The 227222-nt window shown below is 62.3% G+C and carries 219 protein-coding genes, 2 tRNA genes, 3 pseudogenes and 1 riboswitch (2 of these 225 cut by a window edge); of the genes and pseudogenes, 103 read left to right on the plus strand and 121 right to left on the minus strand.

Annotated elements, in window-relative coordinates; all coding sequences use genetic code 11:
* A protein-coding gene (locus tag AC6JBC_RS09565; protein ID WP_498023971.1) for an alginate export family protein crosses the window boundary here: on the plus strand, positions 1-383 show its final stretch. It extends 991 nt beyond the left edge of the window; the window shows 383 of its 1374 coding nt (coding positions 992-1374); its start codon lies beyond the left edge, outside the window; the stop codon is at positions 381-383.
* Positions 384-695: 312 nt separating this feature from the next.
* Positions 696-893: a KTSC domain-containing protein gene (locus AC6JBC_RS09570; RefSeq protein ID WP_498023972.1), complete on the plus strand. Its 198-nt coding sequence runs from the start codon at positions 696-698 to the stop codon at positions 891-893.
* A gap of 20 nt (positions 894-913) precedes the next feature.
* On the opposite strand, the gene glmS is transcribed toward AC6JBC_RS09570, so the two are convergent.
* The 3 genes from glmS to glmU form a co-directional block, all read right to left on the minus strand.
* Positions 914-2737: a glutamine--fructose-6-phosphate transaminase (isomerizing) gene (glmS, locus tag AC6JBC_RS09575; protein WP_498023973.1), complete on the minus strand. Its 1824-nt coding sequence runs from the start codon at positions 2735-2737 to the stop codon at positions 914-916.
* A 92-nt stretch (positions 2738-2829) separates the two neighbouring features.
* Positions 2830-3642: a metallophosphoesterase gene (locus tag AC6JBC_RS09580; RefSeq protein WP_498026043.1), complete on the minus strand. Its 813-nt coding sequence runs from the start codon at positions 3640-3642 to the stop codon at positions 2830-2832.
* A 41-nt stretch (positions 3643-3683) separates the two neighbouring features.
* Complete coding sequence (glmU, locus tag AC6JBC_RS09585; protein ID WP_498026044.1) at positions 3684-4976, minus strand: bifunctional UDP-N-acetylglucosamine diphosphorylase/glucosamine-1-phosphate N-acetyltransferase GlmU; 1293 nt, start codon at positions 4974-4976, stop codon at positions 3684-3686.
* A 157-nt stretch (positions 4977-5133) separates the two neighbouring features.
* Between glmU and AC6JBC_RS09590 the strand changes: the two genes are divergently transcribed.
* A complete protein-coding gene (locus AC6JBC_RS09590) occupies positions 5134-5802 on the plus strand; it encodes an HAD family hydrolase (RefSeq protein WP_498023974.1) in 669 nt (222 codons plus the stop codon).
* Positions 5803-5941: 139 nt separating this feature from the next.
* Positions 5942-7114, plus strand: a complete 1173-nt coding sequence (locus AC6JBC_RS09595) for a GGDEF domain-containing protein (protein ID WP_498023975.1) — start codon at positions 5942-5944, stop codon at positions 7112-7114.
* A gap of 54 nt (positions 7115-7168) precedes the next feature.
* Here AC6JBC_RS09595 and lpdA read toward each other — a convergent pair whose 3' ends face one another.
* The 10 genes from lpdA to AC6JBC_RS09645 form a co-directional block, all read right to left on the minus strand.
* On the minus strand, positions 7169-8569 hold the full coding sequence (gene lpdA / locus AC6JBC_RS09600) for a dihydrolipoyl dehydrogenase (protein ID WP_498023976.1): 1401 nt from the start codon (positions 8567-8569) through the stop codon (positions 7169-7171).
* 134 nt (positions 8570-8703) lie between these two features.
* Entirely contained in the window at positions 8704-9942 is a 1239-nt protein-coding gene (gene odhB / locus AC6JBC_RS09605; protein WP_498023977.1) for a 2-oxoglutarate dehydrogenase complex dihydrolipoyllysine-residue succinyltransferase, read from the minus strand.
* 8 nt (positions 9943-9950) lie between these two features.
* Positions 9951-12746, minus strand: coding sequence for a 2-oxoglutarate dehydrogenase E1 component (locus AC6JBC_RS09610; RefSeq protein ID WP_498023979.1), 2796 nt, complete (start codon positions 12744-12746; stop codon positions 9951-9953).
* An 89-nt stretch (positions 12747-12835) separates the two neighbouring features.
* A complete protein-coding gene (gene sucD, locus AC6JBC_RS09615; RefSeq protein ID WP_464772547.1) occupies positions 12836-13720 on the minus strand; it encodes a succinate--CoA ligase subunit alpha in 885 nt (294 codons plus the stop codon).
* Positions 13721-13818: 98 nt separating this feature from the next.
* Positions 13819-14781: a malate dehydrogenase gene (gene mdh, locus AC6JBC_RS09620; protein ID WP_449473341.1), complete on the minus strand. Its 963-nt coding sequence runs from the start codon at positions 14779-14781 to the stop codon at positions 13819-13821.
* Between the two features lie 272 nt (positions 14782-15053).
* Positions 15054-16166 carry a cell division protein ZapE gene (gene zapE / locus AC6JBC_RS09625; RefSeq protein WP_498023980.1) on the minus strand — a complete coding sequence of 371 codons (1113 nt, stop codon included), beginning with the start codon at positions 16164-16166 and terminating at the stop codon, positions 15054-15056.
* Entirely contained in the window at positions 16163-16624 is a 462-nt protein-coding gene (locus AC6JBC_RS09630) for a PaaI family thioesterase (RefSeq protein ID WP_498023981.1), read from the minus strand. The genes zapE and AC6JBC_RS09630 overlap by 4 nt, the downstream gene beginning before the upstream one ends.
* A 4-nt stretch (positions 16625-16628) precedes the next feature.
* Complete coding sequence (locus AC6JBC_RS09635; RefSeq protein WP_498023982.1) at positions 16629-17417, minus strand: succinate dehydrogenase iron-sulfur subunit; 789 nt, start codon at positions 17415-17417, stop codon at positions 16629-16631.
* 122 nt (positions 17418-17539) lie between these two features.
* On the minus strand, positions 17540-18322 hold the full coding sequence (locus tag AC6JBC_RS09640) for a nucleotidyltransferase family protein (protein WP_498023983.1): 783 nt from the start codon (positions 18320-18322) through the stop codon (positions 17540-17542).
* 48 nt (positions 18323-18370) lie between these two features.
* Positions 18371-19957: a peptidoglycan DD-metalloendopeptidase family protein gene (locus AC6JBC_RS09645; protein ID WP_498023984.1), complete on the minus strand. Its 1587-nt coding sequence runs from the start codon at positions 19955-19957 to the stop codon at positions 18371-18373.
* A 174-nt stretch (positions 19958-20131) separates the two neighbouring features.
* Here AC6JBC_RS09645 and AC6JBC_RS09650 point away from each other — a divergent pair, with 174 nt between their 5' ends.
* From AC6JBC_RS09650 to AC6JBC_RS09665, 4 genes are all read left to right on the plus strand, one after another.
* On the plus strand, positions 20132-22771 hold the full coding sequence (locus AC6JBC_RS09650) for a helicase-related protein (protein WP_498023986.1): 2640 nt from the start codon (positions 20132-20134) through the stop codon (positions 22769-22771).
* On the plus strand, positions 22764-23060 hold the full coding sequence (locus AC6JBC_RS09655) for an RNA-binding S4 domain-containing protein (RefSeq protein ID WP_498023987.1): 297 nt from the start codon (positions 22764-22766) through the stop codon (positions 23058-23060). The genes AC6JBC_RS09650 and AC6JBC_RS09655 overlap by 8 nt, the downstream gene beginning before the upstream one ends.
* Positions 23061-23144: 84 nt before the next feature.
* Positions 23145-23483, plus strand: coding sequence for a ferredoxin FdxA (gene fdxA / locus AC6JBC_RS09660; RefSeq protein ID WP_498023988.1), 339 nt, complete (start codon positions 23145-23147; stop codon positions 23481-23483).
* A 322-nt stretch (positions 23484-23805) separates the two neighbouring features.
* Positions 23806-24333 carry a CarD family transcriptional regulator gene (locus tag AC6JBC_RS09665; RefSeq protein WP_097091261.1) on the plus strand — a complete coding sequence of 176 codons (528 nt, stop codon included), beginning with the start codon at positions 23806-23808 and terminating at the stop codon, positions 24331-24333.
* A gap of 246 nt (positions 24334-24579) precedes the next feature.
* Here AC6JBC_RS09665 and AC6JBC_RS09670 read toward each other — a convergent pair whose 3' ends face one another.
* The 8 genes from AC6JBC_RS09670 to AC6JBC_RS09705 form a co-directional block, all read right to left on the minus strand.
* A complete protein-coding gene (locus AC6JBC_RS09670) occupies positions 24580-24822 on the minus strand; it encodes a hypothetical protein (protein WP_196224095.1) in 243 nt (80 codons plus the stop codon).
* A 360-nt stretch (positions 24823-25182) separates the two neighbouring features.
* Positions 25183-25680: an asparaginase domain-containing protein gene (locus tag AC6JBC_RS09675; protein WP_498023989.1), complete on the minus strand. Its 498-nt coding sequence runs from the start codon at positions 25678-25680 to the stop codon at positions 25183-25185.
* Between the two features lie 66 nt (positions 25681-25746).
* Positions 25747-26559, minus strand: coding sequence for a pyrroline-5-carboxylate reductase (proC, locus tag AC6JBC_RS09680; protein ID WP_498023990.1), 813 nt, complete (start codon positions 26557-26559; stop codon positions 25747-25749).
* Between the two features lie 9 nt (positions 26560-26568).
* A complete protein-coding gene (locus tag AC6JBC_RS09685; protein ID WP_196224098.1) occupies positions 26569-27075 on the minus strand; it encodes a type III secretion system chaperone family protein in 507 nt (168 codons plus the stop codon).
* 108 nt (positions 27076-27183) lie between these two features.
* Positions 27184-27483 (minus strand): accessory factor UbiK family protein, encoded by a 300-nt coding sequence (locus tag AC6JBC_RS09690; RefSeq protein ID WP_498023992.1) that lies wholly within the window; start codon positions 27481-27483, stop codon positions 27184-27186.
* A gap of 49 nt (positions 27484-27532) precedes the next feature.
* The gene (locus tag AC6JBC_RS09695) at positions 27533-28081 is read right to left on the minus strand and encodes a TspO/MBR family protein (protein WP_498023993.1); all 549 of its coding nucleotides are present in this window, start codon (positions 28079-28081) and stop codon (positions 27533-27535) included.
* Between the two features lie 178 nt (positions 28082-28259).
* Positions 28260-28997: a TlyA family RNA methyltransferase gene (locus tag AC6JBC_RS09700; RefSeq protein ID WP_498023994.1), complete on the minus strand. Its 738-nt coding sequence runs from the start codon at positions 28995-28997 to the stop codon at positions 28260-28262.
* Entirely contained in the window at positions 28997-31018 is a 2022-nt protein-coding gene (locus tag AC6JBC_RS09705; RefSeq protein WP_498023995.1) for a protein-disulfide reductase DsbD family protein, read from the minus strand. Before AC6JBC_RS09705 ends, AC6JBC_RS09700 begins: the two co-directional genes overlap by 1 nt.
* A gap of 79 nt (positions 31019-31097) precedes the next feature.
* Here AC6JBC_RS09705 and AC6JBC_RS09710 point away from each other — a divergent pair, with 79 nt between their 5' ends.
* On the plus strand, positions 31098-32744 hold the full coding sequence (locus AC6JBC_RS09710) for an alkaline phosphatase family protein (RefSeq protein WP_498023997.1): 1647 nt from the start codon (positions 31098-31100) through the stop codon (positions 32742-32744).
* A gap of 2 nt (positions 32745-32746) precedes the next feature.
* Here the strand turns inward: AC6JBC_RS09710 and epsC are convergent, their stop codons facing one another.
* The 8 genes from epsC to AC6JBC_RS09750 all read right to left on the minus strand — a co-directional run bounded on the left by epsC (position 32747) and on the right by AC6JBC_RS09750 (position 40715).
* On the minus strand, positions 32747-33757 hold the full coding sequence (epsC, locus tag AC6JBC_RS09715) for a serine O-acetyltransferase EpsC (protein WP_498023998.1): 1011 nt from the start codon (positions 33755-33757) through the stop codon (positions 32747-32749).
* 111 nt (positions 33758-33868) lie between these two features.
* Positions 33869-35191 carry an ATP-binding protein gene (locus AC6JBC_RS09720; RefSeq protein ID WP_498023999.1) on the minus strand — a complete coding sequence of 441 codons (1323 nt, stop codon included), beginning with the start codon at positions 35189-35191 and terminating at the stop codon, positions 33869-33871.
* Positions 35192-35199: 8 nt separating this feature from the next.
* Positions 35200-35910: a response regulator gene (locus AC6JBC_RS09725; RefSeq protein ID WP_449474649.1), complete on the minus strand. Its 711-nt coding sequence runs from the start codon at positions 35908-35910 to the stop codon at positions 35200-35202.
* Positions 35911-36105: 195 nt separating this feature from the next.
* The gene (locus AC6JBC_RS09730) at positions 36106-36957 is read right to left on the minus strand and encodes a TorF family putative porin (protein WP_498024002.1); all 852 of its coding nucleotides are present in this window, start codon (positions 36955-36957) and stop codon (positions 36106-36108) included.
* A 287-nt stretch (positions 36958-37244) separates the two neighbouring features.
* A complete protein-coding gene (locus tag AC6JBC_RS09735) occupies positions 37245-38741 on the minus strand; it encodes a SulP family inorganic anion transporter (RefSeq protein WP_498024003.1) in 1497 nt (498 codons plus the stop codon).
* Positions 38742-38746: 5 nt separating this feature from the next.
* The gene (locus tag AC6JBC_RS09740) at positions 38747-39445 is read right to left on the minus strand and encodes a carbonic anhydrase (RefSeq protein ID WP_498024004.1); all 699 of its coding nucleotides are present in this window, start codon (positions 39443-39445) and stop codon (positions 38747-38749) included.
* A 125-nt stretch (positions 39446-39570) separates the two neighbouring features.
* The gene (locus tag AC6JBC_RS09745; RefSeq protein WP_498024005.1) at positions 39571-40281 is read right to left on the minus strand and encodes a response regulator transcription factor; all 711 of its coding nucleotides are present in this window, start codon (positions 40279-40281) and stop codon (positions 39571-39573) included.
* The gene (locus AC6JBC_RS09750; RefSeq protein ID WP_498024007.1) at positions 40278-40715 is read right to left on the minus strand and encodes a hypothetical protein; all 438 of its coding nucleotides are present in this window, start codon (positions 40713-40715) and stop codon (positions 40278-40280) included. The genes AC6JBC_RS09745 and AC6JBC_RS09750 overlap by 4 nt, the downstream gene beginning before the upstream one ends.
* Before the next feature lie 251 nt (positions 40716-40966).
* Between AC6JBC_RS09750 and AC6JBC_RS09755 the strand changes: the two genes are divergently transcribed.
* Both AC6JBC_RS09755 and AC6JBC_RS09760 read left to right on the plus strand, forming a co-directional pair.
* On the plus strand, positions 40967-42067 hold the full coding sequence (locus tag AC6JBC_RS09755) for a glycosyltransferase family 4 protein (protein WP_498024008.1): 1101 nt from the start codon (positions 40967-40969) through the stop codon (positions 42065-42067).
* Between the two features lie 10 nt (positions 42068-42077).
* Positions 42078-44297: an amylo-alpha-1,6-glucosidase gene (locus tag AC6JBC_RS09760; RefSeq protein ID WP_498026045.1), complete on the plus strand. Its 2220-nt coding sequence runs from the start codon at positions 42078-42080 to the stop codon at positions 44295-44297.
* Positions 44298-44518: 221 nt separating this feature from the next.
* Here AC6JBC_RS09760 and AC6JBC_RS09765 read toward each other — a convergent pair whose 3' ends face one another.
* Positions 44519-46780, minus strand: coding sequence for a glycoside hydrolase family 3 N-terminal domain-containing protein (locus AC6JBC_RS09765; protein WP_498024009.1), 2262 nt, complete (start codon positions 46778-46780; stop codon positions 44519-44521).
* Positions 46781-46948: 168 nt separating this feature from the next.
* Here AC6JBC_RS09765 and AC6JBC_RS09770 point away from each other — a divergent pair, with 168 nt between their 5' ends.
* Complete coding sequence (locus AC6JBC_RS09770; RefSeq protein ID WP_498024011.1) at positions 46949-47230, plus strand: hypothetical protein; 282 nt, start codon at positions 46949-46951, stop codon at positions 47228-47230.
* Positions 47231-47326: 96 nt separating this feature from the next.
* On the opposite strand, the gene AC6JBC_RS09775 is transcribed toward AC6JBC_RS09770, so the two are convergent.
* From AC6JBC_RS09775 to AC6JBC_RS09785, 3 genes are all read right to left on the minus strand, one after another.
* Positions 47327-48844 (minus strand): GH39 family glycosyl hydrolase, encoded by a 1518-nt coding sequence (locus AC6JBC_RS09775; RefSeq protein ID WP_498024012.1) that lies wholly within the window; start codon positions 48842-48844, stop codon positions 47327-47329.
* A gap of 24 nt (positions 48845-48868) precedes the next feature.
* On the minus strand, positions 48869-51250 hold the full coding sequence (locus AC6JBC_RS09780; protein WP_498024013.1) for a glycoside hydrolase family 3 N-terminal domain-containing protein: 2382 nt from the start codon (positions 51248-51250) through the stop codon (positions 48869-48871).
* Between the two features lie 152 nt (positions 51251-51402).
* Positions 51403-53754, minus strand: a complete 2352-nt coding sequence (locus AC6JBC_RS09785; protein WP_498024014.1) for a TonB-dependent receptor — start codon at positions 53752-53754, stop codon at positions 51403-51405.
* Positions 53755-54127: 373 nt separating this feature from the next.
* Between AC6JBC_RS09785 and AC6JBC_RS09790 the strand changes: the two genes are divergently transcribed.
* Complete coding sequence (locus AC6JBC_RS09790; RefSeq protein WP_498024016.1) at positions 54128-54739, plus strand: TetR/AcrR family transcriptional regulator; 612 nt, start codon at positions 54128-54130, stop codon at positions 54737-54739.
* A 115-nt stretch (positions 54740-54854) separates the two neighbouring features.
* Here the strand turns inward: AC6JBC_RS09790 and AC6JBC_RS09795 are convergent, their stop codons facing one another.
* Together AC6JBC_RS09795 and AC6JBC_RS09800 are read right to left on the minus strand one after the other, a co-directional pair.
* Positions 54855-55508: a TetR/AcrR family transcriptional regulator gene (locus AC6JBC_RS09795; RefSeq protein WP_498024017.1), complete on the minus strand. Its 654-nt coding sequence runs from the start codon at positions 55506-55508 to the stop codon at positions 54855-54857.
* 42 nt (positions 55509-55550) lie between these two features.
* Entirely contained in the window at positions 55551-57272 is a 1722-nt protein-coding gene (locus AC6JBC_RS09800; protein WP_498024018.1) for an FAD-binding protein, read from the minus strand.
* A 127-nt stretch (positions 57273-57399) separates the two neighbouring features.
* Between AC6JBC_RS09800 and AC6JBC_RS09805 the strand changes: the two genes are divergently transcribed.
* Both AC6JBC_RS09805 and AC6JBC_RS09810 read left to right on the plus strand, forming a co-directional pair.
* The gene (locus AC6JBC_RS09805) at positions 57400-58857 is read left to right on the plus strand and encodes an NAD-dependent epimerase/dehydratase family protein (RefSeq protein WP_498024020.1); all 1458 of its coding nucleotides are present in this window, start codon (positions 57400-57402) and stop codon (positions 58855-58857) included.
* Between the two features lie 103 nt (positions 58858-58960).
* Positions 58961-62335 (plus strand): glycosyl hydrolase, encoded by a 3375-nt coding sequence (locus AC6JBC_RS09810; protein ID WP_498024021.1) that lies wholly within the window; start codon positions 58961-58963, stop codon positions 62333-62335.
* Positions 62336-62422: 87 nt separating this feature from the next.
* Here the strand turns inward: AC6JBC_RS09810 and AC6JBC_RS09815 are convergent, their stop codons facing one another.
* The gene (locus AC6JBC_RS09815; protein WP_498024022.1) at positions 62423-64108 is read right to left on the minus strand and encodes a family 43 glycosylhydrolase; all 1686 of its coding nucleotides are present in this window, start codon (positions 64106-64108) and stop codon (positions 62423-62425) included.
* A gap of 219 nt (positions 64109-64327) precedes the next feature.
* Here AC6JBC_RS09815 and AC6JBC_RS09820 point away from each other — a divergent pair, with 219 nt between their 5' ends.
* Positions 64328-65836, plus strand: coding sequence for a GH39 family glycosyl hydrolase (locus AC6JBC_RS09820; protein ID WP_498024024.1), 1509 nt, complete (start codon positions 64328-64330; stop codon positions 65834-65836).
* A gap of 383 nt (positions 65837-66219) precedes the next feature.
* Here the strand turns inward: AC6JBC_RS09820 and AC6JBC_RS09825 are convergent, their stop codons facing one another.
* Positions 66220-68682 carry a TonB-dependent receptor gene (locus AC6JBC_RS09825; RefSeq protein WP_498024026.1) on the minus strand — a complete coding sequence of 821 codons (2463 nt, stop codon included), beginning with the start codon at positions 68680-68682 and terminating at the stop codon, positions 66220-66222.
* 561 nt (positions 68683-69243) lie between these two features.
* On the opposite strand from AC6JBC_RS09825, the gene AC6JBC_RS09830 reads away from it, so the two are divergent.
* From AC6JBC_RS09830 to AC6JBC_RS09855, 6 genes are all read left to right on the plus strand, one after another.
* A complete protein-coding gene (locus AC6JBC_RS09830) occupies positions 69244-69831 on the plus strand; it encodes a TetR/AcrR family transcriptional regulator (RefSeq protein ID WP_498024028.1) in 588 nt (195 codons plus the stop codon).
* A 346-nt stretch (positions 69832-70177) separates the two neighbouring features.
* The gene (car, locus tag AC6JBC_RS09835; RefSeq protein WP_498024029.1) at positions 70178-73729 is read left to right on the plus strand and encodes a carboxylic acid reductase; all 3552 of its coding nucleotides are present in this window, start codon (positions 70178-70180) and stop codon (positions 73727-73729) included.
* Between the two features lie 8 nt (positions 73730-73737).
* Positions 73738-74796, plus strand: a complete 1059-nt coding sequence (locus AC6JBC_RS09840) for an NAD(P)-dependent alcohol dehydrogenase (protein WP_498024030.1) — start codon at positions 73738-73740, stop codon at positions 74794-74796.
* 94 nt (positions 74797-74890) lie between these two features.
* A complete protein-coding gene (locus AC6JBC_RS09845; RefSeq protein ID WP_498024032.1) occupies positions 74891-76102 on the plus strand; it encodes an MFS transporter in 1212 nt (403 codons plus the stop codon).
* A complete protein-coding gene (locus AC6JBC_RS09850; protein ID WP_498026046.1) occupies positions 76099-77085 on the plus strand; it encodes an NAD(P)H-dependent flavin oxidoreductase in 987 nt (328 codons plus the stop codon). The genes AC6JBC_RS09845 and AC6JBC_RS09850 overlap by 4 nt, the downstream gene beginning before the upstream one ends.
* Positions 77082-77225 carry a hypothetical protein gene (locus AC6JBC_RS09855; RefSeq protein ID WP_498024033.1) on the plus strand — a complete coding sequence of 48 codons (144 nt, stop codon included), beginning with the start codon at positions 77082-77084 and terminating at the stop codon, positions 77223-77225. Before AC6JBC_RS09850 ends, AC6JBC_RS09855 begins: the two co-directional genes overlap by 4 nt.
* Positions 77226-77240: 15 nt before the next feature.
* Here AC6JBC_RS09855 and AC6JBC_RS09860 read toward each other — a convergent pair.
* The 3 genes and pseudogenes from AC6JBC_RS09860 to AC6JBC_RS09870 all read right to left on the minus strand — a co-directional run.
* A pseudogene (locus tag AC6JBC_RS09860) lies at positions 77241-77844 on the minus strand (tyrosine-type recombinase/integrase); the annotation flags it as partial.
* Between the two features lie 192 nt (positions 77845-78036).
* Positions 78037-78357, minus strand: coding sequence for a hypothetical protein (locus AC6JBC_RS09865; RefSeq protein ID WP_498024035.1), 321 nt, complete (start codon positions 78355-78357; stop codon positions 78037-78039).
* A gap of 38 nt (positions 78358-78395) precedes the next feature.
* Positions 78396-78755 carry a hypothetical protein gene (locus AC6JBC_RS09870; protein WP_498024036.1) on the minus strand — a complete coding sequence of 120 codons (360 nt, stop codon included), beginning with the start codon at positions 78753-78755 and terminating at the stop codon, positions 78396-78398.
* 111 nt (positions 78756-78866) lie between these two features.
* On the opposite strand from AC6JBC_RS09870, the gene AC6JBC_RS09875 reads away from it, so the two are divergent.
* The 3 genes and pseudogenes from AC6JBC_RS09875 to AC6JBC_RS09885 form a co-directional block, all read left to right on the plus strand.
* On the plus strand, positions 78867-79205 hold the full coding sequence (locus tag AC6JBC_RS09875; RefSeq protein WP_498024037.1) for a hypothetical protein: 339 nt from the start codon (positions 78867-78869) through the stop codon (positions 79203-79205).
* A 22-nt stretch (positions 79206-79227) separates the two neighbouring features.
* Positions 79228-80202, plus strand: coding sequence for an oxygen-dependent tRNA uridine(34) hydroxylase TrhO (trhO, locus tag AC6JBC_RS09880; RefSeq protein ID WP_498024038.1), 975 nt, complete (start codon positions 79228-79230; stop codon positions 80200-80202).
* Positions 80156-80533: pseudogene (locus AC6JBC_RS09885) on the plus strand (DDE-type integrase/transposase/recombinase); the annotation flags it as partial. The gene trhO and the pseudogene AC6JBC_RS09885, both read left to right, overlap by 47 nt.
* 233 nt (positions 80534-80766) lie before the next feature.
* On the opposite strand, the gene AC6JBC_RS09890 reads toward AC6JBC_RS09885, so the two are convergent.
* The 6 genes from AC6JBC_RS09890 to AC6JBC_RS09915 all read right to left on the minus strand — a co-directional run bounded on the left by AC6JBC_RS09890 (position 80767) and on the right by AC6JBC_RS09915 (position 83598).
* Positions 80767-80949 carry a hypothetical protein gene (locus AC6JBC_RS09890; RefSeq protein WP_498024039.1) on the minus strand — a complete coding sequence of 61 codons (183 nt, stop codon included), beginning with the start codon at positions 80947-80949 and terminating at the stop codon, positions 80767-80769.
* A 180-nt stretch (positions 80950-81129) separates the two neighbouring features.
* Positions 81130-81206 (minus strand) — tRNA-Arg (locus AC6JBC_RS09895).
* A 34-nt stretch (positions 81207-81240) separates the two neighbouring features.
* Positions 81241-81714, minus strand: a complete 474-nt coding sequence (locus AC6JBC_RS09900) for a DUF1178 family protein (protein ID WP_498024041.1) — start codon at positions 81712-81714, stop codon at positions 81241-81243.
* The gene (locus AC6JBC_RS09905; protein ID WP_498024042.1) at positions 81711-82541 is read right to left on the minus strand and encodes a carbon-nitrogen hydrolase family protein; all 831 of its coding nucleotides are present in this window, start codon (positions 82539-82541) and stop codon (positions 81711-81713) included. Before AC6JBC_RS09905 ends, AC6JBC_RS09900 begins: the two co-directional genes overlap by 4 nt.
* Before the next feature lie 5 nt (positions 82542-82546).
* Complete coding sequence (gene grxC, locus AC6JBC_RS09910; protein WP_449473447.1) at positions 82547-82804, minus strand: glutaredoxin 3; 258 nt, start codon at positions 82802-82804, stop codon at positions 82547-82549.
* A gap of 44 nt (positions 82805-82848) precedes the next feature.
* Positions 82849-83598: a double zinc ribbon domain-containing protein gene (locus AC6JBC_RS09915; RefSeq protein ID WP_498024043.1), complete on the minus strand. Its 750-nt coding sequence runs from the start codon at positions 83596-83598 to the stop codon at positions 82849-82851.
* Positions 83599-83642: 44 nt separating this feature from the next.
* Between AC6JBC_RS09915 and AC6JBC_RS09920 the strand changes: the two genes are divergently transcribed.
* Positions 83643-84491, plus strand: coding sequence for a class I SAM-dependent methyltransferase (locus AC6JBC_RS09920; RefSeq protein ID WP_498024045.1), 849 nt, complete (start codon positions 83643-83645; stop codon positions 84489-84491).
* Positions 84492-84557: 66 nt separating this feature from the next.
* On the opposite strand, the gene AC6JBC_RS09925 is transcribed toward AC6JBC_RS09920, so the two are convergent.
* Positions 84558-85526: an acylglycerol kinase family protein gene (locus tag AC6JBC_RS09925; protein WP_449473449.1), complete on the minus strand. Its 969-nt coding sequence runs from the start codon at positions 85524-85526 to the stop codon at positions 84558-84560.
* Positions 85527-85532: 6 nt separating this feature from the next.
* Complete coding sequence (locus AC6JBC_RS09930; protein WP_498024046.1) at positions 85533-86027, minus strand: DUF2141 domain-containing protein; 495 nt, start codon at positions 86025-86027, stop codon at positions 85533-85535.
* Positions 86028-86163: 136 nt separating this feature from the next.
* On the opposite strand from AC6JBC_RS09930, the gene lptF reads away from it, so the two are divergent.
* Entirely contained in the window at positions 86164-87375 is a 1212-nt protein-coding gene (lptF, locus tag AC6JBC_RS09935; protein ID WP_464786963.1) for an LPS export ABC transporter permease LptF, read from the plus strand.
* Positions 87376-87378: 3 nt separating this feature from the next.
* Positions 87379-88479: an LPS export ABC transporter permease LptG gene (lptG, locus tag AC6JBC_RS09940; RefSeq protein ID WP_464786964.1), complete on the plus strand. Its 1101-nt coding sequence runs from the start codon at positions 87379-87381 to the stop codon at positions 88477-88479.
* A gap of 82 nt (positions 88480-88561) precedes the next feature.
* Here the strand turns inward: lptG and AC6JBC_RS09945 are convergent, their stop codons facing one another.
* Complete coding sequence (locus AC6JBC_RS09945; protein ID WP_498024047.1) at positions 88562-89629, minus strand: fatty acid desaturase family protein; 1068 nt, start codon at positions 89627-89629, stop codon at positions 88562-88564.
* A gap of 142 nt (positions 89630-89771) precedes the next feature.
* On the opposite strand from AC6JBC_RS09945, the gene AC6JBC_RS09950 reads away from it, so the two are divergent.
* Positions 89772-90932, plus strand: a complete 1161-nt coding sequence (locus AC6JBC_RS09950; RefSeq protein ID WP_498024048.1) for a GNAT family N-acetyltransferase — start codon at positions 89772-89774, stop codon at positions 90930-90932.
* Between the two features lie 4 nt (positions 90933-90936).
* On the opposite strand, the gene AC6JBC_RS09955 is transcribed toward AC6JBC_RS09950, so the two are convergent.
* Positions 90937-91827 carry a diacylglycerol/lipid kinase family protein gene (locus AC6JBC_RS09955; RefSeq protein WP_498024049.1) on the minus strand — a complete coding sequence of 297 codons (891 nt, stop codon included), beginning with the start codon at positions 91825-91827 and terminating at the stop codon, positions 90937-90939.
* Between the two features lie 72 nt (positions 91828-91899).
* Between AC6JBC_RS09955 and AC6JBC_RS09960 the strand changes: the two genes are divergently transcribed.
* A complete protein-coding gene (locus AC6JBC_RS09960) occupies positions 91900-92781 on the plus strand; it encodes a metallophosphoesterase family protein (protein ID WP_498024051.1) in 882 nt (293 codons plus the stop codon).
* Between the two features lie 12 nt (positions 92782-92793).
* Here the strand turns inward: AC6JBC_RS09960 and AC6JBC_RS09965 are convergent, their stop codons facing one another.
* Positions 92794-93312, minus strand: a complete 519-nt coding sequence (locus AC6JBC_RS09965; RefSeq protein WP_498024053.1) for a DUF2239 family protein — start codon at positions 93310-93312, stop codon at positions 92794-92796.
* Positions 93313-93378: 66 nt separating this feature from the next.
* The gene (gene xth / locus AC6JBC_RS09970) at positions 93379-94152 is read right to left on the minus strand and encodes an exodeoxyribonuclease III (protein ID WP_498024054.1); all 774 of its coding nucleotides are present in this window, start codon (positions 94150-94152) and stop codon (positions 93379-93381) included.
* Between the two features lie 249 nt (positions 94153-94401).
* Here xth and AC6JBC_RS09975 point away from each other — a divergent pair.
* Positions 94402-94787: pseudogene (locus AC6JBC_RS09975) on the plus strand (IS481 family transposase); the annotation flags it as partial.
* 12 nt (positions 94788-94799) lie between these two features.
* On the opposite strand, the gene AC6JBC_RS09980 reads toward AC6JBC_RS09975, so the two are convergent.
* On the minus strand, positions 94800-95009 hold the full coding sequence (locus tag AC6JBC_RS09980) for a hypothetical protein (RefSeq protein WP_464779152.1): 210 nt from the start codon (positions 95007-95009) through the stop codon (positions 94800-94802).
* Positions 95010-95243: 234 nt separating this feature from the next.
* Between AC6JBC_RS09980 and AC6JBC_RS09985 the strand changes: the two genes are divergently transcribed.
* The gene (locus tag AC6JBC_RS09985; RefSeq protein WP_498026083.1) at positions 95244-95420 is read left to right on the plus strand and encodes a hypothetical protein; all 177 of its coding nucleotides are present in this window, start codon (positions 95244-95246) and stop codon (positions 95418-95420) included.
* 44 nt (positions 95421-95464) lie between these two features.
* Entirely contained in the window at positions 95465-96790 is a 1326-nt protein-coding gene (locus AC6JBC_RS09990; protein ID WP_498024055.1) for a PQQ-dependent sugar dehydrogenase, read from the plus strand.
* 216 nt (positions 96791-97006) lie between these two features.
* Here the strand turns inward: AC6JBC_RS09990 and AC6JBC_RS09995 are convergent, their stop codons facing one another.
* Complete coding sequence (locus tag AC6JBC_RS09995; protein ID WP_498024056.1) at positions 97007-97825, minus strand: ATP-binding protein; 819 nt, start codon at positions 97823-97825, stop codon at positions 97007-97009.
* 108 nt (positions 97826-97933) lie between these two features.
* Here AC6JBC_RS09995 and AC6JBC_RS10000 point away from each other — a divergent pair, with 108 nt between their 5' ends.
* Entirely contained in the window at positions 97934-98890 is a 957-nt protein-coding gene (locus AC6JBC_RS10000) for an L-threonylcarbamoyladenylate synthase (RefSeq protein WP_498024057.1), read from the plus strand.
* A 254-nt stretch (positions 98891-99144) separates the two neighbouring features.
* Here AC6JBC_RS10000 and AC6JBC_RS10005 read toward each other — a convergent pair whose 3' ends face one another.
* The 7 genes from AC6JBC_RS10005 to AC6JBC_RS10035 all read right to left on the minus strand — a co-directional run bounded on the left by AC6JBC_RS10005 (position 99145) and on the right by AC6JBC_RS10035 (position 105772).
* Positions 99145-99375, minus strand: coding sequence for a hypothetical protein (locus AC6JBC_RS10005; protein WP_498024058.1), 231 nt, complete (start codon positions 99373-99375; stop codon positions 99145-99147).
* Between the two features lie 256 nt (positions 99376-99631).
* Positions 99632-100165 carry a peptide-methionine (S)-S-oxide reductase MsrA gene (gene msrA / locus AC6JBC_RS10010; protein WP_498024059.1) on the minus strand — a complete coding sequence of 178 codons (534 nt, stop codon included), beginning with the start codon at positions 100163-100165 and terminating at the stop codon, positions 99632-99634.
* A gap of 43 nt (positions 100166-100208) precedes the next feature.
* The gene (locus AC6JBC_RS10015; protein ID WP_498024061.1) at positions 100209-101915 is read right to left on the minus strand and encodes a long-chain-fatty-acid--CoA ligase; all 1707 of its coding nucleotides are present in this window, start codon (positions 101913-101915) and stop codon (positions 100209-100211) included.
* 64 nt (positions 101916-101979) lie between these two features.
* The gene (locus tag AC6JBC_RS10020; protein WP_498026047.1) at positions 101980-102663 is read right to left on the minus strand and encodes a DUF1013 domain-containing protein; all 684 of its coding nucleotides are present in this window, start codon (positions 102661-102663) and stop codon (positions 101980-101982) included.
* Between the two features lie 114 nt (positions 102664-102777).
* Positions 102778-103806 carry a glycosyltransferase family 4 protein gene (locus tag AC6JBC_RS10025; protein ID WP_498024063.1) on the minus strand — a complete coding sequence of 343 codons (1029 nt, stop codon included), beginning with the start codon at positions 103804-103806 and terminating at the stop codon, positions 102778-102780.
* Entirely contained in the window at positions 103806-104666 is an 861-nt protein-coding gene (locus tag AC6JBC_RS10030; RefSeq protein ID WP_498024065.1) for a UDP-2,3-diacylglucosamine diphosphatase, read from the minus strand. Before AC6JBC_RS10030 ends, AC6JBC_RS10025 begins: the two co-directional genes overlap by 1 nt.
* A gap of 101 nt (positions 104667-104767) precedes the next feature.
* Entirely contained in the window at positions 104768-105772 is a 1005-nt protein-coding gene (locus AC6JBC_RS10035) for an NAD(P)H-quinone oxidoreductase (protein ID WP_498024066.1), read from the minus strand.
* A 101-nt stretch (positions 105773-105873) separates the two neighbouring features.
* On the opposite strand from AC6JBC_RS10035, the gene AC6JBC_RS10040 reads away from it, so the two are divergent.
* The 3 genes from AC6JBC_RS10040 to AC6JBC_RS10050 all read left to right on the plus strand — a co-directional run bounded on the left by AC6JBC_RS10040 (position 105874) and on the right by AC6JBC_RS10050 (position 109420).
* Positions 105874-106071 carry a DUF1192 domain-containing protein gene (locus AC6JBC_RS10040; protein WP_464788346.1) on the plus strand — a complete coding sequence of 66 codons (198 nt, stop codon included), beginning with the start codon at positions 105874-105876 and terminating at the stop codon, positions 106069-106071.
* A 157-nt stretch (positions 106072-106228) separates the two neighbouring features.
* Positions 106229-108547: an ATP-dependent Clp protease ATP-binding subunit ClpA gene (gene clpA / locus AC6JBC_RS10045; protein WP_498024067.1), complete on the plus strand. Its 2319-nt coding sequence runs from the start codon at positions 106229-106231 to the stop codon at positions 108545-108547.
* Between the two features lie 243 nt (positions 108548-108790).
* Positions 108791-109420 (plus strand): glutathione S-transferase family protein, encoded by a 630-nt coding sequence (locus AC6JBC_RS10050; protein ID WP_498024068.1) that lies wholly within the window; start codon positions 108791-108793, stop codon positions 109418-109420.
* Positions 109421-109497: 77 nt separating this feature from the next.
* On the opposite strand, the gene AC6JBC_RS10055 is transcribed toward AC6JBC_RS10050, so the two are convergent.
* Complete coding sequence (locus AC6JBC_RS10055; protein WP_498024069.1) at positions 109498-110232, minus strand: Bax inhibitor-1/YccA family protein; 735 nt, start codon at positions 110230-110232, stop codon at positions 109498-109500.
* Between the two features lie 193 nt (positions 110233-110425).
* Between AC6JBC_RS10055 and thpR the strand changes: the two genes are divergently transcribed.
* Positions 110426-110971 carry an RNA 2',3'-cyclic phosphodiesterase gene (gene thpR, locus AC6JBC_RS10060; protein WP_498024071.1) on the plus strand — a complete coding sequence of 182 codons (546 nt, stop codon included), beginning with the start codon at positions 110426-110428 and terminating at the stop codon, positions 110969-110971.
* A 22-nt stretch (positions 110972-110993) separates the two neighbouring features.
* On the opposite strand, the gene AC6JBC_RS10065 is transcribed toward thpR, so the two are convergent.
* The 11 genes from AC6JBC_RS10065 to AC6JBC_RS10115 all read right to left on the minus strand — a co-directional run bounded on the left by AC6JBC_RS10065 (position 110994) and on the right by AC6JBC_RS10115 (position 120934).
* Positions 110994-111542 carry a superoxide dismutase family protein gene (locus tag AC6JBC_RS10065; RefSeq protein ID WP_498024073.1) on the minus strand — a complete coding sequence of 183 codons (549 nt, stop codon included), beginning with the start codon at positions 111540-111542 and terminating at the stop codon, positions 110994-110996.
* Between the two features lie 311 nt (positions 111543-111853).
* Complete coding sequence (locus AC6JBC_RS10070; protein WP_498024074.1) at positions 111854-112942, minus strand: OmpA family protein; 1089 nt, start codon at positions 112940-112942, stop codon at positions 111854-111856.
* A 178-nt stretch (positions 112943-113120) separates the two neighbouring features.
* Positions 113121-113624 (minus strand): DUF2793 domain-containing protein, encoded by a 504-nt coding sequence (locus AC6JBC_RS10075; RefSeq protein ID WP_498024075.1) that lies wholly within the window; start codon positions 113622-113624, stop codon positions 113121-113123.
* 31 nt (positions 113625-113655) lie between these two features.
* Positions 113656-115851, minus strand: a complete 2196-nt coding sequence (locus AC6JBC_RS10080; RefSeq protein ID WP_498024076.1) for a phage tail protein — start codon at positions 115849-115851, stop codon at positions 113656-113658.
* Between the two features lie 8 nt (positions 115852-115859).
* Positions 115860-116234 (minus strand): peptidoglycan endopeptidase, encoded by a 375-nt coding sequence (locus AC6JBC_RS10085; RefSeq protein ID WP_498026048.1) that lies wholly within the window; start codon positions 116232-116234, stop codon positions 115860-115862.
* Between the two features lie 23 nt (positions 116235-116257).
* The gene (locus tag AC6JBC_RS10090; RefSeq protein ID WP_498024077.1) at positions 116258-117073 is read right to left on the minus strand and encodes a phage/gene transfer agent baseplate hub protein; all 816 of its coding nucleotides are present in this window, start codon (positions 117071-117073) and stop codon (positions 116258-116260) included.
* Positions 117070-119400, minus strand: a complete 2331-nt coding sequence (locus AC6JBC_RS10095) for a DUF2460 domain-containing protein (protein ID WP_498024078.1) — start codon at positions 119398-119400, stop codon at positions 117070-117072. The genes AC6JBC_RS10090 and AC6JBC_RS10095 overlap by 4 nt, the downstream gene beginning before the upstream one ends.
* Complete coding sequence (locus AC6JBC_RS10100; RefSeq protein ID WP_498024080.1) at positions 119397-119948, minus strand: tail tape measure protein; 552 nt, start codon at positions 119946-119948, stop codon at positions 119397-119399. The genes AC6JBC_RS10095 and AC6JBC_RS10100 overlap by 4 nt, the downstream gene beginning before the upstream one ends.
* 79 nt (positions 119949-120027) lie before the next feature.
* On the minus strand, positions 120028-120222 hold the full coding sequence (locus AC6JBC_RS10105) for a phage tail assembly chaperone (RefSeq protein WP_498024081.1): 195 nt from the start codon (positions 120220-120222) through the stop codon (positions 120028-120030).
* Positions 120219-120530, minus strand: coding sequence for a gene transfer agent family protein (locus tag AC6JBC_RS10110; protein WP_464788333.1), 312 nt, complete (start codon positions 120528-120530; stop codon positions 120219-120221). The genes AC6JBC_RS10105 and AC6JBC_RS10110 overlap by 4 nt, the downstream gene beginning before the upstream one ends.
* The gene (locus AC6JBC_RS10115) at positions 120527-120934 is read right to left on the minus strand and encodes a phage tail tube protein (RefSeq protein ID WP_196225666.1); all 408 of its coding nucleotides are present in this window, start codon (positions 120932-120934) and stop codon (positions 120527-120529) included. The genes AC6JBC_RS10110 and AC6JBC_RS10115 overlap by 4 nt, the downstream gene beginning before the upstream one ends.
* A gap of 54 nt (positions 120935-120988) precedes the next feature.
* Here AC6JBC_RS10115 and AC6JBC_RS10120 point away from each other — a divergent pair, with 54 nt between their 5' ends.
* A complete protein-coding gene (locus AC6JBC_RS10120) occupies positions 120989-121318 on the plus strand; it encodes a hypothetical protein (RefSeq protein WP_460987640.1) in 330 nt (109 codons plus the stop codon).
* A gap of 326 nt (positions 121319-121644) precedes the next feature.
* Here AC6JBC_RS10120 and AC6JBC_RS10125 read toward each other — a convergent pair whose 3' ends face one another.
* From AC6JBC_RS10125 to AC6JBC_RS10160, 8 genes are all read right to left on the minus strand, one after another.
* Entirely contained in the window at positions 121645-122046 is a 402-nt protein-coding gene (locus AC6JBC_RS10125; protein WP_498024082.1) for a DUF3168 domain-containing protein, read from the minus strand.
* Entirely contained in the window at positions 122043-122240 is a 198-nt protein-coding gene (locus tag AC6JBC_RS10130; RefSeq protein ID WP_498024084.1) for a hypothetical protein, read from the minus strand. Before AC6JBC_RS10130 ends, AC6JBC_RS10125 begins: the two co-directional genes overlap by 4 nt.
* A complete protein-coding gene (locus AC6JBC_RS10135; RefSeq protein ID WP_498026049.1) occupies positions 122237-122752 on the minus strand; it encodes a head-tail connector protein in 516 nt (171 codons plus the stop codon). The genes AC6JBC_RS10130 and AC6JBC_RS10135 overlap by 4 nt, the downstream gene beginning before the upstream one ends.
* A gap of 123 nt (positions 122753-122875) precedes the next feature.
* On the minus strand, positions 122876-123988 hold the full coding sequence (locus tag AC6JBC_RS10140; protein WP_498024085.1) for a phage major capsid protein: 1113 nt from the start codon (positions 123986-123988) through the stop codon (positions 122876-122878).
* A gap of 102 nt (positions 123989-124090) precedes the next feature.
* On the minus strand, positions 124091-124489 hold the full coding sequence (locus AC6JBC_RS10145; RefSeq protein ID WP_498024087.1) for an HK97 family phage prohead protease: 399 nt from the start codon (positions 124487-124489) through the stop codon (positions 124091-124093).
* Positions 124486-124806 carry a DUF6127 family protein gene (locus AC6JBC_RS10150; RefSeq protein ID WP_498024089.1) on the minus strand — a complete coding sequence of 107 codons (321 nt, stop codon included), beginning with the start codon at positions 124804-124806 and terminating at the stop codon, positions 124486-124488. Before AC6JBC_RS10150 ends, AC6JBC_RS10145 begins: the two co-directional genes overlap by 4 nt.
* Positions 124807-124904: 98 nt before the next feature.
* A complete protein-coding gene (locus AC6JBC_RS10155) occupies positions 124905-126032 on the minus strand; it encodes a phage portal protein (protein WP_498024091.1) in 1128 nt (375 codons plus the stop codon).
* A 149-nt stretch (positions 126033-126181) separates the two neighbouring features.
* Positions 126182-127516, minus strand: coding sequence for a DNA-packaging protein (locus AC6JBC_RS10160; protein WP_498024092.1), 1335 nt, complete (start codon positions 127514-127516; stop codon positions 126182-126184).
* A gap of 234 nt (positions 127517-127750) precedes the next feature.
* Here AC6JBC_RS10160 and AC6JBC_RS10165 point away from each other — a divergent pair, with 234 nt between their 5' ends.
* A complete protein-coding gene (locus tag AC6JBC_RS10165; protein WP_498024093.1) occupies positions 127751-128680 on the plus strand; it encodes a hypothetical protein in 930 nt (309 codons plus the stop codon).
* Positions 128681-128736: 56 nt separating this feature from the next.
* On the opposite strand, the gene AC6JBC_RS10170 is transcribed toward AC6JBC_RS10165, so the two are convergent.
* From AC6JBC_RS10170 to AC6JBC_RS10180, 3 genes are all read right to left on the minus strand, one after another.
* Positions 128737-129315, minus strand: coding sequence for a hypothetical protein (locus AC6JBC_RS10170; protein ID WP_498024095.1), 579 nt, complete (start codon positions 129313-129315; stop codon positions 128737-128739).
* A 154-nt stretch (positions 129316-129469) separates the two neighbouring features.
* A complete protein-coding gene (locus tag AC6JBC_RS10175) occupies positions 129470-130117 on the minus strand; it encodes a glutathione S-transferase family protein (protein WP_498024097.1) in 648 nt (215 codons plus the stop codon).
* A 65-nt stretch (positions 130118-130182) separates the two neighbouring features.
* The gene (locus AC6JBC_RS10180) at positions 130183-130944 is read right to left on the minus strand and encodes a hypothetical protein (RefSeq protein WP_498024098.1); all 762 of its coding nucleotides are present in this window, start codon (positions 130942-130944) and stop codon (positions 130183-130185) included.
* 148 nt (positions 130945-131092) lie between these two features.
* Here AC6JBC_RS10180 and AC6JBC_RS10185 point away from each other — a divergent pair, with 148 nt between their 5' ends.
* The 14 genes from AC6JBC_RS10185 to AC6JBC_RS10250 all read left to right on the plus strand — a co-directional run bounded on the left by AC6JBC_RS10185 (position 131093) and on the right by AC6JBC_RS10250 (position 145513).
* The gene (locus AC6JBC_RS10185; protein ID WP_464788319.1) at positions 131093-131728 is read left to right on the plus strand and encodes a YqaA family protein; all 636 of its coding nucleotides are present in this window, start codon (positions 131093-131095) and stop codon (positions 131726-131728) included.
* A gap of 10 nt (positions 131729-131738) precedes the next feature.
* Complete coding sequence (gene lnt, locus AC6JBC_RS10190; RefSeq protein ID WP_498024100.1) at positions 131739-133415, plus strand: apolipoprotein N-acyltransferase; 1677 nt, start codon at positions 131739-131741, stop codon at positions 133413-133415.
* A gap of 61 nt (positions 133416-133476) precedes the next feature.
* Entirely contained in the window at positions 133477-134682 is a 1206-nt protein-coding gene (gene metK, locus AC6JBC_RS10195) for a methionine adenosyltransferase (protein ID WP_498024102.1), read from the plus strand.
* A gap of 182 nt (positions 134683-134864) precedes the next feature.
* The gene (locus AC6JBC_RS10200; RefSeq protein WP_449471440.1) at positions 134865-135044 is read left to right on the plus strand and encodes a hypothetical protein; all 180 of its coding nucleotides are present in this window, start codon (positions 134865-134867) and stop codon (positions 135042-135044) included.
* Between the two features lie 178 nt (positions 135045-135222).
* Positions 135223-135918: a tRNA (guanine(46)-N(7))-methyltransferase TrmB gene (trmB, locus tag AC6JBC_RS10205; RefSeq protein WP_498024103.1), complete on the plus strand. Its 696-nt coding sequence runs from the start codon at positions 135223-135225 to the stop codon at positions 135916-135918.
* 115 nt (positions 135919-136033) lie between these two features.
* Entirely contained in the window at positions 136034-137287 is a 1254-nt protein-coding gene (locus tag AC6JBC_RS10210) for a tyrosine-type recombinase/integrase (protein WP_498024105.1), read from the plus strand.
* Positions 137284-138012 carry a hypothetical protein gene (locus tag AC6JBC_RS10215; RefSeq protein ID WP_498024106.1) on the plus strand — a complete coding sequence of 243 codons (729 nt, stop codon included), beginning with the start codon at positions 137284-137286 and terminating at the stop codon, positions 138010-138012. Before AC6JBC_RS10210 ends, AC6JBC_RS10215 begins: the two co-directional genes overlap by 4 nt.
* Before the next feature lie 114 nt (positions 138013-138126).
* A complete protein-coding gene (locus tag AC6JBC_RS10220; protein ID WP_498024107.1) occupies positions 138127-138339 on the plus strand; it encodes a helix-turn-helix transcriptional regulator in 213 nt (70 codons plus the stop codon).
* A 2-nt stretch (positions 138340-138341) separates the two neighbouring features.
* Positions 138342-138623, plus strand: coding sequence for a hypothetical protein (locus AC6JBC_RS10225; protein WP_498024109.1), 282 nt, complete (start codon positions 138342-138344; stop codon positions 138621-138623).
* A gap of 3 nt (positions 138624-138626) precedes the next feature.
* Complete coding sequence (locus AC6JBC_RS10230) at positions 138627-139988, plus strand: bifunctional DNA primase/polymerase (protein ID WP_498024111.1); 1362 nt, start codon at positions 138627-138629, stop codon at positions 139986-139988.
* The gene (locus tag AC6JBC_RS10235; RefSeq protein ID WP_498024112.1) at positions 139985-140962 is read left to right on the plus strand and encodes a replication initiator protein A; all 978 of its coding nucleotides are present in this window, start codon (positions 139985-139987) and stop codon (positions 140960-140962) included. The genes AC6JBC_RS10230 and AC6JBC_RS10235 overlap by 4 nt, the downstream gene beginning before the upstream one ends.
* A 91-nt stretch (positions 140963-141053) precedes the next feature.
* Complete coding sequence (locus tag AC6JBC_RS10240; protein ID WP_498024113.1) at positions 141054-141767, plus strand: hypothetical protein; 714 nt, start codon at positions 141054-141056, stop codon at positions 141765-141767.
* Positions 141768-141930: 163 nt separating this feature from the next.
* Positions 141931-143730, plus strand: coding sequence for an ATP-dependent nuclease (locus AC6JBC_RS10245; RefSeq protein WP_498024114.1), 1800 nt, complete (start codon positions 141931-141933; stop codon positions 143728-143730).
* Positions 143723-145513 (plus strand): ATP-dependent helicase, encoded by a 1791-nt coding sequence (locus AC6JBC_RS10250; RefSeq protein ID WP_498024115.1) that lies wholly within the window; start codon positions 143723-143725, stop codon positions 145511-145513. Before AC6JBC_RS10245 ends, AC6JBC_RS10250 begins: the two co-directional genes overlap by 8 nt.
* A gap of 81 nt (positions 145514-145594) precedes the next feature.
* On the opposite strand, the gene AC6JBC_RS10255 is transcribed toward AC6JBC_RS10250, so the two are convergent.
* Entirely contained in the window at positions 145595-146308 is a 714-nt protein-coding gene (locus AC6JBC_RS10255; protein ID WP_498024116.1) for a hypothetical protein, read from the minus strand.
* Between the two features lie 323 nt (positions 146309-146631).
* Between AC6JBC_RS10255 and AC6JBC_RS10260 the strand changes: the two genes are divergently transcribed.
* Complete coding sequence (locus AC6JBC_RS10260; protein WP_498024117.1) at positions 146632-147519, plus strand: endonuclease/exonuclease/phosphatase family protein; 888 nt, start codon at positions 146632-146634, stop codon at positions 147517-147519.
* Positions 147520-147676: 157 nt separating this feature from the next.
* On the opposite strand, the gene AC6JBC_RS10265 is transcribed toward AC6JBC_RS10260, so the two are convergent.
* Positions 147677-148438, minus strand: coding sequence for a hypothetical protein (locus AC6JBC_RS10265; RefSeq protein ID WP_498024118.1), 762 nt, complete (start codon positions 148436-148438; stop codon positions 147677-147679).
* A 285-nt stretch (positions 148439-148723) separates the two neighbouring features.
* On the opposite strand from AC6JBC_RS10265, the gene AC6JBC_RS10270 reads away from it, so the two are divergent.
* Entirely contained in the window at positions 148724-148981 is a 258-nt protein-coding gene (locus AC6JBC_RS10270; protein ID WP_498024119.1) for a hypothetical protein, read from the plus strand.
* A gap of 53 nt (positions 148982-149034) precedes the next feature.
* Entirely contained in the window at positions 149035-150231 is a 1197-nt protein-coding gene (nhaA, locus tag AC6JBC_RS10275; protein WP_498024120.1) for a Na+/H+ antiporter NhaA, read from the plus strand.
* Here nhaA and AC6JBC_RS10280 read toward each other — a convergent pair.
* On the minus strand, positions 150209-151519 hold the full coding sequence (locus AC6JBC_RS10280) for an SLC13 family permease (RefSeq protein ID WP_498024121.1): 1311 nt from the start codon (positions 151517-151519) through the stop codon (positions 150209-150211). The two genes, nhaA and AC6JBC_RS10280, sit on opposite strands and share 23 nt — an antisense overlap.
* Positions 151520-151622: 103 nt before the next feature.
* On the opposite strand from AC6JBC_RS10280, the gene AC6JBC_RS10285 reads away from it, so the two are divergent.
* From AC6JBC_RS10285 to AC6JBC_RS10300, 4 genes are all read left to right on the plus strand, one after another.
* On the plus strand, positions 151623-152501 hold the full coding sequence (locus tag AC6JBC_RS10285) for a hypothetical protein (RefSeq protein WP_498024122.1): 879 nt from the start codon (positions 151623-151625) through the stop codon (positions 152499-152501).
* 92 nt (positions 152502-152593) lie between these two features.
* Positions 152594-153460, plus strand: a complete 867-nt coding sequence (locus AC6JBC_RS10290) for an SDR family oxidoreductase (protein WP_498024123.1) — start codon at positions 152594-152596, stop codon at positions 153458-153460.
* A gap of 95 nt (positions 153461-153555) precedes the next feature.
* Positions 153556-153927, plus strand: coding sequence for a hypothetical protein (locus tag AC6JBC_RS10295; protein WP_498024124.1), 372 nt, complete (start codon positions 153556-153558; stop codon positions 153925-153927).
* Positions 153928-154262: 335 nt separating this feature from the next.
* On the plus strand, positions 154263-154733 hold the full coding sequence (locus tag AC6JBC_RS10300) for a hypothetical protein (RefSeq protein WP_498024125.1): 471 nt from the start codon (positions 154263-154265) through the stop codon (positions 154731-154733).
* 116 nt (positions 154734-154849) lie between these two features.
* Here AC6JBC_RS10300 and AC6JBC_RS10305 read toward each other — a convergent pair whose 3' ends face one another.
* The 6 genes from AC6JBC_RS10305 to AC6JBC_RS10330 form a co-directional block, all read right to left on the minus strand.
* Positions 154850-155398, minus strand: a complete 549-nt coding sequence (locus AC6JBC_RS10305) for a hypothetical protein (protein WP_196225515.1) — start codon at positions 155396-155398, stop codon at positions 154850-154852.
* Positions 155399-155560: 162 nt separating this feature from the next.
* The gene (locus AC6JBC_RS10310) at positions 155561-157906 is read right to left on the minus strand and encodes a TonB-dependent receptor (RefSeq protein WP_498024126.1); all 2346 of its coding nucleotides are present in this window, start codon (positions 157904-157906) and stop codon (positions 155561-155563) included.
* Positions 157907-158285: 379 nt separating this feature from the next.
* Entirely contained in the window at positions 158286-158651 is a 366-nt protein-coding gene (locus AC6JBC_RS10315) for a winged helix-turn-helix domain-containing protein (RefSeq protein WP_498024128.1), read from the minus strand.
* Between the two features lie 43 nt (positions 158652-158694).
* Positions 158695-158943, minus strand: coding sequence for a hypothetical protein (locus tag AC6JBC_RS10320; RefSeq protein WP_464788304.1), 249 nt, complete (start codon positions 158941-158943; stop codon positions 158695-158697).
* Between the two features lie 107 nt (positions 158944-159050).
* The gene (locus AC6JBC_RS10325) at positions 159051-159284 is read right to left on the minus strand and encodes a hypothetical protein (RefSeq protein WP_449471427.1); all 234 of its coding nucleotides are present in this window, start codon (positions 159282-159284) and stop codon (positions 159051-159053) included.
* A gap of 244 nt (positions 159285-159528) precedes the next feature.
* Positions 159529-159894 (minus strand): UrcA family protein, encoded by a 366-nt coding sequence (locus tag AC6JBC_RS10330; RefSeq protein ID WP_460987616.1) that lies wholly within the window; start codon positions 159892-159894, stop codon positions 159529-159531.
* 470 nt (positions 159895-160364) lie between these two features.
* On the opposite strand from AC6JBC_RS10330, the gene uvrA reads away from it, so the two are divergent.
* From uvrA to AC6JBC_RS10375, 9 genes are all read left to right on the plus strand, one after another.
* Positions 160365-163361 (plus strand): excinuclease ABC subunit UvrA, encoded by a 2997-nt coding sequence (gene uvrA / locus AC6JBC_RS10335; RefSeq protein ID WP_498024131.1) that lies wholly within the window; start codon positions 160365-160367, stop codon positions 163359-163361.
* 37 nt (positions 163362-163398) lie between these two features.
* On the plus strand, positions 163399-164850 hold the full coding sequence (locus tag AC6JBC_RS10340; protein ID WP_498024132.1) for an SEFIR domain-containing protein: 1452 nt from the start codon (positions 163399-163401) through the stop codon (positions 164848-164850).
* Positions 164851-164987: 137 nt separating this feature from the next.
* Positions 164988-165170 carry a type II toxin-antitoxin system RelB family antitoxin gene (relB, locus tag AC6JBC_RS10345; protein ID WP_498024133.1) on the plus strand — a complete coding sequence of 61 codons (183 nt, stop codon included), beginning with the start codon at positions 164988-164990 and terminating at the stop codon, positions 165168-165170.
* On the plus strand, positions 165170-165445 hold the full coding sequence (locus AC6JBC_RS10350) for a type II toxin-antitoxin system RelE/ParE family toxin (protein ID WP_498024134.1): 276 nt from the start codon (positions 165170-165172) through the stop codon (positions 165443-165445). The genes relB and AC6JBC_RS10350 overlap by 1 nt, the downstream gene beginning before the upstream one ends.
* A 90-nt stretch (positions 165446-165535) precedes the next feature.
* Positions 165536-166600: a hypothetical protein gene (locus AC6JBC_RS10355; protein WP_498024136.1), complete on the plus strand. Its 1065-nt coding sequence runs from the start codon at positions 165536-165538 to the stop codon at positions 166598-166600.
* Between the two features lie 270 nt (positions 166601-166870).
* Complete coding sequence (locus tag AC6JBC_RS10360) at positions 166871-167083, plus strand: cold-shock protein (protein WP_097092702.1); 213 nt, start codon at positions 166871-166873, stop codon at positions 167081-167083.
* 64 nt (positions 167084-167147) lie between these two features.
* On the plus strand, positions 167148-167357 hold the full coding sequence (locus tag AC6JBC_RS10365; RefSeq protein WP_498024137.1) for a hypothetical protein: 210 nt from the start codon (positions 167148-167150) through the stop codon (positions 167355-167357).
* 258 nt (positions 167358-167615) lie between these two features.
* On the plus strand, positions 167616-167837 hold the full coding sequence (locus tag AC6JBC_RS10370; protein WP_498024139.1) for a hypothetical protein: 222 nt from the start codon (positions 167616-167618) through the stop codon (positions 167835-167837).
* A 216-nt stretch (positions 167838-168053) separates the two neighbouring features.
* Positions 168054-168392, plus strand: coding sequence for a glycine zipper 2TM domain-containing protein (locus AC6JBC_RS10375; RefSeq protein WP_449471418.1), 339 nt, complete (start codon positions 168054-168056; stop codon positions 168390-168392).
* Positions 168393-168453: 61 nt separating this feature from the next.
* Here AC6JBC_RS10375 and AC6JBC_RS10380 read toward each other — a convergent pair whose 3' ends face one another.
* The 4 genes from AC6JBC_RS10380 to AC6JBC_RS10395 all read right to left on the minus strand — a co-directional run bounded on the left by AC6JBC_RS10380 (position 168454) and on the right by AC6JBC_RS10395 (position 171916).
* Positions 168454-169383 (minus strand): electron transfer flavoprotein subunit alpha/FixB family protein, encoded by a 930-nt coding sequence (locus AC6JBC_RS10380; RefSeq protein ID WP_498024141.1) that lies wholly within the window; start codon positions 169381-169383, stop codon positions 168454-168456.
* Positions 169380-170129, minus strand: a complete 750-nt coding sequence (locus AC6JBC_RS10385) for an electron transfer flavoprotein subunit beta/FixA family protein (protein WP_498024142.1) — start codon at positions 170127-170129, stop codon at positions 169380-169382. The genes AC6JBC_RS10380 and AC6JBC_RS10385 overlap by 4 nt, the downstream gene beginning before the upstream one ends.
* Before the next feature lie 112 nt (positions 170130-170241).
* Positions 170242-171441, minus strand: a complete 1200-nt coding sequence (sucC, locus tag AC6JBC_RS10390) for an ADP-forming succinate--CoA ligase subunit beta (RefSeq protein WP_498024144.1) — start codon at positions 171439-171441, stop codon at positions 170242-170244.
* A gap of 142 nt (positions 171442-171583) precedes the next feature.
* Positions 171584-171916 carry a hypothetical protein gene (locus tag AC6JBC_RS10395; RefSeq protein WP_498024146.1) on the minus strand — a complete coding sequence of 111 codons (333 nt, stop codon included), beginning with the start codon at positions 171914-171916 and terminating at the stop codon, positions 171584-171586.
* A 61-nt stretch (positions 171917-171977) separates the two neighbouring features.
* Between AC6JBC_RS10395 and AC6JBC_RS10400 the strand changes: the two genes are divergently transcribed.
* Positions 171978-172376, plus strand: a complete 399-nt coding sequence (locus tag AC6JBC_RS10400; RefSeq protein ID WP_498024148.1) for a low affinity iron permease family protein — start codon at positions 171978-171980, stop codon at positions 172374-172376.
* A 13-nt stretch (positions 172377-172389) separates the two neighbouring features.
* Here AC6JBC_RS10400 and AC6JBC_RS10405 read toward each other — a convergent pair whose 3' ends face one another.
* Positions 172390-172569, minus strand: coding sequence for a hypothetical protein (locus tag AC6JBC_RS10405; RefSeq protein ID WP_196225497.1), 180 nt, complete (start codon positions 172567-172569; stop codon positions 172390-172392).
* Between the two features lie 273 nt (positions 172570-172842).
* On the opposite strand from AC6JBC_RS10405, the gene AC6JBC_RS10410 reads away from it, so the two are divergent.
* From AC6JBC_RS10410 to AC6JBC_RS10425, 4 genes are all read left to right on the plus strand, one after another.
* Positions 172843-174228, plus strand: coding sequence for a glycosyl transferase family protein (locus tag AC6JBC_RS10410; RefSeq protein WP_498024149.1), 1386 nt, complete (start codon positions 172843-172845; stop codon positions 174226-174228).
* Positions 174229-174530: 302 nt separating this feature from the next.
* Positions 174531-175304: a hypothetical protein gene (locus tag AC6JBC_RS10415; RefSeq protein ID WP_498024151.1), complete on the plus strand. Its 774-nt coding sequence runs from the start codon at positions 174531-174533 to the stop codon at positions 175302-175304.
* 60 nt (positions 175305-175364) lie between these two features.
* On the plus strand, positions 175365-176279 hold the full coding sequence (locus tag AC6JBC_RS10420) for a sulfite exporter TauE/SafE family protein (protein WP_449471406.1): 915 nt from the start codon (positions 175365-175367) through the stop codon (positions 176277-176279).
* 2 nt (positions 176280-176281) lie between these two features.
* Positions 176282-177040 (plus strand): TIGR02186 family protein, encoded by a 759-nt coding sequence (locus tag AC6JBC_RS10425; RefSeq protein WP_464789123.1) that lies wholly within the window; start codon positions 176282-176284, stop codon positions 177038-177040.
* A gap of 4 nt (positions 177041-177044) precedes the next feature.
* On the opposite strand, the gene AC6JBC_RS10430 is transcribed toward AC6JBC_RS10425, so the two are convergent.
* A complete protein-coding gene (locus AC6JBC_RS10430; RefSeq protein WP_498024153.1) occupies positions 177045-177476 on the minus strand; it encodes a DUF488 domain-containing protein in 432 nt (143 codons plus the stop codon).
* Positions 177477-177557: 81 nt separating this feature from the next.
* Here AC6JBC_RS10430 and AC6JBC_RS10435 point away from each other — a divergent pair, with 81 nt between their 5' ends.
* The 8 genes from AC6JBC_RS10435 to AC6JBC_RS10470 all read left to right on the plus strand — a co-directional run bounded on the left by AC6JBC_RS10435 (position 177558) and on the right by AC6JBC_RS10470 (position 184312).
* Positions 177558-178553, plus strand: a complete 996-nt coding sequence (locus tag AC6JBC_RS10435) for an aspartate carbamoyltransferase catalytic subunit (RefSeq protein WP_460987602.1) — start codon at positions 177558-177560, stop codon at positions 178551-178553.
* Positions 178550-179773 carry a dihydroorotase gene (locus AC6JBC_RS10440; protein WP_498024154.1) on the plus strand — a complete coding sequence of 408 codons (1224 nt, stop codon included), beginning with the start codon at positions 178550-178552 and terminating at the stop codon, positions 179771-179773. Before AC6JBC_RS10435 ends, AC6JBC_RS10440 begins: the two co-directional genes overlap by 4 nt.
* 57 nt (positions 179774-179830) lie before the next feature.
* Positions 179831-179906, plus strand: a tRNA-Trp gene (locus AC6JBC_RS10445).
* A gap of 168 nt (positions 179907-180074) precedes the next feature.
* The gene (secE, locus tag AC6JBC_RS10450; RefSeq protein ID WP_449471402.1) at positions 180075-180281 is read left to right on the plus strand and encodes a preprotein translocase subunit SecE; all 207 of its coding nucleotides are present in this window, start codon (positions 180075-180077) and stop codon (positions 180279-180281) included.
* 58 nt (positions 180282-180339) lie between these two features.
* Entirely contained in the window at positions 180340-180876 is a 537-nt protein-coding gene (gene nusG, locus AC6JBC_RS10455; RefSeq protein WP_464779083.1) for a transcription termination/antitermination protein NusG, read from the plus strand.
* Positions 180877-181122: 246 nt separating this feature from the next.
* Positions 181123-181554 carry a 50S ribosomal protein L11 gene (gene rplK / locus AC6JBC_RS10460; protein ID WP_037464038.1) on the plus strand — a complete coding sequence of 144 codons (432 nt, stop codon included), beginning with the start codon at positions 181123-181125 and terminating at the stop codon, positions 181552-181554.
* 4 nt (positions 181555-181558) lie between these two features.
* The gene (gene rplA, locus AC6JBC_RS10465; protein ID WP_498024157.1) at positions 181559-182257 is read left to right on the plus strand and encodes a 50S ribosomal protein L1; all 699 of its coding nucleotides are present in this window, start codon (positions 181559-181561) and stop codon (positions 182255-182257) included.
* Positions 182258-182563: 306 nt separating this feature from the next.
* Complete coding sequence (locus AC6JBC_RS10470; RefSeq protein ID WP_498024158.1) at positions 182564-184312, plus strand: DEAD/DEAH box helicase; 1749 nt, start codon at positions 182564-182566, stop codon at positions 184310-184312.
* A 60-nt stretch (positions 184313-184372) separates the two neighbouring features.
* Here the strand turns inward: AC6JBC_RS10470 and ybaL are convergent, their stop codons facing one another.
* The gene (gene ybaL, locus AC6JBC_RS10475; RefSeq protein ID WP_498024159.1) at positions 184373-186013 is read right to left on the minus strand and encodes a YbaL family putative K(+) efflux transporter; all 1641 of its coding nucleotides are present in this window, start codon (positions 186011-186013) and stop codon (positions 184373-184375) included.
* Positions 186014-186236: 223 nt separating this feature from the next.
* Entirely contained in the window at positions 186237-186608 is a 372-nt protein-coding gene (locus AC6JBC_RS10480; RefSeq protein WP_498024161.1) for a hypothetical protein, read from the minus strand.
* A gap of 218 nt (positions 186609-186826) precedes the next feature.
* On the opposite strand from AC6JBC_RS10480, the gene rplU reads away from it, so the two are divergent.
* The 6 genes from rplU to AC6JBC_RS10510 all read left to right on the plus strand — a co-directional run bounded on the left by rplU (position 186827) and on the right by AC6JBC_RS10510 (position 191584).
* Complete coding sequence (gene rplU / locus AC6JBC_RS10485) at positions 186827-187123, plus strand: 50S ribosomal protein L21 (RefSeq protein ID WP_097091078.1); 297 nt, start codon at positions 186827-186829, stop codon at positions 187121-187123.
* 30 nt (positions 187124-187153) lie between these two features.
* Positions 187154-187423 carry a 50S ribosomal protein L27 gene (gene rpmA / locus AC6JBC_RS10490; RefSeq protein ID WP_007683600.1) on the plus strand — a complete coding sequence of 90 codons (270 nt, stop codon included), beginning with the start codon at positions 187154-187156 and terminating at the stop codon, positions 187421-187423.
* A 272-nt stretch (positions 187424-187695) separates the two neighbouring features.
* Positions 187696-188271 carry a GNAT family N-acetyltransferase gene (locus tag AC6JBC_RS10495; protein ID WP_498024163.1) on the plus strand — a complete coding sequence of 192 codons (576 nt, stop codon included), beginning with the start codon at positions 187696-187698 and terminating at the stop codon, positions 188269-188271.
* Between the two features lie 113 nt (positions 188272-188384).
* Entirely contained in the window at positions 188385-189479 is a 1095-nt protein-coding gene (obgE, locus tag AC6JBC_RS10500; protein ID WP_498024164.1) for a GTPase ObgE, read from the plus strand.
* 54 nt (positions 189480-189533) lie between these two features.
* A complete protein-coding gene (gene proB, locus AC6JBC_RS10505; RefSeq protein ID WP_498024165.1) occupies positions 189534-190664 on the plus strand; it encodes a glutamate 5-kinase in 1131 nt (376 codons plus the stop codon).
* Between the two features lie 5 nt (positions 190665-190669).
* Positions 190670-191584: an NAD-dependent epimerase/dehydratase family protein gene (locus AC6JBC_RS10510; protein ID WP_498024167.1), complete on the plus strand. Its 915-nt coding sequence runs from the start codon at positions 190670-190672 to the stop codon at positions 191582-191584.
* A gap of 3 nt (positions 191585-191587) precedes the next feature.
* Here AC6JBC_RS10510 and AC6JBC_RS10515 read toward each other — a convergent pair whose 3' ends face one another.
* Both AC6JBC_RS10515 and radA read right to left on the minus strand, forming a co-directional pair.
* On the minus strand, positions 191588-192106 hold the full coding sequence (locus AC6JBC_RS10515; protein ID WP_498024169.1) for a CvpA family protein: 519 nt from the start codon (positions 192104-192106) through the stop codon (positions 191588-191590).
* A 10-nt stretch (positions 192107-192116) separates the two neighbouring features.
* On the minus strand, positions 192117-193484 hold the full coding sequence (radA, locus tag AC6JBC_RS10520; RefSeq protein ID WP_196225480.1) for a DNA repair protein RadA: 1368 nt from the start codon (positions 193482-193484) through the stop codon (positions 192117-192119).
* Positions 193485-193631: 147 nt separating this feature from the next.
* Between radA and AC6JBC_RS10525 the strand changes: the two genes are divergently transcribed.
* The 3 genes from AC6JBC_RS10525 (at position 193632) to AC6JBC_RS10535 (ending at position 197314) form a co-directional block, all read left to right on the plus strand.
* A complete protein-coding gene (locus tag AC6JBC_RS10525; RefSeq protein WP_498024171.1) occupies positions 193632-194327 on the plus strand; it encodes an endonuclease/exonuclease/phosphatase family protein in 696 nt (231 codons plus the stop codon).
* A 166-nt stretch (positions 194328-194493) separates the two neighbouring features.
* Entirely contained in the window at positions 194494-196887 is a 2394-nt protein-coding gene (locus AC6JBC_RS10530) for a patatin-like protein (RefSeq protein ID WP_498024172.1), read from the plus strand.
* Positions 196856-197314 carry a hypothetical protein gene (locus AC6JBC_RS10535; RefSeq protein ID WP_498026050.1) on the plus strand — a complete coding sequence of 153 codons (459 nt, stop codon included), beginning with the start codon at positions 196856-196858 and terminating at the stop codon, positions 197312-197314. The genes AC6JBC_RS10530 and AC6JBC_RS10535 overlap by 32 nt, the downstream gene beginning before the upstream one ends.
* A gap of 13 nt (positions 197315-197327) precedes the next feature.
* Here AC6JBC_RS10535 and AC6JBC_RS10540 read toward each other — a convergent pair whose 3' ends face one another.
* Entirely contained in the window at positions 197328-197621 is a 294-nt protein-coding gene (locus AC6JBC_RS10540) for a 4a-hydroxytetrahydrobiopterin dehydratase (RefSeq protein WP_460987588.1), read from the minus strand.
* Positions 197622-197661: 40 nt separating this feature from the next.
* On the opposite strand from AC6JBC_RS10540, the gene AC6JBC_RS10545 reads away from it, so the two are divergent.
* The 4 genes from AC6JBC_RS10545 to AC6JBC_RS10560 are packed head-to-tail and all read left to right on the plus strand — an operon-like array spanning position 197662 to position 200199.
* Positions 197662-198069, plus strand: a complete 408-nt coding sequence (locus tag AC6JBC_RS10545; RefSeq protein WP_498024175.1) for a metallopeptidase family protein — start codon at positions 197662-197664, stop codon at positions 198067-198069.
* Positions 198066-198668, plus strand: a complete 603-nt coding sequence (gene ccmA, locus AC6JBC_RS10550; RefSeq protein ID WP_498024176.1) for a heme ABC exporter ATP-binding protein CcmA — start codon at positions 198066-198068, stop codon at positions 198666-198668. Before AC6JBC_RS10545 ends, ccmA begins: the two co-directional genes overlap by 4 nt.
* A 5-nt stretch (positions 198669-198673) precedes the next feature.
* Positions 198674-199312: a heme exporter protein CcmB gene (locus AC6JBC_RS10555; protein WP_498026051.1), complete on the plus strand. Its 639-nt coding sequence runs from the start codon at positions 198674-198676 to the stop codon at positions 199310-199312.
* Positions 199309-200199 carry a DMT family transporter gene (locus tag AC6JBC_RS10560; RefSeq protein ID WP_498024178.1) on the plus strand — a complete coding sequence of 297 codons (891 nt, stop codon included), beginning with the start codon at positions 199309-199311 and terminating at the stop codon, positions 200197-200199. Before AC6JBC_RS10555 ends, AC6JBC_RS10560 begins: the two co-directional genes overlap by 4 nt.
* A gap of 157 nt (positions 200200-200356) precedes the next feature.
* Here AC6JBC_RS10560 and AC6JBC_RS10565 read toward each other — a convergent pair whose 3' ends face one another.
* A complete protein-coding gene (locus tag AC6JBC_RS10565) occupies positions 200357-200635 on the minus strand; it encodes a chorismate mutase (protein ID WP_460987585.1) in 279 nt (92 codons plus the stop codon).
* Positions 200636-200737: 102 nt separating this feature from the next.
* Between AC6JBC_RS10565 and AC6JBC_RS10570 the strand changes: the two genes are divergently transcribed.
* From AC6JBC_RS10570 to AC6JBC_RS10600, 7 genes are all read left to right on the plus strand, one after another.
* On the plus strand, positions 200738-201778 hold the full coding sequence (locus AC6JBC_RS10570) for a polyprenyl synthetase family protein (RefSeq protein ID WP_449471377.1): 1041 nt from the start codon (positions 200738-200740) through the stop codon (positions 201776-201778).
* Positions 201779-201869: 91 nt separating this feature from the next.
* Positions 201870-202649: a TSUP family transporter gene (locus AC6JBC_RS10575; protein WP_498026052.1), complete on the plus strand. Its 780-nt coding sequence runs from the start codon at positions 201870-201872 to the stop codon at positions 202647-202649.
* A 78-nt stretch (positions 202650-202727) separates the two neighbouring features.
* On the plus strand, positions 202728-205175 hold the full coding sequence (gene hrpB / locus AC6JBC_RS10580; RefSeq protein WP_498024179.1) for an ATP-dependent helicase HrpB: 2448 nt from the start codon (positions 202728-202730) through the stop codon (positions 205173-205175).
* Positions 205176-205234: 59 nt separating this feature from the next.
* The gene (locus tag AC6JBC_RS10585) at positions 205235-205513 is read left to right on the plus strand and encodes an ETC complex I subunit (protein ID WP_201514928.1); all 279 of its coding nucleotides are present in this window, start codon (positions 205235-205237) and stop codon (positions 205511-205513) included.
* A gap of 122 nt (positions 205514-205635) precedes the next feature.
* Positions 205636-205878: an acyl carrier protein gene (locus tag AC6JBC_RS10590; protein WP_449471372.1), complete on the plus strand. Its 243-nt coding sequence runs from the start codon at positions 205636-205638 to the stop codon at positions 205876-205878.
* 129 nt (positions 205879-206007) lie between these two features.
* Positions 206008-207270 carry a serine palmitoyltransferase gene (gene spt, locus AC6JBC_RS10595; RefSeq protein WP_498024180.1) on the plus strand — a complete coding sequence of 421 codons (1263 nt, stop codon included), beginning with the start codon at positions 206008-206010 and terminating at the stop codon, positions 207268-207270.
* 123 nt (positions 207271-207393) lie between these two features.
* Positions 207394-209385: an ATP-binding protein gene (locus AC6JBC_RS10600; protein ID WP_498024182.1), complete on the plus strand. Its 1992-nt coding sequence runs from the start codon at positions 207394-207396 to the stop codon at positions 209383-209385.
* On the opposite strand, the gene AC6JBC_RS10605 is transcribed toward AC6JBC_RS10600, so the two are convergent.
* The 16 genes from AC6JBC_RS10605 to murG all read right to left on the minus strand — a co-directional run.
* Positions 209342-210217: a hypothetical protein gene (locus tag AC6JBC_RS10605; RefSeq protein WP_498024183.1), complete on the minus strand. Its 876-nt coding sequence runs from the start codon at positions 210215-210217 to the stop codon at positions 209342-209344. The two genes, AC6JBC_RS10600 and AC6JBC_RS10605, sit on opposite strands and share 44 nt — an antisense overlap.
* Positions 210218-210274: 57 nt before the next feature.
* Complete coding sequence (locus AC6JBC_RS10610; protein WP_498024184.1) at positions 210275-210922, minus strand: DUF938 domain-containing protein; 648 nt, start codon at positions 210920-210922, stop codon at positions 210275-210277.
* A complete protein-coding gene (gene gcvPB / locus AC6JBC_RS10615) occupies positions 210919-212490 on the minus strand; it encodes an aminomethyl-transferring glycine dehydrogenase subunit GcvPB (RefSeq protein WP_498024185.1) in 1572 nt (523 codons plus the stop codon). Before gcvPB ends, AC6JBC_RS10610 begins: the two co-directional genes overlap by 4 nt.
* Positions 212487-213845 carry an aminomethyl-transferring glycine dehydrogenase subunit GcvPA gene (gene gcvPA / locus AC6JBC_RS10620; RefSeq protein ID WP_498024186.1) on the minus strand — a complete coding sequence of 453 codons (1359 nt, stop codon included), beginning with the start codon at positions 213843-213845 and terminating at the stop codon, positions 212487-212489. The genes gcvPB and gcvPA overlap by 4 nt, the downstream gene beginning before the upstream one ends.
* 122 nt (positions 213846-213967) lie before the next feature.
* Positions 213968-214339, minus strand: a complete 372-nt coding sequence (gene gcvH / locus AC6JBC_RS10625; protein ID WP_498024187.1) for a glycine cleavage system protein GcvH — start codon at positions 214337-214339, stop codon at positions 213968-213970.
* A gap of 60 nt (positions 214340-214399) precedes the next feature.
* Positions 214400-215551: a glycine cleavage system aminomethyltransferase GcvT gene (gcvT, locus tag AC6JBC_RS10630; protein WP_498024189.1), complete on the minus strand. Its 1152-nt coding sequence runs from the start codon at positions 215549-215551 to the stop codon at positions 214400-214402.
* A gap of 175 nt (positions 215552-215726) precedes the next feature.
* Positions 215727-215826: riboswitch (glycine riboswitch) on the minus strand.
* Positions 215827-215893: 67 nt separating this feature from the next.
* Positions 215894-216187, minus strand: coding sequence for a hypothetical protein (locus tag AC6JBC_RS10635; RefSeq protein WP_498024190.1), 294 nt, complete (start codon positions 216185-216187; stop codon positions 215894-215896).
* A 46-nt stretch (positions 216188-216233) separates the two neighbouring features.
* Entirely contained in the window at positions 216234-217391 is a 1158-nt protein-coding gene (locus AC6JBC_RS10640; RefSeq protein WP_464771944.1) for a deoxyguanosinetriphosphate triphosphohydrolase, read from the minus strand.
* Between the two features lie 10 nt (positions 217392-217401).
* Positions 217402-219075, minus strand: coding sequence for a tetratricopeptide repeat protein (locus AC6JBC_RS10645; RefSeq protein ID WP_498024191.1), 1674 nt, complete (start codon positions 219073-219075; stop codon positions 217402-217404).
* A 120-nt stretch (positions 219076-219195) separates the two neighbouring features.
* Complete coding sequence (gene ftsZ, locus AC6JBC_RS10650) at positions 219196-220656, minus strand: cell division protein FtsZ (protein WP_498024192.1); 1461 nt, start codon at positions 220654-220656, stop codon at positions 219196-219198.
* Between the two features lie 110 nt (positions 220657-220766).
* Positions 220767-222053 (minus strand): cell division protein FtsA, encoded by a 1287-nt coding sequence (gene ftsA, locus AC6JBC_RS10655; RefSeq protein ID WP_498024194.1) that lies wholly within the window; start codon positions 222051-222053, stop codon positions 220767-220769.
* Between the two features lie 5 nt (positions 222054-222058).
* Positions 222059-222997, minus strand: a complete 939-nt coding sequence (locus AC6JBC_RS10660) for a cell division protein FtsQ/DivIB (protein WP_464791727.1) — start codon at positions 222995-222997, stop codon at positions 222059-222061.
* The gene (locus AC6JBC_RS10665) at positions 222990-223949 is read right to left on the minus strand and encodes a D-alanine--D-alanine ligase (RefSeq protein ID WP_498024196.1); all 960 of its coding nucleotides are present in this window, start codon (positions 223947-223949) and stop codon (positions 222990-222992) included. Before AC6JBC_RS10665 ends, AC6JBC_RS10660 begins: the two co-directional genes overlap by 8 nt.
* Before the next feature lie 115 nt (positions 223950-224064).
* A complete protein-coding gene (murB, locus tag AC6JBC_RS10670) occupies positions 224065-224955 on the minus strand; it encodes a UDP-N-acetylmuramate dehydrogenase (RefSeq protein WP_498026053.1) in 891 nt (296 codons plus the stop codon).
* A gap of 49 nt (positions 224956-225004) precedes the next feature.
* A complete protein-coding gene (gene murC / locus AC6JBC_RS10675) occupies positions 225005-226426 on the minus strand; it encodes a UDP-N-acetylmuramate--L-alanine ligase (RefSeq protein ID WP_498024198.1) in 1422 nt (473 codons plus the stop codon).
* A gap of 130 nt (positions 226427-226556) precedes the next feature.
* Positions 226557-227222, minus strand: the 3' portion of a protein-coding gene (gene murG / locus AC6JBC_RS10680) for an undecaprenyldiphospho-muramoylpentapeptide beta-N-acetylglucosaminyltransferase (protein WP_196225452.1). 501 nt of this gene lie beyond the right edge of the window; 666 of the gene's 1167 nt are visible here — the last part of the coding sequence; the start codon falls outside the window, past its right edge; it ends in the stop codon at positions 226557-226559.

Here is a 227222-nt window from a genome sequence, read left to right on the forward strand (position 1 = left end):
TGTTCGGCATGCGCAGGGCCGATCTTGCGCCGGCGGGCATCTACAATGCGATCGGCCGCGCCAACATCCGCACGCCGGGCTTGCGGGCCGAAATCGCGCCCAGCAAGAAGTTCGATGCCTTTGCTGTTTATCGAGCGATGTGGCTTGCGAACCGCACGGATGCCTTCTCTACCACAGGTGTCCGGGATGTTGCGGGCAGAAGCGGCAGCTTTGCCGGGCATCAGATCGAAGCGCGGATACGCTATTGGCTGATCCCCAAATTCCTGCGAGGTGAGGTGAACGCTCTGTGGCTGGCCAAGGGGCGCTTTCTGGAAACGGCACCCAACGCTCCCGCGACAGGCAATACGCACTATCTTGCTACGGCTCTTACGGCGACCTTCTAATCTCGATCCTCTTCGGGCTGAGCGAAGTCGAAGCCCTCACCTGAGCAACGCGGAGGATGGTTGGCACCAAGAGCTTCATGCTTTGGTTAGGCAACACCTCCTAATGCCGTTCGCCCTGAGCCTGTCGAAGGGCTTCACTTTTTTAGGAGAAGAGGGCTCTTCCACTGCCTGCCTGCAGCAGGCGCTCAGGACAGGCTTCGGCAAGCTCGGCCCGAACGGATCGAGTTAGTCAGATCAAACGTACGCCATTGCAGCAGGCCATCCTGAATCGGCCGCCGGGAAACAACGCGGCGGCCGATCATTATCCAAACCATGCCCTCCACGGTCATCCGTCACTTCGAATATGACACGGCCAAGCATCGGCTGGACGTGCAATTCGTCAGCGGCAAGCGCTATAGCTATCATGACGTGCCGGAAAAGCTCGCGCTCGGCATGCGGCAGGCCGTATCAAAGGGCAGCTTCTTCAACCGCCAGATCCGCGACCGCTATCGCTTCACGAAGCTGAACTAGCTCTCGAACGGAGCGCAGTCTCACTCCACCGTCACGGACTTGGCCAAATTCCTCGGCTGATCGACATCGGTCCCCTTCGCCACGGCGACATGATAGGCGAGTAGCTGCACCGGCACCGCATAGACCATCGGCGCGATCAGCGGGTGGACCTTGGGCATGGTGATCGTAGCGATGCAACCCTCACCCGCCGCCTTCACGCCGTCATAATCGGAAATCAGCACCACCTTGCCGCCGCGCGCCTGCACTTCCTGCATGTTGCTGACGGTCTTTTCGAACAGCGGCCCGCTCGGCGCCAGAACGATTACCGGCACCTTGTCATCGATCAGCGCGATCGGCCCATGCTTCATCTCGCCGGCTGCATAGCCTTCGGCGTGGATATAGCTGATTTCCTTGAGCTTCAGCGCCCCTTCCAGCGCCAGCGGATAGTCCGGCCCCCGGCCCAAATAGAGCACGTCCCGCGCCCCCGCGATCAGGTGCGCCATGCCCTCGATCGACTCATCATAGGCAAGCGCGCCGTTGAGCGCAGCGGGCGCTTCGGCGAGGTGGCGGACGAGCTCCTTCTCCGCCTTTTCATCAAGTCGCCCCTTGGCCCGCGCCAGATTTGCAGCAAACGCCGCCAGAACTGCCAACTGGCAGGTGAAGGCCTTAGTCGAGGCGACGCCGATTTCCGGGCCTGCATGGGTCGGCAGCAGCAGGTCGGCCTCGCGCGCCATGGTGCTGGTGGGCACGTTGACGACCGCCGCGATCTTCTGCCCTTCGCTCCGCGCATGGCGCAGCGCCGCCAGCGTATCGGCGGTCTCGCCCGACTGGCTGATGACGATCATCAGGCCGCCATCCTCCATCACCGGCGCGCGGTAGCGGAACTCGCTCGCCACATCGATGTCGACGGGGACGCGGGCGAACTGCTCCACCCAATATTTGGCGACCATCCCGGCATAATAGCTGGTTCCGCACGCAACAATGGTGACGCGGCGGATCGCGCCCAGGTCGAAATCCGGAATGGGGAGCGATACCCGGTCCTCCATCCGTTGCAGGTACGATTTCAGCGTCTGCGCGACGACCACCGGCTGCTCGTAAATCTCCTTGAGCATATAGTGGCGGTGATTGCCCTTGGAGATCAGCTCGCCGGTCACCCCTGAAATGGTGACCGGCCGCTCGACAGGATTGTTGTCCTTGTCGAAAATCTCCGCGCCCTCTGCGGTGATGACGACCCAGTCGCCCTCCTCCAGATAGGAAATGCGCTGCGTCAGCGGCGCCAGCGCCAGCGCGTCGGAGCCCAAATAAGTCTCACCCTCGCCATAGCCCACGACCAGAGGCGACCCCAGCCGCGCGCCGATCAGCATGCCGGGATGGCTGCGGAACAGGATAGCCAGCGCAAAGGCGCCATGGAGGCGCGGCAGCACCTCGCGCACTGCGTCCTTCGGCGAAGCGCCCTGCTCCACCAACTCGCTCACCAGATGCGCGACCACCTCGGTATCCGTTTCGCTATCGAAACGACGTCCACGGCTGGTCAGTTCCTCCCGCAGCGGCTTGAAATTCTCGATGATCCCATTGTGCACCAGCGCCACTTCATTGGTCGCATGCGGATGCGCGTTGCTCGTCGTCGGCGCCCCATGCGTCGCCCAGCGGGTATGGGCGATCCCGGTCGTCCCCGGCAGCGGATTACTCGCCAATTCCTTCACGAGATTGGCGAGCTTCCCCTCCGCCCGCCGCCGCTCGATCGCGCCCTCATAAACGGTCGCGACCCCCGCGCTGTCATAGCCGCGATATTCGAGGCGCCTCAGCCCATCGACCAAACGCTCCGCCACATCGTCCTTACCGATGATCCCGATGATACCGCACATGAATCCTGAGCCTCAAAGCTATGCAAACAAACGACCAACCCGTTTCGCGCCCACCTATGCCATGATCGACGAAACAGCGACAGGGTAGACAGTCATTCTGGACGAATTGTAACCAACCAGACATCTGGCGGCGAAAGCAGTCTGATCGGCAGGCCACTGGTGCCGATCCCCGCCGACACGATCATGGATTTCATACCATCGCGATAGACGCCGCAAGCATAGCGGGTGCCGAAGCGAGACGGCACATAGACAATCCCGGCAAAGGGCAGCGCCACCTGACCACAATGCGTGTGCCCCACCATCGCCAGCAACGGCCTGTCGGGCAGGGAAGGGAAAACATCTGGCCCGTGGGAAAGGACTATCTGAGCGCCGCCCATATCCTCCATCTCGTGCAACACGGCAGGGACATCCGGGCGGTCGGTGTAAATATCGCGCAACCCGCCGATCACCAGCGGCCCCCGGCGCACGGCCTGGTCGGTCAAAAGGGTGATCCCGATGCGCCGAAAGAGGGCACGCCATTGGGTGCGGCTGATCTTCGCGTAACGGCGCGCGTCGTGATTGCCGAGCACCGCCAGCACACCCATCGGCGCGCGAAGGCCTGAAAATGGAGCGATACTCGCTTGCGGATCATAAACCGCACCGCCCTTATGATCGCCGATATAGTCTCCGCCCAACAGGATGAGATCAGGCTTCAGGCCGTTCACCTGACGCACGATCCGCGCCATTCTGTCCGGACTGTTATCCGGTCCCGACAAATGAGAGTCGGTGATCAGGGCGACCGTCACTGGCCGCCGCGGCGCACTTTCCGGAAATGGTAGTACAATCTCCATCCGGCGCACTACCGGCGTGGCCCGCGCGTTAGCGATAAGCCAGATGCAAGAGCCTGCCGCGATCAGGCTCAGCATCAGCAGCGCCCAAAGGCACCCACCACGACCGGACGGGGACTTCACTTTGCCGCTTTGCGCGCCTGCATTCCAGCGCGGAACCGCGCCGCCCATCCGGGCTTACCCTCCTGCGCGGGCCGGACGAGGCAAAGAGCGTCCGCCTCCACCTCCTTAGTCACCACGCTCCCTGCGCCGACGATCGCGCCTGCCCCGATCTTGACCGGAGCGACCAGCGCACTGTTGGAGCCAATGAACGCCCCCGCGCCGATTTCCGTCTTATATTTGAAAAAGCCATCATAGTTGCAGGTGATCGTACCCGCGCCGACATTGGCGCCTGCCCCGATGGTGGCATCCCCAATATAGGACAGGTGATTGACCTTCGCGCCTTCGCCCAGTTCCGCCTTTTTGATTTCGACGAAATTGCCGACCTTAGCCTTTGCGCCAATTTGGGCTCCGGGACGCAGTCGCGCATAGGGGCCGATCTCGGCACCCTTGGAGATGGTTGCGCCCTCGATGTGTGAGAAAGCGCGGATAGTCACATCATCAGCCACCGTCACACCCGGCCCGAATACGACGTTGGGCTCAACCATGACATCGCGACCCAGTGCGGTGTCATGTGCGAAGAATACGGTTTCCGGCGCCACCAGCGTCACGCCATCACGCATCGCCTCGCTACGCCGCCGGTCCTGCCAGGCAGCCTCGATCATGGCCTGCTCCGCACGGCTGTTCACGCCAGCCACTTCCCAAGCCTCGGTTTCGATGACGGCACTTTGGGCGCCGGGCAGCATGATGATGTCGGGCAGATAATATTCGCCCGCCGCATTGTCGTTGCCGATCTTGTCGAGCAGCACGAAAAGATCCGTGGATCGCACCGCCATCAGGCCGGAGTTGCACAGCGTCACGGCTCGTTCCGCCGCGTCGGCATCCTTATATTCGACCATCTTGTCGATGATGCCCTGCCCACTGGTGATGATCCGCCCATAGGCACCCGCGTCCTCGGGTCTAAAGCCCAGCACCACGGCGCGCTGGTCGTCACCCAGGTTCAGCCGGTCCAGCATCGCCCGCATGGTTTCCGCCCGCACCAGCGGCACATCGCCATAGAGGATCAATATGTCACCCGCGAAACCGGCAAGCGCGTCATGGGCCTGAGCAACCGCGTGGCCAGTTCCCAACTGCTGCTCCTGCACGGCGATCACCGCACCTGTCCCGGCGACCGCGGCTTCCACTTGCTCGCGGCCCGCGCCGACCACGACGACCTGCCGCTCGGGCTGAAGCTCAGCGACACTGGCCAGCAGGTGCAGCAACATTGGCCGACCCGCGACCGGATGGAGCACCTTGTGCTTGGCTGACTTCATACGCGTGCCCTGCCCGGCGGCAAGGATGATGACGGCGAGTGGGCGGGTGGCGGTCACGGCGGAACGCGTCCTCTTTTAGCAGGGAAGGTTATGAATCTGATCGCTCTCTGCCACGTTTGCCTTGCCTTTGCCACCGGAGAGGCCGCATGAGCCGCGCATGACCAGCATTCCCTTCGATATAGTGGGTTTCGACCTCGACGGCACCTTGCTCGACACGAGCGGCGACCTCGCCGCGGCAGTCAATTACGCGATCGCGACGGATGGCCGCCCGCCTTTTCCCGTCGATGCCATCCGCCCGTTCGTGGGCAAGGGCGCGAAAGTCATGCTGGAACGGGCGCTAACCGCATCGGGCGGCTATGATGAGGCCCTGCTGGCTCGGATGCTGCCGACATTGCTCGATTATTATCAGCAGAATCTCGCCATCCATTCGGTCCCCTATCCCGGCCTCATGAACGCGATGGAGGCTTTGGACAAAGCGGGCGTCAAGCTTGCGATCTGTACGAACAAGGCTGAACGCTTCACTATTCCCCTGCTCCATCAGATCGGCCTTTCCGAACGTTTCGTCAGCATCATCGGCGGCGACACGCTTGGCGTAGCGAAGCCGGACCCAGCGCCGATCCACGAAATGATCGCGCGCGCTGGCGGCGGTCGGACGATATTCCTCGGCGACACGATCAACGACATCGCGGGCGCACGTAACGCGGGAGTGCCAAGCATAGCGGTCAGCTTCGGCTTCCTCGACGGCCCCGTCGAACAATTGGAAGCGGACGCGGTCATAGATCATTTCGATGAACTGATGCCGCTTCTGGAAGGTTGGCCAGGCTGATCGTCGGCCGTTTGATCCATATCGGATGAACATCTCGTCGATTTTGGAAGTATTTTTTAAACAAAGGCTTATACCGCCGCCCCAACGGCGGCTTCATGCCTGCCGATCCTCCGGGTAACATCAGGCAAAGGCAGTCAGCATGGGAGAAAATTTCGCTTTCTTCCTGCCAATCATGATGGCCAGCTTTGGCATCGCGTTCCTGATCATCTGTAGCTGGCATGTGCGGGCCGCTGCCTGGTGGAGCGCGGCCTTCTTCTGCGTCGCCGCGGGATTTGCGGCGCCCGTCGGTTTTGCCGCAATCCCGGATCCTGTCTGGAGCATTATTGCTGATCTGCTGTTCGCCACCGGGTTCCTGCTTTTCGGTCAAGCGTTGTTGCAACGCTGGCGGCCATCCTGGCTTCTGACGGCACGGCTGACGATCTGGGGCGGCTCGATCCTGCTGTGCATCCTGGCCTATGCCATGGACAATCTGCCGCTCGAGCTGGTCGCCTCGGACTTTGGCTGCTTTCTCCTGATCGGACTTCCCCTTGTCGCCGCAAAGAACCACTTGCGTACAGGGGCCGATCGGACGTTGTTCGCCGCTGCATCGCTCGTCGCATTGGATAATTTCGTTCGCGGCTCCACTGTCCCGCTCACGCTGTCGGAGAATGGCGACTTCCTCACCAGCGAATATGCCTTTCTGATGCAGGCGCTTGCCTGCATATTTGGCTTCTTTCTCGCGTTCGCCGCTCTTGCGACGCAGGTGATCGACATACTGGGTCGCTATCAGCGGGAAGCCATGGTCGATCCGTTATCCGGCCTCTTCAATCGCCGGGGATTCGATGATGCCATCAAGCGCAGGCAATCGGATGAGCTGCCCGCAGGCAGTCTCATTGTCTGTGACATCGACCATTTCAAGACCATCAACGACGAATATGGTCACGCATCCGGCGACCAGGTGATCAGGGCGCTTTCTCGTCTTCTAACCACAATGGCTCCGGATGGCGCGGTCGTGGCCCGCTTCGGTGGAGAGGAATTTGTCCTGTTCCTACCGGGGATCGATGCAGCGCATGCGGCGGAAATCGCGAACAAGCTGCGCGAAGGCTTCACCGCGACGATTGCAACACAACTACGGCTCAGCCGTCCATTGACAGCCAGCTTTGGCCTATCGACCACTCAACGCAGCGACACGTCAATCCACGACACCATCGCTCGCGCGGACGAGGCACTCTATGACGCGAAGGCGCGTGGTCGGAACCGCGTCTGCATCCGGCGCGTGCTATCCTCACCAACCATAGCGGCGCCATCCACGCCGCGCATCGCCAGCGCCTGAAAAGCAGAAGGGCCGCACAGCGGCGGCCCTTTCCAACTTCGCCAAAGGCGACGATCACATGTGGATCGGCTTGCCCATGACCGCCATTGCGGCTTCCTTGATCGCTTCGCTATGCGTCGGATGCGCGTGGCAGGTGTAGGCGATATCCTCGCTGGATGCCCCGAATTCCATCGCCTGTGCCGCTTGCGCAATCATCGTGCCAGCCACGGTCGCGATGATCCACACGCCCAGGACCCGGTCGGTTTCCGCATCGGCGATCACCTTCACAAAGCCATCAGGCTCATGATTGGTCTTCGCGCGGCTGTTCGCCATCATCGGGAACTTGCCGACCTTGACCGCACCGCGCTCCTTGGCGGCTTCCTCGGTGAGGCCGACGCCTGCAATCTCAGGCTTGGTATAGACCACCGACGGGATCACTGCGTGGTTCACGATCCCGGTCAGCCCGGCAATATTCTCCGCAACGGCGATGCCCTCGTCTTCAGCCTTATGCGCGAGCATCGGGCCGGGGATCACATCGCCGATGGCCCAAACACCGGGGACCTTGGTCGCAAAGTCATGATCGGTTTCGATCTGCCCGCGCGCGTTGAGTTCAAGGCCGATCTTGTCGAGGCTCAATCCGTCGGTATTGGGACGACGGCCGATCGACACCAGCACGACATCGGCCTCGATCGTCTCCGAAGCCCCGCCTGCGGCAGGCTCAACCGTCAGGCTGACGCCCTTCTTATGCGCCTTGGCGCCCGTGACCTTGGTGCCGAGCTTATATTCGAAGCCCTGCTTCTTGAAGATTTTGTTCGCTTCCTTGCGAACCTCGCCATCCATGCCCGGCAGGATCTGGTCGAGAAATTCGACGACCGTCACCTTCGAGCCCAGACGGCGCCAGACCGAACCCAGTTCCAGCCCGATGACGCCCCCGCCGATGACGACGAGGTGATCCGGAACCTTGTCCAGTTCCAGAGCGCCGGTTGAATCGACGATAAGGCCCTTGTCATTTTCCACTTCGACGCCAGGCAACGGCGTCACGGAGGAACCCGTCGCGATGATGATATTCTTCGCGGTCACGGCCTTGCCCGCAACATCGACCGTGTTCGCGCCAGTGAAGCTCGCACGCCCCTTCAACCAGTCGACCTTGTTCTTCTTGAACAGGAATTCGATGCCGCCCGTCAGGCCCTTCACCGCATCCTTGCGCTGGCCTTGCATGGTATCCAGATCAAGGCTCATCTTGTCGATCTTGACGCCCAGCTCTGCGAGCGCGCCACCTGCGGCCTCCTCATAAAGCTCCGACGCGTGTAGCAGGGCCTTCGACGGAATGCAGCCGACATTCAAGCAGGTGCCGCCAAGCGTCTCGCGGCTCTCGGCGCACGCAGTCTTGAGACCCAGTTGAGCCGCGCGGATGGCGGCGACATAGCCCCCCGGACCCGCGCCGATCACCAGGACGTCATAATCGAAGTCAGCCATCTCAATCTCCGTTCGCCCTTGTTCCGAGCCGCTTGTCTCGTCCCAACCTGTCAAAGGGCATTACTTTTTCTTTCGTCCCCCAGAAAGGACAGGGCTTCAACAGGCTCAGCCCGAACGGAATGAAAGGTTGATCTTTACAGGTCGATCAGCAGACGGGTCGGATCCTCGATCGCGTTCTTGACCGCGACGAGGAAGGTCACCGCTTCACGACCATCAATCAGCCGATGGTCGTAGCTGAGCGCCAGATACATCATCGGACGGATGACGATCTGCCCATCGCGGACGACCGGGCGGTCTTCGATGCGATGCAGACCCAGAACAGCCGACTGGGGCGGGTTGATGATGGGGCTCGACAGGAGCGAACCGAAGACGCCGCCATTGGAGATGGTGAAGGTGCCGCCCTTCATATCTTCCATGGTCAGCGTGCCTTCCTTGGCCTTCTTGCCAAAGCCGCCAATCGTCTTTTCGATGTCGGCGACGCTAAGGCTTTCAGCGTTGCGGATCACCGGCACGACCAGGCCGTTCGGCGCCGACACGGCCACCGAAATATCGGCGAAGTCGTTATAGACGATCTCATCGCCTTCGATCTGCGCGTTGACGCCCGGAATGTCGCGCAGCGCCATGCAGACGGCCTTGGTGAAGAAGCCCATGAAGCCCAAACGGACACCATGCTTCTTCTCGAACAGGTCCTTATATTTCGCGCGCGCTTCGATGACATTTGTCATGTCGACGTCATTATAGGTGGTCAGCAGCGCCGCGTTATTCTGCGCTTCCTTCAGGCGTTTGGCGACCGTCTGGCGCAGGCGCGTCATCTTGACGCGCTCCTGACGACGGCTTGGACCTGCGGCAGGCGCCTCGGCAGCAGGCGCGGCAGCCGGTGCCGACGCCGTCGCCTTGGCTGTGCCCGCAGCCACGGCGGCCATCACATCATCCTTGGTCAGGCGGCCGTCCTTGCCGGTGCCCTTGATCTTGCTCGGGTCGAGTCCATGCTCCAGCACCAGGCGGCGAACGGCTGGAGACAGCGTCAGGTTGCCACCCTCATCTTCATCGGCAGGCGCAGAAGTCGCAGGAGCAGGCGTCGCAGCCTCTGCCTTGGCCGCCGGAGCGGAAGCCGGGGCAGGCGCAGCGGCAGCAGCGCCTTCGCTGATCATCGCCAACAGCGCGCCGACGTTCACCGTGTCGCCTTCCTTGGCGATGATGTCGCCCAAGGTTCCCGCGACCGGTGCGGGCACGTCCACCGCCACCTTGTCGGTTTCCAGGCTGACGATCGGCTCATCGGCCTTCACCGCCTCGCCGGGCTTCTTCAGCCACTGGCCAACGGTCGCTTCGGTAACGGATTCGCCCAGCGTGGGGACTTTGACTTCAGTTGCCATGAGCTGTGTCAGCCTTTCTTCTGGCGGCGGATTTCTTCACGAACGCTGTGACCCAGCGCATCGGCGACGAGGGCGCCCTGTTCGGCGACATGGCGCTTGGCCAGGCCCGTGGCGGGCGAAGCGGCAGCCTTTCGTCCGGCATAGCGAGCGCGCATCGGCGCCTTCCCTGCCTGGGCCAGCGCTTCCTCGACATAGGGTTCAACGAAGAACCAGGCACCGTTATTGCGCGGTTCTTCCTGGCACCAGACCACCTCTTCCAGCTTCGTCATTCGCTTGATTCGCGTGGCCAATGCTTCCGTGGCGAAGGGGTAGATCTGCTCGATGCGCAGGATCTGCACGTCTTTATCACCTGCCGCGTCGCGCGCTTCCAAAAGGTCATAAAAGACCTTGCCCGAGCACAGGACCAGCCGCTTCGTGTCAGCGTCTGCCGCTGCATGGGGATCGGACAGGATGCGCTTGAAATGCGTCTCCCCCACAAAGTCTTCGGCCTTGCTCACCGCCAGCTTGTGCCGCAGCAACGACTTCGGCGCCATGATGATAAGCGGCTTGCGGAAGGAGCGCAGCATCTGACGACGCAGGACATGGAAATAATTAGCCGGCGTCGTGATGTTGGCGACCTGGATATTCCCTTCCGCACAGAGCTGAAGGAAGCGTTCCAGACGCGCCGAGCTGTGTTCAGGACCCTGCCCTTCATAGCCATGCGGCAGCAAGCAGACGAGGCCGTTCGAACGCAGCCACTTCGTCTCGGAAGAGGCGATATATTGGTCGAACACGATTTGCGCGCCGTTAGCGAAGTCGCCGAATTGCGCTTCCCACAACACCAGGCTTTTGGGGTCAGCCAGCGCAAAACCATATTCAAAGCCGAGCACGCCATATTCAGACAGCGGCGAATCCAGCACCTCGAACCGGCCATGCGGCACGGTAGAAAGCGGGATATATTTCCGCTCGCTATCCTGATCGACCCAGACCGCGTGACGCTGACTAAACGTACCCCGTCCTGAATCCTGGCCCGACAAGCGGACGCCATAGCCTTCGGATAGGAGCGATCCGAAAGCGAGCGCTTCGCCCGTAGCCCAGTCGAAATTCTGGCCCGACTTGAACATCTCGGCCTTGGCGTCGATCACGCGCTTGAGCGTCTTGTGGACATTCAAGCCTTCGGGAACGGTGCTCAGCGTCTTGCCCAGGCTGTCGAACAGCTTCTGGCTGATGGCGCTTTCGACATTCTGCCGCGACGTTTCCGCGTCGGCGGGCTTATGCAAGCCCGACCAGCGGCCGGCGAACCAGTCGGCCTTATTGGCCTTGTAGCTCTTGGCCGCCTCAAACTCTTCTTCCAGATGATTGACGAAATCGCCCGTCACCTTGTTTACGAAATCATCGTCAACCACGCCTTCCGCCTTCAGCCGCGCCGAATAGACGTCGCTGACGGGGGGATGCTGGCGAATCTTCGCGTACATCTGCGGCTGCGTAAAGCTCGGTTCGTCCCCCTCATTGTGGCCGAAGCGGCGATAGCACCACATGTCGATCACGATGTCGCGATGGAAGGTCTGGCGATATTCGATCGCCAGCTTGCATGCGAAGGTCACAGCTTCCGGATCATCGCCATTGACGTGCAGGATCGGCGCCTGAACGCCCTTGGCCACGTCGCTCGGATAGGGCGAACCACGCGAGAATTGCGGGCTCGTCGTGAAGCCGATCTGATTGTTGACGATGAAATGGATACAGCCGCCAGTATTGTAACCGGACACGCCGGAGAAGCCGAGGCATTCCCAAACGATGCCCTGACCCGCAAAGGCCGCGTCGCCGTGGATCAACACCGGCAGGACCTGCTCATGCTTTTCCAGATCATCGCGGAAGGTCTGCTGCGCGCGGACTTTACCCAAAACCACCGGGTCGACTGTTTCGAGGTGCGAAGGGTTGGGCACCAGCGACATATGCACCTTGATGCCGTCAAATTCGCGGTCGGTGGAGGTGCCGAGATGATATTTCACGTCTCCCGATCCGCCGACATCCTCGGGGTTCGCAGTGCCGCCCGAAAATTCGTGGAAGATGACGCGGAAGCCCTTGGCCATCACATTGGCGAGCACGTTCAGACGGCCGCGATGGGCCATGCCGTATACGATCTCGCGCACGCCCAGCGCGCCGCCATGTTTGATGATGGCTTCGAGCGCGGGAATCATGGACTCGCCGCCATCCAGGCCGAAACGCTTGGTGCCGACATATTTGCGGCCCAGGAACTTTTCGTACTGTTCACCCTGAATCACCTTGGACAGGATCGCCTTCTTGCCTTCGGGCGTGAAGTGAATCTCCTTGTCCTTGCCTTCCAGCCGGTCCTGAAGGAACACGCGTTCCTCGACATCGGCGATGTGCATATATTCCAGGCCGACATTGCCGCAATAATTGGCACGCAGGATCGCGACGATCTCGCCTACCGTGGCATATTGCAGGCCCAGAGTACCGCCGAGATAGATCCTTTTATCAACGTCGTTAAGGCCGTGATATTCGGGCGTCAGGTCGGCAGGCAGTTCACGTTGGACGAGGCCTAACGGATCGAGATTGGCCGCGAGATGGCCGCGCACGCGATAGGTGCGGATCAGCAACTGCGCACGGATCGCATCGTCAGCGGCGCTGACTGCGTCGGCGTCAGAGACTGACTTGCCCGCAGCCTTGGCGGCGGCTTTCACGGCCACCTGCATCTGCGTCGGATCGAGCGCACCGGTCAGATCATCAGTGTCCGCCAGAGGCCAATTGGGGCGTGTCCAGCTCGGCCCGCGTTCCGTTTCAAAGTCCTGGTTCTCGTAACCCATGCCTTAAGTCCCATGCCGACCGCGTGCAGTCGCGAAGCGGGGTATCAAAGACGGCCGGGGTGCAGCCCGGCCACCTTGTCTGCCTTTGCTTAGCCCTTCAGGACTTCGACAAGCGTCGAGCCCAGTTCGGACGGGCTGGCGGCAACCTTGATCCCGGCCGCTTCCATCGCCGCGATCTTGCTTTCCGCGTCGCCCTTGCCGCCCGACACGATCGCACCGGCATGGCCCATGCGGCGGCCCGGAGGCGCCGTACGACCAGCGATGAAACCAGCCATCGGCTTCTTGCGGCCCTTCTTGGCTTCGTCGATCAGGAACTGAGCCGCCTGTTCTTCCGCGTCGCCGCCGATTTCGCCGATCATGATGATCGATTCGGTCGCGTCATCGGCCAGGAAAAGTTCCAACACGTCGATGAAGTTCGTGCCGTTGACCGGATCGCCGCCGATGCCGACAGCCGTGGTCTGGCCCAAGCCCGCATTGGTGGTCTGGAACACGGCTTCATAGGTCAGTGTGCCGGAACGCGACACGACGCCGACCGAACCCTTGGAGAAGATCGAACCGGGCATGATGCCGATCTTGCATTCATTGGGGGTCAGGACGCCGGGGCAGTTCGGGCCGATCAGGCGCGACTTCGAACCGGACAGGGCGCGCTTCACGCGGACCATGTCCAGAACCGGAATGCCTTCGGTGATGCAGACGATCAGCGGGATTTCCGCATCGATCGCTTCCAGGATCGAATCGGCCGCGAACGGCGGCGGCACGTAGATGACCGAAGCGTCGGCGCCGGTCTTCGTCTTGGCTTCGGCAACCGTATCGAACATGGGCAGGCCGATATGGGTCGTGCCACCCTTGCCCGGCGTAACGCCGCCGACCATTTGCGTGCCGTAGGCCAGCGCCTGTTCGGTGTGGAAGGTGCCGGTAGCGCCGGTCATACCTTGCGTGATGACCTTGGTGTTCTTGTTCACCAGAATGGACATGTCAGTCCCTTTGCATTCTGTGGAGGTGGCACTTCAAGTGAAGGCGTCATACCCCAGGCTGCTCACTCACCTGGGGCATGTCGGTGCAGCTTGTCAGATCAGGCGAGCGAAGGGTCGATGCCCTTGCAGGCTTCCAGCAGTTCCTTGACCGCATCGACCGACACCTGGAGGTTCGCCTTGGCTTCGTCGTCCAGTTCGATCTCGATGACCTGCTCGACACCGTCCTTGCCGATGATCACGGGCACGCCGACGTAGAGGTTATCGACGCCATACTGGCCGGTCAGGTTAGCGGCGCAGGGCAGCAGGCGCTTCTGATCGAACAAATAGGCTTCAGCCATCGCGATGCCGCTGGTAGCGGGCGCGTAGAAAGCGGAACCAGTCTTGAGCAGGCCGACGATCTCGCCGCCGCCCGAACGGGTGCGCTGGACGATGGCGTCGATGCGCTCCTTGGTGGAGCGGCCCTGCTTGATGAGGTCGGGGATGGGTATGCCGGCGACGGTCGAATATTCGACGACCGGCACCATAGTGTCGCCATGGCCGCCGAGAACGAAGCTGGTTACTTCCTTCACTGACACCTGGAATTCTTCAGCGAGGAAGTGGCTGAAGCGTGCGGAGTCGAGAACGCCAGCCATGCCGACGACCTTGTTGTGCGGCAGGCCGGAGAATTCGCGCAGTGCCCACACCATCGCGTCGAGCGGGTTTGTGATGCAGATGACAAAGGCGTTGGGGGCGTTATTCTTGATGCCCTCGCCCACGGACTTCATGACCTTGAGGTTGATGCCCAGAAGATCGTCGCGGCTCATGCCCGGCTTGCGGGCGACACCGGCGGTAACGATGATGACGTCGGCGTCCTTGATGTCGGCATAGTCGTTCGTGCCGATGATCTTCGAGTCGAAACCTTCGACCGGGCCGCACTGCGACAGGTCGAGCGCCTTGCCCTGAGGAACGCCTTCGACCACGTCGAAGAGGACGATGTCGCCCAGGCCCTTGAGAGCGGCGAGATGCGCGAGCGTACCACCGATATTGCCAGCGCCGATCAGCGCGATCTTCTTACGGGCCATATGCAATCATCCTCCAAGCACGGAAATTGGGATTGCCCGCCCGCTTAAGCCGATCTCATTAATGATTCAACCAACTAAACGGAGTTTGGGACATTTATCTTTGCAATTCATTCGCAGTTGCATTAATGGCCTTTTCGCCCCTGTTTGTTACGCGCTTCTACCCTGGCGCTGACTTGTCCCGCAGCGGCCACCTGCCGGGCGCTTCCTCTCAGAAGGAAGCGTCCGGGCCATTTTCAATAGAATGAATGAGTGCCCCACAGCGCCGAACGGCGCTATTTCGGGCCGTGCCCGAGCGCGAGATAGTCGTCCGACTGCATTTCCATCAGGCGCGAAACCGTGCGTTCGAATTCAAACGCTCCGTCGCCGCGAGGATAGAGCTGAGCGGGCTCCGCATCGGCCGAGGCGAGCAGCTTGACCTTATATTCGTACAAGGCGTCGATCAGCGTCACGAAGCGAGCGGCTTCGTTGCGGTTCTCAGGCCCCAGCACCGGGATGCCGACGAGGATGACGGTATGAAAGCGCCGCGCGATCGCCAGATAGTCCGGCGCGCCGCGCGCCTCAGCGCACAGGCGCTTGAAAGAAAAGACTGCCACCCCCTTCAGGCTCTTCGGCACGTGCAAGGTCCGCCCACCCTGCACCTTTATGTCCTCCACAGGAACCTTTGCCCGATCTTCCACCGGATAGTCGGTGAGGCGGAAGAACGCCTCGGAAAGCGCCTTGGTCGCCGCTGGACCATTGGGCGAATGCCAAAGCTGCGCGTCGCCCAAACGGTCGAGCCGGTAGTCGGTCGGTCCATCCAGGGTCAGGACGTCCAGACGATCCTTGATGAGGTCGATGAACGGCAGGAAAAGCTGACGATTGAGGCCGTCCTTATAGAGTTCATCCGGCGCGCGGTTGGAGGTCGTGACGATCGTCACCCGCTTGTCCAGCAGCCCGGTGAACAGACGCGACATGATGGCAGCGTCCGCCATATTATTCACGACCATTTCGTCAAAGCAGAGCAGCCGCGCCTCTTCGGCGAGCGAGTCCACGACCGGAGGGATGGGATCGCCCTTCTCCGCTTTGCGAACCTCGGCAAGCCGTGCATGGACGTCGAGCATGAATTCATGGAAATGGGCGCGCTTCTTGCGCTTGACCTGCACGGTGTCGAAGAACAGGTCCATCAACATCGACTTGCCCCGGCCGACACCACCCCACATGTAGAGGCCGCGTGGCGGCTCAGGCGCCTTTCGCAGCAATTTCCACAAGGTCGACCCGCGAGGAGGAGCCGCTTCCAATTCCAGCTGAAGCGCGTTCAACCGTGCTGCGGCGGCCTGCTGATCCGGATCGGGACGCAATTCCCCGGCCGCGACGAGCGCGCGATAACGCTCGATAACGCTGGTCATTTGGGAACCGGGACCTTTCGCACCGTGGCGGTCGAGGACGCGACCAGCCCGTCATCCTGATGCAGGGTCAGCCGCATGAAGAACAACCGCCCGGTTTCCTGCAAGACCTCGACATCGGCGCGCAGCGGCTGGCCCACTTTGCCGGAGCCGCAATATTGCATGGAAAGATCGACAGTGACGGCAGCAGCCTGCTCGGGACGTCCCATGGCCGCCAGCGCCGCAAAATAAGCATGGTCGGCAAAGGCCGCGAGAAAACCGCCATGCAGCGCGCCATTGCGATTGGCATGCGACGGACGGGTTTCCAGCATCACAGTAGCACGGCGATCACCGGCGCCTTGCGAATAGCTGGGGCCGACGGATGTGCCGAGGAACGTCTCCGGAACCGGATCGCTCCAACGCAACCAGTCAGCCCACGGACCTTCCAGCACCAGGCTTACAGGACCAGCATTATCGCCCACTGGATTAAAGCTGCCGTTCGACCATCATCTTCTTGGTCTCCGCGATCGCCTTGGCAGGGCTGAGGCCCTTGGGGCAGACATTCGCGCAGTTCATGATGGTGTGGCAGCGATAGAGGCGGAAGGGATCTTCCAGCTCATCAAGGCGCTCGCCGGTATATTCGTCACGGCTGTCAGCCAGCCAGCGATAGGCCTGAAGCAGGATCGCGGGGCCAAGGAACTTGTCGGAGTTCCACCAGTAGCTGGGGCAACTGGTCGAGCAGCAGGCGCACAGGATGCACTCATACAGGCCGTCCAGCTTTTCACGGTCGGCGGGCGACTGGAGCCGCTCCTTGCCGCTCGGCGCGGGGCTGACGGTTTGCAGCCAAGGCTTGATCGAATTGTACTGCGCATAGAAATGCGTGAAATCGGGGACGAGATCCTTGATCACATCCATGTGCGGAAGGGGCGTAACGCGCACTTCCTTGCCCGCGCATTCGTCGATCGCGGTGGTGCAGGCCAGACCGTTCTTGCCGTTCATGTTCATCGAACAGGAACCGCAAATGCCTTCGCGGCAGGAACGGCGGAAGGTCAGCGTCGGATCATATTCATTCTTGATCTTCAGCAGCGCGTCGAGGACCATCGGACCGCAATTGTCGAGGTCAATCTCGAACGTGTCATAGCGCGGATTCTGACCCGAGTCGGGATCGTAGCGATAGACCTTGAAGCTCTTGACGTTGCTCGCACCGTCAGGCGCCTTGTGGGTCACGCCCTTACCGGAAATCTTGCTGTTCTTGGGCAGGGTGAATTCGGCCATGGTTTAAGATGTCCTCCGTCCGCGCCGATAATTATATGGGGGCGCGCGCCAGAGGCCCTTAGCGCCTCGTTTCGCCATTTGCTACCCATCAAAGCAGCAAAAGCATGAAGCGATTTTGGCGCTTACGCCCCGCCGCTCAATATCTGTTCGATAAGCACGACATCCTCAACCTTGTCCGCGTCGATGCAGGCTTCCGCTTTGCGCATCGACACCAGTCGGGCGACGAGGCCAAAGCGGCGGCCGATGCGCGCTATGCCGCCATGGAGTGTTGAGAGGCGCAGCACGGCGCCGAGCAAGGCGATCGGCCCGAATGCGGCCAATATCTTCCAACCCTTTTTGCGGTCCTGCTCGACCTCTTGCCAGAGGGCGATGACGGCGCGCGTCTTGACGCTGCCGAACCAGAAGAGGTTGGCGCCGGACCACCAGCCGTCCCTGAATTTGAGCCAGGTCCGCCGCGACGAGGGATAGCGGGCGAGCAAGGTCGCTCGTTCGACCATCGCCACCGCAATGTCGGCCCCTTCTGCCTCGGCCACAAATTGGTCGAGCATGTCGGCGTCGAGCAGAACATGATCCGCCGTGGTGACGAGCAGCGGAAAAGGGAGGTCTGGCCGTTCCAGGAGGCTCAGCAATGTGGACGCTATTCCGCTGCCGCTCTGTTCGAAGCGGACGCGCGGGTCTTCACCGAGCCAGGCTGTGGCGAGATCGGCGCGATATAGCTCCGGCGCCTGGGTGAGAATGACGACTTGTCCAACCGACGGATGCGCGAGCAGCGCCCGCGCGGGATAATTGATCATCGGCTCGCCCGCCACAGGCGCGAGAGGCTTGACCGCGACCCCGGCCGCCTGCGCCAGAGGATCGGAACCGGGGCGCGATCCGGCGAGCAGCAGGGCGGTGATCTTGGTCATGGAGGCGGGTTAGCGAAGCGGCCCAAGGACGGGAAGCAGCTAAATGCTCTACAGGGTGGGCGCCGCAGCCTGCGGCTTGTTTTGCGCGACGGTGACCGGCACGCCGACACGCAGGCTCTTCAACTGCCTCAGTCGGCTCCGGAAAGCCGCCAGTTCTCCCCCGGCAAGTTGAGCCGTCGTGGTGAATTTGACCGAAAGCGGGTTCACCGTTCGGCCGCTACGGTACAGTTCGTAATGGAGATGCGGGCCAGTCGAAAGACCACTTGAACCAACATAGCCGATCACCTGCCCCTGACGGACGCGCTGTCCATAGCGCGCGGCGATGCGGCTCATATGGGCATAGCCGGTGGCAAGGCCGTTGCCATGTTCCAGCCGGACATAATTGCCATGACCGCCATGGCGACCCGAATAGGATACCACGCCATCGGTCGCGGCATAGATGGGCGAGCCATAGGCGGCGGCAAAGTCGATGCCCGCATGCATGCGGGTGTAACCAAGAATTGGATGGCGGCGCATACCAAAGCCAGAGGACATGCGGCCCTGCACCGGCGCGGACAGCACCCCGCGCCGTTCCCCGACGCCGGATGCCTCGAACCATTGGCTGCGGCCGTCGCTGGTCCATTTGAGCATGTCGATGCCCCGGCCGCTGGCACGGTGCAGGCCAGCGAACAGCAGGTCGCCTACTTCGACATCCCCGGTTGCCGCCCGGCGATATTCGGTGATGATGTCGTAGCGGTCTCCGCTGTGGATCGAACCCAGATCGACCTGCTCTGCAATGACACGCAGGAAGCTCTGAATCGCCTTGGGCGGTGCGCCAGCCGCGCGCGCGGATTGATAGATGCTGTCGCCGATTACGCCCTGAATACGGAGCGGCGTGTCATCGACATGGATAGCCGTACGCTGCACTTGCAGCAGCCCGCCCACGCGATTGATCTCCAGCGCGAGGTCGAGCCGTGCGCGGAAGGCGAGATGGTCGAGCGGCCGGGGCATGTCGCGGCTGGCGCGGCGGCCAAGCACGATGTCGAGCGGCGTGCCCGGCTTCAGGCCCTTGGCTATATCGCCGCTGGCGAGCGCCATGACCTGAGCGGCGTCCGCATTGCTGACCCCTGCCCTCGCCAAGGCCCGGCCAAGCGAATCACTTCCACCTATCTGTGCGCGCAATTCGATCTGCGGACGTTCGGGCGTTTCGCGCAGGGGCTGGACGGCATCGGTCGGCCCCATGCGCCGTCCGCTGTCCGCGCCCATGGCGAGCGGCGTGATCATCTGGCTGCGCACTTCCTCGAACTGCGGCTGAGCGAGCAGCGGCTCCGGCGCGCCGGGCAGAGGCTGAAAGCCGGGGGAGAGATACAGCGCCGATGCGCAAAGCCCAAAACAGGTAGCAAGGCCGCGGAACCACGTACGGCTGCCCACTCGCTGGCCAAGATCGGGAACCAGTTCGACCTCATCCGCCCAGTCACGCAGGCGGGTGCGCCAGTCACGCGCATCGGCGGTCGTAAACGACCCCTTGCCGATGGCGTCAGTCACCCAAAGGGAAGCGGATGCGCCCCCCTGCTGAGGACTGAACTGGCTACCGTGAAACACTTGAAAAAGCCCCCCACAGGCTAAAAATTCGCCCGACCCCCGCCGCGCGTTCATGGGCATTGTTGTGAACGCATAGGGTTAAAGTCAAATAAAGACGGATTTTTTAACCATATTCACGCGACGAAACGTGCCCTTCAGCCGTTGAACAACTGAAGTTGCATAGCCCAAAGGAGAATCGCCCCACTTCCCCTTGCTCTCGCTGCACTCATCCCCGACATAGAGAGGGTCATGGCTCAATTTGCCCGATCGCCCGTCACAGCCGTGCTGGGTCCCACCAATACCGGCAAGACGCATTTGGCCGTCGAGCGCATGTGCGGTCATTCCAGCGGGATGATGGGCTTTCCGCTGCGTTTGCTGGCGCGCGAAGTGTACGACCGGGTTGTCGCCATCAAAGGTCCGGGTCAGGTCGCGTTGATCACGGGGGAAGAGAAGATCATCCCTCCGGGCGCGCTTTATTATCTCTGCACGGCCGAATCGATGCCGATCGGCGTAGGCCGGGAGGCCGGAACCGCAACCAACGGCCTTGGCGACTATGCCTTTGTCGCGCTGGACGAGGCGCAGTTGGGTTCCGATCCGGAGCGCGGGCATATTTTTACGGACCGATTGCTGCGCGCACGAGGCCGCGAAGAAACCATGATACTGGGGTCCGCCAGCATCGGCCGGGTGGTGAAAGCACTGGTGCCGGGCGTGGAAATCGTCAGCCGCCCGCGCTTTTCCACGCTGTCCTATGGCGGGGCGAAGAAGCTGTCGCGCCTGCCGAAGCGATCGGCTGTCGTCGCCTTCTCGGCGGAGGAAGTCTATGCCGTGGCGGAGATGCTGCGGCGTTTTCGTGGCGGCGCTGCCGTCGTGATGGGCGCGCTGTCGCCCCGCACCCGCAATGCGCAGGTACAGATGTTCCTGAACGGCGAGGTCGATTATCTGGTCGCTACCGATGCGATCGGCATGGGGCTCAATCTGGACGTGGCGCATGTCGCCTTCGCTTCGTTGCGCAAGTTCGACGGGCGGCGGACGCGGCGGCTGACCGTATCGGAAATGGCCCAGATCGCCGGTCGGGCCGGGCGGCATCATAAGGACGGCACATTCGGTAGCCTCGGTCATGAAGATGGCGACGCTGCCTTCACGCCCGAAGAAATAGAGGCGATCGAAGCGCATCGCTTCCCGCCAGTCGAGCAACTCTTCTGGCGCGAAGGCCAGCCGCGCATGGACAGCGTCAGCCGCCTCATCATGGAGCTGGAGACACGGCCCGACCGCGACGAATTGCGCGCGGCGCCCGAAGCGGTGGACCTGGCGGTGCTCCGGCGGCTGTCCGACGATCCGCTGGTCATCGACCGGGTAACGGGGAAGAAGGCCGTCGAAAGGCTGTGGGCCGCATGCGGACTGCCCGATTTCCAGAAGCTGGGCGCGGAACATCATGCGCGCACGGTTGGCCGCATCTGGCGGTTCCTGTCCGAAGGTAACGGCCATATCCCGCGCGACTGGTTCGCTCAACAGCTGGCACGGCTCGATTCGGTTCAGGGCGATATCGACACATTATCGGGCCGGATTGCCGCCGCCCGCACCTGGTCCTATATCGCGCACCGTCCCGACTGGCTGGCGCATCCTGCGGAGATGGCGGAGCGGACGCGCGCGCTGGAGGAAAGGCTTTCCGACGCCCTGCATACCGCGCTGACGCAGCGTTTTGTCGATCGCCGCACCGCTGTACTGTTGCGCGACATGGGGCAGGAAGCCAGCAATCTGCCCGTCGATGTGGAGCCGGACGGGACGGTCTGCGTCGATGGTGAGACGATCGGGCGACTTGACGGATTTCGTTTCTCGGTCGATCCGGCTACGCGGCATCAGGATAGAAAGATGCTGCTGGCGGCTGCGGAACGCCGTCTTGGAAGGATATTACGAGTGAAGGCTGACGAATTGCTGGGCGCGCCCGACACTGATTTCGTGCTGATGGACGAGCCGGGACAGGCGCCGGGTATCGGTTGGCAGGGCAATGCCGTGGCGGCGTTGCTCGTCGGCCCGTCGCTGCTGGCGCCGGAAATCCGGCTTGATCGCGGCCTTGTGGCGCTTGGCCAGGATGTGCAGAAGCAGGTGCTCACGCGCCTCACAAGCTGGGTTGAGGCGCAAAAGGAAAAGCATCTTCTACCCCTCGTGAAGATGGCGGCCAGCGCGGCCGATCCGGCAGTTCCTGCGGTCGTACGAGCCGTGTTCGCTCAACTGGCCGACGCTGGCGGAGTGATGACAAGGATCGATCTCGATTCGGCGCTCAACCATCTGGACAAGGACCAACGCCACCTTCTGCGTCGTGCGGGCATCGATATCGGGGTGCTCGACATCTATCATCCAGGACTTCTGAAGCCCGGAGCGGCACGATGGCGCGCGGCGCTGCTGGCGGCGCGCATCGCCAAACCATGCCTGCCCCTGCCCCTGCCCGGCCTGACGCTCATCCCCACGGGCGAAAAGGCGGAACAGATGGGTGCCCGGATCGCTGGCTTTCGCGGCTTCGACGATCAGATGCTACGAATCGACATGGCGGAACGCATGGCCCGCGCCGCCCATGAAGCGATCGCGAAGGGCGAGGCCTTCACCGCCCAAAGCCCGCAGATCGTCTCGCTCGGCCTCAACGAACCCGCTTTCCTGCAATTGATGCGCTTGGCTGGATTCCGCCCCGTCGAGGCAGCCACAGAAGGCGGCGCGAACTGGACCTTCCGTGGGCGGCAGAAGGCACGGCCGGATCAACAACACGCCCGTGGGCCTAACCGGCGCAGCGCACCCGCGCGTGGCGCGCCTTCTCGCCCCGCTTCGACCGGCGCGGCGGCGCCAGTGAGCAACAATGCCTTTGCAGGCCTGGCGGAGCTTCTTGGCCGCAATGGCTGAAGGCGCGCGCCTCGGTAATCATGGACCGAGCCTGCGCATCGACAAATTCCTGTGGTTCGCCCGGCTCGCCAAAAGCCGGTCGGTGGCGCAGAAATTGGCCGAAGAGGGTCATATCCGTCTTAATGGCCGCCGCATCGAGCGCGCCCATTCACCCGTGCGCGCGGGCGATCTCATCACATTTCCCCACCCCAGCGGAGTACGCGTGGTCCGCGTCGTGGAACTTCCGGGACGCCGGGGACCAGCGCCAGAAGCTCAGACATGCTATGAGGAACTGAAGCTGGGCGATTAGGGAGACAAAAATATCCTCATTGACCTTCGCGCGCGCCGGGCATAGCAGGGCCGCCGCTGTCGAACCCCTATAGAGTGCTGATCCATGACCTATGTCGTGACCGACAACTGCATCCGCTGCAAATATATGGATTGCGTCGAGGTCTGCCCCGTCGATTGTTTCTACGAGGGCGAGAACATGCTGGTCATCAATCCGAACGAATGCATCGATTGCGGCGTGTGCGAACCTGAATGCCCTGCCGAAGCCATTTTGCCCGATACGGAGAATGGTTTGGAGAAGTGGCTGGAGCTCAATACCAAATTCTCGGCTGAATGGCCCAACATCACCGTCAAGGGCGACGCCCCTGCCGACGCTGACGAGATGAAGGGCGTCGATAACAAGCTGGAGAAATTCTTCTCACCCGAACCCGGCTCTGGCAGCTGATCGGGCGCTTCGACCGACGAGCAGGACGGCGTGTCCAAAGGCTGAAGGTCCATCGTTTCCGATCATCATATTGATGCCAGATCGTCGCTGACGAACTACCCCTAGCGTTTCGGCATGAGGCTCACTCCCGGATTTTGCGTCTGGGGGTGGCAATTTTGTTACGAATCTGCTAAATAAGGGTCAAGAGGCGGAAACGGTCGCATTCCGTCCTGGAGTATTTGCTCATGTCCTGACGGTGGCGCCGTGGAATCCTCGGCTTGTGCTACTCTGCGCATCTGTGACGCGGCGATATCCGTCTCCGGTAGAATTAGAAAGGTTTCAAATGGCTGCCAAGGCGCTGTCCTTTGACGTTGGTGATTATGTTGTTTACCCCAAGCACGGTGTTGGCCGGGTGGTCGAGCTGCAAAAGGAGCAGATCGCGGGCATGGAATTGGAGCTTTATGTGCTCCGGTTCGAAAAGGAGCGCATGACGCTCCGCGTGCCGACCAACAAGGCCGAAGGCGTCGGCATGCGCAAGCTGTCGTCGAACAAGACCCTGGAAGAGGCCATCGAAACGCTGAAGGGCAAGCCGAAGGTCAAGCGCACCATGTGGTCGCGCCGCGCGCAGGAATATGAAGCCAAGATCAACTCCGGCGACCTGGTGTCGATCGCCGAGGTGACTCGCGACCTGTTCCGCGCTGACGACCAGCCTGAGCAGAGCTATTCCGAACGGCAGATTTTCGAAGCCGCTTCCAGCCGCCTCGCTCGCGAACTCGCCGCGATGGAAGAAACGGATGAGCCCAGCGCTCTCAAGAAGATCCTGCGCATCCTGAACGAAGCCGCACCGAAATATGCCAAGGTGGAAGGCTGATCTGAATTCAACCGAGCCGACTACGGCAGGTGAATATAAATAGAGGGCGTCCCGACCGGGGCGCCCTTTCTTTTGCCCGCTTGAGCTTCGAGCTTTAAATCTGCCCCACCTTGTTTTACCATTCGCCCTGAGCCTGTCGAAGGGCTCTACTTCTTTTTAGAAAGTAGGGGGCTTCGACAAGCTCAGCCCGAACGGGGTTGAGGGATGCGGATAAAAGGCACGCCGCTCTAATAGAGCCGTTCCGGCTTATTCACCCTTCGCGCTGTCGGCTGCATCCTTGGCGGCGCTACCCACATCGCTCGCTGCCTGACCGACCTGCGTGGCAGCGCTCTCGACCGCGCTATCCTTGCGCGTCTGGCTACTGATCAGGAAAAAGGCGGCAATCGCCACCACCACTACCAGCAGCAGCACCGCAATCGCCGTGCCGCCACCGCCGCGCCGTTCAACTATAGTAGTCGTCGTCGCTGGACGCTCCTGATAATCGGCCATGAATATCCTCCTCATCGTTACGCCACCCGCACGAATAATGCGCGATGGCGGAGGCGGTTCCTGCATCATGCTCGGCCTGCGCGACGACAATCTATTTCTCGCGCAGAGGCCGCAGAAGGCGCAGAGAAAATCTGCATTCACGCGGAGGCGCAGAGACCCGAAGATGACGTTAAAACAACGGCTTCACTCCAGTGCGAATCCCGCCTGGTACGGTAAGCGCCCGCGACAATCCTCCGCGTCTCCGCGCCTCTGCGTGAAAAATCAAAGGCTTTGCCGCCGCTGCTCGACCCACGGAACCAACTCGGATCGCTTCCACGACACTGGCTGAAGGCACCGAAAAGCTGATACCGATGTCGACGCTTATCGCGGGACGAACGCACCTTTTGCTCGATCCTTGACGACCTGATCCGCCCGAAACACCGATCCGCTCATGCTGATGTAGATACCTGGATCGGCAATCTGAGCCGTCGCGAACGCCATGCCCAAGTTGAAGCTGGCGTCGCTCTCGCCGAAGCGTGCAGGGGCGAGCGCACCGACAAGGACGATCGTCTTGCCCGTTACATCCTCAAGAGCCTTGGCCGTGTCCGTCATGGTATCCGTGCCATGGGTGACGACAATATGGCTTTCCGCCGCTGAAAGAACCCGCTCGCGGATCAGCGCCCGGTCGGCATCATCCAGCTCCAGACTATCCTTGCGCGTCACCTCTTCTATGCGAAAGGGACGCTTCACACCGCCTATCTGCAACAGTTTCGCGACGACGCTTTCGCCGACCCTATAATCCGACAAGGCATCGAAATAGATTTTGTCGATCGTCCCGCCCGTGGTGAGAACCAGGATCGGCGTAGTCATAGCCAGCATGGCGAACTCCCAACTTAGGCACGTGCATTCAGTCTAAACGCCCCGCCGTCGCATCGGAACCGCGGATCAGCGCGCGCGGGCGATTTCCTCGCCCCGATCGCGGGTGGCAGCCAAGGTGTCGGTGAGGAGCTTCAGCAGCCGGTCGTCCGCATCGAGGACGTTCAATCCCTCGCGCGTCATCCCGCCGGGACTCGCCACGCGGTCGGCCAATATCGCCGGACTTTCATTTGCCTGCGCGGCAAGGCTCGCAGAACCTTGGACGGTGGCGAGCGCCATCCGTGCGGCCTGATCGGCTGAAAGTCCAATCGCTTCCCCGGCACGCGCGAACGCATCGATGAAGCGGAACAAAAAGGCCGGCCCACAGCCCGACAGGGCGGTCAGCGCGTTAAATTGCCCTTCGTCTTCGATCCACTCGGCTGCACCTAATGGCGTAATGAGCGCGTCCACTTGCCCACGGGCTGAGTGGGACACCTTGCCGTCGGCGTACAGTCCAGTGACGCCCTGCCCCAAGGCGACAGGCAGGTTAGGCATCGCCCGGACGATGTCCTGGGCCAGCGGGAAACGCTTGCGCAGGTCCGCAACCGGCGTCCCCGCCAATATCGAGACGATGCGCGTATCAGCCGCGCAAAGAGGCGCAAGCGAGGCTGCTACATCGTCAAGCTGATAGGGCTTCATTCCCAACAGCACTGTCACATGCGCGGGCAGAGATGTTGGATAGTCTGTCACCACCCGCACCCCGTCCGCGACAGCACGGCCGCTCGGCCGCAACACGGTGACGCTCGCGGGATCAAGGCCGCATGCCAGCCATCGGGCGAGCATTTGCCCAGCCATATTGCCGCAGCCAACCATGAACAGGTGTGCGGGCCAAGCTTGCGTCATGGACAATCCTCAGGCTTCGCCGCGCGTCTCGATCAAGCTGGCGGAAATCGCCTCCGTGGGGCTCTTGCCGCCCCATAGGACGAACTGGAACACCGGGTAGAAACGCTCGCATTCGTCGATCGCGGTTTCGACCAGTATCTGCGCCTGATCCAGCGTCAGCACGCCTCCCGCGCCCAGCAGAGCGCCGTGCCGGAACAACACGATGCCACTGGAAGACCAAAGCTCGAAATGCCCGAGCCAAAGCTGCTCATTGATCAGGCCCAGCGTTTCGTAGATCGTCGCCCGCTTCTCTTCCGTGACGCGGATGTCGGGCAGGGCCAGCAGTTGCAGCACCTGATCTTCGTCGCGCCAGATGCCGCGCAGTTCATATTGCGCCCAGCTACCCTGCGTGCTGGCGACGATTTCATCTTCGCCGACCTGATCGAAACTCCACCCGTTCGCTTCGAAATAGGCGGCCAGCATATCGATCGGCGCGGCCTCCTGGCCGCCATTTTCAAATTCGTCGCTGTCCATCATTGGCTGGCCATAGAGCATTTCCCGGCGGCAAGGAAACCACCGACTGAGGGAAACGCATCAAAATAGGCGATCGTTGCAGAAAACCAACGGACAGGCGGCAAAGCCTGCTTATTCCGCGTCGCCTGCCTTGGGCTTTGGCGAGCGGACCGTCTTTGTCACTGGCTCACTCGACCGGCCTTCCAGCGCGTCGATCCGGGCCTTCAGCAATTCGACCTCTTCACGGGCCGCCGCTGCCAGCGCCTTCAGGGCATCGAATTCTTCGCGGCTGACGAAATCCACGCCGCCGATCCACTGCTTGGCCTTTTCGCGGGCGTTGGTTTCAAACTCCCGGCTCATGCCAGCGACTGTTCCCGCAGCGCCGTTCACCAGCTTGGCGAGGTCGTCGAAAAAGCGGTTTTCGCTCTGCATGATCTGAATGTCCTTGTTTGCTAGCGCGCGAATGTGCGCCACGATGATGTCATATCTGGGCCTTGAGCGCGGGCGCGACAAGGGTCTCAGCATCCGGATTGAGGCGCCCGATCTCATAATTCAGCGCCGATGCAAAGCCCAGCCATGCCAGATAAGGCAGCAGCAACAATCCCGCGACCCGCCTGATGCGCCAGAACAGCCATGCCGTCACAGCTACGGCGACGAAAAGGACGACGATCAACCCAAGCGCATTATCGACCTGATGCGCGCGGAAGAAAAGCGGCGACCAGACGAGGTTTAGCGCCAGCTGGATGAGGAACAGGATGATAGCCACCGCCCTGCCCCGCGCTCCCCGCGCATGAATGACGATGGCAAGGGCAAGACCCATCAGGATGTAAAGGATCGTCCAGGCGACACCAAAAGCCCAGCCGGGCGGCATGAAGTCGGGCTTCACCAGCGCGTCGAACCAGCGGTTGCCATATCCGCTATTGGCCAGCTTGCCCGACAGGAAGCCCAGGAACACGATCGCCGGAACCGTGACCAGCGCCCATCGCAGATAGGCCAAACGCAACTGACCGGGGGACGCGATTTCATTCATCGTCGGCGCAGCTCCACTAATCCTCACTCGGCGGCCTCGGACGAATCCTTCAGACCCTTGTCAAGCCGCCAGTAATCGGTTTGCGGTGAAACACTTCATCCCGCAACCGCGAATAGCGGTGGAAGACCGGCATCTGTCACAAAATCAAACGCCTGCCGGACTATGAGCAAGCCCGCGCCTAGGCGTCCAACCTCGCGCCGATCAGAAACTCGACATTGCCCTGGGGGCCGGTGATGGGGCTTGGCGTCACGCCCAGCACTGTCCAGCCCTTCGCCGTCAGCCACTGGCTGACTTCCTCGCAGACACGAGCATGTATGGCGGGATCGCGCACGACGCCGCCCTTACCGACCTCTTCCCGACCAGCCTCGAACTGCGGCTTGATAAGGGCAACGAGATGCGCCCCGGCCCGGGCGAAATCCAGCGGCCGGTCCAGCACCTTCGCCAGCGAAATGAAGCTCGCGTCGCATACGATAATATCGACCGGCTCCGGGATATGGACGGCCGTCAATATGCGGGCGCTCGTCTGTTCATGCACGACCACGCGCTGGTCGGATCGCAGCTTCCACGCAAGCTGGTTCGTCCCGCTATCCACCGCATAGACCCGCGCCGCGCCGTTGGTCAGCAGCACATCGGTAAAGCCGCCTGTCGAGCTTCCGACATCGATCGCGACCATGCCAGTCACGTCCAGCGCGAAATGATCAATGCCGTGGGCCAGCTTTATGCCTCCCCGCGACACCCACGGATGATCGCGGCCCTTCACCTCCAGCGCGGCATCCTCCGCGACCTGCTGCCCCGCCTTTTCGATCTTCCTGTCGCCCAAGAAGACGAGGCCCGCAAGGATGAGCGCCTGCGCCCGTGCCCTGCTCTCCGCCAGACCACGATCGACGAGCAACTGATCCGCGCGCAACTTCGCCATCAGCGCACCAGCGCCGTCAGCGTGGACACCGTCAGCAGCTGCGGCAGGACCTCGGCGGATTTTCCCGGAGCGTACCAGAGGTAGAGCGGCACGCCCGATCGTCCCTGCGCCTCCAGAAAGCGGGTGATCGCCGGGTCCGCACTCGTCCAGTCACCCACCATCACCGTCACGCCCGCCCTGGCAAAGGCCTCCCGCGTGTCGGCGCGGTCGATGGCGGCAGCTTCATTGGCCTTGCAGGTCAGGCACCAGTCGGCGGTGAAATAGAGGAATACCGGCTTTCCAGCGGCGCGCAGCCCGGCCAGCTTCACTTCGTCAAAAGCCACAACGCCATCCTTCGCCTGCGCAACGCCAGTCGAATGCGCAGGCAGCATCACCATCCCCGCGCCAAGCAACAGCGCAGCAGCTAGCATGACGAGCAGCCCGCCCCGCTTGCCGCGATGCTGACGCGCCCCAAGCCACCACAACAGCAGCGCCAACAGCAAAGCCGCGCCCAGACCAATCGTCATCCCCTGCACGCCGCGCTGCTGCCCCAGCAGCCAGCCAAGACCTAGCGCGGTCAGGAACATCGGAATCGACAATATCCTCTGGAAAGTCTCCATCCACAGCCCCGGCCGTGGCAAGCGCCCCCGAAGCGCCGGTATATAGGCGAGCAACAGAAAGGGCAGAGCAAGGCCAAAGCCCAACCCGGCAAACACCGCAAGCGCCGCCGCGACCGGCAGCACCAGCGCCGCACCCATCGCCACCCCCATGAAAGGCCCGGTGCAAGGCGTGGCGACGAAAGCGACCAACGCGCCGGTCCAGAAGGAACCCGCAATGCCCTTCTTCCCCGCCAGCTTCTCCCCACCACCAAAAGCGCTCAGTTCAAACAATCCCGCGAGGTTGAAGGCGACCGCCGTGACCAGCAGCAGCAGCAGCAAGATGACGCGCGGGTCCTGCAACTGAAACGCCCAGCCCACCGCCACGCCCGCCGACCGGATCGCCAGCAGCAACCCTCCGAGCAGCAGGCATGTCAGAATGACCCCCACGCCATAGGCCAGCGCCTCCCGCCGCACCGTCGCTTCGTCCCCGCCAGCGCGCGCCAGCTTGAGCGCCTTCAGCCCCAGGATCGGAAACACGCACGGCATGATATTGAGCAGCAGCCCGCCCAATATCGCCCCGCCAAGCGCGATCAGCGCCGTGCGCAGCAGACCTGAACTCACCCCCGCAACCACGCCGGGGCGAGCCGTCACCAGAAAGCCTACATGGTCCCCGGTGCGGAGGACTGCCTGAAGGGCATCACCCTTGAATCCCTGCCCGGCCTCGGTTTCAATCAGCAGCCGGTCCCCCTGACGTTGGACCGATTGAGGCGCGGCATAGCGGACGACACCCTCTTCCAACGGAAAGAGATGCACGTCAGACGCCGCAGCTTCCCCCGGAAAAGGGATCGACATCCGCAGCTTACCGTCGGCGACGGCGTAACTCGCCTCGCTCCCGAGCGGACGGGGCAAGCGCGCGCGCCAGCCATCGAACCGGGCCTGCGTCGCGGGCGCCACCGCGCCATCGCCCGCGACTAAATCCAGCGCGATATCGGCACTCTCGGGCACGCAAGTCTTGTCGGTGCAGGCAAGCCATTCCGCCTTCCCGCGGATCGGCAAACGCGTGCCTTTCGCCACCTCAGGCGCAACATTGACAGGCGCGAGGAGCGAATAAGGCCCCTCATAAACATGGTTCATCAGGCCGGAAATGAGCAGCGTCTCGGGCACCGGATAGCGCAACGCCCCAATGCTCACGCCTTTGGGCAGCACCCATTTCACGGTCATGCCCAGACCCGCATCACCCGGATTTTGCCAATAGCCGTGCCAGCCAGCCTCCGGCGTCATGACGAAGGCGATGTTGCTGGTCCGGTCCGGAGCAGGTGCGTCGCTTTCGGCAACCAACTGCGCGGCGATATGCGGCGCGCCCGATCCGAATGCGCCTTGAGCGCTGGCCGCAGGCGCGACAAACAGCGCCAGCGTCATCAGGAGGACATGGAAAATCCGCATCGGGCCTCTGTTCGCGTGGATCACAGCGGGCTAGGTCGGCATGGTTGCGCCGTCAAGGCACAGAAGGGCTCGTACAAAGATGTTCAGGAAAACGCTTCACACCCTCCTGCTGCTGGCGCCCCTGCCTGCGCTGGCCCAGCCTCCGGCAAGCCCCACCCCGTCCGACCCGCCGCCCCGGCTCATCATCGCGATCTCGGTCGATCAGTTTTCGGCCGATCTCTTCAGCGAATATCGTCCTTATTATAGCGGCGGCCTCAAGCGCTTGAGCGAAGGCGCCGTGTTCCCGCGCGGATATCAAAGCCACGCCGCAACCGAAACCTGCCCCGGCCACAGCACCATCCTGACCGGCAGCCGCCCTTCACGCACTGGCATCATCGCCAATAGCTGGATCGATCAGAGTGCTGCCCGGCCCGACAAGACGATCTACTGCGCAGAGGATGAGAAACAGCCGGATAGCAGCAGTTCCAAATATATCCCCTCCCCCGTCCATTTGCGCGTCCCCACGCTCGGCGAACGCATGAAGGCAATCAATCCCGCCGTCCGCAATGTATCCATCGCCGGAAAGGATCGCGCGGCCATCATGATGGGTGGCGCAAAGGCGGATCAAGTCTGGTGGCTGGGGTCAAAGGGCTATGTCAGCTATCCCGGCACGCCAACGCCGCCGCTGGTCGCACGGGTGAATGAAGTGTTCGCACAACGGCTCACCCAGCCCAATCCCGGTTTTGACCTGCCTCCGCAATGCGCCGCCAAGGATTTCCCCGTGAGTGCGGGCGCACGGATTGTCGGCACCGGCCGCTTCGCAAGGCCCGCCGGTCAATTCGGCGCATTCCGTGCGTCGCCTGAGCAGGATGCCATGACCCTGGCGTTCGCCGCCGCCGCCATCGAAAGCATGGACCTTGGCAAGCAGGCTCAGACCGACCTCCTTTCCATCGGCCTTTCGGCGACCGACGTCATCGGCCACGCCTATGGCACGGAAGGAACCGAAAGCTGCATCCAGATCGATCGGCTGGACCGCGAACTGGGCGCCTTCTTTGACCGTCTCGACAAGCAGGGCATCGATTATGTCGTGATGCTCACCGCAGATCATGGCGGCCACGACCTGCCGGAGCGGCATCAGCAAAATGCGATGCCGATGGAACAGCGCGTCGATCCGGCGCTCATGCCCCGAGCGCTTTCAGAAGCAGTGGTCGCCCGCACCGGCATAGGTGGCAAGGGCTTGGTTCAGGGCGACGGCCCATCCGGCGATCTTTATTTCGACCGCAATCTCACCCGCGCCCAGCGCGCCAAGGTGGAAGCCGCCACGCTCGCCTTGTTGCGCGCCCATCCGCAGGTCGAAACCGTCTTTACCAAGGCGCAAATCGCCGCCGCGCCGTCTCCTTCAGGTCCGCCGGAAAGCTGGAACCTGCTGCAGGAAGTCCGGGCCAGCTTCGATCCCGAACGCTCGGGCGACCTTGTCCTGCTGCTGAAACCACGCGTGACGCCCATCGCCGATCCTTCGCATGGCTCCGTGGCCACGCACGGTTCGCCCTGGGACACGGACAGGCGCGTTCCGATCCTCTTCTGGCGCAAGGGCATGCGGCATTTCGAACAGCCGCTCGGCGTCGAAACCGCGGATATCATGCCGACGCTGTCGGCCCTCATTCATCTGCCCGTGCCCCGTAATGAGATAGACGGCAGGTGCCTCGACCTGCTGGCAGGCCAAGGCGACAGCTGCTCGGCAAACTGAGGTCAGATATTCTCTGCGAAGCCGTCCCGCTCCGCGTCCATCAAGGAGTGAACGCGGTGCGGCGCTGATACTTCGACCCGGCTGGTCACCTCATATTGCGCCTTCGCCTGACGCACATTGCTGTTCGCCGGAACGCTGTCGGTCAGCCAGACATTGCCGCCGATCACAGACCGGCTGCCGATGATGATGCGGCCCAAAATGGTGGCGCCCGCATATATCACCACATCATCCTCGATGATCGGGTGCCGGGCGATCGCCTTGGCCAACGCGCCCCTCTCATCGGCGGGAAAGCTGCGCGCGCCCAGCGTCACGCCCTGATACAGCCGTACCCTGTCACCCACTATGGCCGTCTCGCCGATGACGACACCGGTGCCATGATCGACGAAGAAGCTGCGCCCGATGGTCGCGCCCGGATGAATGTCGATACCCGTGCGCGAATGGGCAATCTCGGAGATGATGCGGGCGACCAGTGGCGCGCCCAGATCATAGAGGCGATGGGCAAGCCGATGATGGATGATCGCCAGCATTGATGGATAGCAGATCAGCACCTCATCGACGCTGCGCGCGGCGGGATCGCCCAGGAACGCCGCTTCCACATCGGAATCGAGCAAGTCGCGCAAGCCAGGCAGGCTTTGAGCAAAATTGCCGATGATGCGCGCGGCTTCGCCATCGATTTCGGCAGGCGGTCTGCCATGCATATTGTAGAGAAGCTCAAGGCGTATCTGGCCGTAGAGGCGGCTGAGCGCCGTTTGCAAGGTCTGCGCTACAAAGGCATCTTCATTGTGGATGCGAATGAAGCTGGGGCCAAGGCGCAACGGAAACAGCGCGCCGCATAGCGACGTCATGATCTTGGCAAGATTGGCCCGTGACGGAAAACCCTCCGCGCCATATTCGGCGTGATGCTGCTGCGCCGCGCGCCAGCCTGTGCGAACCTTCCCCAGATCGCCCACCAGCCGATCCAGGTCCCAATAGCCTTCCAGAAGCTGATCTTCGCTTTCGCCGTCTGCGGTCATATGCGCCTCTTGTTCAACGGAAGCTGGCATAGACCGCCACCAGCCGATCCGGTAAACGAGTTTTGCTTGTCCCCGCGATGTTTCTTTTTAACCCGAAACGTCAGCCCGGTTTCAGCGGGCGAGGCTGGCACCAGCCATATGCAGGCGGATTTCCACACTCAACCCGCCTCCGGGCCGGTTTTTCAGAACCAGGCTGCCGCCTTCCTGATCGACCGCCTTCGCCACGATCGCGAGGCCCAGCCCTAAACCCCGAGTATAACGCCCCCGCGCCTCATCAAGTCTGAAAAAGGGCTTCAGCACCTCCTCCAACTTGTCCTCCGGGATGCCCGGACCATCGTCCTCCACCCGGATCAGCGCCTCGCCAGCGCGGGGCTCGACGCTGACATAGGCCCGCTGACCATAATGGAGCGCGTTCTCGACCAGATTGATGACCGCCCGGCGCAACAGCATCGGCCGGACATCCATTTCCAGATGATCCGGCCCCTCATAGCTGACATCGGCGCCCTGGTCCTGAAAGGCGTCCACCACCGTCGCCACCGTGACAGCCACGTCCGCGCGCACAGGTGGCTCGCCATTCTTCTCCCCGCCGAGGAAGGCCAGCAGAGATTCGATCATCGCCCCCATTTCCTCAAGGTCACCGGCCATCGCGTCGCGCGCTTCCGCATCGCGAATTCCCTCGAGCCGTAGCTGCAAGCGCGCCAACGGCGTGCGCAAGTCGTGCCCGACAGCGGCCAGCGTTTCGGTGCGTTCGGTGATCAGGCGATGTATGCGCGTCTGCATCGCATTGAACGCGCGGATCAGGTCCCGCACATCGCTGGTCCCGCTTTCCGCTACCACCACCTCGTCGCTCAGACCGATATGCTCGGTCGCCTTGGTAAGGTCCTTGAGCGGCGCCAGCGTCCGCCGGATCAGCATGCCCCCGGCCACCATCAGCGCCACCAGCGGGATAAGCGCCAGCCCCATGCGCCCGATGGTAAAGGTCCACTGCCCCCCGCTATGGCGCATCCCGAAATAGAGCCAGCTGCGATCAGGCAACTGCAAGCCGCCATTGATCTGCGACACCCGCCCCCCGGGCGACGCGAGCCGCAGCCACAGCCTCGACTGTTCCAGGCTCGGCTCCCAGGCAATGATCTGCCGCCGCATCCGCTGCAATTCCGGCGCCAGCGTGGGCGGTGGCGGCGACGCAGGTGTCCAGTGGATGTCATAGCGGTCGGTGGTAAGCTGGATCGCCATCGCATGCCGGTCGTTCGCTGGTTGCTCCGTCACCAGCTTGCGCGCGATCACCAGATGCTCGGCCAGACGCCGCGCCTCGTCATCCTGTAAGGAAAGATGGCCCGCCCGCTCGTAAATCAGCGTGCCGACCGCAAATTCCAGCGTAAGCGCCAGCAGCAGGATCGCCAACAGCCGTCCGACCAGACCCAGCGACCGGCTCATATGCAGGGTCAAGCCCGGCTGACTTCCGCGTTGAACATATAGCCCACGCCGCGCACGGTCGTGATGGGCGCTGCTGCACCTTCGGTCGATAGCTTCCGCCGCAACCGGCTGACCAGCACATCGATGCTGCGGTCGGAGCTGTCGCCCATGCGCGTGCGCGACAATTCTATCAGCCGCTCGCGCGCGATGACCCGCTGCGGATGGCTGAGGAAGGAACCCAGCAGGTCGAACTCCGCGCCCGTCAGGTCCACGATCGCGCCAGTGGGCGAACGCAGTTCCCGGCGCGGGAAGTTGACAACCCAGCCGTCAAAGCGCGCCTCATTCTCGCGATGTTCGTCAGGCCCCCGCTCCACGCCGACGCGGCGCAGGATCGCCCGTATCCGCGCGATCAGTTCGCGTGTGCCGAACGGCTTGGGCAGATAATCGTCCGCGCCCAGTTCCAGGCCTACGATCCGATCGGTCTCGCTGCCCTTTGCGCTGATGAAGATGATCGGGACATCGCTCTTGCGGCGGATCTGGCGGCACAGGTCGATGCCGTTGGTGCCCGGCAGCATGACGTCCAGCACGACCAGATCAACCGGCCCAGCGTCGAAGGCCACCCACATCTCTGGCCCCGAAGAGGCAGGACGCACCTGATAGCCATGTTCCTGAAGCGCGCGCGCGGTAAGCGTGCGCAGCGGCGGATCGTCCTCGACAAGTATGATCGTGGGGGCGGTCATGCCGGAAATGTTGCGCGACTAAAACGGCTCATAGCGCCTGAAGTAGGGGCGAGTACCGACAGGGTCAACCGGACGTTACCGCAGAAACCCTTGGAAACAGGTTCAGCAATGATTTGTCATGCGAAGGACAATTTTGCCCCCATGACGAGCAAGAATGCCATGCCGGGCCTTGTGAAAGGCCCGGCATGATTTCCGTCAGAAAGCGGCCGACAGGGAGAAGACCACCTGGCTGCGGGCGATCGACTTGCCGAAATTGTCACCGTCCTGAACCATGAAGTTCGGGCGGATGTAGGTTTCATCCGACCGCTTGATGTCGGTATCGACATAAGCAACGCCCAGGGTCAGCGGCGTGCCGGGGATGGCGACATCCGCGCCGACCAGCCAGTCGAGATACTTGCCCGTGGGCGCGATCGACGTGCCGTTGGGGCCAAGGCCGGGGTTACCGTCCGAATAGCCCAGATGCGCCTTCAGCGTAACCGGCGTGCCCGGCACTGCGCCGCTCACGTCACCCCAGATGTACAGATTGTCATCCTTGTCGCCCGGATCAGCAACCGTGCATGCCGCGTCGCTGCACCAGTTGCCCAGAGCCTGCTGCTTGGGCGCATAGGCGACACCGAGCAGACCCTTGACGGGGCCGAGCTGGCTCGAAAGCTTCACATAGGGTTCGGCGAAGTCGGTCTTGTCCGCGCCCGACGGGTACATGTACCAGGTCAGGCCGACGTCCAGCGTCGCGCCGCCCAGCGGGATGGCGTAGCCAGCGAACAGGTCCAGTTCCATGTTGGAACCGCCGAACTGCCCCCATCCGGAAAGGTTCGAAGCCCAGGTGCCGACATAGGCGCCGCTTTCGTGCGTGGCAGTGATGCCGCCCTGAATGGCCATGCCCTTGTCGCTCTGCGACACGCCACGGAAACGATAGTCGGAAACCAGCGCGACGCTGCCCGAAACGGTGACAGGACCTTCAGCTTCTTCCTGAGCGAAGGCCGGAGCGCCCGACAACAGGGCAAGAGCCGCACAGGCCATCTGCAACTTAGCGATTTTCATGAACATTCCCCTTTTTCGGTAAGAATGTTCCATCCTGCGTCCGCTCTGGCCCAAAGGTCTGAATGCCCCGGATCCCGGCGGATTGACAGCAGGCTAAGGCGCGCCCGGATGAAGGGGAATGGACTTCTACCGCAAGTGCGAAGGTGACATTCAGATAGTGCCCTCAAAGGCACGGTTATTTGCTGATGGCGTTCCAAACATGTCTATTTGATTTCCTGATCACATCCACACATGAAAAAGCCGCCGCACCTGGAAGTGGTGCGGCGGCTAAAGACACCTGATGGGGGTGAGGTTCAGGCGGCGAGGTTACGCAAGCGTCCCGTTGCACCCGCCAGTTCGACGCTGACTCCGGTGCCGCGGCGGCGATCCATCCATTCCCGCACCATCTCGGCGCAGGTATGGTCGATATGGAGCAGCCGCTCGACGTTCAGGATGACTGGACGTTCGGCAGGAACCGACTCCAGCTTTGCGGACAATTTGGGAAGTGTCAGGAATGTGGCTGTGCCATGCAGCGCCAATTCATGCGCATCATCCCGCTGGTCCTCGTCCAGACCCAGCCGCAAACGGCGCGCATGGGGCAGCAGCTCAAGCAGCGACAGACCAATACCCACCAGCACGCCCGTCAGCAGGTCCATCGTGACCACCATGATCAGCGTAACCGCCCACACCACGGCGGGTAGCGGGCCGTAACGATGAAGCAGGTGCTTCACATGGTCCAGACTGACCAATCGAACGCCGGTCACGACCAGAATGCCTGCCAGCGCCGCCATCGGAATCTCCCGCAGCAACCAAGGCAGCAACGCCACAAAGCCGAGTATCCAGATGCCGTGCAGGACAGCGGACATGCGGGTCTTGGCACCCGCCTGGACGTTCGCGGAACTGCGGACGATAACGCCGGTCATTGGCAAAGCGCCCGCAACGCCGCACAGCAGGTTGCCTACGCCCTGCGCGCTCAATTCGCGATTATAGTTGGTCCGCACGCCATCATGCATCCGGTCTACCGCAGCGGCCGACAGCAATGTTTCGGCGCTGGCGATGAAGGCGATCGCGATAGCAGTCGTGATGACCGTCGGGTTCATCAACTGCTGAAACAGCCCCTCGCCCGGCAATGTCACCGCTGCGACGATCGATTCCGGGACCGCCACGCGGGCCACCGGCAGGCTGAACAGAAACGCCACCAGCGTCGCCAGAACCACGCCGACTAGGGCGCCGGGCAGCAGCTTCATCGACGCGGGGCGGATCTTTTCCCAACCCAGCATGCCGCCGATGGTAACAAGACCCACCGCAAAGGCGGTCGCGGCGTCCTGATTGCTGAGGCCGAAAAGCTGGCCCGGCATCGCGATCAGGTTCGCAAGCCCGCTGGAAAGCGGCTTGTCATCGAACAGGACGTGGAACTGCCCCACGACGATCAAGACGCCGATGCCTGCGAGCATGCCGTGAACGACAGCGGGCGAAATGGCGCGAAACCATCCTCCGACCCTCATCAATCCGGCAATGACCTGGATAGCACCGGCAAGGATCAGGATCGGCCCGAGCGCGGACAGGCCCTGCTCGCGCACGATTTCAAAGACGATGACGGCAAGGCCCGCCGCCGGGCCGCTGACCTGCAAGGGAGAACCGGCCAGCAGGCCGACGACGATGCCGCCGATGATACCGGTGATCAGCCCCTTCTCTGGCGGCACGCCGGAGGCGACCGCGATGCCCATACAGAGGGGCATCGCGACCAGGAACACGACGATGGATGCGGTGAAGTCGCGGCTGAACGTGCCGCCGGAAAGAGCCTTCAGCATGAGGCTTACTCCGCGGCCATGGCGATGCTGGTTTCACCAGCAAGGCGCCGTGCCTGAGCGTGTGCGACAGGAAGCGGATCGCCTTCGCGCATCGGCATGAAGCGACCGGTTTCCCCGTCGAGCCCAAGAACCTGACCCGCATGAATATCGACATACCAGCCATGCAGCGCGATTTCCCCACGCGCCACGCCCGACGCCACCGACGGATGGGTGCGAAGGTGGTTTAATTGCACCACGACATTTTCCAGCGCCATGTTGCGCAGCTTTTCCGCGTCGCTCAGATCGGACGGGTAATTCTCGCGACACACCTTCTGCGCGGCATGCGAGTGACGCAGCCATGCGGCAACATTGGGCATCGACGTCAGGTCGGCATCCGTCGCCAGCGCCTTCATCGCCCCGCAGTCGCTGTGCCCGCATACGATAATGTCGCGCACGCCCAGAACCATGACTGCATATTCGACCGTCGCGGTGACGCCGCCCAGTTGGCTGGCGTGCGGGGGCACGATGTTGCCCGCGTTGCGACACACGAACAGATCGCCGGGATCGGCCTGCATGATATGTTCCGGCACGATGCGGGAATCCGCGCAGGAAATCATCAACGCCTTTGGGTTCTGCCCATGATTGGCAAGCTGGTTGTAAAGCGTGCTCTTGTCCGGAAAGACCTTGCTTTCGAAACTGAAGACGCGACCGATAAGCTCGTTCATGGCTTCTATCCTTCTTTTTGGTTGCCGATCAGGGGGCGGATCGGCTCTATTTGAAGGATAGGTACGTGCCTTTGCTGCGTCGCAGCGGCTTTGTTAAATAGTGTGTCTGACTGGATTTTCTGCCGTCACTGCCTCTCGACAGCAGCGCTCAGCATATATCCCGCCCCCCGAACGGTGACGATCGGCGCGGCCCTGCCTCCAACGCTCAGCTTCCGCCGGACCCGGCTGACCAGCACGTCGATGCTGCGATCGGATGATGGCGCGTCGCGCACACCGGCCAATTCCATGAGCCTGGCGCGTGGAATGACCGTCTGCGGATTTTCCAGCATGACCTGGAGCAGTGCGAATTCTGCGGCGGTAAGCTCGATCGGCTGGTCGCCCTCGTCCTTTACTTCACGCCGCGCGAAATCGACCTGCCACCCGTCGAACCGGGCCAGCGTGCTGGCGCGCAGGCCGATCAACCGCTCCTTTTTGCTGCGACGCAGCACCGCGCGAAGCCGGGCGGCCAATTCGCGGGTCGAATAGGGCTTGGACATATAGTCGTCGGCGCCCAGTTCCAACCCCACCACCCGGTCCACCTCGCTGCCGCCAGCGCCGACCAGGATGATCGGCACGTCGCTCCGCTCCCGGACGTCACGGCACAGGTCCATGCCATCGGGACCGCGCAGCGCCGCATCCAGCACCAGCACGCCGACAGGCACGGTCTTGATCGCGTTCCAGATGTCGGATGCCGACGCCGCGGGCAGCGCGCGAAAGCCGCTCTGCTCCAGATATTCGCGCACCTGCTGGCGCTGTTCGGGCTTTTCCTCGGCAATCAGGATCAGCGGTGAACTCATCCGCCCTTCACTGACAAGCTGCGAAGGCCATCAAGTTCACCTTGGATAACCGCGCTGTCGCCCTGCGCCGCCGCCAGCGCCTCGCCCGCGCGCGCCTGTGCGTAGCGCCCGATTTCCGCGTCGATCTGACCCCGCGCACTTGCGCAGTTCCCGGCGTAGCTACCCGAGAGCGGAGCGAAGCGATGGATGGCCTTACCCATTGCGGCAATCGCATTGCCCTCTGCCGTCACCGAGCGGTTCACGCCCAGTTCGGCCTGCCAGCGGCAGACGGGCGTGGCCGGACGGCTGGCGAAACGCGGCTCGACCTGCTGGACATGAACGGTCGACACCGTTTCATAGCTCGTCCGATAGGCTGTGGACGCATGGTCGATGTCCGCACTGTGAACCGGAGCGACGACGGCCATGACGGCAGCGGAAGCGAAAATGGAAAGCATGCGAAGAAACTCCTTGGCGCAGGAAGCACTCGCCAAGGCATAGGCGGGGCAAATGTCTCTGAAATTTTCCGAATGTGACAAATTGTTGCTGCACACACGGAAACGCTTCGGCGCAGCAAAGCATTTTTACGGGCTAAAAACCCTCACTGTTTGAACAGCGCATGCAACCCGCCCGGCGCTCAGGCTTTTAACCCTCGTCAACGGCCAACCGCGCCTTTGGCGCCTTCATGGCCAATGATGAGGATTGCTGAATGAAAATCGCTCAAATCGCTCCCTTGGCCGAAAGCGTGCCCCCAAAGCTGTACGGCGGAACCGAGCGCATCGTTTCCTACCTCACCGAAGCGTTGGTCGATCAAGGACATGACGTGACATTGTTCGCCAGCGGCGATTCCGTCACGCGCGCGGAACTGGTGCCGGTAACCGACATGGCGCTTCGCCTCAATCCCCATGTTCGCGACGCCATTCCCTATCACATGATGCTGCTGGAAGCGGTGCGCCAGCGCGCCCATGAGTTCGATGCGCTACATTTCCACATCGATCTTGTTCACATGCCGCTGGTGCAGGACATCGTCGGCCGATGCGTCACGACGCTGCACGGCCGTCTGGACCTGCCGGACCTGCGTCCTTTCTACCAGACCTTCCCTGATCACAGCCTGGTTTCCATTTCCGACCACCAACGGCTGCCTATGCCGCCCGTGAACTGGGCGGGCACCGTCTATCACGGCCTTCCCGCCGGTCTGCTGCCGCCGAAAATCGACAGCCACGATGGCTATCTCGCCTTCCTCGGCCGGATATCGCCGGAAAAACGCCCCGACCGCGCCATCCGCATAGCCGCCCGTTCCGGCAAGCCGCTCAAGATCGCCGCCAAGATCGACAATGTGGACAAGGCATATTGGGAGGCTGAAATAGCGCCGCTCATAAACCTTCATCCCAACATTCATTTCGTCGGCGAAATCAACGAAGCGCAGAAGGCTGACTTCCTCGGCGGGGCCAGTGCCCTTCTGTTCCCGATCGACTGGCCCGAACCTTTTGGCCTCGTGATGATCGAGGCGATGGCCTGCGCGACCCCTGTCATCGCCTTCCGCTGCGGATCGGTTCCGGAGATTATCGACCATGGCGTGTCGGGCTTTATCGTCGATACGGAGGATCAGGCCGTCGAAGCCGTTTCGCGGCTTGGCGAACTTGACCGTCGCGGGGTACGCGCCGCCTTTGACGCACGTTTCACGGCAGACCGGATGGCGGCCGACTATGTCTCGCTTTATCACGGCCTACCCGGCGCGCGCACCGATGCCGCGCGGCTTCGTCGCGAACGCGGCGATGAAGCGGAGCTTCACCTTCAGGTCGTCGGTTAAGGAGAGTCGCATGACGGCGAGCCAGTTGCAGCCAGAATCCTTGGCCACGGAACCGGCAAAGTCCCTGTCCCAGCAGCAGACGCAGTTCTTCATCCCGGCCACCGCTTCGCTCCACGAACGACGTCCGCGAACGCTGAAGCATGGCGACAGCTTCGCGGTCTTCGATCATAGCGGCGATGCGATCGCCGGACCTGGGAGCCCCGAGGGGCTTTACCATCGCGACACCCGGCATCTGTCGCACCTCTATATGACGATCAACGGACTCCGGCCCATATTGCTGAGTTCGGCGCTGCGTGACGACAACGCCATGCTGACCTGCGACCTTACAAATCCCGATTTTTCGGGCGATGATGGCAGGGTTGCGGTGGAACATGACCTCATCCACCTGCGCCGCACGAGGTTCCTATGGGACTCCGCCGTCCACGAACGGATCACGATCCGCAACTTCGACACCGAAGCCCGAACGGTGAAGGTGGAGATGAGCTTCGCTGCCGATTTTGCCGATCTGTTCGAAATTCGCGGCATGACGCGCTTGCGCAAGGGGGTCATGAAGCCCCCTGTCGTGGGAAACGCCGACGTTCTCCTCGTCTATGAAGGCCGCGACGCCAAGACGCGCGAAACCCACCTCTGCTTTGATCCGGCGCCTCAAGACCTCACCGAAAGCCATGCCATGTTCGAGGTCATGGTTCCGCCCGGCGAACGGCGCACCCTGTACATGCGCATTGCGTGCGAGCGGGTGGAATTGACGCAGGAACCCTTCTCCCGCCAGTTCCTCAAGGCCCTTCGCGAATCCATGCAGTCACTGAAACAGGCAAGGGCGCGCGGCGCGACCGTTCGTTCATCAAATGCTCTGTTCGATGAGGTTACGCGAAGGTCCGTGGCCGATATCACCATGCTGTCCACGGACACCGAATTTGGCCCCTATCCCTATGCGGGCATTCCCTGGTTCAGCACCGTGTTCGGCCGCGACGCCATCATCACCGCGCTGGAGACGCTTTGGTGTGATCCCGCGATCAGCCGGGGCGTGCTGGGCTATCTGGCGAAGCATCAGGCCACCGCGTTCGACCCGGCAGCGGACGCGGAGCCGGGGAAAATCCTGCACGAAGTCCGCCATGGTGAAATGGCGGAATTGGGCGAAGTGCCGTTCCGCCATTATTATGGCAGCATCGATTCAACGCCGTTGTTCATCATGCTGGCTGGCGCCTATCTGGAACGAACAGGGGACCAGCCCTTCGTCACCAGCCTGCTGCCGCATCTGGATGCAGCCCTCGACTGGATCGATCAGCATGGCGACCGCGATGGGGACGGCTTCGTGGAATATGGGCGGCTCACCGATCAGGGGCTGACCAATCAGGGCTGGAAGGACAGCCATGACTCGATCTTCCACGAAGATGGTTCGATCGCGCGCGGCCCCATCGCGCTCGCGGAGGTTCAGGCCTATGTCTACGGCGCCTGGAGAGCCGCCGAAGCGATCCACAGGGCAATTGGCGATGCTCAGCGCGGGGCGGACTACGCCTTACGCGCCGACCGTTTGCGTGACCATTTCGATGCGGCCTTCTTCGACCCGCAACTTGGCACTTATGTGCTGGCGCTGGATGGAGAAAAGAAGCCTTGCCGCGTTCGTTCCTCCAATGCCGGGCATGTGCTGTTTACCGGCCTCGCGCTGGAAGAGCGCGTGGAATCGGTGGTGCGCACGCTGATGGCGCCAGCCTCCTTTTCCGGCTGGGGCGTCCGCACCATCGCATCGACGGAAGCGCGCTACAATCCGATGAGCTATCATAACGGCTCGATCTGGCCGCATGACAATGCCCTCATCGCGGCAGGCTTCTCCCGCTATGGCTATAAGCGTGAGGCAGCGCAGATATTCGAAGGTCTCTTTGCGGCCGCCACCTATGTGGATCTCATGCGCCTGCCGGAACTTTTCTGCGGATTTCCCCGCCGCCGCGCGCAAGGACCGACCTTCTATCCCGTGGCCTGTAGCCCCCAGGCATGGTCCGCCGCAGCGCCTCTGTCACTGATCCAGTCGAGTCTGGGTATCGGCTTCGACGTAGCAGGCCCTGAAATCTCTCTACGAGAACCAGCCCTTCCGAGATTCCTCGACGAACTGCGGCTCTATGGCCTGCGCATTGGCGAAGCATCGATCGACATCGCCTTTGACCGAATGGGTGACAAGGTCGTGGTAAAGCCGCTCGACCGGAAAGGCTCGGCCCGGGTGGTGACGATCGCTTGAGGCTTTTGTCTGCCTACTTCGCGTCACCCAAGGCCTTGAAAAAGGTAGTGACCTCAACTTTGATCTCAATTTCGGGGCTTGTCCACCTGCGAGATCGACAGGATGCTGGATACGGCGCCGCACCACTTCGGGGGATCAGTTATCGAGTTGATCCGCGACGAAGCCGAGCCAGTTGCTCATATAATTAATGATAGGCGGCGATTGACCATGATCAGCATGCTCTAAGCAGTGACTTCGAACATAACCTTAAGGCCCTCAGCTTCGGCGGAGGGCGCGGCCCATAAGATGAATTGACCCGGCTCGATCAACGGTTTCAAATCCATGCCGAGGAAGGCGAGGTCGACGGCCGAGAGCGTGAAGCTCACCTGCTTCGATTGGCCGGGCGCGAGATCCACATGCTGGTACGCCTTCAATTCACGGATCGGCTGGGTGACGCTGGCCACCACATCCTGCACATAAATCTGGACCAGTTCGCGCGCGGCGTGCTTGCCGTCATTCTTCACGGTCACGGTCGCGCGTAACTGCCCGTCCCGCCCTATCTGCTTGGCGGAGAGGCTGAGGTCCCAATAGCCGATCTTGCCGTAGGTCAGGCCATGGCCGAAGGGGAAGCGCGCCTCATTCTTTACCGTGATGAAGCGCGTGTTGGTGGGACGCCCTGGCCGGCGGTGCGCGTAATAATAGGGCACTTGGCCCGCCGAAATCGGAAAGCTAACTGGCAGGCGGCCCGACGGTCCGGTCGCCCCGAACAAGATGTCGGCGGTGGCGTTGCCAGATTCCGATCCCAAGAACCAGGTGACGAGGATTGCGGGCGCATTTAGCACCGCGCCTTCCAGCGCCAGCGCGCGGCCGTTACGCAGCGCGACGACGACAGGCTTGCCCACTGCGGCGACCGCTTCGGCCAAGGCCTGCTGCGGCGCGGGCAGGACGATGAGGTCACGCGAGGATGCCTCGCCCGACATGGCCTCACGCTCGCCGATGGCGAGGATGACGATATCAGCGGCGCGGGCAGCAGCAACGGCGGCGTCGATGCCGCCATCCACCGGCGAGGTGACTTCGCTGCCCTTGACCACCGTCACCAGAGACGCGTCGGCAACCGCCGCGCGAATGCCGGTTGCGAGGTCCACGGCTTCCTTGCTGTCGGCGAACAGGGTCCAGGGGCCATGCAGGTTGCCCTGCCCTTCGGCGAAGGGGCCGATGATGGCAATGCGCTTGCCCGCGCGCGGCAGGGGCAGCAAATCGCCCTCATTTTTCAGCAGTACGATCGAACGCTGCGCCGCTTCCCGCGCCAGGGAAATGGCTGGCTTGGTGCGCATGCGAACCTGCTGGCGCTTGAGGTCCATGCGGCGGAACGGATCGTCGAACAATCCAAGCTTTTCCTTGAGCGTGAGGACGCGCCCGACCGCCTCGTCCACCCGCTCCATCGGCACTTCGCCCGCAGCGACCAAGGAAGGGAGATGGTCGCGATAGATGCCGCTAGCCATGCTCATGTCGAGCCCCGCCATGATGGCGATGCGCGCGGCGTCGCGGGCATCGGCGGCAAGGCCACGGGCGGCGATTTCCACGTCGCCATTATAGTCGCCGACGACCAGCCCGTCGAAGCCCATCTCGCCGCGCAATATATCCGTCAGCATCTCGCGGCTGCCATGGACGGGACGGCCAGCAATATCTTCAAACGCAGCCATGACAGTTGCACAGCCAACATCTATCGCCGCCTGGAACGGGGGCAGATAGACTTCGCGCAGCGTGCGTTCGGAAATATCGGCGGTGTTGTAGTCGACACCGCCTTCCGCCGCGCCATAGGCGGCGAAATGCTTCATGCAGGCCGCGACCGATCCTACATCGGCGAGCGAGCGGCCCTGAAAGCCGCGCGTGCGGGCACGGGCCATGTCGCTCGACAGCAGCACGTCCTCCCCTGCCCCCTCGACCGTCCGACCCCAGCGGGCATCCCGGCCAATATCGACCATCGGCGCGAAGACCCAGTCGAAACCGGTCGCCGCCATTTCCTCTGCCGCCGCGCGCGCGGTGCGCTCGGCCAGGGCGGTGTCGAAGCTGGCCGCTTCGCCGAGCGGTACGGGGAAAACGGTGCGGTAGCCATGGATGACGTCGCCCGCGAAGATCATCGGGATGCCGAGACGCCCCTTCATCGCGGCGGTCTGAAGCTTGCGATGCGCGTCCACGCCAAAGCCGTTGAACACGCCGCCTAGCCGCCCAGATTCGGCGTCGCCCAGCATATTCTCGACATTCTTGACAGCGGCGGCGGGGTTGATCTTGGCGGCGGCCGCTGACGTCCAGGGGGTCGGCATCAGTGTGAGTTGGCCCGCCTTCTCCTCGATCGTCATCTGCGCGATCAGCGACTTGACGCGACTGGACAGCGGACGGCGCACAGCCGCCATCGCGGCCGGGATGCCTGATGCCTGCCACGCGAAAAGGCAGGCGGAACTGATCAATAGCGAGCGGCGGCTGACGGGGAGGTCGCGAGACATGCGGGGAAGCTCCAGGGGATGCGGCGATATTGTCATGGTGGTTCCCGGATACTTTCGTTCAGCAGCTAGCAAGGCATAGCCGCCTATTCCGCATAAAGTAAACAGTTCAGTTGCATTTTTTCGTGAAGCTGCTTTACATGGCAAGCCACCCATCGAACGGAGAGTATGATGAGGAAATTGATTATCGCCGCTGCCCTGATGGCGATGTCACCGACGCCTGTGTTCGCGCAGGCCGCCTATTCGTCGAGCACCACTGAAATCGGCGCGTTGCTTGATGACCCGGCGGCCAAGGCGATCCTGGAAAAGCATGTTCCCGGCATGACCACCAATGATCAGGTTGATATGGCTCGTGCCATGACGCTGAAGGACATCCAGCAATATTCGCCTGACCAGATCACGGACAAGGTCCTTGCCGAGATCGACGCCGATCTGGCCAAGCTGAAGAAGTAAGACGGACAGGCTGGCCGGGATAAGCATGCCTGGCCAGTCGAGTTCGACCGGCGCCGGTGACGAACCCGGCGGCCCTTCCCTTATCGCGACAGCGGATCAGGCCTTCAACTCGATCAGCGCCACACCCTCCGGCGGCAAGTCGAGCGTGAGCACCCCCTGCCTATCCAGCCGCCGTGTTTCGGGCGACGCGAGTTCCGCTGACCGCCGGATCTGATCGATCTCACCCTTTCTGGGATATTGCGGAGACCCCAGTTCACGCCATTTGGGCAAGGGCGAGCCGCGTTCCTGATCGACATAGCTGACGCGGACGGTCGCACCAGGACGCGCGCCCTTCAGCCTGACCTGCACATTTTTCCGCTGGCCATTGACGATGCGTTGGCTGGCCATGCCCGGGACGCCTGAAGGCTGCTTCACCTCCGCAAGGTTCCAGACCAGCGCCGCGGCACCTTCCTTGGTCCGGCTTGCGAGCGCTGGGCCAGTTGCGGCGAGACGGCGCTGTCCCAGCCGGTGCAGCAGCTTGTAGGTGTTGAAAGACGGGCGGGGAATATTGCGCTGCGCCAGCATGCCCCAGCCGCCATCCCCTTCCTTTAGGATGAAGTTGGGGAAGTTGATTTCCTCGAACACATTGCTGATGCACCATTGCGACATCGCGTGGCAGTAGGGCAGGCAATTGCTGATCACATGGGCGATCATCGCCGGGCTGTCGGACGACCATTCGCTTAGCCACAATTCCGCACCCCTGTAGCGGGTGGCGTCGATCTGCTTGCGGACCTGCGCCATGGCCGCAGGGATCACATCCTTGTGAGGATAGCGATTGGCCTGACCGAATAATTCCATTTGGTCGTCGCCAGCATAGATGTGCGTCGACACGAAATCGACTGGCAGATTTTCCTGTGCGCAAAACCCAAGAAATTCGGGCATCCATTGCGCCGCCGCTGTCGAAGGACCGCCGACCCGTAGCTTTTGATCCACCCCCTTGATCGCCTGCGCTGCTGCTTTGTACATCGCGAAATAATCAGCCTGGGTCCCACTGAAGAACCAGGTCAGATTAGGCTCGTTCCACACTTCGAAATACCATTGCCGCACTTCGTTCGCGCCATAGCGATCGATCAAATGGCGCACGAACCCGGCGATGAACTGGCCCCAGGCTTCGGGTGACGCGGGCGGCGTGATATTGGCATTGTAGGTGAAGCTGAGCTTTGTATTCCCGCTCGCAAGCTTCTTGGGCATGAAGCTAAGTTCCACGAAGGGCTGGACGCCGCGCTCCAGCACGCCGTCATATACGGCATCGACATTCTGGAAGTTCGGGTCCTTGCCGTTCATGCCGCCTGGCCAGACGCCCAGGTCATCATTGAAGATGCCGTGGAAGCGCACCCGCTCAAGGCCAGTTTCGTTACGAAAGCGCTCCAGATCATTCCGCCACGCCTCCCGCAGGGTCGCAGATGCGCGATCCGAGCCGGCGCAACGCGACCAGATATGATCAAGCGCGCCGATGTCCTGACGCAGGTCGATCTCAACCTGCTCCTGTTCCCCCTGCGCAAAGGCTGTCCGGGTAAAGGAAGAAGCTGCGAAAGCAGCAGCGCCTGCGCCCATGATTTCCCTACGGTTCCACATCGATCCGACTCCCTCGCGTCGCGGTCAGGCGACCGTCAGCTTCACTGATTTCAACTTGTCCGAACTGGAACCCGCATGAATTGTGAAGGTCCCTGGCTCGACGACATAGGCCATGTCGATGTTCCAAAAGGCCAGGCTGTCCGGATCAAGCCGGAACTGCACCTTACGCTTTTCGCCCGGCTTCAAGGTGACGCGTTCAAACCCGCGCAGTTCCAGCAGCGGGCGCGGCACCGAGCTCAGATCGTCGCGGACATAGAGCTGCACCACCTCGTCACCAGCCCTTGAGCCTGTGTTGGTTACATCGACCTCGACAATCGCGGTTTCACCTACGGCAATCGTCGATTTGGCGAGGCGTGGCGACGATATCTCGAAAGTCGTGAAGCTCAGGCCATGGCCGAACGGGAACAAGGGCGTGGGCTTGCCCTCGACATAGCGCTTGCCGGTCTTGGCCGACGGATGCTGGTTGTAGAACATCGGCAGATCGCCCACCGAGCGGGGGAAGGTGACCGGCAGCTTGCCGCCGGGATTGACCTTGCCAAACAGCATGTCGGCGAAGGCGTTACCGCCCTCCTGTCCGAGATACCAACCCTCGACGAGCGCGTTCGCTTTTTCCGCAAGCCGCGTCACGGTGAGCGGCCGCCCGTTGATCAGCAGCGCTATGATCGGCTTACCAGTCTCGATCATCGCTTCGACCAGCGCGTCCTGATCGCCGAACAGATTTAGGCTGTTGCGATCGCCAGGCGCGCCCGCATGGATTGCCTCGCGCGTGATTTCCGGCACGTCGCCCACGACAAGGAGGATGACGTCGGACCGCTTGGCCACTTCAACCGCCTGCGCGATGCGCGCGGCATTTTCCGCGGGATCGGCGAAGCGCGCTGACCTACCGGGGAGATGCTGCGCCAACTTATCGGGTTTGACGATCTGCACGCCTTCGGCATGTTCGATCGTGATATTCTTGCCTGCCCTAGCCTGAACGCCAGCCAAAATGCCGACGGCCTGCGCATTGACTGCCGAATAACCGCCGAAGAGAGGTTCTACCGCATTCGGGCCGATGACCGCGATCTTGCGCGCCACGGCGGGATCAAGGGGCAACAGACCGTCATTCTTGAGCAGAACCAGCGACTTTTGCGCGACCTTGCGAGCGAGCGCCTTGCTGGCCGGGGCATTCACCTGGCGCAACGCGCGAGCCTTGTTCACATAGGGGTTTTCGAACAACCCGGCTTCAAACTTGAGCGCGAGGATGCGGCTGACAGCGGCGTCCAGACTTGCTTCGGGGATGCGCCCGGCTCGGACCAGCTCGGGAAGCCGCCCATAGGCCTGCCCCTCGGGCAGTTCGGCATCGACGCCCGCATGGAGAGCCAGCACCGCCGCCTCATTTTCGTTCGCAGCCATATTATGGTGGGTCACGAGATTGGTAACGCCGCCATAGTCGCTGAAATAGGCGCCACGGAACTTAAGCCGCTCACGGCCTGTGCGCTGGAGCAATTCGAAATTGGCGTGGGAAGGAACGCCCTCAATCTCATTATAGGAGGGCATGATGATAGCGGGGTCAGCTTTCCTGATCACCTGTTCGAAGGGGACCAGGAAATTCTCCCGCAAAGTCCGTTCGCTCATGTCGGCGGGCGCGGTGTTGAGCCCGCCCTCCGGAGAACCGTGGATGAAATGCTTCAGCGTGGTGAAAACTTTATCGGCGGCAAGTGGCCGCGTCCCCTGTTGGCCTAGCACTGAGGCGATGCCCATCTGGCTGACAAGATAGGGATCTTCGCCGAAAAACTCCTCAACCCGACCAAAGCGGGGGTCACGGGCGAGGTCGAGCACCGGACTGAGCGCGACCGTTGCCCCACGCATGCGCGCCTCGCGCCCCGCGAGTTCGAACGCCTGTTGGACAAGGGCTGGGTCCCAAGTACTTCCGAGGCCGAGAGGAATAGGGAAGATGGTCGCGTCGCGCGCTTTCAGCCCGTGCGCCGTCTCCTCGTGGAAGAGCGCAGGGATGCCGAGCCGTGTCTGTTCGACGAGATGGCGCTGGATCGCGTTGATCAAGTCGATCGTCTCACCGGGTGCGCGATAAGCGTCGGTCGCAGCGCGCTTGGTGCCGCTGGTGTCACTTGGATTGCCGATTTGGCCGATGCCGTTCTGGAAGACCTTCATCGCCTTGTCTGGCGAGAAATTATCCCCTTCCAGGAAAAACGCCTTGGTATAGGCCATCGAGCGCATCTGCGCGGCTTTTTCCTCCAGCGTCATACGGCTGAGCAGATCGCGGACGCGATCCTCTACCGGCGCCTTTGGATCGCGGTAGACGGCCCTGCCTCCCATTTGCGCCATTGCTGCAACAGGCATGGCCAAAGCGGTGGTAGCGATGAACATGCGCCGAGTAACTGCCAGCCGCTCCGCCACAAAATCCTCCATGAATGATGTTAATATCCTCGCCATCTTAGGCGAGCCAAAATCCTGTCAGCCTTTTACAGTACAGCCAGGCGTTAAGTAAACAGTACAGTTTCGTTTATTTCAACTGTGCAAGTTGGCCCGCCAGCCAGAATATGGCTGGCGGGCCTAGTCAATCAGAAGCGGATCGACCCCGACAGACCGAATTCGCGTGGATTGGTAAGGACAGCGGTGCGATAACCCGAGTCATAGGTGATCGACGGATCATTGCTGGCCGTTGTGATCGCGTTGGTGATTGAAACGTTTGTAAGCTTGTCCTGGTTTAGCAAGTTACGGACAAAGGCCGAAACTTCCCACTTATTCTCTTCGCCGCGCAAACCGACAAACAAGTTGATCAATTCCCGATGCGGATAACGGAACTGTTGCCGCTCGGAAAATACGCTCGGACGATAGCTGATCAAGCCACGGATGAATGGCTGTATCGGGCCGGAACCGAAGCGGAATTCGCTGTTTGCGGTAAGACTGAAGTCTGGGACATCTGCCAGACGCGAATTACGCTCACAGAAGCTGACATTGTTCAGCCCGCCGAACGCCGCATTGGGGACAACAATATTTCGGCCCGTTGCGGGATCGACTATGTTGCACGGCAGAAGAGCATTCTGAAAACGCGCCTTGACGTAGGACGCACTGACCGAGAAGTCCCAATTGTCCGTCGGCCTGCCCGCCAAGGTGGCTTCAATGCCCTTCACCTTGGCCTTGCCATTGTAATTATAGTCGGCATTTGTATCGACCGAGCCGTTTGGTGGCCCTGCGAAGAAGCCAGGGAAGAGTTGGGCCCCCTGATCCGTGGCGATCCCGGTGAAGCGGGAGATGAAATTGTCGAACTTCTGGTAGAAAGCCGACACGTCGAGCGAAAGCCGCCGGTCGAGGAAAGCGGACTTGAAGCCGACTTCGAAGGAGTCAGATCGTTCAGGCTTGCTGATCACAAGGTCGGTGCTGACATTTTGCGGAGTACCGACGCCTGCCGTCGCGCCGCGATAAGACCGACCATAAGCGCCATACACGGTGAGATCACGGCTGAACTCATAAGTGATCGTGGCCGATCCGGTGAAAGGATGCGCTTTTGAGTCGAAATCGACAATGGGGAAAGTTCCGCTCCCCGGGATAGTGATCGTCGCGAATTGTTTGCTCTTGAGGCGAGTGTAGCGGCCCGCCGCCTCGATCGTCAGATTGTCGGTCGGCTTCAGACGGACGCTGCCCGCCACCGCCATGGTTTCACCGCTGACAGGTATCTGGATGAGGCCCTGAACAGGCTGAATGAAGACGGGGAACGGCACGCCGGGAGCGCCAACGATGTAGTCAAGTGGATTGCTGACGGTCACATTGCCGGTCTGCTTGGTGTAATAGGCGCCGATCGTCCAGTTGAAGAAGCCGTCATTATTCGACAGCAGCCGAAGTTCAGCCGTATCCACATTATAGGGCGTCCGCGTAATCTGCGTCGGTGTGTAGTTGTGGATCGCGTTTCCGCCGTCAGTCTCGCCGGTCTGCGTCAGCTTCGTTTCCTGATGACCAGCAACAAGCGCGACCGTAACCGGTCCAAGATCGTAATTTGCGTCGAGAGTGAGCAAATGGCTATTGTTAATGAAACGGCTGAGACCCTCGGCGACAGCCAGCCGGTCGCCCAGCGCGATAGGCGGATTGCCGATCGCGGCATTACCCGGACCGAAAACCTGCGGGTAGACGCGGTTATCCGCGTTCAGATATTGGTACATCAGATTGATGTCGAAGCCTTCGGCGGGCTGCAATGCCAATGACAGGCGCCCGCTCATAGTGCGGCTGCGCGTCCAATCGTCACGCTTGATGTTGCGGACCTGGGCGCCGCGATTGCCATCGACCAGCATCGATGCACGGAGCGCGACCTTGTCCTGCACCAGTGGCAGCGAAACGCCGCCCTGCACATTGAAACCAGCGTCCTCCGTGACCGTAGCCTGTCCATAGCCCTCAATGGCACTAAGGTTCGGCCGACGGGTGCGGATGGTGATGGCGCCAGATGGGGCTGTACGACCACGCAGACCGCCCTGCGGACCACGAAGTACCTCGATCTGGTCGATGTCATAGATGGCTGTGAACGCGGTCTGTGCGTCCACGGGAACTTCGTTGAAGTAGAGATCTACTGACGGGCCGGTGCCTTGATCAGGATCGAAGGAGACGCCGCGCAGTGTCGCAGTATTGCTGCGGCCATTGTCGTTCCTCAGTTCGAGGCCCGGCGCGAGTTGCTGCACATCCTTGACGTCAAAGATTTTCAGGCGCTCAATCTGCTCGCCAGTCGCAACATTGATGCTCATGGGAACATCCTGCAGCGCCTGCGCCCGGCGGGTAGCAGTCACAACAATTTCGGTGTCGGAGCGATTTGCGCCGTTAGCCACATTTTGCGCATTTTCTTGCGCGCCCGCCCCTCCCGAGAAAGCGCCACAAGCTGCGCCGGTCATCAGCCACAGCAGCTTTTTCTTTGGTAACATCCCTTTCATACTTCCTCCCTCATTTTAAACTTTAGATCGTATGGTAGCGCTATCATTGCGAGCCAAATCATTCGCGCATCGACCATTTGGCCTAGTTCAAACACCCTCACTTTGCTGAGCAGCGTCATTCACTTGAACTGAATCGGCCAAGAAGTAAACACATAAGGATCATTTTTTGAAGCTCGCCTCGCCTCTGCGGGCAAGGCCAGATTGATTGCAATTTCCTCTGCCGGGCCGCTAAAGCGAGATTAGGGGTATGCCGCCATCATATCCGGTGGTTGACCTAATCCTGCGCTTCCAAGATGCCAAAAAGGAGCAGCGGGTAAGCAGATGAGGACCGTTGATTTTGGAAGCGTCGAAAAGGGTGAGCCGAAAGGGCAAGATGGGCAGACCCACTTTGGAAGAAGCGGGCTTGATAGAGAACGTTATTTTGGAAACGGCGACAAAGCTATTTCTTACCCATGGTTACGACGCAACTTCAATGGTTGCGGTGGCGATGGGCGCAGGGGTGTCAAAGAGAACGCTCTACTCGCGATACGCGACGAAGGAGGCCCTCATGAATGGGGTTATCGAAGATCGCGTAAGACGATGGGCTGCCGCTGCCGGTGAGAATGACGTAAATTTGCCCGACGATTTCAAACTGAGAATGATCAGGCATGCGCAAACCTTCGCCCACGCCTTGGGCGGGACAGAGGTGCGAGCGTTTGACCGATTAATTCAAGCAACCTCCTCGCGTTTCCCTCAATTTGCCAAAGCCTTTCACGATCTTGGCTATCGGTACGAACTGGAGTTCCTGGCGGCGGAAATCCGCAAGGGATCTGCAGGCACCTCAAGGCCGGTCCAGGACCCGGAGCGCGTTGCGCAACAGCTGCTCAGCATGATCATCGGGTGGCGCCGCACCCAAGACCTCGTTCGCGAGCTTGAAAGAGGGGAAGTAGAGGCATTCGCCAAAGATGCGGTAGAGGTAATCTTTGAAGGGCAAACCGCTTGGTGATCCGAAGGTCGGCCGCTTTCTGCGCTCGCACGAAAGTAGCGGTCATCGAGCAGCTTGTTCAAGAAGGCTCGTGCGGTTGTGCTCCCGAGAGCCTTAGAGCGTTTGCTGGAAACTCCTACCAGGTTTCGCGCGACTGCATCAGCATATCTACGACGGTTTGGCCCTGAACTTCGATCTCGGACGCTGCTACTTCCCGGACCAAATCATGCTGGATGAACCAGCCATATACACCGTTGATGATCAACTGGGCCACCAGTTCAGGCCGCTTAACTTGAACGCGGTCCCGCTGAGCCGAATTTTGTATGTCCTGGGATAATAGTCGCACGGCATTTTCATAGCCGAGTTCGTGCATCATCATCCCCAATTCCGGGAACCGATGCCGGTTGGACAAAGTCAGCGAATGGAAGGCGCGGAAAAGCGGATCTACAAGGACGGCTGCCATGTCCGCGACACGAGATAGCAGGATGGTGCGAATATCAGCATGATCAAGCAAGTCATTCGGGCGAGGACGCGCATACCAGAGCTCAACGGTATTTTGGACTACAGCCCGAAATAGCGCCGCCTTAGTCGCGTAGCGGCTATAGAGGGTGGTGCGGCTAATCCCGGTCTCGGCTGCGACAGCCTCCATGGCGACGCCGTCGAACCCCTCGGCCAGAAACATCCCCCGTGCTGTTGAGAGGATCGCTTGTTCGATCCGTGCGACATCTTCGGCTGTGGGACGCCCGCGCTTGATCGCGAGCTTATCTAGGCTGGGCTTCGGATGGGCCATGCTATCGCCTTTGATGCTCAGCTGCGTCCATGACAATAGGTGTCAAGCGACCTGAGCCATGGACCTCGCCGCGCGCCGTCCGGAAAAAACACAGTCTGCGACTGACAGGCCACTAACGTATATATTTGAGCAGACCCCAACGGCAGTTCGTCCCGCAGCGTATAAGCCAGCAATCGCGGTTCCATGCTGGTCGAGCACCGCCCCGCAAGACTCATCGACCTTAAGCCCGCCCAGCGTCAGCACGGGCAAGAAGCTGAGCTTTGCATCGATGGACATGTTGATCGCGTGGAAAGGCCCTTTGCGGATCGGCACAATATCCTCGTTCGCTTTGCCGAACGGGTCGCGATCACCGCTGCCCGCCAGCCGGTTATAATCTGCAATGGATTGCTCCAGTCCCACAGGATCGATGCCGCACTTGCGAGCAAGAGCGTTAACGCTCGCTGCCTTTTTCGACCCCAGCAACATGGCAGCAAGCGCCGGATAGCCCTGAAAGGGTAATATCGCTTTACTGCGACACTGCGCCTTAGCCTTGCGGAACTGTTCGTCATCCAGCACAATCCAGCACACGCCCTGATGATCCTCAACCATCGGCATGCCAATCGATGCGCCATAGAGCATCTCGTTGACATATCGCTGACCCTTGCTGTTCACCACCATGCCTTGTGCCCACGCCATAGGGGGATTGATGAAACGCCAGGCGCTGGCATGGTGCAGACGCGACACAAAGCCCCCTGCACTCTGCCCCAGCCTTATGCCGCTGCCATCGTCGCCCGGCGTGCCTAGCGGCATTCCTTTCAGATATTTTGGCGCATAATGGGCGACCATCGCCCGATTGAAGATGAAACCGCCCGCCGACAGGCACACGCCCCTGCGAGCGCGTACCAGCCGTTTGATACCGATGCTTTGTTCCAAATCCTTGGCCTTGGCAAAGAGGCGAGCGGCGTGACGCGCCAGCAACCCGGCGAAGGGCATCGACGGAGGAAGGCGCAGCACCAGTGCAGTCGCGCGCCGCATCAAGGCGGCGTGGCGCTGTCCTTCCTTTGTGTGAGCTGGGATCTGAATTGCGCAGGCCCCTACGACACGGCCGGATCGATCAACAACGAGTTGGCGCACCTTGGCTGAGGTCAGACATTCGACGCCCGCTCGATCTGCCGACGCACGCAGCGGGTCATAGAGACCCTTCCCGTATCCCATCGGCGCATCGAGCTTATCGACCAGCGCCCGATGCCCGCGTGCCGCCGGTCTCGCCACGGCCTTATAATTGGGCGCGAGGCTGTTGTCCGAATGGTAGAGCGTATAGTCGGTGTGCGGGTAGCTGGTCTTCTTGGCGTAGAGCCGCCCTTCGAAGCGCACGCCGTACTTGGCGAGCCAGCGTGCCGTTTCCGCGCTGGTGTCACAGAAGCGTTGCAGTGTGTCGTCGCCGACGACGCCCTGAGTCTCCAATTGCAGATAGCGGAACATATCCTCCGCCCTATCTTCCACGCCCGCTTCCTGCTGCGCGGGAGTGCCGCCGCCACCGTAAAAGATGCCGCCGTTGATGCGGGTCGCGCCGCCGCCGTCGGTGCGGTCGATGGCGAGTACGGTAAGACCTTGCTCCCTCGCCTCCAGCGCTGCTGAAACACCCGCGCCGCCATAGCCGACGATGACGACGTCCGCAGCGAAATCCCATTCTATCGAGCCAACATCATCGACGACAAGCGGAGCTTCGACCTCGCTATGCCAGTGGGGGTCCCCCGGCCGTGGTTCGGTTTGAAAATCGCTCATCCTGGCATTCCCTTCCGGACAAAAGAATCGTCCCGCAGCTCTTAAATGGACATCAATGTACATTTCAATTGGCAAATACATTTTCGGGCTTTAACGACGCGAAGATCATCGGATCGAAGGACAGAACATGCCGAAAAACGGGAAGCTGGTGCTGGTGACCGGCGCGACCGGCAATATGGGCCGCGCGGTAGTGGACGCGCTATTGCAACAGTCAGACATCAGGCTTCGTGTGCTGGTCCGTCCGGAGGAAAGAAAACACCCAGTCATTCGCCGCCTGCGCAAACGTCAGGGCATCGACTGTGCCTGGGGCGATCTCACGGACGCCGTCTCGATCAATCAAGCGGTCGCAGGCGCCGACATCGTGCTGCACATGGGCGCCCTGGTCTCGCCTCTCGCTGACGAACTGCCGCCAGCGATCGTTGAGAAAGTGAATGTCGGGGGCACCCGCAACGTCGTAGAGGCAATCAAGGCGCAGCCGAATGCCGATGACATCCGCCTGGTTTACATCGGCACCGTAGCGCAGACCGGCAGCCGCAATCCGCCAATCCACTGGGGGCGCACCGGAGACCCGATCTGCACCGGATTCAACGGCCATTATGCCGACACCAAGGCCCAAGGTGAAGCGATTGTTGCGGAATCCGGCCTCAAACATTGGGTGTCGATCCGGCAGACGGGCATGGCACATTATGACATGTGGAAGACGCAAGGTCCGATCATGTTCCACAACCCACCTAATGGGGTGATGGAGTGGTCGACAGTCGAGGATTCCGCCAGACTGATGGCGGCATTGTGCGGCGACGATGTTCCAGAGCATTTCTGGCGCCATTTCTACAATATAGGCGGCGGTGCGTCCGCGCGGCTCGTCAACCATGAATTGATGGTCAAGATGATGGCCGCGATGGGGGTCAGGGACTTCCGCCGTCTGCTGGACCCCAAATGGCTGGCCACCCGAAACTTCCACGGCCAATGGTATCTGGATTCTGATCGGCTGCACGAACTCGTACCGTACCGCCACACCACGATCGAACACTTCTTCGCGGAGCTTCCGCGCCGCATTCCCTGGATAGTGCGTACCATCATGCGCTTCTTCCCCGGCCTCGGGCGCAAGCAGATTCAGAAGACGGCGGAAGGCGCTGGCGGTCCGGTCCAGTGGATGCGTACCAACGACGTCGAACATATCGACGCCTATTTCGGCTCTCGCGAAGAATGGGAGCAAATCCCCGCGAGCTGGGATGACTTCCTATTCGCACAGCCCTCACGCGATCCCGAACCGCTCGACCATGGCTATGATGACAGCAAGCCGAAGAGTGAATGGTCCATCGAAGATCTGAGGTCAGCAGCGGCCTATCGTGGTGGCAAATGCCATGCCGAAGCGCTTTGCGACCCGTACTCTCCGGCGCACTTTGAATGCAGCGTCGGCCACAGCTTCGATATGTCACCAAATCTTTACCTGGCTGGGGGGCATTGGTGCCCCATTTGCCAGAGGGACATTGAATCCTACAACGATATTGCGGTGGCGAACGCCTTCTTCGCTCAGGTGTGGCCTGGGCCTTCCGCCATTCCATACGCTCCAAATCCCAATTGATCGGGAGGGATTTAGCTTGACTGGTCCGCTTCAACGCGCCGATTTCACGCGCATGATTTGTCAGACAAAGCCACGCGCACGAGTCCTCCAGTCACTTCCGTCAATGCTGCTCGCGGTGTTCGCGCCGTTGATGGCGATTGGCGCGCCCACGGCGGCTGCGCAGGATGACAAGTTGCTGGAGGCATTCCGGTCACCGCCTCTCGCCGCCAAGCCCCGGGTGTGGTGGCATTGGAACAGCGGACAGATCAGCGCCGCCGGGATCGCAGCTGACCTCGACTGGATGCAGAGGATTGGCCTTGGCGGATACCAGGCGTTCGACGTCGATCTTGGCGCGCCTCGCGTGGTGGAAAACCCTTTGCCCTACATGAGCGAAGGCTGGAAGGAGGCTTTCAAGCAGGCCGTCGACCAGAGCCTGGTCAAGGGCTTCGACATCGGCGTCGCTGGATCGCCGGGCTGGAGCGAGACCGGCGCGCCCTGGGTCAAGCCCGAACAGGCCATGAAGAAATATGTCTGGAGCGAGACAAAGCTGACGGGTGGTCAGCCGTTCACCGGCAAGCTTGCAAGCCCGCCTTCTTCAGCTGGGCTGTTCCAGAATAATCGCGCTGGTTTTGGCAGCTCAGGCTTTTACCGCGACGCGAGGGTGATCGCCTTCCGCACGCCAGGAAGCGCCATCCTGCCAACGCCTGTTATCAGCGCAAGTGGTGGCAGCTTCACAGCGGAAAAGCTGACGGACGGCGACGTTGTGGCCGCCAGCGAGCTGGCTCCCGTCTCTTCGGGCGGCGAAGCATGGTTGCAGTTCGACTATGGCCTCCCTGTCACGGTTCGGGCGGTCACCGTCGCGACGGGCAGCTACGCTCATTTTGGTGGCCGGGGCGGCGCTGGTCTTGGACCTGACGCTCGGCTGGAAGCGAGCAGCGACGGCCGCAGCTGGCGGCAGGTCGGCGGCCTGGAAACCGCTGGACCGCAACGCACCACGGCAGTTCCGGCGGCTACGGCGCGCTGGTTCAGGGTCGTCGTGCCAGCGGGCAAGGAACCCGCAGGCAAGTCCAGCGGCCTCAATCTTGGAACATCCACGGCAGGCAAGCTGCTGGTTTCCGAATTGGTGCTGCATGGCGCCCCGATGGTCAATGCCTGGGAAAGCAAGGCGGGCTTCGTCCTCTCCCGCGACTATTACGCCTTGGCTACTCCGTCCGCCGCCGGCGCCGTGCGAGCAGGAGATGTGATTGACCTTACGACACGGCTGCGGCCGGACGGGTCGCTCGACTGGACCCCGCCCAAGGGGAACTGGACGGTTTTGCGGCTCGGCTATTCGCTGACCGGTCAGACCAACGCGCCTGCACAGGCGTCGGGCCGCGGGCTGGAGGTGGACAAGCTCAGCAAGGCGGACGTCACCAGCTACATCACGCAATATCTGGATCGCTATCGCGAGGCGAGTGGCGGCAAGCTGGGCAAAGGCGGCGTCACCAATATGGTGTTCGACAGCTGGGAAGCCGGGGAAGCGAACTGGACCCCTGCGATCCTCGACCAGTTCAAGCGCCTGCGCGGCTATGACGCGACGCCGTTCCTGCCCGTGCTGGTCGGATATGTGGTGGACAGCGCCGAGGTGAGCGACCGGTTCCTGTGGGATTTCCGCCGCACCCTGCAGGACCTGCTGAAGACGGAACATTATGACACGCTGACTGCCGAGCTGCACAAGGCGGGGATGATCCGTTACGGAGAATCCCATGAAGGTCCACCCGCCGCCATAGGCGACGGCATGGAGATGAAGGCGTCGGCCGACGTTCCGATGGCGGCGATGTGGGCTAAGGAAAAGCCGGGCGTTTTCCAGCCGTCGGCCTTTGCCGACATTCGGGAGTCGGCTTCGGTCGCCCATATCTGGGGCCAGAATATCGTCGCTGCGGAATCCCTGACCGTACACGGCTCGCCCTGGTCTGTCTTTCCGCGACGTCTGAAGCCCGATGCCGACCTGATGATGCTGGCGGGGGTGAACAGGTTCATCCTGCATAGTTCGGTGCACCAGCCACTACTCGGCAAGGCGCCGGGCCTCGTGCTCGGGCCGTTCGGTCATTGGTTCAATCGCAACGACACCTGGGCTGAACAGGCGGGACCGTGGGTCTCCTACCTCGCCCGCGCCTCCCACCTGTTGCAACAGGGCCAGGCCGTGAACGACATCGCGGTCTTTTATGGCGAGGGCACGTCCATCACCGGCCTCTTCGGCGAGACGCCCCCCGCCGTGCCCAACGGTCTGCAATATGACTATGTCAATGCGGACGCGATCAAGACCCGTCTCACCGTCAAGGACGGACGATTGGCGACGCCTAACGGCATGTCCTGGCGGCTTCTTTACATGAGCGGCCAAACGAAGTGGCTGACCTTGCCCACGCTGGAACGGCTGCGCGACCTGGTGCGCGACGGCGCGGTGCTGGTCGGCGAACGGCCTTTGGGATCACCCAGCCAGAGCGACGATCAGAAGAAGGTCACCGCCGTGATCGCTGAGCTGTGGCCCGAAAATGGCGGGGTGCGCAAGGTCGGCGCGGGCAAAGTCTATCCGATAACCGCACTGGATGCCGCCATTGCCGCAGAGCAGATACGCCCGGACTTCGAACTGGTGCAAGCGCCCGTCGATGCGGAGGTTCGCTTCCTTCATCGACGGTTGCCTGATGCCGACCTTTATTTCGTCTCCAATCGCCAGGATCGGGCGCAAACGGTGCAGGCAGCTTTCCGCGTCACGGGCAAGGATGTCCAGATACTGGATCCTGTAACCGGCCTTTCGCGGCCAGCGAGCTATCGGGTTGATGACGCGCGCACCATCGTCAATATTCCGTTCGATCGGTTCGGCTCTGTTTTCGTGCTGTTCCGGGGAGAGGGCGCGGCAAGTCGGCAGCTGCCAGCAGCGGCCGTGCAGCAACTCGCCGACCTGTCGGATAACTGGACCGTCGCTTTCCCGCCAGACAAGGGGGCACCTGCGAAGCTGCGGCTCGACCGGCTTCGCGACCTCAGCACAGACGCCGATGCCGGCGTGCGCTATTTTTCCGGCGCGGCGAATTACACCCACACCGTGCGGGTCCCCAAGGCGTGGCTGGAGGATGGCGGCCGGTTGCAGCTTGACCTTGGTAGGGTCGAAGTGATCGCTGAGGTGCTGGTCAACGGCCAATCCGCCGGGATCGCCTGGACCGAGCCGTACAAGCTCGACATCACCGGCATGCTCAAGCCCGGCCCCAACAAGATCGAGGTTAAAAGTAGTAACCTGTGGGTCAATCGCGTCGTCGGCGACCGGCAGCCTGGTGTGACCAAGCGGATCAGCTTCACCCATGAGGACGCCGCCAGCCTCGGCTTCAAGCAGCCACGCAGCGTGTTCGACACGATCGGCCCGGGCGGCAAGCCGTTCGGCGGCACGCCCTACACTGCCGACACGCCACTACCGTCATCCGGCCTCATCGGGCCGGTGCGCCTATTGCGCGAAGTGCAGGGCAACTGAACGGCTTGGCACGAGCGGCCAGAATGGTCGCCCGGCCAACGCATCTGCCCGCGAGCCCGGCTACAACGGTTGGGTCGCGGAGGACGATCAGTCGAAGCAGCGCGTGCTCGTTGCGCGCGTGATGCCATTCTCATTGACGGCATCGACAGCGGCACAATAGCCCGCGCCAAGATTCAGGCTGTTGACGTCAAGCGACGTCGCACCGTCATACACCTGGAAATTCTGGTTCATCAGATCGGGCCGCCGTCCGAGGCGGACGACATGGAACTCCGCTCCAGGAGCGGCCTTCCACTGCAGCGTCACGCGCCGTGGGTCGGCAGCATTGCGAGTGGCTTGCACGGCGCTTGCACGACCGGGCTTTTTACCTGCGCCCATCCCGAACACGCGCAAATCATAGAGGGAGAATTTTGCACTGTCGGGCATATGCATGTTTCGCAAGCGTACGAAGCGGGCCTGCTCGGCGCGGGGAAGCACCTGATAGTCGTGGGGCGCGTCCCGGCCTTGCGCCGAATGATCGATTACCCGACGCCAGTCGCGTCCATCGTCCGACAGTTCCAGCACATAACGATAGGTATCCTGGCTGACACCGCGTCCCGCGCTGCCTTGATCAGCAAAGTTGATCTGCACCGCCTCGATCCGCTTACGTCCACCCAGATCGATCTGGAACCATTCGTCGCCACCAGATTGCGCCGACCACCAGGTACGCGAATCCTCGTCCACCGCCTGTTCTGCGGGAAATCCGTCCAGCGTCGATGAGACGCTGACAGCCTTACGGCGTGATAGCAGCATCCATCCCGTCAACTCCCGCTTGCCATTCAGGAAGCGCGGATAATCGCCAAGATATGTGTCCGTCAGGAGATCGCCGTTTCGCGTGAAACGGGACGGAAACAGCCCGAGCCGTCGCTCGAAAATATGACGCTGGGAAATAGTCATCGTGCCTGCATGCCACCACCGACCATCAGCGTCCGCGAAAGTGCTGCCATGACCGGCGCCAGTGATGAAGCCGGTCGGCTTGACCGCGAAAGGGCTATAGTCCTGGTAGACGAACGGACCCATCGGATTGTCGGAGACCAGCACGCCATTGGCATAGGCCTTGAACTCCGTACCAGGCGCTGAATATTCCAGATAATATTTCTTCCCGCGCTTGGTCATCCACGATCCTTCGACGAAGGACGGCGCGTCTACTTTTTCATTATTGTCGCCGGGCACTTCCCACCCGCGCCTTTCCTTGTCGCGGGACTGGGAAATCTGCGCGGTCCTGATCACGCGGAAGTTAGTGGTGTCGAGCTCGTCCACGCGGAGCGGCCCGCGCGATGCGAGACCACTATACATATATAGGCGGCCGTCATCGTCGAGGAACAGCCCCGGGTCCTCATACCGTTCGTCGATGGTGGCGGCTTCATACCAGCGGCCGGACTTTGGATCGTCCGTCGTCCAGATGCGCCGGGTGCTCTCGCTCGTTGCCAGATACATGCGGTCACGCAATATGACGACCGTCGGCGCGAATTTGTCGATGGCAAAGCCGCTCCCTTCGACAAATGTCCAGCGCTTCAGATCCGGCGACTGCCAATAGCCCTTGGAGTGCGACGCGAAGAGCCAGTAGAGCCCTTTATATCTCACTATCGTCGGATCCGCAGCTTCGCGATACGCTTCGCTCAGCTTCAATTGGATTTGTGGAATTTTGACCGGCGCCTGATACCGGTACGGTAAATCGACCGGATTGGCATAAGTCTCCAGGCGGTAGCTGTCGGCAGCTTCTGCGGACATCGACATGCCTAGCCCCAACGCTGACACGCTTACTGTTGCAATCCTGAAACCGGCTCGCACACCCCTGTTCCGTTCTAAAAATTCCACCAGCCGATTTCCTCTACAACTTGAAAGCGGAACGCCAGCATAGCTCCGAACAGGGCTAAAAGTATACGGTTGAGTTGCATTATTCTCCCGGCTTGGATAGGTGTCCGATTATAGCAGGGTATTCGGAGAGGGATGGTAATGAGCAGTGGCGAGTGGACGCGTCGCGAATTCGCAGTGGCCGGGGGAGCGCTCACTCTCGCTGCCGTGGCCTCCCCGGTTGCGGCGCAGGCAAGGACAGACATCGTCGAGATAAACCTGCGGAAGGAGACTGGCGCGCTGGATCATATCTGGTCCCGCTGCATGGGCTCAGACCGCGCCGCGATTACCTTGCGCGAGCCATGGCGCAAGGATCTAGAGCGTTTCAAGAATGAAGCGGGGTTAGAGCGCATACGATTTCACGGCATATTCAACGATGAACTTGGCGTTGGCGCGGGCAGCAATTTTCAAAATGTAAACGCAGTCTACGACGGGCTTCTGGACAGAGGCATTCAGCCATTCGTGGAGCTGAGCTTCATGCCGCGCGGACTGGCGAGCGGAACCAAGGAATTCGGCTTTTATCGCGCCAATGTGACGCCGCCGACCTCATCTGAAAAATGGGGGGAACTCGTCGAGAAGTTCGTCCGCCATCTTGTGCAGCGCTACGGCAGAGACGAGGTGCGGCAATGGTATTTCGAGGTGTGGAACGAGCCTAACCTCAAATCCTGGTTCTGGACCGGCACGCAGGAAGAATATTTCGCGCTTTACGCCGCGGGAGCGAAGGCGGTGAAGGCGGTTGATCCTGCGATAAGGACCGGTGGCCCGGCAACATCCGCCGTGCAATGGATCCCCCAGTTCCTGAACTTTTGCGAAAAGAACAACGCTCCCGTGGATTTCGTATCCACCCATATCTACCCGGGCGATGACCAGGCTGCAATCTTCGGTGCCGCCGATAAATATAAGCAGTATGATGTGGTGCCGGCGGGCATAGCCCTGGCCCGTCGGCAGATCGACGCCACCCGGTACAGAGGAGCGGAGTTGTGGCTGAATGAATGGAGCGCCGATAGCCCGGCGATGATCGCGCACGCCATCACGAACAGCCTGCCTCATTGTCATGCCATGTGTCAGTGGCAGATCAGCAGCGAATATGAGGAGAATATGGTCGCCAACTGGGTCTTTAAGGAAGGCCAGAATGGCTGGGGAATGTTAGCGCGGGGCAGCGTCGCAAAGCCGGAGTTCAACACCTACAAGCTGCTGCACCGGCTGGGTCATCGCAGGTTGGCTGCTGAGGGGCCGGTATTGGCGTCGCGCAAGGCAGACGGACAGTTCGCGGCGCTGGTCTGGAACCTTGCAGATGTGCAGCAAGCCCCTGGCATTCCGGGCGCAAGCAAGGAGCGGAAGGTATTTGGTGAGCGCAAGACCCTGACGGTCCGGATGAAAGGAGCTAGTGCTGGGAACCGCGTACAACTGAGCTATGTCGATCAGGAGCGCGGATCACCTTACCCGGCTTGGCGGGCATTGGGATCACCGCAATATCCGACGCGTGAACAGCTGGACGCCATCCGTATGGCCGCCGAGATCGCAACGCCTGAGACGAGGACCCTCGATAGCCGTGGGCAGTTGACGCTCGATCTTCCCGCCGAAGGCATAGTGCTGATCGAATCCGTGTGAGGATTGGGGCCGCCGTGACCTCCGCCATCCCAGGGATGAAGCTCGCCATGATGCGCATCAGTTCCTGGACTTGTGACGGTTTTGTACCGGTCATTTGAGAGTTTAAGGCTCGTTCAAGGAGACCGACGAGATGATGAAGCATAGTACATCAACGGCTTCTACAACTCATGGCGGCGCTATTCATATTTGGGCGGCATCAGCCCACTCGCCTTTGAGGCCAAGGTGCATAATGAGATAGGTGACCGGCGCAAAACCGGTACAAGTCCAGTAGTGACCGATACATATTCTGCCCAGACGCCCGCGGATCGACAGGATCGACAGGGAAGTCAATCCAGTAGGCAAAGCGCAACCGCCTCCTTCGAAGGCGATTGCGCTTTGCTTGCTCAGCTACCGAAGTGATACCGAAGCGAAATGCCGTACATTCTGGGCTCACCATAAATGTATGAGTTGAATCCGTTCTGATAGGATACACCCTGGCTACTGATGATATATTTTTCATTGGTCAGGTTTGTCGCGAAAGCGCCAAGATCGAAGTTCGATCCAGCGACATTTTGCCACTGTATGTTCAGTCCCAGCAAGCCATAGCCATCTCCCGGTCCGCACTGGACCGACCCGGCATAGGTTCCGCTATTCACGCGGGGACAGTTGCCGCCGATATAGGCGAACGGCTCGTCAATGGGTGCCTTGGACGGTGAGGTATATTGGGCATCGATGTAGGAATAGGTTGCCGAAATGCTGACCTTCCCAATCGATTCATCAAGCGGCAAATCGACCCTGCCGGTGATGCTGAACTGGTTTTTCGGCGTGAACTGAAAAGGGATGTTGGTCAGGACGCACTGACCCGTTGCGCCATTGAACGGAACACCCACTCCGCAATCGAAGCCCGGCGGCAGGCCAAAGGCAGGAATGCCATCGGGGAACAGCGATGGCGCAGTATATTGATCATATTTTGCGGCGGTGTGGGAATAGGTGCCCGACAGCGTGAGCCAGCGTGCGGGCCGCACCTCGCCCTCGAACTCCACCCCTTGAATATGCGCTTTACCCGCATTGCTGGTTTGCGCGCCAAAGACCTGCTGCCCATTGTAGAAATAGGCGGTTCCGCCGGTCCTCTGCAAATCCTTATAGCTTGTGTAATAATAGTTGATGTTCGTGCGGATCGGAATGCTGCCGACATGCCAGTCGGCTTTTATGCCGCCCTCGTAAGCGGTTACGAATTCCGGCTGGAAGGAACGCAGATCAGGTGCGGGGGTCGCAGTGCCGACACCGCCCGTCTTGTATCCCCGGCTGACCTTTGCGTAGAGCAACACATTCTGGTTTACATTATAATCAAGGCCGACTGTCCAGTTCGGCGCCTTGAACTTAGCGCTGGACGTCGTGACGGGCGCATCGGGCAACCCAAAGTTCGAGAATGCCGTCAGCTTGTCCCATGTATAGCGATAGCCCGCGGTCAGCCGCAGTCCATCAAGGCTTTCTGACAGGCTGCCGAAGGATAGCGTTCCTTGTGCATACAGGGCTTGGCTGATCGTCCTCTGGCCGCGACGAGTCGGATTGAAAGCTGAAACCAACTGCGCGCCCAGCGGCTTAACGCTCTCATAATAGGCGCCTACGGTGAAGTTGAGCGCTTCCCCTGCGAGCTTGCCCTGAAGCTGGGGCTCAAAAGAATATTGCCGCGCATCGGTGTAGTAATTGTAGCTGGGCAATCTACCGGGATCGATCTCGTCCGCCCCGATCAAAGTACCGCCTTGTGTGGATGGCGGCCTGTGGTCGTCAGGATAGCCATCGCCATCGAAGGGCGCGCTATTCTTCAACCGCTGGTAATTGGCGACATTGCGGAAAGTCAAAGCATCCGTAAGTTCTGCCGAAAAGATGTCGGTGATGGAAAAATAGCGCGTCCGTTCGCTCCAAAGCAACGGACTGAGTGCGACCGACCGGATACCGCGACCGATCTGTTGCTGGAGATAGGTGCTGAATGGCAGCCCTGTTTGAGGATCAACGCCGTCCGGGACGGCATTAAGCACCGTTCCCGTGCCATGTTCCTGGACGCGGCCCACGGTCGCGAGGAGATAATTCTCGATGCCGGGCGCCATGCGCCAGGTCAAACCTGCACGGAAGGAATAGCGATTGCGATTATCTAGGTCCGTGTCGGTGGTGATTTCGTGCGTGAAACCGTCGCGCTTCTGGTAGATGCCGGCGACACGCAGCAGGAGCGTATCCTCCACAATCGGCACGTTCAGCGCGCCGCGCAACTCGATCGAGTCATAATTGCCATATTGGATCTGGCCATAGCCTTCGAGCCGGTCGGTTGGACGCTGCGGTTCAAACAGGACCGCGCCGCCAGTTGTGTTACGACCGAACAGCGTGCCTTGTGGGCCACGCAGGACCTGCAGGCTGGCAAGGTCGTAATAGTTGAGGCCGCCGCCATTCTGGGCGTTGTTGCGCTGATCCGCGATGAGTGGGACTTCGGCCGAATACAGCACCACGCCCGGCGCCGCGTTATAGGTCGCACCTTGCCCACGGATCGTGATATTCTCGGTATTGCGCTGCTGCCCCGATCCGCCGACCACAAGCGAGGGTACTTGCCCCAGCAGGTCCTGCGTATTTGAGATGTTACGTTGCGTCAGTGAGTTGGCGTCGAACGCGGTCGCGGAGATCGGGACATTCTGTAGCCGTTCTTCGCGCCTACGTGCTGTAACGACGATTTCCGAAAGGCCCGATCCGTCGGCCGAGGCGGTCGGAGCAGGCTCGTCCTGTCGCGTCGATGTCTGAGAAAAGGCCGTTCCAGCGCAACCGACGAGAACGGCTGTTCCCATCAGCGTACGGATCAACGGCAAACGTCGCACAGTCATGTTTCTTCCCCTCTATTAATTATGATTCTCTGCCATTATTCTGATGTGATACGAGTTCTTATGGCGTAACAAAGACAGGCCCATCCGATACGAATGAACATATGGCATTTACTTCTATTTACCGCGTCCGGTCTTATCTTCCTCTTTCCAGAAGCACTTGTTGACTTTGGAGGCGCCCTCACATTCAGAAATCGCCCGAAAATTCGGGACCCGCCCGTCAATCCTCGTCCAACGACATGCTGCCATGCTGGACTAGTTTTGAATACTTGGAGATTGACAAGGTTTTGTCAATCAGGAAAATTCGGGCCTGGGGTAGCAGGAGGAAAGTGCGCTTGAGAAATACAGCTGAATTGCCGATAAGCGCCTCAGTCGCCCGCTTTTTCGAGATTGTATAAAAGCTCTTCGGCGTTGCCTCCCGTCGGTTTCGCTTGCTGATCGCCGCTTAGCGACAGATATAGGCGACCGATGAGCGATGACTTGAAAACAGCGCGACGCCGGAAGCCTGGCGTCTATTCGCGCGGAGCCGAGACGGTAGACGCGATCCTCAAGGCTGCGTTGCATGTGTTGGTGGAGGAAGGCGCGGGAGCCTTTACGCTTCAGCGCATTGCTACGGAATGCGGTTTGAAGGTGGGGCATGTGAACCACCATTTCCCCCGCAAGGAAATGCTGGTCGAGGTTCTGCTGGACGAGATCCTGCTTGCCGGTGAACAGCAGGTCAAATGGGCTATGGAGCAGCCTGATTTCCTCGCCGAGGACGGGTTGGCCCGGCTCATCGCGCACATTCTGGATGATGTCAGCACAAAGCAGACGGCGCATCTGTTCACTGAACTTTGGGCGATGGCCAACCACAATCAAGTCGTGGCTGACAGGCTGGAAGCTCTCCATCGCCATGTTCACCGCTTGATTACCGGAATGGTTGAACAACTGAATCCGGCATTAAGTCATGATGACGCCGCAGTGGTCGCCATATTTATCTACGGCGCAGTCGATGGCATGACCATGTTTTCAGGCTATAACCGGCCGTGGGCCTCCTGCATGCCCAGCGTGAAGAATATTGCAATCAAGAGTCTGGTCGACCTGGCCAAGACGATCACGCAGGCGGAAATAGCGAATTTGCCTCCCGCTCCGATCAAGTCCCGGAATACATAAACCGACGGGAGACCGCGGTATAAGCAGGAAGGTCAGGCGAGGTTTTTCAACGCCTTGCCCCTGCTTGCGCTCGTCAAACCGGCCTTTCTTAAAAATCGCCATTGACAAAACTTGGTGATTGCCAAATATTCTCATCATGCTTTTGCGGCAGAGCATCGTCCGCTGTGGAAGAAGCAATTTATAGCATTAGCCAGAAGCGGAGAATGAATCCGAGCGGCTGCTTGCTGCATTTTGGATAACCCGGTTTGCCAAACCATAAGTGAAAATTTTGAGGCAAGATGATCAGAAGATAAATGTTCCGGGCAATAAAGTCATTGTCCGCAATGAGAAAAAATCGAGAGGTGATATGGGTATTCAGGACAAGCTGGACCGCGCGCAATATACGGTATCTGTTGAGGACTATGCAGCGGGCATTGCGGATCGCCTCAAGTTCTTGATCGAGACCGACGCGCAGGTTTCTGCTGCACTTCCGGACCCTCTGATCAACACGGCCAAGCGTGTCAGCGGGATGGGTTTTGCACGGATCGTAACGACCTGCATGGAGGGTTATGCTGATCGTGCGGCGTTGGCCGAGCGGGCGGTGGAGCTGAAGGTCGATCCGGCAACGGGCCGCACCAGCCATGAGATCCAGAAGCATTTTGAGACCACGAGCTATGCCACGCTCTGGGAGCGGGCGCGGCATCTGGCGGCCTTTTGGCATGACGATGCCGGGCAGCCGCTCAAGGCGGATGATTTCCTGTGCATCCTCGCTTTTGGCAGCGTCGATTTCGTGACGGTGGATCTGGCCGGGATCCACAATGGCGCCGTGCTTGTTCCGCTCCAGGCCAATGGGGCGCTCCAACAGTCGCTGTCCATCTTCAACGAAGTCGCGCCCGGCTGGCTGGCGGTCAGCCTGGATTATATCGAGACCGCGACCGAACTGGTCATCCAGGGCCATCGCCCGCGCGGATTGCTGCTGTTCGACTATCATCCGCGGGTCGATGACGAGCGCGAGCGGTTCGAAGCGGCCCAGGCGAAGCTCGCCGACGCGGGGCTCGCGCATCTGCTGGTCACGCTGGAGGAGGCCCTGGCAAAAGGCAGGACCCTGCCGACCGCGCCTTTGTTCGAGAAGGCTGATGGCGAGCGGCTGAGCACCATCTATTATACGTCGGGCAGCACCGGCCTGCCCAAGGGCGCGATGCTGCCTGAGCGGATGATCAAGCAGCTGTGGCTAGTCGATTCGCCCATGCCGATGATCAACCTCATCTACATGCCGATGAACCATACATCGGGCCGCAGCATCGTCTTCTCGCTGCTGGGCCTTGGCGGGATCGGCTATTTCACGGGCAAGAAGGACCTGTCGGAACTGTTCGACGACCTGCGCATCTGCCGCCCGAGTTACATGATGCTGGTGCCGCGCGTGTGCGAGATGATCTACCAGCAATATCAGGTCGCGCTGGAACGGCGCTCCGTGCCCGGCGCGGACATGGACGCGGTCAAGGCCGAACTGCTGCGCGAGACGCGCGACGTGGTCCTAGGCGGGCGGTTGCTGGTCGCGTCGTTCGCCTCGGCCCCGCTTGCCCCTGAAGTGTTGCAGTTCATGGAAGAGTGCCTGGGCTACAAGCTTGGCAATAATTATGGCGCGACCGAAGTCGCCGCCGTCCTGGCCGACAACCGCATCCAGCGCCCGCCGGTCCTTGACTATAAGCTCGATGACGTGCCTGAGCTTGGCTACTTCAGGACCGACAAGCCCTATCCGCGCGGCGAGCTGCGCATCAAGACTTCGAGCATCATGCTGGGTTATTACAAGCGCCCCGATGCCACCGCCGCGGTGTTCGACGAGGAAGGCTATTACAAGACCGGCGACATCATGCAGGAAATCGCGCCGGACCACCTGATCTATGTCGATCGCCGCAACAATGTGCTCAAGCTCGCCCAGGGCGAGTTCGTCGCGATCGCCCGGCTGGAGGCGATCTTCACCAATGGCGATCCGCTGATCAAGCAGGTCTATCTCTACGGAACCAGCGAGCGCGCCTTCCTGGTCGGCGTGTTCGTGCCCAATGTAGCGACGCTCCAGCAGATGGGCATCGCTGATGATCCGGCCGCGATCAAGAATGCGTTGCGCGAGGCGATCCAGACCATAGCGCGCGCCGAACAGCTGCAACCCTATGAGGTGCCGCGCGACTTCATCGTCGAGCAGGAGCCCTTCAGTGCCGAAAACGGCCTGCTGGCAGGCATCGGCAAATATCAGCGGCCCAAGTTCAAGGAACGCTATACCGCCGCGCTCGAAGCAGTCTACGACCGGATCGCGGCCAGCCAGCAGGATGAGCTTGAGACGCTGCGCCGGGAAGGCAAGGACCTGCCCGTGCTGGAAACGGTCGCCCGCGCGGTCAAGGCAACGCTGGGCCTTGAGGATGTCGACCTGTCAAAGCGGATGAGCTTTGCAGACCTTGGCGGCGACTCTCTTTCGGCGGTGTCCTGCTCCTTGCTGCTCGAAGATGTGTATGACGTGGAGGTGCCGGTCTCGGTCATCAATAGTCCTGCCGGAAGCATGCAGGATGTCGCCCAGTTCATCGAACGGGGGCGAAGCGGCGGTGCCAAGGGGCCGACCTTCGCTTCGGTGCATGGGGCAGGGGCCAAGCAGATCCGCGCAAGCGACCTGACCCTGGATCGCTTCATTGACGGCGCCGTGCTGGATGGGGCGCGGGACGCCCTGCCGCCTGAGAGTGAGGTCCGAACAGTGTTCCTCACCGGCGCGAACGGCTATCTGGGGCGGTTCCTCTGCCTGGAATGGCTTGAGCGCATGGCAACGGTGGGTGGCAAGCTGCTGTGCATTGCCCGTGGCCAGGACGGCGAGGCTGCACGCCAACGCATCGCCGCGGTGTTCAACAGCGATCCGCAACTCAAAAGCCGCTTTGACCAGCTTGCCAAGGATCATTTGGAAGTTCTGGCAGGCGACTTGGGTGAACCGCAGCTTGGCCTTGCCGACGCCGATTGGGAAAGGTTGGCGCAAAGCGTCGACCTGATCGTCCATCCGGCCGCGCTGGTGAACCATGTCCTGCCTTATCAGCAGCTGTTCGGCCCCAATGTGGTCGGCACCGCCGAGGTCATCCGCCTTGCGATCACGCACCGGCTAAAGCCCATTAACAATGTCTCGACCGTCGCAGCGGCGCATACGCCGGAGGGTGCGATGATCGACGAGGATGCCGATGTCCGCACGACACCTCCGGTTCGCCCGCTGTCGAGCGAGGGCTATGCCGATGGATATGCCAACAGCAAATGGGCGGCCGAGGTGCTGTTGCGGGACGCGCATGACCGCTTCGGCCTGCCGGTCGCGACCTTCCGCTCCGACATGATCCTGGCGCACAGCCGCTACGAGGGTCAGCTCAATGTCCCCGACATGTTCACCCGCCTCATCATGAGCATCGTGGCGACGGGGCTGGCCCCGCGATCCTTCTACAGCGGTACGGCAAAGCCCCATTATCCGGGGCTGCCGGTGGACTTCACGGCGCAGGCCATCGCGGCCCTGGGCGCGAAGGCGACGAGCGGCTACCGCACCTATCATGTGATCAACTCCCATGATGACGGCATCTCGCTCGACAGCTTCGTCGACTGGATCGATGCGGCGGGATATCCGGTGCAGCGGATAGAGGACTATGCCGACTGGCTGGACCGCTTCGGCACGGCGCTGCGCGCGCTGCCCGACGGCATAAGGCAGCAAAGCTCCCTGCCGCTGCTGCATCAGCTACAATATCAGATGCCCGGCGAGTTCGGGACGTCGGTTCCTTCGGCGCGCTTCCGTGCTGACGTGATCGCGCATGAGGTGGGCACGGCACAGGATGTGCCGCACCTGTCTCGCTCTCTTATCGTCAAATATCTGGCCGACCTTTCGCGGCTTGGCCTCATCCAGGGACAATAGACAAAGCCATGACCAACATGACCAAAGCCTATGCAGCGCAAGGCGCAGACACCGATCTGGAGCCCTTCTCCTTCACCCGCCGGGACCTGCGTGCCGACGACGTGGCGATCGACATCCTCTATTGCGGCGTGTGCCATTCCGATCTTCACCACGCCCGCAATCATGCCGGATACACCATCTATCCCACCGTTCCTGGCCATGAGATCGTCGGCCGGGTAACGGCGGTCGGCAGCGAGGTCAGCAAGTTCCAGCCCGGCGACATGGTCGGGGTCGGCTGCTATGTGGACTCCTGCCAGAAGTGCAAGCCATGCCATGCGGGCGAAGAGCCCTATTGCGTGGAATATGCAACGCCGACCTACGGGTTCATGGACCGGCATGACGGCATGCCGTCCTATGGCGGCTATTCTGAAAATATCATCGTGTCGGACAAGTTCACGGTGCGCATTCCCGAGGGCATGGACGCCAAATCCGCAGCGCCGCTGCTGTGCGCGGGCATCACCACCTACTCGCCGCTGCGCCACTGGAAAGTCGGCCCGGGGCACAAGGTGGCGGTGGTGGGCCTGGGCGGCCTGGGCCACATGGGGATCAAGTTCGCCAAGGCGATGGGCGCGGAGGTGACGCTGTTCACCCGCAGCCCCGACAAGGAGCAGGAAGCGCGGCGCCTGGGCGCTGACCACGTCGTGCTCTCCACCGACGAGGCGCAGATGGTGGCGGCGGCTAACAGCTTCGACTATATCCTCGACACTGTTCCCAACGCGCACGACGTCAATCCCTATGTCGCCGCCCTGGCGTGGAACGGCACGCTCATCCTCTTGGGACTGCTCGGCGCGATCGATCCGCCGCTCCACAATGTGCCGCTGATGATGGGCCGCAAGTCCGTCGCCAGCTCCAATGTCGGCGGCATCGCGGAAACCCAGGAGATGCTCGACTTCTGCGCCGCCAACGGCGTCACCTGTGATGTCGAGATGATCGACATCCAGGATATCAACGCCGCCTATGAACGTATGGAAAAGGGCGACGTCCACTACCGCTTCGTCATCGATAACGCATCGCTGCGGAAATCATAAAGGGAGTGGTCGTCGATAACGTATCAGCGCGCCGGGCTTGGTCCGGCGGGCACGTTCGACTTCTCGCTATACATTCATCGGGGATCGCCACGATATGAGCAGCCTTGCGCAGCGCCGCGCCACCGCCGACCCGGACAGACGCAAAGCGCGCAGGATGCTTGTTCGGGCGTTCCTTGCGCAGAATGTGGCTACAGGCTGCGCATTTGGTGGGTTCGCCGTCAGCATATTAGCGATCCAGGACCGTTTCGATACGACGCGGGGCATGGCCGCGATGGTTCTTGCGCTGACCGTGCTGGCGATGAGCGGGCTGGGACCGCTTGTCGCAGGATTGATTTCCCGGATCGGCCTGCGCAGCACGATGATGCTCGGCCTTGCGCTGTCGGTAACAGGCTATGTCCTGCTTGCCCTTGTTCAGTCGATTGAAGCCACGCTTGTCATCTGCACCCTGGCAATTGGTCCGGGCGCTTCGCTGCTCGGAGGTCTGCCGCCTAGTATCCTTGCGGGCAACTGGCATCCCCACGCGCGTGGGCGAGCGGTCGGGATCGCCTATATTCCGCTGTTCGTGACGGTGATCCCGTTGCTTGGCTTGATGATCATGCAGCGATTTGGGCTGCCGGCGCTGTTCCTTGCGCTGGCGGGGCTGCACATTTGTCTACTGCCGGTGCTGCTGGGGGTTTCGGAGCCGCCTGAATGCGCGCAACCAGAACATGTGGCCGTAAATCCGGCTCCAAGGCCTGCTATTCTGTCGCAGCCATTATTTTGGGCGATTTTGGTTGGCGAAGGCGTACTCCAGGCAAGCACCATCACCGGTTCCGCACATATTGTCGCCATAGCAACCGAATATGGCGTGGCCGCCCCCTCCGCGGCGCTACTCCTGTCCATCAAGGGTTTAGCTAGCATCTTTGGGTCCATCCTTGCAGGACTGGCTTGCGATAAATTCGGAGCTTCGCGGACGCTGAGCGTTGCGGGCGCCGGACTGACAGCCAGTTGGGTGGTGATCTCGATGAGTGGCTGGTTCCCCGCGCTCGCGCTGGCGATGGTCATAATGGGCATATCGGGAGCCGCCATTTTTCCACTAGTTACCGTTCTTGTCGCCCAGATTTTCGGCGTCGCGGCATTTCCACGCGTCGCTGGATTTCTGGGTGCCTTCACCCTGCCGTTTACCTTTGGCGCTCCGGTTGCAGGATGGCTTCGCGACATGATGAACAATTATCATCTGGCAATGTTGCTGCTGATGGCGCTGACCTTCGGGGCGGCTATGAACTTCGCCTGGATCGGTAGAGCAATGCGCGGCAGCCGAGCCTGATAATGAAGACGCGAATCACCGAGCTTACCGGCACGCGCTATCCCATTATCCAGGGTGGCATGCAGTGGGTGGGCCGCGCGGAGTTGGCTTCGGCGGTGTCCAATGCTGGCGGTCTGGGCATACTGACGGCGCTGACGCAGCCGACGCCCGAAGCGCTGGCCGCCGAGATCGAGCGGTGCCGGATGATGACCGACAAGCCGTTTGGCGTGAACCTGACCATTCTTCCGACCGCGCAACCGGTTCCCTATGAGGCCTATGCCGAGGTGATCGCGGGATCGGGCGTTGGCGTGGTGGAGACGGCGGGACGCAGCCCGGCCGAGTTCATCGCCCGTTTCAAGCAGGCGGGCGTCAAGATCGTGCACAAATGCACTGCCGTCCGCCATGCGCTGTCCGCACAACGGGCAGGCGTCGATGCCGTGTCGATCGACGGGTTCGAAGCGGCGGGGCATCCGGGCGAGGATGATATTCCGGGCATGGTGCTGATCCCGGCTGCGGCGCGCGCGCTGGAGATTCCGATCCTGGCGGCAGGCGGCATGGCGACCGGGCGCAGCATGGCGGCGGCGCTCGCCCTGGGCGCTGAAGGCGTGACGATGGGCACTCGGTTCATGCTGACGAAGGAAGCGCCTATCCATGAGGCGATCAAGCAGGCGGTGGTGGAGGGAACGGAGCGTGACACGACGCTGATCTTCCGCCAGCTGCGCAACACGGCGCGCGTGTTCCGCAATGCCGTCGCCGAGGAGGTGAACGTCAAGGAACGGGAGCCCGGTGCTACGTTCGAGGATATCCGGCCGCTGGTCGCCGGTGCGCGTGGGCGCGCGGCGCTGGAAAGTGGCGAAGTGGATGGCGGGCTGGTCTGGGCAGGGCTTGGGATCGGTTTGATGGACGACATTCCGACATGCGCCGAACTGATCGAGCGCATCGTGGGTGAATGCCGCGAGGCGCTGGGCCGCGCCGTGGCGTTGACTGGGGAGGCTCGACCATGAGCTATAATACGATCCGCTACGAACCCGAAGATGACGGCGTGCTGCCGCTGACGCCGAACTGGTCTGTCTCCCAATCCGAACGGACGAGCGGTTTGGGGGAACAAGAAACCGCCTACCGAATGGCAATAAATGGCGCGTAGCAGCCGCGATAAAGGTTCTGCGCCCTCAGCCAGTGTCAGTGCGTCTTCCACATCCACCCCTAGGATCGGATCGTGCTTTCAATTTTCGTATGCCCCAGCAGGATTTGCACGGCGCGGATATTTCCAGTGGCTTTGTAAGTGATAGACGCCTTGGTTCACCGCCGCAGGGAATGGGTACCATAATCTTCGCCTGGCAAGCCGATTCCGGTGACCCATTCGTCAACAAGGCGGGCATATTGTCGTGTGCTAACATGGGCCGCGTGGTCGGTGCGGCTGGGAAGGCGTGATCTTCCAAGGCCCCACCCCGAAGCTCGAGCCATTTGAGGAGGCTGGCGCGAACATCATCCATCAGCTCAAATTGAACCGGCCTTCCAGTCTTTTGCTGAACGACGGTGGCTCGGGTTCGAATTTTCCGGTCGCAAACGATGTCGCTGATCCTGATCTTCACCAGGTCGCAGCCGCCGAAGAAAGCCCGATCCCGAATTCGGCCGTGCTGGTCCAGAAAGAAATGGATCGCCCAGAACTGGCGGGGTTTGAGCGCCCGCTTCGCACCTACCTTGCGTCCGGTATTCCAAGATACTCGCTCGCGAGCGGCGGGATCAAATTCTGACAATCCCATGACACGTCTCCTAAGGCCATGATGGCCGTTGCAAGAACACATCAGAGCAGGTCGACCCCTTCCAGACGCTCGGCTTCGAATTTTTGGTCGCCAGGTCCGGAAGGGCAGCTAATCGATCTTCGCACTTCAAAGTTGGCCGTTCCAAACTCTTCAACCAACCAAGAAATGGCCTGTTGCGGACGTATTTCAGAACTAGTCGCCGTTGGCATCGACCATGAACACCATGGGCTTTCCTCGCGACGCCGGATCCCATCCCGCTGATAAGGCTGCCCGCACGCCTCGCGAGGCAATCGCGTCGTTGATGTGGGAACGCCCTTTCGGCAATCCTCTCATCAGGCGTTTCGGCGTCGGAAATTCCAGCACAGCTTCGCGTGGCATGTCTCGCTGACGCAAGGAGACTGTCATGCCCCTCCAGCCATCCGAAGAGGAAAGTTGGGGCTCGCTCAGGAACTCCCAGTCATATTTGAAACCGTCGATTTCGACAGTGCCGCCGCGGCCGTGCGTATGAAGCATGTTATGCCCTTAGCATGCCAGCAGCGGCACTCCACCCCTCACTGGTATCGCAGTGTTTTCTCGAACCCTTCATTCGCCTTGGTCATCTTGGCTAGTTTCCTGAGATACGTGCGGACATGCCGTTCGAACCGCGTGTCGTCATAGGTGCTTGTCGCCTGATAGTCGTCCTGGCTGATGAGTTCCTTGACGCGCTTGGCGAACGCGGCCTGGTCGTTTGTGGAATCGGCGTCCTTTAACGCGCGGCAAGCCCATTCCTCCGCAGCGGCCTTGTCAAAGTCGTCCCGCGCCTCATAGCCGCGCCTGTCCGCCGCAGCCTGATCCAGCCGCGACACCTCGAAACGACGCGCAAGCCATTTGCGGACCAGTTCTCCATCCCACGGTTTCGACGTATTCGTCATCGCTCTTTCTCAGTCGGTTCGCGCCAAAGGCCGACGCTATGAATTTGCTCATGTGATGCGGCTGCTCGTGTCGCTATAGGCTGAACGAAATCAAGGAAGCTAGATCGACATATGGCCCGCAAGCGTTCGAAACACGATCCCTATGACCATCTCCCGCAAGAAGACGAGGTGCCGGCAGCGCCGGCGCTCTGCTGGCTTTGTGGTCGGCCGACCGGCAAGGTCATCGTCTGGCATCATCCCGTGCCCAAGAGCCGGGGAGGCCGCGATGTCGTGCCAATGCACTCGATCTGCCAGCAGACGCTGATCGCCAATTTCACCAATTCCGAACTCCAGCGCCACGGGATGGAGGTGGCGGGCCTGCTGGATAATCCCAACGTGCGCAAATTCGTGGACTGGGTGGCAAACAAGGACCCGGACTTCACGGCGACCATCGCCAAAAAGCAGCGCTGAAGGACCTGTTCCCCTGTCCGGTTTGTCTTCTTCCATTCGCGTGGCCGCGCTTTACAAGTTTGCCTCGCTGGACGACTGCGACGCCGTCCGCCGCGAACTGGCGCGGCTGTGCTGCGCCGAGGGTTTGAAGGGAACGCTGCTGCTCGCCAGCGAAGGGATCAACGGCACGATTGCCGGATCGGACCATGCGATCGAAAATGTGCTCGCATTCATTCGCCGCTTGCCGGGGTTCTGCGATCCGGAGGTGAAATACGCAGCGGCCGAGACGATGCCGTTCCACCGCATGAAAGTGCGGGTGAAGCGCGAAATCGTGACGATGGGTCAGCCCCAGATCGATCCGCTCACCGGGGCCGGGCACTATGTGTCGCCGCAAGACTGGAACGCCTTGATCAGCGAACCGGGCACGATCGTGATCGACACGCGCAACGACTATGAGGTCGCGATCGGCAGCTTTGCCGGTGCCATCGATCCAAAGACCGCCAGCTTCCGCGATTTCCCCGCCTGGTTTCGCGCGGAGCGCGAGCGGCTGCTAGGCGCTGTCGATCGGCCGAAGATCGCGATGTTCTGCACCGGTGGCATTCGCTGCGAGAAATCGACCGCCTTCCTGAAGGCCGAAGGCATCGAAAATGTCTATCACCTCCAGGGCGGAATCCTGAGATATCTGGAGACTGTCCCTGCCGACCAGAGCTTGTGGGAAGGAGAATGCTTCGTTTTCGACCAGCGCGTCGCGGTCGACCATGGGCTTGAAGCCGGCACCCATATGCTGTGCCACGGTTGCCGCCGGCCGGTCAGCAGTGTGGACCAGGCCTCGCCGCTCTACGTGCGCGGGGTAAGCTGTCCAGCCTGCCATGCGACGCGCACGGATGCCCAGCGCGCGGGTTATGCCGAACGCGACCGGCAGGAGTATCTCGCCAAGGCGCGCGGCACCGCGCATATCGGCGCCAGCTTGCCTGTGCCTTGGCAGCTACGGTCGTCCGAGGATGACGATGGAACTTAAGGAGGCGGGCCTTGATGTTGGTGAGCTTCGGGTCGGCCGCCTCATGCGGATCAACGGGATCAGGCTGATCCGCACACGCAAACACAAGGTGACGACCGACAGCCACCATCGCCTGGGTGTCGCAGCGAACTGGTTGGATGGCGACTTTGCCGCCGATGCGGCAAACCGCAAATGGGCTGGCGACATCACCTATGTCTGGACATCGGAAGGCTGGCTCTACCTTGCCGTCGTCCTCGACCCTCATAGCCGTCGTGTCGTTGGCTGAGCTGTCAGCGACAGGATGAAGAAGGATCTGGCGATCCGGGCGTTGGATATGGCGGTGCGCCTGCGCAACTCGTCACCTCGCAATCGCTCGAGACGGCAGAGCGCGACATCGCGGAAGAGGCAGCCGACACGCTTATCCACCTTCCCGTTTTAGACATCAGCAAACAGGCGGGCGAGAGCAGGCCGCCCCATACTGCCGCCTGAGAAGCCGCCATCGTCATAGAGGGTAAGCAGGACCGACCAGCCTTCGCTTGGCTCTGTGCGTAATCGGTGCAGGCTTCGCGCTGGGCGTCTACCTCCTCACGCAATCGTGAGGTTGAACGCGTTGCGCGTCTGGCATTTCTCGCACCCGATATTGTCGGCGCCATCCTCGAAGGTCGGCAGCCGCCTTCGCTCACCGCCCGCAGGCTTCTGAAGCAGGCGAGCATCCCGCTCGACTGGCAGAGCCAGCGCAGGGCACTCGGCCTTTAAGCCGCTCTCCAAAATCGGGGGACACTCAAAAGGCCTCGTGAGACGCGGGGCCTTTTTTTGTGAGTTCTGGCCGGGAAATCGCGTCTCAGCGACCACGGATTTTGGATACCACCCGCAAAAGCGCGCGGAACTGCGCCATTCTGGCGGGGTCCGAAATCACCGGCTCCCGACAGGGCGGAAATGAAAAATGCGTGGTGCACCCGACGGGATTCGAACCCATGGCCCTCAGATTAGGAATCTGATGCTCTATCCTGCTGAGCTACGGGTGCCCGCTGACGGCTCTATGCTGCGTCGCGGGCGCGGTCAATTCTTCGCTTCGGGCGGCACGACCGGAAACAGCAACGGAGCAACCTCCACGCCTTCCGATATCAGGGCGCGCGCTTCGTCGGGCGCCACTTCGCCGTGAATGCTGGCCCGGTCCTTCTCACCATAATGCATAGCGCGGGCATGTTCGGCAAAGCCCCTGCCGACCCAGGTCGAATCTTCCAGAACCTTTGACTGCGCCTGGGCAAGCGCCTGCATCATCTCGCGCATCCGGACTTCGTCGCCCGCCATGGCCACCGGCGCGGTCGAGGTAGCAACTGGCGCTTCTGCCCTGCGGCTGTTTCCTTTGACGGCAACAGCGGGCGCCATCAATGCCTTGGATACCTCCGCATCGCCGCACATGGGGCAGGCCAGCAGGCCGCGAGCCACCTGATCCTCATAGTCCGCGCTTGATCCGAACCAGGCTTCGAACACATGGCCGTGGGCGCCGCATTTGAGGTCGAAAACAATCACGAAATGGTCACGTCCGCTGGAAGGTTACGCCGGTTGGCAATCGCAGGCACGCGCCCGCGCACTTCCTCTACGCGCGACAGGTCGATCTCGGCAAGGGCTAGTCCCGTCCCCTCCCCCATGTCGAGCAAGACTTCGCCCCAAGGATCGATGACCAGACTATGGCCATAGGTTTCCCGCCCGTCCTCGTGGCGGCCGGTCTGCGCCGCCGCTACCACGAAGCACCCAGCTTCGATCGCACGGGCGCGCAGCAGGACATGCCAGTGCGCTTGCCCCGTCGGCACGGTGAACGCGGCAGGCATCAGCAACATCGTGGCACCCGCATTGGTCAAGGCGCGATAAAGGTCGGGGAAGCGCATGTCGTAACAGACCGACAACCCCATCCTTGCCCAGGGCGTATCCACCGCCACCACCTCTTCCCCCGGCCGATATACCGAGGATTCCCGCCAGCTTTCACCGGTCGCCAGATCGACATCGAACAGATGGATTTTGTCGTAACGCGCCCGAATGCCGCCCTTGTCATCGATCATGAAGCTGCGATTGACCCAACGGCCATCGCCGCCTTCTTCCTTGAGCGGCAAGGAACCAAGATGCACCCACAGCCCGTGCCGAGCCGCCGCCTCGCGAACGGCGTTTAGCACCGGGTCGTCAGCCTCACTGCGCAGGGTATCCGCAGCCCGCGCCCGGTTCCGATCCAGATATCCCGCCATTTCCGGCGTGAACAGCATATCCGCACCCTGTTCGGCCGCGCGTCCCGCCATCTCGACGATGGCGGCCGCATTCGCGGCGGGGTCGATCCCGCTCGTCATCTGGAAGATCGCGGCCCGCATGGCGCTTACAGCCCCAGCAGCGGGTTCAGCTTGCCCTGACGATCCAGCGCCGCCATGTCGTCGCTGCCGCCAATATGCCTGCCATCGATGAAGATCTGCGGCACCGTGGTCCCGCCATTGGCGCGATCCAGCATTTCGCCGCGCTTCGGGCCGCCCATCGTGATGTCATATTCGTCGAAGGCCACGCCCTTGCCCTCCAGCAGCGCCTTTGCCCGCGCGCAATATCCGCACCATGCCTTCGTGTAGATTTCGACCTTCGCCATTCGATACTCCTTGCGCGCTGAAATTGTGGCTGAACGAGGCTTTGTCAATCAGTCCCTTCCGCGCCTTCCGGCAAAGCCCGCGCCCAGCACAACAGATGAACGCTGGACGCCCCGCCGCGTTTCAGCACCCGCGCGCAAGCCGCCGCAGTCGCGCCGCTGGTATGAACATCGTCGATCAGCAGCACCGCCTTGCCCTTGACGCCATGATCTTTCGCCAGTGCAAAGGCGCCCGCGACAGCCTTGGTCCGCTGCCGCGCATGCATGCCCCGCAGCGGCTGCGTCGCCCGGACGCGAAGCAGCGCATGCTTCTCCACCGCCAGCCCCGAAGCCCTGCCAAGATGATCCGCGATCAGCGCGGCCTGATTGAAGCCCCGCCACCACAGGCGCCAGCGATGCAGCGGCACAGGCATGATCAACGGCGGTGCATCAAAGTCAGGCAAGCGCCGCGCCATAAGCCGCGCGATCAGTCGCGCCAGACCGATGCGCCGTCCATATTTCAGCCGCAACGCCACCGTCCGCGCGACATCGCCATAGGCCAGCACCGCCCGCGCGCTGTCGAATGGCGGCGGATCGGCAAGGCAGGCACCGCACGCCGCGTCCCCGCCCCTGTCATGTTCGAACGGCACGCCACATCGCGCGCAGCATGGCTCGCCCAGAAAGCGCATCCCGCTCCAGCATTTGAGGCAAAAGGCATCGTCGGCATCAACGATGACGCCGCATCCGGGACAACGCGGCGGCAGCGCATAGTCAAGCGCCGGGCGAACAGCGCCCTTGAGAAGAGAGGCAAGATGCATGATCGCCCTTGTTCCCGCTCCGGCACCGATGCACAAGGCCCGCCATGACCCAGCCCGACATCTTCGACCGCACATTGCGCGCCAGGCGGCGGGACCGGATGATGCCGCACTTCGCCGAGCACGACTTTCTCTACCGCGCGATGCTGGACGAATTGCTTGACCGGCTTGCCGATGTGCAGCGCGATCTTCCCGAAGTCCTCACCATCGGCTGCCCGGACGGCAGCGCCCGCGCCGCGCTGGAAGCCAAGGGCAAGAAGGTGGTCTGCACCGACCCCGGCTTCGCCGCCGCCCGCGCCCAAGACGGGGTTCAGGCGGAGGAGGACGCGCTTCCCTTCGCTGACGACAGTTTCGACCTCATCATTGCATGCGGCACGCTCGACAGCGTCAACGACTTGCCGGGCGCGCTGATCCTGATGCGGCGCATCTTGAGGCCCGATGGCCTGCTGCTCGCGGCCTTTACCGGCGCAGGCACCCTGCCCCGCCTGCGTGCAGCGCTGATGGCCGGAGAAGGCGACCGCCCCGCCCAGCACATCCATCCGCAAGTCGATGTGCGCGCGGCAGGCGACCTGCTCAGCCGCGCAGGCTTCGCCATGCCAGTGGCGGACAGCGAGACACTGACCGTACGCTATGGCGACATACTGCGCCTGATGCATGACCTGCGCGGCATGGGCGCGGGCAATGTTCTGGCGTCCCATCCCCCAGCCCTGTGCCGCGAGGCACTGATCAGGGCAAGCCAGAACTTCGCCACCGCCGCCGATCCCGACGGCCGCACTGCCGAAGAAATGGCAATCCTGTATCTAAGTGGTTGGAAGCCGGACCCCAGCCAGGCAAAGCCAGCCCGGCGAGGCAGCGCGACCGTGTCGCTGGCAGAAGCGCTCAAGCGGAAGGACTAGCCGCTCGTCCCTTTATCGGGTCGCGAACGGGGGGCAGCACATTTTTTTGAAGCAAGTCGCGTCGTTCTAAGCCGCCAGCCGCAGGAAAGGCACCGGCTCCGTCGATCGCAGCACAATCGGCTTGCCCTCCGAAGCCTCAAACAGCTCACCGTCCAGGATGACGCTGCTCCGGTCGCCCTCGATCCGGATGATATCGCCCTGTTCCAGATGCACGCCCTGCACCTGCGACTTGCCGACCCGCCGGGTAATGCTCGCCCAGGCCAGCCGCAAGAGCGCGGCCAGGCTCTGGTCCACCGCCATCAGCTTCATGTTCCCGCGACGGCTGTCCCCCGCCTGCACGCCCAGCAGCAGCCGGTCGAGCGTCGTGACGATCAGCACCGCAAAGCGCCCCGCCAGCTGCCCTTCCCGTATCAGCGAAATACGCACCGGATGGCTGGATTGCGGCAGGAACCGCGCGCGAATGCCGAAAACCAACGACACCAGCACCGCTATCACGGTCAGGAAATGGCTAAGCCCATTGGACAGGCCGAGCGGATAAATCTGGTTACGACAGTAAAGCATGTAATCGGCAAGCCCCGCGCCACCCAGGAACATGCCCAGCACCGGCCGCGATTCCGCCCCTCCGTCGGACAGGGCGATCAGCTCACGCGCCACGACATGATCGTCCACACCCGCCTTGGCGATCTGAACGATCCGCTCCAGCGCCTTGATCGGATCGCCATGGATGCCAAGGTCGAGCGCGATCAAATTGGTCTTGCCGTTGGGCAGCACCGCGATCGGCGGCACGCGACCCTTGAAATGTTCGCCCTGATACAGCTCCGTCAGCGCCGCCTGCACCGTCCCGTCGCCACCGTTGATGACGATGACCACCGGATCGACGCGCGCGATGGTTTGCAATGCGCGGCCGATCTGATCGACATGCTCCACCTCATAATGGAATATGTCGGGATTGCTGGCGCAGTAGCTGCGCACGCGCGGAAGCGTCTGCCGGTTGCCCGTCGACTTGGGATTGGACAGAAGCGCGACCCGAACCATCAGAACTCACATATATTGAAGTTTAATGGTGATCCGCGTCACACCCGGACCAACCTTCACCGCGGCCTTTTCGACAGACGGCTTGCCCAGGTTGAAGATGCTGATCGACGGATTGTTGGAAAAACCGCCGCCGTCGCGCGAAATGCTCGTCTTGCCATTGCCGTCCCGGTCGTGCCGGATTGCAATCGCATATCTGCCCGGTTCGGGCACCGGCATGCAGAATCGCATCCCGTCGCGGCCAGGGCGAACCGCCGTGTCGATCCGGTTCAACCATGCACCCTTTGCCAGCCAGGCACTTTTGGTCGCGGGATAGGATTGCACGCGGACCTTGCCCGTCGCCGCGGCAAAGCCCTGAACGTCGATCAGCAGCGCCGGACCCTTTGCGGACGGACCACAACGATCCAGCTCGTTCCCGATTTCCTGCCCGTGAGCCAAGGCCGGAATAGAGGCAAACACCGCCCCAGCCGACAAAAGGCCCATCGCAACTTTGAACATGACCATCCAACTCCGTGAAGCTATAGCCGCCCGATGAAACCGGACGGCGAGCCCCTGTTCGCCCCCGCGAACTTCATTTCCGTGACTCTGCTATGGGCGGGGTTTGCGGCCAAATCATGGTGATGGGACGACCACATAGAGAATGCTGACCGCCACCGACCGATATCTCGCCCGCCTGATAGCCTTGCCGATGCTCGGCACGCTGGTCATTTCCGCGATGCTGCTGGTGCTCGACAAGATGCTCAGCCTGTTCGACTTCGTGGCGGCGGAGGGCGGCCCCGTCAGCGTCGTGTGGCGCATGCTCGCCAACATGATGCCCGAATATCTGTCGCTTGGCATTCCGATCGGCCTGATGCTGGGCATATTGCTCGCATTCCGGAAGCTGGCCCTGTCATCGGAACTGGACGTCATGCGCGGCGTCGGCCTGTCCTACGGCCGCCTGCTGCGCGTCCCCTATATGTACGCGATCGCGCTCGCCCTCCTCAATTTCGGTATCGTCGGCTTCGTTCAGCCACTCTCCCGGCATGCCTATGAAGCGCTGCGTTTCGAACTGCGCTCAGGCGCGCTAGGCGCGTCGATCAAGGTGGGCGAGTTCACCAGCCTCGGCAAGCGCATGACCCTACGCATCGAACGCAGTCTGGATGAGGGCCGCAATCTTCAGGGCATCTTCGTGCGCGCCATTGGGAAGGATGGCCAGACTGTCGCGGTGACCGCCGCGCAAGGCAGCTTCCTGGCGACGGACGATCCCGACACCATCATCTTCCGCCTGCGCGATGGAGTACTGGTCAACGACGCACCCAAATATAAGTCGCCCCGCATCCTTTCCTTCTCCAGCCACGATCTGCCGATCGACCTGCCGCAGATCGAGCGTTTCCGTGGACGTAGTGTCGATCGGGAAAAGACCATTCCCGAACTTGCCGTGATGGGTCATGACCCCGCGACGCCCGAAAAGCTGCGCTATGAAATCCGCTCCAACTTCCACTTCCGCTTGGTGGAGGTCGCGATGATGATGCTGCTACCGCTCGCGGCCCTCGCCTTTGCGATCCCACCCAAGCGCTCGACTTCGGCCCTCGGCGTCTTCCTCTCGATCGTCTTCATCGTGACCTATCACAAGATCAACGAATATGGCCAAGGCGTCGGCTCACTGGGCAAGGTTGATCCGATCATAGCGCTTTGGACGCCATTTCTGCTGACGGCCATACTGATCATGTGGATGTATCATGTCGTGGCGCACCGCCCGGGCGGCCAGCCGATAGGCGCCCTCGAATATGCCTTTGCAAAGCTCGGCAAGCAGATCGCGAAACTGCTTCGCTTCGGGCGAAAGCGGGTGACCACCGCGCAGGGAGCAGCCTGACCCATGCAATTCGATTTCTTCCCCTCGCCCCAGATCAGCTGGTACATGGCGCGCCTGTTCCTCACGCGGACCTTCGCCGTGCTGGCACTGCTGGTCGTCGTGCTGCAAACGCTCGACCTGCTGGGCGAGTCAGGGGACATCCTGGCCTATGCCGGTAACGGCGATGCGCAGCTGTGGCATTATGTCGGCCTTCGCATACCGCAGATCATCGCGCGCTTCCTGCCCTTCTCGGTTCTTCTTGGTACGCTCATCATGCTTGCGGGCATGAACCAGAATAGCGAGATCGTATCGATGAAGGCGGCGGGCCTGTCCGCGCATCAGATATTGGCGCCGCTCATCGCCTCCGCGCTTGGCGTCGCCATCATCAGCTACGCCTTCAACGAACGCGTGGTAGCCCGCGCAACCGCATCGCTCAGCGCTTGGCAGGCCGTCGATTACGGCCCCATTCCCACCGACAGCGGCGTAAAGTCCAATCCCTGGGTCCGTGACGGCAACAACCTCGTCACCGCCGCGATCGTCGCGGGTCGAGGCAATAATGTGCAGCTACGCAAGGTCGAGATTTTCAACCGCCTCAACAACAGCCTGACAACCATCGTCCAGGCCCCCCGCGGCCATTATGACGCGGCGAGCAAGAGCTGGCTTCTGGAGGATGCACGCCAGTTCGACGTTGCGCGGGGCACGGAACGGCAGGCTGGCACCGTCCGCTTCGGCCATGCGATCCGGCCCGACCAGTTTACCCTGGCAAAGGTCGATCCTGACGCCCTGACTTTCTCGGAACTGCGCGCCGCCATTGGTGATCTGCGCGATGCCGGACGTCCGACCGCAGAACTGGAAGGCAGCCTGTGGCACAAGCTGTCCGGCCCGCTTTCTGCCCTGTTGATGCCGATCCTGGGGTCCGTCGCCGCCTTCGGCCTTGCTCGTTCCGGCCAGTTGTTCGTGCGCGCAGTGATGGGGATGGCCCTCGGCTTTGCCTATTTCGTCGCGGACAATTTCTCGCTCGCCATGGGCAATCTCGGCGCCTACCCGCCCATCCTCGCGGCTTGGGCACCCTTCTTCCTGTTCCTGCTCGTAGGCGAGACCGTGCTGTTCAGGACAGAAGAATAGGCGTCGCCCTCATCCGTCATCCCAGCGTTGAAATGAGGCGCGTGACTCATTTCAACTGGGATCTCAGGCCCAACGAGACGGCTCAGCGCCGAACCATCGTACTCCGCGCAATCTTCCCCACCAGCGGCCACATGCCCGCATAATTGCCGCGATGATAAGGCGAATCCTCGTCCAAGGCCGCGATCAACCGCGCATGTGCCTTGCCCAGCGCATGGTAGGGCACACTCGGCAGCAGATGGTGCAGCGCATGATAGCGCAGCCCCACCGGCGCCCAGATCGCGGCCAGCGGCGAAGGCGGCGGCACATTCACCGAATCCAGATATTGGGCCGTCACCGTCATCGCATCGCCCTCATTCTCCCAAAGATGCGCGACAAGCGTGCGCAGCTGGTTGATGACGGTCATCGCCGAGTGCACGGCCATATAGACGAGCAAAGGCTTCCATCCGAAGGCAAACACGCTGCCGATCAGGGCGAGTGCAAACAGCGAGGCTCCCGCCTCCTGCCAAAGCCAGCGGCGGCGAAACTCCCCTTCCGGCGCGCGGCGGCGATAGGCCGGGTTGATCGAGAGCGCCGAAAACTCGGCGACAACCTTGCGCCGCAACGCGGGCACGAAGATGCTGAGCGGCGCCAACACGCCATAGCGCAGGATCAGGCCCACTGGCGCAAGCGACGCGATCAGGATGAACAAAGGCAGCGACCACGGCTTCATCAACGCCAGCGGCAGATATTCCGGATCGTTCGCCGTCCCGTACCGGGTGCGCGCATGATGCTGCGTATGCACATCCTCATACATGAAGGACGGGATCATCAGCGGAATGCCTACCAGCAGGTTCCATCCCAGCCGGAAACCCGGAAGCGCGTCCTTACGAATATGGGTCAGCTCATGGATGAAGCTCGCCGCCCGATAAAGCGCCAGCATCGCCACCAGTCCGCACAACAGCGCCAACGCGAGATTATTCGCCAGAATTGCTCCGCCAAGCGCCGCATAGCCGATCAGCGCCGACGCCAGCAAGTCCGGCCAGTAAATCTTCGGGTTCGCCACCGCAAATTCGCGCGACAGTTCCGCTGCGGCGCGCAGCATCGCAGCGTCATCCGGAATCGAGGCGCGCTTGACGGCCGCGCCCGCTATGATGGGATCATGCACAGTCATGCAGGCGCTCCTAAATGGTAAATGCGCTAAAATCGTGGCAGCGGCATGACAGCTTCGCCTTGGTACGTCATCAGGCGCGCACCGGATTGACAATCCCGTAACAAGCGCCGAACTGCTGCGATCATTTAGCGAAAGCTCTGCCGTGGCTACTCCGAATCTGGTAATCACCCCCGTCACTTCCAAGGCCGACAAAAAGGCGTTCGTGGATCTGCCGTGGCGCCTGTACGCCAATGACCCCAACTGGGTCCCGCCACTCAAGAGCGAAGTTTACGGCGTCATAGAGCCCAGCAAGAACCCCTATTTCGGCCATGCCGAGGCGAAATATTTTCTCGCCCGCCGCGATGGTCAGGTCGTCGGCCGCATCTCTGCCCATATCGATCATCTGGCACTCGCCCAGCCGGTCGAACAGGGTATGGGTCCGGGCACCGGCAATTTCGGCTTTTTCGAAGCGGAGGACGCCGAAACCGGTAAGGCGCTGATCGAAGCGGCGGAAAGCTGGCTCCGCGCCAAGGGCATGACCCGCGTGCTAGGCCCCATTTCGCTGTCGATCTGGGAAGAACCGGGTCTACTGATCGAAGGCCACGACCATCCGCCCACGGTGATGATGGGCCACAACAGCCCCGCCTATCAGGCGATGATCGAGGGCGCGGGCTACCAGCCCGCCAAGCAGCTCAAGACATATGAACTCGACATCACCATCCCGTTCCCCCCCCTCATCCAGCGGATTATATCCTCCGGCGAGAAGAGCGACCGCATCCGCATCCGCCAGGTCGACAAGTCGAAATTCGACGCCGAGGCGACGATCCTGCTCGGCATCCTCAACGACGCGTGGGGCAAGAATTGGGGCTTCGTCCCGATCACAGACGCCGAAGTCGCGCATACCGGCAAGAAGCTGAAGCCCATTGTGTTCGAGGATCTGATCATGATCGCCGAACTCGACGGCGAACCCGTCGCCTTCATGATGACCCTGCCCGACCTCAACGAAGCGACCGCGCCCTTGAACGGCTCGCTGCTGCCCTTCGGTTGGGCAAAGCTTCTCTGGTGGCTGCGCAAGCCGCAAGTCCGCACCATGCGCGTGCCCCTGATGGGCGTGGTCCAGCGGCTGCAATCGTCCCGCCTCGCCAGCCAGCTCGCCTTCATGATGATCGAATATATCCGCCGCAACGCGGTCAGCCGCTATGGCGCGACGCGGGGTGAGATCGGCTGGGTGCTGGAGGACAATCAAGGCATGAACGCCATCGCCGACGCCATCGATAGCAAGGTGAACAAGCTTTACCAGATCTACGAAAAGAACCTCGCCTGAAAGCCTAACCCGGCACCGCCACATCAATAGCGCCCGCCGCGACCTTCACCGTTGCGGGCGTCCTCGCGACTACTTCGCCGTCGATCGATATCCGCTGCCGAGGCTGCGTCTCAATCCGGAAAGACTGGCCCCGAAACTCCTCCGTCTGCGCATCCCTGTCACGCAGCTTGAAGAATTTAGCGTACCAGTCCCACGCCAGCCGCGCATGGCTACGCCCCACCACCGCTTGAACCACAATCTCGCCGCTATCGACGTCAGCACGATCGGACAGCTCAACCCCGCCATGATAGGGTCCGTTCAAGATCCGCACTTCCGTCGACCACATGCGCCGCTCAGTCTGGCCGTCATCGATCGTCAACCGGAACGCCCGGAACCCGACCGAACATTTCACCGCCCAGATCAAATAACCGACCCGACCCAGATAGCGCTTCAGCTTGTGCGGCACCGTTTTCCCGATCATCGGCGACAACCCCAGCGAGGCCGCGTTGACGAAATAATCGTGATCGATCATCCCCAGGTCAATGCGCCGCCGCCTGCCCTGCGCAATCACCCGAACGGCCCCGTCCAGATCCAGCGGAATGCCCAGCGTCCTCGCAAAGCTGTTGGCCGTACCAAGCGGCAACACGCCAAAGACGCAATCCTTCCCCACCAACTCGTCCACGGTCCCGGACAAAGACCCATCGCCGCCGCCCACGATGACCATCGGCGCCCCACTGCCCACCGCCTCGCGTACCGTCTCCTGCAATCGCTCCGGATCGCGCACCGCATGGGCCGCAATCAAGCGCACCCCCGCCGCCTCCAGCTTCTCGCGCGCCTGTTGGAAAAGCGCCTCTCCCTTCCGGCTATGGACATTGACGATCAGCGCCGCTTCGCGCGGCAGGGAGTTCGTTTCCATGCCCCAACAACTCGCCAGAGCTCCATCGGCTCCTCACCGCAACAAATCCGCGTGAACAGTCGTTGGAAAGCCATGGCTCGCATCGCTCACCTGTCCGACATCCATTTCGGCGCCAACGATCCCAAAATAGTATCCGCCACCGAAGCCTGGCTGGAACGCAGCCAGCCCGACCTCGTCATCATCAGCGGCGATTTCACGCAGCGCGCCCGCGTCGATCAATTCCGCGCCGCCTCCGCCTGGCTCAATCGGCTACGCGCGGCGGGCATGCGCCTGCTCGTCATTCCGGGCAATCATGACGTGCCCCTTTATGATGTTTTCCGCCGCTTCGCCGCCCCCCTGGATCGCTACAAACGCTATATCAGCAATGAGCTTTGCCCCTGGTATGAGGATGAAAAGGTCGCGATCCTGGGCATCAACACCGCCCGTTCGCTGACGATCAAGGACGGGCGCATCAACCATGACCAGATGAAGATGATCGAAGAGCGCTTCGCCCCCGTTGCACCGGAAAAGACGCGCATCCTCGTCACCCACCATCCCCTGTTCGCCATGCCCATCGGCAAGGGCGGCGAACTCAGCGAAGCCGTCGGGCGCCATGATGACGCTGTCGAAGCGGCGGCAGCAGCCGGAATCCACATCGCCCTCGCGGGCCATTTCCACCGCACCTATGCCGAAGCGGCACAGAAGATGGTCGCCGACGCGGGCGGCGCGCTGGTGATACAGGCAGGCACGGCCACCTCAACCCGCCTGCGCAACGCCGAACCGCAAAGCTTCAACTGGCTCCACGTCCACCGCAACGACCGGATCGAACTGCAAGTCATCGTCTGGGACGGAGCCAGTTTCCAGCGTGGCCACCATGTCGAATATAGCCGCGACGCGGGCGGCTGGCGGGCGCATGAGCTGCCCGATCCCTCTGCCCGCCCCGGCATCCGCGTAGCCCAAGCCGCCCGCGCCTAAGCCTCAGGCTGTTCAGGCGAAGGCAGGCGCAGCCAGTGCCAACGCATGATCGCGGATCGCCGCTGGCCATTCCGCGCAACACGCCTCGAATGCGCCCTTGTCCTTGGCATAAAGCGCGCGGATCGCCGCTTCATAGTCCGGCCGGTCGCCTGCCATCACCGTCAGGAAATGATAGGCAGCGTCCATTGCCGAGCGGGGGCTGATCGATCCTGCCGAAGCCTTGCGCGCCTGCTCCACCAACTGCCGCAGCGTCGCCGACGCGCCGCCGGGCTGGGCCGCCAGCCATTCCCACTGACGCGGAAGCAGCGTGACCTCGCGCGATTGCACGCCCATTTTCGGACGGCCCGGCCCCCTCTGCTCTGGTACGGTGGACGCATGCAAGTCGATATCGACCTGACGCCCGGTCAGGTCGTCGAACAGCAAGACGGCCTGCGCATCGCCTCCCATGGCTTGCAGCGCCCGCCGCACTTCATCTTCTTCCCCTGCGGCAACCACATGCTCGCCTGCAAAAGCCGTAAGACAACGCGTCACATCGATTCTCCTTCGATGCGACAAATATTACCCGGATAATATCGAGTCAATTATCCCCGGGTAATATTATTCCCTCAATTCAACCCAGGTGGGCGCGTGATCGCTCGCCTTCTCCCGCCCGCGAAAATCCTTGTCCACTTGCGCGTCGATCAGGCGATCGGCCGCCGCCGGGCTGAGCAGCAGATGATCGATCCGGAAACCGGCGTCACGCGGCCAGGCGTTCATCTGATAATCCCAATAGGTCCACACCCCGCCCGACGGGTGGCGGCTCGCAATCGCGTCGGTCCACCCGTCACCCAGCAAGCGCCGGTACGCGGCCCGGCTTTCCGGCTGCATCAGCGCGTCGTCGGCCATGGCCTTCACCGAATAAACGTCCCGATCGCGCGGAATGACATTATAATCGCCAGCTAGAATGGCGGGCACTTCCTCCGCCCAAATCTCCGCCGCCCGGTCGCGCAGACGCTTCATCCAGCGCAGCTTGTAGTCGAATTTCGGCCCCGGCTGCGGGTTGCCATTGGGCAGGTAGATGCTGGCGACCCGAACGCCCTTCACATCGGCTTCGATATAGCGGCTATGTTCGTCCTCGGGCTCGCCCTCCAGCCCCCGGCGCACCTCAACCGGCGTCTCGCCGCGCGCCAGGATGGCAACGCCGTTAAAGCCCTTCTGCCCGTGCCAGATCGCCCCATAACCGACATCCTCAATGTCCTTCAGCGGGAATGTCTCATCCGAAGTCTTGATTTCCTGAAGGCAGGCGACATCGGGCTGCGTCTCGCTCAGCCATTCCAGCAGGCGCGGCAATCGTGCCTTGATGCCGTTGATATTGAATGTCGCGATGCGCATGGGGCTGTTCTCCTCCCGCGCATCCCTAGAGCATTTTCGAAGCAGGTGGTATCACCTGCTGGCTCGGAAAATGCGGAAAACAAAAGCTAAATGGAACATGGCCCGATCCAATCGGGGCATGTTCCAAAGAGAAGAGTCGCCCATAGAGCATCGAGCGCAAAAGTGGGAGCCGATTTTGCGCTCTAAACGATGCGATAATAGCCTAGCTGTTTAGTCCCGGCCTTTGATGGTGCATTATCCATGCAGGCACCCGAGGTGACCGGTGACAAGGAGCCCAAGCGGAAGTTCAAGACCTACCCGATCGGCTACTTCCACATCGATATCGCCGAGGTTCAGACCGCCGAGGGCAAGCTGCGCCTATTGGTGGCGATCGACCGGACCAGCAAGTTCGCCTTTGTCGAACTGCACAAACAAGCCGGCAAGATGATCGCCGCCCAGTTCCTGCGAAACCTCATCGCAGCCGTGCCCAACTGACCGCCCACCTCCAAGACTTCATCTATGCGTACAACTTTGGCCGACGTCTCAAGACGCTTAAGGGTCTCACTCCCTACGAGTACATCTGCAAAATCTGGACAGCAGAATCCGATCGCTTCACACTTAATCCGAACCATCAAAGGCCGGGACTAAACATCTAGGATGATCAGTCTCTAATGAACCGTGCCGAGTGGCGCGTCGTAGGTTAGCAGCACGATCAGCCGCTCAATCTGACGCCAGTGACAGAAATGGATATGGTTGCCAAGGTCGCGGCTGCGGTCGGCGCGCGCGGCGGCTTCATAGCCCGCATTGTCACCGAAGGCTGCCATCAACTCCGCTGCGTCATCATAGCTTTTGCGGTCGGAAAGATATGGCAACTGCATGTGAACCCCCGAAAATTTCTCGCCGCGATGGGAAACAAGGGTTCAATTGCCGTGCCAGTTTCCCGCTTCCACGGGTGGCGGCGGCTTTCGAAGGTGAATGGGCCGTTAGGCAAGTCCCGTTGCGGCACAGTCGTCCTGCAACGGGACTGGGCTGTCTCCCGACGGGACTAGCTGTCCCGCGAGGGGGCGATCCGCAAAGGCTCTGGCCTTGTCGGGCGGGTCGTGGCAAGGGCGGTGCCGATGACCAATGGCAAGAAGAATCCGACCGGCGCGGGCGCCATCATCGCACTGCTGATCCTGGGCGGCGCGATCATCGGCGGTATGATGGGCCAGCCGAGCGCGGGCCTGCTGACCGGCGCGGCGCTGGGGGGCGTAATCGCGCTGTTGCTGTGGTTGCGCGAACGGGGCTGACGGGGCGCCTTGCCGCGCGGGAATTCGCAGCATAGACAGGCGGCATGAAGAAGCATCTGATCGCCATCACCCTTATCCTCCTGCTGATCGCCGGGGGCGTCATTTTCTATCTGGCGCAAGGGGATACGGCGCAGTTGGCGGCTGGTGAGGATACGGGGAAAGAGCCGGTTTTCACCGCCCCCCGAAGCGAACTCATCCCTACCATCAACGTGGCCGAAGTGAAGGTCTGGACGGCGGGCGAAAAGCCGGTGGCGGCGAAGGGCCTTGCCGTGGCGCGCTTTGCCGAGGGGCTGGCGCATCCGCGATCGATGCTGGTGCTACCCAATGGCGACATATTGGTGGCCGAGACGAACAGCCCGCCCCGCCCCGCCGGTGGGGTCGTCGATCGGGTGATGGCCTATTTGATGGACAAGGCTGGTGCGGGGGGGCCGTCGCCCAATCGCATCACCTTGCTGCGCGACGCGGATGGCGACGGGCGCGCGGAGGTGAAGACGGCGTTCCTGACCGGGCTCAATTCGCCCTATGGCATGGCACTGGTGGACGGGACGCTTTATGTCGCCAATACGGACGCGCTCATGGCTTTCCCCTATAAGGAGGGCGAGACGCGGATCACCGCCAAGGGTCGCAAGATCCTGAACCTGCCCGCGAACGCGCCCAACATGCACTGGACCAAGAGCCTGACGGCTGGTCCCACGGGGCTACTCTATTTGGGCGTTGGGTCCAACAGCAATATCGCGGAAGACGGCCTGGATGGGGAGGCGAACCGCGCCGCGGTGCTGGAGGTCAATCCCAGGACCGGCGATTATCGCATCTACGCTTCGGGCCTGCGCAATCCGGTGGGGCTGGCTTTCGAACCCAAGAGCGGCGCTTTGTGGGGCGTCGTGAATGAGCGCGACATGCTGGGCAGCGATCTGGTGCCCGACTATCTGACGCGGGTGGAATTTGGCGGCTTCTATGGCTGGCCGTGGAATTATTGGGGCGGTTATGAGGACCGCCGCGTGCAACCGCAACGGCCGGAAGTGCGCGAATATACCAAGCGGCCGGACTATGCGCTGGGCAACCATGTCGCGCCGCTGGGGCTGGCCTTTGCCGACAAGGTGAAGATTGGCGGGACGTTTACGAATGGCGCATTCGTCGGGCTGCATGGCAGCTGGAACCGAAAGCCCGCCGCCGGTTACAAGGTGGTGTTCGTGCCCTTCGAGGCGAATGGCGAGGTGAGCAAGGCCAAGCCTGTCGATGTGCTGACCGGCTTTTTGGATGCTGACGGCAATGCGCGGGGACGGCCTGTGGATGTCGCGGGCGACGCGAAGGGCGCGCTGCTGGTCAGCGACGATGTCGGCGGCGTGATCTGGCGGGTGACTGGCGGGTGACTGGCAGCAAGTGATTGAGAGCGCGATCGCATTACGCGGGCGCATCAAGGCTTCTTTTCCGTCACCCCGGACTTGATCCGGGGTCCCGCTGCCTGGGCGGCGTAAGAAGCGAGACCCCGGATCAAGTCCGGGGTGACGATCACGCAAAACTGATCATGGACGATTTCCAAGCGCTCGGAACCGAGTGCTGGTTAGGAAATCGCGGCACACAAAGGATCAGAGCGCGCGGCCGTTGCGGCCCGCCAGCTCCACCACATATTGCCAGGCGACGCGGCCCGAACGGCTGCCGCGCTGGGTTGCCCACTGGATGGCTTCGAGCGGGTCGAAGCTGAGGCCGAGGCTGTCCGCATAGCCGGTGACGATGTCAACATAGGCCTGCTGGTCGATGGCGTGGAAGCCAAGGCTGAGGCCGAAGCGATCGGACAGCGCCATCTTGTCATCGATGACGTCGCGTGGATTGACCGGGTCATCCTGCTCCGACAGGTGGCGCGGGACGATGTGGCGGCGGTTAGAGGTGACATAGAGGCGCACATTCGCGGGTCGTGCGGCCGTGCCGCCCTGAAGCAATGAGCGCAGCGCGCGCGCGTCACCCACGCCGTTTTCGTCAAAACCAAGATCGTCGAGGAAAAGGATGAAGGGGCGCTGCGTCGTGCGCAGGAGGGAAAAGAGGCGCGGCAGACTGTTCAGTTCATCGATCGCGCATTGCAGCAACGCGATGTTGGCGCCCTCCCGCTGGAGCCGGTCAATGACGGCGGCGACCACGGCGGACTTGCCCGTGCCGCGCGCACCCCAGAGCAGCGCGTCATGGGCAGCATGGCCAGCGGCGTGGCGGCGGGTGTTTTCGAGCAACGTCGCCTTTTGCGCGTCGATGCCGGTCAGAAGGTCGTAATCTACCGGGATGAAGGCATCGACGGTCTGGATAGCGGCGCCGTCCCAAACATAGGCGGGCGCGGCGGTGAGGTCGGCGGAAATGGCCGACGGCGGCGCGATCCGTTCCAACGCTTCGGCGATGCGGCTGAGAGTTTCCTTGTCCATGCGCCGGGCTTAATCCCCCTCCCCCGCCCCGGCAAGCTGCGTGGCCCTGTCATTCTTCTGTCGTAATGGACTTTTACTCTGCGGCGCTGGAGCTTATATCGCGGGGCCGTGACCATCCCAAATCCTGCCTATTCCACCCGGATCAGCCGCTATGGCGCCGAAGCCCTGCGCGAAGCCGCTTTGCTGATCCGCGCGGGCGAGCCGGTCGCGGTGCCGACAGAGACGGTCTATGGGCTGGCCGCCGACGCGACGGACGAAAGCGCGGTCGCGGCGATCTACAGCGCCAAGGGGCGGCCGAGCTTCAACCCGCTGATCGTGCATGTTTCGGACAAGGAGATGGCCGGACGGCTGGCGATCTTTTCGCCCGTGGCGGACAAGCTGGCGGCGCGATTTTGGCCGGGCGCGCTGACCATGGTACTGCCGGTACGGGAAGACAGCGGCCTTTCATCGCTGGTGACGGCGAGCCTGCCGACCGTCGCACTGCGCTTGCCCGCCCACCCCGCTATGCGCGCGCTGATCCGGGAAAGCGGGCGACCACTCGCCGCGCCATCGGCCAATCGGAGCGGCGCGATCAGTCCGACACGGGCCGAGCATGTGCTGGCCAGTTTGAATGGCAAGGTGCGGCTGATCCTGGACGAGGGGCCGACAAGCGAGGGATTGGAGTCAACGATCGTCGCGCCGCAGGATGACCGTATCCGGCTGCTGCGACCCGGCCCGGTGACAGCGGCGATGCTGGAGCAGGCGACGGGGCTTCCGGTCGTGACCGGCGTGGCCGATGCGAAGATCGAGGCGCCGGGCCAGCTGGAAAGCCATTATGCGCCGTCCAAGCCGGTGCGGCTGAACGCGCTGCGGGCGGAGAAGGACGAATATCTGATCGGCTTTGGCCTGATGCCGTGCAATATCAATTTGAGTCCGGATGCCGATGTGCAGGAGGCTGCGGCCAATCTGTTCGCGGCGCTGCATGTCGCCGATGCGAGCGCGGCGACGCATATTGCGGTGGCGCCGATCCCGGATGTGGGGATTGGAGTGGCGATCAATGATCGGCTGCGGCGAGCGGCGGCTTAGGGGTTTATGGACTTTGGCGCCGTTCTGGTGGAGCCTTTCGACAGGCTAAGTGCGGACGGAACCTAGGACATGATCATGTTTGAGTGATCGTCACCCCGGACTTGATCCGGGGTCCCGCTTCTTATCTGGCGCTGCTGAGGCAGCGGGACCCTGGGTCAAGCCCAGGGTGACGGAAAAGCCTTAGTGTGAATACTTCCGTGTAGACGATCACACTCTAGATTTGGTCATACAACGTCAGCGGAACGTCGCCCGCCTCAATCACAGTCCCGATAGCCAGCGCGTTTGCATTCGCGGCGGCGTTGTTCCTCGGCTTTCTTGCGGTCGCGCGCTTCCCTGGCCTCCTGCTTGCGCATGCGGCGGCCGTAGTTGCGGTCGGATTCTTCCTGGCTGGTGGTGGCCCAATCTGCGGCCTGCGATCCGGCGCGAACTGGCAGGGTGGCTACGTCCAGCGCCGTCTTTGCGATGCAGCCCGGGAGGGTCAGCATTATTCCGGCTGCGGCAATCGTCGCGAATGGGCGCATTGATATTCCCCTGTGAAATCCCCGCGTGAATGGCATGGTCGGGATTAACCTTAGCCTAAGCGGTATTGGTGGGTTGGGGGAAAGTGTGAGGTTTCTGGTGATTGTTAGTTTTGAAGGCCACCCCCTCCCCGTTCGGGCTGAGCTTGTCGAAGCCCTTCTCTTACTTGTAGAAAAGAAGAGCCCTTCGACAGGCTCAGGGCGAACGGAGTAGAGGATGGGATCAGCCCTCTATCCGTTCCGCAAATCCCTTGCGCAGCTTGGCGAGTTTGGGCGGAATGACCGCCATGCAATAGGGGTTACGATCGCCGACGCGGTCCCAATATTTCTGGTGATAATCCTCTGCGGGATACCAGGGGGCGTCCGGTTCGATCGCGGTGACGATCGGGTTGCCATGATCCGGTTGCGCGCGGGCGATAGCGGCTTTGGCTTCCGCTTCCTGCTCCGGCGAATGGGGGAAGATGGCGGAGCGATATTGGGTGCCGATGTCGTTGCCCTGACGGTTCAGCGTCGTCGGATCATGCGTCGCGAAAAATATGTCGAGCAGGTCGCCATAGGAGATCACCTCCGGGTCAAAGGCGATGCGGATCGCTTCGGCATGGCCGGTCGCGCCGGAGCAGACCTGCTCATAGCTTGGGTTTGGCAACTGACCGCCTAGATAACCGCTTTCGACCGACCGGACGCCTTTCAGATTTTGGTATACCGCCTCGGTGCACCAGAAGCAGCCACCTGCCAGCGTCGCGATGTCTTCGGCCATTCGCTTGGTTCCTTATCCTGTGTCGGGCACAAGATAGTTATGTTCAGCCAGCCGTTCCAGCCTGCCCTGCTGTGCCTTGCGCCTTTGCGCGTTCTTCGGCGACCAGTTCCTTGCGCGACAGCTTGCCGACCAGCGTCTTGGGAAGGTTCAGACGGACCTCGACCTCGCAGACTTTTTCATGCTTTCCGAGTTGGGGATTAAGCCATGCCTTCAGCGCCTCGCCGTCCGTCTTCGCGCCCTCCTGAAGCGTTACGAACGCTTTGGGGGACTCGCCGCGATAGGGGTCGGGGATGCCGATAACGAGCGCCTCTTTCACGTCGGGGTGGTGGTAGAGCACCTCTTCCACCTGGCTGGGGAAGACCTTGAAGCCGCCGACCGCGATCATGTCCTTCAGGCGGTCGACGATCTTCACATAGCCGTCCGAGTCGATCAGGCCGACGTCGCCGGTGCGCAGCCAGCCATCGACGAAGACTTCCTTGTCAGCGTCGGGGCGCTGCCAATAGCCCTTCATGATCTGGGGACCGGCAAAGACAAGTTCGCCCGGTTCGCCGGGCGGCGGCGGCCGTGTGGGGTCTTCCCGATCCACGAGCTTTACGCGCGTCCCGGGGACGGGCTGGCCCACGGTGCCAGGCTTGTTCAGCCCTTCATAGGGATTGGAGCAGACGACCGGGCTGCTTTCGGTGAGGCCATAGCCTTCGCAAAGCTTGGCGCCGGTGGTGGCTTCGAACCGCTTCTTGAGTTCCAGCGGCAGAGGCGCGCCGCCCGAAATGCACAGGCGCAGCGAGGAGAAATCGATGTTCGGCGTCGCCGGATGATCGAGCAGCGCCTGGAACATGGTCGGGACGCCCGGCATCGAGGTGGGGCTGGTCCGCTGAATGGCGGCGAGCACCTGCACGGCTTCGAACCGGGGCAGCATTACCATCTCCCCGCCGTTCAGCACCGTGCGGTTGAGGACGCAGGTGTTGGCGAAGACGTGGAAGAAGGGCAGGACCGCGAGGATGCGATCGATGGCTTCGGGATGCGGATCGATGAGGCGTATCTGCCGCGCATTGGCGGTCAGGTTCTGGTGGGTAAGCATCGCGCCCTTGGGCCGCCCGGTGGTGCCGCCGGTATATTGCAGCAGGGCAACGTCGTTGACGGGGTCGATGGCAACTGGCGCGGGGTCCTCGCCGTGGCGCAGCAGGTCGGCATAGTTGGTTATGCGCGGGTCGTTCGGGACCGGCGCGGTTTCCTTGCGCTTGAAGAGGCGGAATAGCACCGATTTCGCGGGAGGCAGCACCTCCGCGATGCAGCCGACGATCAGCCGTTCGAGGCTGCTATTGTCCAACACCTCCTGCGCGGTAGGCAGCAACGCCTTGGCAGACAGGGTGAAGAGGATTTTGGTGCCGCTGTCCTCGACCTGATGTTCCAGTTCGGCGGCGGTATAGAGGGGGGAGAAATTGACGACGGTCGCGCCCGCCATCATCGCTCCATAATAGGCCGCGACATAGTGGGGGACGTTGGGAAGGTAGAGGCCTACCCGATCACCCTTGCGCACGCCCAGATCCTGAAGCCCCTTCGCGACCCGGCGGATGACACGGAGCATGTCGCCATAGGTCGTCTTGCGGCCGAGGAAGTCGATCATCACGGCATCGGGATTGGCCGTCGCGCTGTCCACGACCATGTCCACCATCGACATGGGAGGGAAGGACTGATCCCAGGGGAAAGGATGATTATAATGGTCTTTCCAGACCGTCTCGATGCTCTCCATTAACGGAGATGTATGTCAGGCCCCTGCTTTACGCAAGCGTAAAGCAGGGCGCGTCAGGGCAGGATCAAACCTGGCCCTGATTGTTGCTGAACGGGTCGAGGATTGTAGCAGCGCCAGAGATCAGCTCCGCCTCGCTCTTCAACGCTTCCTCGGCACGGCGGGCGGCGTCGTCGCGCTCGCGGCGCAGTTCCTCGATCAGCGCCTCGCGGTCGCCGTCCAGGCGGGAATCGGTCGGCGCTTCGATGCCGAGCTTCTTGGCGGCCTTCGTCACCAGCGCGTCCAGTTCCCGCTGCGAGCAGAGGCCGAGCGTGACCGGATCCTTGGGCACGATGTTGGAGATGTTCCAGTGCGTGCGGTCACGGATGGCGGCGATGGTGGTACGGGTGGTGCCGATCAGCTTGCCGATCGCGCCGTCCGAAATTTCGGGGTGGTTGCGCAGGATCCAGGCGATGCCATCGGGCTTGTCCTGACGCTTGGAAACCGGCGTGTAGCGCGGCCCCTTGGTACGGCGGACGGGTTCGGGGCCTTTCAGCATCTTCAGGCGATAATCGGCATTCGCCTCTCCCTTGTGGATTTCCTCCATCGTGATTTCATGCGCGCGGACGGGGTCGCGGCCGGTATATTTGGTGCCAGCCGTGTCATCGGCGATCGCCTGCACTTCCAGGATATGCAGCCCGCAAAATTCCGCGATCTGGTCAAAGCTGAGCGCGGTATTGTCGACCAGCCAGCTGGCTGTCGCATGGGGCATGAGAGGCTGGGACACGAGGATTCTCCGGCACTGAAAACAACAAGGGCCGCCCAAGCAGGGCGGCCACGCCCGTCCTGAGATAGTGCAAGAAACCCGGTGGAGCAAGGAAAAGCGTCAGGCCGCGCTGTCTCTGACGACGGGATCGATGCAGTGGAGGCCGGTCAGGAATTCGTCGGCGCTGCGTTCCCAGCTGAAGCTGCGGCCATGGGCGGCGCAGGCGACACGGTCACAACGCAGCGCAGCCGCGATGGCATCCTCCAGCCGTTCCGACAACGCGCCGGTTTCGGGCGTCACGATGTCCACCGGCCCGCTGACCGGATAAGCCGCGACAGGGGTGCCGCATGCCAGCGCCTCGATCATGACGAGGCCGAATGTGTCGGTGCGGCTGGGGAAGACGAACACATCGGCGCCCGCATAGGCGCCTGCCAGTTCCTCACCGAAGCGCGGGCCGAGGAAATGCGCGTCAGGATAGGCGTGCTCCAACTGGGTCCGCGCCGGGCCATCGCCGACGACTACTTTGCTGCCGGGGTGATCATTGGCAAGGAATGCCTCGAGATTCTTCTCGATCGCGACCCGGCCGACATAGAGCTGGATCGGGCGCGGGAGATTGGCGAATATCGCTGGCGGCGTTGCCACGGATGTGAAGGCGGACAGGTCCACGCCCCTGCCCCATGGCCGCACCTGCGCCAATCCATGGGCGCGCAACTGCTGCCTCACCGATCCGGTAGAAACCAGCACCGCCCGTGCGGGACCATGAAACCAGCGAATGTAGGACCAGAACCAGCGCGCGGGCAGTCCGGTTCGCCGTGACACATAGTCGGGAAAATGCGTGTGATAGGCGTTGGTGAAAGGCACCCCGCCACGCAGGCACCAGCGGCGCGCGGCAAGGCAAAGCGGTCCTTCCGTCGCGAGATGGACGGCGTCCGGCTCAAAGGCGGCGATCGCATCACCCACCACGCCCGATCGCACGAAGGCCAGGCGGATTTCGGGATAGGTTGGACAGGGGAAGGAGCCATAGAGATCGGGCGAGATGACCTTGACGGCATGCCCCCGCGCCTCCAGCTCCGACTGAATGGTCTGGAGCGTTCGGACGACGCCATTCACTTGAGGCGACCAGGCGTCGGTCACGATGACGATGCGCATCAGGCGGCGATCCTCACCTGATCGCCGACGGCGCGCGCCGCGACTTCATCAGCCCAATGCAGCACCTCCATACGGCCGTCAAAATGTTCGACCAGAGCGGTGCATCCTTCAACCCAGTCGCCGTCATTATAATATTGGATGCCGCCAATCTCCCGCATCTCGGCATTGTGGATGTGTCCGCAGACTACGCCATCGACGCCGCGTGATCCGGCCTCATGCGAAACCACTTCTTCAAAGCGGGAGATGAACGCGACGGCGTTCTTGACCTTGTGCTTGGCCATTTTGCTGAGCGACCAATAGGGCAAGCCCATGCGCTGGCGCACGGCATTTACCACGACGTTAAGGCGCATCAGCAAACCGTAGGCGGCGTCTCCCACGAAGGCGAGCCAGCGGTGGGCCAGCATGATCGTGTCGAACTCATCGCCGTGCAGGACGAGCAGCTTACGGCCGTCGGCGGTCTCATGGATCGCTTTGCGCCTGATCTCGACCCCGCCGAAGCTCAGGCCCGTGAATTGGCGGAACATCTCGTCATGGTTGCCGGGAATATAGACGACGCGGGTGCCGCGCTTGGCTCGCTTCATGATGCGCCACACCACGTCATTATGTGCAGCGGGCCAATAGAAGCGCTTCTTGAGGCGCCAGCCGTCGATGATGTCGCCGACCAGATACATGGTCTCGCTATCGACACTGTCGAGAAAATCGATCAGCAGCTTTGCGTTACAGCCACGCGTGCCGAGGTGGATGTCCGATATCCAGATGGTGCGGAACCGGCGACGCTTGCCTGCATGTTCCGGCGTGTCGAAGCGATGAGTGCCTTCGTCCATGTCGGCCAGAAAAGGCAAGCGCGTGATGGCATTCATGATGCGACCCTTGGAGCTGTTGTCCTCGGGGCCGAATCCTTAGTCGCGCAATGTTACATTCCCGCAGCGAATGTGACGGAAATGCTACCTTCTGTGGCTTTTCAGACCGTCAGTACGATCTTGCCGAAATGCTCCCCCGCGTCCATGCGCGCATGCGCCTGTGCTGCCTGCGCCAGAGGAAAGCGCTGATCCATCGCCGGGCAGAGCTTTCCTTCCTCCACAAAATGCCAGACCTCACGGATCAGTTCATCGGCCACTAGGCTCTTGAAACCGGACGAGCGCGGGCGCAGCGTCGATCCGGTGAGCGTCAGCCTGCGCGTCATCACCGTTGGCAGGAAGATTTCCGCCTTCGCCCCGCCCAACACCGCGATCGACACATGGCGGCCATCTTCGGCAAGGCACTGGAGATTACGCGGCACATAGTCGCCGCCTACCATGTCGAGCACCGCCTGCACGCCTTGGCCAGCGGTAACTCGCTTCACCTCTTCGACAAAATCTTGGGCACGGTAGTTGATGGCATGATGCGCGCCCCAAGCCTTCGCCTGCTCGCATTTCGCTTCGCTGCCACAGGTGACAATGATGGTAATGTCGAAGAGCCGACAGAGTGAAATCGCCATCGTGCCGATGCCGCTGGTTCCACCATGCACCAGCACCTTGTCGCCTCCGACGACATAAGCCCGTTCGAACAGATTGGTCCAGACGGTGAAGAGCGTTTCGGGCAAGGCTGCCGCGTCGACAATGTCGTAGCTATCCGGCACGGGAAGGCATTGGCCCGCAGGCGCCACCGCATATTCGGCATAGCCTCCACCCGTTAGCAAAGCGCATACGCGCTGGCCGATCAGTTGCTCCGCGCGGCCGCCAGCCGCAACGATCGTGCCAGACACCTCTAGCCCCGGAATGTCGGAAGCGCCGGGGGGTGGCGGATACTTGCCCTGCCGCTGCAACACATCGGGCCGGTTCACGCCTGCCGCCGCGACCCGGATCAACACTTCATCCGCCGCCGGAACAGGGATTGGCCGACGCTCAGGCACCAACGCTTCAGGGCCGCCGGGAACGGGGATAGCGATAGCCATCATCTCATCAGGCAGCGCCGTCTCAACCCGCATGATGATTAGTCCCCAGCAACGATGTTAAACCACAGTTGAAATCGACGAGCGGCATCAGGGCCTTATTGACAGACCAGCCTTCGCGGTCAACATTGGCATGCATGGACATGGACGACGATCTGCCTCGCAAGATTGATGATCCGCTGGCCCAACTGCTTCGACAGGATTTGGGTCCGCTGTCGGTTGCCGATCTGGAAGAGCGCGTCACGGCGCTGGAGGGCGAAATCGCCCGGACCCGATCAAAAATTGAAAGCGCCGTTAACCACAAATCAAGTGCAGAGGCGTTATTCAAGCGATGAACCCGCGCACCGCCCCCAGCGGCCCTGACAAGGGTCTTAACGGGTGCGGGCAGTCTGGCAATTCCGGCGATCAGGGACCCCTCCTTGATCCGCCGTCGAGCAATGCCGACATATGGTTCAAGTCAGCCCCTCCTTGGGGCTCAGGAGTAGAATAGAAATGCCATCTTTCGCACCCGCCCTTGAAACCACGTTGCACAACGCGCTGACCCATGCGTCGGAGCGCCGCCACGAATATGCGACGCTGGAGCATCTGCTCCTGGCGTTGATCGATGACGAGCATGCTTCGAAGGTGATGCAGGCGTGCGGTGTAGAGCTTGGCGAACTTGGCGACGCCGTCACCCAATATCTCGACAGTGAACTCGACAGCCTGAAAGTGGAAGGGTCAAGCGACCCCTCACCCACCAGCGGTTTTCAGCGCGTGGTCCAGCGCGCCATCCTGCACGTGCAATCTTCCGGCAAGGACGAAGTGACGGGAGCGAATGTGCTCGTCGCGCTTTTCTCCGAGCGGGAGAGCTATGCCGTCTATTTCCTCCAGCAGCAGGACATGAGCCGTCTCGATGCCGTCAGCTATATCAGCCACGGTGTCGGCAAGGGTACTGCCGCTCCCGAACAGAGCGCCGCCAAGGGCGCCCCGGAAGAGGAAAAGAAGGCGCAGGACAGCAAGGGCAAGAAGGACAGTGCCTTGGAGCAGTTCACGGTCAACCTCAATGAGAAGGCGATGCGGGGCAAGGTTGACCCGCTGATCGGCCGCGCGGCCGAAGTCGATCGGACCATCCAGATCCTGTGCCGCAGGTCGAAGAACAACCCGCTTTATGTGGGCGATCCCGGCGTCGGCAAGACCGCCATCGCGGAGGGTCTGGCGCGCAAGATCGTCGAGGGTGAAGTTCCCGATGTCTTGAAGGAAGCGGTGATCTACTCGCTCGACATGGGCGCGCTGCTTGCGGGTACGCGCTATCGCGGTGACTTTGAGGAGCGGTTGAAGGCGGTCGTGACCGAGTTGGAGAAGATGCCGCACGCGGTGCTCTTCATCGATGAGATCCATACCGTCATCGGCGCTGGCGCAACCAGCGGCGGCGCGATGGATGCGTCCAACCTGCTCAAGCCCGCCTTGTCGGGCGGCACGATCCGTTGCATCGGCTCGACCACCTACAAGGAGTTCCGCAATCACTTCGAAAAGGACCGCGCCCTGCTGCGCCGGTTCCAGAAGATCGACGTCAACGAACCGACGGTCGAGGACACGATCAAGATTCTCGCCGGGCTGCGTAGCGCTTTCGAGGAACATCACAACGTCCGCTATACCCCTGATGCGATCAAGGCTGCGGTTGAGCTGTCGGCTCGCTACATCAACGACCGCAAGCTGCCCGACAAGGCCATCGACGTGATCGACGAAGTCGGCGCGATGCAGATGCTGGTGGTGCCCAGCAAGCGCAAGAAGACGATCACCCCCAAGGAGATCGAGCAGGTCATCGCGACCATGGCGCGCATTCCGCCCAAGACCGTGTCAGCAGATGACAAGTCGGTATTGGGCTCGCTGGACACCGACCTGAAGCGTGTCGTCTTCGGCCAGAACCGGGCGATCGAGATACTGTCCTCCGCGATCAAGCTGTCGCGGGCGGGCCTGCGCGATCCGGAAAAACCGATCGGCAGCTACCTCTTCTCCGGCCCCACCGGCGTCGGCAAGACGGAGGTTGCGCGTCAGCTCGCCAATTTGCTCGGCATTCCGCTCCAGCGTTTCGACATGTCGGAATATATGGAGCGCCACTCGGTCAGCCGCCTGATCGGCGCGCCTCCGGGCTATGTCGGCTATGACCAGGGCGGTCTGCTGACCGATGCGGTCGATCAGAATCCGCACAGCGTCCTGCTGCTGGACGAGATCGAGAAGGCGCATCCGGACCTGTTCAACATCCTGTTGCAGGTGATGGATAATGGCCGCCTGACCGATCACCATGGCAAGACGGTGGACTTCCGCAACACCATCCTCATCATGACCACCAACGCTGGTGCGTCGGACATGGCGAAAGAAAGCATCGGCTTTGGCGAACTGACCCGCGACGACGTGCAGGAAGATGCGGTGAAGAAGCTCTTCACCCCCGAATTCCGCAACCGTCTGGATGCCATCGTTCCCTTCGGCTATCTGCCGCCGGAGATCGTGGCGCGGGTCATCGACAAGTTCGTGCTGCAACTCGAACTGCAACTGGCCGACCGCGACGTCCACATCACGCTGGACGATGATGCCAAGGGCTGGCTCACCAAGAAGGGCTATGACAAGCTCTACGGCGCCCGCCCGATGGGCCGCCTGATGCAGGAAAAGATCAAGCAGCCGCTCGCCGAGGAACTGCTGTTCGGAAAGCTCGTCCATGGCGGCGAGGTTCATGTCCGACTGAAGGACGAGGCGCTGGCCTTTGAAATCACCCCGGCCGCTCCGAAAAAGGGCAAGAAGGGTGGCAAGGCGAAGCCCGCGGAATCGGCGAAGTAAGCAGGCCAAGGCACGAGATATGAAAGGGCGGCTCCCCACGGCCGCCCTTTCTTTTTGGGCAAAACCTGCGAGCGTCAGGAGTATCGCATCCCCCTCCCGCAAGCGGGAGGGGGTTAGGGGGTGGGCAAGCGCAACATCAAAGTCGATCTGAAACGGCCACCCCCACAATCAAAATTCCATTGGCCGACACCACCAGCATTTGCCAATCTGGCGCCCGCAAATTCCTCACGAGGGAAGAATAACATGGCCAAAGACATCACCTTCTACACAAACCCCATGTCGCGCGGGCAGATCGCACGCTGGATGCTGGAAGAAGTTGGCCAGCCCTATGACATGATCATCCTGGACTATGGCACCACCATGAAGGCGGCCGATTATCTCGCCATCAATCCAATGGGCAAGGTTCCCGCCATCGTCCATCGGGGCAAGGTCGTGACGGAAGCCGCCGCGATCTGCGCTTATCTGGCCGACGCTTTCCCCGCCGCAGCCCTGGCGCCTCCGCCGGATCGGCGGGCGGAGTATTATCGCTGGCTGTTCTTCGCGGCAGGCCCGGTCGAAGCGGCTGTTTCCAACAAGGCGATGGGCCTCACCGTTCCTGAAGACCGCGAACGCTCCATGGGCTACGGCAACTATGATCAGACTCTCGCAACGCTGGAACAGGCCGTGTCGGGCGATCAATGGATTTGCGGAGGCCAATTCACTGCGGCCGACGTCTATGTCGGCTCCCAGATCGACTGGGGATTGAGCTTCGGCACGATGGACAGCCGCCCCGCTTTCGAAACCTACGCCGCCCGCCTGCGCGAGCGCCCCGCTTACAAGCGGCAGAAGGAACTAGACGGCGCCCTCATCGCCCAGATGCAGAAACCGGCCTGAACCCTCAAACCCTTGCATAGCAAAAGGCCCGGCGGATCGCTCCACCGGGCCTTTTTAATTCGTCTACAAAGTCGCGATCAGCGGCGATCGCCCATGAAGCGCAGCAGGAACAGGAACATGTTGATGAAGTCGAGATAGAGGTTCAGCGCCCCCATCACCACCGACTTGCCCATCATGTCCGTGCCCGCAACGTGGGCGTAGATGCTCTTGATCTTCTGCGTGTCATAAGCGGTCAGGCCCGCGAACAGCAGCACGCCAATGAAGCTGATCACCATGTCCATGGCGCTCGACCGCAGGAACAGGTTGATGAGCGACGCGACCAGCAGGCCAACCACGCCCATGATCAGGAAGGTGCCAAAGCCCGAAAGATCCTTCTTCGTCGTGTAGCCCCACAGGCTAAGGCCAGCGAAAGCCGCCGCCGTCGCGAAGAAGGTCTGCGCCACCGAAGTACCGGTATAAACCAGCAGAACGGAAGAGAGCGACAGCCCCATCATTGCGGCATAGGCCCAGAACATGGCCTGCATAGCAACCGTCGACAGACGGTTGATGCCAAAGCTCATGATCATCACGAACGCCAGCGGCGCGAGCATGATCACATATTTGAGAATGCCGGGGCCAGCCAGGATCTGATAAGCCAGCCCGCTCGACGCAAACAGCATGGCAACGATGCCCGTCAGCAGCACGCCGCTCGCCATATAATTGTAAACCGACAACATATAGCTGCGCAGGCCAGCGTCGAAAGCCTCGCCGCGCGCAACCGTCGTCCCGCCGAAACCGGCAATGTTCGAGCGGGGGTCAGACCAATTGGCCATGAGATAATCTCCTTCACCGGCGCACTCCGCCGACATCGCTATTATCGCGATATCTGGCCGCTAATTCAAGGGAAGAGCGATTGGAACGCTCCAACGACGTAGGATGGTTTCCCGGCTTTCTCTTCCAGCGCACCTACTCCACCCTTCCTCCGCTTCCGCTGACACAATTCCCCATGCTCGCTATAATGGCCTCATGCACCGCTTGTTCGTCGCCATTCGCCCGCCTGAGCCGATCCGGGCGCGCTTATTGTCATTGATGAGCGGCATCGCTGGCGCGCGATGGCAGAGCGAGGATCAACTGCACCTGACGTTGCGCTTTGTCGGAAACGCCGACCGGCACCAGGCCAACGACCTCGCCGAGGTGCTGGCAGCCGTGCGCTTCGCTCCTTTCGCAATCTCCCTGTCCGGCCTTGGACAGTTCGAGCGCAAAGGGCGAACCGACACATTATGGGCAGCCGTTCACCCTCACGATGCGCTCGACCAACTCCATCGAAAGATCGACCGCACCTGTGTCGCGGCGGGCTTTCCGGCTGAGCAACGCGCCTACCTGCCGCACATCACTCTGGCGCGCTTCGGCCGTGACGCAGGCAGCACGGACGGGTTCCTGACCTATCATGCCGGACTTTCCAGTCCTCCATTTCTGGTGGATGAATTTGCCCTTTTCGAAAGCCACCTGACGCAGAATGGAGCGCATTATGAGATGGCGGCGGTATATCCCGCCGACCCCTCCGCTCTCTGAAATCCTCTTCCGCCCGCCGTCTTCAACCGACGGACAAGATGCCACAGGCGATGCGCCCGCCTGCGTTACCCGCAGGATCAGTCTTGTTGTCATCCGCCTGCGCATGGATCACGATGGCGGCACCATCAGCGTCCAGGACCGCATCGGTTCCGCCGCGCAAGGTCGCGCCGGAGACCACAAATTCCATTCGCCCAGTCCCATCCGGACCCGCGGTCAGGTTCGGCATGTCTCCCATGTGCATGCCTGCCGGGTTATCCCGGCCATGTTGGCGCGCGGTTGGATTCCAATGGCCGCCCGCGCTGGTGAAGTCGGGCGGCGTGCATGTTCCGGTCATGTGGATATGGACCGCATGAACACCAGGCGTGAGCCCGCTTGCCCGAACATCGACATGCAGGCCGTCCGTCGCTTGCGTAACCTTCGCTTCGCCCCGAGTTGACCCGTCCGCAGCCAGCAAGACGGCGCGTGCATTTGGCACCCCGGCTGACGCGGAATTCACAGCCCCGCCATCCCCGCTCGTGCAGGCCGTAAGGCAAAGTGCGAGAGGCGCAAAGACGATTAGGGCGTTTTTCATGATCAATGCACTCCCGGTGAAAAATCAAAACATCGTGCGCAAAAGCGGGAAACTGTATTCGGCAAAGCCAACGTGGCAACAAATAACCAAGTGCGCATCCCGCGTTTGATCTAATGCGGCGCACTCTCACTGGCGAACGCGGCAAGATGCCATTTGTTGCGCATATAGTAGCGATCTCCCCAACGCTGACGGCCAGATGGTGAAGATACACCCGCTCGCTGGTCGATGCGCCTGATCACCGCAAAGGAAAAGGGGCCGGTCTTTCGACCAGCCCCTCAACCTAGTTCCATCCGCGAAGATGGAAATCTTGCTTACTGACCGGAACCCGGACCGTAAGTGATTTCCACGCGACGGTTCTGCAGTTCGCGAACACCGTCGGCGGTTTCGACGCGGGGGTTCGATTCACCAAACGCCTGGGTCGTGATCACGCCGTCAGGAATACCCTTCGACGAGATGTAGGCCTTGACCGCGTCAGCACGGCGCTGCGACAGGCCGACGTTGTACGATGCCGAACCCGAGCGATCCGCATAACCTGCCAGCATGACCTGGGCGCTGCCGCAGTTGCTGTAGGCCGAAACCGCGTTGTCCAGAATGGTGGCGGCGTCAGGCGTGATGTCCGATTTGTCCCATTCGAAGAAGACGATGTACGGCCCAGGGCTGCACTCAGCGACCGGCGGAGGCGGCGGCGGAGGCGGCGGGGGCGGCGGCGGAGGCGGCGGGGGCGGCGGAGGAGCAGCCGGTTCACCACCGAAGTTGTAGGTCAGACCCAGCAGAAGGCTGTGCGTACGCAGCTTGGTGGTGACATCGCCACCGGCCACGCCCACCGCAGTGGTGAAGGCCGGAACCAGGTCGATGTTGTCCTGGTTGAAGAAGCGATACTTCAGCGAGACGTCAACATTGTTGGTCAGCGGATAACGAACGCCCGCAATCGCCTGCCAGGCGAAGCCGGTGTCGCTGTCGTTCACCAGGTCGTTGGCCAGCTTGGCGCGCGAAACGCCGACGCCGCCACCGACGAAGCCCTGCAGGCCATCGTCCGAACCGAAGTCAAGCAGACCGTTCAGCATGAACGAAAGGGCCGACGCGGAACCGCCGAAACCGCTGTTGTCCAGGTCAACCTTGGCGCGCTTGTAACCAGCTTCGGCTTCAAGACGGAAACCGCCGAAGTCGTAACCGATGACCGCATCAGCGTCCCAACCCTTGTGGTAATCGACATTTTCCAGCGTGGTGCTGGCAGTGCCAAGACCAGTCGTCGGATCGATACCGGGGGTGAAAGTGATGTCCTGATCTTCAACGATGGTAACGCCGGAATCGATACCGATATACCAGCTGTTATCACGCGCCAGGGCCGGGGTGGCCAGGGCGGAGGAGGCAAGCACAGCCGCGAGGGCAAGCTTCCGCATTTGAATTCCCCTTTCAAAAGTGTCACGAAGGACTGCTGAAACCATGTATCGGCAAGAAAGTTTCATGGCAAGTCCACAATTGGTGAAACTGTTGCTCAAATGCATCACCCGCCTCCAGAAGCCCGGTAGCCTAAGCATTTCCGTGCACCTCTATTGTAAAAGCCGGACATGCCACAAGTCATGGTTCGATCAGTCCGTGACTGCGCATCGCATTTAATATCGCGACCAGGGAACTTCTCGCCTCACTGTCGATGGAGCTTCCGCCCACGGGGTTGGCTATGGCCGGTTGCCGGGCTCCCGCAACCCGCTCGCCCCCGACATAGAAGCCGTCGCCCCGCACCGCTGCATCCTGCCAATCGCTGCCATCGAAATACATCATATGGCCTCGATCCACGACCCACAGCGTCAAGCCTGCACACGGGGCGGCAAACCGCCAGCCACCCCCTGTCCAGCAGGCGACCGACCCATCTTGCCCGAACCAGCTTCCTGAAGCGCCATCCGCCACGATCCAGCACTGGCCGTCGTCGGGCGAAGTTGGCGGCACATCCTCGTCCGCGCTTTCGACCGCGCCATGCAGCAGCATGTCGATCCGTGCCAGCGCCTCGTTGTGAAAGACTTCCTTCTGTGCCTGCCCGGCGAAAAGGTGGGGCAAGGCCCAGCGGGGCGTCGCATCGCTCGTCATGATCGAACTTCCTTTTTCCAATTTTCGATTATCAAAGCGGCAGGACGATCCGCGTCGGCCGTCCCAGAGCAAAAGAGCCGATCTGCCGCACCTCGATCGTCAATGCGCCGCCGCCGTCCGCGTCGAATGCGTCCGCGTCATATGCCCATGACGGCGATGTGGTTTCGACCCGGCGCATCAGGGCGCCATCCGCCAGCACGCGCAGTTCGTAACGCTCGCTTTCCTCGCCCAACGGCACATCCGCCCCACTGATCCAGCGCCAGCCATTTCTGCTCCGCCGGACCCAGCTCAGATTCCATCCGCCCGACCCGTCGGCAACGGCGCGAAGGTGAACGGGCGCCACCGGCGTTACCGCTTCCCCGCTGACGGTCATCTCTGCCTCCACCGGCTCCCCATCGCCAATCCCGACCGCCGAAAGCCGCAATGTGCTACCGATCTCGCCATTGCCCAAACCTGCAAAAGGTTCGGCCAGCCGCTCTTCCTCGATCAGCAGAAACGGCTCGCCAGCGACATGCCCACCCATCGCCCATTCCGTCCCGAACAATCCCCGCCGCAGTCCCTTCAGCCGGAAGCTCGCCGCCCCCGTCTGCACCGCGCGGGAAAATTGCAGAAGCTCCCGTCCAACCATGCAAAGATTGCGCCCCTGCGCCAAAGCCGCCTCGTCCGCGTCGCCCAGTTCCATGTCCGCCGCCAGCAGCGTAACATGCAGGCTGTTGACCAGATCGATCAGGGCGCTGTTCCCCGGCCCCAACGCCTCGTCGGCCTCCCCCATCACGGCGCGGGGCGCGGTGCGGCCGACCGGATTGGCTTCCCCTGTATCGCTCATCACGAACAGGGCCGCGTTCCTCCACCCTTCCCCGCCACTGGCCGCCGCAGCGATCAACGGCGCGGTGGCCGCCGCCTCCCGCAGCGGTGGAAGGTCAGTCAGCATCAATATGGTAGGTCCATGCGGCGCATCCGTTTGCCGCACGATCGCGCCGGAGGACGCTCCCGCAGGCAGGACGCCCCCCGCCCCCGGCACCCGCCGCAGCGCCAACCGAACGGCCATAGCTTCCCACTCCCGTTCCTCTACCCGCCAGCGGCCCGGCATGGCCTCGACCGTCACCAGATCACCGGGCTCATGGCGCAGCGCTTCCCATCCGCAACGCAGCGTCATGGCCGATCGGCCCGTCCAGTCATGACCAAGATGACGGGCCGCCAGACGGCGCGCAGCATCGCCCGACATGGTGACCGGCAGATCGATCCCGCGTTCGACCCGTCCTGCGCCCGGCCGACTGACGCGCTGCACCCCCGCCTGATAGTCCCGCGCCGCATCATAATGGCGCAGCGACAGGGCCAGCGGCACCGCATCGGCGCTCTCCCCCGACTGTTCGACGGCATCGATGGCACGGCCATTGATACGCTTGCATAGAGCGCCCGCGCCGATCTCACCACCCGTCTCATCGCCCCCCGTGCCGGTCAGCCGCAGTCCGTCCTCATCAGCAACAAACGCAAGGTCCCATGCCTCCACCAGCGGACCAATCGCATCAATCACATCAGCTCCGCCCGCCGCGAAGCCATCGACGCTTCCGTCTGCGGCGGCAGCAAGCTCGCCGCCACTCAGATCCACGGCCACGGTCGCGATCGTCACCACCCCGTCATCCGCCTCCACCTCAAAGGTCAGCGACGGAATGCGGTTCCCAAAATCGGCGAGTTGCAAATCCTCGAACACCGCATAGGCGACGCCCCGATGCCCCGGCGTCCGGTCAACACCCTCCGCAGAAGCGATGAGCGGATCGGCAGCCTGATCCTCGCCGCCCAAATGCAGGCGGAACGCGCTCAACCCCGACTTGAAATCCCCGCCCACGCCGCGCAGCAAATTGCCGTCCGCCCAGATGCGCCGCACCGCTCGCACCCTGCGCGCCGACAATGCGACGGCGAAACTGGCCGAATAGCTGTAGCTGGTAACGCTCGGCCGCCCCTTGCCGCCGCCGCTCCTGTTGCGCTTTTCCTTAAGGTCGGTCGCCCAGATCACCGAACCGGCGGCCCGCATCGTGCCGAAGAGCTTCGGGATCTGCGCGCCATAGCTTGATGTCTGCAACTGCAACTCGGTCAGCCGCCTGCCCTCGCGCCCCTTCGGTTTGAACAGCACCGCCTGATCCAGACTGCTGCCGATCAGCCCGCCGATCGCACCGCCCAACGGCCCGCCGATCGCCGTGCCCAGCGCCGTCAGCACTAAAGTCGCCATGTCTGCTCCTATATCACCCGCCAATGGCCGATGATGGGCCAGGGCGAAGGCCCCGGCGTCTCGACCACGCGCCCCAGTCCCGCATGGGCATGCACATGCCCGCCGGGGACCAAAATCATCAGATGCAATTGCAACGGCCCCGGCCGCACCAGCGCCAGGTCGCCCGCCTGCCCCTGCTCAACCGCCTGCAAACCCGCCTGCTCCAGCCAGTCGCGCGCCAACGCCGCATCACCCGACCGCAGCCCATAGCCTCGCGGCGCGGCACCCCGATGCCCCGCCTCCGCCAGCGCCAAAGCCGCCAGCCCGACGCAATCAATGCCGCTCGTCCTGCTGCGCCCTTGCAGCCGGAAAGCCACCCCCACCAGATCGCGCGCCGCCGCCACGATCCGGTTCGCTTGTTCGCCGCTCACGCTCCCGGATAACGCGTCAGAAGGTCCGTCCCCGGCAAGTATGGCTCACCCCTGAAGTTCACGACATTGGCGAAGCGGGTGCGGCATGTGTCCAGCTGCCGGTCGCAGCCTTCCGTCAGCAGCGCCAGCGTCCCCGCCGCCACCGCAAAACATGGCGGATCGGCCAGCGTCACCCCACTAGCGCCATTATCCACGACGGCCTGCACCGCTCCGGCATTGGCGCCCGTCAGCCACCGCAAAGTACCAAAGGCATAGACGCCCACCGCTAACCCCGCCGCACTCACCTCCACATCATCGACAGCGGACACCGCCACGACCTTCCGCCGTCCCGCCAGATCGACACGACACTGCCGGCCTCCCAGCCGCGCCCGGCAATCAGGCGAAGTAGAGGGCGCAACCGGAGCCTTCAGCGCCGCCATCGCCCCCACCAGTTCCGCCGTGAACGCTCCGCCCTTGCGCGCCACGCTCCCAATCTCGCCCTTCGCCAGCATCAGCCACATCTCGCCCGGCGCGTCCCACTCCGTCAGCCGCAACTCCAGCGCAGCCCCGTCCCAGCGCCCCGCCATCAAATCCGCCTCATTGATCGCATCCGCAATCAGCGCGCCCTGCAAGTCGGTATCGCCCGCCTCAGCACTAATCCCGCTGCGAATGGCCGAAGGCGTCATCCCTGGCGCGGCGCGATACCGCACATGCCCAATCTCCAGATCGCGGTCATGGCTCGTCAGCCCGATGGTCACCCCATCCCGCCGCTCCAGCCGCCAGCAGAAAGCCAGCGTCGCCAACGGCCTGTCCAAAACCTCCAACCCGCTCATTCCCGAATCTCCACCAGCGGCACCGAAGGTGCCTCGCCCGCCGCAAAGGTCGCGCGGTTGATGTCCAGCCGGTCTTCGGCAAAGCGCACCGGCACGTCGAAACGGAACCCCGCCGTCAGCAGCGCCCCTTCCGCCGGAGCCTCGTCGAACGCGATGATGCCCAGCCCCGCATGGCTCCAGCCACTCATCAGCTCGACGCCATCCACCGCCACGCGAATGCTTCCCGTAACCGGCCGGGTGATCCGCCGCACCTGCGCCTCCTCACCCTCGCCATAATAGCGCTGCAACGGAAACTCCGTTCGCACGCCATCCCCCGTCCCCAGACGCTGATCCAGCGCGCCCGGCGCCATCCCCGGCGCACAGCTGCGATCATCATAGGGGTCGGTAAAGCGGAACCCCCGCGCCGCCCCACGCCGAGCCCGGAAAAAGGCGATCAGCTCCACAATGTCCGCCTCCGATCGCACCCCCGGCCCCGCATCGAAGGACAACCGCGCATCTGCCCAATCACTGCTCCGCCGCTCATGCCCGGACGGGCTCTCCACCACCTGCGTCGAGAACGCAGGCGACAGGCTCGAGTCCCGCCCGATGGCGATCGGAAAAGCCACATCGTCAAAGGCTTGCATGTCATCATCCCCCTGAAGTCTGAAGCAGGTGAAGCCGTCCCGCGCCACCTGTGGCAGCGCCCAGACAAAGGTCGCCGCCGTCCCCCGCCGCACCGCCGCCTCCGCCGCGTCAGCAATCTGCCGCCACTGCGCCGCCTGCTCGCCCAGCAGTACGAAGCCCGAAAAATAATGCTGCTCCTCCACCGGATAGCCGAGCCGCGCTGTCGCCACCTCGATCCCTCGAGACGTGCGCGTGGGTCGCCCCTCCGTCACCCAGTCATAATCCTCCAACTGCAACACATCGAAGGCTGGCGCAGCCCACCCCACTGGCATGTTCGCCCGCTTCGCCTCCGGCGCGAGCGGGTCCAGCACCGTCGGCAGATAGGCGAGCAAATGCGTAACTGCCCCCGGCGCCATTCCCTTCACCCAGGCACACAGCGCCGCCGTAGACGCCGCCAGCACCGCCCCCGCCTGATCCAGCAGAGCCTTTTGCGGCCCACTCAGCACACCGCGAACATCTGGAATGGACACCGGACTCCCGCCAAAGGTTGCCCGCGCCGCCGCGTCATAAATACAGATCCGCCCATCGGCAGGCATCACCCACCACCATGGCTCCCCAACCTGAAACTTGATCGGAATCCCGGCGCTCAAGCCAATGGAAACAAAGGCCCCCGCCACCAGCCGCAAATAGCTCATCGCCCCATCATGCGCAGGCGACAAAAGAGTCGAAGGCGGCGACCATCCGGTCAGCGCCGGATCACCATTCTCCGCCCGCTGCTTCCAGTCATTCCAGCAATGGGCATCCAGCAACTCATAGGAAAGCGACCAGATCACCCCTAGCCCCAGAGCCTTCGCCCGCCGCGCAAAGTCTGCATGCCAGGCCGCACAAGGCGCGTTCAGCACACCACCCGCCAGGCTCACATAAAAACCACCACCCAGCGGTTCGAGCCGGAAATAATGGCTCATCCCCACATAATGATTGATGTCGCCGCGATAGCCCAGCGCATGGATCGCCTCGACGATCCGTTCAGGCGTCTGGTTGAAACAATCATCATAGCCGGTCGCCATCGACAACCCATGTTCCGGCACCATCACATCGCCGACGCTCAGCACCGATCCCGCGCCATCACAGCGCATGTTGGACAGCTCGACCCAGCCGTCCACGCCCGCCGCGAAAGCCGTAGTCCCCGCATCATAGCCCGGCGGTGCAAGGGAAATGAACATCCGATCCACATCGCCCGCCCAAACCGGATCAGCCTCGCCCGGCAGCAGGAACCCGCCATCCAGATCGGCAAAATCCAGCACAATCTGCGCATCTTCCGCCGACCCGCTCGCATAGTTCCAAAGCCGCACATACCAGGACCTCGGATCGCCCTCTGCGTCGCGCCCCTCAATCGTCAGCGTTGGCCCATGCACCTCGTCCAGCCGCTTCAGCCCCCCGCTCCGCCAGCGGAACCGCAACACGCAATCCCGGAAATCCCGCGCCGTCTCATAGGCCAGCAGCGGATGGCCCCACTTGTCCTCCGCCTCCCATATCAGCCCCGCCAAATCGCCCGAGCCATAAAAGACCGCATCCACCCGCAAAGCATCCGGCGCCGTCGTGACCACACTCGCCATCATCGGCCTCGGGAAGTTCACCGTCCAATGCGTTGGCGCAAACCGCTTCATGAAGCGCTCCTCCTGCCCCCGCCGCGCGTCCGCCAGCCAATAGTCCAGCCCACTCATCCGTTCAGCGCCCCCCTCACAGCCCGCGCCACCTGCCGCGCACTTCGCGCCAGCACCCGCGCATTGTCGAACCCTTCGCCACGCCCCTGCACGGCTATGTTCACACGCACGTCCCGCGCAGCACCGCTGCCATTCGCCATCACCTGCCCGCTAGCCGTCGGCACGAACAACTCAGGCCCCCGCTCACCCACGACATAGGCCCGCCCCGGCGACACCGGCCCGCCAGTAGCCCGCCCCGGCAAGCCCAGCGCCGCACCCGCCAACGTCAGCAACGAACCCCCAACGCCCCCAACACTAGCCGCGCCAGACCGCACCGCCCCCGCCGCAATCTCCTCCAGCACGGACAAGGCAACCTGCTTCAGCTCCTCAAAGCCAAAACGCCCACTCCGCACCGCGCGAAGCAACCCCTGCTCAATCCGCCGCCCAGCCCGCTCCGCCCCCGAAGCCAACGGCCCCTCCAACGCCCCCCGCATCGCCTCCACATCGCGCGACAGGCCCTGCGTATCCGCCCGAACCCGCACCACCAGCGTCTCGATTTCCTCGTCCATCCCCACCTCCAGGAGCCACAAAAAAGCCCCTCCCCTTCAGGGGAGGGGTTGGGGTGGGGGCTCACCCCACACACCCACCTCAATCCGGCATCACCCCCCTAAGCCGCTCCAACTCCCCCACATCCATCCCCACACCCAGCTCTTCCTCCCCCCGAGCCGCCCGCAACACCGCCTCCAACTCCACCGGCGTCGCGCGCCAGAACTCATCCGGCCGCCAGCCCAGCAGCCATCCCGCGACGCCAGCCAGCCGCGACGCCGCTTTGAAGAAGCTCATCGTCCCCCCAAAATCTGCCTGATGATCCCACTCAGCACCGGCGACAGCTTGGCCAGCCCCGCCTCAACGATCGCCTCGCCCAGCCTCTCACGCGTCAGCCCTTCGGGCGCATCAGCAAGGCAATGCCAGAACAGCCCCGCCATATCGGCCAGCGACAGCTTCCCCGCAGCCGCCCGATCGACCAGCTCAAACAGCGGCCCCAACTCCTGCTCCGCCGCCACCAGCGCCGCAAAGCTCGGCCGCAACCGCAAAGCCTCGCCAGCCACTTCCAGCGCAGCCTCGCCCCGCGCTTCGTTCACGGCGCTCATTCCGACACCACCGGGCCGGAGCTTTCCAGGCTAAGCGCATAATTACGCTCACCATTATAATCGCCCGCATAGTCGAGCCGCGTGACCAGAAAGCGCCCACGCATCCGCTCGCCACTTTCAAAGCTCAACTCAAACTGCTCGATCGTCCCGGCCAGCGCATGATTGCGAATGCGCACTTCCGCTGCCGACCCGGTAAATATCCCGGCCGCCGACACGCTGACCGATCGCACCCCCGCGCCCGACAGCAGTTCGCGCCACCCACCGGAATCCTTGGACGTCACGTTGACGCCCTCGCCATTCACCGACAGCTGCGTGGTCCGCATCCCGGCCACCGTCGCATAGGCGACAGGCGACCCGCCATCGCCCACTTTCAATAGAAACGCGCTTCCTTTTTCCACTGCCATGGAGCATTCTCCTGTAAGATAAACCGTGCCTGAATTGCGATTGGAGAGGTTCGAATGCTGTTCGCTGCTCCCCTCATGATGATGCTGGCTGCCTCGGCGCAAAACGGCGATGCCGTCGGCGCTGGCCGCAAGGCGTATTCCGAGTGCCTGTCGAAAGAGATCAGCCCCGCGCTCGACAAAAAGCTGTCGCTCGGCGACTTCCAGTCGACGCTGAAGTCAAAATGCAGCGCCAAGGAAGCCGCCTTCCGCGCCGCCATCGTCGCTGACGACAAATCCACCGGCATGTCCGACAAGGACGCCCAGGCCGACGCCGACGACCAGATCGCCGAATATGTCGATAAGATCACCGGCGAGTTCGAGGATTATTCCAAGCCGGGCGGCTAAGGCACCGGAAAGAAGCTCCCCACAGCCGCCTCCGTTCGCTTCGAGCGAAGAAGCGTCGTACAATCCGTGTCTCGAGAACCGGGTTAGCGGGGATACGTGACAACCCTCTGACCAGCCCAATACCATCCGCGCCGAAGCATCTCTTCCTGCTCTGCGCACTCTGCGCCTCTGCGCAAGAATTAATCACGCGGAGGCGCGGAGACGCGAAGCGCCATGGAATATTGCGGCCCTGCCCTGCCGGGTCGCGTCTCGACGGGAGTTCGGAAACAGGCATGACCGTGCTTTCCAGCGCAGCATCTCTGCGCCTCCGCGTCTCCGCGTGAAAATCATCCGCCTTGCCGAACCACCCGCGCCCGATAATCCACCACCGCCTGCCAGGCGTCCTTATCGCGCCCCTTCACCACCCGGGACCGGATCAACCGCACCCCCACAATACGCCAGCCCTCGGCAAATTCCAGAAGCTGCATCACCGCATCGATCCGCTCCAGCAACACCGCCAGCCGCCCAGGCGTCTGCCCGGCATCATGCAGCCCGATCGTCAGCCGCAGCTCACGCCCGTCCACATCCTTCGCGCCCCAGTCGCTGGCGATACATTCGCCCACCACCGCATAGGGCACGCTTGCCCGCATCGGCTGCCCGTCGAACAGCCCATTAAGGCCGCCCACCAACGCCGCGTCCTCCTTCAAAGCCGCGATCACCGCCGCCCGCACCGTCACTTCCGCACTCATCGCCCGCCCCTCACCCTCTCGCGCAAATCAAGGTCGCCCAGCCACCGCCGCATCAGCCCACGCCCCGACAACAGCACCGCCTCCCCCTCGACCCGCACATCCTCCACCCCCGCCGCCAGCATCGCCTCGGCCACTTGCCCACGCCGCCGCGCCGCCCGCGCCTCGGCCAGCCGCGCCAGCGCCGCCACGTTCATGCCAGCCGCATCCGCCGCCACGGCCGCCACAGCGCGCTCACCACCGCAGGCGGGCTCGCCACATCACCGCCGCGCGCGGAGAAATGCTCCGCCGCCAGCCGGACGATCCCCTGCCGGATCGGCTCGGGCAGTCCATCCGCATCCTCGGCCATCCCCGCCCGGTAATGCACCGCCAGCACCCGCTGACCCTGCAAGGGCCGCGCCCGCACCCAGCCATCTCCCGAAGCATCGATATCAACCGAATAGGCATCGACAGCCAGCGCTTGCCCCGCGCCATCCGGCCCCACCGCGTCGACCCCCAGGATCGCCACCACCGGTGTAGCGGACAGCCGCTGCCATCCCCCATCTGCCCGCACCGTCTCCCGCGCCTCGCCAAGGATCAGCCATTGCCCGACAAACTGCTCACACAGCGCCGTCGCACTTCTAAGCAATCCCTCCAGCAACCCGTCCTCGCCGCTGCCGCTAATCCGCAGATAATCCTTCAATTCCGCCAGCGACGCCCCCGCCGCCATCGCCTCATCCCGCACCAACACCAACCGCCCCTCCCGTCAGCAAAGTCCTTCTCCCGCAAGCGGGAGAAGGATAGGTAGCCTTACCGGCACAGCCGGTTAGGCGAACTTGGATGAGGGTGCCTCTTACGAAGCCGCGAACTTCATCAGCTTGATCGCCTCCGAATTAGCAACCGCGCCACCAATCCGCTTCACCGCATAGAAGTGCACGAACGGCTTGTTACTGAACGGATCACGCAGGATGCTCGTCTCGCTTCGCTCGGAAACCACATAACCCGCCTGGAAATTACCAAAGGCGATCGACAGCGAACCCGCAGCAAGATCGGGCATGTCCTCGGCCTCCACCACCGGATAGCCCAGCAGCGTCGCAGGCTGCCCAGCGCTCAGCGAAGGCTGCCAGATAAAAGCCCCGTCGGTCGTCTTCATCTTGCGAATAACGGCCAGCGTCGCCGAATTCATCACGAAGCACGCTCCCTGACGATAGGGCGCGCGCAGGCTCTGCACCAGATCGATCAGCTTGTCCGGCCCCGTAGCGGCAAAGGCACCCGAAGCCCCCGATGCCACATATTGCAGCGAACCAAAGGCACGCACGCTGTCTGCCTCATTGGTCGTGGTATAGGTCAGGAACCCCTTGGGCTTGTTCGTGCCATTGCCGTTGACGAAGGCCGCGCCCTCGGCCGCCGCAAACTCGCGCGCAATCTCGCCCGCCAGCCAGCCTTCGACATCGAACTGCGCATCGTCCAGCATCGCCTGGCTCGCCGCCGGATTGGCATACAGCTCCCCATAAGGCGGCACGATCTCGTTAAAGCTCGGCGTCGCCGTCTCGGCCCGCGCACCCGTTTCGCTGGCCCAGCCCGATACGATGCCGCCCGACGTCACCAGCTTGCGATAACCAGCGCTGCCCGTCCGCACGACATTCGCAATGGAACGAATAGGCGAGATGCTCTTCAGCGTCGCATCGATGATCTGATCAATCTCACGCGGCACCGCATAACCGCCCGCAGCGCCACTCGCCCCGGAAAAGCTCTTCAGCTCCACACCCGCCTCAAGCCCCTGCCGCACATAACGCTCAACAAAAGCCGCCCGCTTGGGATCGAAAACGCCACCCTTCACCCCATCCAGCGCAGGCCGCTGCTGCTGCACCAGCGCCCCTTTCAGCGCCGCAACCTCACCCTCCAGCGCCTCGATACGCTCACCCTGCACCACCGCATCAAAGCTCGCTTCCAACTGATCCGTCATCAACCACTCCTTGCACATAAAAAAACCTTCTCCCCACGGGGGAGAAGGATACGAAGCCTGGCCAGCTTGCTGGCTAGGCGAAGTTGGATGAGGGGGCTTTCCCTACCCCTCCACCGCAATCACCCGCGCCAAAGGCTGCATCGGATGCGTCACCACGCTCACCTCCACCAGCTCCAGGTCCAGCAGTTCCCGCGGCGCATCCCCCCGCGCCTCCCGCACCCGATAGCCAAAGGACAGCCCATCCACCGCGCGCTCCTTCAAAGCCCGCGCCGCTGCCCGCCCCGCACCAGTCCGCCCCGAAACCCGCCCGATCACGCGCAAGCCCCGCGCATCCTCCTCCACCCGCTCCACAGTCCCGATCGCCTCGCCCGGCAGATGCTGCCAGAGCAGAGGCACCCCCGCCGCCACGCCCGCAAAAGCCCCCGGCCGCACCACATCGCCGCCATGATCCACCCGATCGAACACCGCCGCATAGCCCGCGAACCGAACATCCCCACTCATCCGCGCACCATGCCGATCAGCCCAGCCTTCACCGCCACGCCCAGCAGCACCAGCGCCATCACGATCCGCACCGCCCAGCTAACCACAGCCCCGCGCGCCGCCTTCTTCGCGTCGCGCCAGGCGGACAGCAGCTCGCGCAACTCCCGCACATCATTCTCTGCGCGCCGGTCACTAAGCCCCAGCCTCTCCAGCGCCCGCCCGGCACCCAGTTCGCTCGCCTCCTCGATCAGCGCACGGATCATCACCATGTCCATCTGCCCCGGCGCCGCGTCGGCCTGCGCCACCAGCCGCGCCAGCATCTCGCCATCATATTTCATCGGCCCCACTCCTCCCTCGCGCAAAGACCCGCAGACGCAAAAGGCTGCCAAAGGCAGCCCTCAAAAACCCTCCGCGTCTCCGCGCCTCCGCGTGAACCTCAAACCCCCAACATCGCCCTCTTCTCATCCGCCGTCAGAAAGTCCGCCGCAGCCACCCGCTCCCACAAAGCCGCCCGCTCCTCCGACAATGCAGGCACCGCATCCAGATCAGCAGCCAGAGACAATCCCGGCCACCACCCCTGCAACCCCTGCGCCAGCCCACCGCAAATCTTCCCCACCAAAGGCAGGATCGTCTGCCGCCAAAGCGCCTTGTTCGCCTCGCGATAATTGGCGTAGCTATTGTCGCCCGGCAGCCCCATCAGCATCGGCGGCACCCCGAAAGCCAGCGCAATCTCCCGCGCCGCCGCAGCCTTCAGGCCCACAAAGTCCATCTCCGCAGGCGTCAGGCTCATCGCCTTCCAATCAAGCCCGCCCTCCAGCAACATCGGCCGCCCGGCATTGGCCGCCCCCGAGAAAGCGACCTCCATCTCCCGCTTCACCCGCTCGAACTGCTCCGGCGACATCACCGACCCGTCACCCGGATCGTAAACCATAGCCCCCGAAGGCCGCGCCGCGTTGTCCAGCAAAGCCTTGTTCCACACCGTCGCCGCATTGTGGATCGCCACCGCCCCGGCCGCCGCGCCAACGCACCCCAACCCATAATGATCATCCAACGGATGCAACGCCTTCAAATGCAGGATCGAAGCCCGCCCCGCCCCATCCTCGGGCAGCAGCCGCGTCACGCTGTCCCCCACGCGATAGAGATAAGCCGCAGGCCATCCTCGCGCGTCCGCCTCCACGCTCACCCGCTCGGGCCGCAACGCATATAGCTCGACCGGCCTGCCATCAGCCCCCACCATCACCTGCACATAGCCATTGCCATGCAGCAACAAGTGGCTCGCCAATGTCTCCACCAACCCCTGCCCCGCCGAGCAGCGCGTCAGCAGCGATAGCACCGGCGCGCGCTCCTCATCCTCAACCCCGCTCGCCAGCAAAGCCGTCGCCCCCGCGCCCTCCGACACCAGCCGCAAGGCCCGCTGCGCCACCGGATTGCCGATCACCCCACTGCGCACCTGCGCCTCATAAGAAGCAGGCCACTCCCCCAAAGCCACCGCGCCCGAACCCCAGGCACGCGCCAACACCGGCCGCGCGCCAGCACGCGCGGCCTTCGCCCCGAAAAGTTTCATGAAGTCCCCACAAACAAAAATCCTCTCCCCTTCAGGGGAGAGGATAGTGAAGCTTGGCGGCGCTCAGCCGCCTAGCGAAACTTGGAGAGGGGAACCGCCCTCACCAATAAAAAGGAACGATCCCTCGGCCCCCTACAAACCAAAGCTCCTCAAACCGCCCGCACCCGCGCCTCCCCGCGCCGCCCCAACATCAATTCCGTCAAAGCCCAGACCAGCGCATCCGCCCGGTCAGGCGACCGCCCCGGCCCGACATAGCTGCCCCCGGCGATCAACCCGCACATCTCATCCTCCAACGCCCAAAAGGCGCCGCGATGCCGCACGCGCCCGGCTTCATACAACGCCGCAACCGGCTCGGCCCGCGCCGCCTTCCCCCGGCTCGCATGCACCAGCCGCACCGGCAGCGCCGCTTCGGCCGCGCGCAGCACGCTTTCCACCATCGCGCCGCCATTATTCGCTTCGGCAATCACCCGGTCCGCGCCATGCACAGCCGCCGCGTCAGCCACCGCCCGCGCCCAGCTTTCCGGGCTCGCCTTCTCAACACTTGCATCGGCGATGACATAGGCCCGGCCATCGCCCCCAATCCCAGCCACCACGATCCCGCAGGCATCGCCATGCGCCGACGCCGGAGGATCAACGCCGATGACGACCCGCGACAATAGCGCCCCGCCGCCATCGCCGCCCGGCACATGCGCCACCCGGCACCTCTCCAGCAGCGCCCGGTTCCACAGCGCGCCCTCGACCTCCTCGATCAGCTCGCCATCCAGCTCCTGCCTCCCCAGCCGCGTCGCGCCATAGCTCTGCTCCATCGCCGCCACGAAGCCGTTCGCGAGGTTCACCGCATTGTCCGCCGTCCGCCCACGCGTCACCGCAACATCGGCGCCGTCCCGCGCCACCAGCCCGCGCACCAGAGCAACCGGGCGCGGCGTCGTCGTCGCCATCACTTGGGGAGTGCGCCCCAGCCGCATCCCCATCATCATATTGTCCCACGCCGCTTCCCCCTGCGGCCACTTGGCAATCTCGTCCGCCCAGCCATGGCTGAACTGCGGCCCACGCAGCGTTTCCGGGTCAGCCGCCCCAAACAGCAGCGCCATAGCCCCATTGGGCCACACCAGCCGCCGCAGCGCAGGCGAAAAAATCGGCCGGTTCCACCAGGGCGCGATCGACAGCAGCCCCGAAGGCCCCTCCACCATCACGCTGCGGGCCTCGCCCAAAGTCGCGCTCACCAGCGCAATCCGCGCCGCGCCATCACTCTCCGCAACCCGCCGCACCCATTCCGCCCCGGCCCGCGTCTTACCAAAGCCCCGCCCCGCCATCATCAACCAGATGCGCCAACTTCCTTCAGGCGCCAGCTGCTCGGGCCGGGCCAGCCATTCCCAATCATGTTCCAGCGCCTGCGCCGCCGCACCATTCAGCCCCGCCAGCACCCGCTCCCGCGCCGCATCGGGCAGGGCCGCAAGCCTCTCGAAATCCGACATCCTACCCATCGGTTTGTGCCCTCTTCGCCAGCATCTTGACAAACGTTGAATAGTGTCAACTAATGAGGCTCCATGCGTCGCAGCAGCGTTCGCAGAGCCATTTGAACTTGTTAGAAGGGCCTAGCCATGAACAGTCAGAGCTTCCTCCGTCCGATCGCCGAACCGCAGATCATCGAGGGCGCGTTTACGGAAGATCAATATCAAAGGCTGCTGCATGTTCTGCGCCATGAAGGCCCTTGGTCATTGATCCTGGCGCAGGAGTTCACCTCTCCTGAGCAGGTCATCGCCACAACGTCCGGCTCGCTTCCGGAAGGGGTGGTGGCAACATGGGACATGTTCCTCAGCCCGGTCTTCCGTGCGACCCTGGGCCGTGGACACGCCAGTCTTTTCCCGGAAATTGACGATTGTTTCTACAACTCAAAATTCCTCCAACTGGTCCGCGATTATTGGAAAGCCAAATATGCGACCCCCAATCTGATGCTGGTCAACATTCAGGGACCGACTGAAGCCGGGGGACCTCCGCATGTGGACGGAGCCGATTTCCGCGGCGTCAATTACCAGAATTCGCCCTCATGGTTGATCGGCCTCATGACGAAGACGGGCCTGTTTCGGCAGTGGCAATCCAAGAAGGCTCAGGTACTGACCTGGTACTATAAAGGGCAGATCGGCGGCGGCTTCACCTATTGGCCAGATGGGCCGGCCGGTCAGCCCAAGCAGCTTTTCGCGCCGATGTGGGGCCGTGGGGCAGTCGTCGAGAACGAAGTCATGTACCACGGCGCGAACGCCTGCGGTCCAGCGCATATGCGCAAAGTCGATGGATTGGCGATCAACTCGGTAATTCACGGCGATCCCGCCTCCGACCAATGGCAAATTTCGACCGATGGCAAGGTCGTTGAGCGCCTGCCCGCTGAAGAAACCCGGCTTCTAGTTCACTGGGGCGCAGATATTTTCATGGATCTGGACGACATGTCGGTCACACTCGACCACAGCGACGATCTGACTCACGAAAAGGTCTTCGACATCCTGATCTCAGAAATGCGAGCCCGTGGCGTAGCCTTCAAGATGCCGACCGATCCGCTGAAGGATCCGGAGTTCGTGCAACTGCTGACCAAAGTCTTCGACCCGGGTTTGCCGACGATCATGCCGCCGGAATATGGCATGGCCGCCGAATAATCCGGACATAAGCTGCATAAGGGTTGGCGGACTATTCATCCGCCGACCCTCATGGCTCAGCCTTCACCCCCACGCCTCTCCCGCACCCTCTCCAACGCCGTCCGCAACCGCTCCACCGCGTCCTCCCCGTCCGGCCTCTCCACCGCATCCGCCGCCAGCCTCTCCCCCGCCTCGCGCCGATGTTGCACCAGCAACCGGACAGCCACCGCATTGGGATGCCCGCGCTTCACTTTCCGGCTCTTCACCATCCCCTCGCCGTCCAGCACTACCTCTTCCTCTTCCGTGCCGAACAGCGCCTGCCGCAGCAGCAGCGCCTCCAGTTCGGCATAGCCGACGCCCAGCGCCTGCGCCCATTCCCGCGCAAAGCCGGGATCCCGCCGCTTCTGATAATAGGCGCTCGACAGGTTCTTGCCCGCCACCCGCGCCGCCTCGCTGACATTGCACGTCGCCGCCAGCGTTTCCATAAAGGCCTTGCGCCGCTCGACCGTCCAGCCGTCCCGTCGCACCGCGCGCAGCTGCGCCCCGCTACCGGCCCCGCCCCGCTGGCTCCGCTGCACCGTCAACTCCCTGTCCGGCGCATCGCTGGCCTTGCCGGAAAAGCGCCGCACCATCTTGGCGCCATCCTTTTGCCCCATCCCCTCGCCCCTCCGCTTTCCCCAACGAAAAAGGGCCGGTCCCCTCGGACCAGCCCTTGCCGCGTCACCGTTCCGGCGACTCACAATTCCCAATATCGACACAACTGCCAGAACAGCGTGACGATGTCAAGATAAATGTTCCAAATAGGTTATTTCATCGTCTCTTCATCATCTCGATCTGCTTGACCTCCGCGGCCAGCGCTACCGCAAAACTGGGCCGCGCAGACATGCTATCCAGCCACTGCTTCAGCCGGGGCCAGCGGCCCGCGTTCAAAACCGGACTGCAATAGCCCACGCTGATAAGCGGACAGGCCACCGCAATATCCGCCAGAGTGAAGCGATCCTCGACAAGGAAGCCGCTGTCAGGCAAGACCCTTTCCACATAATCGCAAATCCCCGGCAATTGCTCCGCTTCCGCCCGGTCAGCAGCCTCTATATCTGGCTCCCTCCCCACCAAGGGCGCAACCATCCGGTTGAAGAAGATCGCGACGGCGGCAGGCTGCACGATGGTATCCGCAAATTCTTCATACCAGATGGTCCGGGCACGCGCTTTCGGCTCTGCCGGGATCAATTCGGGATCAGGCTTGACGGCATCCATATAGGTTATGATCGCGCTGCTGTCGCTGATCAGAAAATCACCATCTTCAAGAGCGGGTATCTTGCCGAAGGGCGAAGCCTGCGCAAAAATCTCGCTGCCCTGGCCAAAGCCTGCTGGCTTCACCTCGACCGGCAACCCCTTTTCCTGTGCAAAAACGATAACCTTGCGGACAAAGGGCGATGGCCTCGCGCCATGGATGATCATTCTGAATGTCCCTTCTGATGAAAGGGCCGCATCATGTCATTCCAGTATCAAAATGCAACTTAAATTCACATGCCTGCCGCGCCGCCCTTTGCCGCGGCAGGGGTATAATCTATCCTGATGCGCACCCAGGCGCCCACCATCGACTTGCCGTTGACCCGCGGCGGTCGCACCAGAAACTGCCACGCCGCCAGCCGCACCGCGCGGGCAAAGCCCGACCCCTGCGGAGATTCCCCCAGCGCCTGGCAATTTTCCACGCGGAAATTCTCCACCGTCTTGCACGCGACCAGCCCCCAACCTCCGGCAGGCGCGCTGGCTGGCAGGTAGCTAGCCAGCTCCGCATGACTCGGCGGCCTGTACCATTCCGCCTCAAACAGCTGAACGCCGCCCGGCCCTTCCCCCGGTCCCGCCGCAGCCGGACTATTGCCCTTGCCTTCCGCCCCCGCGCCAGCATCCTTCGGCGCCATCTTGCCGATGTCCGCCGACGCCATTTGCGCGCTGTCCAATTGCAGGAACGGCACGGTCACTGGTGGCAAGGTAACCGGCAGTTCCACCAATGGCTTCTGGACCGGCTTTTGTGGTTGAATTTCCGTCTTTTTCTTCGGCGCCGCCGCTTCGACCCGTTTTTTCCGCTTCTCAACGCTTTTCTTCGCCGCCGCTTCAGGAGCAGCAGCCATTTCGAAGGTCACGGGGTTGCGCGGGTCTTCCTCGCGCAGGTCGGGACGCGGCGCCAGAGTGAGCAGCGCCAGCAATAGCAACCCGTTCAACCCCAGCGCGAACAGCAGGCCGCCCGCGCGTTCACGCACTTTCGACCAGGATGGAGAAGACATCGTCACTAAAAAGCGGCCGGGCTGTTGAAACGGGAACGGGGTTGATGCCCAGACGCCGCCCTCCCGTCAACGCCGCCTCATATTTCGATTATGTAATGAAATGGAAAGCGCTGGCGGTCGCTCACAATCTCCGCTAGTCCCGCCCGCGATGCTCACCAAGCTCTATCAATGGACGCTGGCCAAAGCCGCCCACGCCCATGCCGAACGCTGGCTCTTCGTCATCTCCTTTATGGAGAGCAGCTTCTTCCCCATCCCCCCGCACCCGCTGCTTGGCCTGATGTGCCTTGCCCGGCCGGAACGGGCGATCCGCTTCGGCATCATCTGCACCATCGCCTCGGTATTGGGCGGCATGCTCGGCTATGCGATCGGCCATTTCCTCTATGAGGCCGTCGGACAGCAGATTCTCCACGCCCTCGGCCTCGCCGCCAAATTCCCGGTCGCCGCCTGCTATCTGCGCGACTATGGGGCGGAAATCATATTGGTGAAGGGCGCAACGCCCATCCCCTTCAAGCTCATCACCATCACGGCGGGCTTCATCGGCCTCTCGCTCTTCACCTTCCTCTGGGCCAGCATCCTGTCCCGCGCCTTTCAGTTCATGCTGGTCGGCTTCCTCTTCTGGAAATTCGGCCGTCCGATAAAGGCGTTCATCGAAAAATATCTCGGCCTCCTCTCGGCCGCTTTCCTCGTCCTGGTAGTCGGCGGCTTCATCGCAGCGTCGATGCTGTCGGGCGGCGGGCACAAGAGCGACAAGTGCAGCCACGCCACCATGGCCACAATCCGCTGATCCCTACCCAATGATCCAGCTTCCCGCCCGCTTTCCAAAGCTCACGGCCCTGCTCGCCGGTTTCGTCGCCGCCACCGGGTTTGAACCGCTCAAGCTATGGCCCGTCACCCTCGCCTGCTTCGCGCTACTCCTCTGGCTCATCGAAACCGCCCCCACCCGTCGCGCCGCCTTCACCCGCGGCTGGCTGTTCGGCCTCGGCCACTTCACCCTCGGCCTCAACTGGATCGCCCACGCCTTCACCTTCCAGGACGCCATGCCCCACTGGTTCGGCTATGGCGCGGTGGTCCTGCTATCCCTCTACCTCGCGGTTTATCCCGGCCTGGCAACGCTCGGCACCTGGTGGCTCTCCGCACTCTTCCCCTCCCGCAAGCGTTCAAACGAGGCACGTGACTCGTTTGAAGGGCAGCGAGACTTGGCGGCTCTGCCGCCTAGTCGCAGCGGGGTGGGCAGCACCCTCCCCCTCATCCTCCTCTTCGCCGCCTGCTGGATAGCCAGCGAATATCTCCGCGCCACCGCCTTCACCGGCTTCGCCTGGAACCCGCTAGGCGTCACCCTACTCCCCACCGGCATCCCCATCGCAGCGACAGTCATAGGCACCTATGGCGTAGGCGCGCTGGCGATCCTCGCTGCCGGAGCCATCCTCCTCGCAACGCGCCGTCAGTGGCTCCCCACCGCCGCCATCGCCCTTCCCCTCTGCGCTCTCGCCCTCTGGGGCCTCCTAACCCAATCCCCCCCCACCCCCGCAGGCGCCCCACGCATCCGCGTAGTCCAACCCAACATAGGCCAGGACGAAAAATACTCGCCAACACTGGAAGAAGCCCACTTCCGCACCCTAGCCACCCTCTCCGGCACACCTCGCCCCGCCCCGCGCCTCATCTTCTGGCCCGAAGCCGCCATCCCCGCCTATCTCGATATGGAACCGCAATGGCGCACCCGCCTCGCCGCGTTGCTAGGCCCCGGCGACCTGCTCATGACCGGCGCGACCAAAGTCTATTTCAAGCAGGTCCAGAAAAACGGCGTCACCACCGACGCCCTGGCTGGAGCGAACAACAGCCTCTTCATCGTCTCCCCCCAAGCCAAGCTGCTCGGCCGCTATGACAAGGCGCATCTCGTCCCCTATGGCGAATATCTTCCCATGCGCGCCCTCCTCCAGCCGATCGGCCTCTCTCGCCTGGTCCCCGGCGACGCCGACTTCTGGCCCGGCCCCGGCCCGCAAAGCCTGACTTTACCTGCCGGAATAAACGATACCCGCGGCATAGATCCGGATCTGGAAACGCCACTATGGGCACGTCAGCAACTCAAGATGGGCGTACAGATCTGCTACGAAATCATCTTCTCAGGCCATGTCATCGACGCGAAGAACCGCCCCGCCTTCCTCTTCAATCCCTCCAACGACGCCTGGTTCGGCAGCTGGGGGCCGGTCCAGCACCTTGCTCAGGCCCGCCTGCGCGCGATCGAGGAAGGGATACCCATTATCCGCTCCACCCCCACCGGCGTGTCAGCGGTGATCGACGCGCGCGGCCACGTCTTGCGCGCCCTCGGCCTCCACCGCGCCGGATATCTCGACGGCGCGCTGCCCACCGCGCTGCCACCCACGCTCTTTGCCCATTTGGGTAATTGGGCGCCCCTCCTGTTCATGGCTCTGCTGGCCGGACTGGCCATTGCCATCCGTAGGGTGAAGGGCTAATAGGGGCACATAAACTTTTCTTTATGTCGCCTTTCACGGCAGCTTGGCTTACGGGAGTCCCATGCGCAGCAATTATCTCTTCACCTCGGAATCCGTGTCCGAAGGCCATCCCGACAAGGTCGCGGATCAGATTTCCGACGCCATCGTCGATCTGTTCCTGTCCAAGGACCCCGAAGCCCGCATCGCCTGCGAAACGCTGACCACGACCCAGCTCGTGGTGCTGGCAGGCGAAATCCGCTGCAAGGGCGTCTATGAAAATGACCAGTGGGCTCCCGGCGCACAGGAAGAAATTGAGCGCGCCGTCCGCGAAACGGTGAAGCGGATCGGTTATGAACAGGACGGCTTCCACTGGGAAAGCTTCCGCTTCGAAAACAACCTCCACGCCCAATCCGCGCACATCGCGCAGGGCGTCGATGCCGCTGGCAATAAGGATGAAGGCGCTGGCGACCAGGGCATCATGTTCGGTTTCGCCTGCGACGAAACGCCCGACCTCATGCCCGCGACGCTGGATTACAGCCACAAGATCCTCGCCAAGATGGCCGCCGACCGCCACTCCGGCCGCGCGCCCTTCCTTGAGCCGGACGCCAAGAGCCAGGTCACGCTGCGCTTCGAAAATGGCAAGCCCGCCGCCGCGACCGCCATCGTCGTCTCGACCCAGCATGCCAAGGGTTATGACGAAGGCGCCAAGGAAGCGGAACTGAAGGACTATGTGAAGGGCGTCATCGCCGAAGTCCTGCCCGGCGACCTGCTCTCGGACGAAACCGTCTATCACATCAACCCCACCGGCAGCTTCGAAATCGGCGGCCCGGACGGTGACGCAGGCCTCACCGGCCGCAAGATCATCGTCGATACCTATGGCGGCGCATCGCCCCATGGCGGCGGCGCCTTCTCGGGCAAGGACCCAACCAAGGTCGATCGCTCGGCCGCCTACATCACCCGCTACCTCGCCAAGAACATCGTCGCCGCCGGGCTCGCCCGCCGCTGCACGATCCAGCTCGCCTACGCCATCGGCGTGTCGGAACCGCTGTCGCTCTATGTCGATACCCACGGCACCGGCAGCGTCGATGATGCGAAGATCGAGGAAGCGATCAAGGGGATCAAGGAACTGGGCGGCCTCACCCCGCGCGGCATCCGCACCCATCTCGGCCTCAACAAGCCCATCTATCGTCCGACGGCCGCCTACGGCCATTTCGGCCGCAAGGCGGAAGGCGACTTCTTCCCCTGGGAACGCACCGATCTGGTCGAAAAGCTGAAGGCCGCCCTCTAAGCGCTTTATCCCGCCACAGATGAAAGAGCGGCGCGCGGGCAATGGCCTTGCGCGCCGCTTTTTCATGGGCGCAACATGACGAAAAGTTCACTAGGTTTCCGCCCAATCCCGGCACATACATGTCTTGCCGGACTTGGCCCCCTGTCGGGTCCGGCAACCCCTCCTTTCAAGGAGAACAGGCGATGACCCGGTTTCTGACCTCCGCTCTTGCCTGCCTCGCGCTCCTGGGCGCCAGCGCCACCCCCGCGCTCGCCGCCCCATGCAAGGACGCGAAAGGCAAATTCATCAAATGCCCGCCCAAGCCGGTCGCCAAAAAAGGCCCATGCAAGGACGCCAAGGGCCGCTTCATGAAATGCCACTGAGCTGAAGGACCGGCTTCCGGTCTTTTCTTCTCTTTCTACCGGCAAACCAAAGCCCGGCCGCAGGACCCGGCCGTGGCCTAATGTGCCTCCCGCACTCGTACCGCTCCTCACCACGGGTGCGGGAGGCACGACAGCTACCCGCTTGCCCCCGCTGCGCCACGCGGCTAAGCGCGCCGCCATGACCGCGCACAAATCCGGCGACCCCACCACGCTCAACCGCCTCTATGGCCGCCAGTCGGGCCACAAGCTCCGCGCCGGTCAGCAGGAACTGGTCGACACTCTGCTGCCCGCCCTCTCCGTCCCGGAAGAAGGGGAAATCACGGCCGCCAACCTCTTTGGCTATGACCGTCCCTTGCATTTCGAGATCGGCTTTGGCGGCGGCGAACATCTCGCCTATCGCGCCGATATGCTGCCCGACCATGGCTTCATCGGGTGCGAGCCCTTCCTGAACGGCGTCGTCACCGCGCTCGGCCATGTCCGCGATCAGGCGCTCGGTAACATCCGCCTCCATATGGGCGACGCGCTTCAGGTGCTCAGCCGCATTCCCGACGGAGCCTTGAGCTTCGTCTACCTCCTCCATCCCGATCCCTGGCCCAAGGCCCGCCACGCCAAACGTCGCATGATGAACCCCGGCCCCGTGGAGATGATCGCCCGCAAGCTGAAGCCCGGCGGCGAATTCCGCTTCGGCACCGATCATCCCGTCTATCTGCGCTGGGCGATGATGGTGATGAACGGCCACCCCGATTTCGACTGGCTGGCGAGCGAACCCAAGGACTTCCTAACCCGCCCCGGCGGCTGGCCCGAAACCCGTTATGAGGCAAAGGCCCGCCGCCTCGGCCATGAAGTCTGGTATTTCAGGTATCAGCGACGGTAGTTCGTAAGAAGTTCTGGAAATTCCCCAATAATCACGGGATTCTTGTTCCCCCCGCTCCCTTGATGATCCCCTCATTTCCCGCTACGGTGATTACTGGGTGATTGTTGGCGGGGACATGGCAACAGGAAGGATCACGAAGCGGGCGGTAGACAACGCCCAACCCGAGGGTTCACATGACGCATTCTTATGGGATGATGAGCTTCGTGGGTTTGGCCTGAAAGTCACGCCGGCGGGATCCCGAACCTTTGTCTATCAGTACCGACTCGGCGGGCGAGAATCCAAAACGCGGCGATGGACGATCGGCGCATACGGGAGCCCTTGGACTCCTAGCACAGCTCGTACCGAGGCCGAACGCCTGGCCAAGCTGGTTGGCCAAGGAATCGATCCGGCCGCGGCCGATCGCGAGCGGAGGAGGCAAGCAGTTGACCTCGCTTTCGATACCTACTCTGCCAAGTTTACAGAATCCTGTGTCGGCGTCGGCTGGAAGCGGATGGTCGAGCGTACCTTCCGCCTTCACGCCGTCCCCGCGCTAGGGGCAAAAGCGCTGCCTCTCATCACCCGCGCCGACATATCTGAATTGCTCGATCGGCTCCCGTCAGAACAGCAAGCGTTGCGGCGTAACACTTTCGCGGTCCTACGTCGCTTGTTTCGATGGGCTGTCGGGCGCGGCGATCTTGAGCGCTCGCCGTTCGAGGGTATGGAAACGCCCGTCGCAGTCAAAGCGCGCGATCGAGTGCTTGACGACGTCGAACTGCGCCGGATTTGGCTTGCGTCCGCCGACGCTGGAAGGCTCTTTGGACCGATCGTGCGCCTGCTGATCATCACTGGTCAGCGTCGTGAGGAGGTTACCGGCCTCTCTTGGAACGAGATCAATCGAGAAAATCGTACCTGGACGCTACCAGGGGAGCGTTCGAAAAATAAGGAAGCGCACGTTATCCCGCTGAGCGATCTAGCCGTCGGTGTGTTGGATCGGTTTGCCGGCTCCGACAAATGGCCCAAACGAGGCATCGTCTTCGCGACATCCGGCGGTAAGGTGTTCGCCATGCATGCGAAAGGCAAGATCAGGCTCGACAAGCTCATCGCTGGCGATGGGCATCCACCGCTGCCGCCTTGGCGACTGCATGACCTCCGCCGGACATTGGCGACTGGGCTACAGCGGCTTGGCATAAGATTCGAAGTGACTGAGGCAGTGCTGAACCACCTTAGTGGCTCGCGATCAGGTGTTGCCGGCGTTTATCAGCGCCATAACTGGACGGAAGAAAAACGGGCCGCACTAACTGCCTGGGATAGGTTCCTAAGCACAGTCATTTCAGACAAATCTCGTCCACTCCCCCGACAGTGCAATACTGAAGCAGGTAGCCAACCATGAACGAAGACCCGGATACGTCGCTCGACGAGCTTGAAACTCCGATTTATGTGGATTTTCCTACCTCAGGATCAATGTTTTCCGGCTTTGTGTTGAGCAATAGATTCTGGTTTGATCGATCAGGTTGGCCTAACGACTGTCCAGAACGGGTATTTCTTGGCAATGCTGTATTGCGTGTCGGCCAGGCGATGTTCCCTGAAGAATGGAACGACGACGATACCCAGGCACGAAAGGATGATCATGCGGACCAAAATGGCGCGCGTGATCGACTTTTGAAAGTGGGGCGCTGGATAGTCCACAGCGCGCTCAAGGGAGACTTTGGTACGCTGACGTGGAATGAAACCACCCCGTTTGCAAGACAATCTGAAACTTTGTGGACTCGCCCCGATGCGTTTCCAAAATATTTCGAAAACTGCATGGTCATTCCGCCCGATCAAACCGGATCATCGGTTTATATCTTCTTTGAAGGTCGTAGCTTCGCAAAAGCTCTTGATAATCTAATAAGGGCTCAAACGCCCAAAAAATATACGGCATCTGCAGAAAAGCAGTGCGGCGCCTGGCTGCGCAAGAAGTTCGAACAGGATGACCCGCGGCGCAAGGGAGAGCTCCGCATACTCGCACTTAGCGAAATACGGGGGCTTTCTGGAAGAGCGTTTGATCGATCCTGGGACGAAGTGGCGGAACCCTTTGGTCGAAGGCACCCGGGACGGCCAAAATCGCGGCAATAATCACCGCGTTAAATCATCACGGCACTTTAATCGTGTCGACTATTATGGATCGGCAAATGGGTCATTTTCATTCCGAGCTCCCGGCAATCCCGCCGGGTACCCCGGAGACCCATCTTGCACTCCAAAGAATTTGACCCGCCGGTTAACACTGCGGCCGCCGCCCGTCTTGCCGGCCTCGCAACCCACAGCCTGGAAAATCTCCGCCATCTCGGCGGCGGCCCGCGCTTCATCAAGCTTGGCCGCAAGGTCATGTACGACCCCGCCGATATTCGGGCGTGGCTAGAAGCCCGCAAGGTTTCCAGCACCTCCGAAACACGGAGCGCCTAGCCGTGGCACGGAACGATGATAGCGCGGTTGGCAACCGGCAAGAACTCATCCCCGCTGGCGCGCAACTGCTCGTCGGCCAGGGCCTGCGCGATCACCCCTTGCTCCGCCCGTCCAATGTGTCGCAGCTAATCGGCAGATCCGCGCAGACGCTGGCGCATTACCGTAAGACCAGAAATGGCCCGCCTTTCGTGACGGACGCCCGCTACTATTATTACCGGCCCCGCGATGTCCTGGACTGGTGCAGTTCCCGTGGCCGCGTGCGCGTTAAAGTCGAGGGGGCCTGACCAATGGCCCTGCAAAACAGCGAAGACCGACTTAGGAAAAATTCGCGAGGCCCTCACGGGATCGTTTCTGACATCGACGACCCGCTCTATTTCGCCAACACCGCCGAACCATTGCTCGTCAAAGGTTGGACTCCCATCCCGGTCTGGCCGAACTCGAAGAAGTCGTACATTCGGAACCGGAGCGAGTACGCTCTTAATCCACCGGCCCCATCGACCATCGCGCAGTGGAAGAAGGCATATGCTTACCACGGCACGGGAATCGTCTGCGGCCCTTGCTTCGCCTTCGACATCGACGTCAACGATCCTGTCCTTGCCCAGCGCTTGGAAGCTATCATTCTTGAGCGGGTGGGCGGAACCCCGCTGAAGCTTATCGGCCAAGCTCCGAAATTTAAGCTGATCTTCCGCACCTTCTCCGCCATCGGTACGTCGCACCTTCCGGGGATCGATTTTCTCGGCGTCGGCAGTTATTTCGTTGCCTTCGGTATCCATCCGGGGACGGGCTTGCCGTACAGGTGGCAGGGCGACAGCCCCTTGGCTCGGCCGCTGACGGAACTGCCCATGGTGACGGCCGAACAGATCGACGGTCTCCGCGTCGAATTCGGAGACTTGCTGGCCCCCATCACACATTTCGCCACATCGCCAGCGCCTGTCGCCGAGGGCGCGCAGAGGCAGGGCCTCATCACAGACAACCGCGATACTGTTCTCATGAAACTGGTATGGCACGTCTGGGCTGCGGGAGAAGACGATGCCGATGTGATAGCCGACCGGGCGTTCGCCCAATTAGCTCTAACCGCCGACCTGTCCCGCCCGAAGCGCGGGGGAAAAGTCCCGTGGACACGCGCTGATGCTCTCAAGAAAGCGAAGAACCTGCTGGCGAGCGGCAAGGTCCGTCCTAACACACCGTCCGGCAAGCCCGGTGCCGCACAGGATGATCAACGCGAACGGTTTCAGGCGGCCGTGTATCGCATAGCGGCCTACAGGCATCTATCACTCGCCGCGGTTCAGGTTTCCGATCTGATGTTGTCGCTTGCCTATGGACCGGACGGCTGCTTCGCCACACCTGCCACCATCGCCGAACGACTCGACCTCGGGGTAGACGCCGTCAAGCGCGCTCGACGCCGGTTGGTTGAGCTTGGCCTGTGGTCAGTTCAAGGGCCTGGCGCCGGGCGGGGGCACCGGGCTCACTATTTTCCGGAGTTCCTTACCAGCGCCGCGATCGCCGAAAAGGTGACTGCGAAGAGCACCCGGAGTTCCAGAGAGGAGAGAGATTACCTTGAGGAGGAATCCCTTAATCCAAAAAATAATAAAAATTATGATTCAGTCTTTGAGTCCCTCGCGGACTGGATGCCGGAGCGCGGCGAATGACCCCGACTTTTCGCCAGGCCAACCCATTCAGACCGTTGCCGATCAAAACATCCGGCACCTCCAAATCTCGTTCAATCGCAATCGACAAACATCCCCGTCAGTTCGTTGCAATCTTGAGGCTGCCGATCCTTGCGGTCGCCCCCACGTTGGAACGTTCCATTTTTCGAGGGTGGGAGCGCGGTCACAAGGTTAGCATGACCGTTTCGGCGCGCAATCGTACCATCGGACGCGCAACGGTCGAAGACGCCTACGTGCTTAGCTACGTTGCCTCTCGGGCTACCGAAACTTTCAACGCGCGCCTCTGCCCGGGAATGTTCGTCGAGATCGAACCACGCATGATGCTGGAGGAGCTTGGGATGCCCGCCGATCCGGCTGCCTGTGAACGAGTTATTGCGTCACTTCGCCGTCTGGTCATGACTGATCTGCGCGTTTACAACTGGGGCGACCGAGCGATTTCCGAAATGGGGCCGCTACTGCCGATCGAACCCTGCGCAAAAGATAAGAGCCGGTTCGTGATAAGCGTGCCTGACTGGCTACAGGACGAGATCCAGGCCCAACGCATCGCCACTATTCCTCCTGAAGCGCTGACGTTCAGCGGTTTTCGTGCTCGGCTTTACGGCTGGGCTCAGGGCTGGGTTGGCCAGAAGCTGGGTGATGCGCGGTTCATCACGCAGCGGGAGGCTCTGACTCGGTTGGGGCCTATCCCACCAGGCACCGACCCCTGGGACGCCATCCTGGCAGCCGTGGTGGCGGACGACGTGCCAGGATATGGTTTGGGCCTGGAGGCCTTCGACGGCCAGCCTGCCATCGCGGTGCGGCGACGGATCGAGCGCACGCCCGTCCCGATGAGAGAGGGCAGGCTCACGATCGAACTCGAATTCGGAGCGGAAGCCTCAGAATCCGGGCTGGAAGAGAAATGGCACGGCCTGCTGAGCACGTCTGCCGAATCTCCCGTGACCGCGATCGAGATCTGAGCAGGCCTGCAGCCCGTTACCTCATCAGCAAGGCACAGGAGGCCGCCGACCGCGCCACACCTTTGCCCGCCGAGACGATAGGGTTGGCCGCATGAATATCGCATTCAAATATCGCCTGTCGAAATCGAAGATCGCCGCGTTTGAGCACTGCCCCCGGCGGCTCTGGCTCCAAATTCACAGACGCGAGGCCGGCCGCTTCGATGCCCAGACACTCGCCCGCTTCCAAATTGGCCATGATGTCGGACGGCAGGCCAGATTGACTGCCCCAGGCGGTATCATGGTCGACGCCGAGCCGGATATCCAGGCCGCACTGGATAAAACTGCGGAGCTGATGAAGCGAGGCCCTATCCAACCGATATTCGAGGCGACCTTCCAACGCGAAGATGTCCTCGTCCGCGTTGATATTCTGGAGCCAGATCAGCATGGCGGCTGGCAGGCAATAGAGGTGAAGGCATCCACTCGCGTGAAAGCCTACCAACTGGCTGACCTTGCCACGCAAATCTGGGTCATGCAGGGGTGCGGGGCCACCATTTCGCAGGCTATAATTCGTCACGTCGTAGGGCCGATCGCATGGAATAGCTCAGACATAACGAGGGTGAAATTTCAGGATGCGAACGTTACCGTGCCTATCAAACGCCACCTTTTAAAGCGCGCGGCCACCGTTCTTGCGGCCCGAAAGGCGGTGCGTGGTGTCGAGATCCATCGTGCAATGGGAGTACATTGCCAACGTCCGTTCGCCTGCGAATTTGAAGCCCACTGCACCCTGGCCGCGACGCTTCCGCTATTTGCGACGTCCCAATTTTAGTGAGTGCAGAACGACGATTGAGTAGCCCCTAGTTTTCTAGACGCCTTCCGCTTTAGACAAAAGCTGCCGATGGGGGCGGCGGACAAAACTGCCGAGGCGACGCGAATATGTGTATAGGGTGAATTCAAAGGAGGGCGGGGGCGCCATGCACTTATCACGCATTATGATCGAGAATTTCCGTAATTTCCAGAATCTTGACGTCGCACTTGGCGGCAACCTCGTGATCGTAGGCGAGAACCGGGTAGGAAAGAGCAATCTCCTCTACGCCCTACGGCTCATCTTCGATCCCTCCCTACCTGACAGCAGCCGGCAACTGGGGCGGGCAGATTTCTGGGACGGCCTCGATGCGATCAATGAAAACTCCAGGATCACCGTCACGGTAGAGATCAAAGATTTCGAGGACGACCTCGACGTTCTTGCGATACTGACCGACTTTCGCCTTGACGACGATGCCGACACGGTGCGGCTAACTTACCAGTTGCGGCCTGAGCCGGGGCTGGAGCACGCGCCGACGAGCGATGATGATTTCTCCTTCATCTGTTTCGGCGGAGAGGATGAGGCCAAACGCTTCGGCCACGACCTGCGCCGACGGATCACGATGGACCTCCTGCCTGCACTGCGAGATGCCGAGGGAGATCTCGCAGCCTGGCGCCGCTCGCCCCTTCGGCCGTTGGTCGAGGACGCGTTCGTCGGAATCGATGCTGATGCTTTGGCAGCCATCGGCGAGAAAATTTCGGAGGCATCAAACGCCGTCCTTGGATTCGACGAGGTCAAGTCGCTCGAGGAGCAGATAGCTGAGCTGTTCCTCGCAATGAGCGGTCCAAAACAGAATGTGAATCCGTCGCTCGGCTTCTCCGCGACCGATGCCGCGCGGATCAACCGTCAGATCCGGCTGCTGATTGACCAGGGACGCCGTGGCATTGCCGATGCCAGTCTCGGCTCCGCGAATTTGATCTTCCTGACCCTCAAGCTCCTCGACCTGAAGCGGCTGATCGACTCCAACAAGCGCGATCACTCGCTGCTCGCGATCGAGGAGCCGGAGGCACATCTCCACCCGCATCTTCAGCGCCTCGTCTACAAACATCTGTTCGAGACGATCGTCGAAACCGCTTATGACGATGATGGTGAGGAGGAGGCCGAGGCCCAGCCGCTATCGGTGATCCTGACCACGCATTCCCCTCACATCGCAAGCGTTGCGCCGCTCACCTCGCTGCTGCTGTTGCGTGAGCAGGCCGGGGCCGGAACCAAGGGATATTCAACGGCGTCGGCCGAGTTCTCCGATGACGATGTCGAAGACCTCGAACGCTATCTGGACGTAACGCGCGCCGAGTTGGTCTTCGCGCGGGGCGTGATCTTGGTTGAGGGCGACGCCGAGCGCTTTCTGATCCCGACCTTCGCTGAGGAAATGGAGGTCTCGCTCGACGAGCACGGTATCACGGTTTGCTCAGTCGCCGGCACAAACTTCCAACCCTATGTAAAGCTGCTCTGCGCGCTCGGCATCCCGTTCTCGGTGATCACCGACTATGACGAGGTGAACGTGGTGCCTCGCGCTTATAATCGCGGATTGAAACTTGTTCGCACGATCGACGAAGCACGGGGCGGCGAGGATACCAACGCCGTCATCAGCGACATCGAAGAAGGCAGCTATAGGGAATCCTTCGAGAAAATGGAGCTGTTCGGCATCTTCGTGAACACTGACACCCTTGAGACCGAGTTGTTCGACGGTGACTATGCGCAGGAGATGATCGAGACGCTGCGCGAGCATAGCTTCAGCCAGGCGCGCATGACGTTGCTCGGCGAGTGGGAGGAGGATGCGGATACCGTCGACCACAAGGTCCTGCTCAATATGATCGAGCAGATGGGCAAAGGCCGTTTCGCGCAGCGTCTAGCGACCCGTGTCTCCGGGAATCCGGTGCCCGACTATATTTCCAAGGCAATCGATCATGTGATCGGTCTTGTCTAACCGCGCGCTGTATCTCCGCAGCGCAGAGGATCTGCGCCGCAATGAGCGCCAGTGGCAGGCGTATGAAACTACCGGTAACTGCGTGCTGCTCGCTGGCCCGGGAAGCGGCAAGACCAAGACCCTCACTGTCAAGCTGGCCCGCATGCTTAGTGAAGACGTCGATGAGCCACGCGGTATCGCTTGCATCACCTACAACAACGAGTGCGCCCGCGAACTCGAAACGCGGCTCGACGCCCTCGGCATTTCGCCAAGCGGCCGGGTCTTCATCGGCACGGTCCACTCATTCTCGCTGACCCAGATTTTGTTACCCTACGCGAAGCTGGCCGGGGTCGGCTTGCCGGACGAGTTCACCGTCGCCACCCGGCAGCAATCGCGTGCTGCGCTCGAGCGCGCCCATGCCAAAGTCATCAAGGGACCGGAGAACCCGCAGACCTGGGATTTCCGGATGGGCGTGTATAGGCGCCGTTTCCTTGTTCGCGAGCAATCCGAATTCGATACCGCTGATCCGCAGCTGGCGAGGCTAGTGACCGCTTATGAAGCCGAATTGCGGGTGAAGGGCGTGATTGACTTCGACGACATGCCGTTGCTGGCAGTGCGTGCGCTCGCGACCAACCCGTGGCTCCGTAAGGCGCTTGTCGCCAAATATCCGATCCTCGCCATCGACGAATATCAGGATCTCGGGCGCGCGCTGCACGGTATGGTCATGGGGCTGTGCTTTAGCGCCGGCATGCGGCTATTCGCGGTGGGCGACGTCGATCAGTCAATCTACGGCTTCACCGGCGCCCATCCCGAACTGCTGCGCCGTCTATCCGAACGCCCGGATGTCGAGACGGTCCGACTCGGTCTCAACTATCGCTGCGGCTCAAAGATCGTTGCTGCGTCTGAATACGCCTTGGGCGAGGAGCGAGGCTATCGTGCGCCCGACGATGCGCACGAGGGGACGATCTACTTCCACCCCCGCACCGGAAGCTATGCGGGCCAGGCCCGCCATCTGATCGATCAGCTGATCCCCGAGATCCGGGAGCGCCGCCCCGACCTCGACCTTGGCGAGATCGCCGTGCTCTATCCGGCGGCTTTTATCGGCGACGAGGTCGCGAATGCCGCTGGCGATGCGGGGTATTCGGTCACACGCACCGACGCCAATGCACTGTACCCGCGATCGAGCCGGCTGCTGCGCTGGCTCGAGCAATGCGCAATGTGGTGTTGCGGAGGTTGGCGCAGCGGTGACCCGCGGCTTAGCCGTGTGATCGGCGAAGGTTCGCGGCTGTTCCACGAGGTTCTGACTGACGACGGGGCCAGGCTCGAATTCCAGCGGGCATTGACCGCCGCTTTGTGGAGTCGGCGGGATGAGACCCTTCCGCTCGATGCCTGGCTGACAGCGCTTCGCGCGGAGATCGTCGCACCGTATGTGGCCGGCGCGCGTTCGCTCAACGACGATCTGGGTTTGCTCGACGATTTCATCGCGCGGCTCGGCCCGGAAGGGGAGATCGAAGACCTGCCGCTGGGTGAGTTCGCCGACATCGGTACAGGCCTTAACCGTATCAACCTCTCGACGCTTCACAGCGCTAAGGGCCGCGAGTTCGATGTCGTCATCCTGGTGGGAATGGAAGAAGGCCGATTGCCGCGAAACAATCCGAGCTCGAATGACCTGCGCGAGGCGCGACGGCTTTTTTACGTTGGGTTCACACGGGCGCGCCACGAGGTCCATCTTGTCTACGGGAAGAATATCCCGTCGCGGTTCGTGACCGAAGTTGAGGAGCGCCTGGCAAACGAAGCGGAATGACCCATTCCGCTTCACCGGATGAAGCGTGCTGGGGGCTTTCGCCGGAACGGCTCCTTCACAAGTTGCAAGGCTGCCGGCCGGCTATGTTACGCCTTGGATGCCTGGCCAGATTTCTTGATATACCTCCGGTAGCGAAGGCTGGGCGTTTAGCTCAGCGACTAATCTACCAACACTGGCCCAATTGCTGTGCACGCCAATGTGCAAGCGTAGCGCGGCAATTGCTTCGACACATGGCAAGCGAGCAAAATCGCCGATGTTGAGCTTAATCTTGTCATCGGTCCCGGCATCACGAATCTCCCGAAGCAGGCTCAGCGCTCGACCTCGTGCTCTTTCCGTCTTCCTGATTGCGCCTGCAGCGACACCAATCAACCAAAAGACGTCGAGGTAACGATACTCAATGACAAGGTTCTGTAATGTAGAGGCTTCCTGATCGACGACGTGCAGGAGGACACCACCATCGCCACCTATTTCCATGCCCCAAGTATTTACCCCATCGAGTGGCGGAATAAGGTCACGATTGTAGAACGACGGTTTGAGCAACGCTGCTCGAACATGCCAAGAGCGGGCGCCTCCCTTCTTCAGAGTGGCTTTGCTTTGAATATAGATGGTCTCGAATTCGCTCCACATCGCGAAATCGTACCCGTCGAGATCCAATTCCGGCTCGCTGATAAGAAGTCGTTCCTCATGCGCCGCAGCATAAAGTTTCAGATCGCGTGCCGCAGTTAAATGTAAGATCCGTTCTCGCTCGGTTGCTCGTGTCTTGTCTGTAAGAAATGCGTCGACGTTGCTCGACAAATTTTCTCTCCTTTTAATTGAGTGCCACAAGGGGGCAAGATTCGCCTGTGGGAGCGGGTTAGTATGGCGAGTCAAAAATTTCAAATTCCTGCTCGCCTGTAGAAGTGACGCTAAACCACAGATGTTAGTGCGCGGCAGGTCTTGCAGATCGGACGGCCGGAATCGCGGCCATGACGCCTAGAAACGGAAAGGCCGTTTTCAACCAGCCGTACTTATGCGCTGCTAGCTAGCGCAGACCATCGAACGGCCGATTGATTCGGAACCCGCCGTTCGAGATGGTGCTTACGAATGGCAGTTCTGTCACAGACCCAGTCATAATATGAATGTCCGCTTCCAAGCACGGCAATATCGCGGTCGAAGGCTTGGATTTGGCTCGAAGCTGCCCGCCCACCCGTCAACGCTGCCAAATGGCAGATCGGTCAGTCCAGCTTGAGCACCCGCCGCAAATGCGCTCTAAGGAGCAGGGAGGCATCGCGCCTATGGAAAACGAAGCCAGCATAGTCGTTGCGACATGGAACTTGGAGTGGCGTGAACGGAGCTCCAGTGACGGCGCTGAATTACATCGCCGCTTAATGGCAGTTGGCCCAAATATCGCCTGTGTCACCGAGGGTTATAACGATTTCTTCGACGGGCAAGGGCATGTGATCGCGGGGGCGGCTGATTGGGGTTATCCACTTAAGAAAGGCCGTCGGAAAGTCATTCTATGGAGCGACGCACCCTGGCACGACGTTGATGAACAAGGCCCAGCCGATCTGCCGCCAGGGCGTTATGTTGCGGGGACTACGGAGACTGCCGTCGGCCCGATTCGAGTTGTCGGAGTTTGCATACCTTGGAGAGACGCGCATGTTCGCACAGGGCGACGTGATCGAACGCCATGGCAAGATCATCTGGCTTATCTCGAAGGACTGGCGGTCGCACTGGCTGCCACCACAGACCCAACGATCCTGATCGGAGACTTCAATCAGAGTCACCCGCGAAGACGGCAGCCGAAATCAGTTCATTCGGCACTGGAGCGAGCAGTTTTGTCGAAGCTGAACCTTCCTACAGGCGGCGCGATCGCCGGCAGCGAGAGCCAAGCGATTGACCATATTGCCCATAGCGGTGAGTTTGAGGCCGGTAGCGTTGCTGCCCTGTCCAATATAACGGTTTCTGGAGCCCGACTGAGCGATCATTTCGGGGTCACCGCAACATTGACCCGGGCGGCCCGCTAGCCGGTCGGCACATGCCCACATATTTGGATCGGCCGGCTGCGAACGACCTGCATTGATCTGCAAAGCTGAGACTGTGGATGCCCGACTGAGCGACGCCTCGGTGAGCGGCGCGTTCAGAGTAAGGCGCTGCCACAGCTTTGTCGAAGCAAGCCTTGCTTCACCAGTCTAGAGCCTGGCGAATGTAGTTTGCGGCATAGACAATTCCGGAATCATCATACTTCAGCACGGACGTTCCCTGTCCGCTGAGATGGGGAATAACAGCAAGGGGCACTATGCCGCTGGTGGTAAAGTACAGGCCCTTCCTAGCGCCGCTGTCGCTGGCCCACCAGTGCCGCGCCCCTAATTCAGTCCCACCGACTATCTGGAGGAAGTCAGCGGCAAACCCAATCCCGGCACCGATGATCAGCTTGGGGCGGCATTTCTCAACCCATTGCCGAGCACCTGCAAAGGTGGCTTCCTTCACGCGGGCATAATATTCCGGCTTGCTAGCGCAACCCGTTCGAGCAGCAACCGCGGGATCCCAGGTCGCAACGTCACTAAATTGCTCAGGATAGATGTTACCCTTCAGATATCCTGAGCAGCCATTTTCAAAGACCCGTTCACGCATGGCAAAGCTTTGCCAGTTGTCGAGGGGTTCATCACACAGGACCGTCAGAAATTTGAAGGCGTTCTCGTTGTAAACCCATTTCCGGCCCAGCTGAAATTCGACGGAATATCGGTCTTGCCCCGGAAAGGTTATACCATTTTTCTCATGGATCCGATCTGACTGCGGCTTGCCGGGCTCGATGCCCAAGAGCCAGATCGATGGGTTTTTAGGGGTACCAACATCGCCTTCGCACGAATCAGGAAATATCGACGGATCTGTCATAGCCTCCCAGTAGGAGAGAGCCTGCTCTGACATTCCGATATTCTCTTGCATCCAGCACCTATTATTTCCGGGCGCGCGGTATCATGCGGACGACAAGCATTCAACAAACCAGACTTTTGTAAACGGACAGGATGCTCACGCGATGCAACATGATATCACGGATCCTGGCCGTTTAAGGGACTTGGATTCCCGGCATATTCGATCGCCTCGCGGTGATTACTCGGTGATTGCTATACCCAAAAATATGGAGTGCCTTCTTCAACAACCAAATGATATTAGTTGATAAAACTACAAAATATAACTGAAGTCTGGTATTTCCGTTACAGGCGCAAGTGAATGAACGATAATCCAACATCCGCAATCCCCTGGGATCAGCCCGCTACCCTGATCGACCTTGAAGGCCGCGCCCCGGTCATCGGCACGATCCGTGACTGCGCCCAGCACTTCGCGGTCTTCAAGCCGCACGCCCGCGAACAGGCCCGCGTCCTCCTGACGCAGCCCATTCACCGGGCGGGGCGCAAGACTCGCACCTGGATTCTCGAACCCTTCGAAATCGAACAACTCGCCGACCGGCTCCGCACGGAAACGCACTGATCCACCGACCAGAAGCGGTGGCCCTCCGCCAAATGGGCCGTTAGAACAGCGGGATGAGTGTTCCTCCCCTCATCACCCGCCCCCTCTCGATGATGCGCGCCTTCCTCGCGGCGGAAGCGGCTGGCGGCATCATCCTGATCGCGGCTGCGGCTCTGGGGATGCTCGTCGCCAACTCCGCCCTGTCGGCCGACTATTTCCACACGCTCCACATAGAACTGGCGGGGCTCAGCCTGCTCCACTGGATCAACGACGGCCTCATGGCGCTGTTCTTCCTGATCGTGGGCCTCGAAATCAAGCGAGAGGTGCTGGACGGGCAACTCGCCCGATGGCCCGACCGCCTGCTGCCTGGCCTCGCAGCGGCGGCGGGCGTGATCATGCCCGCCCTCATCTATGTCGCCATCAACCGGGGAGACGCCATCGGCCTTCGCGGCTGGGCGATCCCCGCCGCCACCGACATCGCCTTTGCCCTCGGCGTGCTCGCCCTCCTCGGCCCGCGCGTGCCGGGATCGCTCAAGATATTCCTGGCGGCGGTGGCGATCATCGACGATCTGATCGCCGTCCTCATCATCGCCCTCTTCTACAGCGGACAGCTCAACCTGCTGCCCCTCGCCCTGGCCATCGCAGGTCTCGCCTGCCTTGCCCTCTGCAATCGGGCGGGGGTAAACAGCCTCTGGCCCTATGTGCTGATCGGCCTCTTCGTCTGGTTCTGCGTGCTGCAATCCGGCATCCACGCCACGCTGGCAGGGGTCGCCGTCGCGATGACCATCCCCTTGCGAAAGACCCCAGCCGCCCCCGACGACCAGCATTCGCCGCTGTCCCGGCTGGAGCATGGCCTCCACCCCTGGGTCGCCTACGCCATCGTGCCGCTGTTCGGTTTCGCCAATGCGGGCGTGTCCTTAAGCGAGGTCGCGCTATCCGACCTGGCTCAGCCCGTGCCGCTCGGCATCGCGCTCGGCCTTTTCGCGGGCAAGCAGCTCGGCATATTCGGCACCATCTGGCTCCTGTCTCGCCTCGGCTGGGCCAGCCGCCCCGCTCACTCCAGCTGGGGCCAAGTCTATGGTGTCGCCCTCCTGTGCGGCATCGGCTTCACCATGAGCCTTTTCATCGGCGGCCTCGCCTTCGCGCCCCATCCGGATACAGGCGATGCGGCAAAGCTAGGCATCCTGCTCGGCTCACTCGCCTCCGCCACCGCCGGTTTCCTTATCCTGCGGCTGACGCCCAGCCTGATCAGAACGGAAAAAACACGCTGATCGCCGCCACCGCGACGACGCAAGTGATCAGGTTCAAGGGCAACCCAACCCGCACGAAATCCATATAGCGATAGCCGCCCATCTGATAGACGATGACATTGGTCTGATAGCCAAAGGGCGTCGCAAAGGCCGCGCTCGCCGCCATCATCACCGCGACCAGAAACGGCCGGGGACTGACCGCCAGACTATCGGCCAGCGCCACCGCAACCGGCGTCACCAGCACCGCCACCGTCGCGTTCGACAGCAACTCCGTCAGCACCATCGTCACGATATACAGCACGACCAGCGCGATCAGCGGGCTCAGCCCATGCACCCCGCCGATCAGCATCTGGGAAGCATCCGCCGCCAGCCCGCTCTGCTCCATCGCGATGCCGATCACCACCATGCCCGCGATCAGGATCAATATCTGCGGCCGCAGCCCGCTATAGGCCTCGTCCGCGCTGATCACCCGCAGCAGGATCAGCACCACCGCCCCGGCAAAGGCACTCGCCGCAATCGGCGCGACATCGATCGCCGCCAGTCCCACCGCCGCCGCAAACACCCCCAATGCAATCGCAGCCTTGGCGGGTCTTAGCGGCCGTGGCTCGGCAAACACCGCCGGGTCGCCCACCTGCGCGCTGTACACATGCAGGGCATCGATCGGCTGGACCTCCCCTTCCCGCTCATCCGCCTCATGACGGCCGCCCAGCAGCTTCTTGCTGAACAGGAACAGGTACAGCCCGCCCGCCAGCGCCATCGGCAATCCCACCGGCGTAATCTCGAAAATCCCAAAGCGCGGCTGCCCCGCCACGCTCGCCATGTCATCCACCAGCAGGTTGGTCGACGTGCCGATCAACGTGCAGCATCCGGTCAGGATGGTGATGTAGGACAGCGGCATCAGGAACCGCTTGGGCGACAGGCTCAACGCGTTGGCGACATCCCGCACCACTGGGGCGCCCAGCACGACGATCGGCGTGGAATTGAGAAAGCAGGACACCGCGCCGATCATCGACAACAGCAGCCACATGCCGGTCGCGCCCATCCGCCTGCACATCGTCACCGCCATCGCGATCGCACGGTCCAACAGGCCCGACAGCTCCAGCGCATAGGCAATGACGAACAGCGACGCGAGCGCGATGATCGCGGGACTTGCAAAGGCGCCCTGCACATCGACCGGCCGCACGACGCCCGTCATCAACAGCACCGCCGCCCCGGACAGGGCGACGACATCGGCACGCACCTTGTCCCAGATCAGCGCCGCGACGACGGCCGCCAGCACCAGCAGCGTCAGAACTTGGTCAATCGTCATGCGCCCCCTGCCTCGTGCCTGCCGCCGCCCCTGTCAACGCAGCAAGGCCCAAAAAGGGCATTTATCCTCTGGAGGATGAAGGCTTTTTTGCTATCAATGGATTATGCGTGAACCCAGTGCCCGGACCAGTCGGCTTACCATAGCCGCGGGGTTAACCGCTTTCATCGCCATCGGCGCGGGCGGCTTCCTTCTCGGCCGCGCCACCGCGCCAAAGGCTCCACCCCCCGCGCCTGCCCCCGTCACAATCATCCCGCCGCCATTCCCGGTACAGCCGCAATCGCCGCGCCTCTGGGGCCGCGCGGAGATAGCCGACCTCACCCGCCGCGCCGCCGACGCACTCTCGTCGGGCAAGCCGTTGCCGCCAGATGTCGCAAATGCTGTCGGACAGCGGTTCGACATCGTCCTCCCCTTTGGCTGCTACGGCGCTGCGGCCAAGGACAGCATAGCTCCCATGCGCTGGCGCTATGATGAAGCGGCTGGCGTGCTCCGCGTCCATGTCATGCCGATCGCCTGGAAAGCCGCCGACTTCGCCCTCCCCGCCGAAGGGGAAGGCCATGATGCCGAGGGCTTTTGGATGGAGCGTCCCTGGTCCACCAGCGACGAATGCCCTGCCGCACCGAAAGCCGCCCCCGCGCAGCAAGAAGACACCGCGCCAGCACCCGACCGCACCCTCGCCCTCGCCCAATTCGGCCAGAATGACGGCAACGACCTCTGGCGCCACGGACGCCCCTTCGAAAAAGTGCTGCGCCTCGCGCCTGAAGATTTCGCCCCCTCGCGCGGGCTAAGGCTCCGCCTCATCGGCCGTATCGAGCAGGTGCCCGGCAACGGCCCCGTTCACTGCCTCCAGCCGCTTGGGATGGAACAGCGCCCCACCTGCGTCCTCGCCATCTCCTTGACCGAGGTGCGCATGGAATTGCCCGGCACCGATACGCCAGTCGCCATCTGGGAAAATCGCAGCGCGACCAGCTCGGCCGGGCACTGAAAGCCACCCGTTCACCCGATCTCGCTTTCTCACTCACAACGCCATGAACCATCTCCCCCGCCCATGTGTTGGCCGAGGAAAGGAGATGCGCCATGTCCGACACCCCATCCGACAATCATGAAGAGATGATCCACGAAGACGGCTTGCCCGGCCATGAAAGCAAGCTGGAACCCAAGCCCGAATGGGAACCCCGCTACCCCGGCTCCGGCCGCCTCGCGGGCAAAGTCGCCCTCATCACCGGCGCGGACAGCGGCATCGGGCGCGCCGTCGCCGCCCTCTACGCCCGCGAAGGCGCCGACGTCGCCATCCTCTACCTCTGCGAACATGACGACGCGAAAAAGACCGCGCAGATCGTGGAAGCCGAAGGCCAGCAGGCCCTCACCATCGCCGGAGACATTGGCGAAAAATCCTTCTGCGACGACGCCGTCAAACAGATAATCGACCGCTTCGGCCGCCTGGACATCCTCGTCAACAATGCCGGGGAACAGCATCCCGACCAGGACATCACCGACATCACCGAAGAACAGCTGCGCCGCACCTTCCAAACCAACATCTTCGGCATGTTCTTCCTGACGCAGGCCGCCCGCCCGCACCTCAAAAAAGGCGCCGCGATCGTCAACTGCACCAGCGTCACCATGTATCAGGGGTCATCGGAACTGCTCGATTACAGCAGCACCAAGGGCGCCATCACCGCCTTCACCCGCAGCCTGTCCGAAAACCTCGTGAAAGACGGCATCCGCGTCAACGCCGTCGCCCCCGGCCCCATCTGGACCCCGCTCAACCCCTCAGGCGGCGCAAGCCCCGAGAAGCTGGAACATTTCGGCGAATCCACCCCCATGGGCCGCCCCGGCCAGCCGAACGAAGTCGCCCCCGCCTTCCTCTTCCTCGCCTGCGACGACTCCAGCTACATGTCCGGCCAGGTCCTCCACCCCAATGGCGGCACCATCGTGAATGGATGACCCCCTCACAAAATCGCTCCCCACGACCCTGACGCTACGCAACCCTAGGCCAAACGACAGTTGCGAAGCGTCCCATCATCCGACAAGTGAAGCCGATGGCAGAGGAACGCTTTGAATTTGTGGCAGGACACAAGCCCGGCACGCTACGAATCGTCTTTCGAGGCTTTTGGGATGGCGATGCCGTCGAAGGCTATATCGCGGCACTTCGGCAACGCGCCGCCATGACCGCCAGACCCTCACCGATCGACCGCGTCCTGCTCGATATGAAAGCATGCACCGTTCAATCGCAAACGGTCATGAACAGCTTCATGAAGATCATCACCAATTATGCCGCCCAGATCAGCGAATATGGCGTCCTGCTACCCGAATCCGCCCTCCTCAGACTGCAAATGGAACGGCTGATGCGAGACACCCCGACCATGTTCTTCCAGGAGGAAAAACAAGCCCTGCAATGGCTGGCTTCCTGACAGAGCAAGGAAAGCGCCGGGGAATAGCCTTCCCAAACCCTCCCTGCGCGAAGCGTGGGGAGGGGAACCAGCCACAGGCCGATGGAGGAGAAAATAGCACGACCTGCGAAATTTCCCCTCCACCATCCCTTTCGCAACGGCCCCCTCGCATCTCGCGCTGGGAAGGATGAACCTCCCCAAACCACCCACCTCCGTCATCCCAGCGAAAGCTGGGATCTTGTGCGGCTAGTCCGAACGCTATCGACAGAGATGCCAGCTTTCGCTGGCATGACGGACTGGGGACAGTCGGCTAACGACCATTTGCGGACAAAGACGGAAGGTGAGACAGGTCACCTATGAACAAATCAGACGCAGACTTTGCTTACACTTCTGTTGCGATGCCCTCAGGCGGGATCTTTATCCCTGCCGACGAGCCGCTGCTGGTATTTCCATCCATTCGCGCCGCCGAGCGCTATATAGAAGTGACCGACATCGAGACGGGAGTTTATTCTGTCGCATATGGCCCAAGGGCCGAACCATACAACATTACGCACGTAGGAAAGAAGGCTGTAGTCCAATCGGTTGCAGGCTCATGCCGACCAGACGATCTTAAGCCGCTGCTGATCCGCTATCTTGAAGCCATCGGCCAAAATCCCAACTTGGATTCCTCCCTCGACCAGTTGGTAAAGGCTGTATGGGACTATGAGCGCGACTTCTGGGCGGAAAATGATCCCGATGGCGATCGGTTCAGCAAGAGGGTACCGGTCTGGGGGTGTTTGGCAGCTTTAGCCCTGATGGCTTTGGCGGTTTTCTTAATTTTGCGCTGAGTTGCGGAATGTCAGAAAACCACCCCATCCCCACCACCTCAAAAAGCAACAGCACCGCGAGCCCCGCCCGCAGCGCCGTCACACCCTCGCCCCTCCACCGGAAGGGCGCCCGGATCTCAGTTCGCCTTGCTCATATCCACCTTCTCCACCCACTCAGGATAGAAGGTCGGCTCCCGATTAGACCACCCTACCGCCGTCGCCGCGGCCTCACTGATCGACTGCAACAGCGCCCGGCGCTTTTCGGGATGGAGATGCGGCAAGCTCGCCGCCGCGCAGAACGCCCCCGGTAACCAAGGCCGCGCCCCCGCCCCCAACAGCCGTTCATACAAAAACCGATAGGCGGAAAAGCTGCTCAGCCTGTCCTGCCCCAGATCGAAAGCCGAAACCGTCACCAGCGGCGCCATGAACGGCTCCATCTGGTCCAGCCCGCTGTCATCGGGCACCCGCGCCTTGATCTCGTCCAGCCGCCCGTAAATGCGGGCCTGCGCGCGGATGCTCGCCTCCTCCACCATGTCGCGCGACCATAGCTTCATGGCGTCACGACGGTGAAGGCCGATGTCCAGCGACCGGCGGATATAGCGCTGCGTGGCAGACGGGAAACTGGCGAATTCGCGCAATTCAGCCAGGGTGATTGCCCCGTCAGCCGGTCTTGCATTGGTGCCCATGCTCTTGCCCTCCGACTTCAAGTCGATCAGCAGAACATGCGCCCAACATGGTTACTGTAAGATTAAGCGCCGGTTCTGCCGACAACTACAGGGAATCACTTTTCTTTGTGCGTCGCAACATGTAATTTTTGTGAAAGCGATAAAAAGAGGCAGCACAGCCCCTCACCGCCCCAGATGCGTCCGCAACGTCACCCCGATCGTCCGCGGCTCGCTCGGCGTCCCCACGATCAGCCCGCTATTGCCCGCCTGCACCGTCAGATTCTGCATATAGTCCTTGTCGAACAGGTTCCGCGCGAACACTGCCGCCTCCCAGTCGCCCAAACGATAGCCGACGCTGCCGTTGACCAACGTATAGCCCTTGATGATCGTATAGGCCGACCCCGTCGCCTCTCCCCGCACACGCGTCCGGGTAACGGCATCCGCCCGCAGGAACAGCGCCCCGCTCCCCACCGGCATCCGATATTCACCCCCGGCCGATCCGGTCCATTTGGGCAGGCCCGGCAGAGCATTGCCCGTCAGGTCGCATCGCGCAGTCCCCGTCCCCGTCCGCTCGATCGGGCAGGGGCCGCTTGGATAACTCGCATATTCCCCATCGGCCAAAGCCCCCGAAGCACGCAGCGTCAGGCGCGAACCCACCTGCGCCGCCGCGTCGAACTCGATCCCCTTCACCGTCACCTTGGGGATGTTCGCCAGATAGCTGCGCAGCGCCACCGTCGCGCTATTGTCGACGATATTGGCCTGAAAATCCTTCACATCGACATGATAGCCGTTGATGTTGAAGATGACCGCGCCATCCAGCAGCCGCGTCTTGATCCCCGCTTCCCAGGTCGTGTTCGTCTCCGGCCGCACCACCGCCGTCGCCAGCACCGCCTGATTGGACGCATTGACCGGCAGGCCCGACATGTTGATGCCGCCCGACTTCTGCCCCTTGGCGAAGCTCGCATAGGCCATCACCCCGTCGGCCACATCATAGGCGACATTCACGCGCCCCGACGCGCTGCCATCGCCATCATGCGCGCTATAGCTTTGCGCCCGCAGGATCGACTGCTGGTCCGCCTGCAACGCCGCCGTCGGCGCCACCCCGCCAAAGGTCCGCACATCATAGACGCCGTCCTTCTCCTCATAGGTGTAGCGCAGGCCGCCCGTCACCGCGATCCGCTCCACCGGCCGCCACGTCACCTCACCGAATATGCCGAAGCTCTCGCTACGGAAATCCGTCCGCCCTTCGGTCTGATAGCCATCAAGCAGCGAAGACGTCCGCGTCGCGCTCGGCGCCAGCAGCCAGTAAGTTGCCAGCGGCCCATAAATGCTGATCGGCCGCCCCGTGATCTTCTGATGGAAATAATAAAGCCCCGCGACATATTCCAATCTGCCCGGCGTGTTCGATCCAATCCGGAACTCCTGGCTATACTGGTCCTGCCGCGACGGAATATGCTGCGTCGTCTGGATATGCAGACCGGTATAATCCCGATCATTCGCCGCATCCCAGTTCCAGAAGCGCCACGCACTGATCGACGTCAGCGTCACGCCGCCCATCTTCCACTCGGCCGTCCCCGAAACCCCGCCCTCGTCCGTATCCACGCCCAGCGGCGCGTCATTATCCGTCACCCGGTCATAAGGGTTGAAGCTCGGCGGCGCATAGGGGCCACCCGGCGCACCGGCCGCCAGCGCCGCATAGCGCTGCCCCGCTGGTTTCAAAGTCGGCGCAACCCGCACGAACACCTGCGCGCAACAGTTATTCTGGAAACTGGCCCAGTCACCCACCACCCGCACCGAAAGATCAGGCGAAGGCTGAAACAGCAACTGCCCCCGGATCGCATCATTGTGGATCCCATTCTGCCACTCGCCGCGCCGAACGTTGCGAATGTAACCATCCTGCCGCGTCACCGCCCCCGACAAACGAAACGCCAGAACATCGCCCACGATCGGCCCCGTCACCGCCGCCTTCGCCTGCACGAAATCGCGGCTGCCATAGGAAATCTCGCCCTCGGCGCCAAAGTCGAAGCTCGGCCGCTTCGTCGTGATGCTGATCGCGCCCGCCGTCGTATTCTTGCCGAACAGCGTGCCCTGTGGCCCGCGCAGAACCTCTACCCGCTCCACATCGGCAAAGTCGAACGCCGCCGTCGCGGGCCGCGCATGATAGACGCCGTCCACATAAAAGCCGACGCCCGGTTCCAATCCATCATTCGCCTGGCTAACCGCCACCACGCTCGACCCCAGCCCGCGAATGGTGAAGGCGGTATTGCGCGGATTGGCCGAACTATAATTCAGCGCCGGAACCAGCTGGCTAAGCTGGTTCGTGTTGACCGTATAAGTCCGCGTCAGTTCATCGCCGCTAACAACGCTCAGCGACGCAGGCACAGTCTGCGCATCCTCCTCACGCAGCCGGGCCGTGACGATGATCGCCCCTTCCCCCGCCCCGTCCGCCGGTACGTCAGCAAACGCAACCCCCGGAAAACCGCCGCAAATCAGCGCGGCGCTCAACCAAACGCGTGACCCCTTAATCATGACTGCCCCCTTATCGTTGGGCAGCCCGATACACAGAGCGCAAGCGATTCGCTATATACAATCGTATATAGCTAAGAGCGCCCGAAAGGTTCGCACCCCCTCCTCCGCGCCTCTGCACGAAGACATATCACGCGGGGACGCGGAGGCGCGGAGGCGCAATCAAAAGGCGAAGCCACAACTCCGATGCCACCGCTGCCCAACCACAAAGCCCGGTCCAAAGCACGAAGCTAACGCCAAGTCCCTCCGCGTCCCCGCGTCTCCGCGTGAACCAAAAAAATGGCGCGCCGGCCGGCGCGCCCAACGGGAAGACCTTAAACCACCAACGAAACCACGCCACCCCCGGCATTCTACGCGATGCCCAGGTGCCGACGCGTCCTCCTTACTCGTCCGCCTGAACCGGCAACGGCTCGCCCCGCAACTCGCGCGCAAGGTCAGGCCAATGCGACCGCCCCGCCGCACTCGCCGCCGCCTTCTGCAACCCGCGATATTGGGCAAGCACGCTAAGCCCCAAATCCGTCAGCACCGCGCCCTCACTGGACGTCGCCACCAGCGGCGCGGACCAGCATCGGTTCATCACATCCACCAGCATCCAGCATCGGCGATAGCTCATCTTCAGCTTCCGCCCAGCCGCCGAAATCGATCCCTCACTGGCGATCGCGTCCAGCAGGTCGGCCTTGCCCGGCCCCATGGCGATCTGGTCGCCACAATAAAGCTGTATCTTGATCTTCAGTGCCGGGCCGCTCATCCGCCCGTTATGGCATGGGCAGGGCGCCCCGCCAATCGCTGCGTCAGGTTCGCCGTTCCAGCACCGCGCCAATCATGCTGCGCCACACGGTAACATCGCCCGCCTGCGCCATCTGCTCATCAGGCTCCCGCAGCGTGTGCAGGATGGCATAAGCATCATCGAGATAGTTTTGCCAGCTCGCATCCACCGCGCCCGCCGCATGGGGATCATCGCCCTCGCCATTCAGGCTCAGCTGGCGTCCGGCCAGCACCCGGGCAATGCGTTCGATCGCGGGAGTAGCGGAAGTCGGCATCAATAAGGCTCCTCTCACCGTGCAGCGTCATGCGCTTGGCGAACCGCCCGGCCACCGCCGATCCGGCTCGCCTCGCTTATGGATCATATCACCAATATCGCCGCCGTCTATCGCCCAGCCTTCTCATCCTCATCTTCTTCTTCGTGGAACCCCGACGAAGGAACCGGGTCGCCATGGTCACCCGGCTTGGTGGCCGACGGCGGATCGGACGCATCCATGCTGTCCATCAACCCTTCCTCCAGTTGCTCCTCGGGGGTGACGGCATGGTCCTGCGCATCCGTGGGACGCTCATCATGCGCTTCTTCACGGCTATTGGGACGAATATCGGTCTTGTCGCTCATCTTGCTCTCCTCGGCGCAGCGGCCTTCGCGCGCCACGCAGGATCAACGGCCAGTCCCGATAGCCGGTTCCAAGGGGGCATCTTCATACAGACAGCTTCAGGCAAGCTTCTTGTCGCCCCTCCCGCAGGCGGGAGGGATCAAGCCCATTGTTCCCCCTCCCGCAAGCGGGAGGGGGCTAGGGGGTGGGCAAGCGCAACGCCCGCGATGAAGAGCCGATGACCCCTCCCCTCTCAAACGCAAAGCCTCAATTCCCCGCGCCCGGCACCTTATCCTTGCCCACCTCGGCAAAGCGGCTCGCATCCTGGCCCTGCGCCTTGGCGATCGCGATGGCGACCGGTTCACGGACATGATCCACCGCCGCAATCTGGCAGGACCGCAAATCCTGCATGGTCCGGCCCGGACATACCTTCACCGCAGCGCGGCGGATGCGGGCGTTCAGTTCCTGCTGACCCGACTTCTTCGACAGGTCCAGATCGTCATAGCGCACATCGATCGTACGGCCGTTGGATTCAAACGGAATGACGCTCGCCTGCGCCGCCGCGCCCATCAGTACGGTGGCAGACAGTGCCGCCAACATGGCGCCGCCGGTGCGATTGATAAAAAATGTCATGATTGGTCCCCCCTCGATTGAACTGCTTGGGACTCGCCGCTCTTCAGGCGACCTCGTCCGCTGTAAAGCCGGGAAGGCTGGGACCCGTCAGTCCTTCCGGCAGGGCGCAGATTTAAACCGGCCAGCTGCCCCTGTCGATCCCAAAAATCCTTGTTGTCGTAGCGTAAAACACCGCTCGTCGAAATTGACCGAACAAGAAAACGCCCCCGGCGCAAGGGATGGCCGGGGGCGTATCCGGGACGCTGTCGGGCTATCCGGGATCTCGCACATTTCCAAAAGTCTAGACGCCACCGCCGCAGCTTTCCCGTCACGACCCCTATACACCTGATCAGTTAATATCGCTCTATCTTTCGACGACCCGTCGCACCCTCGCGCCGGAAAGCATGCCCCGCTTGCGAGCCGCCACCCGCTATCCCATATCCGCGCGACACGCTTGCCCCCAAAGAACAAATCTGGAACAACACGCCCCCATGAGTCTGACCACAATCTCCGTACGCGGCGCGCGCGAACATAACCTCAAGGGCGTGGACGTCGATCTCCCCCGCGACAGCCTGATCGTCATCACCGGCCTTTCGGGTTCCGGCAAATCCTCCCTCGCCTTCGACACCATCTATGCCGAGGGGCAGCGCCGCTATGTGGAGTCCCTCTCCGCCTACGCGCGCCAGTTCCTTGAGATGATGCAGAAGCCGGACGTCGAACATATTGACGGCCTCTCCCCCGCCATCTCCATCGAGCAGAAGACGACCAGCCGCAACCCGCGCTCCACCGTCGCCACCGTCACCGAAATCTACGACTATATGCGCCTCCTATGGGCGCGCGTCGGCGTCCCCTACAGCCCCGCGACCGGAGAACCGATCAGCGCCCAGACCGTCAGTCAGATGGTCGACCGCGTCATGCAGCTCCCCGAAGGCACCCGCTTCTACCTCCTCGCCCCCGTCGTCCGCGGCCGCAAGGGCGAGTATAAGAAGGAGCTGCTGGAATGGCAGAAGGCGGGCTACACCCGCGTCCGCATCGACGGCGAAATGTACCTGATCGAAGACGCCCCCGCCCTCGACAAGAAATACAAACATGACATCGAAGTCGTCGTCGACCGCCTCGCGGTGGACGCGGACATGGGGACGCGCCTGGCCGACAGCTTCGAACAGGCGCTGAAGCTCGCCGATGGCCTGGCTTACGTGGACCTGGCGGACGGCGCCACTATTCCCCCTCCCGCAGGCGGGAGGGGGCTAGGGGGTGGGCTCGACGCCACCGCAGGCGAAGTTCTTGATGGTGAGGGCCAACCCACCCCTAACCCCTCCCGCAAGCGGGAGGGGAATCTGAAGGGCGCCGGCATCCCCGCCAACCGCATAGTCTTCAGCGAAAAGTTCGCCTGCCCCGTCAGCGGCTTCACCATCCCCGAGATCGAGCCCCGCCTCTTCTCCTTCAACGCCCCGCAAGGCGCCTGCCCAGCCTGCGACGGTCTGGGCGAGCGGCAGGAGTTCGACCCCGAACTGGTCGTCCCCAACGAGCATCTGACGCTCAAGAAGGGCGCCATCGTCCCCTGGGCCAAGTCCAACCCGCCCAGCCCCTACTACATGCAAGTCCTCGGCAGCCTCGCCAAGGAGTTCGGCTTCAACCTCGAAACTCCGTGGATCGACCTCCCCGCAGAAGTCAAAATCATCATCCTCCACGGCACCGCTGGCAAGCCCGTCACGCTCAAGTTCGTCGACGGCAAGAAGAGCTACGAAGTCAAGAAACCCTTCGAAGGCGTCATCGGCAACTTGAACCGCCGCCTCCTCCAGACCGACTCCGCCTGGATGCGCGAGGAACTCAGCAAATACCAAACCGCCATGCCTTGCGAGACCTGCCACGGCGCCCGCCTCAAACCCGAAGCCCGCGCCGTCAAGATCGCGGGCGAGGACATCTCTATGTCCACCCGCCGCTCCGTGGTGGACGCGCTCGGCTTCTTCTCCACCCTCCCCGCCCAGCTCACCGACCAGCAGAACCAGATCGCCAAGGCCATCCTCAAGGAAATTGTCGAGCGCCTCGGCTTCCTCAACAATGTCGGCCTCGACTATCTGAACCTCGACCGCACCAGCGGCACCCTGTCGGGCGGCGAGTCCCAGCGCATCCGCCTCGCGTCCCAGATCGGCAGCGGCCTGTCGGGCGTCCTCTACGTCCTCGACGAACCCAGCATCGGCCTGCACCAGCGCGACAATGACCGCCTGCTCGTCACCCTGAAGCGCCTGCGCGACCTCGGCAACACCGTCATCGTCGTGGAGCATGACGAGGACGCGATCCGCATGGCCGACTATATCGTCGACATGGGTCCGGGCGCAGGCGTCCACGGCGGCACCATCGTGGCCCAAGGCTCCCTCAACGAACTGCTCGCCCACAAGGACAGCCTGACAGCGGATTACCTGAACGGCACCCGTCGCATCGAAGTCCCCACCAAGCGCCGCAAGGGCAATGGCAAGAAGCTCACCGTCCACAACGCCCGCGCCAACAACCTGCAGAACGTCACCGCCAGCATCCCGCTCGGCACCTTCACCTGCATCACCGGCGTGTCAGGCTCGGGCAAGTCCAGCTTCACCATCGACACCCTCTACGCAGCGTCGGCCCGCACCCTCAACGGAGCCCGCATCGTCGCAGGCCCGCATGACAAGGTCACCGGCCTTGAACATTGCGACAAGGTGATCGACATCGACCAGTCGCCCATCGGCCGCACCCCCCGCTCGAACCCGGCGACCTATACCGGCGCCTTCACCAACATCCGCGACTGGTTCGCGGGCCTCCCCGAAGCGCAGGCGCGCGGCTACAAGCCCGGCCGCTTCAGCTTCAACGTCAAGGGCGGCCGCTGCGAAGCCTGCCAGGGCGACGGCGTGCTCAAGATAGAGATGCACTTCCTCCCCGACGTCTATGTCACCTGCGACGTCTGCCACGGCGCCCGCTACAATCGCGAAACTCTCGAAGTAAAGTTCAAGGGCCACAGCATCGCCGACGTGCTCGACATGACGGTCGAGGACGCGGTCGAATTCTTCAAGGCCGTCCCCCCCATCCGCGACAAGATGGCGATGCTCGCCGAAGTGGGCCTCGGCTATATCAAGGTCGGCCAGCAGGCCACGACCCTGTCCGGCGGCGAAGCCCAGCGCGTCAAACTCGCCAAGGAACTCTCCCGCCGAGCCACCGGCCAGACCCTCTACATATTGGACGAGCCCACCACCGGCCTCCACTTCGAAGACGTCCGCAAACTGCTCGAAGTCCTCCACGCCCTGGTCGAACAGGGCAACAGCGTGGTCGTGATCGAGCATAATCTCGACGTCATCAAGACCGCCGACTGGATCATCGATATGGGGCCAGAGGGCGGCGTCAAGGGCGGCGAAGTCGTCGCCGAAGGCACACCCGAAAAGGTCGCGAAGAACGCCCGGAGCTTTACCGGGCGGTATTTGGCGCCGTTGCTGGGGTTGGAGGCTGTGGCGGCGGAGTGAACAGCTTCAAAGCTGATGAAGTTCAAAGGGGTAGGTAATGACAAACAACACGGAAGAAAACACTCTGCCAAAAATGTTTATATCCTATCGGTGGTCTTCCCCTCAACATGAACAATGGGTTCTTGATCTCGCAACATCATTTCGTTCTGATGGCGTAGATGTAATTCTGGACAAGTGGCATCTCAAGGAAGGAAATGATACGTTTGTTTTCATGGAGAGAATGGTAAACGATAGGAGCGTTACCAAAGTACTCCTTATTTGTGATGCAGGATACGTCGAGCGCGCAGATCAACGCCAAGGGGGAGTTGGCACCGAAGCCCAGATTGTATCTTCTGAGGTCTATTCCAAGGTAGATCAGACGAAATTTGCTGCGGCGGTTAGGGAGATGGACGAGGATGGATCGCCGCTTCTTCCCCGATATCTGGCCAATAGGCTTTATTTTGACTTTTCATCCGAAGAAGCTTTTGCATCGAACTATGAAAAGGTTCTCCGGTGGTGCTTCGATAAGCCTTTTCATCCTGTTCCGCCAATTGGGAAACCTCCAAAGTATCTCGATGAGACATTTCAGGGCAATTCCAACTTACTGAAGGGGGCGAGCGCTTTGCGGGCCGTTCAAAGTAGAGGCGGAGACCCGAAAAAGGCCGCTTCTGTGGTACTCTCAGGGATAGCAGAAGACGCTAAAAACCTTTGCTTATCCCTCGCTGATGTATCCGATTCTGACCAAAATATAGTTGATACAATTGAACAATCCATCCCTCTTCGCGAACAAGCGATTGTGGCTATCAATGCGATAATCGAGAATGATGAAGGATCATCATCTGCAGACGCTATTCATAGGTTTTTAGAAGATTTATTTGGCCTTTGGGATTATGGACGACCAGACAACGGAAGGTACTCCGTTATAGATAATGACGCACTGAAATTTTTTGCTCACAGCACTTTCGTAGCTACTGTCGCATGTTGCATGAAGCAAAGGAAGTTCGCTTTTGCCAATAGTGTAATATCCACCCCATTTTTCAAACCTATTTCAAATGAATATACTGGAAAACTTGAGAATTACACGTCATTACGCACATATCTTAGAAGCCTGGAAGAAATTAGAAAAAGGCGTTTGTCTCTGAATAGATTATCAGTTCATGCAGATCTGATTAAGGATACGTTTAATCATTCGATAGTTTCATTTGGAGATTTTATGGAAGCCGATCTCACTTTATACCTAAGAGGAATGATGGGATCGGACACAGGTGATTCAGATTGGTTTCCAGTGTCATTAGTTTATGCATCGGACTCCTATGGTGCGTTCCCTACATATGTCAGGGCAACCTCTAAGTCCTTTTTCTCACGCTTGAGTCCTTTATTGGGCGATGCAAGTGCGGAGAAAATACGATCGACCATACGCGATGGCAAAGGACGCATTAGATATGGGGGCTGGGCAGATCCAGATGTTTGGCAATTGGCAAATGCTGAAGCACTAGCGACTAGAGGGTAAAATCAGATGGGACCAACGAGATTGGATCGCCGCCGTAAATTTCTAAATATCTGCATCACGACGATGGTGACAGGCGCGCCTTTTCGGATCTGGTAGTCATTATTGGCGCCACCGCTTATCCCTGTTACACTCCTCCTATGACCAAACTCACCCCCATCGAGTCCGAGTTCTCGACGACCGAGGAAGCCGAGGCTTATGACGCCTGGCTTCGCGCGGAAATCGAGGCGTCATTGGCCGATCCCCGGCCCAGCATCCCGCACGATCAGGTCATGACTGAGCTACGCGCGATCATCGCGGCCAAGAAATCCAGCCAAGCATAATGCCGCACATAATCTGGCGTCCGAAGGCGCGCCAAGAGGCGCGCCAGATCATCGACTATATTTCCGATCGCAATCCCTCCGCAGCCGCTCGGCTCGCTGAACTGATCGAATATGCTGCCGAACGACTGGCCGATCATCCGTATATGCACCGGGCCGGGCGCGTTCCCGATACGCGCGAAGCGATTATCACCCCCAACTATATGCTCGTCTATCGCGTCGGGACTGAAGTTATAGAGATATTGGCCGTCAAGCACACCCGCCAGCAATATCCCTGACGCCCACCATCGTTCTCATTTTGTTCTGTCCTACACCCCCTCACCCCTGATACCGTCCCGGCAAACCCTCCCCTAAACAGGAGCTTTGCCATGTCCTACCACTTCCCCCCGCTCCCCACCCCCGCCGAGCAAATCCGCGCCGACGGCTGGAGCCCCGCGCGGCAGCGGCAGTTTCTGGAAACCCTCGCCGCCACCGGCGTCATCACCACGGCCTGCGACGCCGTCCACATCTCCCCCCGCGCCGCCTATGCCTTGCGCATCCGCCGCGACGGCGCGGCTTTTCGCCTCGGCTGGGATGCGGCTATCCTCATCGCCCGCGCGCGCCTCGCCGACGAACTGCTCGCCCGCGCCCTCACCGGCCATGAGGAAGTGATCCACAAAGACGAAGACACCATCACCCGCCACCGCCACGACAACCGCCTCGCCATGTCGATGCTCTCCCGCCTCGACCGCATGGCCGACAGCCCGCCCGAAGGCTCCGACGCCGCCCTCGCCCGCATCGTCGCGCAGGATTTCGCCGCCTATCTCGACATGCTCTGCCCGGACGAACAGCCAGGCCAAGCCGCGCCCGACCAGGCCCCCGCGCAGCAGGACCAACCCGGCCTCGCCCCGCCCTCAACCCCCATCACGCCGGACATGGACGAAGCCGCGCTGCACGACGCCAGCCTGCACGATCCCGCGCTTGGGCCATGCATCGAAGCCACCGCCACCGCCCTCTCCTCCGGCGCCTCCGCCGCGCTCTTCATCGCCGCCCGCATGGCGCTGCATGAGGGCAAGAAGGCCGCCAATGCGGGCCACGCCCACCCCTTCCATGAACAGTGTGAACTTCGCCCGCCGCTGATCGATCGCGCCACCCTTCCGCCCGATGAAGCCGCCGCCCGCCTGCGCGGCACATGGTGGGATGAGGAGCGCGAAGCCTGGCGCACCGACTATCCCGCCCCGCCCGGCTTCGACGGCGAAGAGAGCGGCGACATCTACGACATAGACGGTTATGAGCGCGACCTGACCCCACAGGAAAGCGAGGCCCTCGCCGCACTGGAGGAAGCCCAGCGCCGCCCCTATGAGGCCGCCGCCGCCTTGGCGCGGGACGCCTTTTTCGGCTTCACGGCGTTGGAGGGGGTCGGGGTGAATGGGATCGGAACCCAACCCGCTTAGCCACCGCGTTCCTGCGAAGGCAGGAACCCGGTTCCGGCCTACCCCGCTGGGCTATACCAAGCCACGTGCCCGGATCGATCGCCCTGCGCAGGATCGGGCCAAAACCGCCCCACCCTTGCAATTTCCTCCCCCAACCCCCACATAGGAAAAGCTATAGTCGCAAATCGACGGTCTTTAGGCGCTTTGCGGCACCAAACTTCCTTCTTTCCCTGCCCCTCTAGCGACCGGTCCGTCCACGCTGGACAGACCGTACGAACGAAGGAACTACCCATGAGCATCACCGGAACCGTCAAATTCTTCAACGCCGACAAGGGCTATGGCTTCATCGCCCCTGACGACGGCACCCCCGACGCGTTCGTCCACATCACCGCTGTCGAGCGCGCTGGCCTTGCCACGCTGCGCGAAAAGGACCGCGTTTCCTATGATCTGGAACAGGACCGTCGCGGCAAGATGGCGGCCGTGAATCTTCAGCACGCTGAATAAGCCATGCTGACCGTCCGGGCGCCGTTTCCATGGCGCCCGGGCACTATCTGACAAAGGAGCGCATATGACGCACCCCGACTATCGCGCCCTCGCCGCCCAGGCTCACAACGAAGCCCAGGCCGCCACCCTCACCAACGTCCGCGACCGCTGCCTCCGTTCGGAAGCGACCTTCCTCGCCATGGCCGAACGCCAGGACCTCGCCGACCGCAACCGCGCCCGCCGCGAAGCTGCCTCAGCCGCTGCGCTTGCCGAAACCACCGCCGCCAACGCCTGAGCATTGCTGGCCGGGAACATCCGGTCATGCCGCCCCCCCCGGAGGCGATCGATCGACCGGGCCGGGAAATACGCACCGAAAATCGCGCGGATTCCTGCGGCTGTGAGCTGTGACATCACCGCCCCGACGGCCCACCCCTCCGGCACATCGCCACAGCCGCTCATCTTGTCGAATACTCCAAAGCGTCCGGAACCCGACGCCTCCTGACCGGTTATCTCCGCGACCCTGACAGGAACATCCGGTAAGGAGCTAGACCCAATGATCCGCACTCTCATTTTCGGCGCCATCGCAGGTTATGTCGGCAAAAAGCTGTATGACGAAGGCAAGCTGACCGAGTTCAAGGAAGACCTCGTCACCCGCTACAACAAGGCCCGCGACGACATCTCGAACCGCACAGGCAGCCGCCTCGGCAGCGACATGTCCCCGGCGATCACGCCCACCCAACCGCGCCACACGACGGGTTCACCCCTCGCCAGCTGACATCCGGCTGACACTTAAAATCCCAATCCGGCGGCTTATCCCTCTGGCCGCTGGCCACCGCCCGCCCGGCCCGCGTTTCCCCCCTTTCGCGACGCCGTGGCGGGTGGACTATTTCCGCCAGCCTCCCTCTTTCCATGAAGCCGTTCCGCCCACGCAACTTACCCCGATTTGAAGGGTTGTTACGCAGCCGGGGGCCAAAGAATAGGAGAGTGACTGATGCGCACCCCGATAATTGCCGCCGCCTTGCTGGCCCTGCCGCTGGCGGCCTGCACCACGGATCGCTATAGCGACCGCTATGGCTACAATCACCCCGCAGGAAGCTATTCCGGCCGGGTGATCACCGACGACGACTATATCTACCGCGACAATGACGGCCGCTATTATTGCAAGCGCAACGACGGCACCACGGGCACGATAGTCGGCGCGATCGCGGGCGGCGTGTTAGGCAACATCATCGCCCCCGGCGGCTCAAAAACGCTCGGCACCATCCTCGGCGCAGGCGGCGGCGCAATCGCGGGCAACGCGATCGACCGCAGCAGCGTCCGCTGCGAATAAAAAAAAGGGCGCGACCCCCGGCCGCGCCCTCTTCACTACCCTTCCGGGATGAGGAAGTTGCTTACAGCTTGCCAGTAAGCTCCGGCACGACCTTGAACAGGTCGCCCACCAGGCCGATGTCCGCTACCTGGAAGATCGGCGCATCCTCGTCCTTGTTGATGGCGATGATGGTCTTGCTGTCCTTCATCCCCGCCAGATGCTGGATCGCGCCGGAAATACCAACAGCGATATAGACCTCCGGTGCCACGATCTTGCCCGTCTGGCCGACCTGATAATCGTTCGGCACATAACCCGCATCGACAGCAGCGCGCGAAGCACCAACCGCCGCGCCCAGCTTGTCGGCCAGCGGATAGATGACCTCCTCAAAGGTCGGCCCATCCTTCAGCGCACGGCCGCCCGACACGATGATCTTGGCGCTGGTCAGCTCCGGACGCTCCTGCTTGGCGATCTCCGCGCCGACAAAGCTGCTCAGCCCCTTGTCGCCGGTCGAAGCCACAGCTTCCACCGCGCCCGAACCACCCTCACGCGCCGCCTTCTCAAAAGCGGTGCCGCGCACGGTGATCACCTTCTTGGCATCCTTCGACTTGACCGTCGCGATCGCGTTGCCCGCATAGATGGGCCGCGTGAACGTGTCCTCGCTCTCGACCGACAGGATGTCGCTGATCTGCATCACGTCGAGCAGAGCCGCGACACGCGGCGCGATGTTCTTGCCGTTGCTGGTGGCGGGCGCGACGAACGCGTCATGGCTGCCCATCAGCTCGACGATCAGCGGCGCGACATTCTCAGGCAGCGCATGGCCAAAGGCCGCGTCGTCCGCGACATGGACCTTGCCCACGCCAGCGATCTTCGCAGCAGCTTCACCCACGCCGCCAACGCCCGCGCCAGCGACCAGCAGATGCACTTCACCCAGCTTCGCAGCGGCGGTGACGGCGGAAAGGGTCGCGTCCTTGACGGCGCCGCCCTCATGTTCAACCCAGACAAGCGTCTTCATGCGGCAACTCCCAGAGCCTTGAGCTTCGCGACCAGTTCATCGACATCGGCAACCTTGACGCCAGCCGAACGCTTGGCGGGCTCGGTGACCTTCAGCGTTTCGAGGCGCGGCGAAATGTCCACGCCGTAATCAGCAGGCGTCTTGTTCGCGAGCGGCTTGCTCTTGGCCTTCATGATGTTGGGCAGCGAGGCATAGCGCGGCTCATTGAGGCGCAGGTCGGTGGTGACGATCGCCGGAACGTTGAGCTTCACCGTCTCCAGGCCGCCATCGACTTCACGCGTCACGCTGACCTTGTCGCCTTCGACCTCGACCTTCGACGCGAAGGTGCCCTGCGGCAGGTTCAGCAGCGCCGCCAGCATCTGGCCGGTCTGGTTGCTGTCGTCATCGATCGCCTGCTTGCCCAGGATGATCAGGCCAGCGCCTTCCTCTTCCTGCACCTTGGCGAGCAGTTTGGCCACGCCCAGCGGTTCGACGTCGTCATCGGTCTGGATCAGGATCGCACGGTCCGCACCCATGGCGAGGGCCGTGCGCAGTGTCTCCTGCGCCTTGGCAACGCCGATCGACACCGCCACCACCTCGGTCGCCACGCCCTTCTCCTTCAGGCGGATGGCTTCCTCGACAGCGATCTCGTCAAACGGGTTCATGCTCATCTTGACGTTCGCCAGATCAACGCCCGTCCCATCCGCCTTCACACGCGGCTTCACATTATAGTCAATGACCCGCTTCACGGGCACAAGGATCTTCATCGCAACATCCTTTCGTTTTCACGCCACAGCCCGCATATGCGGACAAGGACGCAGGCGGTCCCTAAAGACCGCCTGCGCCCCATGGTGTCTGTTTAAATGGCTGGAAAGTGCCTCAGGCTGCCTTCCTCACTTCCGCCACGATCTTCTTGGCCGCGTCGCCCAGATCGTCCGCAGGGACGATGGCCAGGCCCGACGAGGCCAGAATGTCCTTGCCCTGCTGGACGTTCGTGCCTTCCAGGCGAACGACCAGAGGAACCGACAGGTCAACTTCCTTGGCGGCGGCGACGATGCCCTCGGCAATGATGTCGCACTTCATGATGCCGCCGAAGATGTTGACCAGAATGCCCTTCACTGCCGGGTCCTTCAGGATGATCTTGAAGGCCGCCGTCACCTTTTCCTTGTTGGCGCCGCCACCGACGTCCAGGAAGTTGGCGGGGAATTCGCCGTTCAGCTTGATGATGTCCATCGTTGCCATGGCAAGGCCAGCGCCGTTCACCATGCAACCGATGTTACCGTCCAGCTTGATGTAGGCGAGGTCATATTCGCTCGCTTCGACTTCGGCCGGATCTTCTTCGGTCAGGTCGCGCAGTTCGGCGATGTCCTTGTGACGGAACATGGCGTTGCCGTCGAAGCCGACCTTGGCATCCAGCACCAGCAGGTTGCCCTGCTCGGTCAGCGCCAGCGGGTTGACTTCGATCTGCTCGGCGTCGGTGTCGAGGAACGCGGCGTAGAGCGAGGAGGCGACCTTGGCGGCCTGCTTCGCCTGATCGCCGGTCAGGCGCAGAGCAGCGGCGATGGAACGGCCGTGGTGCGGCTGGAAACCGGCTGCGGGATCGACGGTGAAGGTGTGGATCTTCTCGGGGGTCGAATGGGCGACCTCTTCAATGTCCATGCCGCCTTCGGTCGATACGACGAACGCGATGCGGCTGCTGCCACGATCGACCAGAAGCGCGAGGTAGAATTCCTTCGCGATGTCGGCGCCGTCGGTGATGTAGAGGCGGTTGACCTGCTTGCCCGCTTCGCCAGTCTGGATGGTGACCAGCGTGTTGCCGAGCATGTCGGTGGCGTGCGCCTTCACTTCATCCAGGTTGAACGCCAGACGGACGCCGCCTTTCGCTTCTGCGCTAAGTTCCTTGAACTTGCCTTTGCCACGGCCACCAGCGTGGATTTGCGACTTCACGACATAGAGCGGCCCGGGCAGCTTCTTGGCGGCCTCGACGGCTTCTTCAACGGAGAAGGCGGCGTAACCGGCGGCGATCGGCGCGCCATATTTCGCCAGCAGTTCCTTGGCCTGATATTCGTGAATGTTCATGGGCGCGGCCCGTCCTTTCGCTCGAAAAGCTGATGGCGGGGCTAAAGCACAGGCGGGCGGGGGACGCCAGACTGATTTCGCAAATCAACTTTGCAAAATTGCAAAATCACTTTCCGGAATCGCGTTCAATTCACCACTTCCTTCATTCAATTGCACAGACGATCGCCGCCTTGCTCGTCACCATGAATATCTCCGGATCCTCCAGCGCCCGCACCTTGTAGAGGAACCGATCAACCGTCATCTCCCCCATGTGCGACTTGCGGAGCGACGCCAGCGACTGCAACCGCCGCAACTGAACCAGGCTCAGCCGATCCACCATCCGCTCCGCCATGCACCCGGACATTCGCGGCGAAAGCCCCGCTTCGATCAGCCCCGCCCGCACTTTCGATTCGGGCGACACCGTCGCGCAGGAAGACAGCAGCATAGCAGCCATGGGCAAAGCGAGCGCAATCGCGCGAATGGATATGGTCGTCATGCGCGCTTCATGGCAATCAGAGCCTGAACACAGGGTAAATGGGCTACCACGGGGACAAGACATGGACAAAATTTTCGGAGCCTTCGCGCATCGCGTCGCCAGCTGGTCCGGGCAGCCCCTGGCGTTCATATTGGCGTCGGCCACGATCATCGGCTGGATATTGACCGGGCCGATCTTCCATTATTCCGACACTTGGCAGCTCATCATCAACACGGGCACGACGATCGTGACCTTTCTCATGGTCTTCCTGATCCAGAACGCTCAAAATCGCGACGGGTCGGCGATCCAGGCAAAGCTCGACGAACTCATCCGAGCCGTTACCGATGCCCGAAACGAATTCATCGGCATCGAACATCTGACCGAAACCGATCTCGAACGTCTCAAAGCTATGCTGGAAAAGGAATATGACAGCGAAGAAAGCCACCACCGGTCAATAGAGCGGTTGATTCAGCGGCGGTAACGGATGCCCGCCATCAGTGCGCGGAATTCACTAACCGCACATTTTCCTCACGATATGCATCGATCTGGTCACCGTATCCACGAGCCAACCCCTCATAGGCAGCACGCCCTTTTTTGGAATGGCTCATCTGCGCTCGTATCAACGACACCTGCTGCCTGTGCAGTAGGTAATTGACATCCATCTCTCCGGTCATTCACGCCCTCCTACCTATCGCTGATGAGACTGGTTGGGGTGCCGCGACTCTTTAGACGAGTCGTCTTTCCGGCAGTGGAGACGTTAGCACCGCCGCGTCAGCGAGGCCATTCCATCCAACGCGCTGCTGGAGCAACTTGACGGAAATTACGCCCGGTCGGATCCTTCAGTGGAAGAACAAAAGCTTTTCGCCCTGCGCAAAAAATATGTGCGAGGGCTATGAAATCCCATGGGAATTTGCCAATGCGCCCCGGCTTACAGGGGGCATTTCAACATGGCGCAATCGCTGACGGCGGTTCTGGCGATCATTTATCATGAGATTTTATTGTTTGCCGTGGTGGGACTGGCCATTGGCGGGATCGACGATTTTCTCGTGGATGTCATGTTCCTGGGCCGACGCTGGTGGCGAAACATAGCGATCTATTCTCGCCATAGGCGCATGACGACGGCCACGCTGCCCGCCTCTTCAAAGCCCGGCAAAATAGGCATCTTCGTTCCCGCCTGGGGTGAAGCAGATGTGATCGGCCCGATGTTGCGCAATGCGCTCAACCAATGGTCCGTGGGCGATTATCGCATTTTCGTCGGCGTCTATCCCAATGACCTGGCCACCTTGGCGGCCGTCAACCCGATCGCAGATCAGGACGATCGTCTCGTCGTCTGTATCAACGACCGGCCGGGTCCCACGACCAAGGCGGACTGTCTCAACCTCCTCTGGCGCGCCATGCAGGAAGAAGAGGCGCGCACCGGCAGAATGTTCAAGGCCGTGGTCTTGCATGACGCCGAAGACGTCGTCCACGCCGACGAAGTACGGCTGTTCGATGTGATGATCGATCGCTTCCAACTCGTTCAGTTGCCGGTTCTTCCGCTCACGGGAGACGGCGGCTGGTGGGCACGCTCCATCGCCAATCATTATTGCGACGAGTTTGCGGAGAGCCATGGGAAATATTTGACGATCCGCGAAGCCATGGGTGCGTCGGTTCCGTCCGCCGGAGTTGCCTGCGCATTCGAACGGCTGACACTCGAACGGCTCGTCAATCCTGCGAACGGGGGTCCGTTCGACCCCGCTTCGCTGACCGAAGATTATGAAGTTGGCCTCCGGATCAAGAATATGGGCGGTCGCGGCGTTTTTGTGCGGATGCGCGACGCCTCAGGCGAGCTTGTCGCCACGCGTGAATATTTTCCGGACAGCCTGGACGGCGCCGTGCGCCAGAAAGCCCGCTGGATGGTGGGAATCTCGCTTGCCGGTTGGGACCGCATGGGCTGGCAAGGTGGTCCAACCGAATGGTGGATGCGCATCCGTGACCGGCGCGCGGCCATCGCCGCCTTCGTTCTCTTCGCTGCTTACGTCGCCTTTCTGCTTTGGGGCTTGCTTCTCATGGCAAGCTGGTTCGGCCTCGAAACCGCTCACCAGCCTTCACCGTTCGTCGAACTGCTGCTCTGGATGAACTTTGCCTTCATGACCTGGCGCGCCGCGATGCGGGCCATTTTTGTGGGCCGCAGCTATGGATGGGTTTATGGGATCGGCGCGATACCCCGCTCCATCCTCGCCAATCTGATCGCGATGCTTGCGGCCCGCCGCGCGGTGTTCCTCTACCTTCATTCCCTCTTCGGAAAGCCGCTGGTCTGGGACAAGACGCAGCATCGCTTCCCCCGGCTTTAAAGATCAACATGGCCAACAATGCCCGCGGACGGCCTGTCCGCTTTTTCCTTGTGCTTATGAGCGGCTGGGTGATCATCCGGATCGCGAGCGCCATGTTTGGAGGAAGCGCCATCGCTCCCTTGCTGCCACGACCGATCCCGGTTGCGGCAGCGTACCTGGCGGGGCCTTCTCCGCAAAAGGTTATGCCGATTGCAGCCACGCCAACCCCATTGCTTGTCACCGATTGGCCGATAAACGAGATTCGCGCAGTGGAGCCGAAAAGAGGCGTTGGCCCGGCCTTTATCCCTTCGTTTCCACGTGCCATGGGCAAGGCCGAGGACGGACAGGCGTCCTTCGATCCGGAAATCGAAAAAGCCGATCAGGCCCGCAGGCCATCCAACTTTGCTCAGCCCGCCCCGCCCGCTTGGCCGCTAACGCCCTCGGGCGGCGCCAAGGTGCATCGCTGGCGCGGCAGCGCGTGGCTCCTCTGGCGCGACGGCAGCGCAAATCCGCAGGATCTTGTCACGGGCGGCAGGCTCGGCGGGTCGCAAGCGGGGCTCCGGCTCGATTATGATCTGACGCCAGCCAGCACCGGCCGCGCCGCCCTCTATGGCCGCGTAAGCCGCGCCTTCAATCGCCCCGCCTCGCCTGAAGCTGCCGCCGGGATAGCTTGGCAACCTTCAAGATCAATTCCGATCTCCATCGCGGCAGAACGGCGGATCTCTCTGGGAGATGGCGCACGCAATGCCAACGCGGTGTTTGCGGTGGGCGGCTTCGGCCCCACTCCAGTTTTGGGCAAATTGGAAGCGGAGGCTTATGCACAGGCAGGCCTGGTCGGGTTCAACCGGCGCGACCTGTTCGCTGACGGCAAACTTTCCCTGCTCGCTCCTATATCGGGGACGCCCGTACGCACCGGCCTCAGTATATCGGGAGGCGCGCAACCGCATGTGGAGCGCGTCGATATCGGACCGGAGGTTCAGTTCCGCCTGCCACTCCCCCACATTGCATCGCGGCTCAGCATCGAATGGCGGCAGCGCGTAGCGGGAGAGGCATCGCCCTCCTCCGGGCTCACTCTTACCCTCGGCGCGGATTTTTAACGCGGGGCGGACGCGCAGCGTCTTTATCTTGCCATCCATTCGGCTTAACCCTGTAGGCACATGGATCTCTACCTGCCCATCGCCAATCTGTCGGTGAACGCGCTGGTGATCATAGCCCTTGGCGGTGTGGTCGGCCTGCTCTCCGGCATGTTCGGCGTCGGCGGCGGTTTCCTGACCACGCCCCTGCTGATATTCTACGGCATTCCGCCAACCGTGGCAGCCGCGTCCGCCGCGTCCCAGGTCACGGGCGCCAGCGTATCGGGGGTCGTCACCCACATGGCGAGGGGCACCGTCGATTTCCGGATGGGCGGCGTCCTGATCGGCGGCGGCATCATTGGAGCAGGCATCGGCGTGCTGCTGTTCCGGCTGCTCCAGTCCATAGGGCAGATCGATACGGCTATCGGCATCCTTTATGTCCTGATGCTCGGCGGCATCGGCATGTTGATGGCCAAGGAATCCGTCCAGGCGCTGATCCTGTTGAAAACGGGTAAACGCATGCAGGCCCGCAAGCGGCGCCATCACCCTCTGGTCGCCGCGCTGCCGATGCGGTGGCGCTTCTATCGCTCCGGGCTTTACATCTCTCCCCTCGCGCCGTTGCTGCTCGGTGTTGCGACGGGGATACTGACAACCCTGCTGGGCGTCGGCGGCGGCTTCATCCTTGTGCCCGCCATGCTGTACCTGCTTGGCATGACCACCCAGTCGGTGGTGGGCACTTCGCTGTTTCAGATATTGTTCGTCACCATGGCAACAACGATGATGCACGCCATGACCACGAAGGCAGTCGATCTCGTCCTTGCCATGCTGCTTCTGATCGGCAGCGTGACGGGGGCACAGATCGGCACCCGCATCTCGATGACCGTTCGCCCTGAATATCTGCGCATATTATTGTCGGTGATCGTGCTCCTGGTCGCCGCGCGCATGGCGTTGGGTCTCGGCTTCCGCCCCGACGAAATCTACACGGTGGAAGTGCGTTGAAGCTGCGCGCCCGTCTCGCACTTCTCCTCCCCCTCTCGACACTGCTCGGCGCGGCAGGGGAGCCGATGCTCGTTCCCGATGTCTCGCAACGGGAAGTGGAAATCCAGTACAGTTTCACCGGCGCCGACCTCCTGCTGTTTGGAGCAATCGTCTACCCCGACGGCCGACGACCGAGCAAATCCGCGGATATATTGGTCGTGCTGAAAGGCCCCGACCAGTCCATCACCATGCGCGAGAAACAAAAGGTCGCTGGCATCTGGGTCAATGCGGACAGCGCCCGGTTCCGCTCCGCACCCAGCTTTTATGCGGTTGCCTCTTCCCGCCCGATAGCCAACGTCGTCGATGAACGGACAGCCGCGATTTACGAACTGGGCGTGGACAAGCTGCAACTGTCGCCGTCCTCTCTCAATGACAGCGCCGAGCTTGATCGTTTCCAGGCCGGGTTGATCGATCTGCGCGAACGATCGGGACTGTTCGCCGAACGGCCCGGCTCCGTAGAAATCACCGATGGGGTGCTATACCGGGCACGCATCCCGCTGCCCGCGCGCGTTATCGTCGGCGATTATACAGCGGAAACCTTCCTCGTGCAGGATGGGCGGGTCGTTGCCGCCGCCGTCCGCGACATCACCATCCGCAAGTCGGGGTTCGAACGTTTCATGGCGGTCGCCGCCGAACGATGGTCCTTCTTATACGGCCTTACGGCCATTTTGCTGGCGGTGGGCATGGGCTGGACCGCCGGAGCCGTCGCGCGGCGCTTCTGACGGTTCAGGGCTTTAGGTCCACACGCTCGTCATCCGGGAAAAGATACTCCAGCAATAGGGAGCGATGGCATCCGTCCGCCTCCCGCTCAAAGCACAGCAAAGCCGTGGGCCGCTCTCGCGCCATGTCGCGCAACTGTTCCGCCTGAACGATCGCTTCCGGCAGGTCGAGTTGCCCCGAATAAATCTCCCGGAGCTTCCCATGATTGCCCTTGCGAGCCGCCTCCCGCCCCTCGGCGGGCGTGCCCAGCGCCTTCAGCCCGACATAGTCGATCCCGGCTTCCTTCAACCCCGCCGCCAGAATGTTCTTGGAAAATCCCGGCCGCCGCGAAAGCGGAACCGCCCTGATGTCGGCCAGCAAGGTGACGCCCGCATTCTGCAAGGCCGCTATCAGCTCGCCCTGCGTAGCCCCTTCATACCCGATCGTGAAAATCTGCATCCCAAGCAGATAGGAATGCAGACGGAACTTCCAAGCTTCCCGTCTTGCCCTCTTTCCTGCCCTCGCCTAAAGGGTCCTTTCATGCCCGACATAACCGTTCCCCCCACCTCGTCCGACCTGACCGGCCGGGCGTTGTTTCCGCATCGGCATCTTCTCTCCATCGCCGACCTGAAGCCTTGGGAAATCCGTTTCCTACTGGATGAGGCGGAACATTGGGCGCGGACAAACCGGGACAATGCGCGCAAGCACGACGACCGCCTCGCCGGAATGACGCAGATCAACGCCTTCTTCGAAAACAGCACCCGCACCCTGCTGTCGTTCGAGATCGCGGGCAAGCGTCTGGGCGCCGACGTCGTGAACATGCATGCCGGGCAATCCAGCGTGAAGAAGGGCGAGACCCTGATCGACACCGCCATGACCCTCAACGCCATGGCCGCCGACGTGATCGTCATTCGACATGCGAGTTCGGGCGCCGTTGCCCTGATATCGGACATGGTGGACTGCCCGGTCCTCAATGCTGGGGACGGCTGGCACCAGCATCCAACGCAAGCCCTGCTGGACGCCCTGACCATCCGCCGCCGCAAGGGAGGGTTTGAGGGCCTTGTCGTCGCGATTTGCGGGGATGTGCTGCATAGCCGCGTCGCGCGCTCCAACATGCTCTGCCTCGCAGCTTTGGGCGCACAGGTACGGGCCGTCGCGCCTCCGACCTTGATGCCGCCCGAGGTGGAGATGCTGGGCGCCACGCCCTATAATCGGATGGACGAGGGGTTGGATGGCGCCGACGTCGTGATGATGTTGCGCCTTCAGAATGAACGGATGGACGGCGCCTTCATCCCCTCGCCTCGCGAATATCACATGCTTTACGGCCTGACGCCCGAGCGGCTTGCCATTGCCAAGCCGGACGCTCTGGTGATGCACCCCGGCCCCATGAATCGCGGCGTCGAGATATCGAGCGTGGTGGCGGATGATCCGGATCGCTCCGCCATCACGGAACAGGTGGAGATGGGCGTCGCCATCCGCATGGCCTGTCTGGATGTGCTAACCCGCGGCGCGCGCGGCGTGGAGGGTTGGGCATGAGCAAACTTGCCATCATCAACGCTAAACTGGCCGACCCCGCTGCGCGCGACGTCCGCACTGGTGCGATCCTGATCGAAGGCGACCGGATCATCGCTTCGGGCAATGTCGATGTGCCGGACGATGCGGAAAAGATCGACGCCGCCGGGCTGGTGGTAGCACCGGGCCTCATCGATCTGGGCGTGTTCGCTACCGACAAGCCCGCCTTCCACTTCGGCGGGATCACGCGGGCGGCCCTGATGCCCGACCAGTCATCCCCACTGGACGAGGCTGGCCTCATTCGCCAGGCTGCGCGCGCGGGCAAGCCCGATTTCTGGGTCCATCCGATCGCTGCCGCCACGCGGGGCCTCAAAGGGGGCGAGCTGGCGGAAATCGGCATGATGCAGGCAGCGGGCGCCAAGGCTGTGGCTACGGGACGCCAATGGATCGCGGATTCAGGCGTGATGATGCGGGTACTGGCCTATGCCTCCGGCCTCGGCCTGACCGTCATCACCCATGCCGAGGACAGCGGCCTCGCGGGCAAGGCAGTCGCAACCAGCGGCGAAACGGCGACCCGACTGGGCCTGCCCCACGCACCTGCATGCGCCGAAGCGATCGCGATCGCGCGCGACCTCATGCTGGCGAAGGAAACGGGCGCCGCCATCCATTTCCGGCTCGTGACGACGAAGGCGGGCTTTGACCTCATACGCGCGGCAAAGGCGGAGGGCGTAAAGGTCACCTGCGGGATCAGCCCTGCCTATCTTTACCTTGCCGACAATGCCGTCACCAACTTCCGCACCTTCGCGCGCCTGTCGCCTCCGCTAAGGTCGGAGGATGACCGCAGGGCCTCGATCGTCGCGGTCGCCGACGGAACGGTCGATGTGATCACCTCCAGTCACGATCCCCGTGGTCCCGAGGATAAGAGGTTACCCTTTGCCGATGCTTCACCGGGTATGGCTGGAGCCGAGACCCTGCTGGCCTTGTCGCTGAACCTCGTGCGCGAAGGACATCTGTCGATGACGCGCCTGATGATGCTGCTCAGCGCCAATCCGGCCCGCATATTGGGCGTCGATGCAGGAAGCTTCGCGGCCGGTAGCGCCGCCGACCTCATCTTCATCGATCCCGATGCGCCATGGATCATAGATTCCACGAAAATGGCGGCGCAGGCGGGCAATACGCCCTTCGACCGGATGCCGGTACAGGGCCGCACCCGCCGCGTGATGAAGGGCGGCATTTTCCTCTAAAGTTTCCTGCTTGCTCTCCCCCGCAGGCCACGCTAAAGCGCCCTCCTTCGCCGGTACAGGAGTGTAGCTCAGCTGGTAGAGCGTCGGTCTCCAAAACCGAATGCCGGGGGTTCGAGTCCCTCCACTCCTGCCAGGTCGCTGAGCGCTGATCCTTGATTTTTCAAAGGTTCGCGGTTAGTTGCCCCAGCGAAGATGGGTCGCGGAGCCAGCGGCCGCACCCCGGGACGCCGACATGGCGGGGTCCGGAGGGCGGACTGTTGCTTCGCGCTTTGGTGTTTGTTCGAAAGTTGTTGAGGCAGTGATGGCGAAGGTTTCTCCGGGCGAATTCGTCAATCAGGTGAAGACCGAAGCGTCGAAGATCGTGTGGCCCACCGGCCGCGAAACGGTCATGACTGCGGTGATGGTCGGTATCATGACCACGCTGCTCGGCCTCTTCTTCTTCGGGATCGACACCTTTTTCGGGGCGATCGTTCGCTGGCTGCTGGCGTTCGCCGCCGGACAGGCTTGAAGTTTTGGATTACCGCGATTTCCCAGTAAATCGCCTGGTAGGAGTTTGAGACGGTAACATGGCGCGCTGGTACATCATCCACGCCTATTCGGGCTTCGAAAACAAGGTCAAGGAATCGATCCTGTCCGAAGCCGAGCGCATGGGCCTCTCCCAGCTGGTCGAGCAGGTGGAAGTCCCCACCGAGACCGTGACCGAAGTAAAGCGCGGCAAGAAAGTCCAGGTGGAACGCAAGTTCATGCCGGGCTACGTTCTTGCGAAGCTCGCGATGAACGACGACATCTACCACCTCGTCAAGAACACGCCGAAGGTAACCGGTTTCCTGGGCAGCTCAGGCAAGCCGCAAGCAATCAGCGAAGGCGAAGCTGCTCGCTATTTCGGCGCCCAGAAGGCTGCCGAGGCTGCGCCGAAGCACAAGGTCAATGTCGATTACGAAATCGGCGACAGCGTCAAGGTGCTGGACGGCCCCTTCGCCAGCTTCAACGGTACGGTCGAGGAACTGGATTTCGAAAAGAACCGGGTCAAGGTGTCCGTCTCGATCTTCGGCCGCGCCACCCCGGTCGAACTGGACTTCGAACAGGTCGAACTGTCGAAGTAAGAATTTCCCTCTCCCGCAAGCGGGAGAGGGCAGCGAGACTTGGCGGCTTTGCCGCCTAGTCGCAGCGGGAGAGGGCACAGCCCCTCTCCAAATCGGTCTAAGCGGCAAGCCGCGAAGACCTCCTATCCTCGCCCCTAAAGGGGCGAAGATAACATGTGCGGGAGGTGACCTTCGGGCCGCTGTTTGACCGCTAAACTTGAACCGGGCGGATCGTTCGCGATCCTCCCAGCAACAGAGTGAGTGAAAATGGCCAAGAAGATTACGGGCTATATCAAGCTCCAGGTGCCCGCTGGAGCCGCCAACCCCTCGCCGCCGATCGGTCCGGCGCTGGGTCAGCGCGGTGTGAACATCATGGAATTCTGCAAGGCGTTCAACGCCTCGACGGAAAAGATGGACAAGGGCACCCCCCTGCCGACCATCATCACCGTCTATGCGGACCGCTCGTTCAGCTTCGTCACGAAGCAGCCGCCCGCCACCTATCTGATCAAGAAGGCCGTCAACCTGAAGTCGGGTTCCAAGGAACCGGGCAAGGTCGTCGCCGGCAAGATCACCCGCGCACAGCTCGCTGAAATCGCCCAGGCCAAGATGGTTGACCTGAACGCGAACGACATCGACGCAGCGACGAAGATCATCGAAGGCTCCGCTCGCGCGATGGGCCTCGAAGTGGTGGAGGGCTAAGACCATGGCAAAGCTGACCAAGAAGGCGAAGGCTCTCGCCACTGCCGTTGACCGCGAGAAGCTGCACGGCGTTGACGAAGCGCTGGGCCTGATCAAGACCCACGCGACCGCCAAGTTCGACGAAAGCGTCGAAATCGCGATCAACCTGGGCGTCGATCCCCGTCACGCCGACCAGATGGTCCGTGGCGTCGTCACCCTGCCCGCAGGCACCGGCAAGGACGTCCGCGTCGCCGTATTCGCCCGTGGCGACAAGGCCGAAGCCGCGACCGCCGCTGGCGCCGACATCGTGGGTGCCGAGGATCTGCTCGACAGCATCCAGGCTGGCAACATCGACTTCCAGCGCGTGATCGCCACCCCCGACATGATGGGTCTGGTCGGTCGCCTCGGTAAGGTTCTGGGTCCCAAGGGCCTGATGCCGAACCCGAAGCTCGGCACCGTCACCCCGAACGTCGCTGAAGCCGTGAAGGCCGCCAAGGGCGGTCAGATCGAGTTCCGCGTTGAAAAGGCTGGCATCATCCACGCCGGTCTCGGCAAGGCGAGCTTCAGCCAGGCAGACCTGCGCAAGAATTTCGACGCTTTCGTTGACGCGATCGTCAAGGCAAAGCCGTCGGGTTCGAAGGGCAAATATGTCCGCAAGATTGCCCTGTCGTCCTCGATGGGTCCGGGCGTGAAAATCGACGTGGCGGAAGTCGCTTCGGTCTGATCTGACGGATTGAATTGATAGGGGAGCCTCCTTCCTCCACGCGGGGAAGGAGGCTTTCTTCTTTTGTGCTACTATAGCCTGAACAGCAACGTGCTCCTGCGCAGGCAGGAGCCCAGTTCAGAGCGTGGGACTGGGCTCCTGCCTGCGCAGGAGCACGGCATTTCTAAACACCGCCGGGGACACCCAGGGACGGTGTGAACTTCGGGATGTGTGACCTTGCATCCCGGGCTCCGGCAGCGGCCGAAGCACATCAGGTCATCATGTATCCGTCGGGAATGGCGGGTCGCTTTACCGACGGAAAATATAATGTCTTTTGAACATCTCCCCCCTATCCTCTCGGACGCCCTGACGCGGAAAGGCTATGAAAGCCTGACCCCGGTCCAGGCCGAAGTCACCCAACCCGAAGCCGAAGGGCGCGACCTCATCGTTTCGGCTCAAACCGGCTCGGGCAAGACGGTTGCTTTCGGTCTCGCCATGGCGGGCGAACTGCTGGGTGAAGAAATGCGCCTGCCCGTAGCAGGAAAGCCGCTCGCGCTCGCCATCGCCCCCACCCGCGAACTCGCGTTGCAAGTCAGCCGTGAACTGGAGTGGCTCTACGGCGAAGCCCGCGCCCGCATCGCCACCTGCGTCGGCGGCATGGACGCCGCCAAGGAACGGCGCGCCCTCTCGCACGGTGCGCACATCGTCGTCGGCACGCCCGGCCGCCTGCGCGACCATCTCGAACGCGGCGCGCTGGACCTCTCGGGACTCAAGACCGTGATCCTCGATGAAGCGGACGAGATGCTCGACATGGGCTTCCGCGAAGACCTGGAGGAAATTCTCGACGGCGCGCCGGAAGGCCGCCGCACGCTGCTCTTTTCCGCCACCATGCCCAAGCCGATCGTTGCGCTCGCAAAGCGTTACCAACAGGACGCGCTGCGCATTTCGACTGTCAGCGACGAGCGCGGCCATGGCGATATCAGCTATCAGGCCGTCACCGTTGCACCCGCCGACATCGAGAACGCAGTGGTCAATCTGCTGCGCTATCATGAGGCGGAAACGGCGATCCTCTTCTGCGCCACCCGCGACAATGTCCGTCACCTCCACGCCAGCCTCACCGAACGCGGGTTCGCCGCCGTGGCGCTGTCCGGTGAGCATAGCCAGAATGAGCGCAACCATGCGCTGCAAGCCCTCCGCGACCGCCGCGCGCGCGTCTGTGTGGCCACCGACGTTGCAGCGCGCGGCATCGACCTTCCCAACCTCAGCCTCGTCGTGCACGTCGAAATCCCGCGCGATGCAGAAACGATGCAGCACCGTTCCGGCCGCACCGGGCGCGCAGGCAAGAAGGGCACGGCCGTCCTCATCGTCCCCTACCCCCGCCGCCGCCGTGTCGAATCCATGCTGCGTGGCGCCAAGATCCCGGTCGAATGGGGCACTCCGCCGAGCAAGGAAGCGATCCAGCAGCAGGACAATTCTCGCCTTCGCGAGAAACTGATGGAGCGCGCCGAGCTGGACGAGCAGGATTGGACACTGGGCGCCGAGTTGCTGGAAACCAAGTCCGCCAAGGAGATCGCGGCAATGCTGGTGAAAAGCGCCCGCGCCGCCCTCCCCGCTCCCGAAGAACTGCTCGACGCCAGCGAAGCCCCGCCCCGCCGCGATGGGCCGCGTCCGGGCTTTGAGGATACCGTCTGGTTCCGCATGGACATCGGCCGCCGTCACAATGCCGACCCGCGCTGGATTCTGCCCCTCATCTGCCGCCGAGGCCATGTGTCACGCCAGGACATCGGCGCGATCCGGATCGCCGCCAACGAAACGCTGTTCGAAATCCCCAGCGCCATCGTTTCCCGCTTCATCGGCTCGGTAAAGCGCACGGGCGAGGCGAGCGACGAGGGCGCTGAAGTCCAGTTCGAACAGATTGAGGGAACCCCTCGAGACACTGCGCGCGAGAACCGCCGCGAAGGGCCGCCGCGCGGCAAGGGCCGCCCGAATGAAGGTCGCGGTCCAAAGCCTGCCTATGGCGCCCGGCCGTTCAAGGGCGGCCCTCGCAAAGGCCCGCCTCGCAAGCCCCGCGGATAAGACACCCGCTCCCAGAGCAATGTGCTCCTGGCTTTACAGGAGCACATTGTTGACTGACGTTCAGCCCGCGCCGGACAGCTGAAGCATTCGCGCTGCCAGCTCGCGCTCTCCCATGACAACATGGGGCACACCAATCCCTTCGAGATGCGCGACCTCTGCATCACTATGCGCTCGCGCAACCACCTGCAGGTTGGGATTGAGGTGACGCGCATGTTCATGGATCGCGCCACCTTCGAACCCTTCCGGAACCGCGATCAGCAACCGCCGAGCCTCGCATATGCCCGCAGCCATCAAATAACGGTCCTCCAGTGCACTTCCCCGCACTACCGGGTGGCCCGCCTCCGAGGCCTCCTCTGCCCGTTCGGGGTCTGTCTCCAGCACAACGAAATGGGCATTGCGTTCGGACAGGCGCTCCGCGATCATTTTGCCGACCCGGCCATATCCGACCAGGATCACATGCCCGATGTGCGGCCGCTGGCGCGCCTTTTCCGCTTCCGCCTCTTCCTCAATCTCCTCCTTCTTGTGCGCCCGCACGATCATCGAGAAGATGAACGGATTCAAAAAGATCGACACAATCGCTCCGGCAAGGATCAAATCACGTCCTTCTGCGGGCAGCACGCCCAAGCCAGTACCCAATGTGGCAAGAATGAAGGAAAACTCGCCGATCTGCGCCAGGCTCGCCGCGATCGTCAGCGCGGTATCCCCCGGATGGCCGAAGGCGCGTACGATCGCGAACGCGGCGATAGACTTACCGACTATGATGATCGCCACGGTCGCCAATAGGGGCAACGGCTGTTCAACAAGAACTGATGGATTGAATAGCATGCCAACCGACACGAAGAACAGTACCGCGAAAGCATCGCGCAGCGGCAGCGTTTCCTCCGTCGCGCGGCGGCTGAGCGGCGTCTCGCCCAGGATCATGCCCGCGAAGAAGGCGCCCAACGCAAATGACACATCGAACGCCACGGCCGCGCCGAAGGCCACGCCAAGGGCGATGGCAAGCACAGCCAGGCGAAACAACTCCCGCGATCCGGTGTGAACTACCCAGTGCAACGCCCAAGGAATGACCCGTCGGCCCACCACGAGCATCAGGGCGACAAAGCCGGCGACCTTCAGCAAGGTGCTTAGCAGCGGTGCCAGCAGGTCACCCATCCCGGCCGATGCGTCTGCATTGCTCATAACCTTCGCCAGCGCGGGTAGCAGTACCAACGCCAGCACCATCACCAGATCCTCGACGATCAGCCAGCCAACAGCTATGCGCCCCCGCCGCGTCTCCACAAGATCCGCCCCCTGCAAGGCGCGCAGCAAAACGACCGTACTCGCCACCGAAAGAGCGAGGCCGAACACAATGCCGCCCATCACTGGCCAGCCCATATAGTGCGACAGCCCCATGCCGAGCAGCGTTGCAACCGCGATCTGCCCGATGGCGCCGGGTACAGCGATATTCTTCACCGACAGCAAGTCACGCAGCGAAAAATGTAGTCCCACCCCGAACATCAACAGAATGACACCAATCTCGGCCAATTCGTTGGCCAGATTGGTGTTGGCGACAAAGCCTGGGGTGAAAGGACCAACCATGATCCCCGCGATAAGATAACCGACCAGCGGCGAAAGTTTGAGACGATGGGCAATGGCACCCATTATGAAAGCAACAACGAGGCCCGCGACGATTGTTCCGATCAGGGGCGTGTGATGAGGCATGGACGTCCTTCCCTGTCTGCCGGTGTGGCCCTCTGAACCTTCACCGGCAGCCTATCATATTTTCATTCTGCGACAGCTAGCATAGCGGCTGACAACAAGGCTCCGGCAGCACCCAGCCCAGTGAACACGGCGGGTATAAACCACCATGGTGGCCGTCGGTTGCTGCGGCGTGACCGTCTGCGGGTCATGGATCTCTCCTGTCTGACGATTAACGGAGTGCGCGTTAAGTCAGGACAGGTGGAGCGCGAGCGTGAAAGGAGTGTGTAATACGCCCGCGCCAGCGCGAGGGGCGGGTGCGGACATATAAGGGATTAGATCGCGACCATCCCGCGACGGCCAGCAGTCCCGCTACAGATACCAACCATGGCATCAATGACGATAACAAGGGGCTGTCGCCCGAACCATCGGGCTGGGTCAGGCGGTAGTCGGCCAGTGCCGATTGGGTCCGGGCCTTCAGCACTACGCCCGTGGTGGCAGGATTGAACGCCGAGCCCGTTGCTATGCTGGACGGCGGCCCCAATGGCGTCAGGGCACTCAATAACGCCACACTGATCGCCATCCACAGGGTCAGCATGAAGAGAAGCCTGCCTCTCATGCTTTCAGTCCTGTACGATGTTGGCATCATGCGCGGCGGGTTCCCTTCGAGACGGGAAGATAGGCACTGACCCGCGCAAAAACCACCCCTAAGAAGGGGGCTTCCCGGTTGACATAAGCGAGTCAGTCCACTACCGGGCCACATTCCCGCGCGGGTCAACAGGACGTCATGTCCTCGGCGATTTGCGTAAAGCAGATTTGAACGAGAAGAGAAGAGCCATGTTCGCAGTCGTGCGCACGGGCGGCAAGCAGTATCGCGTCGCCGCCGGAGACAAGATCGTCGTCGAGAAGCTGGCCGGTGAGGCCGGTGACAAGGTGACGCTGGATGACGTCCTGTTCGCCGGCGAAGGCAGCGACGTGAAGGACGCCAGCAAGCTGACCGTCGCCGCCGAAATCATCGCGCAGGCGAAGGGCGAAAAGGTCATCGTTTTCAAGAAGCGCCGTCGGCATAACTACCGTCGTCGCAACGGCCATCGCCAGAATCACACGATCCTCAAGATCGTGTCGATCGCCTGAGCCGTAGTCCAGTTTCGAGGAGTTTGAGTCATGGCACATAAAAAAGCTGGCGGTTCATCGCGTAACGGTCGCGATTCGGAATCGAAGCGCCTTGGCGTGAAGAAGTTCGGCGGTCAGGAAGTGATCGGCGGCAACATCATCATTCGCCAGCGCGGCACACGCGTATATCCCGGCCGCAATGTTGGCATGGGTAAGGACCACACCCTCTTCGCCCTGGGCGAAGGCCGCGTGGTATTCCACACTGGCAAGCTCGGCCGCAAATATGTGTCGGTCGACGCCATGGCTGAAGCAGCCGAATAACGGACGATCATGACGGATCGTCCCTCATTATTGGGGCGATCCTTCCGGAAGATGGTCTTGGACCATCTCTGATAATCCGAGGGAAAAAGGGGCGCCCCATCCGGGAGCGCCCCTTTTTCCGTTCGGTGGCACCTCCCCTCATTTTCCCTCAAACCTCTGGAACCCTGAGGCTTCTCACGCGTCATGCGGGCGGGGCACAGCCAGAGGAAAGAAGTCGTCAAGCCGTAACTTTTTACGGCCATTGGCGTGTCGATCAGAGGAGAGATTTTCAAATGTTCGCCCGTACCCCCCGCCTGCTCCTGAGACCCGGTTGGAGAGAAGACGCATCCGCGCTGGCCGAAGCGATTGGCGATCCGGCGGTCCTGCGCAACCTTGTCCGCGTGCCGACGCCCTATGGCATTGATGACGCGCGCAGCTTCCTTGCCCTTCCGCAGGATACACGCCTGCCGCGTCTTCTGGCTTTTTCCCGCACCCGCGGTGCTCCGCGCCTGGTGGGCGGGTGTGGCATCCATTTGACCGAGGATGGCACGCCTGAACTCGGCTATTGGATAGCGCGTCCCTATTGGGGGCTGGGCTTTGCGACGGAGGCCGCCAGCGCGGTGTACGGCATGGCCCGAGCGTCAGGCGTCAGCGGGATTCGCGCGGCGCATTTCGCTGACAATCCGGCGTCAGGCAATGTGCTTCGGAAAATCGGCTTTCGTTACACCGGCCGGGTTGAGCAACGTTACAGTCCGGCGCGCGGAAACGCGACGGAATGCCTGGTCTTTGAAGAAGGTGTGGCCGGGCGCATGACGATTGATCCTGCAATGGACCTTTATCACGACGCCATGCCCGCACTCGCGGCCTGACCGAAGAAGGGACGACGGCGCCAGCAGACGCCGTCCCGCATGGAAAGGTGAGTTTCGAGCGATAGCAGACGGCAAGGTTTAATTCCGCGTCATAAGCGGCTATGGGCCAGCCCATGCATTTTCTGGATCAGGCGAAAATATACATTAAATCCGGCTGGGGTGGCCCCGGCGCGGTCAGTTTCCGGCGTGAAAAATATGTCGAATATGGCGGCCCTGATGGCGGCAATGGCGGCAAGGGCGGAGATATCATCTTCGAAGCCGTAGCTGGCCTCAACACCCTCATAGACTTCCGCTACACTCAGCATTTCAAGGCACAGCGCGGCATGCCGGGTGCCGGGAAGAATCGCTATGGCGCTGGCGGCAACGACCTCGTCATAAAAGTGCCCGTGGGAACGCAGATCCTGTCCGATCCTCAGCCCATCGAGGGCACCGAGGACGAGGATGGTTATCCCGACTATGAAGATCAGGAGCTTCTCGCCGACTTCACCGAGGTAGGGCAACGCTTAGTCCTGCTGCGCGGCGGCGATGGCGGTCGGGGCAACCTGTCTTACAAGACAAGCACTAATCGTGCGCCACGGCAGCATGGAACAGGCTGGCCGGGACAGGAAATGTGGGTTTGGCTGCGGCTGAAATTGCTTGCCGATGTGGGCTTGGTCGGCATGCCTAACGCGGGCAAGTCTACCTTCATCAATCAGGTGACCAATACCAAGGCCAAAGTGGGGGCCTATGCCTTTACCACCACCAAGCCACAGCTCGGCGTCGTCACGCACCGTGACAAGGAATTCGTCCTGGCAGACATCCCTGGCTTGATCGAGGGTGCAGCCGAAGGCGCTGGCATCGGCGACCGATTCCTTGGCCATATCGAGCGCTGCCGCGTGCTGCTGCACCTCGTTGATGCCACTGGCGACGATCCGGTCGAACAGTTCCGGATCGTGCAGGATGAACTGGAGGCCTATGGCGAGGGGCTCGCCGACAAGCCGCAGATCGTCGCGCTTAACAAGGGCGACCTGCTCGGGCCGGAATTGATGGAGGACATCGCCGCCCAAATCCGGCGCGAGGCTGGCGTGGAGAAGATATTCATCATCTCGGGCGCGACTGGCGAAGGTGTGCAACCGCTACTGGATGCCGTCCTGCCATTGCTGACAGACGGCAGACCGATGGAGGAAGAGGCCGGTGACGAAGGCGACGCTTCATGGTCGCCGATCTGAACACTCCTCAATCGCCACTTATTCTTCACGTTCCAGGCGAACGGAACTGATCCCGTGACTTCCTCTCTTTCAGGCTTCCCTCCCTCTCAAGTTCGGCGACTGGTCATTAAGATCGGCTCAGCCCTGCTGGTCGATGGGAATGGCGAGGTTCGCGAAGCGTGGCTCCGGACCTTGGTCGAAGATGTCGCTGCCCGCAAGGCAGCCGGGCAGCAGATCATTATCGTTTCGTCAGGCGCAATCGCTCTGGGCGCACGGCGATTGAAGCTGCCAAAGGGTGGGCGAGGCAGTCTGGAAGACGCTCAGGCTGCTGCGGCAACAGGACAGATCGCACTGTCGCAATGCTGGGCTCGTTTGTTGCAAAACAAGGGGATCACGGCCGCGCAGATGCTGGTGACACTGGACGATCTGGAGCATCGACGGCGCTATCTGAATGCCTCTGCGACCTTGGAACGCCTGATCACGCTCAATGTGGTGCCGGTGGTGAATGAAAACGACAGCGTCGCTACGGCGGAGATCCGCTTTGGGGACAACGACCGGCTGGCGGCGCGTATCGGACAGGCAGCACGGGCCGACGCGGTCGTGCTGCTTTCCGACGTCGATGGGCTTTACACCGCCAATCCGCATGTCGATGCGAGCGCCATGTTGATAGACACAATCGAGCGCATTGACACGCGAATCGCAAATATGGCGGACAGCGGATCCGCCTCCGGAATGGGATCGGGAGGCATGACCTCCAAGATCGAGGCCGCGCGGATCGCGACAGGGGCCGGAGCGCATCTCGCCATCATTTCCGGCAAGGTCGATGCTCCGCTGTCACATTGGATCAATGGCGGAAAAGGATCGATCTTCCTCGCGGCCCCTGCCAAGCGGGCGCGGAAGGGATGGCTCGCAGGACGTCTTACCGTTCGCGGACGCATCATCATCGACGCGGGCGCTGAAAAGGCGTTGGGAAGCGGTAACAGCTTGCTGCCTGCCGGTGTGGCGAAGATAGAGGGCGCGTTCGTGCGAGGTGATGTCGTTGATATCGTCGCGCCGGACGGCCGGGTGATCGCGCGTGGACTGAGCGAGTATGACAGCGAGGAAGCGGCGAGGATCGCAGGAAAACGCAGTGAGGATATCGCGGCGCTGCTGGGCCACCTGCCCCGATCCGTGCTCGTTCATCGCGACCAGATGGCCATGGTCTGACCCCCATGAAATTACGCATTGCTATGACGGGCGCGACAGGTTTTGTCGGCGCCGAAACGCTCAATCAGGCTTTGGACGCTGGGCACCATGTGACAGCCATCACCCGAAAGGCGCAGCCGCCCCGCGCCCGGCTGAAGTGGGTGCCCGGATCGCTTGAGGACCGTGCGGCGCTGAACACGCTGGTACGGGATGCCGACGTAGTGGTCCATATCGCAGGCGTTGTGAACGCGGCCAATCGCGACGGGTTCGAGGCTGGGAACGCGCGTGGGACGATGGCCGTCATCGACGCCATGCGGCAGCGCGGGGTCCGGCGGTTGGTCCATGTGTCATCGCTGGCCGCGCGGGAACCGAAACTGTCCGACTATGGCTGGTCCAAAGCGCTCGCCGAACGTCACGTCAAGGCGAGCGGACTGGATTGGACGATCGTGCGCCCGCCTGCGATTTATGGGCCGGGTGATCGGGAAATGCTGGAGCTGTTCCGGATGGCCAAGCGAGGCATCATGCTGCTGCCCCCGGGTGGGCGGCTATCCCTGATCGAGGTGAGCGACCTCGGTCGGTTGCTGCTGCGGCTTGCTGGCGAGACGGAAATGAGCCTTGCTCACAGTTATGAGGCGGACGACGGCACGCCGGGCGGATGGGACCATCTGGACTTTGGACAGGCGATCGGGCGCGCGGTCGGAAGGCCCGTGCGGACTTTTGCCACGCCCAACTGGGCACTGGGCCTCGGCGCGCGGCTGGATCGCATGCTGCGGGGCAAAGGCGCGAAGCTCACGCAGGATCGGGTCAGCTATTTCTGCCATCCCGATTGGGTGGTCACAAAGCGCAAGCAGCCTCCCAAAAAACTGTGGGTGCCAGAGGTTGCTACCGAAGCGGGACTGAAAGCAACAGCGGACGCGTACCGCGCAAAGGGCTGGCTATAGCGATTAGTCGCTTTTGGCGTCCGGCTTTCTGGCGCGGCGTTCGGCCACGAATTCGCTGATGGCCTGCCCGCTGGCGTTGAGCAGCGGATAGGTGCGGGCGTCGGACAACCAATCGGGGCGGCGCTCTCCGCTGCCGTAGAAGGTGTCGTAGGTCAGGCTGAACGCGAGGAAGACCAGCGTTGCCCCGATCAATCCCTTGATAGCGCCGAAGCCGCCGCCGAGGACGCGGTCGATGGGGCCAAGAATCGACTGGCGGGTACGGCGGCCGATGGCGTGGGCGAGGAGTTTTCCTGCGCCGAAGGTGATGCCGAAAACAAGAAGGAATGCGAGAATTGACGCGCCTCCGGTTGTGCCGACCAGGGGGGTGAGGAGTTCGGTCGCGGAGGGGTGGAAGAGGCGGATGGCGAAGATGCCGAGGACCCAGGCGATCAGCGAAAGGGTTTCAAGAACGAAACCACGAAGCAAGCCCAAGACTGTGCAACCGCCGATGGCGAGAAGGACGAGGATATCGACGGCGTTCATGAGCGTCGGGCTATCCGCGGCCGAGCATCTGGTCAACCAGTTGACTTAACGCGCGATAACCGCTGACCGCTATCCCCTTTACCCCGTCGGCGACCGCTGAGGGTACATAGGCCCGTTCAAAACCGAGCTTCGCCGATTCGCGCAGGCGCAGCGGGGCATGAGCGACGGGGCGTATTTCCCCCGACAGCGCGATTTCGCCGAACAGGACCAGATCGGCTGGCACCGGCCGTTCCGCGAGCGCCGATATGAGCGCGGCGGCAACCGCCAAGTCAGCGGCGGGATCGGACAGGCGATAACCACCCGCGACGTTCAGATAGACTTCACAGGTTGAGAAGCTGAGTCCGCAGCGCGCTTCCAGCACGGCAAGGACCATGGCCAGGCGGCCGCTGTCCCAGCCCACCACCGCGCGCCGGGGCGTAGCGCCGCTGGAAAGGCGGACGACGAGCGCCTGTATCTCCACCAACACGGGCCGCGTGCCCTCCAATGCAGGAAAGACGGTCGCGCCGGTTACGGTTTCGTCCCGATGGGTGAGGAACAGCGCCGATGGGTTCGAAACTTCCTCCAGCCCCTCCGCCACCATCGCGAAGACGCCGATCTCGTCGGTGCCGCCGAAACGATTCTTGATCGCGCGGAGGATGCGATATTGATGGCTGCGCTCGCCTTCGAAGCTCAGCACCGTGTCGACCATATGCTCCAGCACGCGTGGCCCGGCGATGCTGCCATCCTTGGTGACATGGCCGACGAGGATGACGGCGGTGCCGCGCTGCTTGGCGAAGCGGATCAGTTCCTGGCTGGATGCGCGCACCTGGCTGACGGTGCCAGGGGCGCCTTCGATCAGGTCGCTGTGCATCGTCTGGATCGAGTCAATGACGAGCAGCGCGGGCGGTTCCCCCTCCCCCAGTGTGGTCAGGATGTCGCGGACGGAGGTCGCGCTGGCGAGTTGCACGGGCGCGTTGCCAAGGCCGAGGCGCTGCGCCCGCAGGCGCACCTGATCCGCCGCTTCCTCACCGCTGATATAGGCGACGGAAAGGCCGCGCGCGGCAATGCGGGCGGCAGCCTGAAGCAACAGGGTGGACTTGCCGATGCCCGGATCGCCGCCGATTAGCGTGGCGGAACCCGGAACGATGCCGCCACCCAGTGCACGGTCGAACTCCGCAATGCCGGTGCTGGTGCGCTGGGGCAGTTCAACCTGACTGTTCAGGCCCACAAGCGTTAGGGCGCGTCCCCCGCTTTGCAGATCATGGCGCGCGGAAAAGATGGTCTCGGACGCTTCCTCGACAATGCTGTTCCATTCGCCGCAGTCATCGCATTGCCCCTGCCAACGGGAAGAGAGCGTACCGCATTGCTGACAGACGAATTTGCGCTTTGCCTTGGCCATGGGGGAGCTATGACTTGCCATGGTGAACGTTTCAAGAACAAAGAACGGATGGGCCACCCCCCTCGCCCCTCCCGCCTTATGGCGAAGAAGTTTGGATACCGTCCAAGAGCGCTGGAAACTCATGCGGATGTGGCGCATTGTCTCGCCATGAAGTCGTTACGCGTTGCCAGCTATAACATCCGCAAAGCCATTGGCACCGACCGCCGCCGCAGCCCCGAACGAGTGCTGGAGGTGCTGGGAGAGTTGGACGCGGACGTCATCGCGTTGCAGGAAGCGGATCGCCGATTTGGCGTTCGATCGGCCGCCATTCCACCCTGGCTGCTGGAATCCATGAGCCAGTACAAGCCGGTGCCGTTGAATGTGCACGTGGATTCGATGGGCTGGCATGGCAACGCGATATTGGTGCGGAAGGAGGCGGAGGTCGGCACCCATGACGTGCTGCATCTGCCCTGCCTGGAACCGCGTGGCGCGACGATGGCGGAGGTTGAACTGGGCAAGGCGAAGCTGCGCGTATTTGGCATGCATCTCGACCTGTCGGGCCTGTGGCGGCGCAAGCAGGCGGCGGCGGTCATCCATGCGGCAGCACAACGGGACGCTATGCCGACCGTGCTGATGGGCGACCTCAACGAATGGAGCGCCAATCGGGGGTGTCTGGCGGACTTTGCGCGCCATTATAGTTTCGCGCCGTGCGGCCGGAGTTTCCACGCGCGGCGGCCCGTGGCGCATCTCGACCGGATCATGCATTGCGGGCAGTTGAAGCTGATGGACAGCGGGGTTCACGACAGTGCGGCGTCGCGGAAGGCTTCGGATCACTTGCCGATATGGGCGGAGTTTCGGTTGTGAGGTGGCGGTTGCTGGTGGGGACCGGTCTGTCGATGCCCGATACGGATCAGCTTAAAGGAAGTAGAGCCCCCTTCGACTGCCTGCTTGCAGCAGGCGCTCAGGGGGACAGGCTTCGACAGGCTCAGGGCGAACGGAGGAGAGGTTTAGGGCCTGAGGGCTACGGATCATGAAGGAACGCGAACTTCGACTGGCGCTGGTCTGCTATGGGGGGATCAGTCTGGCCGTCTACATGCACGGCATCACCAAGGAAATCTGGCGGCTGGCGCGGGCGAGCCGGAGTTTTCATGACGGCACCCCGGGAAGCAAGGGCAGCGAGGCGGTCTACAGGAAGCTGCTGGAAGATCTGGAAGCGGCGAGCGGCATCCGGTTGCGCGTAATGCCCGACATCATCGCCGGGGCGAGCGCGGGCGGCATCAACGGCATATTTCTGGCGCAGGCGATCGAAACCGGGCAGTCGCTGGAGCCACTGACCGACCTGTGGCTGGAAAATGCCGATGTGGAGCAGTTGCTGGACCCGGATGCGCGTCCCGCGCGGCGGATCAGCAAATTCTGGGCAACGCCGCTGGTATGGATGGCGGCGCGGCGGCCCGGTGACACGGTGGAACGTACCGTCGCGCCCGATACGCGCGAGGAGGTGCGGCACAAGCTGTCGAACTTCATCCGGTCCAGATGGTTTGAACCGCCCTTTGGCGGTGAAATCTTCACGGCGATGGTCCTTGACGCCTTCGATGCGATGGAAGCCGCCGAGCGCGGGCCACCGCTATTGCCCGAGGGGCACCCGTTGGACCTGTTCGTCACCGTCACGGATTTCGAAGGCCATCCGCAAAGCCTGAACCTCAACAGCCCGCCGCAGGTGGTGGAGACCGAACATCGCCTTTCCATCGGTTTCCACGCGCGGGGGCGTGGCGACCGCCTGTTCGCCGATCCGGCCGAGCTGGTATTCGCCGCGCGCGCGACGGCGAGCTTCCCCGGCGCATTCCCCCCCTTCACCGTGCGCGAACTTGATCGGGTGCTGAAACAGCGACACCGCGCATGGCCGACCCGGGACGCGTTTCTGGCCCATGCCCTGCCCCGCCATTGGGCGCGCGGCAACGCGGAGGACGCGATACTGATCGACGGATCGGTGCTGGCGAACGCGCCCTTCGCACAGGCCATCGGCGCGCTGCGCAACCGTCCGTCGCGGCGCGAGGTCGATCGGCGTTTCGTCTATATTGATCCGAAGCCGGGCCGTCGATCGATCCGGCTGAACCGGGAGGGCGAGCAGGAAGACGCGACGCCAGAGGACAAGGCTCAACTGCCCGGTTTTTTCCGCACCATTTTCGGCGCCCTGAGCGATATTCCGCGCGAGCAGCCGATCCGCGACAATCTGGAAGCGATCGATCGCCATTCTTCGCGCATTCGCCGGATGGTACGCATTCTGAATGCCTTAAGGCCGGGGATCGAGGCGGAGGTTGAAAACACGATTGGCGGCATGCTGTTCCTCGACCGTCCGACGCCCGCGCGGCTGTCCGCCTGGCGCGCGAAGGCGCAGTTGCGGGCCGCGAACTCGGCGGGCTTTGCCTTCCCGGCCTATGGGCATCTGAAGCTGTCGGGCATCGTCGAGGATCTGGCCGGTCTGCTGTTCCGCCTGAGCGATGAGGACAGTCCGTTGATGCGGGAAAATTTCCGGCAGGCGCTGTGGTCGCATGTCCGGACGATCGGCGCGGACAAGCTGATCGAGAATGTCGGGCCGGGATCGCCGCCGGTCGCATTCTTCCGCACTCATGACCTGAGTTTTCGCATCCGCCGCCTGCGCTTTCTGGCCCGGCGGCTGGCCGACACGCTGGAGATCGATTCTGAGGCTGGCAACGCCGCGATCCAGAAGATGCACGACGCCATCTATCAATCGATGGCGCATTATACGGAATGCGAAGGCACCGATTTCTATAATGGCGCGATCCGCGCCGCAGCCAAGCAGGTGCCTTCCGACCCGGCGGCGGCGCTGGACGCGATTGCGCAGGCACGCGACCTGAAGGTGCGGGATGATGTGGCGGAGATGATGCTGGCCGACGCGCTCGCGGGACTTCCCAAGGCGGAGCGGCGGATCATGCTGCTCTCCTATCTCGGCTTCCCCTTTTACGACATCGCCACCCTACCGTTGCTCCAGGGCCACGCCATGGAAGAATATGATCCGGTGAAGGTGGACCGGATTTCCCCGGAGGATTGCAGCGCTATTCGATCAGGCGGGGCCGAAGCCACGTTAAAAGGCATTGAATTCAATAACTTTGGTGCATTTTTCAGCAGAGCCTATCGGGAGAATGACTATTTGTGGGGACGCCTTCATGGTGTCGAACGGCTGCTGGATATCGTAATTTCCGCATTACCCGCGGCAAGCCGCCTTTCGGAAGAACGCGTGCGCGATTATAGGCAAGCCGCATTCTTGGCGATTCTCGATGAGGAGGAACAGCGGCTGCCGCATGTCGCTGATCTCATTGCCATTTTGCGGGAGGAAATCGGTGGGCGCACGGGTGGGGCTGGTTCCATTGGTGATGATTCTGGCGCTGACCGCGGCCTGCCGTGACGCGTCTGGCGATGCCGCGTCCGCGGACAATGCGACTGCCCCACAAGCCGTGCTTTCCGCCAACGCTATCGAGGGTGAACCGATCGAGGTAGTCGCCGCGCCACAACGTCCGTCAGCCGAAGTGACCGTGCAGGCGCAGCCCGCGCCGCGCGGATCGCTGGATCTGCCCCCCTCTCCCGACGCTGCGCTGGCGACGCCCTTCCCGCAGGAAGTTGCCAGCTTCATGGTCGATCGGGACAGTTGCGACCATTTTCGGGGCGAAGAGCCCTATGACGGGGAGAGGCGCGTGTTCCTTATGGAAAGCATCGCCGAACTATGCACCGGGACCGATGCGAAGCTCGCCATGCTGCGCCGCCGCTATGCCGGTGACCCGGCAGTGACCGCTGCGCTGCATGGTTATGAGGATCGCATCGAAGGGCAGCCCTGATCGAGCCGTCCGCTCAGGCGGTCAGCAGCGCGTCGATCGCCTTTGCGAGATCTATGTCACGGCGCGACAGCCCGTCGGCGTCATGCGTCGTCAGGGTGATGTCCACGCGATTATAGACGTTGAACCATTCGGGATGGTGGTTCGCCTGCTCAGCCAGAAGCGCGACGCGGGTCATGAAGCCGAACGCGGCATTGAAGTCCGCAAAGGTGAAGCGCCGCTGGATGCCTTCAGGGTCGTTCACCAGCGTCCAATCGGCAAGAGAAGCAAGCTCCTGCGCCCGTTCGTCGCCGGACAGTTTACCAATCATGGCTCTATCCTCATAATATTGTTTCGCCTATGTCGCAGCCATGTCAGACGCCGGTCAACCCCCTCTTTTCGCGCCAACCGTCGCGCAGATCGAACGACTGGCGCTTGAGGCGCTGGGCCGGTTACCCGACCCTTTCCGGTCCCATCTGTCCAACGTGGTCCTGTTCGTCGAGGATTTTGCCGACGAACGGATATTGAAGGAGATGGAGGTTGACGACCCGTTCGGGCTGACCGGGCTTTATACCGGGCGGCCGGTGGGGGAGCCCGAGCAGACGGGCGACGGCCCGCCCATGGTGCATCTTTTCCGGCGGCCGTTGCTGGATGAATGGGTGGAAACGGGCGTGCCGCTCGACGCACTGATCACCCATGTGGTGGTGCATGAGATCGGCCATCATTTCGGCCTTTCCGACATCGATATGCACGTGTTGGAGGACATGGTCGCGCCATGAGCGACGCGGCGCTGCGCCTGTCGGGCATCGCCTGCGCGCGCGGTGGGCGGCTGTTGTTCCGGGGCGTCGACCTGACGCTGGAGCCGGGGGGCAGCGCCCTGCTGCGGGGGCCGAACGGGATCGGCAAGTCGAGCCTGATGCGTATCTGCGCGGGGCTGCTGCGGCCGATGGCGGGGACGATCGAGCGGCGCGGCAGAATCGCGCTGGCCGATGAGCGGCTGGCGCTGGATCTGGAAGAGCCTTTGGCGCAAGCGCTGGGCTTTTGGGCGCGGCTGGATGGCGTCGATGGGAGTGCGCTGGACGGTGCTTTGGAGGCGATGGCGCTGGGGCCGCTCGGGGGGATTCCGGTGCGGATGCTTTCGACCGGGCAGCGCAAGCGGGCGGCGCTGGCGCGGGTGATTGCGAGTGGCGCTGGGCTGTGGCTGCTGGATGAGCCGGGCAATGGGCTGGACGATGCGTCGCTTGGGCTGCTCGGGACGGCGGTGGCGGCGCATCTGGCGGGTGGCGGCATCGTGGTTGCGGCATCGCATCAGCCGCTGCCGATGGCTTCGCCCGTGGTGATCGACCTTAGCGCCTATGTCGCGGAGGAGGCGGCGTGAGGGTGATGGCGCTGCTGGTCACACGGGATTTGAAGCAGGCTTGGCAGTCGGCTGGACTGTGGCTGCCAGTGGCTTTCCTGCTGCTGGTGGCGAGCCTGTATCCCTTTGCGGTTGGACCGGATGCTGCGCTGTTGCGGCGGTCGGGTGGCGGGATGCTGTGGATCGCGGCGCTGCTGGCGAGCTTGTTGCCGGTGGACCGGCTGGTCGCGCCCGATCGGGACGCCGGGGTGCTGGACCAGATCGCATTACGCGGCGTTGGCGATGAGATGGTGATGCTGGCGCGGCTGATCGCGCATTGGCTGGGATTTGGCCCGGCGCTGATGATCGCGACGCTGCCCGCTAGCGCGCTGTTGAAGCTGGATGGCGCGACGGTCGGGATGCTGGAATTGGGGCTGCTGATCGGCACGCCTGCGCTCGCGGCGCTGGGTCTGCTGGTGGCGAGTTTGACGGCAGGACTGCGGTCGAGCGGAGCGCTGGCCGGATTGCTGGCGCTGCCGTTGGCGGTGCCGTTGCTGATATTTGGCGCAGGCACGCTGGGCGATGGGAGCGGAGCGGCGCTCAAGTTCCTGGGCGCTGCGTCGCTGCTGCTGGTGGCGATCACCCCCTTCGCGGCGGGGGCGGCGATACGAGCGGGGCGCGAGTGATCGGTTTCGGCGCTTCGCTGCTGTTCGTCCTGATCTGGTCGACAGGGTTCATCGTCGCGCGCGGGACAGTGCCCCATGGCGCGCCGGAACTGATCCTGAGCGTGCGCATGACGCTGACGGCGCTGCTGTTGGGGTTCGTCGCGTGGCGAGCGGGGCAGAGGCTGCCCCGAGGCAAGCGGCTGATGCTGCATCTGGCGGCGGGCGCGATGCTGCATGGCGTTTACCTGACCGTCAGCTGGTGGGCGGTGTATAATGGCATGCCTGCGGGCATCATGTCGCTGCTCGGCGCGCTGCAACCATTGATGGTGGCGGTGGCGGGCGCGTTCCTGCTCGGCGATCGGCTGCTGGCGCGCGGATGGGGAGGATTGGCGATCGCCATTGCGGGCGTGGTTTGCGTACTGCTGCCTGCCATCGAGAAGTCGGGCGCGGGCGCGGTGCCGATTTTGCCTGCGTTCGCTGGATTGCTTGCGGTGGTCGCCATGGCGGCGGGCACGCTGGTGCAGCGCGGCTCCATAGCGGGTGACGGCATCTGGATTTCCGGAGCGATACAGAATGCAGGCGGCGCGATTGTCGCGGTCGCGGCGGCGCTTATTGTGGGGGAGGCCCGTTGGGATGGCGCGCCCCTATTATGGCTGGGCTTGGCTTGGTCAGTGCTGGGCCTGTCGGCAGGCGGCCTGTCGCTGCTGATTTGGCTGGTGCGGACGCAAGGTCCGACGCGGATGTCGATGCTGTTGCTGCTGGTCCCGCCGCTTGCCGCGGTGGAAGCCTGGCTGCTGTTCGACGAAAAGCTGGTGCCGGTTCAGTTGGCGGGCTTTGCTCTGGCGCTGACGGGGGTGTTGCTGGGGCGGTCGCAAGGCAAAAGGGAAACGGTTAGCGAACCGGCTTAGGGGAGCCTGTCCTTCGGCGTGGGATCACCCATCGGCCATGCTTTTGCTTTTTAGAAGAAAAGTAAAGCCCTTCGACAGGCTCAGGGCGAACGGCAATAGAGGCAGGCTCGCCGGGGCACGAGGGTGGAGCCGATCCACCGTGTGCGCAAGCAGGTCCTCAGGCGTCCCGAAGCCGCTCATGGTGGCGGATCACCTCATCGATGATGAAGCGCAGGAATTTTTCCGTGAAGTCGGGGTCGAGATTGGCATCGGTTGCGAGTTGACGCAGGCGGCTGATCTGCCGTTCTTCCCTACCCGGATCGGCGGGCGGCAGGGCGTGCGTCGCCTTGAATTCGCCGACAGCCTGCGTGATCTTGAAGCGCTCCGCGAGCATGAACACGAGGGCGGCGTCGATGTTGTCGATGCTCTCGCGATACCGCTTCAAAGTGTCGTCCACGCTCATCCTCCAAATATACGCGCGCTTTTTGCTCCATCCGTCGCTCCGTGCAAGCTATTCCCGCTTGCCAACTGCATTTTGCACCGCCACATGGGCCGGGTCATGACCGCACCTGCCTCCGGCCCCATCTCCGGCAACGTCCACCCCATCGGCCGCGCCAACGGCGCGCCGTCGCTCACCCCCATGATGACGTTGGTTGCCGACGGCATGAACCAGGTCAATGCGGTGATCCTGGACCGGATGCAGTCGCGCATTCCGCTGATCCCGGAACTGGCGGGCCACCTGATCGCGGGCGGCGGCAAGCGGATGCGGCCGATGCTGACCCTCGCCTGCGCGCAACTGGTCGGCTATGCGGGCAGCCGCCATTACAAGCTGGCGGCGGCGGTCGAGTTCATTCACACGGCGACCCTGCTGCATGATGATGTTGTCGATGGGTCTGGCCTGCGCCGGGGCCGCAAGACAGCAAACATCATCTGGGGCAACAGCGCCAGCGTGCTGGTCGGCGACTTCCTGTTCTCCCGCGCTTTTGAGCTGATGGTCGAGGCCGAGTCGCTCAAGATCCTGAAGATCCTGTCCAACGCATCGGCGGTGATCGCCGAGGGCGAGGTCAATCAGTTGACCGCCCAGCGTCGTATCGACACGAGCGAAGAGCAATATCTGGACATTATCGGCGCCAAGACTGCTGCCCTGTTCGCCGCCGCCTGCCGCATATCCGCCGTGGTCGCGGATCGCGACGAGGCCGAGGAAAAGGCGCTGGACGTCTATGGCCGGAACCTGGGCATTGCTTTCCAGCTGATCGACGATGCGATCGATTATGAATCGGACGGCGCCACCATGGGGAAGGACGCGGGCGACGACTTCCGCGACGGCAAGGTGACGCTGCCGGTGATCCTGGCCTATGCGCGGGGATCGGAAGAGGATCGCGCTTTTTGGAAGCAGGCGATCGCAGGCAATCGGGTGAGCGACGAGGATCTGGCGCATGCGACGCAACTGCTTCGCAAGACCGGCGCCATTGACGATACGCTCGCACGGGCGCGCCTTTATGGCCAGCGCGCCATCGATGCGCTGGGCCGGTTCGATACGGGCAAGGCAAAGGCCGCGCTGACCGAGGCGGTCGAGTTCGCTATCGCCCGCGCTTATTGAGCCACGCCGCCTCCCGCTCCAGAGGGCGCAGGCTCGGCGCGCATCGACGCCAAGTGGCGCGGCGGATAGCTGAGGTGGGACGCCGTTGGATTTGATCCTTTCTCCTGAAACGCTGGCCTTCCTGATGGCTGCGGCTTTGATTTCCGGGTGCATCGACGCCATGGCGGGAGGCGGCGGGCTGATCTCCCTGCCCGCATTGCTGGCGGCGGGCGTGCCGCCGGTTGCGGCGGTTGGCACCAACAAGCTGCAATCATCGCTAGGCACCTTTGGCGCCTGCGTCGCTTATGCACGCGCCGGGCACATGGACTTGAGAGCCTATCGCTGGCCCATTGCTGCGGCATTTACAGGGTCAATGGGTGGCGCCTGGCTGATCCAGCGGGTGGACCCGGCCATTTTGGCGGGATTGATGCCCGCGCTGCTGATCGCGCTGGCGGGCTATTTCACCTTCTCCCCCCGAATCAGCGAAATGGATCGTCACAGCCGGGTGGGACTGGCGGGACTGAGCCTTCTGATCGGCGCTATCGGCTTTTATGATGGCTTCTTCGGACCCGGTGCCGGAGCATTTTACGCAACCATTTTCCTGGCGCTGGGGGGCCTCGGCCTCGTCCGCGCAACGGCTCAGACAAAGGCCGCCAATTTGGCTAGCAATGTGGCGGGCCTGTTGACGATGATGCTGGGCGGCCATGTCATGTGGATTGCGGGACTGACCATGGCCGTCGGCAGCATCACCGGCAGCCAGATCGGATCGCGTCTGGCCATGCGGTTCGGCAGCAAGTTGATACGGCCCTTGCTGATCATCATGTCGCTGGGGCTGACGGCGAAGATGCTGCTCGATCCGGGAAACCCGATGCACGAGTTGCTATTCGGATAAGCTCATTCTTTTCAGCGCCGCCTTTCGCCTCGCACAGTGGGATTGCACCGGATGCCGATTGGCGCGAGAGGGACGGACATGAGTGCCGCGTTGCCGATACATGATGTTCTTCCCCGGCTGATGGACGCGTTGCGGCGGGGGAATAGTGCCGTTCTGGTCGCGCCGCCGGGAGCAGGCAAGACGACGGCGGTGGCGCCCGCGCTGCTGGATGAGCCATGGTGCACGGGGCAGGTGCTGCTGCTGTCCCCCCGCAGGCTGGCAGCTCGCGCGGCGGCAGAGCGCATTGCCGAACTGATGGGCGGCGTGCCCGGCGGGATCGTCGGTTATGCGACGCGGATGGACAGCAGACAGTCGGCCGCGACGCGCCTGCTAGTCCTGACGGAGGGTATTTTCGTCCGTCGCATTCAGGATGATCCGGAGCTTACGGGCGTATCGGCCGTCCTGTTCGACGAAGTGCATGAGCGGAGTCTGGACAGCGACTTTGGGCTGGCACTGGCGCTGGATGCACAGGCGGCATTGCGGCCGGACCTGCGCATCGTGCCGATGTCGGCGACGCTGGATGGGGCGCGCTTTGCGGCTTTGTTGGACAATGCTCCAGTGCTGGAGAGCGAGGGGCGGATACAGCCTCTGGAGTTTCGGCACATCGGCCGGGCGGCGGAAAAGCGAATCGAGGATGAGATGGCCGGGGCCGTGCGACGGGCGCTGGCGGAAGAGGCGGAGGGCGACCTGCTCGCCTTCCTGCCCGGCGTGGCGGAGATTGAGCGGACGGCGGAACGGCTGGAGGGGCTTGGCGTCGAGGTGCATCGGCTGCATGGTAGTCTGGACCCGTCGGCGCAGCGGGCCGCTATCCGTCCATCGCGGGAGGGGCGGCGCAAGGTCATATTGGCGACGTCGATCGCGGAAACCAGCCTGACCATCGATGGGGTGCGGATCGTGATCGACTCCGGGCTGGCGCGGCGGCCGCGTTATGACCGGGCGGCGGGGGTGACGCGGCTCGTCACGGAGCGGGCGAGCCAGGCGGCGGCGACCCAGCGCGCAGGGCGTGCAGCGCGGCAGCGGCCGGGCGTCGCCTATCGGCTGTGGGAGGCGGCGGCGACTGCGGGCATGCCGCCCTTCGATCCGCCCGAGATATTGGAAAGCGACCTTTCCAGCCTGCTGCTCGACTGCGCACTGTGGGGCGTGAGCGATCCGGCGAGCTTGCGCTGGCTCGACCCGCCGCCGCCCGCTGCGCTGGACGAGGCGCGCAAGCGGCTGACTGTGCTGGAGGCGCTGGACGATGATGGACGGATCACAGCGCATGGCAAAGCGCTGGCTCGGCTGCCGGTGGGGCCGCGGATCGGGCATATGCTGGTGCGCGCGGGCGAACTGGGGTTGGCCGAGGTGGCGGCAGAGGTGGCCGTGCTGCTGGGGGAGCGCGGGGTTGGCGGGCAGGATGTGGACCTGTCGCAACGGAGGATGCGCTGGCGGCGGGAAAGCGGGAAGCGGGCCGATGCCGCGCGCGCGATGGCGAGGCGCTGGACGAAGCTGGTCGGCTCCGGGCAGATGGCAGCGGCGGGCGAGCATGATGCGGGCCTTTGCCTTGCGCTGGCCTTTCCTGACCGGGTGGCCAAGCGGCGCTCGGCCGATGGTGCGGAATGGGCCAGCGTTGGTGGGCGGGGGTTTCGGCTTGATCCGTTAAGCCCGTTGGCGCGTGAGGAATGGCTCGCGGTAGGAGAAGTGCAGGGAAACGCGGCTGGGGCGCGTATCCTCTCCGCCGCGCCGATCAGCGAGGTCGAAGTGCTGCGCCTGTTCAGCGGGCGGGTGAAGGAACATCGGACGGTGCGTTTCCGGGCGGAAACCGGAGGGATCGAGGCGCTGCGGGAAAGGCGGCTGGGCGCGATACGGCTGTCGTCGGGATCGGATGACAGGCCGGACCCGGATGCTGTCGTCTCGGCCTTGTTGGAGGGCGTCAGACAGGGCGGGCTAGACCTGCTGCCTTGGTCCGATGCCGCGCGGTCTTTGCGAATGCGGGCCAGCTTTGCGGGGGTGGAGTCGCTGTCGGATGCTTCGCTGCTGGCGACGCTCGACGATTGGCTCGCGCCCCTGCTCGCGGGCAAGCGGCGATTGTCCGACATTGACCGGTCGCAATTGTCGGGCGTCCTTGAGGGCATCATCGGCTGGGACGGCAAACAGCAGCTCGACAGGCTGGCTCCTCCGGCATTTCAATCGCCCGCCGGGAGCAGCCATGAGATCGACTATGCGGCCGAGGGCGGGCCGCGCGTAGAGCTTCGCGTGCAAGCGCTGTTTGGGCTTTCCGAGCATCCGGTTGTCGGCAGCGGGCGCATACCGCTGGTCCTGTCCCTCACATCCCCGGCGGGGCGACCGATCCAGACGACGCGGGACTTGCCGGGTTTCTGGGCGGGGAGCTGGAGCGCGGTCGCCAAGGAGATGCGCGGGCGCTATCCCCGGCATCCCTGGCCCGACGACCCAGCTGGCTCCGCCGCCACGCTGCGCACGAAACGCGCCGATGCCCGTGGCAAGCCTTGACTTCCGCCCGTCCGCTGGTGCAACGGACGCATCGCCCTTCCCAGGAGTTTGACGCCACGATGGCTGCGCGCATCTATCAGATTCAGAAGAACGCCCTTCAGTCCGGCAAGGCGCGGACTGACAAATGGGTTCTGGAATTTGCGCCGAGCGAGGCGAAGAAGCCGGACCCGCTGACCGGCTGGGCCGGATCGGGCGATACGCAGAGCCAGGTCAAGCTGACCTTCCCATCGCTGGACGCGGCGCGCGCCTATGCTGACAAGTATGAGATCGGCTACACCTTCATCCCGACGCCGCCCAAGACGCTGAAGATCCAGGCCTACGCCGACAATTTCCGCTAAAAACCCGCACGGGGCGGCTCATAATCGGGCGCGATGCTGCCCGATTGCCGCCTTATTCCCTTGCCAAAAGGCGGGACTTGGGGGCAAAAGTCGCCCTTTCATGGGAAAGCTTTGAACAGATAATGACGGATCGCCAGCAGATTTTCGACAGCATCGCCGCGCAGATCGCTCCTTTCAACAAGAAGGGCGTCGAACTGAGCGAGGCAACCAGCTTTGCGGGCGACCTGGAGTGGGACAGCCTGACCGTCATGGACTTCGTCGCGGCGATCGAGGATGAGTTCGATATCATCATCACCATGAACATGCAGGCTGAGATCGAGAATATCGGTCAGCTTGTGGACGCTGTAGCAAAGTTGAAGGGCTAATCTAGCCTTCCCCGTTCGCATCGAGCCGATCCGCCTTTGCCGAGGATCGATGGTCGAAATGACGGGAAAAGTTCTCGCCTGACGCATCTCGACATGCTCGATGCTGCTCGAACCGAACGGATATATGCGATGACCGACGCTGCTGAAACCGCCACCGACGCCCACACGCCCGCCGAAGTGGCTGGCGCGCGCGACCTCTTTTCCAAATTCGATCCGCTGATCGCCGAGCGCGAGGCGCTGCTGGCGACCGGCGTGCGCGATCCTTTCGCGATCGTCATGGACGAGGTGAAGTCTCCCACCCAGGCAGTGATCAAGGGTAAGGACACGATCCTGCTCGGCACCTATAACTATATGGGCATGACTTTCGACCCCGATGTCGTCGCGGCAGGCAAGAAGGCGTTGGACGAGTTCGGGGCGGGAACAACCGGCAGCCGCGTACTTAACGGCACCTATCAGGGCCATAAGGAAGTCGAAGACGCGCTGATGGACTTCTATGGCACCTCGGGCGCCATGGTGTTTTCGACTGGCTATCAGGCCAACCTCGGCATGATTTCCACGCTGGCGGGCCGGGGCGACTATGTCGTGCTGGACGCAGACAGCCACGCGTCCATCTATGACGGCTGTTTTCTGGGCGATGCGGAAATCGTGCGCTTCCGTCACAACAGCGTCGAGGATCTGGACAAGCGCCTTGGCCGCCTGCCCGCCGATGCGCAGAAGCTGGTCGTGCTGGAAGGCGTCTATTCTATGCTGGGCGACGTCGCCCCCCTGCCCGAGATGGTAGCGGCGGTGCGCAAGCATCCCAATTGCATGATCCTGGTCGACGAAGCCCACGGCATGGGCTTTTTCGGCGCCAATGGCCGCGGCGTCTATGAGGAGCAAGGCGTCGAGAAGGATGTAGACTTCGTCGTCGGCACCTTCTCCAAGTCGGTCGGCACGGTTGGCGGCTTCTGCGTATCCAACCACCCCAAGTTCGAGGTGCTGCGCCTCGTCTGCCGCCCCTATGTCTTCACCGCTTCGCTACCGCCGAGCGTCGTCGCGACAGCCGCAACGTCCATCCGCAAGCTGATGCACGCGGGCGAAAAGCGCGCGCATTTGTGGAAGAACAGCAAGCGCCTGCACAAGGGCCTCACCGATCTTGGCTTCAAGCTGGGGACGGAAACGCCGCAGTCCGCGATCATTGCCGTGATCCTGACGGATCAGACGCAGGCAGTCGCCATGTGGCAAGCGCTTCTGGAGCTCGGCCTCTACGTGAATATGGCGCGCCCGCCCGCCACACCGGCAGGGACTTTCCTGCTGCGTTGCTCGCTTTGCGCCGAGCATAGCGACGAACAGGTTGGCCAGATTATCGGCATGTTCGAGGCGGCGGGGAAGGCAACCGGCGCAATCGGTTGATCGCGTCGATCACCATCGCCGCGATACAGGGAGATAAGGGGCAGATGAAGCGTGACTGCCCCTTGGAACCTTTTATTCCTTGATATTTCGCCTGTAATGCTGTTCGACTAAGATCTGGGGTTGATGGCAGACAGCTATTACATGGAAGACCAGGATTCTGGCTGGCGGGCTTCGGTACGACGCTTCCTTCCGCTGGTCCTCGTGATACTGCTGGTGGGGGCGCTGGGCACCCTGCTTTACAGCGCCAGCAATGCATCTCGCGACCATGAACGGGCGTTGCAGGAACAACGGCGCAGCTTCGAAATCATCGCCCTCGCCAGAGCTTTCGAGGCCAAGACTGCGCGCGCGGAAGTCACGCTGGCGCGATATGTGATCAGCCTTGACCCCGATGTCGGCCGTCTTTTCCAGGATCAGTGGCGCACCGCATCCAGCCAGCTAAAGCTGCTGAACTACGCCACCCGCCGATCAGGATGGCAACGCGCCAATGTCCGGGAGTTGCAGCAGGCATTCATCCAGCGCGGCAAGACGCTGAACGAAATAGGGCTGCGCACGACCTATGACCAGAAGATGGCGGCGCTCGCCCAATTCCACAAGGCGGGGCGGTCGGAAGACCTGACACACATCACTACGTTGCTCGACCGCGTCATACAGGCGGAAAATGCCCGCCTGCGCGAGCGTAGCCTTGCGGTGAGTCTGGCAGGCAACCGCACCCAATTTGTGGACCGCACGTCGCGGCTGTTCGGGCTGGTGCTGTTCGTATGCGTCCTGTTCGCCCTGTGGGTCGCCAATGCCGCCTATACCGAGCGTCGTAACGCGCGACGCATGGCCGAGATAGAGGCCGAACGTGCCGATCGGCTGGAGGAAGCGGTGACGGCGCGCACGGCCGAACTATCCAGTGCCTATGACCAGCTGAAGAAGGAAACGTCCGAGCGCGCAGTGGCCGAAGAAGCTCTGCGTCAGATGCAGAAGATGGATGCGGTCGGCCAGCTGACCGGCGGCATTGCCCATGACTTCAACAACATGCTGGCGGTGGTCGTCGGCGGGCTGGAACTGGCCAAGCGCAGACTGCGGCTGAAACCGCAGGAGGCTGCGCGGCACCTGGACAATGCGATGGAAGGCGCCAATCGGGCCGCCGCCCTGACCCGCCGCCTGCTTGCTTTTGCGCGGTCAGAACCGCTGCTGCCCAGCGCCGTGGACCCTGACGCTTTGGTCAGCGGCATGGTGGAGCTGATTGACCGATCGATCGGCGATCAGATCACCGTTTCGATAGAGAACCAGTCCAAGGGCTGGCGCATCTTCGTCGATCAGCACCAGATGGAAAATGCCATTCTGAACCTGTGCGTCAATGCACGGGACGCGATGGATGGACGGGGACGGTTGGTGATCGGCACGGGCCAGGTGCATCTGGCGCATCACGAAATCGGCGAATGTGCCGATGGAGACTATGTCACGCTGAGCGTCAAGGATGATGGCTGTGGCATGACGCCCGATGTGCTGGCCCGCGTGTTCGAGCCCTTCTTCACCACCAAGCCGGTGGGCAAGGGAACAGGCCTGGGGCTCAGCCAGATTTTCGGTTTTGTCCGACAGAGCCAGGGTGAAATCCGTATCGAGTCCCAGGTCGGTGAAGGCACCTGCGTTTCCATATATCTGCCGCGCAAGGCAGTGGCGGACAGCGCGCTGAAAACGGATCCGTCGCTGCCCGAGCGCGAGCCGGTACTGCATCCGCCGACACGCATTCTGGTGGTGGAAGATGATCCCCGCGTGCTGAACCAGACGATGGCAGCGCTCGCGGAACTGGGCCATTTGCCCGTCGCCTGCGATCATCCGTCGAAAGCGGCGAAGCTGCTGACGAGCCATCGCGACATCGGGTTGATCATAAGCGACGTGCTGATGCCGGAAATGACAGGCCCGGAAATGGTCCGCACCCTGCCCGCCGCCTATGCCAGCCTGCCGGTGCTGTTCGTCACCGGTTATGCGGGGGACATTGCGGAGGGCGCTGACTTTGGCGGACATGAGGTGTTACGCAAGCCTTACACACTGAAGGGCCTGTCACACGCGCTGTCCAACGCGCTTAGCGGATCGCACCACCCCGGAACAGCCGCGGCAGCAGAGTAAGCGCGCCGATCAGCGGCCAACGACGCTGCCAGGGCTTTATCTGGATCGCGGTTCCCGCATGGCGGTTTATCTTCCACGCCAGATAATCGATGCCGCCCGCATAGGTGAAGCTGGCTTTGGCGAGGCGGATGACGGACAGATATTTGCCGCGTCGTTGCAGCGCGCGCCAACGCTTGGCGGGTTCCGGCGGCGATGGCGGCAGGCCTTGGGCCAAGGCAGCTTCTCCGAAGCGGCGATAGCGATCGGGGTCGGCGTCGACGATCGAAACCGAACGCCCCTTCTTCTCCGCCCGCAATTCGGCATTGTAGGTGAGCGTAAAGCCAGCCTTCCAGAGCGATAGCGCGTCCTGCGCGTCCGTCATGGGACGGGCGAGCGACAACAAGGTGGGCGCGGCGCCCGCAACTGCGCTGATCGCTCGCTGACGGGCGAGGTCGTCCGCTGCCCACAGCAGCCGGGAAGGTTGAGCAAAGCGCGCCCACACAGAGACATTGTCAGCGGCAGGACTGTTGAGGCGCGCAAAGTCCGCTTCCGACAGCACGGCATATTTCGCCATCAGGCCATTATGTTCGAACGGAAAGACATTGGGCGGGATCAGCCGGTTGGCCGTGGCGAGCCAGCGCTTTCCATAAGCCGTGCGATAATCCGACACGATGAGGTAGAAATCGAGCATCAGCCCGTCGAGATTCTGCTCCCGCAGGCAGGAGCCGTAGAAGAGCACGGCGCGGGCGGCATGCGGATATTGCGCCGCCAACGCACCGCCCATCGCCGCCGCGCGCGGATCGGCGGGCGCGGTCAGTTCGGCGGTCACAAGGGGCAGGAGTTGATTGGGCATTGCGCTTCCCATATCCGTTCGGCCTCAGCTTGTCGAAGGGTCAGCGCGGGCCGACTTTCAGGAAGAAGCCCTTCGGAACAGTAGCGACAGATTGTTGGCGGGCATCTCTATAAGCCGGTCGAACGCCAGCCCGCGCTCCGCTGCGGCTGCGGCCACATCCTCGACGCGGCGCAAGCCCCATTGCGGATCGCGCGCCCTTAGCGAAGCGTCGAAGGCAAGGTTGCTGGGCGCGGTATCGACGTCATCGCGGATGAATGGCCCATAGAGGTAGAGCAGCCCGCCCGGCGGCAGCGCCCTCCCCGCCGCCGCCATCAGGCCAAGGGTCGCCGCCCATGGGCTTATATGGGTCATGTTAATGCAGAGGATCGCGTCAGCTTTTGTGACCGGCCATGCGGCGGCGGCATCAAGCCTGATTGGCGCGCGAAGATTCGGTAGCAGTGCCTCGGCGCGCCATGCCTCGATCGATGCCAGCGCAACGGGATCGGGGTCGCTCGGCTGCCATTCCAGGGTGGGCAGCGCCGCCGCGAAATAGCGGGCATGTTCGCCGCTGCCGCTCGCCACCTCCAGCACCAGGCCCGCAAATGGAAGCGCCTCACGCAATATCGCGAGGATGCCATCGCGGTTACGCTGCGTCGCGGGCGCATGGCGCTTGCCCGACGTCACGGGACCGGAGCCGGGTTCCCACGGCTCCGGCCCGTCCGTCATTCGGCCGCTTCCGCGAGCGCCGGATCGCTCCAGCTAAGGACTGGCTTGCGCGCAGCAAGCGTTTCATCAAGGCGGCGGCGGGGCGCGAAATAGGGTGCGCCCTTCAGCGCTTCGTCACCGGCCTTCGCGCGTTCGGCAAGGCTGCGCAGCGCCATGATGAACTGGTCGAGTGCAGCCTTGCTTTCCGTTTCGGTGGGTTCGACCAACATTGCGCCATGGACGACCAACGGGAAATACATGGTCATCGGGTGGAAGCCTTCGTCGATCAGCCCCTTGGCTATGTCGAGCGTGGTGAAGCCTTCTGCCAGACCCTTGTCGCTAAACAGCGCTTCATGCATGCAAGGGCCGCTGTGCCCGAACGGTGCGTCCAGCACATCGTCCAGGCTGCGCAGGATGTAGTTGGCGTTCAGCACCGCGTCGCTCGCGACCTGCCGCAGGCCGTCGGCGCCGTGGCTGAGGATATAGGTCAGCGCGCGGGTGAACATGCCCATCTGGCCATGGAAGGCGACCATGCGGCCGAAGCTGCTGGCGTGATGTTCGTCCGCCGTTTCTTCCTCGATCAGTACGAACTTGTCGCCCTGCTTCTCGACGAAGGGCAGCGGCGCGAAGGGGGCGAGCGCCTGGCTGAGCACCACCGGGCCGGAGCCGGGACCGCCGCCGCCATGGGGGGTGGAGAAGGTCTTGTGCAGGTTGATGTGCATCGCATCGACGCCCAGGTCGCCGGGGCGGACCCGCCCGACGATGGCGTTGAAGTTCGCGCCATCGCAATAGACGAAGGCTCCGGCGGCGTGAACCGCGTCGGAGATGGTCTTCATCTCGCGCTCGAACAGGCCGCAGGTGTTGGGGTTGGTGATCATCACCGCCGCCACGTCCGGGCCGAGGCGCGCCTTGAGAGCCGCCAGATCGACGCGGCCATCGGGGGTCGCGGGAATATCCTCGACTTTGTAACCGCAGAAGGCTGCCGTCGCCGGGTTGGTGCCGTGGGCGCTTTCCGGGACGAGGATGACACTGCGCGCATCGCCACGGGCTTCGAGCGCGGCGCGGATCGCGAGCAGGCCGCACAGCTCACCATGCGCGCCGGCCTTGGGACTCATCGCGACCGAGTGCATGCCGGTCAGCTTGATCAGCCATTCGGCGAGTTCATGGATCACCGCCAGCGCACCCTGAACGGTCGACTGGGGGCTAAGCGGGTGGAGGTCCGCGAAACCGGGCATCCGCGCGACTTTTTCATTGAGGCGCGGGTTGTGCTTCATCGTGCAACTGCCCAGCGGGAACAGGCCAAGGTCGATGGCGTAATTCTGGCGGCTGAGGCGGGTATAGTGGCGCACCGTCTCCTGCTCCGACAGGCCGGGCAGACCGATGCTTTCGGTGCGGGCGAGATCGCCGAGGCGGCTGGCGACCTTGGGTGCCTCGGCGAAGTCAACGCCGGTGGTTTCGGTCGATCCGATCTCGAAGATCAGCGCTTCTTCCAACATCAAGGCGCGGTTGCCCGTGGCAGTGACCGGGGCACTATCGGCTCCGGTGATGGCCTGGGGCGCGGTGGGGCGGCCTTCCTTGAGCATGGTCATGCCAGTTCCTCCTCAAGCGCCTTGGCAAAGGTTTCGATATCCTCCGGCGTCACGGTCTCTGTGACGGCGACAACCAGGCCGTTGCCGATCTCCGCCGCATCCGGGAACAGGCGGCCGAGCGACACGCCGCCAAGCACGCCCTTGTCAGCGAGATTGCGGACGACATCGCGGGCATCTTTCGACAGGACCAGCGTGAACTCGTTGAAGAAGCTGTCGTTGAGCAGCTCGACGCCTGGCACCTGGGCCAGACGCTCGGCCGCCTGAACGGCGAAGCCATGGTTCAGCGTCGCGAGGTCCCGCAGGCCCTTTTCGCCCAGCAACGTCATATGGATGCTGAACGCCAGCGCGCAGAGGCCCGAATTGGTGCAGATGTTCGATGTCGCCTTCTCACGGCGGATATGCTGCTCGCGGGTTGAGAGGGTGAGTACGAAACCGCGATTGCCCGCCGCGTCCACCGTCTCGCCACAAAGGCGACCGGGCATCTGGCGGACATATTTCTGCTTGCACGCGAAGAGGCCGAGATAGGGGCCGCCAAATTGCAAGCCGACGCCGATCGACTGGCCTTCGCCCACGACGATGTCCGCGCCCATATGACCCGGCGCGCGAATTGCGCCCAGCGCTACCGGCTCGGTCACGACCGCGACCAGCAACGCGCCTGCTTCATGAGCGGCGTCGGCGAGCGGGGTCAGGTCAGCGATGCGGCCGAGAATGTCGGGATATTGGACGACCACGCAGGAGGTATCCTTGTCGATCCCGGCGATCAGCACATCGATATCGGTGGCGGCTTCGAGCCTCGGTGCTTCATGCACCAGCGCGTCGCCAGTAAACTTCGCCATGGTGTTCGCGACCGAGACATAATGGGGATGCAAGCCCGACGACAGGATCGCCTTGCCGCGCTTGGTGATGCGGCGGGCCATGCCGATCGCCTCCCAGCAGGCGGTGGAGCCGTCATACATGGACGCGTTGGCGACGTCGCAGCCAAGCAGACGCGCCACCTGGGTCTGGAATTCGAACAGCACCTGCAATGTGCCCTGCGCGATTTCGGGCTGGTAAGGCGTGTAGGCGGTCAGGAACTCGCCGCGCTGGATCAGATGATCAACACTGGCGGGAACATGATGTCGGTATGCGCCCGCGCCGAGGAAGAAAGGCGCCTCCCCCGCCGACAGATTCTTCCGCGCGAGGGCCGCCATGTGGCGCTCAACCGCCAATTCGCTGGCATGATCGGGCAATCCCGCGATCTTGCCGGAAAGGCGGGCCTCGACGGGCACGTCCACGAACAGGTCATCGACCGAAGACGCGCCGATGACGGACAGCATGTCCTGCCGGTCGGTGTCGGTAAGGGGTAGGTAGCGCATTCATATCTCCTCTCCCCTCCCCTTCAGGGGAGGGGCCGGGGGTGGGGGCTTACCGCCGGGCACAGTGCGTTGGGCGATCCCCACCCCAACCCCTCCCCTGAAGGGGAGGGGCTATTTGTTTCTCAAAGCGAGGCCACGAACTTCTTGTAGGCGGCTTCGTTCATCAGGCCATCCAACTCGCTGGCGTCGGCGATGCGTAGCTTGAAGAACCAGCCATCCTCTTCGGCGTCGCTGTTCACCAGGGCGGGTTCTTCCTCCAGCGCGCCATTTGCTTCGACCACCTCGCCGGAAATCGGCGCATAGACGTCCGAAGCGGCCTTGACGGATTCAACGACGGCGGCGTCGTCGCCCTTTTCGAAGGTTGCGCCCTCAGCAGGCAGTTCGACGAACACGATGTCGCCCAACTGCTCCTGCGCATAATCGGTGATGCCGACAGTGGCGATCTCGCCCTCTACGTCGATCCATTCATGTTCGTCGGTGAAATAACGGCTCATTTTACTGCTCCCCTCGGAGTGATTTACTTGAAAATCACGACCAACAAAAAATCAGGAAATTCAGGCCTTGCGGCGGTAACGGTGCGGGACGAACGGCATGGGCGCCACGGTGGCGGCGATGCGCTTGCCGCGCACTTCGATTTCCAGCGCGGTGTCGATGGCGCTGTGCGGCAAGCTGACCCAGCCCATGGCGATAGGAGCGCCTACGGTCGGCGCAAAGCCGCCAGAGGTCACCTCTCCCACCTTGATACCATCGGCGAAGATGGGCGCCCCTTCGCGGGCGGGTAGTCGGCCTTCGATCTTCATACCCACGCGCTTGGCCCCCGGCCCGTCGGCCAGTTCCTTCATCACGCGCGCATGACCGATGAAGCCGCCCTCCTCCCGGCGGCGCTTCTGGATGGCAAAGCCAAGATCAGCGCCAATGGTGCTGACAGCAGGCGTCAGGTCGTGGCCGTAAAGAGGAAGCCCAGCCTCAAGCCGAAGCGAATCGCGCGCGCCCAGCCCGATCGGCTTTACCTGCGGCAAGGCGCATAGCGCATCGGCCAGCAGCGCGACGTCAGCGGCGGATATGCTGATTTCGAACCCGTCTTCGCCGGTATAACCGGAACGGCTGACCCACAGCGGAACGCCGCGCCAGTTGAAAAGGCCAGATTGCATGAAAAGGAGGTCGGCGGTGCCAGGGATCAGGCTGGCCAGCGCCTCACCCGCTTCAGGACCTTGCAGGGCGAGCAGCGCCTGCTCGTCCATATGGTTCATGACGACCTCATCAGGCAGATGTTCGATCATCCAGCCCATATCGTCATATTTGGTCGCGCCATTGGCGACCATATAGATGTCCGCGCCGTCAAACGCCTCCGCACCAAGGCGCGAGACCATGAGATCGTCGAGGATGCCGCCCTCTTGATCAAGCAGCATCGAGTAACGCTGCCGAAAGGGCTTCAGCCCCTTGATGTCGCTGGGCAGTAAATGCTCCAGCGCCTCGTCAACGCCTTCACCGGAAAAGGTGAGCTGACCCATATGACTGACGTCGAACAGTCCGGCATGCTCGCGGGTCCAGGCATGTTCGGCCATGATGCCTTCATATTGGATGGGCATATGATAGCCCGCAAAGCCCACCATGCGCGCGCCCTTGGCGCGATGCCAGGCGTCGAGCGGCAAATCCTGCAGCGGCAATTCTTCTTCGATATGGGCGATGTCGTCATTGCCGGACATGAGAGCGGCCTTTCGTGCAGGGTTCATGGCGACAGACATAATGATCCGGAGTCGGAATCCCGGCGTCTGCCACCCCCTCTGTCACGGAACCTGAGAGCTTTGACCACCGGCCCAGCGACCGGATGGCTTACCCCTTCGGTGGGACGGAATAACCCGTCCGCTTTCCAGAGTGCCTGCCCATGATGCGGTCCTTTGGCCTGAGAGATTCCGGGGCGGTTGCTCCTTCGGCGACGGGGTGGCCTGAAAGGCTTCCCATGCTCTCCCGCATCATGTCCGGTGCCGAATCTATCGGGCGCCGGTGACCCTCTCGCATTGCGGGAAATGGGAGGCGGCGTCAATTGCTCAATCGGCTGCCCGTTCTTCCCTCGCCAACCGATCGGCGAGGGTGCGCGTCATCTTGCGCAGTTCATCCAGCCGGGCATCGGCCGCAGGATCACCAAGAATTAGCTGGCCAAAACTTTCCTCGCCCTCGAAAAGGCGCAGGAAATGCTCGATCCCGGTGAAGTTGGAATCAGCCACGAGATGGGCGCACAACTCTACCCGGCCCGACCATTTACGATCGCCCCGGCTGCGCAGGAATGCGGCGAGGTCTTCCAAACCGGCGGCGAGCGCGGCGATCTGTGGGTGAAGGGCCATGTTGGGCGAAGGCTAGGGCGCGTTCAGGGCGAGCGCAACCGTCGCTTCAGGCGAGAGCCATCTCTCCGAAAATTTCCGCGTGGCGCTTTTCCGCATAGCGATCGGTCATGCCCGCGATGAAGTCGCCGATATGCCTGCTGCGACCCGGCTCATTCAGCAGGCGATCGTCCTGCCATTCGGATGGCATGAGTTCCGGTTGCTGCTGATAGGCCCGGAACAGGTCGCGCACAATGATCCGCGCACGGTTCGCGGCGGCGAGTTGCGATGGATGGTGATAGAGCGACGCGTACATGAATCGCTTCAGGTCGCGTTCCTGCGCCGCGAGTTCAGGCGAGAAGCAGACCAGAGGGCGTCCGGCGGATCGCACATCCTCGACCGTTTCTACGCGGGCCTCAGCGATGTTCCGCCGGGTGGAAGCGATGAGATCGTTCGCCATGAGGCCAATCTGTTCACGCACCAGTTCACGAAGCAGGCGATCCTGTGGGATGTCCGGATAGCGGGCGCGCACCCGGTCCCAGCAATGTTTGACGACGGGTACGGCAAGCAGCTGATCCAGCGTCAGCAGGCCAGCGCGCAGGCCATCGTCAATGTCGTGATTGTCATAGGCGATATCGTCGGCGATGGCCGCCAGCTGCGCCTCCAGCGAGGCGTGAGAGGATAGCTCCAGCGGAAAGAGCGCATCGACTTCCCGCATCGCCCAGCCGGGATGATCGACGGGACCATTATGCTTTGCGAGGCCCTCCAGCATCTCCCAACTGAGATTAAGCCCCTGAAAACAGGGATAAGGCGATTCAAGCAGCATGAGCGTGCGCAGGGTGTGCGCGTTGTGATCGAAACCGCCATGATCATCCAGCGCCGCTTCCAACGCGTCTTCGCCCGCATGGCCAAAGGGCGGGTGGCCGATGTCGTGAGCAAGGCAGAGTGCCTCGGTGAGGTCTTCATTCAGGCCCAGAGTGCGCGCTGTGGTGCGGCCGATCTGCGCGACCTCCAGACTGTGAGTCAGGCGGACGCGGAAATGATCGCCATCGGGCGACACGAACACCTGCGTCTTGTGCCGCAACCTGCGGAAAGCGATGGAATGGATGATGCGATCGCGGTCGCGCTGGAAGATGTCACGGGGACCACGCGTCTCGCCTCCCGCTTCGGGGTGCAGGCGGCCACGGCTTCGGGCGGGGTGCGAGGCATAGGGGGCGAGCGTCGTCATCCGGGCGCCCTTACTTGCCTCCGAGCTGTTCGACCACCTCGCCCGCGTCGCTTTGCCAGGCGAAGGCATCGGCACCGGCGGACTTCAGCTTCGCTTCCACCGTCTTGGCGCGCGTGAAGCTGGCGAAGGGACCTATGAGCAGGCGGTTGGTGCGGCCCCAACTGGCGACCCAGCCGTCCTGCGGCGCAACAGTGTCATATTTCCGGCGAAGAGCCTTGAGCGTGAAGCCCAGTGCATTGCGATTGGCACCCGTGCCGATCTGCACCCAGTTGCGCGATGGATTGGCGGCGAGCCGCGCCTTTTCCTCGGCGGCTTTCTTCGCCTTGGCGTCAGCTTCGGCTTTCGCTTTGGCCTTGGCTGCTGCGTCGGCCTTTTCCCTGGCCGTCGTGGCCGCCTTCTTCGCCTTGTCGGCGGCGGCTTGACGTTCCGCGCGGCGAGCGGCCTGAAGCGCTTCGATCTCGGACAGGTCGACAGCGGCTACACTCGTTTGGCGTTCGGAGTCGGGGACGTCGATGGCATGGATGATGTCGGCCAACGTCCGGGTCGCTTGCGGATCGGGCTGCTGGCGCTGGACGGGGGCGGCGGCGGTCTGCTGCGACGCTGGAACGGCTGCTTGCGCTGGGGCGCTGGGCTGGCTGTGAGACGCGGGTAGCGGAGCGGCCGGGCGCGGGGTGGTATCCTGAATTGAAGCGGGCGGCCCCTGTACCTGTGCAGCGCGTGTTTCAGTTGAGGTCTGCGCGAACGTGGAGGGCGCGGGGCTGGCAGGAACTGGACGAGCGGATGGCGCTGGCGTGGCTGCTATCGAAGGCCGGGTTGGCTGTGGCAGTTGCGGGCGCGTCGCCGAGGTGGTGGGCTGCGCGGAGGCCGGGGGCGCTGCCTGAACTGGAGCCGGGGTCACTGTAGGCGCGGAAGGTCTGTTCGTCGCAGCCGCCAGCGACGTCCCCACATTGGTCGGGAAGTGACCGAAATGCACCGCCGCCGCTTTCTGCGCCGGGGTGAGATAGGGCATCTTCTCCATATAGGGCGCCAAGGCAGCGGCAAGTTGCGCGGGCAGAGTCTGGCTGGCGATCTTTCGCGCCTCGGCCTGCTTGTTGTTCATCGCCAGGATGAACGCGCGGTATCGCCACGCGGCACGGTCTCCCTTGTACAGCAGCGGCTGGAGCGCCTTTTCGGCCGCATCGACCTGACCCGAAATGCCCAAAGACGCGGCATAGCGATAGATGAGTTCGGCATCGTCAGGGACACGCTTGAGCGCGGCCTGATAATCGCGCTGAGCCCCGGCCTGGTCGCCGGTCATGTCCCGCGCGAGGCCACGATCCGCCATCAGCGTTGCCTCGCCGTAGCCGAGACGGGTAGCCTGATCGAACAGGCGCAAGGCTTCGGCGGGATTTTGCGCCTTGAGCGCGGCCCGGCCAAGCCCGGTCTTCACTCGCCCATTATTCGGCTGGATCGCATCGGCACGCGAGAAGAAGCCCGCCGCCGCGCGCATATCATCCATCTCGATCGCAGCCTCACCCGCGCCGACCAGCGCATCGACGTCGCGGGGGTTGGATGCAAGGCGAGACAGGTTCCGGCTGAGATTTTCAGCGCCTGACGGCCTGATCGACTGAATCTGAGCGGGCTGTGCCTGGGCGGTTCCCGTCAGGAGCAGGCCGCCAAGGATCCATAAAGCTGAGCGTTTCACACTAGCCCTTTACCGGATCAATGCGTGAATGGGAAATTTACCGAAAGATAAAGCGCGCCCGACCGCCCGATGCAGCCGATGGCGCGCTTCAAAATATAAGACAGCTTGTGGACCGCCGTCTTATTGGTTGCTTTGACGGTTAAGGAACCGTGGAATGTCGGGCGTCGATCCGGCATCATCGCTCAGTCCGGTATTCTTGTCGGACCCTCGCGTGAGACCGGCCATACGTTCGAACAGGGTTCCGCCAGAAGCGGCGCGCGGCGCAGCCTGAGGCGCGGGAGCCGGAGCTGGTGCAGACTGTGCTTCGACTTCCTCTGCGCCGAGCAGAAGTTCATCCTGCGACGGGTCCTCGTCCGAAAACACAGCAGCAGGACGCGCGGAAGCAGCCGCCGGGGCAGGCCGGGGCGCTGCGGCGGCCCGCTCCTCGACCGGCGCGGCGATCGGCGCAGGTTCGGGCGCGGCAGGCACATCGAGTTCGAGCGTTTCGGGCTCGGCTTCGGGGGCTGAAACCGGAGCAGGCTGCGGAGCCGGACGCGACGCTGCGGCAGGAACGGCGACAGCCGGGCGGCTGGCGAAGCTGAACGGCTGGGTCAGCGGCGCGGCGCCGCCAGTCGCTTCGCTATCGATGCCGGTGGCAACAACCGAAACGCGAATCTTGCCGTTGAGACCATCATTGAAGGCCGAACCCCAGATGATGTTCGCGTCCGGATCAACCAGTTCGCGAATATGGTTGGCGGCTTCGTCGACTTCCATCAGGCGCATGTCGTCGCCACCCACGATGGAAACGATCACGCCCTTCGCGCCGCGCATCGACACGCCGTCGAGCAGCGGGTTGGCGATCGCCTTTTCCGCCGCCTGAAGCGCACGGCCGTCGCCTTCGGCTTCGCCGGTGCCCATCATCGCCTTGCCCATCTCGCCCATCACGGAACGGACGTCAGCGAAGTCGAGGTTGATGAGGCCCGGCATGACCATGAGGTCGGTGATGCCGCGAACGCCCTGCTGCAACACCTCGTCAGCCATCTGGAAGGCTTCCTTGAAGGTGGTGTTCGGGTTCGCGATCAGGAACAGGTTCTGGTTCGGAATGACGATGAGGGTATCGACATGCTTTTGCAGTTCCTCGATGCCGCTCTCGGCCGACTTCATGCGGCGATTGCCCTCGAAGGTGAAGGGCTTGGTCACCACGCCGACGGTCAGGATGCCTTTGTCGCGCGCCGCCTTGGCGATAACGGGCGCAGCGCCGGTCCCGGTGCCACCGCCCATGCCGGCGGCGATGAAGCACATATGCGCGCCGTTCAGCGCCTCTTCGACCGAGACGATGGTTTCCTCAGCCGCCGCCTTGCCGATCTCCGGACGCGATCCTGCGCCCAGACCTTCGGTGATCTGCGGGCCAAGCTGAATACGGCGCTCGGCGGGCGAGGCGTTCAGTGCCTGCGCGTCGGTGTTGGCGACGATGAAATCCACGCCCTCAACCGACGCGGCGATCATGTTCGCGATGGCGTTACCGCCCGCGCCGCCTACGCCGATCACCGCGATGCGAGGCTTCAACTCGTCCACATGCGGTGGGCTGATCTCAATGCTCATAAATTCTAGCTCCCTCCAGCTTCGGCGACATGAGCGAAACTGTCATCGAAAGTTAATGCAACAGAAAATAGCGTATTTCACTAGCAAAGTTCGTCTGGCTTTAGATTTATTCAATAGTTTGTCTTCATCGCCCGCACCATCCGCTGCCACCATAGCGGCGCATTGATACGATGAACGGTCTGGGGCGCAGGCGCTATCGTTCTAAGATCAACCGGGTTTGATGCGCCGTAAAGCGCCAGACCCGCAAGCGTTGCGAAGGCAGGGCCGCTATGCGCTTCCGGCAGCGCAGCCAGGCCGCGCGGCCTGCCGATCCGGACGGCACGGCCGAGCGCACCCTGTGCATAGTCGGCAATGCCCTTCATTTCCGCACCGCCACCGGTCAGCACGACCTGGCGTCCGGTCGGCGTATTGAAGCCCATACCCGCGAGCGCCGCGTTGATTTCCGTCATCAGCTGGTTCAACCGTTCGCAGATGACGGCGACCAGCGCGGCCCGCGTGATCTTGCCGCCGTCCGCATTCGGGCCAGCGCTCTGCCCCGGCACGGCGACATCGCCATGAGGCGCCGCGATCTCAATCATCTCCCGAAAATCGCGGCGGTTCTGCATGGCCGAACCGTAGAAACATTTGATCCGCTCGGCCTGGCTGCGGCGAATGCCGAAGGCGGAGGCGATATCATCGGTAATGTCCGAAGCGCCGATCGGGATGCTGTGCAGGCCAACCAGCATTCCGCCCGCATAGAGGGAAACATTGGTGACCCCCGCGCCCAATTCCACCAGCGCGACGCCCAGATCTCTTTCCTCTTCCGAAAGGCAGGCAAGGCCGGTCGCGATCGGCGAAGCGACAATCGAATTTACGTTGAGATAGGCCCCGCGCACGCACAGGTCGAGATTGGCGAGCGGCGCCCCATCGGCCAGCACGACATGGATATCGACGCCCAGCAGGTCTGCATGCATGCCAAGCGGCTTCTTGACCGGCACCTTGCCATTGATCGTGAAGCAAGTGGGCTGGGCATGAAGGACAACCCGCCCATCGGGGTCGATCCCCTGCTGGCCCGTCGCGAGCAGATCGTCGATATCGGGCTGCTCTACGCGATAGCCGCCCATGTCGCGCTCGACCGTCACAACATCGCTGACGAGGCTCCCGCCAGAGAAGCTGACCCACACATCCTCGATGTTGGTGCCCGCGACGCGCTCCGCCTGCTCGACCGTTTCACGCACGGCCAGTTCGGTGCGCTCCATGTCGGCGATGAAGCCTCGCCGGACGCCACGGCTTTCCCGTTGGCCCGTGCCCAATATCGCGAGTTCACCCGTTTCGGTCCGGCCAGCGATGAGCGCGGAAACCTTCCACGATCCGATGTCGATCGCGGTGACGAGTTTATCGACCTTGGGCTGGGCCATGCGCGTCAGCCTTCCTCGCCCTGAGGCGCGGCGGGCGCATTGACTTCGGCTTTATCGCTCACCTGGTTCTGCGGCAGGCGCAGGATGAAGCGATCCGGGTCGCGCATGTCGAACTTCACGATGCCTCGACCCAGCAGGCGGTTGACGCCGTCCATGCGCGCGAAATTAACGAGCGCGGTCGCAGAGGCCCTGTCTCCTTCAGGCAGCGAAAGGGTTTCGCCGGACTGAAAGCGCAAATCCCAGCGGCGGTTCCCAACCCAGGTCGCACCGGCCAGCATGGGCTTCAGCGCGGGCGCATTTTCCATGAGCTTGTTGAGGCCGGCAGTCTGGCGATTGGCATCGGGGCCGACGACCAACGGCAGGTCCGGCATCGCATCCGTAGACACGGATTGAAGCACCACGCCCTGAACGTCGATCAGGTGCAGCTGCCCATCATGCTGCCACACAGCAACCGGGTCACGCTCCACGATATCGACCACCAGCGTGTCCGGCAGGCGCCGCGAAATGCGCGCATCCTTGACCCAGCCGAGCTTCAGCATTTCGTCGCGGACCTTGGGCAGGTCGAGCGACAGCATGGAGCGGTCCACCTGGCCGAGCGCGATATTATAGACCGGCAGCTCGTCCATGCGCTCGACGCCGCGCACTTCTACCTTCTGCACTTCGAAACCGGCGTTGGCTGCAACCTCCGCCGCCTTCTGTCCGGCCATTGCGGGCACGCCCAGCAGCATGGCGATGCCACCGACGGCGGCGACGACGATGCCCACGATGGCCCAACTCGCCATGCGTTGCAGCGTGTCTTCGCTGACTGGAAGTGCATGAAGCATGCGACCAAACCAGGAACGACGCTTGCCCGGCTTGCCCCGGCCCGATCCATTACGGCCGCGAGGTCCACCCGCACCCGTCAGACGCGCCGTGCTTCCCCGCCGGATGCGTGCTTCAGCCATGCCCTGCCCCCTTAGCGCCCTGTTTCTGCATCAGCGCATCCTCGACAATACGCTCGACCAGCTCGGCATAGTCAATGCCCAGTTTCGCAGCCTGCTCTGGCACAAGACTGAGCGGCGTCATGCCGGGCTGGGTGTTTACCTCCAGCAAGTAGAGCCCCTCGACCCCCTGCGTATCGTCCCAGCGGAAATCCGAACGCGAAGCGCCCTTGCAGCCCAGAAGCTGATGCGCGCGCAGGGCGATGGCCTTGCACGCTTCGCCGATGTCGTTCGGAATTTCGGCCGGGCAGACGTGTTCGGTCATGCCGTCGGTATATTTGGCATCGAAATCGTAGAAGCCACTCTTGGGACGCAGTTCAGTCACCAGCAGGGCCTCATCGCCTAGCACTGCGGTCGTCAGTTCCCGGCCGCGAATATAGGGCTCCGCGAGCAGTTGATCGAAATGCTGCCAGGGGCCTTCCACATCACGGCCGATGGGCGACCCGTAATTGCCGTCCTGCGTCACGATGGCGACGCCGACGGAGCTGCCCTCATTGACAGGCTTCACCACATAGGGGCGCGGCAGGGGATCGGCTTCGAACAGGCTGGCGCTGTCGACGATGTGGCCGCCGGGCATCGGGATGCCGTGGGGCACCAGCGCCTGCTTGGTCAGTTGCTTGTCGATCGCGATGACGGAGGTGGCAAGGCCCGAATGGGTGTAGGTGAGGCCCATCAGGTCCATCATGCCCTGTACCGTGCCATCCTCCCCCGGAACGCCGTGGAGCGCGTTGAAAACGACATCTGCTTTGGCTTCCGCGAGACGGGCGGCGACATTGTGGTCCATGTCGATCCGCGTGACCTTATGCCCGCGCGATTCCAGCGCTTTGGCGACGCCCTCGCCGCTCATCAGCGAAACCGGACGCTCGGCGGACCAGCCTCCCATCAGAACGGCGACGTGCCAGGGGCCACGGGTCATTTGTAGAACTCCAGAACAAATATATTCGTCATCCCAGTGGAAGCTGGGATCTCATGATGCGTGCCGGTGCAGGGAGATCCCAGCTTCCGCTGGGATGACGACAGGGTGAAGAGGATCACTTCTTCACCCCCACGCGCTGGATTTCCCATTCAAGCTCGACGCCGCTCTTTGCCTTCACCCGGCGGCGCACTTCCTCTCCCAGCGCCTCGATGTCCGCGCTGGTGGCATCGCCAAGGTTGAGGAGGAAGTTGGTATGCTTTTCCGAAACCTGAGCGCCACCCAATTGCAGTCCCCGGCAGCCCGCCTCATCGACCAATGCCCAGGCCTTGTGACCATCCGGATTCTTGAAGGTCGATCCGCCGGTCTTGCTGCGGAGCGGCTGGCTTTCCTCGCGCGCTGCCGCGATGCGATCCATTTCGGCCTGAATAGCGGGAGGATCACCGGGAACACCCCGGAACACGGCGCTTACCACCACCGCGCCTTCGGGCAGGCTACTGTGGCGATAAGTATAGCCCAACGCGTCGAGCGGGAGCGTCACGCGATCGCCGGAGCGCAGCACTACGTCGCACTCGACCAGAATGTTGCAGGTTTCACGGCCGTAGGCACCGCCATTCATTCGCACGAAACCGCCCACCGTGCCAGGGATCGAGCGCAGAAACTCAAGCCCCGCAATGCCCGCATCCCGCGCGGTCGAAGATACGAGGATGCCCGATGCCCCTCCCCCACAGCGGATCGCGGTGGCATCGATCTGCTCCACCTTCGCGAAGGGCTTGCCCAGACGCACGACAACGCCCCGAACGCCGCCATCGCGCACGATCAGGTTGGAGCCAAGACCAAGCGCCATGACCGGAATCGCCGGATCGAGATGCGCCAGAAAGTCCGCCAAATCCTCGGCATCCTTGGGCTCAAAGAGCCACTGCGCCACGCCGCCCGCCTTGAACCAGACGAGCGGAGCCAGCGGCGCGTCAGCCTTCAGCGACCCGCGAACCGAAGGAAGGGGCGCCACTGTCGTGGTCAACCCAATGCTCCCAGCACGAAGGTTTGGGGCACGCTCATCAGGCGGCTTCTTTCGCCGCTACGGCCGGTGCCAAACCTGCGGCCCACTTGGTGATGTCACCCGCGCCAAGGCAGATGATCATGTCATCAGCCTGAAGATCGTCAGCGATCACGCGGGCCAGATCGTCGGCGCCCTCGACCGTAGCAGCGTGTCGATGCCCCCGACGCTTCAGACCCGCGACCAGCTCGGCGCTGTCCACGCCTTCGATCGGCTGCTCGCCCGCCGGATAGACCGGGGCCGCATAGACGAGGTCGGCGTCGTTGAAGGCCTGCTGAAATTCATCCATCAGGTCGCGAAGGCGGGTATAGCGGTGGGGCTGTACCACAGCGATAACGCGGCCCTTGGCACCCTCGCGCGCGGCGGCCAGCACGGCCTTTATCTCCACGGGGTGGTGGCCATAATCGTCGATGACGGTCGCCACGCCCTGCCCCGCCGGGATCTCGCCAACCTTGGTGAAACGGCGCTTCACCCCGCCGAACTTCGCAAAGCCGGTCTGGATCGTCGCATCATCGATGCCCATTTGCAGCGCCACGCCGATCGCCGCCATGGCGTTCAGCACATTGTGACGGCCGGGCATCGGCATTTCGACCCCTTCGATGCGGCGAAGCGAACCGTCGCGCTCGCGGATTTGCACATCGAAGCGGTTGCCGCCGGGGATCGGCTGCACATTTTCGCCGCGAATATCGGCCTGCGCCGAGAAACCATAGGTGACGATGCGCCGATCCTGCACGCGCGGCAGGATCGCCTGCACCTCCGGATGGTCGAGGCAGAGCATCGCCGCGCCGTAGAAGGGTACATTCTCCACGAACTCGACAAAGGCGTCCTTCACCTTGTCGAAGCTGCCATAATGGTCGAGATGCTCGGGATCGATGTTGGTGACGACCGCCAGCGTGCCGTCGAGGCGGAGGAAGCTGCCGTCACTTTCGTCGGCCTCGACCACCATCCAGTCGCTCTTGCCGAGGCGGGCGTTGGAGCCATAGCTGTTGATGATGCCGCCGTTGATGACGGTCGGATCAACCCCGCCAGCGTCGAGCAGCGCCGCGACCATCGAGGTGGTGGTGGTCTTGCCATGGGTCCCCGCGACAGCGACCGTGGATTTGAGCCGCATCAGTTCGGCCAGCATTTCTGCGCGGCGAATGACAGGCACACGTTTTTCCAGCGCCAGATCGACTTCGGGGTTGCCCTTCTTGATCGCGGTGGAGGTCACGACAACGGCGGCGTCGCCCAGATTTTCGGCCTTGTGGCCGATCATCACGTCAATGCCCTTCTTACGCAAACCTTCGACGACATAGCCTTCCGCCACGTCCGACCCCTGAACCTTATAACCCAAATTATGCATCACCTCGGCGATACCGGACATGCCGATGCCGCCGATGCCGATGAAATGGATCGTGCCGATGTCGGTGCCGACACCCTTCATGCGATAATCTCCAGAATGCGAAAAGCACCGTCATTCCAGCGAAAGCTGGAATCTCTCGGCCCCTTGAGAGCGACGGCGCGAGAAGGAATGAGATCCCAGCCTTCGCTGGGATGACGTGGGGGGTTCATGATCATGCAGGGACACCCTGCAAATTCAAGCTCGTCGGCACCGGGCCGACCTTCAAAGGATCGTTCATGATCGGCGCAGGCCCAATGCTTTCCAACAGGTCGGCCATGTCACGCGCCGCATTGGGGCGGCCACAGGCACGGGCGCGCTTGGCGGCGTTCTGAAGGGCGCCGGGCTCCATCGCCATCTTCTGCATCTGCTTGGCGAGTTCAACGGCGGTGAAGCGCGACTGCGGGATGGTCCGCGCGCCACCCGCCTCGGTCATCTCCCGCGCATTGACCGTCTGATGATCATCCATCGCACTCGGCAGCGGGACAAGGATCGCCGGACGCCCTGCACAGGTAAGTTCCGCCAGCGTCGAAGCGCCCGCGCGCGCAATCACCAGATGCGACCAGCTCAGCTTTTCCGGCACATCATTGAAATAGGTCGCCAGGTCAGCGGGAATTTCCAGGTCCGCGTAGAAGCGGCGCACACGTTCGATATCCTCGGCCCGGCATTGCTGCGTTACCTGCAAACGGCGGCGCAGGCTGAGCGGCAACATACCAAGGCCGTCTGGCACGACCGACGAAAGGATGCTGGCACCCTGACTGCCGCCGATCACGAGCACACGGAATACGCTCTCGTCCGTCAGCGCCGGGAATTCCTCGTCGCGTAGTGCCTTCACTTCCTC

Source organism: Sphingobium sp. RC1, assembly GCF_059738765.1.

Bases quoted from the DNA above. Each gene is read 5' to 3' on its own strand.
- AC6JBC_RS09570 (WP_498023972.1), top strand. From the start codon at position 696: ATGCCCTCCACGGTCATCCGTCACTTCGAATATGACACGGCCAAGCAT.
- glmS (WP_498023973.1), bottom strand. From the start codon at position 2,737: ATGTGCGGTATCATCGGGATCATCGGTAAGGACGATGTGGCGGAGCGT.
- AC6JBC_RS09580 (WP_498026043.1), bottom strand. From the start codon at position 3,642: ATGCTGAGCCTGATCGCGGCAGGCTCTTGCATCTGGCTTATCGCTAAC.
- glmU (WP_498026044.1), bottom strand. From the start codon at position 4,976: ATGAAGTCAGCCAAGCACAAGGTGCTCCATCCGGTCGCGGGTCGGCCA.
- AC6JBC_RS09590 (WP_498023974.1), top strand. From the start codon at position 5,134: ATGACCAGCATTCCCTTCGATATAGTGGGTTTCGACCTCGACGGCACC.
- AC6JBC_RS09595 (WP_498023975.1), top strand. From the start codon at position 5,942: ATGGGAGAAAATTTCGCTTTCTTCCTGCCAATCATGATGGCCAGCTTT.
- lpdA (WP_498023976.1), bottom strand. From the start codon at position 8,569: ATGGCTGACTTCGATTATGACGTCCTGGTGATCGGCGCGGGTCCGGGG.
- odhB (WP_498023977.1), bottom strand. From the start codon at position 9,942: ATGGCAACTGAAGTCAAAGTCCCCACGCTGGGCGAATCCGTTACCGAA.
- AC6JBC_RS09610 (WP_498023979.1), bottom strand. From the start codon at position 12,746: ATGGGTTACGAGAACCAGGACTTTGAAACGGAACGCGGGCCGAGCTGG.
- sucD (WP_464772547.1), bottom strand. From the start codon at position 13,720: ATGTCCATTCTGGTGAACAAGAACACCAAGGTCATCACGCAAGGTATG.
- mdh (WP_449473341.1), bottom strand. From the start codon at position 14,781: ATGGCCCGTAAGAAGATCGCGCTGATCGGCGCTGGCAATATCGGTGGT.
- zapE (WP_498023980.1), bottom strand. From the start codon at position 16,166: ATGACCAGCGTTATCGAGCGTTATCGCGCGCTCGTCGCGGCCGGGGAA.
- AC6JBC_RS09635 (WP_498023982.1), bottom strand. From the start codon at position 17,417: ATGGCCGAATTCACCCTGCCCAAGAACAGCAAGATTTCCGGTAAGGGC.
- AC6JBC_RS09640 (WP_498023983.1), bottom strand. From the start codon at position 18,322: ATGACCAAGATCACCGCCCTGCTGCTCGCCGGATCGCGCCCCGGTTCC.
- AC6JBC_RS09645 (WP_498023984.1), bottom strand. From the start codon at position 19,957: ATGAACGCGCGGCGGGGGTCGGGCGAATTTTTAGCCTGTGGGGGGCTT.
- AC6JBC_RS09650 (WP_498023986.1), top strand. From the start codon at position 20,132: ATGGCTCAATTTGCCCGATCGCCCGTCACAGCCGTGCTGGGTCCCACC.
- AC6JBC_RS09655 (WP_498023987.1), top strand. From the start codon at position 22,764: ATGGCTGAAGGCGCGCGCCTCGGTAATCATGGACCGAGCCTGCGCATC.
- fdxA (WP_498023988.1), top strand. From the start codon at position 23,145: ATGACCTATGTCGTGACCGACAACTGCATCCGCTGCAAATATATGGAT.
- AC6JBC_RS09665 (WP_097091261.1), top strand. From the start codon at position 23,806: ATGGCTGCCAAGGCGCTGTCCTTTGACGTTGGTGATTATGTTGTTTAC.
- AC6JBC_RS09670 (WP_196224095.1), bottom strand. From the start codon at position 24,822: ATGGCCGATTATCAGGAGCGTCCAGCGACGACGACTACTATAGTTGAA.
- AC6JBC_RS09675 (WP_498023989.1), bottom strand. From the start codon at position 25,680: ATGCTGGCTATGACTACGCCGATCCTGGTTCTCACCACGGGCGGGACG.
- proC (WP_498023990.1), bottom strand. From the start codon at position 26,559: ATGACGCAAGCTTGGCCCGCACACCTGTTCATGGTTGGCTGCGGCAAT.
- AC6JBC_RS09685 (WP_196224098.1), bottom strand. From the start codon at position 27,075: ATGATGGACAGCGACGAATTTGAAAATGGCGGCCAGGAGGCCGCGCCG.
- AC6JBC_RS09690 (WP_498023992.1), bottom strand. From the start codon at position 27,483: ATGCAGAGCGAAAACCGCTTTTTCGACGACCTCGCCAAGCTGGTGAAC.
- AC6JBC_RS09695 (WP_498023993.1), bottom strand. From the start codon at position 28,081: ATGAATGAAATCGCGTCCCCCGGTCAGTTGCGTTTGGCCTATCTGCGA.
- AC6JBC_RS09700 (WP_498023994.1), bottom strand. From the start codon at position 28,997: ATGGCGAAGTTGCGCGCGGATCAGTTGCTCGTCGATCGTGGTCTGGCG.
- AC6JBC_RS09705 (WP_498023995.1), bottom strand. From the start codon at position 31,018: ATGCGGATTTTCCATGTCCTCCTGATGACGCTGGCGCTGTTTGTCGCG.
- AC6JBC_RS09710 (WP_498023997.1), top strand. From the start codon at position 31,098: ATGTTCAGGAAAACGCTTCACACCCTCCTGCTGCTGGCGCCCCTGCCT.
- epsC (WP_498023998.1), bottom strand. From the start codon at position 33,757: ATGACCGCAGACGGCGAAAGCGAAGATCAGCTTCTGGAAGGCTATTGG.
- AC6JBC_RS09720 (WP_498023999.1), bottom strand. From the start codon at position 35,191: ATGAGCCGGTCGCTGGGTCTGGTCGGACGGCTGTTGGCGATCCTGCTG.
- AC6JBC_RS09725 (WP_449474649.1), bottom strand. From the start codon at position 35,910: ATGACCGCCCCCACGATCATACTTGTCGAGGACGATCCGCCGCTGCGC.
- AC6JBC_RS09730 (WP_498024002.1), bottom strand. From the start codon at position 36,957: ATGTTCATGAAAATCGCTAAGTTGCAGATGGCCTGTGCGGCTCTTGCC.
- AC6JBC_RS09735 (WP_498024003.1), bottom strand. From the start codon at position 38,741: ATGCTGAAGGCTCTTTCCGGCGGCACGTTCAGCCGCGACTTCACCGCA.
- AC6JBC_RS09740 (WP_498024004.1), bottom strand. From the start codon at position 39,445: ATGAACGAGCTTATCGGTCGCGTCTTCAGTTTCGAAAGCAAGGTCTTT.
- AC6JBC_RS09745 (WP_498024005.1), bottom strand. From the start codon at position 40,281: ATGAGTTCACCGCTGATCCTGATTGCCGAGGAAAAGCCCGAACAGCGC.
- AC6JBC_RS09750 (WP_498024007.1), bottom strand. From the start codon at position 40,715: ATGCTTTCCATTTTCGCTTCCGCTGCCGTCATGGCCGTCGTCGCTCCG.
- AC6JBC_RS09755 (WP_498024008.1), top strand. From the start codon at position 40,967: ATGAAAATCGCTCAAATCGCTCCCTTGGCCGAAAGCGTGCCCCCAAAG.
- AC6JBC_RS09760 (WP_498026045.1), top strand. From the start codon at position 42,078: ATGACGGCGAGCCAGTTGCAGCCAGAATCCTTGGCCACGGAACCGGCA.
- AC6JBC_RS09765 (WP_498024009.1), bottom strand. From the start codon at position 46,780: ATGTCTCGCGACCTCCCCGTCAGCCGCCGCTCGCTATTGATCAGTTCC.
- AC6JBC_RS09770 (WP_498024011.1), top strand. From the start codon at position 46,949: ATGAGGAAATTGATTATCGCCGCTGCCCTGATGGCGATGTCACCGACG.
- AC6JBC_RS09775 (WP_498024012.1), bottom strand. From the start codon at position 48,844: ATGTGGAACCGTAGGGAAATCATGGGCGCAGGCGCTGCTGCTTTCGCA.
- AC6JBC_RS09780 (WP_498024013.1), bottom strand. From the start codon at position 51,250: ATGGAGGATTTTGTGGCGGAGCGGCTGGCAGTTACTCGGCGCATGTTC.
- AC6JBC_RS09785 (WP_498024014.1), bottom strand. From the start codon at position 53,754: ATGAAAGGGATGTTACCAAAGAAAAAGCTGCTGTGGCTGATGACCGGC.
- AC6JBC_RS09790 (WP_498024016.1), top strand. From the start codon at position 54,128: ATGGGCAGACCCACTTTGGAAGAAGCGGGCTTGATAGAGAACGTTATT.
- AC6JBC_RS09795 (WP_498024017.1), bottom strand. From the start codon at position 55,508: ATGGCCCATCCGAAGCCCAGCCTAGATAAGCTCGCGATCAAGCGCGGG.
- AC6JBC_RS09800 (WP_498024018.1), bottom strand. From the start codon at position 57,272: ATGAGCGATTTTCAAACCGAACCACGGCCGGGGGACCCCCACTGGCAT.
- AC6JBC_RS09805 (WP_498024020.1), top strand. From the start codon at position 57,400: ATGCCGAAAAACGGGAAGCTGGTGCTGGTGACCGGCGCGACCGGCAAT.
- AC6JBC_RS09810 (WP_498024021.1), top strand. From the start codon at position 58,961: ATGCTGCTCGCGGTGTTCGCGCCGTTGATGGCGATTGGCGCGCCCACG.
- AC6JBC_RS09815 (WP_498024022.1), bottom strand. From the start codon at position 64,108: ATGTCGATGTCCGCAGAAGCTGCCGACAGCTACCGCCTGGAGACTTAT.
- AC6JBC_RS09820 (WP_498024024.1), top strand. From the start codon at position 64,328: ATGAGCAGTGGCGAGTGGACGCGTCGCGAATTCGCAGTGGCCGGGGGA.
- AC6JBC_RS09825 (WP_498024026.1), bottom strand. From the start codon at position 68,682: ATGACTGTGCGACGTTTGCCGTTGATCCGTACGCTGATGGGAACAGCC.
- car (WP_498024029.1), top strand. From the start codon at position 70,178: ATGGGTATTCAGGACAAGCTGGACCGCGCGCAATATACGGTATCTGTT.
- AC6JBC_RS09840 (WP_498024030.1), top strand. From the start codon at position 73,738: ATGACCAACATGACCAAAGCCTATGCAGCGCAAGGCGCAGACACCGAT.
- AC6JBC_RS09845 (WP_498024032.1), top strand. From the start codon at position 74,891: ATGAGCAGCCTTGCGCAGCGCCGCGCCACCGCCGACCCGGACAGACGC.
- AC6JBC_RS09855 (WP_498024033.1), top strand. From the start codon at position 77,082: ATGAGCTATAATACGATCCGCTACGAACCCGAAGATGACGGCGTGCTG.
- AC6JBC_RS09865 (WP_498024035.1), bottom strand. From the start codon at position 78,357: ATGCTTCATACGCACGGCCGCGGCGGCACTGTCGAAATCGACGGTTTC.
- AC6JBC_RS09870 (WP_498024036.1), bottom strand. From the start codon at position 78,755: ATGACGAATACGTCGAAACCGTGGGATGGAGAACTGGTCCGCAAATGG.
- AC6JBC_RS09875 (WP_498024037.1), top strand. From the start codon at position 78,867: ATGGCCCGCAAGCGTTCGAAACACGATCCCTATGACCATCTCCCGCAA.
- AC6JBC_RS09905 (WP_498024042.1), bottom strand. From the start codon at position 82,541: ATGCGGGCCGCGATCTTCCAGATGACGAGCGGGATCGACCCCGCCGCG.
- grxC (WP_449473447.1), bottom strand. From the start codon at position 82,804: ATGGCGAAGGTCGAAATCTACACGAAGGCATGGTGCGGATATTGCGCG.
- AC6JBC_RS09915 (WP_498024043.1), bottom strand. From the start codon at position 83,598: ATGCATCTTGCCTCTCTTCTCAAGGGCGCTGTTCGCCCGGCGCTTGAC.
- AC6JBC_RS09920 (WP_498024045.1), top strand. From the start codon at position 83,643: ATGACCCAGCCCGACATCTTCGACCGCACATTGCGCGCCAGGCGGCGG.
- AC6JBC_RS09925 (WP_449473449.1), bottom strand. From the start codon at position 85,526: ATGGTTCGGGTCGCGCTTCTGTCCAATCCCAAGTCGACGGGCAACCGG.
- AC6JBC_RS09930 (WP_498024046.1), bottom strand. From the start codon at position 86,027: ATGGTCATGTTCAAAGTTGCGATGGGCCTTTTGTCGGCTGGGGCGGTG.
- lptF (WP_464786963.1), top strand. From the start codon at position 86,164: ATGCTGACCGCCACCGACCGATATCTCGCCCGCCTGATAGCCTTGCCG.
- lptG (WP_464786964.1), top strand. From the start codon at position 87,379: ATGCAATTCGATTTCTTCCCCTCGCCCCAGATCAGCTGGTACATGGCG.
- AC6JBC_RS09945 (WP_498024047.1), bottom strand. From the start codon at position 89,629: ATGACTGTGCATGATCCCATCATAGCGGGCGCGGCCGTCAAGCGCGCC.
- AC6JBC_RS09955 (WP_498024049.1), bottom strand. From the start codon at position 91,827: ATGGAAACGAACTCCCTGCCGCGCGAAGCGGCGCTGATCGTCAATGTC.
- AC6JBC_RS09960 (WP_498024051.1), top strand. From the start codon at position 91,900: ATGGCTCGCATCGCTCACCTGTCCGACATCCATTTCGGCGCCAACGAT.
- xth (WP_498024054.1), bottom strand. From the start codon at position 94,152: ATGCGCATCGCGACATTCAATATCAACGGCATCAAGGCACGATTGCCG.
- AC6JBC_RS09980 (WP_464779152.1), bottom strand. From the start codon at position 95,009: ATGCAGTTGCCATATCTTTCCGACCGCAAAAGCTATGATGACGCAGCG.
- AC6JBC_RS09990 (WP_498024055.1), top strand. From the start codon at position 95,465: ATGAAGAAGCATCTGATCGCCATCACCCTTATCCTCCTGCTGATCGCC.
- AC6JBC_RS09995 (WP_498024056.1), bottom strand. From the start codon at position 97,825: ATGGACAAGGAAACTCTCAGCCGCATCGCCGAAGCGTTGGAACGGATC.
- AC6JBC_RS10005 (WP_498024058.1), bottom strand. From the start codon at position 99,375: ATGCTGACCCTCCCGGGCTGCATCGCAAAGACGGCGCTGGACGTAGCC.
- msrA (WP_498024059.1), bottom strand. From the start codon at position 100,165: ATGGCCGAAGACATCGCGACGCTGGCAGGTGGCTGCTTCTGGTGCACC.
- AC6JBC_RS10015 (WP_498024061.1), bottom strand. From the start codon at position 101,915: ATGGAGAGCATCGAGACGGTCTGGAAAGACCATTATAATCATCCTTTC.
- AC6JBC_RS10020 (WP_498026047.1), bottom strand. From the start codon at position 102,663: ATGCCCCATGCGACAGCCAGCTGGCTGGTCGACAATACCGCGCTCAGC.
- AC6JBC_RS10025 (WP_498024063.1), bottom strand. From the start codon at position 103,806: ATGCGCATCGTCATCGTGACCGACGCCTGGTCGCCTCAAGTGAATGGC.
- AC6JBC_RS10030 (WP_498024065.1), bottom strand. From the start codon at position 104,666: ATGAATGCCATCACGCGCTTGCCTTTTCTGGCCGACATGGACGAAGGC.
- AC6JBC_RS10035 (WP_498024066.1), bottom strand. From the start codon at position 105,772: ATGCGGGTTGAGACGGCGCTGCCTGATGAGATGATGGCTATCGCTATC.
- AC6JBC_RS10040 (WP_464788346.1), top strand. From the start codon at position 105,874: ATGGACATGGACGACGATCTGCCTCGCAAGATTGATGATCCGCTGGCC.
- clpA (WP_498024067.1), top strand. From the start codon at position 106,229: ATGCCATCTTTCGCACCCGCCCTTGAAACCACGTTGCACAACGCGCTG.
- AC6JBC_RS10050 (WP_498024068.1), top strand. From the start codon at position 108,791: ATGGCCAAAGACATCACCTTCTACACAAACCCCATGTCGCGCGGGCAG.
- AC6JBC_RS10055 (WP_498024069.1), bottom strand. From the start codon at position 110,232: ATGGCCAATTGGTCTGACCCCCGCTCGAACATTGCCGGTTTCGGCGGG.
- thpR (WP_498024071.1), top strand. From the start codon at position 110,426: ATGCACCGCTTGTTCGTCGCCATTCGCCCGCCTGAGCCGATCCGGGCG.
- AC6JBC_RS10065 (WP_498024073.1), bottom strand. From the start codon at position 111,542: ATGAAAAACGCCCTAATCGTCTTTGCGCCTCTCGCACTTTGCCTTACG.
- AC6JBC_RS10070 (WP_498024074.1), bottom strand. From the start codon at position 112,942: ATGCGGAAGCTTGCCCTCGCGGCTGTGCTTGCCTCCTCCGCCCTGGCC.
- AC6JBC_RS10075 (WP_498024075.1), bottom strand. From the start codon at position 113,624: ATGACGAGCGATGCGACGCCCCGCTGGGCCTTGCCCCACCTTTTCGCC.
- AC6JBC_RS10080 (WP_498024076.1), bottom strand. From the start codon at position 115,851: ATGGCGACTTTAGTGCTGACGGCGCTGGGCACGGCGATCGGCGGGCCG.
- AC6JBC_RS10090 (WP_498024077.1), bottom strand. From the start codon at position 117,073: ATGAGCGGGTTGGAGGTTTTGGACAGGCCGTTGGCGACGCTGGCTTTC.
- AC6JBC_RS10095 (WP_498024078.1), bottom strand. From the start codon at position 119,400: ATGAGTGGGCTGGACTATTGGCTGGCGGACGCGCGGCGGGGGCAGGAG.
- AC6JBC_RS10100 (WP_498024080.1), bottom strand. From the start codon at position 119,948: ATGGACGAGGAAATCGAGACGCTGGTGGTGCGGGTTCGGGCGGATACG.
- AC6JBC_RS10105 (WP_498024081.1), bottom strand. From the start codon at position 120,222: ATGAGCTTCTTCAAAGCGGCGTCGCGGCTGGCTGGCGTCGCGGGATGG.
- AC6JBC_RS10110 (WP_464788333.1), bottom strand. From the start codon at position 120,530: ATGAGCGCCGTGAACGAAGCGCGGGGCGAGGCTGCGCTGGAAGTGGCT.
- AC6JBC_RS10115 (WP_196225666.1), bottom strand. From the start codon at position 120,934: ATGGCAGTGGAAAAAGGAAGCGCGTTTCTATTGAAAGTGGGCGATGGC.
- AC6JBC_RS10120 (WP_460987640.1), top strand. From the start codon at position 120,989: ATGCTGTTCGCTGCTCCCCTCATGATGATGCTGGCTGCCTCGGCGCAA.
- AC6JBC_RS10125 (WP_498024082.1), bottom strand. From the start codon at position 122,046: ATGAGTGCGGAAGTGACGGTGCGGGCGGCGGTGATCGCGGCTTTGAAG.
- AC6JBC_RS10130 (WP_498024084.1), bottom strand. From the start codon at position 122,240: ATGAACGTGGCGGCGCTGGCGCGGCTGGCCGAGGCGCGGGCGGCGCGG.
- AC6JBC_RS10135 (WP_498026049.1), bottom strand. From the start codon at position 122,752: ATGGCGGCGGGGGCGTCGCTGGCGGAATTGAAGGATTATCTGCGGATT.
- AC6JBC_RS10140 (WP_498024085.1), bottom strand. From the start codon at position 123,988: ATGACGGATCAGTTGGAAGCGAGCTTTGATGCGGTGGTGCAGGGTGAG.
- AC6JBC_RS10145 (WP_498024087.1), bottom strand. From the start codon at position 124,489: ATGAGTGGGGATGTTCGGTTCGCGGGCTATGCGGCGGTGTTCGATCGG.
- AC6JBC_RS10150 (WP_498024089.1), bottom strand. From the start codon at position 124,806: ATGAAATATGATGGCGAGATGCTGGCGCGGCTGGTGGCGCAGGCCGAC.
- AC6JBC_RS10155 (WP_498024091.1), bottom strand. From the start codon at position 126,032: ATGAAACTTTTCGGGGCGAAGGCCGCGCGTGCTGGCGCGCGGCCGGTG.
- AC6JBC_RS10160 (WP_498024092.1), bottom strand. From the start codon at position 127,516: ATGGGTAGGATGTCGGATTTCGAGAGGCTTGCGGCCCTGCCCGATGCG.
- AC6JBC_RS10170 (WP_498024095.1), bottom strand. From the start codon at position 129,315: ATGGGGCAAAAGGATGGCGCCAAGATGGTGCGGCGCTTTTCCGGCAAG.
- AC6JBC_RS10175 (WP_498024097.1), bottom strand. From the start codon at position 130,117: ATGATCATCCATGGCGCGAGGCCATCGCCCTTTGTCCGCAAGGTTATC.
- AC6JBC_RS10180 (WP_498024098.1), bottom strand. From the start codon at position 130,944: ATGTCTTCTCCATCCTGGTCGAAAGTGCGTGAACGCGCGGGCGGCCTG.
- AC6JBC_RS10185 (WP_464788319.1), top strand. From the start codon at position 131,093: ATGCTCACCAAGCTCTATCAATGGACGCTGGCCAAAGCCGCCCACGCC.
- lnt (WP_498024100.1), top strand. From the start codon at position 131,739: ATGATCCAGCTTCCCGCCCGCTTTCCAAAGCTCACGGCCCTGCTCGCC.
- metK (WP_498024102.1), top strand. From the start codon at position 133,477: ATGCGCAGCAATTATCTCTTCACCTCGGAATCCGTGTCCGAAGGCCAT.
- AC6JBC_RS10200 (WP_449471440.1), top strand. From the start codon at position 134,865: ATGACCCGGTTTCTGACCTCCGCTCTTGCCTGCCTCGCGCTCCTGGGC.
- trmB (WP_498024103.1), top strand. From the start codon at position 135,223: ATGACCGCGCACAAATCCGGCGACCCCACCACGCTCAACCGCCTCTAT.
- AC6JBC_RS10210 (WP_498024105.1), top strand. From the start codon at position 136,034: ATGGCAACAGGAAGGATCACGAAGCGGGCGGTAGACAACGCCCAACCC.
- AC6JBC_RS10215 (WP_498024106.1), top strand. From the start codon at position 137,284: ATGAACGAAGACCCGGATACGTCGCTCGACGAGCTTGAAACTCCGATT.
- AC6JBC_RS10230 (WP_498024111.1), top strand. From the start codon at position 138,627: ATGGCCCTGCAAAACAGCGAAGACCGACTTAGGAAAAATTCGCGAGGC.
- AC6JBC_RS10235 (WP_498024112.1), top strand. From the start codon at position 139,985: ATGACCCCGACTTTTCGCCAGGCCAACCCATTCAGACCGTTGCCGATC.
- AC6JBC_RS10240 (WP_498024113.1), top strand. From the start codon at position 141,054: ATGAATATCGCATTCAAATATCGCCTGTCGAAATCGAAGATCGCCGCG.
- AC6JBC_RS10245 (WP_498024114.1), top strand. From the start codon at position 141,931: ATGATCGAGAATTTCCGTAATTTCCAGAATCTTGACGTCGCACTTGGC.
- AC6JBC_RS10260 (WP_498024117.1), top strand. From the start codon at position 146,632: ATGTCCGCTTCCAAGCACGGCAATATCGCGGTCGAAGGCTTGGATTTG.
- AC6JBC_RS10265 (WP_498024118.1), bottom strand. From the start codon at position 148,438: ATGCAAGAGAATATCGGAATGTCAGAGCAGGCTCTCTCCTACTGGGAG.
- AC6JBC_RS10270 (WP_498024119.1), top strand. From the start codon at position 148,724: ATGAACGATAATCCAACATCCGCAATCCCCTGGGATCAGCCCGCTACC.
- nhaA (WP_498024120.1), top strand. From the start codon at position 149,035: ATGAGTGTTCCTCCCCTCATCACCCGCCCCCTCTCGATGATGCGCGCC.
- AC6JBC_RS10280 (WP_498024121.1), bottom strand. From the start codon at position 151,519: ATGACGATTGACCAAGTTCTGACGCTGCTGGTGCTGGCGGCCGTCGTC.
- AC6JBC_RS10285 (WP_498024122.1), top strand. From the start codon at position 151,623: ATGCGTGAACCCAGTGCCCGGACCAGTCGGCTTACCATAGCCGCGGGG.
- AC6JBC_RS10290 (WP_498024123.1), top strand. From the start codon at position 152,594: ATGTCCGACACCCCATCCGACAATCATGAAGAGATGATCCACGAAGAC.
- AC6JBC_RS10295 (WP_498024124.1), top strand. From the start codon at position 153,556: ATGGCAGAGGAACGCTTTGAATTTGTGGCAGGACACAAGCCCGGCACG.
- AC6JBC_RS10300 (WP_498024125.1), top strand. From the start codon at position 154,263: ATGAACAAATCAGACGCAGACTTTGCTTACACTTCTGTTGCGATGCCC.
- AC6JBC_RS10305 (WP_196225515.1), bottom strand. From the start codon at position 155,398: ATGGGCACCAATGCAAGACCGGCTGACGGGGCAATCACCCTGGCTGAA.
- AC6JBC_RS10310 (WP_498024126.1), bottom strand. From the start codon at position 157,906: ATGATTAAGGGGTCACGCGTTTGGTTGAGCGCCGCGCTGATTTGCGGC.
- AC6JBC_RS10315 (WP_498024128.1), bottom strand. From the start codon at position 158,651: ATGAGCGGCCCGGCACTGAAGATCAAGATACAGCTTTATTGTGGCGAC.
- AC6JBC_RS10320 (WP_464788304.1), bottom strand. From the start codon at position 158,943: ATGCCGACTTCCGCTACTCCCGCGATCGAACGCATTGCCCGGGTGCTG.
- AC6JBC_RS10325 (WP_449471427.1), bottom strand. From the start codon at position 159,284: ATGAGCGACAAGACCGATATTCGTCCCAATAGCCGTGAAGAAGCGCAT.
- AC6JBC_RS10330 (WP_460987616.1), bottom strand. From the start codon at position 159,894: ATGACATTTTTTATCAATCGCACCGGCGGCGCCATGTTGGCGGCACTG.
- uvrA (WP_498024131.1), top strand. From the start codon at position 160,365: ATGAGTCTGACCACAATCTCCGTACGCGGCGCGCGCGAACATAACCTC.
- AC6JBC_RS10340 (WP_498024132.1), top strand. From the start codon at position 163,399: ATGACAAACAACACGGAAGAAAACACTCTGCCAAAAATGTTTATATCC.
- relB (WP_498024133.1), top strand. From the start codon at position 164,988: ATGACCAAACTCACCCCCATCGAGTCCGAGTTCTCGACGACCGAGGAA.
- AC6JBC_RS10350 (WP_498024134.1), top strand. From the start codon at position 165,170: ATGCCGCACATAATCTGGCGTCCGAAGGCGCGCCAAGAGGCGCGCCAG.
- AC6JBC_RS10355 (WP_498024136.1), top strand. From the start codon at position 165,536: ATGTCCTACCACTTCCCCCCGCTCCCCACCCCCGCCGAGCAAATCCGC.
- AC6JBC_RS10360 (WP_097092702.1), top strand. From the start codon at position 166,871: ATGAGCATCACCGGAACCGTCAAATTCTTCAACGCCGACAAGGGCTAT.
- AC6JBC_RS10365 (WP_498024137.1), top strand. From the start codon at position 167,148: ATGACGCACCCCGACTATCGCGCCCTCGCCGCCCAGGCTCACAACGAA.
- AC6JBC_RS10370 (WP_498024139.1), top strand. From the start codon at position 167,616: ATGATCCGCACTCTCATTTTCGGCGCCATCGCAGGTTATGTCGGCAAA.
- AC6JBC_RS10375 (WP_449471418.1), top strand. From the start codon at position 168,054: ATGCGCACCCCGATAATTGCCGCCGCCTTGCTGGCCCTGCCGCTGGCG.
- AC6JBC_RS10380 (WP_498024141.1), bottom strand. From the start codon at position 169,383: ATGAAGACGCTTGTCTGGGTTGAACATGAGGGCGGCGCCGTCAAGGAC.
- AC6JBC_RS10385 (WP_498024142.1), bottom strand. From the start codon at position 170,129: ATGAAGATCCTTGTGCCCGTGAAGCGGGTCATTGACTATAATGTGAAG.
- sucC (WP_498024144.1), bottom strand. From the start codon at position 171,441: ATGAACATTCACGAATATCAGGCCAAGGAACTGCTGGCGAAATATGGC.
- AC6JBC_RS10395 (WP_498024146.1), bottom strand. From the start codon at position 171,916: ATGACGACCATATCCATTCGCGCGATTGCGCTCGCTTTGCCCATGGCT.
- AC6JBC_RS10400 (WP_498024148.1), top strand. From the start codon at position 171,978: ATGGACAAAATTTTCGGAGCCTTCGCGCATCGCGTCGCCAGCTGGTCC.
- AC6JBC_RS10405 (WP_196225497.1), bottom strand. From the start codon at position 172,569: ATGACCGGAGAGATGGATGTCAATTACCTACTGCACAGGCAGCAGGTG.
- AC6JBC_RS10410 (WP_498024149.1), top strand. From the start codon at position 172,843: ATGGCGCAATCGCTGACGGCGGTTCTGGCGATCATTTATCATGAGATT.
- AC6JBC_RS10415 (WP_498024151.1), top strand. From the start codon at position 174,531: ATGGGCAAGGCCGAGGACGGACAGGCGTCCTTCGATCCGGAAATCGAA.
- AC6JBC_RS10420 (WP_449471406.1), top strand. From the start codon at position 175,365: ATGGATCTCTACCTGCCCATCGCCAATCTGTCGGTGAACGCGCTGGTG.
- AC6JBC_RS10430 (WP_498024153.1), bottom strand. From the start codon at position 177,476: ATGCAGATTTTCACGATCGGGTATGAAGGGGCTACGCAGGGCGAGCTG.
- AC6JBC_RS10435 (WP_460987602.1), top strand. From the start codon at position 177,558: ATGCCCGACATAACCGTTCCCCCCACCTCGTCCGACCTGACCGGCCGG.
- AC6JBC_RS10440 (WP_498024154.1), top strand. From the start codon at position 178,550: ATGAGCAAACTTGCCATCATCAACGCTAAACTGGCCGACCCCGCTGCG.
- secE (WP_449471402.1), top strand. From the start codon at position 180,075: ATGGCGAAGGTTTCTCCGGGCGAATTCGTCAATCAGGTGAAGACCGAA.
- nusG (WP_464779083.1), top strand. From the start codon at position 180,340: ATGGCGCGCTGGTACATCATCCACGCCTATTCGGGCTTCGAAAACAAG.
- rplK (WP_037464038.1), top strand. From the start codon at position 181,123: ATGGCCAAGAAGATTACGGGCTATATCAAGCTCCAGGTGCCCGCTGGA.
- rplA (WP_498024157.1), top strand. From the start codon at position 181,559: ATGGCAAAGCTGACCAAGAAGGCGAAGGCTCTCGCCACTGCCGTTGAC.
- AC6JBC_RS10470 (WP_498024158.1), top strand. From the start codon at position 182,564: ATGTCTTTTGAACATCTCCCCCCTATCCTCTCGGACGCCCTGACGCGG.
- ybaL (WP_498024159.1), bottom strand. From the start codon at position 186,013: ATGCCTCATCACACGCCCCTGATCGGAACAATCGTCGCGGGCCTCGTT.
- AC6JBC_RS10480 (WP_498024161.1), bottom strand. From the start codon at position 186,608: ATGAGAGGCAGGCTTCTCTTCATGCTGACCCTGTGGATGGCGATCAGT.
- rplU (WP_097091078.1), top strand. From the start codon at position 186,827: ATGTTCGCAGTCGTGCGCACGGGCGGCAAGCAGTATCGCGTCGCCGCC.
- rpmA (WP_007683600.1), top strand. From the start codon at position 187,154: ATGGCACATAAAAAAGCTGGCGGTTCATCGCGTAACGGTCGCGATTCG.
- AC6JBC_RS10495 (WP_498024163.1), top strand. From the start codon at position 187,696: ATGTTCGCCCGTACCCCCCGCCTGCTCCTGAGACCCGGTTGGAGAGAA.
- obgE (WP_498024164.1), top strand. From the start codon at position 188,385: ATGCATTTTCTGGATCAGGCGAAAATATACATTAAATCCGGCTGGGGT.
- AC6JBC_RS10510 (WP_498024167.1), top strand. From the start codon at position 190,670: ATGAAATTACGCATTGCTATGACGGGCGCGACAGGTTTTGTCGGCGCC.
- AC6JBC_RS10515 (WP_498024169.1), bottom strand. From the start codon at position 192,106: ATGAACGCCGTCGATATCCTCGTCCTTCTCGCCATCGGCGGTTGCACA.
- radA (WP_196225480.1), bottom strand. From the start codon at position 193,484: ATGGCCAAGGCAAAGCGCAAATTCGTCTGTCAGCAATGCGGTACGCTC.
- AC6JBC_RS10525 (WP_498024171.1), top strand. From the start codon at position 193,632: ATGAAGTCGTTACGCGTTGCCAGCTATAACATCCGCAAAGCCATTGGC.
- AC6JBC_RS10530 (WP_498024172.1), top strand. From the start codon at position 194,494: ATGAAGGAACGCGAACTTCGACTGGCGCTGGTCTGCTATGGGGGGATC.
- AC6JBC_RS10535 (WP_498026050.1), top strand. From the start codon at position 196,856: ATGATTCTGGCGCTGACCGCGGCCTGCCGTGACGCGTCTGGCGATGCC.
- AC6JBC_RS10540 (WP_460987588.1), bottom strand. From the start codon at position 197,621: ATGATTGGTAAACTGTCCGGCGACGAACGGGCGCAGGAGCTTGCTTCT.
- AC6JBC_RS10545 (WP_498024175.1), top strand. From the start codon at position 197,662: ATGTCAGACGCCGGTCAACCCCCTCTTTTCGCGCCAACCGTCGCGCAG.
- ccmA (WP_498024176.1), top strand. From the start codon at position 198,066: ATGAGCGACGCGGCGCTGCGCCTGTCGGGCATCGCCTGCGCGCGCGGT.
- AC6JBC_RS10555 (WP_498026051.1), top strand. From the start codon at position 198,674: ATGGCGCTGCTGGTCACACGGGATTTGAAGCAGGCTTGGCAGTCGGCT.
- AC6JBC_RS10570 (WP_449471377.1), top strand. From the start codon at position 200,738: ATGACCGCACCTGCCTCCGGCCCCATCTCCGGCAACGTCCACCCCATC.
- hrpB (WP_498024179.1), top strand. From the start codon at position 202,728: ATGAGTGCCGCGTTGCCGATACATGATGTTCTTCCCCGGCTGATGGAC.
- AC6JBC_RS10585 (WP_201514928.1), top strand. From the start codon at position 205,235: ATGGCTGCGCGCATCTATCAGATTCAGAAGAACGCCCTTCAGTCCGGC.
- AC6JBC_RS10590 (WP_449471372.1), top strand. From the start codon at position 205,636: ATGACGGATCGCCAGCAGATTTTCGACAGCATCGCCGCGCAGATCGCT.
- spt (WP_498024180.1), top strand. From the start codon at position 206,008: ATGACCGACGCTGCTGAAACCGCCACCGACGCCCACACGCCCGCCGAA.
- AC6JBC_RS10600 (WP_498024182.1), top strand. From the start codon at position 207,394: ATGGCAGACAGCTATTACATGGAAGACCAGGATTCTGGCTGGCGGGCT.
- AC6JBC_RS10605 (WP_498024183.1), bottom strand. From the start codon at position 210,217: ATGCCCAATCAACTCCTGCCCCTTGTGACCGCCGAACTGACCGCGCCC.
- AC6JBC_RS10610 (WP_498024184.1), bottom strand. From the start codon at position 210,922: ATGACGGACGGGCCGGAGCCGTGGGAACCCGGCTCCGGTCCCGTGACG.
- gcvPB (WP_498024185.1), bottom strand. From the start codon at position 212,490: ATGACCATGCTCAAGGAAGGCCGCCCCACCGCGCCCCAGGCCATCACC.
- gcvPA (WP_498024186.1), bottom strand. From the start codon at position 213,845: ATGCGCTACCTACCCCTTACCGACACCGACCGGCAGGACATGCTGTCC.
- gcvH (WP_498024187.1), bottom strand. From the start codon at position 214,339: ATGAGCCGTTATTTCACCGACGAACATGAATGGATCGACGTAGAGGGC.
- gcvT (WP_498024189.1), bottom strand. From the start codon at position 215,551: ATGTCCGGCAATGACGACATCGCCCATATCGAAGAAGAATTGCCGCTG.
- AC6JBC_RS10635 (WP_498024190.1), bottom strand. From the start codon at position 216,187: ATGGCCCTTCACCCACAGATCGCCGCGCTCGCCGCCGGTTTGGAAGAC.
- AC6JBC_RS10640 (WP_464771944.1), bottom strand. From the start codon at position 217,391: ATGACGACGCTCGCCCCCTATGCCTCGCACCCCGCCCGAAGCCGTGGC.
- ftsZ (WP_498024192.1), bottom strand. From the start codon at position 220,656: ATGAGCATTGAGATCAGCCCACCGCATGTGGACGAGTTGAAGCCTCGC.
- ftsA (WP_498024194.1), bottom strand. From the start codon at position 222,053: ATGGCCCAGCCCAAGGTCGATAAACTCGTCACCGCGATCGACATCGGA.
- AC6JBC_RS10660 (WP_464791727.1), bottom strand. From the start codon at position 222,997: ATGGCTGAAGCACGCATCCGGCGGGGAAGCACGGCGCGTCTGACGGGT.
- AC6JBC_RS10665 (WP_498024196.1), bottom strand. From the start codon at position 223,949: ATGACCCGTGGCCCCTGGCACGTCGCCGTTCTGATGGGAGGCTGGTCC.
- murC (WP_498024198.1), bottom strand. From the start codon at position 226,426: ATGAAGGGTGTCGGCACCGACATCGGCACGATCCATTTCATCGGCATC.